We start from the raw sequence: 162,672 nt of genomic DNA on the forward strand, positions 1-162,672 counted from the left end.
CCTATAACTGGCGAGATGAGTTCCTGAGTGCCCGCGGTCAGGATACTGGTGAGCATCCGCAGTATGTTGAGGCGTACAGTCAGATCGACCTGAACATCAGTTATGAGATTCCGCAAATCGAAGGTATGCAGGTATTCCTCGAAGGAATCAACGTAACCGACGAGTATGTACGTGTGCACGGCCGCGACAAGTACCAGTTGATGGGACTGTATCAAGGTGGTGAACGCTGGCAGCTCGGCGCACGCTACGCCTTCTAAGCGCCTTCACAGGATGGTTTGCTAAAGCAAAGGAAAGCCGCTGTTCCCAGAGGAGCAGCGGCTTTTTTGGCTAAAGAGTCTTACATCAGATAAAAACAATAACGGTGAGAGAAGCACGATGACGAATGCAGTATTGCTGAACAATGTGGATCACCGCGAATTGCGGGTGGTGACCGAGCGCTCCGCAGCGTTTGGCGATGATCAATGGTTCGCACTGACGTTTCCCCTGGAGTTTCGCGCACTGCAGGGGCAGTACCCGATCTTTTTCCAGAAAGATGCGCGCAGTGGTAATTTTTTTCCTCTGGCGCTATTGGGGCTACAGCCCGGGGAGAACCTGTTCCTGAATGAGTGCGGATGGGATGCGTCATACATTCCACTGGCCATTCGTCGCGAGCCCTTCATGATTGGCCGCCAGCACCACGTTGAGGATGGCGTGCAGAAAAGCCGGCGCGTAATTCATATCGACCTGGATAACCCCCGGGTCAATCGCGTCCGTGGAGAAGCGTTGTTTCTTGAATACGGTGGTAATACCCCCTACCTGGATCGCGTTGCAGACATGCTGGAGGCGGTACATCAGGGGATAGAGCAGGGCGAAAAGTTCGTACGCACCCTGCAGGTACATGGATTACTGGAACCATTTACGCTGGAGGTGACCTTGAATAATGGTGAGACCAATCAGCTTAAGGGCTTCTATACCATCAATGAAGAGCGCTTGAAGGCGCTGGATGCGGAAGACCTGCAGGAACTGCATGGTGCCGGGTTCCTCGAGGCCATCTACATGGTCATGGCTTCCCAGTCCCAGATGCGACGTCTGATTGACGAAAAGAACCGACGTCTCACGGCGCACTGAGGGGGTGAACCTTGGAAGCTCCATGTATTGAGGATGCGGGTGTTACTGCGGCGAGTGAAGTCCGGGGTGTGCACTCGGGCAATATTCTGGAATATCTCGCCGGAGTGACGCGCCCACTTGTTTTGCGCGGTTACTGCGCTCACTTTCCTTCGGTTGTCGCGGCGAAGGAATCGGATCGCGCTGTTGCCGAGTATTTACTGGGTCACTATAGCGGCCATCCGATCAATGGCTGCTACGGAAAATCGGAGACCGGCGGCCGGGTGTTCTACAACGAGGACATGAGTGGCTTCAATTTCCAGGTCCGGCAAACGGATCTGGGTATCTTACTCGACGAAATTCTTGCCGATTCGGGCCAGCCCAATACACCCATGCGCTATATGCCCTCCAGTGAAGTGGGGCACTGGTTTCCGACGTTCGCCGAGGTCAACGATGCCGGTGTGCGGTCGGTTTCACCGGTAGGGTCCCTGTGGCTGGGCAATAAGGTACGGGTGGCCGCACACTACGATTTTCCGAATAACCTCGCGTGCAATATCGCCGGGAAACGTCGCTTCACCCTGTTACCTCCGGAACAAATCAGTAATTTATACCCCGGCCCGCTGGAATTCGCGCCCGGTGGCCAGGAAGTGAGCCTGGTGGATTTTTACCAGCCTGACTTCGAACGGTTCCCGCGATTTCGTACCGCACTCGACCATGCGCTGGTGGCAGAATTGGACGCGGGCGATGCATTGTATATTCCGGGTATGTGGTGGCATCACGTGGAAAGCCTGGGCAACCTCAATGTACTCTATACCCACTGGTGGCGGGATTCCGAAGCCCATATGGGAAGGCCCACCAATGCACTGTTACATGCCGTGCTCGGGTTGCGCAATTTACCCGCGCATCAGCGCAAGGCGTGGAAGGCATTGTTTGACTACTATATTTTTGACGCGGAAGACGGTGCTTCCGAGCATATTCCGGCGGGGCGCCGCGGTGTTCTGGAGCAGCCCCTCTCGCTGGAAGCTGCGATGCAACTGCGGGCAAAACTTCAAAATGACCTGAAGCGCTAAAAAAATAAAGAAAACAATAAAGAAAACGTGAGAGATGTAATGAAAAGCAAGCAACGGGTTCGCAATGTGGTCATCGCTGGTGGCGGTACGGCAGGCTGGATGACTGCGGCCGCCCTGGCGAAACTTTTGGGAAAAAACCTCAATATAACCCTGGTGGAATCGGAAGAGATTGGCACCGTAGGGGTAGGTGAGGCCACCATTCCTTCCCTGCACCTGTTTCACCAGCTGCTCGGTATCGATGAGCGCGAGGTAATGGCCTTCACCAACGCTACCTTCAAGCTGGGGATATCGTTTGAGAACTGGAAGGATGTCGGGCAGGACTATATTCATTCATTTGGTGATGCCGGACAGGATTGCTGGGCGTGTAATTTCAGCCACTTCTGGGTGAAGGGATTACAGCAGGGAATCCAGCATGAAATCGGCGATTACTGTGTCGAGCACTACGCTGCCCGCCAGGGCCGATTTGCTACAGGTGGACAAAGGAAGCGCACACATGCCTATCATTTTGATGCAAGCCTGTACGCAAAGTATCTGAGAACGCTTGCGGAAAAATTTGGGGCCAGACGGATTGAGGGAAAGATTCGCAACGTGCAGCTGGATCACGCAACTGGCGATATACAGGCACTGAATCTGGAGAACGGCGAGCGACTCGAAGGTGATCTGTTTATCGATTGCACGGGTTTCCGCGGCCTGCTGATCGACAAGGCGCTGCACACCGGTTACCACGACTGGGGTCACTGGCTTCCCTGTGATCGCGCGGTCGCCGTGCAAACCACCAAAAGTCACAGCCCGGTGCCTTATACACGATCCATCGCCCGTGAGTCCGGTTGGCAGTGGCGAATTCCACTGCAGACGCGTACCGGGAATGGACTGGTCTTCTGCAGCCATTATCAATCGGACGATGAGGCTCGGCGGCAATTACTGGACAATGTCGAGGGTGATGCGCTGACCGAGCCCAGGGTTATTCCGTTCCGCACTGGAACCCGCCGGAAGCACTGGAATAAAAACTGTGTGGCGATCGGGTTGTCCAGCGGGTTTATCGAGCCGCTGGAGTCTACGAGTATTCACCTGATTCAGCGCAGCATCATTCGTCTGATGACCATGTTTCCGGCGGATGGAATCAAGCAGGTGGATGTTGAAGAATTCAATAAGTTGGTGCTGGACGAAACGGAGAATGTGAGGGATTTTATTATCCTCCACTACAAGCTTACCGACCGCGAAGACAGCGAATTCTGGCGGTACTGCCGGGGAATGGATATTCCGGATTCACTCGCGCACCGTATGGCCATGTTCAGGGAAAGTGGCCGTGTATATAAATACGGAGAAGAGTTGTTTGGAGAGACATCCTGGCTGCAGGTTATGCTCGGGCAGGGAATTATGCCGCAAAGTTATCACCCGATTGCGGATATGATGAGCGCAGCTGAACTGGATAAATTCCTTGCGGGTATCCGCAGCCAGGTTCGCGGCACCGTTGAGGGTTGGCCGCAGCATATGGAATTCATTGGTCATTACTGTAAGTCCATGGCGCCTGAGAAAATGTGATGGATTCGGCGCAAGTCTGCGCCGAAATGGTTTCTCAGGTGGGTCATATTTTCAAAATCCATAAAGTGGGACGACGGGAACTTAGTAAAGAAACTAGCTTCAACCTCGCGATGTACTGAGATGAGAGCTACAGCGCTCGCACTCCAATAATCAAGAATAACGATGAAGCGAGGTTTGACCATGCGTCTACTCCCCACATGGCGGAGCACCCTGTCGGTGCCCGCACGTTCCCTGATCACAAGCAGCGCGATTGCCCTGTCACTCGTGTTACCGCTTCCCGCCGCGGCACAGCATACCAATCTGGCGACAGGCTCCAGTATTTCTGCCAGTACCGCGGACCTCCCCGCAAGCAACGCGATCGATGGCAACAACGGCACTCGCTGGGCGTCGGCCGCGCAGACAGACCCATCCTGGATTGCCGTTGATCTCGGGCAGGCCTACGACCTGGACCAGGTAGAAATTTTCTGGGAAGCGGCCAATCCGGATACTTACGAGATCTGGGGGTCCAATAATGGTGTTGACTGGAGCACACTGAGTGTTCAGACCGGTGGTGTCTTCGGGCACCGCACGGACACGGTCAATGTCGATGGAATCTACCGGCATGTGCGCATTCAGGGTATCAGCCGCAGTGCCGGAAACCAGTGGGGGTATTCCATCTGGGAGCTTGCGGTGTTCGGGCAGGCCGCAAATTGCGATAACGGATGTGTGGTGGAGCTGGATGGCAACACGGCACAGGCGCGGCTCACCGGCGGCGATATTGTGGATGTGCACTATTCGATTAATGGCGGCGCGCAGATGAATGTGCGAATGTCCCACTCGGGCGGCTTGTGGACACACAATATTGCCAATCTGAACGCCGGCGATGTAATTACCGTGTCCTACACGAAAATTACCAACGGCGTGGGTGAGAATATTCCGGCCAGTCAGTATGTGTTTAGTGGCCAGGGCGGTTCCTCTTCGTCGTCTTCCTCTTCCTCTTCCTCTTCATCGTCCTCGTCGTCATCCTCTGGTGGTGGATCTGGTGGCAGTGGTTCAAGTAGCTCCTCAAGCAGTTCCTCCGGCGGCTCGTCCAGCGGTTCATCATCGGGTGCAGATCTGGGCAATATTGTCCCGCTTTACAACAGCGGCACCGCACTGGAGCCCGCCATTACGTTTGAAACCGCCAATGCGCTGGTTACCCGTTTCTCCGACCGCGCCCGGGATCGCCATGCCAAAGAAGACCAGTTCCAGGCGTATGACCATTACCTGAGTTTTTACTGGGAGGATCGCACCGCGGCGATCGAAATCATCGATGAAGTCGCCAAGGGCGGTAGTTCAGTGCGGATGAATGTGCGCACCGAGTTCAAGCTGAGTGATACGGAGGCGGAAAACCGCTGGTTCTATCGCGGTGTGGGTACCGTGGCGGAATATTGCGATAACGGCACTATGGTGGTTGTCGATCAGTACAACTATTACAAGGAGCGCACATATAACTGCCGGGAAAACCGCAACATCCAGGTGGGGGATCTGCTGGAGTTTGAAATCAGTCAATTTCTCGATCCCAGTGTGCCAAATGGCCGCGCCAATTATTACGGAACCACCTTTCTGTATATTGTCGGTGAAGGCCTGGTGCCCTGGGACGTTGGTGGTGCTACGCCATTTGGTGGGATAAAAGACTCGTTCAAGATTCCGCAAAGTGCGTGGCTCGGTGGCGATACCACCATACATGCGCTGACTTCCGGAGAGACCGACAATCACTATATGCAGATGGCGACCAACCTCGGCTATGAAAATGCGCAACCGTTTATGCGCGGACGCCGGGTGCTGCATAGCTCTGCCATTGATGGCGTGCACGATGAAAAACCACTGGAAAACCCGCCGTTTACCCCAATGGTCAATCTCGCAGGCCCCCATTACATCAACGATAGTTGTGCCAGCTGTCATGAACGCAATGGCCGTGCGGTGCCGGCCGCAATCGGTGAACCCCTGGATAAATGGACATTCAAAGTTGCCTCTGCCAGTGGTGACCCGGATCCATATCTCGGCTCTGCAATTCAGCCCAAGGCCCGCAATGGCGCCGCCAGTGAGGGCCAGGTCTCGATCGCCAGCTGGAGTGAGCAGAATGGACTGCGCTCGCCGAATTATGCGTTTATCGGCGTAGTACCAGAGCGTTTCTCGGCACGGATCGCACCGGGCATTGTCGGTATGGGATTGCTGGAAGCCATCGACGAATCCAGTGTAATCGCCAACGCCGATCCTGCGGACGCGAACGGTGACGGTATTTCCGGACGGGTCAACCGCGTAGTCGACCCTGAAACCGGCGAAACACGATTGGGCCGTTTTGGTTGGAAGGCCGGAATTGCCAGTATTCGCCACCAGCTGGCCCGTGCGCTCAACACGGATATGGGCGTGATGACATCGGTGTTCCCGCAACCGGACTGTGGCAGCAGTCAGAACGATTGCGGTGCGGCTGGTGCGGAGCTTGCCGACAATCATCTGCAGGATCTGACCAAATACGTCGCTTTGCTCGGCGTGCGTCCCCAGCGGAATTATGACAACCCGTCAGTGGTCAACGGCAAACAACTGTTCGCCAGTATCGGCTGTGCCGGTTGCCATACTCCTACGCAGCAAACCAGTGCACAGCATCCGTTTGCGGAACTGCGCAATCAGACCATCCACCCCTATACTGACCTGCTCGTGCACGACATGGGGCCGGGACTTGCGGATAACCTTGGCGAAGGTGAAGCCTCTGGTGCTGAATGGCGAACTCCCGCGCTTTGGGGGTTGGGTCTGTCCGCCTGTGTTACCGGTGGAGTGGAAAACCCGGTCGGTGGTCAGGGTAATGAAATCTGCACACCGCAGCATGGCTATCTGCATGACGGGCGGGCGCGCAGTATTGAAGAGGCGATTCTCTGGCACGGTGGGGAAGGTCAGGCGGCCAACAATGCGTACCAGAGCCTGAGTGGTGCACAACAACAGGATTTGTTGAGCTTCCTGAATTCACTCTGATGTTTTAAAAAATAATTGGCAAGCACTGATAGAAAGGCGCGGAAACTTTTCCGCGCCTTATTTATTGGCGGTGCAGGAAGTCACAGGGCTCAGGTTGTGTACCAACGGAATGTGGGGCGACGGATATTCATTGCCTGCGCTAAAAAGGTGCCGTTCCCTGTGGGGACCTGAGTGAAAAAATAAACAGTGATAAGAATAAACACAGTAAAAGGAGACAGCGATGTCGAGATTCCTGTTCCGCAGTACCACACTGGCAGTTGCCGTGGCCGCAGTCGGATGTGGCGGTGGCAGTTCCAATAACGAAGATCCGGGTGAGACTATTGTTGATCCGCCGGTGGTCGATACCCGCCCCGAACAATGCCTGGAGGACCCGGAAAACTCCGGTTACTGCCTGGTGTGGTCCGATGAGTTTTCCGGTAGTGCGATCGATGCTGAAAAATGGGTTCACGAAAAAAATTGCACCGGTGGTGGCAATAACGAAGCCCAGTGTTATACGGATTCCCCGGACAACTCCTGGGTAGCGGACGACATGCTGCATATTCGGGCCATTCGCGAAGATGCCACAGGACCTTCCTTGGTGGACGATGATCCGAATTACGACGCCAACGATACCTCCGGCAGTGGCACTTTTACCTCCGCCCGGTTGCGTACCAAGAACATCGGCGACTGGAAATACGGTCGTTTTGAAATGCGCGCGAAATTACCGTTCGGGCAGGGGAGCTGGCCCGCGTTCTGGATGCTGCCCACGGACTGGGCCTATGGTGGTTGGCCCCTGTCTGGCGAAATCGACATTCTGGAGGCGGTCAACCTGAAAGTCGGCGGTGAAGATCGAGTGTACGGCACGCTGCACTACGGCGGTACCTGGCCCGGCAACAAGCACACCGGTGAGGCCTACCAGATTCCCGGTGACCTCAACCCTGCCGATGGCTTTCACTCCTACGCCGTGGAGTGGCAAGAGGGGGAGATACGCTGGTATGTGGACGGAGACCACTATGCGACCCAGACCAGCGACGGCTGGTACACCACCGCGGATCTGGAAAATCCGCTGGCGCCTTTCGACCAGTCCTTTCACCTGATACTGAACCTGGCTGTGGGGGGCGACTGGCCCGCGAACGTGAATGACACCGGTATCGATGAAGAAGCTTTTCCACAGGACTTTGTCATCGACTATGTGCGGGTATATCAGTGCACGGAAAATTTTGATACCGGTAAAGGCTGTGCCAGCAGCGACGGTGATTTTGTCCACAACCCGGGGCTGGAGCCACCGCAGGCACCGGACAGTAGCGACGACGAGCTGGTGATTTTTGACGGTGAGGCCAAGGCCCCATACGCCTGGTATACCTGGACCGCCCATGGGGATATTGGCTACACCATCGAGAACATTGGTGGTGAGTATGGTGAGGTGGCGCAGATCACCTATAACACCAATCAGGGAATCGGCTTTTTTCAATCCGACAGCGCTTACGACCTGAGCGATTACACCTATGTGGAGTTTGACCTGCGGGTTCTCAACGAGCCGGCGGATGCCGGTGCTGCGGGTTTAACATTCCGCGCGGATTGCGGTCATCCGTGCTCCTCTGGTGATTACCCGCTGGATATGCCCGCGCCGGACCAGTGGACACATTTTCAGATCCCGGTGATGGCACTGGTCGAAGGTGGTCTCAACGCCGGTAGCGTCAATACGCCGTTTGTCATATCGCCCACCTGGGACAATCAGATGGGGGCAATATTGCAGATCGATAATATTCTCTGGACCCGCTAGCGGTTCATGCCCCCACATACCGTCCCATTTTCCCGAACCGCACAGAGTGGAAAGGTGGTCAGCTCCATTTTGCGATGGTTTGGGGAAGTGGGACGATCCCTTTCCCTGGATTCCGTACAAAGAAGCCTGGAATAACCGGGTGCTCCTGCCTGTGAGTATGGCTGCCCGGTGCTTACGTCAAAGATGGCACAACAAAAACAAGTGGGAACCTGGGAATAGGAGTAGCACGGTGATGAAAAAGCGAATTTTGCTGGGGGTCATCTCCGCACTGGTGGCCGGGGCAGTGCTCTCGGGCTGCGGTGAGAAGAAATTGACCGAGGCAGGTGCGGCAAAAACCGGGGGGAAATATGGGGGTGCACAGGCCGCCGTCTGGCCGTCACTCACTTCGGGTATTGCCAAAGACCCGGCTATCGAAGCGCGAATCGACGACCTTCTGAGCCGGATGTCGGTGGAGGAGAAAGTCGGGCAGATGATCCAGGCGGAGATCAAAAATGTAACCCCGGAAGAGGTCCGAGCTTACCACCTGGGCTCCATTCTCAATGGCGGCGGCGCCTTCCCGAATAACGACAAACACGCGAGAGTGGCCGATTGGGTGGCACTGGCGGATGCCTTTTATGCGGCCTCCATGGATACCAGTGACGGCGGTGTCGCCATCCCGATTATCTGGGGCACCGATGCAGTACACGGCCACAACAATGTCATTGGTGCGACGCTGTTTCCTCACAACATCGGTCTGGGCGCCACGCAAAACCCCGAGTTGATGCGCCAGGTTGGAGCGGTTACCGCAGCGGAAGTCTCGGCTACCGGAATAGACTGGGTCTTTGCGCCCACACTGGCGGTCACCCGGGATGACCGCTGGGGGCGTAGCTACGAGTCCTATTCAGAAGACCCGCAGATCGTGCGCAGCTACAGTGGGCGGCTGGTGGAGGGCCTGCAGGGCAGGCCCGGTAGCGATGAGCTGTTTGCGCCCAAGCGGGTAGTGAGCACAGCCAAACACTTTATCGCCGACGGTGGTACTGAAAATGGCATCGACCGTGGCGATGCCATCATGTCCGAAGCGGAGCTTATCGAAATCCACGCCCAGGGCTACTTTTCTGCCATCGAATCCGGTGTGCAGACGGTGATGGCATCCTTCAGCAGCTGGAATGGGGAAAAGCTACACGGGCATAAATACCTGCTCACCGGTGTGCTGAAAGAACGCCTGGGTTTCGATGGCTTTGTGGTGGGGGACTGGGCCGGGCACCAGTTTGTAAATGGGTGTTCCAATGTAAGTTGTCCACAGGCGGTGAATGCCGGTCTGGACATGTTTATGGCGCCGGACCCCAGCTGGAAAACGCTGTATGCCAACACCGTGGCACAGGCCAAGAGTGGGGAAATCACAGCTCAACGCCTGAACGATGCGGTACGGCGGATTCTGCGGGTAAAACTGCGAGCGGGCCTGTTTGATGCCGGTGCTCCATCCACCCGGGCCTACGCCGCGGATGAATCCCTGATCGGCGCGCCGGCGCACCGGGCCATTGCCCGCCAGACAGTGCGCGAGTCTCTGGTACTGCTGAAGAACAACGACGGGCTGCTGCCCCTGCAGAGAAACCAGCGGATTCTGGTTGCCGGTGACGGAGCCGATAATATCGGTAAACAGGCTGGTGGCTGGAGTATCACCTGGCAGGGGACCGGCAACGAGAACAGCGATTTTCCCGGCGCCACCTCTATTTTTGGAGGCATTGCCGAGGCGGTAGCGAGTGCCGGTGGTGTCGCGGAGCTCGCCGTTGATGGCCACTATACGGAAAAGCCGGACGTCGCCATCGTGGTTTTCGGTGAAGACCCCTATGCGGAGATGCAGGGCGACGTGTCGAATCTGGATTACCCCGGGGACGCGGATCTGGCGTTGATACAGCGGTTGAAGGCACAGGGTATTCCGGTCGTGTCGCTGTTTATTACTGGTCGTCCACTGTGGGTAAACCCCGAGATCAATGCGTCCGATGGGTTTGTTGTGATCTGGCAGCCGGGCACGGAAGGTGCCGGTGTTGCCGATGTCATTCTTCGGGATGGCAAGGGCGAAGTGAATCACGATTTTAAAGGCCAGCTGACCTTCTCCTGGCCCGATAGCGCGCTGCCTACGGTGCGCAACCGCGGGGAAAACGAAGCACTGGCGCAATTTAAATACGGTTATGGCCTCGACTACGGCCAATCCGTGCAGCTTGCCGCGCTATCGGAGAAGAGCGGGCTGGAGCTTTCCCATGGCAATGAGGCTCTGGCGGTATTCAATGGCCGCGCACTGGACCCCTGGAGCCTGCAGGTAACCGATGCCGGCAATAATCAGACGGTGATCGCCAGCAGTGTGTCGAAATTACAGGGAATTAGCGTGCAGTCCGTCGATCGCAACGTGCAGGAAGACAGTCGCCGTCTGCAGTGGACCGGTGAGGGCAATGCGGTAGCCGGGTTCTTTGCCAATAGCCGTACCGATCTCACGGGCTATCTGGAGAATCAGGGTGCGCTGGTGTTTGATGTGAAAGTCGACGGCGCACCCAGCAGTGCGGTCAATCTCGGCGTATTCTGTGGTCAGGACTGCGGTGCGGAACAGTCGATTACCGATGTCCTGAACAGTGCGGCACCGGGTGAATGGCGCACCATCAGCGTTGATCTTCAATGCCTCGCCAACGGCGGAGCGAAAATGGATATGGTGCTTTCGCCATTTTATGTGCGCACCGCAGGCGCGCTGGATATGACCGTGCACAATGTACGTATCGCATCCCAGACCAGTGCGGATATCCACTGCGGGTAATCGCACCCTGCCACTTACCCCGGTCGCCACTTTTCCAACCCCGGCGACCGGACTGGGGAGGCACGCCCGGTACTCAGCTAGTGGTCCATGCGGAAAGTTGTGTAACTGTTCGCTTCGCCAAAGTGCCCAGCTCTGCGTTGAGAAAGCTTGAAATAGAACCACTATTCCTGCGCTTTCTCGCCTTGATCTGAAGACTTTGGCTGTGCTCCTTAGTTACCGAACTTTCCGCATGGACCACTAGCAGACGGTCGGGAGGGGGTGCGGGCGGCAAGCGCCTGCTTCCGAAACTCGGTGGGAGACATACCTACCAATCGGCTGAAAAAGCGGTGGAATGCCGACTTGCTGTTAAAGCCAGACTCCAGCAGTACGTCCAGCACCGTCATATCGGCTTTTTCCGGATCGGACAGCAATGCCTTGGCGGCTTCCACCCGGTAGCTGTTCACGTATTCGAAAAAATTGGTGCCGAAGTGCTTGTTGATCACCGCTGAGACCTCTTTGGCGGGCAGATCGATTCGCTCGGAAAACTGTTCCAGGTTCAGATTTTTCTTGAGGAAAATCTTATCGCTCTCCATGGCGTTTCGAACCTTCTCGATGGCGGGCTCTGAGGGTTCCTCTTCTGCCGTTACTGCAGGCGTCTCTTCCTTGGGCTGGGTGACCAGCAGCTGGTGCGCGTAGGTCAGGCTGTAGGCAAAGAATGCGTTGATGAGGATAAACGACAGGTAGTTGTCGGCGATGCCCATATAGTCCGCAACTATTTCGCTGGAGAACTTCGCCACCACGTGCACCACCATGGTCCAGGCCCAGGCGATGCAGACTCCCCATACCAGTGCCGATAGCCAATTCAGTTCCACTTCGGAGTAGTGCGAGTACTCGTCTTTCAGTGCATGGCGATAGCGGCGCAGCTGGAGTAGCGCGGCCACCGCGTAGACGAAGGGTACCAGTGAGGCCAGGTCCCAGATCAGCTCGATAAACGTGGCGGGCAGGGCCTGATCCAGATTGTGCGCATTGCGCAGGTCACTGCTGGTTATCCCGAAAATCGCAATACACAGTAGTGCGAGCAGGGCTGGTGCCAGGTGGATCGTCATTCTCGGGGTGAAGTTCAGCTTCGGGCGGGTCAGCGAGCAGACATAGAGATAGATCGCCGGGCCTTTCAGAAGCAGAGTTGCAAACAGCAGATAGGGTAGCGCGCTCTGCTCAAACCAGGGGGCAACCGTAAACTGGTCGTTCCACAGCAGCAGGGTGCAGCCGGATGCGATCGCAATCACCAGCAGGAACGCCGTCAGCAGTCGGCCATCGTGACGGGCGCGTGTGGGCAGAATGGACTGGAACACCGCCAGCAGCAGGCACTCTGCTGCCGTCATCAATAGGACCACGTCGTGGATATTGAAGATGTATTGTTTCATTGAGACATCGCCGGAGAGTTCTTGTAGTTGTTGTTATGTTTTTATGGGTTTTATAGGGGGGGAGTATATGAGAATTCCCCCCGGGGGAGGAGCGTGCGCGGCCCCTATCCCGCCGCGGGGCCATCCCGGTTTGTCTATTCTGGCAAAGTGACACTGCCCAGTTTGGGGATTTTTTCAAAGTGGGGCGACGGATTCGGCGGCCGCCGAGCACACTCAATCTATCGGGTTCCCGGTTGCCGTCCTTTGTTGCCGTCCTCTATCGGTGTGACGCCACAGGCCGTCGGTGTCGCAGGCGGAACGCCAGCCTCGGGCTCGAATCATCTCTCTTTTCCCGTTGAAGGGACGTTTCTCGTCGACCTTCCGACATTGGTAGGGCCGGCAGGATTTACCTGCCGGGCTTTTTCCCCCAGATCTGCCCGAACGCCATGCCCAGGGGCTGCATGATCCCGCTGGCGCCTCATCCCCTCATATTTGTCTCTACTACGCTATCGAGGGCTGGAGTTTTTGCCGGCAAATCATTACCTTATAGCGCCATTTTTGGGGCGGTAAGTCCTGCCCAATCAAGGAATCTATTAAAGGAAAGCCTCATGACCAGAATCGTTGCGGACATCGGCGGCACCAATGCCCGCTTCGCCATCGCCCACCCGCATCAGGGCGGTTACCGGCTGGAAGCCATTCATGTGGTGAACTGTGCCAAATTTGACGACTTCTATAGCGCGATGGGGGAGTGGCTCGAAGGGCTGGACCAGGCGCGCCCCAGCGAAGCATGCGTCGCTGTGGCGGGGCCGGTGGAAAAGACCCCCGAAGGCGGTCGCGTAACCATGACCAATCTGGGCTGGGACATTCGCGCGGAGGAGCTGTGCAAGCGCTTCTCCCTTGATCGCGCTCTGGTGGTGAATGATTTCGCCGCGCTGGCGCTGTCCCTGCCGCGCCTGCAGGAAGAAGACAAGTGGGCCCTGCGAGATGTGCCGGCACAGGCGGGCGGACCTATGGTGGTCGTCGGCCCTGGTACCGGCCTCGGAGTGGCGGCGCTGGTGAGCGAGGCGGGTAAGTACCGCGTGGTTCCTGGGGAAGGTGGCCATGCCAACCTGTCTGCGGGCAGCGAGCGCGAGCTGGAGTTGTTGCGCATCCTGGCCCGGGATCAGATGCCGGTGTACAACGAGTATGTGCTCAGTGGTGGCGGCCTGGTGAATCTTTACCGCGCGGTCGCCGCCCTGCACGGCCGCCAGGCCGAAGAGTTAACCCCGCCGGACGTGAGCGGCCGCGGTCTGGATGGTTCCGACCCCCTGTGTCGGGAAACCCTGGTCGACTTCCTCAATTTCCTTGGCAGCGCCGCAGGAGACGCGGCCCTCTACTATGTGGCCCGCGGTGGCGTCTTCCTTGGCGGTGGCGTGCTGCCAAGGATCGAGTCCCTGCTGCCGGAAAGTGAATTTGAGCAGCGCTTCACTACCAAAGGCCGCCTCGGAGACTGGTTACAGGGGGTGCGTGTTGAGGTATTGAAGGCCGGTTACCCCGCGCTGGTCGGCGCTGCGGCCTGGCTGGAGCGCTGACCGCCGGGTTTTCTCTTATTCCCGCATCAATTAGGGCTGAACAAACTTTGCTCAGCCCGTATAATCTTTCACCTGATGGTGACCTGGGCCGGCCCTCCTATCCCTCTACTCCTCCGCCGGCCCCAACTTCTCCCCCCTCCTCCCCCCTTGGGGGTGGAGGATAAGGACTTCGGGTAAGCCTAGGATGGCATTACTCACCATAACGATAAGTCCAAGGGAGAAGATGATGAGTCTGACTAACAAACGATTCCGGCCGGCATTGCTGTCTGCAGCCATTGCCGCGTCCGTGACCTCCGTAGGCGTATTCGCCCAGGAAGATGCCAGCACCAGCCTGGAAGAAATCACCGTTACCGGTTTCCGCAAAAGTCTGCAGGATTCCATCGGCACCAAGCGCGATGCCAAAGGCGTTGTCGAGGCAATCTCTGCCGAAGACATTGGCAAGCTGCCGGATTCCTCTATTGCCGAATCTCTTTCCCGCCTGCCGGGCCTGGCGGCCCAGCGTCTGGACGGCCGTGCCAGCAAGGTATCCATTCGTGGATTTGGTGAAAACGAGAGCGCCACCACCTTCAATGGCCGCGAGCAGGTATCCATCGGCGATAACCGCGGTGTGGAGTTTGACCTGTACCCGTCGGAAATCATGGCTGGCGTAACCGTGTACAAGACCCCGCAAGCAAGCCTGGAAGCGGAAGGTATTGCCGGTGTTATCGATATGCAGACCGTCAAGCCTCTGGAGCGCGGCGAGCGTACCATCCAGTTTAATGCCCAGATGGAGCAGACCAGCTTCGGTAAGCTGAACCCGGACGGTGAAGACCAGGGCCAGCGCGCGACCTTCTCCTATATCGACCAGTTCGCTGATGACACCGTTGGTGTGGCGTTTGCCTATAACACCATGAGCTCTCCGAGCCAGGAAGAGCGCTGGAACGCCTGGGGCTACCCGGAGTTTGAAGTTGATGGTGAGAACTACTCCATCCTCGGCGGGGCCAAGCCTTTTGTGCGTTCCTCCGTACTCGATCGCGACAGCGCCATGCTGGTGGTTGAGCTGCAGCCAAATGAAAAACTGCACACTACTTTCGATGCGCTCTACGTAGACTTCGAAGATGAGCGCATTCTGCGCGGTATTGAAATCCCGTTTGCCTGGGGTCAGGGCAGTCTCTCTGCCGACTTCGCCGATGCAGACCCGGCTTCCGGTTTCCTGACCAGCGCCAATACTGACGGTCAGCGTGTTGTGGTGCGCAACGACCTGGAATCCCGCAAGGCTGAAATGAACTCCTTTGGTGTAAACACCAAGTACGAGTTTACCGATACACTCCAGCTGGAACTCGATGCGAGCCACTCTAAGGTTGAGCGTGAGATCTGGAGCTTTGAAAGCTACTCCGGTACCGGCCGTGGTGACAGCGAAGGTGTTGCTGATAATCTGGGCTACACCTTCCGTCCGGGTAACACCGGTGCGCAGTTCACTCACGAACTGGATTACAGCGACTTTGACCTGATTCAGCTCGGCGGTCCGCTGACCTGGGGCTGGAGCGCGGCGCTGAACGACAAGTACAACCTGGCGGGTACTGATTACGAAAACGCTGCTCAGGACGGCTTCCTGAACGCACCGGAAATTGACGATGAATTGACGCAGCTGAAGCTGGCTGCCACCCAGCTGGTTGAACTGGGCCCGGTAAACGAGATTTCCTACGGTGTGTCCTACCGCGACCGCGAGAAGGTGAAGCGTTCCGAGGGTTACTACATGACCCTGGCAAACTTCGATGGCACCACTGAAAACAGCACTCTGATTGTGCCGGAAGAGTACCGTCTGGGCAGTGCGTCTCTCGACTTCATCGGAATGGGTGACATGATCGCCTATGACGCAGCGGCGATGCTGCGCGATGGTTACTACGACCTGACCGACGAATCCCTTACCGGCATCCAGCATCTGACCAAGTCGTACAGCGTTGCCGAAACCGTAACCTCTGCATTTGCTCAGGCGAACTTCGAAAGTGAAGTGGCAGGCCTGGCGCTGACTGGTAATCTGGGTGCGCGCTACGTTTATACCGAGCAGCAGTCTGAAGGTTTTGGTGGCCAGGTGATCGATGGTCTGGTGGTAGCGGAAGCCACAGATCTGAGCCACGACTACGGACACTTCCTGCCCAGTCTGAACCTGGCTCTGGAGCTGACCGATTCCCAAACTCTGCGCTTCGGTGCCGCGAAAACCCTTTCCCGCGCACGCATGGACCAGATGAACGCGTCTGTCGAAGTAGGCTACAACCAGACTCCCGATGCCAATGGCAACAACTGGAGCATCAGCGGTGGTAACCCGCTGCTGGAGCCGAAGGAAGCGGTGGGTGTCGACCTGTCCTACGAGAACTACTTCAGTGAAGAGGGTTACTTCTCTGTCGCCGTGTTCTGGAAAGACCTGAAGCAGTGGCACTTCGACGGTAACTATGAAGTGGATTTCTCTGGTGTAGCTGATCCGGCCACTGGCGAGATTCCTGAGAACTCTACCGCGACTGCCTACGGCATGGTTAATGGCGGTGGCGGTACTCTGCAGGGCTACGAGCTGGCAGCGACTCTGCCGTTCAATATGTTCCACGAGAGCCTGGACGGTTTTGGTCTGCTGGCGAGCCACACCGGCCTGTCGTCCGATGTGGAAGATCCCAACGGTAACGAATACGAACTGCCCGGCCTGTCTGAAAGTATTCAGACCATGACCGCTTACTACGACAACCGCGGCTTGTCTGCGCGTGTCAGCATGCGTAAGCGTGATGACTTTAAAGGCGAAGTGTACGGTGTTGGCTTCGACAGCGTGCAGGTAGATGTGGTGGGCGAAACCATTGTCGACGCACAGATCGGCTATGACTTCTCCGAGTCCAACATCAGCGGCCTCGACGGTCTGTCTGTATTCCTGCAGGGGCAGAACCTGACCGACGAGCCGTTCACCACGCTGAGCGGTGACAACGCCCTCCAGGTACGTGACTACCAGAGCTATGGTAAGACCTACCTACTGGGCTTCAGCTACGAGCTGTAAGCGTCACTGAGTTGTCTGGAAAGCCCCTGTAATTTCGATTGCAGGGGCTTTTTTATTTCTAGCAGGGAAGGCGGTCACTCAATAAAGCAAAGCTTTAGGAATAAACCGTGAATCAGAAAATAATAAAAAGACTCGTTATTCTCGGCGGCGGTACCGCCGGTTGGATGACAGCAGCGTTACTGGCGCGCAGTATGCGCAATACGCTGGATATTGTACTGGTGGAGTCGGACCAGATCGGCACTGTTGGGGTTGGAGAGGCGACCATCCCACCGATTCAAAATTTCAATCGCGCTCTGGGCCTGGAGGAGCGGGAGTTTCTTCGGGCAACCAAAGGTACAATCAAGCTTGGAATTCAGTTCGAAAACTGGTCCCGAAAAGGCGCGAGCTATATGCACGCCTTTGGGAGTATCGGGAAGGATTTTCCTTTTTGCGACTTCTATAATTACTGGCTCCGTACGCGCTCCCAAGGGGATACCTCTTCGCTGTGGGATTACTCCCTGAACTATCAGACGGCGCTACAGAATCGGTTTGCCCCGCTGGCGAAAATTCCTAACACTAACCTTCCCGGAGTTTCCTACGCGTATCACTTCGATGCGGGGCTCTATGCGAAATTCCTGCGTCGCTATTGCGAGACGAATGGGGTAGAGCGCGTTGAGGGAAAGGTCGGCGATGTTCTGAGAAATAGTGAAAGTGGCTTTATTGAGGCTTTGCAGCTGGAAAATGGTGCTCGGGTTCACGGCGATCTATTTGTTGACTGCTCAGGGTTCACGGCTCTGCTGATCGAAAAGGTTATGGGGGCCGAGTATGAGTCATGGAGCCAATGGTTGCCCTGTAATCGCGCCATAGCGGTACCGAGCCAATCGGCGCAACCCATCGTGCCCTATACGCGTTCCATTGCCCATGCCTGCGGCTGGCAGTGGCAGATACCGCTGCAGCACCGTACCGGAAATGGGCTGGTCTTTTCCGGTGATCACTGGAGCGATGAGCAAGCGCGGGAGGTGTTGCTGTCAAACTTGCCGGGGGAACCACTGGCGGAGCCGCGGATCATCCCGTTCAAAACCGGACACCGCCGGGAGCAGTGGTGCAAAAATGTGGTGAGCCTGGGGCTCGCCAGCGGTTTTCTCGAACCACTAGAGAGTACATCAATACACTTGGTGCAGTCGGCGGCGACACGACTGATCAAATGCTTTCCCCATCGCGGTATTCGCGATGAAGATATCGCCGAATTCAATCGCCAGTCGCGGGTAGAAATGGAGCGCATCCGCGATTTTATCATTTTGCACTACAAGGCCAACCAGCGTCGTGACAGTGATTTCTGGCGTTATTGTGAAGAAATGTCGGTACCCGATAGCCTGCAGGAAAAAATGGAACTGTTCCGGTCTACCGGAAAAATTTTCCGGGACCACGAGGACTTGTTCACCGAAGTTGCCTGGCAGCAGGTGATGATAGGGCAGGGAATACTACCGGAAGACTTTCACCCTTTGGCGGGTGCTCTAACAGAGGGGCAGTTGGCCGATTTGATGAAAAGTTTGAAGACCTTAATACAGGGCACGATTAAACAGTTCCCTTCTCACGAGCAATTTCTTTCCGGTTTGAACTGATCTTTCCAGTGCCCGCCACCTGCTTCCAGCGAGGTGGCGTGTGCCCGTTGTGGCGCAGGGGGAGGGTTTATTAGAGTTCACATTGCGCATCAAACAGCCAGGTTACCGCGCGCGGAAACTCACCACGCCAGAACGCTTCATTGTGTTCCCCGCGCGGATCCAGCTCCGCATACCACTGAGTAACAGGAACGTTATTCTCTAGCAGCGCCTGCATTTTGTGGTGCCCGGCACTCATTTCCTCGCCCTCCAGCTCACCGGTTAGCAGGTAAGTGCGAGTCTCTTTCAGGCGCGGGTTTTTCTCGGTAGCGGCAAACATTTCCGGCGCTATCCAGTAGGAAGGGGAGAAGATGCCGGCCATGCCGAAGATATCCGGATAGCGATTGATGGCATGGTTGGAAATCAGTCCGCCCATGGAACTGCCCATAACGGCGGTTTGTTCTCGGTCTGGCTGTGTGCGGTATGTGCGATCTATTTGCGGCTTCAGTTCCTTTACCAGGAAATCCACGTAGGCGTTGCCTTCGCCGGGGCCGAAGCGCTCGTTGTCGTAGGGATTGAGTTCGGTCATGCGGTGCTCGCCGCCGTTGTCGATACCCACCACAATCAGATCCAGGCCGCATTGGTCGGACAGCCGGTTCAGGGTCTCGTCCACACCCCACTCCCCCGAGTAGGCGGTGGCATCGTCGAACAGATTCTGCCCGTCGTGCATATACAGTACCGGATACCGCTTGCCGGAGTCTTCGTAGCCTTCTGGAAGGTAAACGCGGTAGTTGCGTTCCCGCTGCAGCGTGCTCATCTCGATGGCTGGCATGACGTGAACATTGGGTTGTGCTGTGGACGCAGGTTTTGTAGCGGTTGGAGCGGAAGATGCGCTGGCAAGCGAGGATAGAATTGCGAATACCAAAGGTGTGGCCAAACTGAGTTTCTTGTGCATTGTTATGTCTCTCGAGATCTGGTGCGAGTGACAGTATCCAATGTTCGGAGAAAGGGTGCGTCAGCCTGGATTGGGGAGGAGGGGGAAATACAAGGCCCCGCGAGCGCGGGGCCCAGAAGGAAAGGCAATCAGTGCGCGGTGGTCGTAAACGCGTTACACACCATCACATCCGTTTCCACAGAGCCAATCACCCGCTCGGCGGTATTGCCGCGCAGCAGTGAGCCGGTCTCGCCGTACTGGTTCAGGGTGCCCATCACCACCAGATCGGCGTCGATCTCTTTGGCGATTTCCGCGACCACTTCATTGGTATATCCCTGCTTCACATGGATACGGTCGGTGGGTACGCCGGTTTTGTCGGCCAGCTTGGCCAGGGCGCCGCGGTCCGGGTAGAGCATGGAGTCCAGGTAGGCATTCACCAGGTGCAGCTCGGCACCGTACACCTCGGCAATGTAGCTGGAGCGCTCGGTGATCTGGCGGTTGAGCTGGCGCTGCTGGGTGGTCTGGGCCTGGTAATTGACGGTGGCCAGTACCACTTTGCGGCGATCCTTGGCGCCCGGGCGGATCAGTACCACCGGGCACTTGGCCTGCTTCAGTACCTGCCATTTGGATTCGGCGAAGGTGAAGCGGCGACTGCTGGTGCGGGCGTGTACCGGCAGATAGATCATTTCCGCGTTGTAGCGCTTGGATTCTTGAATGATCGCGCCTTGCCAGTCACTGGACCAGCAGACGTTGATCTCGAACTCCACGCCCGCCTCTTCGATGGGCTTGCGAATCTGGTCGCGGAACCAGAATTCGTCGCGGAACAGGTGGTCGTTCACCGCACGGGTGTCGACGGCTTCGCCATCCACGGCTACGAAGACCGCCAGTTTGGGCTGCGGATTGCGTTCGCGGGCGGTGGCCAGGGCGCGCTCCAGGGCGACATGGCGGTCATCGTTGGGGTCTACGACTACGAATACGACAGGTTTTTCCTGCATGTTCACTCCTTCAAATTAGAAATCTGTTTCCCTAAGTTCTCTCTCTGCGCAATCGGTATTCTTCTCCAACGCAGACGCTCCGCCCCATTGTTATTGGCGCCCTGATATTGGGGGATCAGGGCATCTGGGCGGCCCCGCGGACGGGTAGTCAAGACTATCACCGGCCGCTGCTTTTTTCATCTACGCCCCACCCCGGGAGGATGAAACCGGGGGTGAGGCGGGTACAGTAGGCTGCAGTGATGACCGTTCGATAACGACGGAGAGAAGATAATGAGAAAAATGAACGCACTGGCCGCGCTGATTTCCGCTGCGGCCCTGACAGTTACCGCCTGCTCGGACGGCGGGGCCAACCCGGCGGCCGATACCGCTGTTGAATCAAAGGTTTCTTCGGCGTCGCAGTCTGCACCCGCCCTGACCGAGGTGAAGCAGACAGCCGCGGACCCATTCTGGAATAACGCCACTATCTATTTCATGCTTCCGGACCGTTTTCACAACGGCAACCCGGAAAATGATCTGTCCTATGGCCGTGAAAATGACGCGGCCCACCTGCGTGGTTTCCATGGTGGCGACCTGCGCGGTGTGATCCAGAAGCTGGAAGAGGGTTACTTCACCAATCTGGGTGTGGATGCCATCTGGATGTCGCCGATCATCGAGAATGTGCACGGCTTCGATGAGGGCGACAAACGCACTTATGCCTTCCACGGTTACTGGCCCAAAGACTGGACCAACGTGGATGAAAACTTCGGTACCGAGGAAGAACTGGCAGAACTGATCCGGGTTGCTCGCAGTAAGGGTGTACGCATTCTGCTGGATGTCATCATCAATCACACCGGCCCGGTGACCAGTAAAGACCCCCTGTGGCCGTCGGACTGGGTGCGCACCAATCCCCAGTGTGACTGGAGCAGCTTTGCCCAGAACGTACAGTGCGCACTCACGGATAACCTGCCGGATATTCTGACCGAGAGCGAAACGCCGGTAGCGCTGCCGCCGCAGCTTACTGAGAAGTGGCAGCGCGAAGGTCGCCTAGACCAGGAAGTGGCGGAGCTGGACGCCTTTTTCGAGCGCACCGGTTACCCGCGGGCACCGAAATACTACATCGTAAAATGGCTGACCGACTGGGTACGTGAATACGGTGTGGATGGCTTCCGTGTTGATACCGTAAAACACGTCGAGCCGGAAATCTGGGCTCTGTTGAAGAAAGAGGCCAGCCTCGCTCTGGAAGAGTGGAAGGCGAACAACCCACAGGAAAAGCTGGATGACCGCAGCTTCTTTATGGTGGGCGAGGTTTACCACTACGGAGTTAAAGACTTCGCCAGCAGTGACGGCCGCCTGTATGACTTTGGCGACCGCAAGGTGGATTTCTTCAGCTACGGCTTCGACAGTCTGATCAACATGGGCTTTGCCGCCCACGCCGCCGACGATATGGAAACGATCTTCAGTGAGTACTCCAGCATCCTGCATGGCGGCGAACTGCAGGGCGTATCAGTACTGAACTACCTTGGCTCTCACGACGATCACCACTCGTTCGACCGCGAGCGCAAGCAGGTGAAAAGCGCAGCGTTGAAACTGATGCTGGCTCCCGGTGCGGCGCAAATCTATTACGGCGACGAAATTGCCCGCCCGATGATTGACGAACAGGCCTACGGCGATGCCTCCATGCGTGTACCCATGGACTGGAGCAGTATTGAGCGGGCGCAAACCAGCGAGATCCTGGATCACTGGCAGAAGCTTGGCCAGTTCCGTCAGTCTCATCTGGCGGTGGGGGCCGGTGTGCACCAGCAGCTGAGCGAAGCGCCGTATATTTTCTCCCGCACCCTGGACGATGACCGTGTCATGGTCGCACTGGATATGCCGGTGGGTAAAAAATCTGTGGATACCGGTGCGGTATTTGTGGACGGTACCCTGGTCAAAGATTACTACTCCGGCGTGGAAGCTACCGTCGAAAATGGCACTATTACGCTGGATACCGAATTTGACACGCTTCTACTGGGCCCTGTGGCGTCTACAGAGGTCAGCGCACGCTAATGCGTATTTGTCGATGCAGCGTCAGTGAGTCACCTTGATGTTCCCGCAATAGCGGGGATTCTGGCACCCCCTGGGTCAGGTAGGACCCGAACTTCTCTTTCTCGTCGAAAGGCTTGCCGGTATCAGGAAACTGATACCGGCTTTTTTTTGGCTGGTGTTTGGGTGACCCGCGATGGCGCATTTCGGTACTACGCCCCCGGGGAGGGGGGAGGTAATCACCGTGTAATGGCGTAACTTGAGGCTGTGCCAAAGTGTTTTTGCACACGAATAGCGCTGAGAGGTTGTCGGCGATTAAATAATAAAGGCCACGTATTTAAATAATATGATGGTTTTCCGGATAAAAATAATTCCCGGAGTTAGCGATGATTTCTGCCCCTGTGAACACCGGAGTGCCACACTCCGTTGCTGCTGTATTCCTGCGCCTTGCTGCTGCGCTGATTCTGCTCCTCCCTTTGAGCGCCTCGGCGCAAACCTGGTCTGAAGCCTGGTTCCGCGGTACCCCCAATGACTGGGGTACCACAGCGATGACTTATGATGCCACCGAAGGTGTCTGGGTTACCGAGCAAACCTTCGACGACGCCAATCCGCGCTTCAAAATCAGTCACTACCAGAACTGGGATGAAGCGTATCCGGGGGCTGACTACCAGGTGGAGAATGGCCACTATCGCATCACTTTCGATGACGACAGCAAGGCCATTACCGTAAGCGAAATCACCGAGCCCCCACCCGCCGGCACGGCAACCAGCATCTGTTTTGACAACCCGCAGAACTATGCGGCGCCCCATATCTATTTCTGGAATCCGGCACCCGGCGGCAGCGTCAACGACCTGCCCGGTTGGCCCGGGGTCGGTATGAGTGAGGTCGATGGTAATTACTGTTACGACTTCACCGCGCAGCTGAACAACGGCGCCATGCCGGATTCACTGAATGTCATTTTCAATGACAATGGCGGTGCGCAGACTGCGGATCTGCAATACAGCGGCGATCCCTGCTATGTCGATGCCCAGTGGCAGCCCGCGGCGAGCTGCGGTTTAGATGAAGAGCCCACCGATGACCTGCCCCCGAGTACCCGTCCGCTACTGGCGCAGCCGCTGAACTTCCCGATCAGCGGCAATGTCTCCGGAGGCAACTACCGCTTCGAGGTGGCCTACCCGAACCTGCAGGGGCAGTTTATGTCTCCGGTGATGGTGATTCCGGACGGCATCAATGACCTGCTGTATGTGGTGGACAAAACCGGCACCATTTTCGCATTCCCCAATCGCGAAGATGTGGCGCCCGGTGAAATTCGCGAGCTGTTGAATATCAACGGCGAGGTACGGAACTACCACGAACAGGGACTGCTGAGCATGGCCTTTGACCCGGGCTTTGCCAGCAATGGTCATATCTACATCTATTACATTCACGGTACCGATGATAATGAGCGCGCACCGGATGGCAGTTACGGTGACGCGATTCTCGAACGCTGGACCCTAGACAACCCCAACGATCCGTCTCAGGCGCTGGCTTCTTCACGCACGGAAATTCTGCGGGTTCCCCAGCGCGGGCCGGACCACAAGGGTGGCATGATGCAGTTCCACCCGGAAGACAATTATCTGTACCTGAGTATCGGTGACGGCGCCTACGGTCACAGCGCCACCATGAGCTATCCGGAAGATCCGCGGACCAATAACGGCGCCCAGGAAACCGATAACCTGCTGGGTACGTTTATTCGCATCAAGCCTCTAGAACAGGCGGTTAACGGCAAGTACTACGAAATCCCCGCGGACAATCCTTTTGTGGGCGTGCCGGGTTTCCGCGAAGAAATCTGGTCTTACGGCCACCGCAATCCCTGGCGCTGGAGTTTCGATACCGAAGCGCCCTACACCCTGTGGGAGACGGAAGTCGGCCAGGCGGGATTTGAAGAAGTAAACCTGATCGAAAAAGGCAAAAACTACGGCTGGCCGGTGTGTGAAGGCACCAACAACCGCGGTGATCTCGGTGGTGATCCCGGTAAAAACTGCAGTACCGATTTCGAGCCACCGCGGGATGGTTATGCCCACCCCACCGGTTATTCGATTATCGGCGGTGTGGTGTATCGCGGAGACGCTCTGCCGGGTCTCAGCGGAAACTTTGTGTTTGGCGATTACGTCACCAAGCGCATCTGGTCCATCGTGGATGGCGAAGCCAAAGAACTGATCAGCGATGCCTTCCCGGAGAATATCGCCTCCTTCGGTACCGACCTGAGTGGCGATACGCTGCTGGTTTCCACCTACGGTGTGGAGTACGGCGGTCAGTCCACTATTTACAAAATCGTGGACGACGATGCGGAAGCGGCGGTCATCCCGGCGAAGCTCTCCGAGACCGGCCTGTTCGCAGATCTTGAAGCCCTGGAGCCGGTAAGCGGCGTTATCGAATATGCCCTGAATACCGAAGGGTGGTTCGACGGTGCGGCACTGCGGCATTTTATTGCGGTGCCGAACGACCAGCAGATCGACTTTGCTGCGACAAGTCAGTGGGATCTGCCTGTGGGTACCGTGCTGGTAAAACACCAGAGCGTCGCCACCGTGGACAATCCGCAACAACCTTTTACCACCTCCGTCCTGTTCCGCCAGGACACCGGTAAGTGGCAGGCGGCTAACTATTACTGGAACAGCGCCGGCACCGACGCTGACCTTGTAACCGAAACCCTCACAGTGATGGACGGCGGCATTGAAAACCGCCAGCGGGCCGTGCAGTCAGCCGCTGACTGCGGATCCTGCCACATCGGAAGTGGCAGTCGCGAGCCCCTGGCGGTGCACACCCGTCAATTCAATCGGGAATTCCAGTACGGCGAGACCGAAACCTCGGTGGCCAATCAGCTGGATGTGTTCAACACCATCGCGCTGTTGTCGGCAGACATCGGCAGCGCCGATAGCCACAACGCCTTCGTGAATGCAGCGGATACCAGTGCCGATCTCGATGAGCGCGCGCGCACATATCTTGAAACCAACTGTTCCCACTGTCATGCCAGTGGCTTTATGGATCTGCGCTACGACACCCCGCTCGCGGACATGCGTATCGTGAACGTGGAAACCACCGGCGGTGCCGCCCGCTTGCGCCCGTTCGACCACGCCAACAGCCTGGTGTACATCTACCAGACCACCGATAACAACCGCATGCCCAAAGGCACCCGCTATACGAACCCGGTGGCAGAAGCGCTGTTTCGCGAATGGATCGATGGTACCGGCCTGCAGCAGGTGGGGATTCAACTGGATACGGACAGCGATCGCCTGAATGGTGGCGATGCGCTGGCCGTGGAGGTTTACTCCCTCTACGACAACGGATTTACCGCGCCGGTACCCAATGCGCCGAGCGTAAGTACCAGTAATAGCAATGTGCTCGCTGTGGAATCGGTGGGTGACGATGACTTTGTACTGCGCGCCGGCAATACCGGGTCTGCCATTGTCACGGTGCAGCAGGGCGGTTTCAGCAGCCAGCTGACCATCGCGGTAACCTCTATTGATACCGCCATTACCGGACTGGAAATTGCGCCCCAGGGGCAGTCTCTGGAAAGCAGCCGCCAGCTGGTTGCGGTGGGACTTCGGGCAGATGGCACACGGGAAAATATTTTCGGACAGGTCAGTTGGTCGATCGAAAGTGGCCCCGCCACGGTGGATCCAAGTGGCCTGGTGACGCGCACGGGAACCGGTGAAGTCGTTGTGCGGGCGACCCTGGGTGAATTCACGAAGCTGCTGACACTGGCAGAAGGCTTTGATGGTATTCGCGTGCGCTACGACAACCCGAACAACTGGGAGCAGGTGATGGTACACCTGTGGACCACCGTCGATGGGCAGGACCAACCGTTGACCGATTGGCCGGGACTGTTGATGTCCGGGCCTGATGCCGAAGGCTGGTGGACCCACACCGTTGAGCAGGAAGATCTGCACAATGGCCAGGTTAACCTGGTCTTCAACAACGGTAACGGTGAGCAGACCGGAGACCAGCGTGATATCGACGAGACCTCGAGCTTTGTCGGCGGCGCCTGGGAACCCTGGACGCCCGAAGGGCCTGTTGGCGGCGACACATCGCGGGTTTCCGTGATCGGCGGCACCACGGCGGACGGCGGGCGCGATTACGCCATCGGCACCGTGATCAGCGTCAACGCCGACGATGCGCCACTGGGAACTGTATTTGGCGGTTGGAGCGGCGATGCGGCGCCCTATATCGTCAGCGACCCGTCGCTGCCGCAGGTGCAGCTGCTGATTCCACAGCACGACCTTTCCCTGGTGGCACTCTTCCCCAGCGCAACCAACGAGTACGAGGCGGGGCAGAATTTTTACGCGGCCCAGTGTGCAAGCTGTCACGGTGACCAGGGCCAGGGCGCGGTTGCCCAGGTGCTGGCCGGCAGTGGCGCCAACTGGCAGTTGGGCGAGCTGACGCAATATATCGAAGACTTTATGCCCATGGACGCCGCCGCCAGTTGTACCGGCGACGAGGCCGGTGCCTGTGCCTATGAAGTGGCGAGACTGATTGTGGACGAAGCCTGGGACAGTGGCAGCTGCAGTGGCAGCGACTGCGATGGCAGCAATCTGGATCAGCGCAACCTGCGCCTGCTCACTCGCGAGGAATACCTCAACAGCGTGCGGGATATTTTCGCAATCGATTTCGACAGTTCGCTGATGAGCCCGGTACCCGCCGACGGTCGCTACCGCAATTTCGACACCGCTTCCTACCTCTCCGCGGACAACGACCGCACCCTGGGGTATGAAATGGTGGCCGAGCAGGTTGCGGACCTCGCCATCGCGCAGGCCGGTTTCATGAACCTGGTGAGCGGTTGTGGCGATGTGCAGTGTGTGGTGGATACCCTCGGCTTCCGCCTGTTCCGCCGACCGCTGCAGAGCGAAGAAATCTCTCGCTACGCAGGGCTTTACCAAAGCGACGATGATGGCCGCCTGGCACTGCAGGCGATGCTGATGTCACCGCACTTTATGTATCGTTCCGAGCTCGGTGTGCTGGACAGCGAGAGTGGCCTCTACCGGCTCGATAATTACGAAGTGGCAACCCTGCTGTCCTACACCTTCTGGGCCACTACACCGGATGACACGCTGCTGCTGGCCGCCACCGAAGCGGGCTTCGATATTGCCGCGCAGGTGGATCGCCTGCTGGCGGACCCCCGTGCAGAACGCGGTCTGCGCCGCTTTATCAGCGGCTGGCTGATCAACAATCAGTATCCCTTCCCGGCAATCACCGATACCAATCTGGTGGCGGCGTTCAAGGAAGAAACCGTCGGCTTTGTACTGGAGAACATCCGCTCGAATTCTGCCTTCGGCGAATTGCTCTCTGCCAACTACACCTGGGCCAACGGCGATCTCGCCGCGCATTACGGCCTGGATGCGAGCGGCGGCGACTGGGCCATACGCACCTTCCCCGCGGGCGATCCCCGCAGCGGCAGCGGTCTGCTCGGCCACGGCAGCTTCCTCGCCTCCCGTACCAGCACCGTTAACCCGGCGCCGATCAAGCGCGGCGTATACGTGCGCGAAGTGCTGATGTGCCAGGAGTTCCCGCCTCCGGCTGCCGCGGATTTCAATGTGGTATTTGAAGATACCGACAGCAACCGCGAAGCCACTGCCCGTCACACGTCCGATCCTGCCTGCGCCGCCTGTCACCAGTTTATTGACGGTGTCGGCTTCGGTTTCGAGCGCTTTGGCAGCGATGCCCTGTATCGCACCATCGAAACCATCGGTACCGGTGAGCAGCGCGAGATTGACGACAGCGGCAGTATCAAGAGTCTGTACACCCCCGCGACGGTGATGGATCCGACCAGCCCCAGCTACGACTTCTATTCAGTGCCGGAACTGGCGGGCCTGATTGCCGGCAGTGACCAGGGCGAGGCGTGTTTTGCCCGTCAGTTCTACCGCTATGTGGTTGGGCGTGAAGAGGGTGCCAGTGACGATGTGATCATTCACACTACCAGTGAAGACCTGCGCAATGGCGGTGGCATGCGCGATATGTTGCGGACCCTGGTTCTGTCCGACGCTTTCACCCAGCGCCGCTAGGAGATAACAATAATGAAGCTCTTCAAACAATTTGGTTTTACCTCGGTCAATGAATCCAGCCGCCAGTCGCGCAGAAAATTCCTGCGCAATCTGGCGCAGGCGGGCATGCTGTTACCGCTGGCGGGCAGTATGCTCGGCCAACGTGTACTTGCGCAGGGTGGCAGTGCGCAGCGGGTGCTGTTTCTGTACTACCCCAATGGTGTCGTCCCATACAACTGGGTGCCGCAGCAGGGGCCGGGCAGCATCAGTGGCAGCCAGGAGCTGAGTTTCGGGTTGGGGCCTTTGTCGTCCTGGCACAATCGGTTGATCGTGTTGCAGAACCTCACACTGGATATTGGTGAAGGTGCCGGTGCCCACTACAACGATATGCGCGGAATTCTTACCGGCAATAATCAGATCGGCTATGGCAGTGCCAGTGTCGACCATTTGATTGCCGAGCAGTTGGGTAGCGAAGGCGTGCTGAGCCTCGGCGTGCGCACTGGCAATCGCTCCGACATCATGATTTCCAAACCGCGCAATGTTGAGTCCGGCGCACGCCCAATTCCGAATAACGATCCGGCGGATGCCGCGCAAAAACTTTCGGTAGGGATTTCCGATGGCGGCGGTGGCGGTAACGATCCCGACAAGCAGGCCTATTACGACGCTATCCTGGAGGACTTCGACAGCCTCGCTGATGTCACTCTGGAGAATGCACAGCGGGATAAACTCACCCTGCATGAAAATGCGCTGAAGCGGTTGCGGGACCTGGCCGGCAACCAGGTGGGCGAATGCAGTTTTAATACCAACGTAATGAGCGATCCCTATTACGCATCCTCCAGCCCCCTGTCCCCTACCGAGTGGCAGATGTTCCCGCACCTGGCCCGCGCCCAGGTGGACAATATCGTCGGCGCTTTTTCCTGTGGCCTGAACCGCGTCGCCACCCTCCAGCTCTCCAAGGGCGACGAGAACGGCAACCTGGTCAATTATTCCTACGATGAGTGCTGGCAGATGGCCCAGGACGCCATCAGTCAGGGTGTTCAGCACAGCAACGGCAGCGGCCCTGTCGGCTCCATGACCCGCTGGTATAACGAATTTGCCAGCCACAGTGCCTCCCACCGTCCCGGCGATGTGCCCCACACCGCCCAGGTTCGCTGGTACCACTCACTCCTCGCCTACACCCTGCAGCAACTGGAAAACAAAGGCCTGTTGGATGACACCCTGGTGGTGATGTTCAGCGAAGTCGGCGACGGCTCCAAACACGGCGGCGCAGCCGGTGCAGTCACCCTGGCCGGAGGCGCCGGCGGCGCCCTGCAGATGGGCCGGATCATCAATTGCGGCGATGGCGTCAACAACGGTCAGCGAATCTACGGAACCCACCAATTGTTCGGGGATGTAGCGCGCTATTTGGGGGTGAATTCCTTACCGGAAAGTCACTGGTCTGGCGGGGTTGTTTAGAGGCTTGGGCTTATCGGTAGAATAAAACAAAGCCCCGACGTCGGGGCTTTGTTGTTGAGGAAGGGCTTATTGCTCTGAAGGCATACTCTGCAGCGCGCTTTTCAGCTCCCGCAGTTTTTCTTTCACTCTTGCGGCATTGTCGGGGCCGATGCGGATCATCAGTTTGTGCAGGCCGGGCATTTTTTCCAGTTTCTCGTCTTCAAACTTGTAGTAAACCGTGGGGCGGACCAGTTTGATCGGACCTTCGATTTCGGGAGCGGCGAGGGCCTGGTCGATGGCGGCGAGAAGGGCGGCGTGGAAGTTTTTGTTCTTCAGGCCCAGCTCACCGTAGGCCTGTTTCAGGCGCGGGTACCAGAACTGGTAGAGATCGACAGCGGTGTCGGTGTCCACCATGGCAAACAGGCGCACCGGCTGGTCGTAGCGCTGGTAGTTCTCCTGGGACAGCACATACACCTTCTGCCCGTCGTCTTTGATTTCCAGTTCCTTGACCGCGAGCTTGCCGTCCACGTTATTGAACGGGCGGTTCTTGTGCATCAGGTCGCCCTTGGTGGCAGTGTTCACCGCCGCGACCCATTTGCGCACCACTTCATCGGGCACTATCCATTTGGCCAGGGCGCCGTCGGAAGAGAGGCTTATGATGTCCTTGCGGGCTTCATCATCGCTGTCGTTCAGGGCGGGCAGCTGGCGTGGAGGGTCTTCCGGCTCGGCGGGTTCCGGCGTTGGGGGAATGACCGGCTCGTCTTCCGGTTCATCAAGGTCGACCTTGGGCTGGGTTTCGGGGGCGACCTCGGGCACCGGCTCGGGAACGTCCTGCGTGATGTCGTCGCGCACCGCAAACCAGTAGATACCAAAGGCAACCGCCGCTGTCACCAGCAGGGCGATCAGCCACTCTTTGATCGTGCCACCCATCTCGACATTCTCCCGTTGATTCCCGTGTGCCCGATTGTAAAACCAAGGCTGGCGCTTCAAAACTCAGTGTAAACCACTGACTGTGAAGTCTAGGACAGTATCAGGTCGGGAAGGTTTCGCCTATAGATAGTGGATAAGAGGAGGGGGGAGGCAGGGGCGCGAGCGCACCCCTGTGAGAGGAGGCGGAAAACTCAGCGAGTGACTTTAAAGATCTGGCCAGACAACCGCGGGGCATTCACGGACACGCTTGCGGAAAGGTCATCGGCGACAACCATCTCTACGGTGCCTTCGGTCAGCTGGTTGGTAAGGGTGTACTTACCGGCTTCCAATTGCCATGCGGTCGCCAGCTCCTTCGGCAGCTTTACGGTGGTAGCGCTGTCGTCGCTACTGAAGTTGGCGATCACCAGCAGACGATCCTCCCCCGCCCAGCGGGCGAAGGCGTAGTGCTTGTCGCTGTAGTTGTCACCCTGTTCCCGGTTATAGCGGTGCAGGTCGAGGTATTCTCCGGTGAGCGCCGGACTCTGGCGGGAGAAGGTCAGCAGCTTACCGTAGAAATCCCGCAGGGATTGTTCGGATTCGCTGAGTTTTTCGCTGTTGAACGCGCCTTGGTTATTCCAGCGGCGAATGCTGGGCACAGACCAGTAGTCGAAGATAGTGGTGCGGCTGGCCTTGCCAAAGCCCGCATCGCCAGCACCGGGTTCACCCAGTTCCTGGCCGAAGTAGAGCAAAGTCGGCGCGCCGCTGATGGTAGAGGAAACCACCATGGCGGGGATGCCCGCCCTGGGGTTGCCGGCAAATTCCGGGCTGGCGATACGCTGCTCGTCGTGGTTTTCCATAAAGCGCAGCATATGGTCCTCGATACCGCTGAGGCTTTCCTGGATGTCTACCAGCGGATCGGTGCCGGCCTTGCCTTCCATCACCGCGCGGATGGCATCGTAGGTGCCGACCTTGTCGTACAGGTAGTCCATTTTGCCGAGGTGGATATAGTCGCGGTACAGGTCCGGCTGGTAGATCTCCGCCAGCAGCAGGGCGTCATCCTTCTGCATTTTGATGGAGGAGTTCAGGTAGCTCCAGAACTCCACCGGCACCATGCCGGACATATCGTAACGGAAGCCATCCACACCAAAGGCGAGCCAGTAGTCGGTAATTTCACGGAATTTTTTCCAGCTGCTGGGCACGTCCTTGTCTGCCCAGAAGGCTGCGTGTGCGCGGTAATCTTTCTGTGCGAAATCTGCAGGCAGTTCGGCGAAGTCGTGGCTGCCATCTGGGCGCACGCCGAAATTGATTTTTACCGTCTCGTACCAGTCGCCCTGTGCCGGCTGCGGCGCGCGGCTGCCGTTGCCGGTCCACTTGGCCGGAACCTCGGCAAATTCACCGTCGATCAGTTCGTGGGCTTCGCCGTTCAAAGGCTGGTAACCATCGTCTGCCAGCGGTACCCGGAAGGGCTCGCCGGGTACGTAGTAGAAGTTATTGTCGCGGGCGTAGGCCACGCTGGTGTCGTCATCCACACCGAAATCGCGTACACCCTCGGGCTTGTCCAGGGACTGGTAGTTGCGCGCAACGTGATTGGGGACGATATCGATCAGAACCTTAAGACCGGCATCGTGTGAACGTTCGATCAGCGCCTTGAATTCTTCCAGTCGCTTGGCCGGATCGTCGGCAAGGTCCGGATTTACGCTGTAATAGTCTTTTACCGCATAGGGTGAACCGGCGCGGCCCTTGATGACATCCGGGTCGTCGTTGGCAATGCCGAAAGCGGTGTAGTCGCGCACAACCGCGTGGTGCAGGGAGCCGGTGTACCAGATGTAATCGGCACCGAGCGCGCGGATTTCTTTCAATGCCTTGGGTGTGAAATCACTGAACTTGCCTACGCCGTTTTCTTCGATGGTGCCCCAGGGCTTGTTGGTGGCATTGGTGTTGCCAAACAGGCGCGGCAGAACCTGGTAGATCACCGGCTTGCCGTTGCTTGCGCTGGCAGAAACATCTTCCTGCGGTGCGTTTACCGCAGTGCTATCGGTTTCCTGATTACAGGCGGTAAGGGTGCCGGTAGCAATGGCGCTTGCCAGAAGTAGCTGGATAAATTTATTCATAATCTTTCTGTTCAGGTATGGATTACAGGTTTACCGAAAGGGCCTGATTTTTCTCGGACCAGTTGAATTTCACGTGTAGGGTTTTCGCGCGCTTGTCGTACCAGGCGGTGTTCTCGACCAGTGCACTTTCCTTGCCGACCAGTGCGATCGCCTGTCCACCCTGCTGCACGGATGCAGGTTGCGCTACGTTGTGCAGTACCAGCTCGACGTTGCGTGCCTGGGGTGCACCGGTATAACCATTGCCTTCGCGATCAAACTGGAACTGAATTCCCGCGTCGGTGCGCTCGCTCGCAAACCGCAGTTTCTCGTACTCTCCTTTACTGAACGCATCGGCGGTAACGCCGTCGTCCTCGTAGACACTGCCGGAGGAGCGGGTTACGGAATCGTGGGCGTAGTAGTCCAGGCGCAGCTCCGCGCTGGAGTATTCACGGGTGTTCTGCATGTCTTTTACGGTGGGGATAAACGCACCGGCGCGTACCAGCACCGGGATGGTTTCCAGGTCTACAGCGATGCGCGCGAGGTCCCCCGCGTACTGGTTGTCATTCCAGTAATCGAACCAGACTCCGCCGGGCAGTTGCACCTCTACCTCATCACTGGCTTCCATAACCGGCGCAACCAGGAAATCGTCGCCCCACAGGTAGGCACTTTTGTTGTCCATCAGTGCGAGGTCGCTTTCATTTTCAAAAAACAGCGGTCGCATCAGTGGCATGCCGGACTGGCTATTTTCAAACGCCAGGGTGTAGTTGTAGGGCAGCAGGCGGTAGCGGAGCTTGATGAACTCGCGGGTGATGTCGCGGGTTTTGCGGTCGTGGAATACCGGCTCCGGGGCAATATGGCCCTGAGCATGAGGGCGGTAGACTGGCTGGAAGGCGCCGTACTGCAACCAGCGGATATAGGGCTCGCGCTCAAAGCTGTCGCCGTCGGCGAAACCACCAAGATCCGAGTGGGTGTAGCCAAAGCCGAGCAGGCCCATTTGCAGGGACAGTTCTACCTGTGGTTGCAGACCGCCCCAGCCGCGGGATACGTCACCGGTCCAGGGAATCATACCGAAGCGCTGGGAGCCGGGGAAACCGGCGCGCATCATGATAAATGGGCGCTCATCCGGGCTGTCTGCCTTTTCGTTTTCAAACAGCATTTGCGCCCAGCGGTGGCCGTAGGCGTTATGGATTTCGTCGGCCATGCCAATGGCGTGTACCGTGTCGGACGGGTGCACTTCCGGTTCGCCCAGGTCGCCCCACCAGCCGGAGACGCCCTGACTTTTCAGGTCTTTGTAAATGTTCCAGAACCAGTCGCGGCCGTCTTCGGAAAAGACATCAATCAGGCCGGTGTTGCCGAAGTAAAAATCAAACTGCTTGGGATTGCCGGCGAAGTTTTTCGCCAGCGCATTGCTGGCCACGGCCTGATCCCAGCGCTTGGATGTGGAAAGTACAAACGGTTCGGTCACCAGAATGGTTTCGATTCCCTGGTCTTTCATTTCCGCCATCATTTCCACGGGTGCGGGGAAGGCATTGGTGTCCCAATCCAGGTTACCCATATGGCCCTTGATATCCGGGCCGAACCAGTAGAGGTCGAGTACCAATGCATCGAGGGGGAAGTCCTCTTCGCGGAAGGCTTTGACGGTCTCGCGCACCTGGTCATCGGTGCGGTAACCAAAGCGGGAGGCGAAGTTGCCCAGCGCCCACCGCGGTGGCATCGGCTGGCGGCCGGTGACGTCGACATAGTTTTCGATCAGCTGCGGGTATGTTTCCCCCGCAACCACGATGTAGGCGCTGCGACCGGCCACTGCCTCGAACTGCATGACGTTTTCTTCGCTGGCACCCAGGTCCATGGCGCCGGTGGCGCTGTTGTCGAACAGCAGCACATATTTGTTGCTGCTCATCACCGCCGGCAGGCTGAAATACATCTGGTTGGATTCGGTGGAGTAACCGTAGTGGGCCTTGTTGTACAGCGGCATGCGGTGACCGCGGCGATCCATGCCCAGCACCCGCTGGCCACCGCCGATCAGCTTTTCATCTTCCGCAAGATTGAAGCGGAAGCCACGCAGTGTTGGGTGTGCGAAAAAGCCGTGCTCCTCGCTCAGCAGCGGTTTGCCGTCGCGCAGGTATTCGATGTGGAAGGGTGACTTGTGAATCACCGCGGTCAGACCGCCGAGGGAATAGCGCAGTGCCTCCTGGGACACACTCAGCTGCGCCTGCACATCGCGCAGTAATTGATCCGCACGGGCAAACGAGGGGAGTTGCTTCATACCCTCGCGCTGGTAGTGGACTTCCAGTGCGCCGGAATTGAGCGGCGTCAGGGTGACCTGGCTGTCGCTGGTTTCGATGATCAGCTTGTTATCGAGAAGCTGGTGGCTTTGATATTGACGCTCAGAGCTCGCAAGCGCCGGTTGCATGGCGGTCGCTAACAAAGTGGGCAGCAGGGTAGCCAGCCCGAGTTTTTTCAGCAGCCTTGTGGGCTTGTTGGTAATTACTTCTTTCATCGTCTTCGCTTTTTGTATCTGTAATTCTAATTGGGTATTTACGTTGTTTGCGCCGCACCTCCGTCATGCCGGACTTGATCCGGCATCCAGCTGCGCTGGATCTGGATACCGGATCAAGTCCGGTATGACGAAGGGAGGTGGTTTCGCTAGCGGACCTCAAGAACCGAGACATCCCCTGCAGGGATCACCAGCTCGCTTATCGGGGTTTCTTTACCGTCCATTACATTCACCGCCGCAGAATTCCTCTCAAGCATTTCCGCCAAATGCGCCAGCGGCAGCTCCCGCGCTTTATCGCTCTTGTTGATGGCCACCATGACTGTGTCGTTATCGTCATAGCGGAAGTACACATAGAGACCATCGATGGGGGCAAAGTGCTTGAGCTTGCCGCTGTGGATAACGTCTTTGTCTTTGCGCCAGTTGAACAGCGTGCGCACGAATTGCTGCGCGTCTTTCTGTTCCACACTCAGGTTATTGCCGGTAAACGCATTGACCTTGTCGCCGGCCCAGCCGCCGGGAAAATCACTGCGCACGATACCGTCGTCCCGCTGCTTGGGGCTTTTCGCCAGAATCTCGTCGCCGTAGTAGAACTGCGGAATACCGCGCATGGTGGCGATGTAGGCAATCGCCATACGGAACTTGCCCAGGTCTTCATCCAGTTGACTGTAAATCCGGCTCATATCGTGGTTGCCGGCGAGGATCACCAGATTGTTCGGGTCGGGGTAGAGCACGTCATTGGCCAGTGACTCGTACAGGGAAATCAGGCCGGTGCTCCAGGTCTCCGGCTTTTCCAGCCCCTCGCGCAGGCCGTAGAGCAGCGGGAAGTCCATCATGCTGGGCACGTGGGATACGTAGCCGTTGCGGTTGTTATTGCCCGCCTGCCAGTAGGCCACCAGTGCCGCCTGACGGGTCCACTCCTCGCCGACGATATTGAAGTTGGGGTATTCCCGCATCAGGCGCTCGGACCAGCGGGTAAGAAAATCCGCATCGGAGTAGGCATAGGTGTCCACGCGAATACCGGAAAGATCCGCGTACTCCACCCACCAGATCGCGTTCTGGATCAGGTAGTTGGCCATGCGCGGATTGCGCTGGTTGGGATCGGGCATGGAGTCCACAAACCAGCCGTCGGTAAACAGCTGGTGGTCCTTGTGACTGGCGTAGGGGTCCATGTGCACGGTGCGCGCGTGATTGGTGTATTCGAACTCGCCTTTCTCGACCCCCTCGCCATTCAGCCAGTCATCCCCCGGAAGATCGTTCAGCCACCAGTGCCCGTCGCCAATATGGTTCGGCACCATATCCTGGATCACCCCGATCCCTTTCTGTTTTGCCGCGGCGACAAACGCGCGGAAGCTTTCATTGCTGCCGTAGCGCGGGTCGATGCGGTACAGATCCGTGGCGGAGTAGCCGTGGTAGGAATAGGCCGGCTGATTGTTTTCCACCAGCGGATTGGGCCAGATCTGGGTGAAACCCATATCGGCGATGTAGTCGAGGTGCGCCTGCATACCGGCGATATCACCGCCGTGGCGGCCGCCGGGGGCAGTGCGGTCCGGCCCCTCCAGCATATCCGCGGCGCGGTCATTGGCGGTGTCGCCATTGGCGAAGCGGTCCGGGGTAATCAGGTAGATGGTGTCACTGCTGTCGAACCCCTGACGCTCCGCGGAGCCGGCGCGGCGCTGCTTGAGGGTGTACTCCACTGTGACCTGGGTGTCGCCGCTGCGCAGTGCGATGGGCAGGGTGCCGGGCCTGGCGTCGTCGCTGATGGCCAGATTGATAAACAGGTAATTGGGATTCTGCTCCCGCTCGGTACCGCTCAGGGTAACGCCGGGGTAGTCGATGGTGACTGCTGCGTCTGCAATATCGTCCCCATGCAGCATCAGCTGCAGATTGGGCTCCGCCATCTGCGTCCACCAGAAGGGCGGCTCCACACGCTCGACGGCGGGCTGGTCGGCGGCGCTACAGCCCATGGTCAGCGCCATCAACGCCGAGAACAGTGGGGCTGCCAGTCGTGCTCTGGGGCGGCGGGGTGTATCCATCATCATCGCGGTCACCTGTTTTTGAATCGGGCGGTCCATCCGGGCGGACTATTCGCACTTTTTTTCACCATTGTGCCCGCACTTCACCCCCCTGTTATCCCCCTCCCGGCGGGGGGAGTCGCCGGCGCTCCTCTCGCGTGGGCCTGGCGCGCATTTTTACCACGCCCCACTCGGGGAGGAGGTATCGCCGCGCCAGTTCGGCAGTATGTACAGGAGCCCGTACCAGCGCGAATCTGCAGTAGAAAGTTCGTTGGGCACACGTTTAAGAAAAATAATCAACCGAGATGATGAACATGAACAAGAGCTACCTGGCCCTGGCGGCGCTGCTGCTGGGTGCGAGTTCTATGGCGCAGGCGGAATGGTTCCTGCGCGGTACCCACAACAACTGGCAAGCGGAGCAGATGACTGATGTCGGCAGCAACACCATGGTCGCCGAAGACGTGGTGTTCAGCGCGGCGGGCCAGTTCAAGATCGACCGCTGGGGTGACTGGAGTGAGAACTACGGTGCCAATCAGCAGCAGAACGGCCCGGATATCACCGTGGCCGCCGGTACCTGGGATATCGAGTTTTACACCGACACCAAGGACTACAGCATTCAGCCCGCCGGCGCGCCCGATGCGGATAACGATGGCGTGCCCGACAGCCAGGATCAGTGCGCGAATACCCCAGCCGGAGCGCAGGTTGATGCCAATGGCTGTGAGGTTGTGGTCACCCAGCAGCTGCATATCCGCGGCACCCACAACGGCTGGGTTGCCGGAGACCTGCTGAGCGATATCGGTGGTGGCCTCTACAGTGCCTGTCGCAACTTCGCCGGCGGCGATGGTGGCGGTGGCCCGCGCTTTAAAATCGACCCGAACGGCGGCTGGGGTGGCGACGAGTTTCCCGCAGCGGACGTTACCGCCAGCGGCTGGACGGAAGTGGTGGTGAATGGCAACAGCCTGACCGTCGCCAGCGTGACCACCGATATGGCCGCCAACTGCGGCAGCGGTGGAACCGACTCGGACGGCGACGGCGTGCTCGACAGTGCCGATCAGTGCCCCAACACCCCGGCAGGAGCCCAGGTGGATGCCAACGGCTGTGAAGTAGTCATCGACACCGATGGCGACGGCGTGCCGGACGCCACCGACCAGTGCCCCAATACCCCTGCAGGTGCGAGCGTAGATGCAAACGGCTGTGAGATCTCGGCGGATCTCGCCCTGCACCTGCGCGGCACTCACAACGGCTGGGTAGCGGGCGACCTGTTGACCCGCGTTGCCGGTACCGACAACTACGAGGCCTGTCGGAACTTTACCGCCGGCGACGGCAACGGCGGCCCGCGCTTCAAGATCGACCCCGATGGCGGCTGGGGCGGTGATCAATTCCCCGCGGAAGATGTATCGGCCAGTGGCTGGACCAGAGTCGTCGTCGATGGAGACAGCAACGCGCTGGCGAGCGTGACCACCAACCTCGGCGAAAACTGCGGCGCTGCACCGCAAGACAGCGATGGCGACGGTGTACCCGATGGCGCGGACCTTTGCCCGAACACCCCCGCCGGCACCACCGTGGACGCCGATGGCTGTGAAGTAGTGCAACCAGAACTGAGCGACTTCCGCAACCGCAGCATGTACTTCGTGTTTGTGGACCGCTTTGCCAATGGCGACACCAGCAACGACAACGGCAACAACGCAGCCGCTACCTCCAGCACGAAATCCGCGGGCGGCCTGTCCGAGTGGAAAAAATACTGGGGCGGCGATATTCAGGGTCTGATCGACAAGCTCGACTATCTGGAAGCGCTCGGCGTTACCGCCATCTGGGTCACTCCGCTGAACGACAACATCGACAACTCTGGCAGTGACGGCGCCTACCACGGCTACTGGGGTCGCGACTTCTATGAAGTGGATGAGCACCTGGGGGACTGGGCTCTCGTAGACCAGCTGGATGCGGAAATGGAAGCCCGCGGCATGAAGCTGGTGCTGGATATCGCCCTCAACCACTCCAACCAGGACGACCAGTATGAGTTCGGCGCGCTCTACAAAGAGGGCACCTTCATCACCGACGTGAACCAGGATAACGGCACCTGGTATCACCACAACGGCGCCATCTCCGATTGTGGCGACAGCGATCCTTCCACCACTTGCGGCAGCGAGTGGGACGATCCCTGGTCCTTCACCAACAAGACCCTGTTCAACCTCACCGACTTTAACCACGGGATTAACAGCAACAGCGCGGCGGATCAGTACCTGATTGATGCGGCGATCAAATGGATGAGTCACGGTGTGGATGCTTTCCGTATTGACGCCATCAAGCATATCGAGCCGAACTTTATCAACCGGTTCAGCCAGGCCGTGCGCGCGGTGGATCCGGATGTGTATATCTTCGGTGAGTGGTATGGCGCCGGTGCCGGTGAAAGCCTGTCGATGACCTTCCTCAATGAAAACCGCGGCTCCGAGCTGTTGGACTTCCAGCTGCGCAACAACATCGAAGCGGCCATTGCCGGCGATATCACCATGACCCAGCTGAACACCCATATCGAGTCCCGCGCGGGTGCGATGGGCAACCGCGAAAGCTGGCAGCCCATCTTCCTCGACAACCACGACGCGACCCGCACCAGTGTGTTCCTGCAAACCACAGGGCCTGTGGACAACGGCCGTACCGGCAAAGGTTTCAGCAAGGCGCTTGCCGATGCGCGCCAGAACCTGGGCATGGCGCTGGTGATGACCCTGCCGGGTATCCCCACCATCTACTACGGCAGCGAGCAGAACAGCACCTGGTTCACCGCCAATGGTGACGGTCAGGTGGGGCACGACCCGTACAACCGCGAGGGTATGCCTTCCTTCAGCGAAACCACCCAGGCCTTCCAGTTGATCGGTGCACTGGCCAACCTGCGCTCGGTAAGCCCGGCATTGGCGTCCGGCAGCTACAACGAGCGCTGGGTCAATCAGGACGTGCTGGTGTTTGAGCGGGTTCAGGGTAATGACGCGGTAATGGTGGCCGTCAACCGCGGCGGCAGCACTTCCATCAACGTGAGTAGTTTGGCGCTAGCGGATGGACAGTACAGCAGTCTGGTGGGCAGTGATTCGGTGAGTGTGAGCGGTGGCTCCGCGATTCTGAATCTGGATGCCAACGAAGTCATCGTGTTGCACTAAACCGCATTGTCCCGTGCCTGCTCACAGGGCACTGGGCTAGCGGTCTTTTCCTGAAGCCCCGGGCAGCCGCTCGGGGCTTTCTATTTTGGTGATGGTGCCCCGGTCGATATGCACCAGAGAAATGCGTTGTGTCTGCAGCTTTGCCACCTCTGCGGGGTCCACGGAAAACCTGCGCGCCTGGGATTCCGGGGGGAGCGGTGAGGGTGGGTTTCTGGCATCGACAACCGACTTCAGGTATTCGCGGCGGCTGATCGCAAGAACGGAAAGTGATAGAGAAAACAATACGATCAGTTTGAAGAATGGCAGCAGTTCCTGGAAAAAAAGTTTCGCGTGAACCGGCGGGAGAGCGTCGCGCAGGCCAAGCGCCACTTCGGTAGCGTGCCAGGCGATAGTCAGCACTGGTTGCAGCAACCAGATCATCAGTGCCCACGCCAGAAAGGTGAGAGCACCATCGCGCAAACGGCACCACCTGGGAACCTTTGCCCGGTCAATAATCGGCGGCCAGACTGGATTCATCGGAATCCCCTGTCGGGGCTCGTCCAGGTACCGGTTTGATGTCGCAAGTAGAGAATGCTGCGAGGTAAACCGACGATTGCGGTCAGCGCCTGTACAACCCAGAAAATCAGTGGGTACCAGATAATCCAGTAAAGGCTGCGGAATATATCCGGTTCAACTCTCCGGTCGAGCAATGCGGCGATCAGCGCCTGCAAGAGGTAGGTCAGTGCAAGGGTCATCCCCCACTTGTCAGGCAGGACCCCCAAGCTGTTAAAACCCAGTCCAAACGAAATTCCCAGCTGATGCAGTAGCCCGACACCCATAAACAGAAGTATGGTGTAAGACCAGAGTATCGAGAGCACATAGTTGATCCAGATAGGCCACATACGCAGCCCTTTGCGCGAGAAAAGCTGAGGGAAATATCGGAGGATGACTGTGGTTCCCCCTTCGCTCCAGCGCACCCGCTGTCGCCACAGACCGCGAAATGTTTCCGGGGTCAGTATCCACGCGAGTGCCTTGGGTACAAATTCGACATTCCAGCCCGCCATCTGAACGCGCCAGGTCATATCCACATCGTCCGTCAGGGCGTGTGTATTCCACCAGCCGGCTTCCTGCAGGGCGCGTTTGCGAAACGCGCAGACCGCGCCCGACACCGTAAAGAAACTGCCGTAAATATTCTGTGCCCGGCGGATAAGGCCCACCATGCCGGAGAACTCCCCCACCTGCAGTAGCCCCACAATACTGCTGCGGTTGCGAATGCGCGGATTGCCCGCGATACCGCCGATCCTAGGACTGACCTGAAACTGCCGCACGATCCAGTGCAGGGCATTGCGATCCAGTAATGCATCGCCGTCGATACACACCAGGATTTGATATCGCGCAGCCAGAGCACCGGTATTTAGCGCGCAGGACTTGCCCTGATTGCTGCTGAGGTGTATTACCGACAGGCGCGGATTGGTTTCGCACAGGGTGTCGAGGGTGGCAGCGGTTTCGTCTCTTGAGCCATCGTTTATCGCGATCACTTCGAAATTCGGATAGGTGATGCGGCTCAGGTTCTCAATGGTCTCCCTGACCTGGAGACCCTCGTTATAACAGGGCACCAGAATGGAAACCCCCGGGTAGGTGGTCAGCTCGGGAGGAGAATCAAATTGCGGTTGATGCCGTTCGCGCACGATGAAAAACAGCACCGCACCGGTTATCCAGTAGTAGGCCATGACAAACGGGTAACCGAAACAGAAAATGGCCAGGGCCTGTTCTACATAGGTCCAGTTCACGGTGTTTTCTCCCCGGATTGTTTGGCAGAGGCGGGGGGATCCGTAACGGTACCCTGCGCAGGGAATGTCCGCGCGGAGTTGGTGGGGGCCAGCGAAGTTACCGGGGGGCGATCGTTGATAAGGTCCTGTGGGTCCCAGCCAAAGGTTGTGCCGCCGAAACTCTGATACTGCAGAATCGCATCGCGGATTTCCGCCGCATTCGCCCTGTCGCCAGTGTAGCCCCACAACCCCGTACGGTGTGCAATGCGCTGATAGGGCGAAAGCCCATAGGGGGGAGCCGGGTCGCGCTCGTCTTCGCTCAACGGAATGGGGTTACTGGTTTGGCCGGGTACCAGTGTGATATCCGCAAGCGCCGCGCCGCGCATCAGCGGATAGTATTGCGGAGCGCGCCAGAACAGCTGCAGCCCGGGGCGCTCCTGCTCAATTATGGCGAAACAGCGCATCGCCAGTCGGTCGGCCAGCGGCCAGTGGCTGAAGTCTGTGCGCTGACGCCTGGCACGCATTTGCCAGGGAGTATTCTGTGGATCGGCGGGTTGCTGGGCGAGGCTGGCAACATCTTCCAGCAGCAGTCCGTCAAAAGGTACATAGCGTCCCAGATCGCGGCACAGTTGTTCCACCGCCCGGGTAGAACCGAGGGTGCGCAGCGCCTGCCGATGGGGAAAGCGGATAATCACCCGCGTACCTGCGCGAGCACGCATCTGTGCTGCCAGCCGCGATAGCAGATCCTGTTGCATAGGCAAGGTGCGGGTAGGAAACCAACTTGCGGTAATGTCGCCGTTGTTGTCTTCCACCAGGGTATCAACCAGAACACTGGTGGTACCCAGGGTCTGCAGATTCTCCAGTGCTGCACCCAGTCGCAGATTTGTCACCTCCGCACTGTCGCTGGCAAAGGCTGCAGGATCGACAGGCACGATACGCCGGGTATTAGTCCATGGGTCGATAAATTGCATCGCCGAAACCCACTCCCCGAGGGGCGGATTTTCCGTAGGCAGATAACGGGCGACCTGCATGGGAATGGATGACGACGGCAAGGTAAGTTGAGCAGGCTCCGGGTTCAGCGTCAGTGAAAAGTCAAAACCTGCCGATCGGGCGATCTCCAGAGTTGTCTGGTTATAGCGTCCGTAGGGCCATACCAGTGCTCGGGGCGCACGGCCCAATTGTTTTTGTATTCCGTCGCGGGCGCGCTGTAGGTCTGTGCGGATACGGGCCCGATATTCCGTCTCGTTTTCGTACCCGCGTGTCGGGTCATACCGGCGGGTGACCGCGGCGGGCAAGCCGTTCCCCTGCGGATTGCCAATCTCTTCCCGGTGCAGGTTAAACGTGTGCGAGGCAAACTCGATCAAGCCCGATGCCTGCATTTGCCGCGCCTCATCCCAGGTGATAAACGCGCTGCGCGGCAACTGCTGGCGCCCGTAAGTCACCGTCCCCCCCGCAGGCGTATCCATCCACTGCCCCACAACGGCCGCTACCACCGGGTAGCGATAAGTCAGGGCAAGTGGGTAGACGCGGGAAAAAGTACTGCGGCGGCCGTCGTCTACAGTCAGCAAAATGGCACTGTCCGGCAGTGGCGCTTCCCCGCGCTGCGCGCGGGCAATATCGTCGAGGCTGATGGGCGTCCAGTCGTTACCGGCAAGCCATTCGAAAAAAGCCACCAGCCGATCACTGGTGATCCCCGAGTCGTCCAACTGATCTTCCGTATCGGCAATATCGTGCAGCGCCACACTGTAGAACACGCCGGGCTCCGCGGGATCAGCGTGAACGGAACTGCAGAGCGGCATAAATGAAAAAACGATTCCGAGCAGCAAACCTGGCCAATAGTGCATGATCAGAACCTCTGGCTGTAATCGAGAAACAGCCCCCAGGAATATTCATTTTCGCCGTCATAACGCCGCATCGACCGCTCGATACCATAATGCAGCCAGGTGCGTGATGAGGGTTGCCAGTACTGGCTATAGCGCAGGGTGCCAATAGGGCCGGATGAGTAATTTTCCTGCCAGTAGCTACCCAGCTCGACAAAAAACTGTTGCACCAGATCCGCGTCGTACCAGCGCCACAGACGGTGTTGAATCGCAGTGGATAGTGACACTGAATAGTCTTCTTCCGGGTTGAAGTAGGGTGCCCCCAGCAGACTGTTGTTCGACGTATAAAAGGTAGGGCGTAAATAGATATCCAGGGAGTGGCCGTCATGCACCTTGGACATGCCGCTCACAAACCACTGCTGGCGGTTATTGCCATCGGTAAAATCCGCAATGGCAGCGTTTACCGAAATACTGCCCGCCTCGCTAAAGGTATAGGTGGTCCCCAAGCTCGCGGAGTCCGCGCGAATACCCGCCTCCTGAGCGCGCAGTGGTGTCATTTCTGAATAGCGTTGTAGATCTGCCGAGAAACCCCAGTGGTCCGTAGGCTGCCACTCGGCAAGGAGGCTGGCGCCGCCACCATCCAGTTCGCCACTGTGGTTCCAGCCCGCCAGGGTAACGGTCAGGTCTGGCCAGCGCCCTTCAATACCTGCACCAATGGCATTACTTGTGAGTGAGCGCCCTTCGGGGGTCGAACTGGTGCGGATATCGGCGGCAAACAGGCGGTAGCGCTCAGCCAGCGGTGGGGTGTATATCTGGAGAGTACCATCAAGCCCGCCGCCCTCTGCATCGGGACCGCCGCCTTGGGTTTTTGACGGCCGTAATTCCAGGTGCAGTTCGGCCTTATGATAATTGGCCAGGTCCCGCTGCAACCGCCGCACCTGGCCATTGCCCGGTGCGATCTCGGCGAGCGCGGTGATCTCCTGTTCCGCGACACGCCAATGGCGTCTACGCAGCAGCGAGTCTGCGGTCGATATACGGATGTCGGTCGCCTCTGGAGACAGGCTGCGTGCGATCAGAAGCTCCTGATGCGCACGCCTTGGCCATTCCCGTGCCGCTGCCATTTCGCCCCGTTCTGCGCGCAGCCAGGCATTGGCCGGCGCGGCTTCTACAAGAGGCTGCAATCGCTGCCAGCTGGCTTTCGGCATGGCAACCAGACGACGCGCTTGTGCGGCGAGAGTCTGATTGCTCAGCCATTCGTCGTTTGGTGAGGGGCGGCTATCAATGCCCACCTTTCGCCAGGCGCTGCCCTCCGCCGCGAGCGCGTCCGCCGTTGCCAGTGCGGCATCCAATTGTTCCGCCTCAAGCTGAGCGTAAAAGAGTCCCACACGGGCATCGCGGTTGTATCCACCTTCGGCAATCACGGTCTGGTACAGGGGAATGGCGCGCAGCGGCAGCCGCACAGCCAGCAACGCATCGGCCTTTGCCTGCAGGACATAGAGCGGAAGTTCGTCGCCGTGCTGTTCGAGACGGGCGATTTCGTCTAGTGCCTGCTGCCACCAGCCCCGATCCCGCAGAGCGATAACCAGGTCCCGTCGCAGCCGGGTCACCAGCCCCTGGTCGACGGGTTGGCTGTTTTCGGCGCGCTGTAACTGCGAGCGCAACTCGACGATTGCGCGATCAGTCCCATCGAACTGATGCGCTGGTCCCCGAGTATTGATCTGCTCACCCCAGCGCACCAGCAGCGCCGCCTGGCGCGCATCGATACCGGGGTCGCTGGAGCCCCGAGCGCGCTCTGCAGCAAATGGCGCATTCAGCTCCATTACGATATCGGCCTGTGCGCGGCGAATATGCGGATTATCAGGCGCAATTAACCGCGCCTCACCAATCAGGCGAAGCGCGGTGTAATGATCGCCCTCTCGAAAAGCAGCACGACCCTCTTCGAGCAACGCCTCCGCCTTAGCTGGCAGTGGCGCTTCATTGTTCGCAAATGCACTAAGCGGCGCCATTGCCGCCAAATAGAGTGCGCCCAGAAAAGCTCGCATTCCTTCGCTCCGGACCAGGAGCCCCTCCGGCTCCAAATCCTGTTCTTCATTTTTTAGATCACAGCTTTAAAACTTAGCAGCTTCGGTGCGAGGTATTGAAAAGAATGAGAGCGTGGAATCGCGATGAGCGCTGGGAAAGTGGTATCGTGGCAGGATGGATTTGAGAGGAGCCAGATAGGTGAAGCGCATATGCTGGGCAGTTGCGGCAGTGGCCATGAGCGTGTTGCTGTCGGCTTGTGATGTTTTTAAGGATGAAGAGTCAAAAATGACAGGTGCAAAGCCAGCCCCCTTGGACTTTCTTCCGGCCTTATCCGGTGACTACTTCCGGTTCGACTCGGAACAGGTTGGTCGCCCATATCATATCTACATTCGCCTGCCAGAAGATTATGCAGCTTCTTCGCAGAAGCAGTATCCGATAATTTACCTTCTAGATGGTGATTCTCTATTCCCAATTCTGGCTGCCAACCACATGTTTCTGCACTACGACGACGATATTCCTGAAGCCATCGTAGTAGGGATTGCTTATGGCGGCTTCGACCCTGAAACCAATTGGCGAGATTTCGACTTCTCCACCTACGCTGCTGACTGGAAGCGCAGTGGTGGAGCGGAGGCTTTTCATAAATTTCTGGAACACGAGTTGTTGCCAGAGGTTGAGAGTCGCTACCGTGCGGACTCGGAAAGACGCGTACTATTCGGCCAAAGTCGTGGTGGGTTTATGGCGCTGTACTCTGCTTTCAATCATCCGGATCTGTTTTGGGGGCGCATTGCCAGTAACCCCAGTTTTCTGCCAGATGGAGAGCAGTTCTTTGTGGATCCGGTAGCAGCCACGCGGAATGACTTGCAGGTAATTGTGGCAAGTTCATCAAATGATCGGTATCGAACGAATCGCGCGCGTACCATAGAGTGGCATGAGTATTGGTCGGTGCGCGAGGACCCCCCTTGGAGTACCCATTTCGTGAACATCGAAGGAGGCACCCATGCGGCGAACAGTACTGACAGCTACCGGGCGGGATTGCGGCAGGTATTTAAAGCAGAAATTGAGGTGGCTCATATGGACTCTGCGAGCTCATCTGCCGCTCGCTAAAAGCGGCAGTTGGTAGAGGGCAGTTCTTTATTCCTATCGATGTTGGTCAATCAAAATAGGATTTCCATCCGGATCTTCAATTACAATACTGCCGGGGCCTGAATCACCTTTCGCGTCATCGCGGACGATCTGGACTCCGCGTTTGATCAGTTCCTCGCGCAGCTCGCGTACATCGGTAAACTCACCGGTATTCTGCGCTGACTGATCCCAGCCGGGATTGAAGGTGAGCATATTCTTGTCAAACATACCCTGGAATAACCCAATAATATGTTCGCCGTTTTTCAGGATCGTCCAACCCTGCCCGCAGTCGCCGCCCAGTGACTCGAAACCGAGGCTCTCGTAAAATTTTTTTGAAGCCTCAATATCTTTCACGGTCAAGCTGATCGAAAATGCACCCAGATTCATATCGCTCTCCTTATTTTGTAATTGGAAAAATGGCTACTCGATAATGCGACGGTCAGGTTCCAGAATCCAGCACCTTTCATTGTGCTCGAATCCAATGCTTTGGTAGTAAGTGTTTGCGGCGGGTGCCGCAATGAGAATCAGCTTACATTTTGGGCCGAGTTTCTGCTGGGTAAGTTTTTGTAGCGCTTTGCCGATCCCGCATTTTTGGTGGCTGCTCGCTACCGCAAGGTCGGAAAGATAACAGGCGTAGTGGAAATCGGTCACGCTGCGAGCGATCCCTACTAGTTCGTTGCCTGCCCAAGCGCTCACCGTCAGATTACTGTTTTTAAGCATTCCTTCCAGGCACGCAAGATCATCCGCCGGCCGGCGTTCCGCGAGGGTCGACTGCTCAAGTAGTTGCAGAAACTGGGTGACTGAAATCTCGGTGTTGATTCTGTATTCGATATCCCTATTCATATAGTCTACCGGGCCCTTGATATGTGGGTTATAGATCGATATCGAAATCCGGCCCGCCTTTGCCGGATACTGCACGTCCCAAGCCGCGCAAAAGCGATGCGATTAAACGAAATGGCAGTTCGACGATGACTTCGGCGACCTGTAACCAGACGGACTCTTGCTCTTTATCGTGCTTTGGCCAGATATAGTAGGCGGCGAGATAGCCCAGAATAGATCCCGCCAGCACAAACACGCTGAATCCACGCGCGAACAGGTCGAAAATGAGGTAAATGCTGGCACAGAAAAAGAAAACGGCCAGAAGTTGCCGAAATACATACATTGTTATTCTTCCTTGGTACGTTCAAGCCATCATAACGCCACCGGCGTCACGAACCAACGTGTGCTAGAGTGCGCGCCGCTACCTCCCTCCCACAGCGAGCTCAACTATGAAACCCTGGATTCAACTCGGTACTGCAGAAATTCCCAATGATGGCGGTACGCTGACCTTACGCCAGCGCGACCAGGAGTTCTCCATCTCCCTGTCCGGCCCTCGTGGTGAGCTGATGAACAGTCGCAGGTTCCACAGTGAGCAGCAGCTATCTGTGTTGGGCTGCGCGCACCTGAAGAATCGCAAGAATACCCGGGTGCTGGTTGGTGGCATGGGGATGGGCTACACCTTGGCATCTGCACTGGAAGCCGTGCATGCGTCGGCACAAGTGATCGTCGCCGACCTTATCCCCGAGGTAGTAGAGTGGAACCGTGGGCCGCTTGGGGATTGTGCCGGACGCCCCCTGGACGATCGCCGGGTCAAGGAACATATCGGCGATGTGGGTGAGCTGCTCGTAGGGCTGCGTGAAGAGTATGATGCGGTACTGCTGGATGTGGACAACGGCCCGGAAGGCCTGACCCATAGCGACAATAACTGGTTGTACTCTGTCGAGGGCACCAGCAGTATTTATAGAAGCCTCAAACCGGGCGGTGTACTGGCGGTGTGGTCCGCATCGCCAGACCGGGTATATACCAGCCGGCTGAAAAAAGCAGGCTTTCAGGTGGAAGTGAAAACAGTGCGCGAGCGACCGGGGAAGGGCGCTCGCCATGCGATATTTCTCGCCCAAAGACCGGGTACAGAAAACAAGACTCGAGGCCGCTAATCTGCACTCGGTAGTTTATGAGAGTGACCCGACCCGGTCTACTCGACGCGGCGCCAAACCTCATATTCAACGCGCTCGCCATCTTTCCAGCGCTCGTTATACCAGTATTCATCTTCAACTCTGGTGGTAAACACAAATTTTGCACCAGATTGCTCGCCAAAAGAATTGAAGTGGAGTGTTTCCGTATATTTCCCATCGGCGACCTCATAAGTCCCGGTACCCGATGCCCAGAACTCGCCGCCTTTCATCGACGTAAAGCTAAAATGACGATCGCTGATGATCTTCAGCGCCTTAAAATCGAGATCCTGGTAATCGAGTAGAGTCCCCTTGTTGTCTACATAATTACCGGAAACCAACTCCCAGGCACCGGTAAGGTTATCGGCGCTTGCGAAGGTACTAATCAGGGAAAGTGCGACAGCTAAAACGTTTTTTTTCATATTAATCCTTATTGAAAGTATTTTAATGTGCCAAGGCTGTTATCTGCTGATTATCGAAATGGATTTTACCGGCATCCCATCATTTTTCTGATGGGGTCGTATTTGGCTGTAGTAGCCAATGATGCAACTCGTGATTCCCTGTTTAGCAGCAAGGAAGGATTTGTAGCCGGTTTCCGGCACCCACTCTGTTTTGAGGCTTCGGAAGAAGCGCTCCGTCGGAGCGTTGTCCCAGCAGTTTCCGTGGCGGCTTAGGCTCTGCGTCATTCTGTATCGCCACAGTTGCTGCCGGAACGCGAGGCTTGTTTACTGGCATCCCTGGTCGGAGTGGAACATGATGCCCTCCGGTTGTCCGCGCGATTCGTATAAATGCCACCGGACCTTGAGCCGCCCGCTAGTGGTTGATTTCCGACCAGAACCAGCCTAGTATGGAATGCGCACTATTATGCGCATAACTTGGAGCGCCACTATGACCACTCTTTTTGACGCAAATGCCCCCAAGAAGGCAACAAACCTCAGCATAAATAGTGACCTGCTGGTCAAGTCCAGGTCGATGCACATTAATTTATCCGCGACTTTGGAGCAAGCGCTAAGCCAGGAGCTCGCAAAGCGAGAGGCTCAAAAATGGAAAGATGAGCATAAAGCTGGAATTAAGGCCTACAACGAATTTGTTGAAGAACATGGTTGCTTCAGCGATGAGTTTAGGAATTTCTGATGCCGCAGTTCGACGTATATAAAAATCCCAGCAAGACAACTCAGAAGACTTTTCCCTTTATTCTGGATATTCAGCACGAGTACATTTCTGATATAGGAACAAGGATCGTGCTCCCTCTCGGCCGGTTGCAGTATTTTAAAAATGAAAATCTCGGGAAGCTTACCCCCGTGATTGAATACGAAGGTGACGAGCTAATCTTACTCACGCCACAGATTGCCTCCATGCCAACGAATAGACTAAGAAACCCAGTCGGTACACTCGAGCATTTTCGAACAGAAATATTAGCCGCTCTGGATTTTGCTATTACCGGCATTTAACGCCCAGCGCAGGCGCAGCCAGCGCGGAGCGCATTTTGTGTTAATGTTTGAGCGCCAGCGAGTAACACAAAAGGTGCGTAGCGTTGGCTGTCGCTCTGCCGCTGTTTGTTACATGCTTCTAGCACGGGACCACCGAGAATGCTGAACCGACAGCGTTGGCGATACCATTGATAATCTCAGTTGTGACCCTACCTTTGTTCAATACTACATCCATCAAAAGTGCAAAAATAACAGCTATATAAATTATGTAACCAAAACCCATATAGTCGTTGTACAAGATTGTATAGAACCAATCCTGGCCAAGAATGTAGATTAAAGAAGATACTGTGGTTGCCAGCACAAGCAATATTCCAGGCAAGAATAAATGCTTCATCGAACTTGGCTTTGCGAATGATACAGCCAGCAAAATTAAAAACATTATAAAATTTGAACCAAGGAATATTCTAAGATCAAGTTTCAGGTTACCTATAATCTCAAGATACTTCCCTTTAACTACAGAAGCCAAAGTATTCTCGGCAACTTTGATACTTTTAATTCGATCTACATAGCTGGAAGCTATTGACTTGGCTACCATCCTCTTCTTTTCGCAACCATAACCACACATGGAAGCGATTACGCTTGCAATTTTTTCGGGAAGTTCATCCTCTAAACTAGATTGAAGCTGCTCTCTTTCCAGCCCCAGCTTTTCAGCAGCTTTCAGTGCCGCCTCTGTCACTGATGATTCATTAAGTTTCTTCTGATTTTCACGAATTTCTTTTTCAATTTGGTACTTAACAAAACCTTTTGCTGAACTTTCAATTTTCTCCGGCGACAAAAACGTCCCAGAAAATAGGAAACTGAATAGAAGTACCCCAACGATCCCAATTGTTCTCAATGTAGAGCTCATATTTTTCTATGCATGTAACGCCCAGCGCAGGCGCAGCCAGCGCGGAGCGCCTTTTGTGTTAATGTTTGAGCGAAGCGAGTAACACAAAAGGCGCGTAGTGTTGGCTGTCGCTCTGCCGCTGTTTGTTAGGGCTCGGAGGCGAAGTTCCAAGCCATTTTCTTTAGCTCTGCTCCAGAGCTACAACCACCTTCCCCGAATTCTCTGAAGCCGATTTTTGTGTACAAGCTCAATGCTGCTTTGTTATTTGAAGCTACATTCAATATGACGGTAGTAAAACCTTGAGATCTCGCGTGACCGAGCAATTCCTTAACTAGGGTTGCGCCAATACCACTCTTTCTTTTCTCAGGTTTTACCCACATAGAAACCAGCTCGTACTCACCTGCAACATGAACACCGCCAACCAATCCGACATGCTCTTCCTCACTACGAGCAAGGAAAAACTTTAGCCCTCTTTCTCCCGAAGCGATTGACTTCCATTTTTCTTCCGAAATTTCTTTTGCTTCTTGATATGTGATACCAAATGCATCAGGTGAATCATGAAGCGAGTCTAGCCGAATACTCTTTAGAGATTCCCATTCATTTTCAGTTACGGGCACGATTCTCATGACTTTGGAGCCCTAACGTCCAGCGCAGGCGCAGCCAGCGTGGAGCGCTTTTTGTGTTAATTTCCGAGCGACAGCGAGTAACACAAAAAGTGCGTAGCGTTGGCTGTCGCTTTGCCGCTGCTTGTTAACTTTGCTCTAGTTCAGGGTACTTTTTAAGTATTGGCTTTTTAACGATGTAACTTACCACGACAAACAATAGTGCATGCAATGGAATAACAATTGCCATTCCGAGAAAAATGTAGTGAATTGGGGTGTCGCTTACTATCAATGCGGGAACACCCAATAAAAGGCTAGCTATCACATCTCCCAACAAAGCGGCAAATACTAACTTCCATCTTTCGCCACCTTCGACGATTCTTGAATTGGCGACAGAATACGAGTAGAAGCACCAAAAAGAGATACCCATTAATACCGGTGTATTCAGACTGCTAGCTTTCTCGACACCCAACAGACCCATAGTGACTCCTACTGCTGCCATGACTAACGTATAGGTGATAGTGAAACGTGAAAAAAAACTAAAAATGCTCATTATTATTCCTCAAAAGTTAACGCCGCGAGCAGCGGCAGATTACTTTGTGCGCTTTATTGCGCAAAATGGGAGCGAAGCGACCGCGCAATAAAGTGGACAAAGTAAGCTGTCCGGTGGAGGCCCGCAGGGCCGGAACGAATTGCCTCGCCTTGTTAACTCTTTACCTTGCCGCATGCTTTAACTCTGTTGTGTCGGAGTAAGCGGATTTAAAATTTCTTGCCAGCTCTGGTGATATACCAATCAGAATAGTGGCACTACTATCCCAGCAGCCAATTTCAAAAAGCGCCTCGTTTAGCTGCGGACCTGGATTCGAGCCATTCCAATAATCGGGGTTATCATAGATATAGGGGGCCTCTTTTACTTCAAACCTAGTTCCAACTGGAAAGGCAGAGAATACAGCCCAGATAAATTGGATGTCATTACTCTGAATCAAAGACTCAATTGCACTGCCGCTATGCCACCCTTCATCAATCGGATGCCCATTTGTTTCTAAATCACTGACGTACCAGTCGTAGTCAGCACATCGAATCCTTAGTGCGGAAAATACCTCCAGCATATTAGTGAAGTATTTTACTTGCTCGGTTTTCTCAAGAATCAGATTCATGTGCTTGTAGAGTTAACGCCTTGCACACTGGACCACGTGGAGCGGACCAAATTTATGGTAAAGTGAGCGCAGCGAGCCATAAATTTGAGCCGCGTAATGTGGGTCCACGTGCTGCAACTTGTTAGCAGTTGCCAAGCTGAGCCTCACCCGATTCAAAAACACCCACAATACAACCAAGATAAGGATCATTGGCATTTTCATTAAGTGCCCACTGCCAATCAACCACCTTGGTATTGGTTGGGAATAATAACTTAATCCCGCTTTCAAAAGTAAGCTCCAAACTCGAATCAGGCAATAGAGCCACACCAGTTATACTCTTACGGAGCGTAGATGAAAGCACTATGCTCTTAGCTACATCCTCTTTATCTACAGCTTCAGATGATGGATGATACACAGCAGGTAATTGTTTATTTATTTCTTCTTCATCTGGAGAAACCACATTGTGAGCTATGAGCCAAAAACCATCGAAATACAAATCAAAGGCATCTCCTACTCTGAATATAGAGTAGAAATTCCCAAGTAATTTTTCTTTCAAAACTTCAATTACACTCATAATTCTCTAGTGACTGCTAACGCCCAGCGCAGGCGCAGCCAGCGCGGAGCGCCTTTTGTGTTAATGTTTGAGCGACAGCGAGTAACACAAAAGGTGCGTAGCGTTGGCTGTCGCTCTGCCGCTGATTGTTATGTGTGGGCAGCGCTCCGGAGCTTAGCCACTCCCACAAGAATTCCACCAAATCCGATTACTATTGGCACTGCCAAAATAAAGGCCTGCTTTACGCTACTACCCACATACTCCATATCTGATATTGGGCTGATTGCAACCGCTACAGAATTCAGTGCCAAACAGACAATTGCCAAATTTAGCTGCCCGAACGCTCCTATAACTCCAGCAAGCATGATGAGCGCAAATGAAACCAATACCATAGGGGTGAATGGAGCAGAACTAGCGATAATACAGAAAATGGAGACAGGAATTATCAAAATCCATGAAAATATCTTTATCATTTTCACAATTTATGGCTCCACTGAGACGCTTTGCAAGTGCTGACACATAACGCCCAGCGCAGGCGCAGCCGGCGCGGAGCGCATTTTGTGTTAATGTTTGAGCGCCAGCGAGTAACACAAAAGGTGCGTAGCGTTGGCTGTCGCTCTGCCGCTGTTTGTTAAGCGTGGCCGCCACTGAGAACGATATTAAAGCCCTCACTCTCAGACGGCTCCTCAAAGTACTTTGAAACTTGATAAAACATTTCTTTGGTATCAGTGCGCTGCCTTTCCGGATTTTCCGCTCTTCTCTGAGCTATACGAGCCAAGCAAACGTCATCTGGCTGATCCAGATAAACTAGCTCATGCTTTGTACCGACTTCGGAATAGATATTTTTTAACCATTCTCGCTGACCGGTAGTATTTGCAGGAAAATCTAGCACTACTGTACCCCCGGAAGCTAGAATTCGCTGTGCAATATCTTTGACAATCGGCTTTATACGTTGTGCGTAATTTACGTAATCTCGCAGACTCGTAATCTCACCCGGATAAAGCGACTCAAGCCAATCATCTTCAGAAATTAAAACAGCATTCCTTTCTTCTGCAATTTGGGAAGCTTTTGTCGATTTACCTGCGCCCATTTTTCCACAAAAAAATACAAGCATTACCTTTCTCTACCAAGACTTACTACGCTTAACAGTTTTATTCAAAAGCCCCAGATATAGACATAATGTCTATATCTGGACATATATTGCCATATCTACCCATTATGCCTATATCTACCCATTTCGGTATATGTCTATATCTAGGCATATTTGGTTTCATACTACGATTTACCGCCTGGCTCGCACGACGGATATGGCGCCAGATGCCATTGGCGGGGGTGGCAAAGCGGCGTCTCATTCCTTGCGCGGGTCTACAGCTGTAAACGCAGATTGCTTTCGATTTCCTCGATCAGTGTTGTCGGCACTTCCTGCTCGGTGGCCAGGCGGCGCCAGTGGGAGACCTGCTCGGTTACTTTATCCACAACGCTGTCGATTTTCCGCTTGCTAAACAGTGGGCTGATGCTTTCCAGGCTGTAGATGTCTTTTCGGGTAAATCCGTCCCGTTTGCCGTTCAGGGTCATCCAGTGGCTGTTTACCCAGCGGCTGCCTGGTTTGTAGCTGTATGCGAGGTCGTAGGCGGGGGCCAGTTGCCAGGTTTTTCCCTTGAGCTGGAAGGCAAAGTTCTTTGCGTGGTCGTCGTGGTTGCGTGCGACGATATTGAAGACCAGGCGGTGCAGCAGCTGTTCTGCGTCTCTGGCGGTGAGTTTGAGCTGGCGGGCGATGCCGAAGAGTTCGGCGTAGGAGTAGGAGCCCGGTACCTTGTAATCTACATGGGCGATGCCGTTCAGGGTCTGGATATGGATTTTGTCATTGCCGTGGCGGTCAAAGCGCTCCGTTACAAAGTGTCTGCGGTTGCCCTCGTGCAGTAAATGGCAGGGCATCATGTCGATCCCGCAGCGGGTGGCCATCTGGTGATAGACGTATTCCATGGCGCCGAACCCCATGGGGTCACCGAAGGTTTCCTGATTCTTGTTGTGTTCGCTGACGCCATCAAACTTCATCAGATAGTGGGTGAACCCGGTGGGCACGTCTGTCTGGCCGGAGCGCACCTGGGTGAAGTCCTGGTTGAAGGCGAGTACGGCTTTGGGGCGGGCGCCGCCGGCGCTCATGCCAACGGAGAGCAGGGCGACCATGGCTTCCCGGTTCTCACCGTTCTTCTCCAGTTGAACCTGAAAACCGGCGCGGCTATCGAGCACTTCCTGGGCGATCGCGACCAGTTCGTCGATGGCGATATCCTGGGAGGCGTTGAGTTTTTTGATGCGTGTGGCCGGGCTGTATTCCAGGGCGCCCATACCGCGCGTGCCGGTGTATTGCAGCCGTTGCAGTGGGGTGATGTCCTGGGGTTGTTTGCCCTGGGCGGCCATCCAGGCGTTGAGTACGGCATTGCCGAAATCGTCCGGGAGAGAATCGGCTATCAGGCCGGGGAGGCCGCGGAAGGTTTCAAAGCGCAATTCCGGGAAGCGGTAGATGCGCCGCGCCAGGGGCATTTTAAGTGGTGAGAGTTCGATGCCGGTGTCGATAAACGCGGGGTCGTATTCGAAGGCGCCGAGGCCGCTGTCGGTATCGAAGCTGACGGCGCCGGCGGTCTCGCCCTGATATTCGACGTTGATGACTTCCATTACCATTCCGCTTCCTCCCGGGTGTCTTCTTCACCCCCTTCCTCTTTACCGCGTTGACCGGACGCCCGTTGGCGCTGTTTGCCCTGGAGCTTGGCCAGCTGGATGGGGGAGGGCGGCTGCGGAGGCAGGAAATTGTCCAGTTGCTGGGTGAGTTCCAGGGCCTGGAGAATGGCGACCAGAACCTCCAGCTGGGCTTTGCCTTTTTCCGCGTTGAGCACCGCTTTGCGACTGACGCCGGCGCGCTCGCCGACTTCCTGCTGGGTCAGGTCCAGGTTCAGGCGCGCCTGCTTGAGTCGCTGGCCCAGCGCCCCGGCGATGGCGGCGGGCGATCTGCTGGTGTAGTCCATTGGGTAGCCCTCAGGCTCGAAATCGTAGCGATTGTGGTTAAGGTACGCTTTATGGAACCTTAATGGGTTTGTTCAGCATTATGTGCCCATTTTAGGACCTTGTTAACATCTATTTAATGTGCAGGAATAGGGATTTTACCGGCACTTTAAGCATTAAAGTCCAAAAAAGGGATCTTTATGGTGATTGTGATGAATAGGTTGTGTGCCCGCGGGCCGATATTCTCCGCCCCCGCCGGGGAGGATGGCCCCAATTGCCCCTGCTGAGACAATCCCCGCATAACCATAAGTCAGTCAGCGGTGATCCCAATGTCTCAAAATCCATCCACGGCGGCGGTTGCCGGCGCCAAGCCTCAGTTGAGCTTCTGGCAGATCTGGAACATGTGTTTCGGGTTTCTCGGTATCCAGTTCGGTTTTGCCCTGCAGAACGCCAACGTCAGCCGAATTTTTCAGACCCTCGGGGCCGAAATCGACGATATTCCGGTGTTATGGGTGGCCGCACCGCTGACCGGTTTGCTGGTACAACCGCTGATCGGCTATTTCAGTGACCGCACCTGGACCGGCTTTGGCCGCCGCCGCCCGTTCCTGCTGGCCGGGGCCATTCTCTCTTCCATCGCCATCCTGTTTATGCCGCATTCGCCCACTTTGTGGATCGCTGCCGGCATGCTGTGGGTGATGGACGCCTCCATCAATGTGTCCATGGAGCCGTTCCGCGCACTGGTGGGCGATATGCTGCCACAGAAGCAGCGCTCCTTTGGTTACGCCTTGCAGAGCTTCTTTATTGGTGTGAGCTCGGTGGTGGCCTCGGCCATGCCGTGGATGCTGGCCAACTGGTTTGATGTTTCCAATACCGCGCCGGAGGGCGTGGTGCCGGATTCCGTGCGGATTTCCTTCTATGTCGGTGGTATCGGTTTCCTGCTGGCGGTGCTGTGGAGCGTATTCCGCACCCGTGAATACAGCCCGGAGCAGCAGGCTGCGTTTGAGGCGGCGGAATCGCCCGAGCTGCAGGAACAGACTCAGGAAGCCGAGCAGGATCACAGCGCCGGCTACCGCAAAATCGGTGGTGCCATGCTACTGGTGGGAGCCGCCTTTGCCGCGTTCGTCTGGCAACAGGGGCTGGATCAGCAGCTGTACATTCTCGCCGGACTGATTGCCGGCCTTGGTGTGATGCAGCTGCTGGCGCTGGTACTGCGCGCCAAGTCCGGTGGTGACAAGGGTATGCTGGAAGAGATCGTATCCAACCTCTACTCCATGCCCGATGCCATGAAGCGCCTGGCCTGGGTGCAGTTTTTCTCCTGGTTTGCGCTGTTTGCCATGTGGATCTACACCACCGCTGCGGTCACCAGTTTTCACTTCGGCACCAGCGAAGTGACCTCTCAGGCCTACAATGATGGCGCCGACTGGGTGGGTATTCTGTTCGCCACCTATAACGGTTTTGCCGCCCTCGCCGCACTGCTGATTCCGGTGATGGCCCGCACCCTTGGCATGCGTCTGTCCCACAGCCTGAACCTGGCCCTGGGTGGTCTTGGCCTGCTGTCTTTCCTGTTTATCCGCGACCCGCAGTGGCTGCTGCTGCCAATGCTGGGTGTGGGCTTTGCCTGGGCATCGATCCTGTCACTGCCCTACGCCATGCTCTCCACTCATGTGTCCACACGCAAGATGGGCGTGATGATGGGGATCTTCAACGGCTTTATCGTGATCCCACAACTGCTTGCCGCCAGCGTGCTGGGCTTTGTGCTGCGCACCTTCTTCGACAACGAAGCGATTTACGCGCTGGTTCTGGGCGGTGCCAGCTGGCTGCTGGCGGCGGTGTGTGCTCTGCGGGTCAGCGAGCCGAAAGCGGCCGAAACCGACGGTGGCCTGGCCCAGGCCGAGGGCTGAGTAACTGCTGAGTCCTCAACGTCTTCTTTGATATCGCTGATCGATGTCATCTTCCGTTTGCCCCGCTGGTCGGGGCTTTTTTGTGTCTGTCGTAAATTCAGGGTTGCGGCGGAATATCTGTCGGAAATACGGTAGGATCTGCAGCCTTTGCTGCGAGAAAGATACATTTTTCCGATAATAATTTTAAAAAAGGTGGGTCTGGTGATGATTTCCTGGTTGGTGCGATGCCACATTCTCAAGCCTGTGGTGGGCCTGATACTCTCTCTATTCCTTGTGTCCCCCGGGGTCGCGAAAACGAATGAACTGACCGCCAAAGACTATGGTGCCCTGCCAAAAGTCAGCATGCTGACGGTCTCCCCCAGCGGCGAACGCATTGCCTTCCGCATGACCGGGGAAAACGACTCTGATATCGCCATCGTGATGTCGCTTGCGGAAGGCAAGCGGTTGAACGCCGTGAACCTCTCTGAAATAACCCCGGAATCCATCTATTTCGCCAACGAGAACGAGCTCATTCTGGTGGCGTCGAATGTGCGCAAGCTGTGGGGGTTTCGCGGCAAGCTGGATTTGAGTACCGCTTACGCCTTTAACGTGGCAAATGGCGAGGTGCGTCAGCTGTTGACCCCGGGAGACGTGATCTATGCGGGGCAGACCGGGCTCGGCAGTATTGTGGGGCTCTCGCCCGATAACAAGTACGCCTATATGCCGGCGTATGTGCCCGACAGCAAGAATGATCAGAGCCCGCGCAAGTCACTGCTGCGGGTCGATCTGGATAGCCCGCGCTCTCCCCGGGTACATTTCAAGGGGCGCTCGTCCTCCTGGGATTTCTTCGTGGACAACAAGGGCGAGGTGATCGCACACGAGTTGTTCGATAACAAACGCAACCTGCACCGTATGCTCGCGCGCCACGGTGATGAATGGAAAGAGATTTACCGCGAGGAGACTTCGGTTCCGTCGATCAGTTTTATGGGACTGACCCCCGACCGCGAGTCACTGATCGCCATTGCGAATAATGGTGAAACCAATCGCAACGACTTTTACACCTTGTCACTGATCACTGGCGAATTCGCGAACCTGGGTTTCGGTCGGGATGATGCGGATGTGGAATACACCTACACCAGCCTGGATCGCCGAGTGTGGGGAGTGCGCTACTCCGGTTTTACCCCGAGTTACCGGTTCTTTGATCCGGCGCTGGATCAGCGGATGCAGGACATTCAGGCACAGTTTGCGGGACACTCGGTGTGGCTGCGTGACTGGAGCGCAGATTGGGAGCATCTGGTGGTGTACGTGGAGGGCTCGCAAGTGGCCGGGGATTACTACCTGTTCCCGAAAGAGGGCAGCCCGGTACTGCTGGCTTCCGCAAGGCCTCAGATCAGCAGTGAGCAGATTCATCCCATCGCGACCATGAATTTCAAAGCCCGCGATGGCATGGTGATTCCCACATTGCTTACCTTGCCGCGCACCAAAATGGACAACCTGAAAAACCTGCCCGCGGTGATTCTCCCCCACGGCGGCCCTGCCGCTTACGATCACGTCAGCTTTGACTGGTTGGCCCAGGCGCTGGCCAATCGGGGATATCTGGTTGTACAGCCGCAGTTCCGTGGTTCCACCGGTTTTGGTCTCGACCATCATCTGGCGGGTAACGGGGAGTGGGGCGCAAAAATGCAGGATGACGTCACCGACTCGCTGGATACGCTGGTGCGCAAGGGCATTGTTGACCCTCAGCGCGTATGTATTGCCGGGATGAGTTACGGCGGATATGCAGCGCTGGCGGGCGGCGCATTTACCCCTGAAAAGTACCGCTGTGTGGTATCGGTAAATGGCGTAAGTGATCTGGAGCGGATGCTACGGGATGAGCGGCGTGACAACGGTAGACATCACTGGGTCGTCAGTTACTGGGAAGAAAGCATGGCCCGTGGTGAAGTCGACAAAGACCGCTTGCGTGCCGTGTCTCCGGTGCGGTTTGCGGAAAACTTTCAGGCACCGGTCTTGCTGATTCACGGAGAGGACGATGTCGTGGTGCCGATACGGCAGTCTGAATACATGCACAAGCAGCTCAAACGCAAGAAAAAAGCCGTGGAGTTTCTCGAATTGAAAGACGAAACCCACCACCTCGTCACGGGCACCGCCCGCATGCAGACAGCAGACGCCATCGTCGCGTTTATCGATAAGCATCTGCAGCCTTGATTTGAGATTTATTGATGACTGGGTGAGGATAGCCGGTTTTCGCAACCGCTTTTGCTCACCTAATTATGTCCTTTCTCAATACTCTGGAATCCGCCCTCAATACCTTCGTTGCCTACGCTTGGGGCACGCCGCTACTGGTGCTGCTGGTGGGCGGCGGCCTGTTCCTGCTGATCAGCTCCCGGGCTCGCCCCTACCGTCATCTTGGCCACAGCATTGCCCTGCTGCGGGGGAAGTACGACAACCCCAATGATCCCGGCCAGGTACCTCATCGTCAGGCGCTGTCCACTGCACTCTCGGGCACACTGGGGCTCGGGAATATCGCCGGGGTGGCCATTGCCATCAGCACCGGCGGACCCGGGGCAATTTTCTGGATGTGGGTGACTGCGCTGGTGGGCGTCGCCACCAAGTTCTACACCGCGACGCTGTCGGTGATGTATCGCGGCCGCGACAGCAATGGGGAAATTCAGGGCGGCCCAATGTATGTGATCCGCGAAGGGCTGGGGAAGCGTTGGCAACCGCTGGCCTACCTGTTTGCCATTGCCGGCCTCGGCGGTCTGCTGCCTTCCTTTCAGTCCAATCAGACGGTGCAGTTGCTGCGGGTATCATTCGCCGAACCGCTGGGCTGGGTAAGTGCGGACAATGCATTTCTGTTTGATCTGGGGCTCGGTGTGCTGCTCGCCGCTGCGGCACTGGTGGTGATTGTTGGGCGCATCCAGCGCATCGGTCGGTTTGCGGTACGTATCGTGCCCGCTATGGTGATTTTCTATCTGTTGCTGACCCTCGGAGTCATTGGCTATTTCTGGCAGGAAATTCCCGGGGCTTTCGCGCTGATTTTTACCGATGCCTTTTCCGGTGAAGCCGTGGCCGGTGGCGTTCTTGGTACGGTGATCGCGACGGGAATCAGTCGCGGCGCCTTCTCCAATGAGGCGGGTATCGGTACCGAGTCCCTGGCCCACGGCGCGGCCAAGACCACCGAGCCGGTGCGCGAGGGTGTCGTGGCCATGGTCGGGCCGATCGTGGACACCCTGATTATCTGTACCTGTACCGCGCTGGTGATTCTGCTGACCGGTGTGTGGCAGCAGGGCGAGGGCATCGAGGGGGTATCGCTGACGGCAAATGCGTTTAGCAGTGTGTTTGGCGGCTGGGGTCCTGTACTGCTGTTGATCATGGTGGTGCCGCTGGCCTTTAGCACCATCGTTACCTTCTGGTACTACGGCATGAAGTGTTTCGTGTTCCTGTTTGGCGCGCGCTTTCAGGTGGTATACACGGTTATCTATCTGTTGCTGATCGTGCTTGGCGCGGTGCTGTCGCTGAATATCGTAAACAGTCTGATTATCGGTATGTACGCGGTAATGGCGATCCCCACCATGGTTTCCACCCTGTTGCTGTCCGGTCGGGTGAACCGGGCGGCGCACGATTATTTTGTGAAGACTCCGGGCGTCTGATTGCCCCGGTGCACGGGCACCCCTGTGCCATACTTTTTTCGGGAGACTCTGAAAGCCTGTGGTAACACCGGCCTGTTCAGAGGCTCCCATGGCTCGCGAGTGTGGGCGCAGGTATCCAGGAAGGATACATCCGGGAAGTAGAGGTGCCATAGCACCGGGTAGTAGGGATGCTCGACCATGGAAGTACGCGGTTTTCGCGGGCGCCACGCCTGCCTCTTTGTTGCAGTCATTGGGCTGTTTTTTTCGTTCGCATCCTTTGGGGCGCAGCCTGACAGGAGCCGAGACAGCTTTCGATATGGCTGGCTCCCCGCGCCTCCCGCTGCTGAAATTATTGAGGGTTCGGTCAAGAGCCAGCATTTTCCTCTGGCGGGCTACCGCGTTTCTCTCTACGCCAACTTCACCATTGCCGGTGGCTTCCAGCGCAAACTGGCAACGGCGGTGAGCAAACCCGATGGCGGCTTCCGCCTGCACTACCGGCTGCCCCCGGGACTTATCGCGACAATGCCGCCGGTACTGTTACTGGTTGCGGAAAAAGGTCTGGTGACCCTCGCGACAGTCGTGTCCGGTAATGAGGTGCCGCCACAGCTGGTGATCAACGAGCGCACTACCGTTGCTACGGCGACTGCCTTCGCGCAGTTTATTCGCGACCGTCATTTGCGCGGAAATCATGTGGGGATGCAGAACGCCGTGAAAATGGTGACAAATATGGCGGACCCGGCTTCCGGACGGGCATCCGATGTTTTGCGGCAGACCCCCAATGGCAGTGAAACCAGTACCTTTGCCACGTTTAACGCTCTGAGTAATGTGGTTGCCGCCTGCGTGGCCTCCAGCGAACACTGTGAACAATTATTTGCAGCCACTTCAGTGGCGGGCGCGCCCCCGGCGGAGAATGTTCTGCAGGCGCTGGCCAACCTGACCCGAAACCCGTCTTATCCCCTTTACCCGCAGGACAATGCGGACCCGATATACCTGCTGTCCCTGGCGGCGCCTTTATACCAGCCGGCGCTGGAGCAGCGTCCCACAAGCTGGCTGCTGTTTATCAAATTTACCGGTGGCAAGTACTCCGCACAGGATCGCTTCAACCTGATGAACGGGCCGGGAAATATCGCTTTTGATGCAGAAGGCAGTGCCTGGATTCTGAATAACTACATTCCCAAGGCCACCAATCAAAACGCCTGCGCAAGCCAGCGTCTGCTGCGTTTTTACCCCTGGGGCGAAACTTACGAGGGATCTCCCTATTACGGCGGTGGTCTGAGCGGTGCGGGCTTTGGCATAACCCTGGATCCGCGCGGCAACATATGGGTTGGGAATTTTGGCTTTGAATCGCCGGCCTGTGCCGACGGTACGGTACCCCCAGATCCAGAAAATAAAATTCCGGCCACCCACAACAGCGTTTCTCTGTTCCACAAAAGTGGTCGGCCCATTTCCCGCAGCAATGGCTTTACCCGGGGCAATATCTGGTGGCCTCAGGGGACAGTCTCGGACCGTGAGGGGAATATCTGGGTGGCCAATTGTGGCAATGACACGGTGACCATGATTCGTAGTGGCAACCCGCTACTGGCAAAAAATTTCCTGTTGCCCGGCGCCAATCCCGATCTGCAGCCCACCGAGTCGCCGTCCCTGAAGCCTTTTGCGATTGCCATCGATAAGCGCGGACGGGCCTGGATTACCGGCAACAAGGCCGAGCGCCTGTACCGTATTGATCAGCGCGGCAATGTGGAGGAAGTGAATACCGGTGGTGCCGAGCTGTCATGGCCCATGGGAATCTCCAGTGACAGCAAAGGGAATATGTGGATATCCAATTCCGATGCAGTGAATGTGCCCTGTGTGGACCCGCTCGATCCCCAGGGGGGCGGTAACCCATCCATTGTATTTATGCCCGCGGATGGTGGGGCACCGGTACAGGTGTTTGGCAGGGGTGGGTTGAGTATTCCCTGGGGTAACGCGGTGGATGGCAGTGATAGCCTGTGGGTGTTCAATTTCGGTCACACCCCATTTGAGGATGTACAGGCAGATACGGTTTGGCCGGACACCGGCGTGTCGCGTTTTTGTGGGGCTGGCGAGTGCCCGCCCGGAATGTCAGTCGGTGACCCAATCTCCCCGGATACCGGCTACACCAGTGATGCCCTGGAGCGCATTACCGGGGGCGGTATCGACCCATCCGGAAATCTCTGGTTACTGAACAACTGGAAGAAGATCGGTCCCTTCGTATACGACACCAATCCCGGCAGTAATAGTTTCGTCATTGTTCCCGGTGCGGCGACGCCGGTAAAAACGCCCCTTATTGGTGTGCCGCGCCACTTTCCTTAGCCGTAGTCGGGAATAATTTGTATTCAATGAAAAGGTGGTCCTGTAGAAATCTGTGCGATTTTTCGCTGAATCAACCGCAATTTAAACAGTTCGGCAATTGACCTATTGCACTCTTTTTGGCCAGTGGCGAGTGCTTTTTATACGCGGTATGAAAAAGGTTTCACTGCCATCTGCATTTGGCGCCTAATTTTGTGTGAGGGGTTTCACAAACTTGGAGCGCGGTTTGATTTTTGTCTCAACGGCTATGGGAACCAGTGAAGAAAAGCGCTACAAACGTTGTTTACCTAAAAACATAAACATTTCTCTACGGTTACAACTTAGGTGGCAATATGGCGAATCCGCTCGATCCAAAACCAGATGCGAATCTGGATTCCAACTCTTTTCTTTCCGGCATGAACGAAAATGGTGCGAGCGAACGTCCGTTCGCGGATAAGCTCGAATCCACGATGGCGAAGGATCGCTCGGTTATCGGCAAAAATATCAAGTTCCGCGGCGAACTGATCGGCACCGAAGACCTGCATATTGAAGGTACCATCGAAGGTACCGTGATTATGGAAGGCCACGACCTGTCCATCGGTCGCGAAGGTGAAATCAACGCGAATATCCACGCGCAGAACATTGTCATCAACGGCACCCTCACCGGCGATGCGCTGGCAGACGAGCTGATCGAGATCCGCAATACCGCTGTAGTGAAGGGCAACCTGACTGCCCCGCGTATTCAGCTGGACGACGGCGGTAAGTTCCGCGGCTCCATGGATATGGTCGACACCGACGACGAGATGAAAGCCCGTCACTCCGAGTTCAAAGACAAACTGGTTCACCCGAATCTGCCGCCGAAAGACGAAGCGCCGAGCAAGCCCGCCGCGAAAAAATCTTTCGCACCGGCTAAAGACGCTGCCAAGGATTCGGCCAAGGACGCGGAGCTGGCTGGCAGCTGATCCTCCGCTGCAACGCCGCATCCCCCCGTGCGGCGTTGCCTTCTTTCTCCCGGCTCACGCCCCGAATTCCTGCGATAGACAATGCAACACCGCTCTTTTGGCCTCGCTGCGTTAACGACCGAGATGGTCAAAAGCGGGGACCGAATACTCGACCTCGGGCCTCTCTCGTCCGGTACCACTCAGGCTTTTCTCGGCCTTAACTGCCAGTGTCATATCGAAGACCTGGTGGAATACCTCGCAGACAACCAACACGCCAGTGACCCACTGCAGGCGCTGGAAGATCACCTGATCCCCAAGCCGGAAAAACTCAAGTTTGATGTGATCCTGTGCTGGGACCTGCTGAATTTTCTCGAGCTGGATGTTATCCGCCACCTGATCCGTCTGCTGGAGCCGCATCTGAAGCCGGGTACGATTCTGCACACCATGCGTTATACCGGGCGCAACCAACCGCATAAACCCCGGCGCTTCCGCCTGCTGGATAATTTCTGCTTTGAATATGTGGACGATCCCAGCTACCCGGAGGTCGCGTCCAAGGGTCACTCTACCGTCACGCTATTGAAATGTATGGACCGTTTCAGCCTGTTCAATTCCCTGATGAAGCGGGAGGGTATGGACCAGAATGTCACCGAGCATTTTCTCGAGTACGACAGCACCACGTCGCGCAATCAGGTACGCAGCGGTGGCGCCTCCGATGTAAGCGCCTATTTTCGCCAGGTGCGCGACGATGAGCGGCTGGAGTTTGCCGGTGTGCGCAAGGCATTGAGTGCGTTGCCCGCGGCGGCCACGGTGCTGGATTGCGGGCGTAAAAACGGGCGCAATATCGATGCGCTGAAAAAGAAGGTCGGTTCGCTGTATGTGGAAGATCTGCACGCGTCCCTCACCTGGCGCAAGAAGATGCACGGCGAGACCAGCGGCTTCAGTGAATCCATGTTCAGTTTTGATCCCGGCACCCGGCTGGATGGGGTATTCCTGTGGGATCTGCTGAATTTCTGCAGCCCGGAACAGATTGCGGCGCTCGGTGAATTACTGGCGGGGCGCATGACCTCCGGTGGCCAGCTGCATTTTCTGGTGTACAAATCCAGCCAGCAGCCGCAGCGCCCGGCGATGTTTGAGCTGTTGGAAGATGAAAAGGTCGCGGTTACCGGAATCTCCGAAAGTCGCAGCGAACGCAGCCTCGGCAATACCGCCGATCTGATGCGCCTGCTGCCCGGCTATCGCCTGTTCAGTCACCACTTGGGACGGCTGCCATCGGGGGATTCGGTGCAGGAGTTTGTGTTGCAGCTCAAAGCCTAGTCGCCACCGCATGCTGGAAACAGAAAGAACATTAAAAAATTAAACCGAGAAGATTTCACACGAGATTGCTTCCATGTCTGAATTTTTGCGCTCTGTCTTTGTTGCCCTGAGCCCGGATGCGGTGACCGAGGGTTTCCTTTCCCTGATGCTGGTGCTGTTTGCGCTGGCGCTGGTGTGCCGGTTTCTGCGCCGCGCCGCTGAGTTTGTCGAACAGGCGCCGGGCCTGCTTACCTCCCTCGGTATCCTCGGCACTTTTACCGGGGTCATCATCGGCCTGTTCGAATTCAGTCTGGGAGATATTGATCAGAGTATTGCCAACCTGCTGGATGGTTTGAAAACTGCCTTTATTACCAGCGTGTGCGGCATCGGCCTGTCCATCGTCCTGCGCGCACTGACCCGTTTTATTCCCATGCCCGGCGACCATGCGCCGGAAACCGAACTGTCGGATATTCACATGGCGTTGCAGCAGCTGCAGGGCGCCCTGGTGGAAGGGCAGGAGCGTCAGCTCAAGCAGAGCGAAACCCAGCTGGCGAATTTTTCCGAGCAGATGTCCAGCGCGCTGGTCGCGCAAATGGAGCAGGTGGTAACCCGTTTCAACGAGCGTGTGGAAAGTCAGTTTGGTGAGAACATGACCCGCTTTGGGGAAAACTTTGCCCAGTTTGACCGCATGGTGGAAACCCTCACTCGCGAATACAAAGCGCACGAGGAGCGGGTGGAATACTGGTCCGAGCATTGCGATACCGCGGTGATGGGGCTGGTGCAGGTGGCGCGGGATCTGCAACAGATCCATCAGCAACTGGCGGAAGTGCCGCAATTCTTTGAAGGTATGCAGGGGGTTAACGATCAGGCCCGCGCGCAGATGCAGGCATTGAATGAACAGCTGGAGCGCTACCGCGGTGTGAGTGTGCAAATGCAGGAAGTACTGCCGCACCTGGGCGAGCGCATCGATCAGTTTGTGCAGGGTATCGATGTGGTGCAGCAGGTGATGACCAGCGACATGAAGCAATCACTGGTAAGTATTGCCAAGCAGAGCGAGCTGCTGGGCGCGCAGATCGCGGCGGTGTCCGGCGCCTTCGAAAAAATGTCCAGCCTGGATGCGGATTTTATCCAGGGGTTGGTGCAGGAGTCAGTGACTACCCACCGCAATGGTATGCAGGAACTGGCGCTGCAGCAGGCGCGTACCCACAAGGAAATGGTGGATGCCCTCAGTCACGTGATCCGCAAAAGCATGGGCGATGCAGAAAACTCTATCGGCAAGCAGTACCAGCTGGTGGAGCGCAAGATGGAAGAGGAAGTGGAAGGTGTTATCGCGGCCATGGGCCAGGCGCTGGCGACCATCAGCGGCCAGTTCACCCGGGACTACCGTCAACTGGTTGCGCAGATGCAGCGTCTCACCGCCACCGCCCAGTCTTCCCGGTCCTCCGAGCGCGCCCGTGAGGAAATCGCCTGATGAACTCGAGGTCCGGGTTTTCCCGTTCCGGCAAATTGGGCGTGGGCAAAGCCCGCTCCGCGCGCACTGACAGCGACGCCTCCTGGATCAGTGTTTCTGACCTGATGGCGGGCCTGATGATGGTCTTCCTGTGCATTGCCGTAGCAATGATGCGCTCGGTGATGATCGAGCGGGAAAAGATCCGCACCATCGCCATGTCTTACAAAGAAAACCAGCTGGCCATCTACGAGTCCCTGCAGAGCGAATTCGCCCCGGATCTGGCGCGCTGGGGTGCCACCATTGACCGCGATACCCTCACAGTCGCGTTCAATAACTCCGATGCCATGTTCGATACCGGGGAGGCAGCACTCAGCGATAGCTATCAGGTGGTATTCGAGGAGTTCTTTCCCCGCTATATGAACGTGCTGGCTCCATACAAGGCTTCGGTGGAAGCGGTACGGATTGAGGGCCATACCAGCACCGGCTGGGGCCAGACCAGCGACCGCAATGCCAGCTACTTCAACAACCTGCGCCTGTCGCAGGATCGCGCGCGCTCGGTACTGCGCTATGTATATACCCTGAACGAAGTAACCACTCACCACGCCTGGATGATGCAGAATGTGGCGGCGGTCGGATATTCTTCCTCGCGACCGATTTACAATGCCGATGGCAGTGAGAATATCGAACAATCCAAGCGAGTGGCCTTCCGCGTGATTACCAATTCCGAAACCAAGATTCACAGTATCCTCGAGGAGTCTTTCTGATGGGCCGCTGGAGCCGCCACCTGGAAGCGCTTACCCAGGCCATCTCCGGAATGGGGACGCCGTCCGCTCCCCAGCAGGACGGTGATATCGAGCTTGAGGAGCGGCCCGAGGTGCTGGAGCCATCTGCAGACCCGTCCGAGGACCTGGGTCAGCAGGGTGTCGATGAAAGTACTTTGGAGCGCGCCCTGATCAAGGGTATGGAAGTGGCGCTCGGAGATCTTGAGCAGACCGAACACGGTTGGGTGTACCGGGGCCACCCGGTAATGGTGTTCGCGGTGGATGTGACTGCCGTGGAAGACCGCGAGGTGCGCCGCGAGTTTTTTCAACGGGTCCATCTGGCCAGCTGTTGCGGTGCGCTGGAGGATGCGCAGCAGACTGTCTGGATCGGTACCGCGCGTGAGGCGCTGGCGGCCCCAGGCCTGGAGGAAGCCCCTCACGCCTGTGAATACTGTCTGGCCAAGGTGAATCATCGCGGCTATCGCGGCCTGGGTCCGCGGGACCGCAGTCGCGTAGCCGCGAACTTCAGTTTTCACTGGCACGTCAGCCAGTATGCGCAGGAATTCTTTCCCGGAAGGAGCGCACATTTCTGGGCCCCGGGCAAAATACCGCAGCCATTGCACCGTGCGGAAAATGAAGTATCTGACAGCGGAACCTGCGGGCTGTGTGAGTGGCAGGTGCCTGCCGGGCAGGGTTGGTTTATACCCATCGAGCGGGGCGCATCCTTGGGGCTGTCCATGGACAGTTGTGTTCTCTGTGCCCAGCAGCAGGCCATGGGGGTACTGACGTTACCGGATGCGAGTGCGCTGGAAGCGAGTCACTCCCGCCACAGCGCGAAACGGCAAACACTACCTGCCGAGGCAGCGGGGGATAGTGCTGAAGACAGCGAACGGGATTGGTCGAGTGTGCGCCGCCAGTTACCCCTGTCCTGGCATCCGCTGTGTGAACAGCTTGAGCGGAAGTTGTCTGCCCCCGTATTGTTCCACCGCTTTACCGGTTACGAAGGTATCGCCGTGCTGGCGTGGCCAGAGCATCGCCGGGGCATTGTTGCCAGTGAGGACGATCGCGCACTGCTGCCGGAGGGTTGGGATTTCTGGACACTGCGCAGTGTGCTGGGCAGTCTCGGTTAGGCAGCTATCGGCAATTAAAAAGGGCAGCGTTCGCTGCCCTTTTTTTGACTGGCTATTTACCATTTGTTCGCCGGTGAAGTGTTACTGGCGAATGGTTACCTTGGTGCCCATGGGGGAATTTTCGTAGAAAATTTTCGCCATATGCCAGGGCAGACGGATACAGCCGTGGGATTCGGGACGGCCGGTTACCTTACCCGCGTGCATGCCCACCGCACCGTTGACCCGCATAAAGAAGTCCATGGAGGCTCCGCGGAATACGGTGCCCGCAGGCCGTTTGTCACGGCGTACATCCACACTCGCTTTGCGCACGTAGCCGGCGCGGTCCACGTAATGTCCGAACAGGTTTGAACGGTGATCAATATCTTTTTCCGATACCCGGAAGCTGCCCGTCGGAGTGCGGTAGCCGGCGATACCCGTCGCTACCGGTGAGATACCGGCGAGCTGGCTGCCCTTGTAGAAGTACGCCCGTTGTTCACTGATATCGATAATGATGTGCGGTGCACCACCAACGACATCCCGGCGCCACCAGGCACTGCCATCGGTCATGGATCTGTGTTGCTGGTAGGGGTAGGGGTAGTCACCGGCTTGTGCCACCGGCGCAAAAACCGCAGACACGGCCAGTACCAAACTGGTGCCGATGGCGATTTTTTTGAATACCCGCTGGAAGGAATTGAACGTGACGGAAGTGAAAGAGCCTTGCATGCGTACCTCATCTGCTCTCGCGAGCAATTTGCAGGTCGGCGTCTTCGTGTTCGCTCGTGTGATTCGGGTAATCCGTGGGTGCCCTTTTTCGGCACGAACGAAGCCCTGCACCAGCGTGCACTAACTTGACCTGTGAATTTCCCCAAAGCGGTGAGCCGGTGTGTCCCGGATTGGCCGCGGGATGAGCCTGCCCGTCAGCACTGCTGGAGCGCAGTCCTCTGGGCAAGTGAGAGGCATGGTAGGGTCTGGGTTTGGCGCCTTTTACATTTAAATGGAATGACCGCGGGCGGCGATAGATGATTTCCGACGTGTGGGCGTGAGGCAAAAAAAAGCCGGCTGATGAGCCGGCTTCAAACCAATCCAGAAAATCTGGAAAGCGTGCTTTGACGAGAGAGCAACTAATTGACGATCTTATTGAGAGGTAACCTTTTGAGTGCCGGCACTGCCAGCGGTTCGATACAGGTGCGCAAGGGCGCGCCAATTTCTCAATAAAGTCCGAATTTTGTGATGTTTTATACCTGTTCGTTGGTGGTGACTGCCGCGGGTTACTTGCGGAAAAAGACCCGCGCGCCAGCCACCGGTAATTTAACCGTATCGCCATCTACGGTGCCTGCAAACCAGCTGGGGGTCATGTCTTCGCTGCCGGCAAACTCCGCCGGCAGGGTAAATTCGGCGGCCTCATGGCCCAGGTTCAGCACCACGAAGTAGCCTTCACTTTCACCGTCACCGCGCTCAAAGACCAGCAGGTCATCGCCGCTGTCCAGAATTTTCTGGCTGGCGGTGGCCAGTGACGGCGACAGTGCGGCGTGCCATTTCAGCAGATCGCGGAAGCGGTTCAGCATGGCGTACTGGTCGTCTTCCTGAACCGAAGCGGCCAGGTGGTAGTGTTCCTCCGCAACCGGCAGCCACGGCTTCACCTTGGAGAAGCCCGCGTTGATCTCACCGCCGTTGAACCAGGGCATGGGGGTACGGCAGCCATCGCGGCCCTTGAATTCCGGCCACAGGTTGATGCCGTAGGGGTCCTGCAAATCTTCGAAAGCCACTTCCGCTTCCGGCAGGCCCAGCTCTTCACCCTGGTACATGCACACACTGCCGCGCAGCATCAGTTGCATCAGGAAGAACAGCGGCGCGCGGGCGCGGGCGGCTTCCGGGTCGAAGCCCTTGTTCCAGCGAGTGAAAGAGCGCGGCACATCGTGGTTGGAGATGGACCAGCAGGGCCAGCCTTCCTCGATCACCTGGCGGTTTTTCTCCAGGGTGTCACGCAGGAACTGCGCGCTGCAGTCTTCCGACAGCAGGTCGAAGGAGTAGGCCATGTGCAGGCGGTTTTCCGTGGTGTACTCGGCCATGATCTTGTGGGTGTTGTCGTCGCCCACTTCGCCCACGGTGGTGGTGCCCGGGTACTGGTCCATCAGTTCCCGCACCCGTTGCAGAAACACCAGGTTCTCCGGCTGGGATTTGTCGTGAATGTGCCACTGGTACTCGTAACTGTTCACCGGCGGCAGACCGTTCTTGTCCAGCTTCACCGGACGCGCTGGATTGCTTTCCAGGGAGCGGTTGTGGAACGCGTGATTGATGGCGTCCAGGCGGAAACCGTCGACCCCGCGGTCGAGCCAGAATTTCAGGTCTGCCAGCAATTGCTCCTGAACTTCCGGGTTGTGCAGGTTCAGGTCCGGCTGCTCTTTCAGGAAGTTGGTCAGGTAGTACTGGCGGCGGCGGGTGCACCAGCGCCAGGCGCTGCCGCCGAAGTTGGACATCCAGTTGTTCGGCGCGCTGCCGTCTTCGTTGGCATCCGCCCACACGTACCAGTCCGCCTTGGCATTGTCGCGGCTCGCGCGGCTCTCCTCGAACCAGGGGTGCTGGTCGGAGGTGTGGCTCAGGATCTGGTCGATAATGACTTTCAGGCCCAGGGCGTGAGATTTCTCGATAACCTGGTCGAAGTCGTCAAGATTGCCGAAGATCGGGTCCACATCGCGATAATCGGATACGTCGTAGCCGAAATCCGCCATCGGCGATTTGAAGAAAGGGGAGATCCAGATGGCGTCCACGCCGAGTGATTTCACATAGTCCAGCTTCTGGCAGATACCCTGAAGGTCGCCGATGCCGTCGCCGTTCGCGTCGCAGAAGCTGCGGGGGTAGATCTGGTAGATAACGCTGTTGCGCCACCATTCCCCGTTTGGATTTCCGTTGTGAATACCGCTCATACCGTGAGTCCGTTTTGAAAGCTTTTTATGGATAGCTATTAGCTTAGGGTCAGTATGGCGGCGCTGGTGCCCGCTTACCTCCTCCCTGAAAGGGGGGGAGGGGTCCGGTTACTGTGGCCTCCCGGTGGTTTGGCGGTATGAACTGCTAGATGCGCTGCGCTTATCTACCCTACAGGTGGGCGGAGGAGGGGCTGGCATTGCGTAGGGTGGATAAGCGCAGCGCATCCACCCTGTTGCGGAGTGCGCTCTTCGCTATTGCTGCATCAATGCAGGCAACACTTCTTGTATTTCTTCCCGCTTCCGCAAGGGCAAGGCTCATTGCGCCCTATCTTGGGCTCGGCAAGGAGGGGCTCCGATTGAGCAACGGGGGGCGGCATTTGATCCTGACGCTGATCCAGCCAGTAAGCGTGGAGAATGCGGGCGGAGGGCTCGACTTCGGCTTGGGCGTCGGCTTTTTGTTCTTCTGTGAACGTATCAAGTAGCGCAATTCCTTGTTCTGTGGCGTGCAGGGAGATGAATGCCTGGGCGCTTTCGATACCCTCGGGCAGCGTGCTCCATAGATCGGCGCGCAATGCAACCGCGCGCATATATCCGAAGCACCACAGGCCAACAACTTCCTGGCCTTCCTCATCTTCGATGAACAGGGCCTCGTAGGCTTCCGGTTCCTCGAGAAGAACGTCTGCGCTGTTGTTCATAATCCTGAAAACGATGTCAACAAAGCGCGAAAACTCCTTTTCACTCTCCCACTCGGGCACTTGGTCTTCGCCACCCCAGATTTCCGGAATTCATTCGCTGGGTAAAATGATCTCCGGGCCCGACACAATGGCGGTAAGAAACCCCTCTAGCTCGGAGGCGTTGAAAATGCTGTGCTCCGACTCGTACTTCTCCAGCGTGGCGTCTAGAAATTCGAGGTCGTCTTGCTCGTCGTTTAGGGAGTGGTCCATATAAAGCTTATGCTTTCGCTTGCTTGAGGTGAGGGCGGTAGGGGGAGAATACAGGGCAGGGCCCGGGCATTCTACCGGGCGAGGCGGTAGGTGCACTGCGCTTATCTACCCTACGGGTGGGCGGAGGCAGGTGCGGTATTGCGTAGGGTGGATAAGCGCAGCGCATCTACCATTGATTGCAAAAGTGGTACGGGTGTGCACCCAATAGTCCTTGAAGGGGGTTATAGCGCTCTTTAAGATTCTGGGCACTTTCACAGGGAATTGAAATACGGCAAGGAATCGCATGAGTCTCCCACGTACCTCTCTCCAGCTTTCTCCAAAGAACACCACGCTGATCGCCGGACAACGCGCTGGCAAACCCATCAGTTGCGCCCCCGAGCTGAAACCGGTCTACGACCGCCTGCAGGCGGCTGCAGACCGCAATCACCACTGGGCGCGTATCGCCGTCAAGGAACTGAATGCACTGACCACCGGTATGTTGGGTAAAAACAACGTGTATGTACGGCCCGGTGAGCGCCAGCGTGGCACCGGTAGTGAGAAATATTATGTGTTCTTGCCGGGACTGAAGGCAACTGTGGTGCGATGGATGAATGATCAGTTTTGTATTTTGGAGCTGGACCTAGATGACAAATATTTCGAAATTAAGGGACTGGCCAAAGAGCGAAGCAAGCTGGGACTATATCGCGTCAGAAAAGAACGGGACCGGTGGGAGACTAAATATGTCCAAGATGGCAAAGTGCATAAGCAAAAAGGGCGCTTGGTAACCGTAGCGGACTCAGGATATGAATCCGCTATAGATGCAGCCTCCTACAGCATCCCAGGGGCATTAGAGTTTTTCGGCAAGAACACGGTAGGTATTCGGGAAGGTGGTGCCGACTTACATTTTACACCTGGTTCTAAGCCTATAGGCGGTCTCAGAAGCTACAACGCATTGATGATTGATCATTCCCGCGCGTCAGCTTTGCATCTGGCGGCAAGTATGGAGAGTGCGCGCGAAGTCAAAAATGTTGCTTGGGTGGCAGACTTTGGTGGATCAGCAGTGTTAACCCAAGCGATGCAAATACTTGTCAGCAAGGGGGTGACGCTGGAAGGCCACACGGTATATCTTCATAAGCCGCGCACTTCTCCTGGCAATGCGCTCAAGTTGGCTCATAAATTAAACTTGAGCCTAAATGAGAGTTTTGCCAATACCGGTCTGAACCCACGGGGTATATTAAGTCAGTTCTCAGTTGCGGGGGATCGACTGAATAACGATGATGATCCATACAATCGCGGGTACCACGCCTTCGCATGGTTTAAGGGTGTCGTGGGCGTTTCCACTCCCGTTGGTGTAACCGCTGCAATTATGACTAGCCCAACAGCCGCAATGCTAGGTGGTATTGCTACTGCAATTGGTGGGGCTGGAGCGATATATGCGATAGGTCAAAGTGTGGCTCAGGATTTGCGTCGGCGCTACAAATTATGAGGGGATTCCATGCGTAATTTGATTAAGTACCCACCATTGGAGTGGCGTAAAAAACATACCTATTGTTCCCCGCAAGGTCCGAGCTTTAACTCGGCTTCTAGGATCGAGATACAACTTGGCGGGAGTGCTCTGCAAATAAAAGCTCCAAACCATAGTCCACGGCGGTCAACAGTAAAGCAGGTACGAGTGATTCCAGGTCGAGATGTGTTGGCTGATCCGCGGCTTGGTCGATTTGCTGAAGGTGTTATGGCAAATCGAGATTGGGGGAGAATTTCTTTGCTAGCAAGAAATTGGGCTTTCTACGGACCGTGGATGAGCGGGTGTAAGGGCGAGCTTAGGATGAGTGTTGCTTTGATTGGCCGTGCCGAGAACTGTACTTTCTCCAATATTTCCTTTTTAAATCCGAAAGCTTTTGAAGTTGTGCTAGTTCGATATTTAAACGAGCTATACGGTCACGAAAACTGGGAAAATGAGGATTCGCATATTGCGCGGTACTACGGTCCTGTAGATTGGCAGTGTCATCATCATTTTCCTGTGCCCAGTGCCAGTTTCAAAATTTACAATCAGGGAGAAGACTCCAGCGATCTCGCTTTACCTGATCACTTGTTCGTGTTTCCGGTGACCAATCAGCACTTCGTTGAAGTCTGCTTTGTGCAGGAATACTACGGCCGTGACGAGAACGGTAATTTAGCTTTCGATACTAGTCCGATGCAGGAGCTTCAGGATAATGTGTTCAACAGCATAGCCTTGGAACTCGGGCCTGAAACTCAAGCCAAGGTCGACAAGATTAAAGCCGAAGTCGGAAACATGCAGCTCTGCAAAGTATTCGCCCCTCTGAAATGGCCCACCAATATCTATCCACCGGAGCCAGCAGGCGCACCGGAAATGCGAAAATCCTTGAAAGCCGGTTGTTAAAACCGGCTTTTTTATTGCCCATTTGGACCTCGCTTCAGGGCTTGTCCTGCACCGAGCGCAACAGTTGCTCGGCCAGGGCGATGGCCTGCTGGCGGTCTTTCACATCCAGCTTCTGATACAGGCTGCGGATATGCGTCTTGATAGTGCTGGGGGCGACCTTGAAGTGCCGCGCGATGCGCTCGTTGGAGAGGCCTGAGTGAATGGCATTCAGCACCTGCCACTCCCGGGGGGTGAGGGGGGAGTGGCGGAGGAAATCGGGCACCGCGTCGCTGGCGAGGATTTCCCGCACGATGGTCTCGTCCAGCTCGATGCGGATACCGCCGCCCAGTTCCGGCTGTTGCTGGGCGAGTTTGATCAGCTGCTGGGCCTTTTCCTGCAGGTTCTCGCTGAGTGCCTGTTCGCCGGCTTCCTCGAGCGCCGCTTTCAAAATCACGATCATCGGCTTGCCGATTTGCAGGAAGCTTGCGGTCAGGTCGCTGTCCAGCATGATGGTAAGTGCGGCGCGGATATGTGCCAGGGCCTGTTCGCGGCGCTCGCGCAGCCACGCCAGATGCGCCGCAAGGACGCGGTTGCGCAACTGGTCGGTGATCAGGCCGCACTCCTCTGCCACCTGTTGCAGGCGGCCCAGCAGCCGGTTGGCGTCGGACCAGCGGTGCAGGGCTATGAGTGCGCGCACGTGGTTGCGGCCGTGGCACTGTTCAAAGTGATTGCTGGGGCGATCTGCCACCGGCTCTGCCTGCTCCTGCCAGATAGCAATTGCCTCGGTATTTTCCAGGGCCTGCCACACCCGCATGCGCGCTGCGCCCGCGTTGGCTACCCAGTCGCGGTGATACTGTTCACCGGCGAGCAGGTGTTCGACCCGCTCCATCCACTCCAGACACTCGTCCTTGTCGCCGCGCGCCAGTGCCACCTTCAGTAGCAACGTGTATTCCGGCAGCAGCCAGCGCTCGCCCACCTTGCGGTTGATCTGCATTCCGCGGCGGGCAGAGTCGGCTGCGCCGTCCAGGTCGCCGGCTTCCCATTGCAACTGGCCCTTGAGGCGGTAGATAAACTCGGAGATCGGCAGGCCCACCAAGTGGTGCTCTTCCACCAGGCGTTGCGCGCGGGCCTGCAGCGCGGCGGCTTTTTTCAACAGGCCGTTGGCAAAGGCGATTTCGGTCTGCTGGCACAGGGCCCAGGCGGCATTGGGGATATCCTGGCGGGCGATGGTGGCCTTTTCCACGGCTTCCATATGGTGCATGGCCTGATCCAGTTCACCCAGGCAGAAGCTGGTTTCGCCGATCACCAGCTGCGCGGATATTCGCTCGTTCAGCTGATCTGCGGGGAGAAGTTCGAGGGCTTCCTGGGCGTATTCCTTGGCCTTGAGGATCTGCCCGCGGGACACGGAAACCTGCGCGCGCATCGCGGCGAAAGCACCTTCATACGCCTGCCACTGTTTGGGGTCCTCGCGCTGCAGCCAGCTCTCGGCCGCCGCCAGCAGTTTGTTGCAGCGCTCGTAGTCGAAACTGTCGCGGGCAAGCCGCGCCGCCAGCAGGGTAAAGCCCGCATGGCGTTTGATCTGATCTTCACCCAGCCAGGTGAGGCTGTCGTTGAGTACCCGGAACTGCCCCTCGCGCAGGAACTGCTCGCCCTGCTCGTCGATCAGCCGGTGTACCCGCTCGCGATCCTCGGCCTTGAGCGCGTGACGCAGGGCTTCCAGAGGCTGGTTGAGCTCCTGCCAGGTGTCGCTGGCGGTCTGGTGGAGCTGGGTGAGTTCGTCGCCGTCGGACAGTTGCCGTTGCAGGAAGCGCGCGAACACCGGGTGGAAGCGGAACCACTGGCGACTGGAATCTTGTGCCTGCAGGAATAGCCCGCGACTGGCAGCGGTTTCCAGTTGCTGCTGGCCGCCGCTCTGGCCACTCAGGCGCTCCGCCAGCAGGCCGTTGACCCGGGTGAGAATGGAGGTGCGCGCCAGTAACTGGCGCAGTTCCGGTTCCAGTCGTTCCAGCACTTCCTCGGCGAGGTAATCGAGAATATGTCCGTGACCCTGCTCCAGTTCGCCCAGGTAGCGGTCTACCTCCTCCTGGTTGCGCACCGACAGGGCAAACATCTGAATCGCCGGCGGCCAGCCCTCGGACAGCTGGTGCAGTTGCGCAACGCGGTCACTGCCAAGGGCGAATGGCAGGCGGCGGGCGAGCAGCTGGGTGGTCTCGTCGGTGGTCAGTGCCAGGTCTTCCGGGCCCAGCTCCAGCAGTCGCCCCTGCAGGCGCAGGGCGCCGAGCCCCAGTGGTGGCTGGCTGCGGCTGGTAATGACCACGCCGATACCGGCGGGGGCGTGGCGCAGCAGGAAGCGGGTGGCGTCGTGCACCGCCGGGTTGTCTATCTGGTGGTAGTCATCGAGAACAATACGCAGCTCACTGGGGAGCTGGCGCAGCTCCGACAGCATCTGGCTGATCACCAGGGAGGGGTCGAGGTTGTGTTGTGCGGCGAGAATTTTGCTGGTCTCCGGCACGCCGTTGCCGGTGGCGCGGTGCACGCTTTCCACCAGGTAGCGGCAGAACTGGCCGGGTTCGTTGTCGCCACCGTCGAGGGAGTACCAGGCCACCGGGTTGTCCTGCTCCGCGGCCCAGGAGGTGACCAGGGTCGTTTTACCGTATCCGGCGGGGGCGGTAACCAGTAACAGCTGGTCACTCTGGCTCTGTTCCAGAAGGGACTGTAACCGGGGCCTCTGCAGGGTGTGTTCCGGGCAGTCGGGGAGGCTGTACTTGGAGGCTAGGAGCATGGCAATAACCGATCAGCAGGGCTTGAGCCGGGATTCCTATCGACCAGAAGCACTTAAGAACCCCGGAGACGCAATTGTACAGTTTTAGTGTGCCAGTCTCGTAGCTGTTTAGCCTCCTCCTCTCAAGGGGGGGAGGAGAACCCCAAACACGATTCGCCACTCTACTGGCCCCGGGGTTAGGGGGCTCTGAACTCTTGGAGGGCGTGTTTTTACGGTTGCCATGACAAACTGCGCATTATCTGGACTTGCGCCTTTTTTGCCCTTGAAGCTTGATGTTATCCACACTGTGGCATTTTGTCGCAGGGTGCCGGGGGCGCTCGGTTGTCCCTGCCCGTCCCTTCTCTGGTAGCAAATCAATACAACGCTGACTCAAGAGGATACGGAAAATGAAAATTCGCAGTTCGAAACCACAGAGGTGGCTAAAGTGGGCTGGTGCGTTGAGTGCCTCACTATTTGCCAGCGCGGCATTCAGCCACGGGCTGATGGTTGAGCCCCCGTCGCGAAACGCCCACTGTGGCTTGAATGAAAAACCGGATCAGGCCACCACACCGGCCTGCGTGGAGGCCGCACAGTTGGACTCCAACGGTATGTACCAGTTTATGAGCGTGCTGACCCATACCATTGGTCGTTCCGGTGGCGACTCCACCAATGTGTGTGGCTATGACAGCGAAACCTGGAACGGTGGGCCCTCACCGTGGGATCACCAGCTGGATTGGCCCACCAGTTCAATGAGTGCCGGCCCCCAGACCTTCTCCTGGAATATCAGCTGGGGTCCGCACTGGGACGATACCGAAGAGTTCAAGTACTGGATTACCCGTGAAGATTTTGTCTATCAGGTCGGCAGCACGCTCACCTGGGATGCATTCGAAGACGAGCCTTTCTGTGTACTGAATTACGACGATACAGATCCCGATGGCAACCCGGCAGTGGTGGCCGAAAAAGCCAGCAACCTGTTCCACACTACCTGTGAGGTGCCTGAGCGGGAAGGGCGCCATATCATTTACGGTGAGTGGGGGCGGAATTACTTCACCTACGAGCGTTTCCACGGTTGTGTCGATGTCGCGTTTGACGGCAGTGGCTCCGGCGGTGGTTCTTCTTCCAGCAGTGGTGGCTCGTCATCTTCCAGCAGCTCATCTTCCGGTGGCACGTCCTCCGGTGGAAGCTCCTCCTCTTCTTCCTCAGGCGGTAGCAGCTCCAGCTCTGGCGGCAGCTCAAGCTCAAGTTCCGGCGGTAGCTCCAGTTCCAGCTCGAGCTCTGGAGGCAACGCGGGCAGCGGCGTTCAGTGTGAATATGTGGTTTCGAATGACTGGGGTAGTGGCTTTACCGCAGAAGTACGCCTGACCAATATCGGCGACCAACCGGTAACCGGCTGGGAAGTGGAGTGGGAGTACGCGGATGATACGGTGCTCACCAATACCTGGAATGCCATCGTCAATGGCATGGGGCCGTTTACCGCCAGTAACCTGAGCTGGAACGAAACCATCGGTGCCGGCCAGACCGTCACTTTCGGCGTGCAGGGTGAAAAATCCGAAGGCGTTGCCGAGGTGCCCGAGATTACCGGTGCCATCTGTAACTGATCCCAATCAGCGCACGGTGTAAACAGGAAAGCCAGCGGGTAACCGCTGGCTTTTTTTGTGGGCGCTGGCTGCGCCAGTTGCAGTTGCGTGCGCCTGGCAGCGGCCGGATGTCAATTTTAAGCGCGGGTAGGGGGGACTATTAATTCTCGTGAATCGTCCTCTTGGGTAGATAGGGCTGCATTCCCCGCACAATTGCGTGGGGAGAAGACGCTCGGGGTGCCCCTATCCTGCCCTTACCCCGCAGCGCGGACGACTGTCGAAAATCAAACAATAACCAAAGATCGTCGCCAGCCTCTTTCTTCAAACGGATCGAGAGAGCCCATGGCGGCACATTGCGAAGAGGGAAACCCAAATGTTCGAACGCAAGAAATTGTCCGGTGCAGTAGTGGCGGCGATTGCCTCCATGGCCTGTGCGCCTCAGCTGTTTGCCCAGGAAAACACCACCCTGGAAGAGGTCACCGTTACCGGCATTCGCGCCTCCATGGAGCGTGCCATGGATATCAAGCGCGATTCCGCCGGCGTTGTTGATGCCATTTCCGCCGAAGACATCGGCAAATTCCCCGATACCAACCTGGCAGAGTCCCTGCAGCGGATTACCGGTGTGTCCATCAACCGCGTCAATGGTGAGGGTTCGGAGATTACCGTGCGCGGCTTTGGCCCCAGTTTTAACCTGGTGACTCTGAATGGTCGCCAGATGCCCACCTCCAATGTGTCCATGGTGGGTGGTGATCAATCAGTAGAAGAAAACAGTAATGCCGGTACCGGGCGTTCTTTCGACTTTTCGAACCTGGCGTCCGAAGGTGTTGCAGGGCTGGAAGTGTACAAAACCGGCCGCGCGTCTTCCCCTACCGGTGGGATTGGTGCCACTGTGAACATCAATACTGTTCGCCCATTGGAAAATCCCGGTATTCAGGCATCTCTGGGGGTGAAGGGGATGCACGACACCGGGGTGAACTTTGAGGGTGAGGACATTACCCCGGAAACTTCCGGACTGTTCAGTTGGACCAATGAAGAAGAAACTTTCGGGGTGGCACTGTTTGGCTCTTATCAGGAGCGCAATGGTGGCACCCGCAGTTCCACAGTAAACGATTGGGACATCCGCACCGGTGCTACCATCAACGATGGCTCCAGTGAATTTGTCGGCAACGACACGATTATCAATAATGCCCCGGACGACGATCAGCTGGTGGCTATTCCCAAGGACAGCCGCTACCACGTCTCCACAAACGAACGTCAGCGCACCAATGCCCAGCTCACCATGCAGTTCCGCCCGCGGGAAGATCTCACCCTGACTGCGGACGCCATGTACGCAAACAACGAGCAGACCGAGCAGCGCGTGGACCAGGGCAACTGGTTTAATGCCATTCGCAGTGAGATGACCTTTGACGGCAACTCCACCGTGTCGACCCCCATTTATCAATATCAGGACGTGCCGGGCGATGTAAAAGACCTGGGACTCGAGCAGCAATTGCGTTCAACCGAAAACACTCTCGAGTCCTTTGGCTTCAACGCCGATTGGGATGCCACGGATACACTGAGTTTCAGTTTTGACGCTCACACCTCACAGTCCAAGTCGAACCCTAATGGGCCCATGGGCACAAGCTCTATTCGCTTTGGCATTGGCGCCTTTGTAGTAGATGGCCACACCCTGGATGTAAGTAGCGGCTTCCCGGTTTCCGACATTGTTTTCAATGACGATCACTACAACGGTAATGGCCAGCTGGATGCCAATGAACTGGCATCTTCCGTTGTGCGAACCACCACCGCCAGCCAGGAGCACCAGATTGATCAGTTCGCAATTGACGGCAGCTGGGAGCTGGAGAACGGCCGCATCGATTTTGGCCTGAGCAGTATTGCGTCGGATATGACTCAGCAAAATATGCGCACAACTCAAACATTGGGTGGCTGGGGTAACCGCACTCCAGACGTCCCCGCCGATCTGGTGGAAGCCTTCTGCATGACCTGTATGTTTGAAGACTTTAATACCGGCAGTGATGGCCTCACCGTGTACCGCGGAAATGCCGGCGAACTTTACTCTGCAATGGTTGAGCCGTGGACGGCTGACAATATTGACACTCAGTTGTTCAATACGGTTGAGGAAGATATTCAGTCCGCATACTTCCAGCTTACTCTGGATGGCGAGCTGGGCAGTTTCCCAACACAGTTGGTCGTCGGTACCCGCTTTGAACAGACCGATACCACATCCACCTCGCTAGTGTATGTGCCCTCTGGGATGCATTGGAAGGCGGACAATGACTTCGAACGCAAACTTTCGGATGAAGTACTTCCTGTAAGCCTGGACGGCAAGTACAACAATCTGTTGCCAAGTCTCGATTTCTCCATCGATCTGCGCGAAGACCTCAAAGGACGTGTGTCTTACAGCAAGACCATCGCTCGCCCCGACTATGCGGCATTGTTCTCATCTGTGTCAGCGGAAAAGCCCTCCGGGCCCACTGCTTTAGGGGTGGTACCAGTCGGTTCCCGCGGCAACCCGGAACTGCAGCCTTTGGAGTCGGATAATTTTGATCTGTCGGTTGAATGGTACTACGGAGACAGCAGTTATGTTTCTGCAGGGTTCTATGAGAAACGTGTGGCTAACTTTATCGGTGATGGTAAGTTCCGTGAGTCGCTGTTTGACCTGCGTGACCCAAGCTCCGGCGCGCCGGGTACTCGCTCCGGTGACGCCCTGGACGCCCTGGAAGACCTGGGAGTAGACGCCAGCGAGGCGCACCTCTTCACCATGACTGCACTGATCGATAATTTCAGTATTGCCGATGCGAAGTCCATGTTTGAAGCGGAGCTGGTGGATGGCAACCTACCGCAGGGTTATGTGGATCAAATTCTGACCGACTACGATGTGGTCGCGAATGCTGACGACCCGTTCTTCGAATTTGATGTGACCTCCAAGGTCAACAACCGCGAAGCGAAGATCCATGGCTTTGAGCTGGCGGCGCAACACTTTTTCGGGGAAAGCGGATTTGGCCTGCAGGCCAACCTGACCACTGTACGTGGGGACGTTGGCTTCAATAATGGCGCCGACCCGACCGCGACGCAGTTCGCGCTACTCGGTCTCAGTGACAGTGCCAACCTGGCGTTTATCTACGAGAACTTCGGTGTGTCGGCGCGACTGGCCTACAACTGGCGCGATGAGTTCCTGTCGCAGGTTAACCGCGGTGCCTCCAACAACCCGGTCTACGTGGACGAATTCGGTCAGCTGGATATGAATATCAGCTACGAGGTCACCGATAACCTGACTGTACTGTTTGAGGGCCTGAACCTGACGGAGGAAAGTCTGACTCACTTCGGTCGCGACAAGAGTAATGTCTGGTTTGCTCAGGAACTTGATGCGCGCTATCTGATCGGTGCGCAGTACAAATTCTGATGGTATCCATGTCGGACCTGTTCGACATTGGTATCAGCAGAAATGACGAGTGTTTAACCGGGGGACCGCTGCATTTGCAGTGGTCCCTTTCTGCGTTGTAAAAAAGACAAAATAAAAACAATAAGGTGAGAGAGATGACCCAATCTGTACTACTGGATAACGTCAAGCATCACGATCTCAGGGTGCGCACCGATTACGCAGCGGAATTGGGGGATGGCGTCAATCAGGTTCTGGTTTTTCCTTCGGAGTACCAGCACCTACAGCGTGAATACCCAATCCTGTTTTTTCGCGATAACGACAGTGGCGAGTACCAGTCGGTGGCGCTGTTGGGGCTGGACCGCGACGAAAATCTGTACCTGGATAACACGGGCTGGCAGGCGGATTATGTACCGGCGGTACGCGCGCGGGGGCCCTTTCTGATCGGTCTGCAAAGCGGCGGCGAACCGATGATTCACGTGGATATGAGCAGCCCACGGATTAGCCGGCAGCAGGGAGAGCCGGTGTTTTTGCCCCATGGCGGGAACACGCCTTACCTGGAACGGATCAGTGGGATTCTGCAGCTGATTCATCGAGGTGCGTCGGAAAACCGGCACATGTTTGAGGCGTTCGCCGCCTGTGATTTGATCGCGCCGGTGAAGCTCGAGCTCAAACTCAGTGAGAGCGAGCAGTACACCATCGAGCACTTCAGCACAATCAACGAGGAGCGCCTCGCCGCATTGAACCCATCCGAACTGGCGTCGTTACACCGCGCCGGTTTTCTGAAGTACGCATTTCTTGTGGTCGCTTCGCTCAATAATATCTCCCGCCTGATAGAGAAGAAAAAGCGGGTATTGGCGCGCGCAGCATAGCGCGCCGGTACTAACGCAATCTGATTCGGGTTTGGGCCGGGGAGCTAAATAGCGATGTTTGAAAAACGCGTAAACGATATTGAGGGGGCGTCCCTCGATGTACTGCCGCTGGATGCACTGGTTGAGGGGGATGCGCCGGTTGTGATCCGCGGTTTTGCCCGGCACTGGCCGCTGGTCGCAGCGGGGCTGGAGTCACCCCAGGCAGCCATGGATTATCTGCTGCAGTTTTACAATGGTTCACCACTGGTCGCCTACATCGGCCCGCCGGAAATTGAAGGGCAATTCGGCTACAACGATTCGCTGACAGGTCTCAACTTTTCCGCACAGCGGGTTGTGCTGAACGATTTTCTGCAGCAGGTCGAAAAGACGCTTTCCCAGGAGGGAGCGCCCTCTCTGTATATCGGTTCCACAACGATCGATGCCTGTCTGCCGGGTTTTCGGAAAACCAACGACTTGCTTCCGCAGTGTGAAGCGCTCACACACTTCTCCCCGCTTGCGAGCATCTGGGTCGGCAATCGCACCGTAGCGCGTGCGCATTTCGATACCTCGTTGAATATCGCCTGCTCACTGGTGGGAGAACGGCGGTTTATTCTGTTTCCGCCGGAGCAGGTTGCCAATCTTTACCCCGGGCCACTGGAACCGACCCCGGGTGGACAGGTGGTGAGTATGGTGGATTTCCAGAGCCCCGACTTTGCCCGTCATCCGAATTTTCGTGCAGCAATGGAAAGCGCGCTGGTCGCGGATCTGTCACCGGGAGATGTGCTGTTTTATCCCGCTTTGTGGTGGCATCAGGTGGAGGCAAGGGCCAACTTCAACGTGATGGTGAACTACTGGTGGAACCAGACTCCTGCGTTTATGGATACGCCCATGAACACCCTGCTGCATGGCATGCTCAGCCTGCGGGACAGACCCGAAGCAGAAAAGCAGGCGTGGAGAGCACTGTTCGATTACTACCTGTTTGGTGATGCCGAAGTCCCGCGCGCCCATCTGCCGCAAGCGGCGCAAGGGCCGCTGGCGGCATTGGACAATATGACCGCGCGGCGTCTGCGCGCAAAACTGCTGCAGAAACTCAATCGCTGAACAGCGAAATGGGGAAAACCTATGCAAAACAACCGCATTAAAAAAGTCGTCATCGCCGGAGGTGGCACCGCCGGCTGGCTGGCCGCCGCGGCGCTCTCCAGACAGCTGGGTGCACTGGTGGATATCGAACTGGTGGAGTCCGATGCGATCGGCACCGTCGGCGTAGGGGAGTCGACGATTCCGACCATCTGCTCGTTCCACACGCTGCTGGGAATCGATGAAGCAGAGTTTATGCGCGAAACCCAGGCCACCTTCAAACTGGGCATCGAGTTTGAAAACTGGGGGCGCGAGAGCGATCGTTACGTGCACGGATTCGGGCAGCTGGGTAAAGCCAACTGGATGGGTGAATTCCACCAATTCTGGTTGCACGCGCAAAGCCTTGGGTTTGGTGGTGATATTGGAGAATACTGTCTGGAAACCCAGGCGCTCAACGCGCGGAAATTCGCGACCTCAAACAAGCCGGTTCTCAATTACGCCTACCATCTCGACGCTACCCGCTACGCCCGGTATCTGCGCGGACGCTGTGAAGCGCGCGACGGAGAGCGAGGGGTAAAGCGCACGGAAGGCAAGATTCGGCAAGTGACCACCAACAGTGAAAGCGGTTATATAGAGTCTCTTGTGCTGGAGAGTGGTGCTGTGGTGCAGGGGGATCTGTTTATTGATTGCACCGGGTTTCGCGCCTTGCTACTGGGGGATACTCTGCAATGTGGTTTCGAGGACTGGAACCACTGGCTGCCCACCGACAGCGCTTTTGCGGTGCAGTCGGAACTGGTGGGCGAGGCGCGGCCCAATACCCGGGCCATCGCGCGCAGTGCCGGCTGGCGCTGGCAGATTCCCCTGCAGTCGCGCATGGGCAACGGTATGGTGTTCTGCAGTGATTATCAGTCGGACGATGCGGCACGCGCGCAGTTCCTGGCGGAGATCGAGGGCGCCCCTCTATTTGACCCGCGTCTGATTCGCTATCGCGCCGGGCGCCGCCGCAACGCCTGGGAAAAGAACTGTATCGCCCTCGGCCTGTCCAGTGGTTTTGTGGAACCACTGGAGAGTACCAGTATCCACCTGATCATGATCGGTATTACCCGTTTGATGCAGCTGTTCCCCTTCGATGGGGTCACCCCCGGCCTGCGCAATCGCTTCAACGCGCTGTCCCGGGACGAACTGGAAAAGGTGCGGGACTTTGTCGTGTTGCACTACAAGGCCACCGAGCGGGAAGACAGCGAATTCTGGCGCTACTGCAGGCACATGTCGGTACCCGACTCCCTGGCGGAGCGTATTGCGCTCTTTTGTGAGAGCGCGCAGGTGCATCGCACTGCGGATGAGCTGTTCCGCCCCGACAGCTGGGTGCAGGTGATGCTCGGTCAGCACCTGCGACCGCAGGCCTACCACCCCATGGGCCGCCTGATGACCGAGGCGCAATTGCGCCAGGCGCTGCAGAGCCTGCGAGGGAATATCCGCACCGCGGTAGATCGACTGCCCGGCCACCAGCAGTTCATCAACCAGTATTGCCGCGCCGCCGCGCCCGAGACGGTGTAGGTAGCCACAGCCGCGCCGCAAAAGAAAAAGCCGGCGCGAGGCCGGCTTCAAGCAGAGATACGATGAGAGAGTTTGATCACCACGCGTTCAATCAATAGTGATCTAGGGGAACTGGTTACTTTGACGGGGCTGTGGCGCTCGAGTTCCTCGCGGCGCGAAAAAAACTGAATTTTTTTGTGCTTTTTTCCGACTTTGACCTGCTGGTGGCGCAAAAAGCATCTTTTGTGGCGCAATTCTTCCCATCGTCACCATCCAGTGTTACTTTTCCTGTGATTTCTTAATCGTTGTGGTACCTGTGTCACAGTTCGTTACAGGACGAACGCCACAGAATCCACAGAAAGCCGATGCGCGGGCAAACCCCGGCGAGGTATTCGCATCCAAGATAAGCCTAAAAATAACACTCAGTAGAACATCGAGTTCAACACGTCGGGGAGCGAACAATGGCCGATCTGGTAATCCTCGCGGCGCCGGGCATGGGTGCCGTGCACGAAGACTTTGCGGAGCCCCTGTTCCAGGCCCTCAAATCCGCCCTGGGGGACGACTGGTCCCGCATCCATACCGAATCCATTCTCTGTCAGGGGCACCTGCAGCCCAACCTCGAGCGCGTATTCGACGCCATGCAAAAGCGCGACATGGACTACCTGCGGGCGCGTAAATTCATGCTCTACGGCCTCTCCGAAGCCGCCGCCCAGCTCAGTGACATCCACCAGCGCGGTGGTAACTACGACAAAACCCAGCAGGCCATCTACCAGACCTTCGAACGCGCCGCCAAAGCCACCAGTGACAACGCCCCGGTCATCCTGCTCAGCCACTCCATCGGCTGCAGCATCCTCTCCAACTACCTGTGGGACGCCCAGCGCCCCACCATCAGCCACGGCATCTGGCGCGATGGCGGCCCCAAAGGCGTCCACAAAGCCTCCGCCAAAGACCTTTTCCTGCGCGGCAAAACCCTCACCCACTGGTACACCCTCGGCGCCAGCAACCCCCTCTGGACCGCCGCCATGGCCCGCGACCAGATTCAGGCTGTCACCTCAGATACCCGCGGTTACAACTTCCGCTGGAAGAACTTCTACCACCCCGACGACCTCTTCGGCTGGCCCCTCAAGCCCCTGAGCCCCTCCTATAACCAGGCCGTGTACCGGGACTACGAGACCCGCCCCCTGGCCGACTGGACCGCCGCCAGCTGGGGCCCGCAGCTGGTCTCCCACGATGGCTACTGGCAGAGTGAGCTGGTGCAGAAGAGTCTGATTGAGGATGTGAGAGAGGTTTTGAAGAAATCCTCTGCGCGCAGGCCGAGTCCTATGCAACGGGCGACGGCGGCGGCAATCTGATCGAAGTCATGCAGTAGATGCGAAGGCCCCGATACCGGGCAACGGCTTGTGAGACCTTCTGCGAGAGGGACCTCGCAGAAGAGCCCCCATGGATGGGTTATCGGGGGGGCGCCTAGCTCGTGTCTCACAAGCCGTTGCCCGGTAGCGGGGGCGCCCCTGACCTGGATTTGTAGGGATTATCGCCACCTAACGAGCTACGAAGTACCCGGGACCACCTTAGCCGGATAAGTCCACCAGCGTTATACTCGGCACCGAAGACAAACTAGGTACTCCCATGGCTCTGCAATTTCACTCGGTTCCCGTCACGCCCTTCCAGCAAAACTGCACCCTGCTGTGGTGCGACCAGAGCAAGCGCGCGGCCGTCGTAGACCCGGGTGGCGATGTCGACAACATCCTCGCCGCCGTGAAAGAACGCGGCCTGAAACTGGAGAAGGTCCTCCTCACCCACGGCCACCTCGACCACGTCGGCGGCACCAAACCCCTGTCCCGGGACCTCCAGATCCCCGTCGAAGGCCCCCAGCAGGCAGACCAGTTCTGGATCGAACAGATCGCCACCCAGGCCCAGATGTTCGGCTTCCCCCCGGTGGAAACCTTCACCCCCGACCGCTGGCTCAACGATGGCGACACAGTCACCATCGCCGACGAAGTGCTCGAAGTGGTGCACTGCCCCGGCCACACCCCCGGCCACGTCATCTTCTTTCACCGGGACAGCAACCTGGCCCTGGTGGGCGACGTCCTGTTTGCCGGCTCCATCGGCCGCACCGACTTCCCCATGAGCAATCATCAGGACCTTATCGACTCCATCACCAAAAAACTCTGGCCCCTCGGCGACGCAGTAAAATTCATTCCCGGCCACGGCCCCATGTCCACCTTCGGTCAGGAACGCCAGACCAACCCGTTTGTCGCCGACAAGCGTTTCGGTTGATTCAGTATGCATTCACCCTCGGGAGTGCTAAATGAAGCTCTGAATACTTATGGTGGCAGCGCTGCCACCGAGTGCAAACTCGTGAGACACGAGCTAGGCGCCCCCCCGATAACCCATCCATGGGGGCTCTTCTAAAACGTCCCTGTTTTAGAAGGTCTCACGAGTTTGCACCCGGCGTCAGCGCTTTCGCATCGGCTCTAATGCTTTCGGTCACAGGTCGGTTATGAAATTCTGGAAATTACTCACCCTTGTCTCAATCCCCTCAGCCCTGTTACTCACCAGTGGCTGTGCAGTAATTTCCGAAAACGAATGCCAGGCCGGCCTCTGGTACGAGCGGGGTATCGAAGATGGCGCACGCGGCCGCAGCCAGGCCACGGTCTACCAGATCGCGCAGAAGTGTCACGAATACGGTGTGCGTACCGATACCGCCGCCTGGATGCGCGGTCATGAAGAGGGGGTTGAACAGTATTGCACCCCGGAAAATGGTTTTGTGGTCGGGCGCCGCGGACGCGACTATGAAGGCGTCTGCACCGGCCCCACCGCCGACCTGTTCCTCGCCAATTACGAGCGTGGCCTGGCGGTCTACCAGGCCGAGCAGCAGTACGCCGCGCTGGCCAACCGCTATGAAGATGCGGAGCGCGAGGTGTATCGGATAGAGCGCGCCATGGACGATGCGGAAAGCAAGGAAGAGCTGCGTGCATTGCGCAGCCAGCGGCGCGGCCTGCTGCGGGAAATGCGCTACCTGGAAGCTGAGATGATGCGCTTTGGCGGTTTTGGTGCTTTTAACCCTCTGCTGTTTTATTGATATTCGTCGGCAACGTTTGTCACGATGAATAGTAAAAGGTGATTTCATGGCGATCTGGCACAGCAACCCTACGGTCGACGAAGTAAACCAGAGCATGGGCGAGTGCATGCCCACGTACCTGGGGATGAAGATTACCGAGATCGGGGACGATTATATTGTCGGCACCATGCCTGTGGATGATCGCACCCGCCAGCCATTCGGTATCCTGCACGGCGGCGCCAGTGTGGCGCTGGCGGAGACTCTGGGCTCCATGGCCGCAAATATGGTGGTGGATACCAGTAAATTTTACTGTGTGGGCCAGGAGATCAATGCCAACCACTTGCGCCCGGTACCGGATGGCACTGTGACGGCAAAAGCGAGCGCGGTTCACATTGGCCGCAGCAGCCAGGTGTGGGAAATCCGTATCCACGACCCGCGCGGAAAACTCAACTGTATTTCCCGCATCACTATGGCGGTGGTGCCGGTACCTTCAACTTAAATCTGATGTGACTCTGTATTTGCCGTGACCGGGGATTTGTTTACCTTTGAGGAAATTTCCTACCGCCTTGCCCGCTCGCCGCGCCGCAAGCGGCTGGGGCTGGTGGTCACGGAAAAGGGCGCGGAAGTGCGGATTCCCCAGCGCTGTGCCGAGCGACACGGCCATCAGTTTCTGCGTGAAAATATCCACTGGGTGCGCGAGCAGTTGCGCGGCGTCGAGCAGCGCAAGGCGCAGGTCCCGGAGCATCATTTTGCGTTTGGTGCACGTTTCCCGTGGCTCGGCAAAACCCTCGAGCTGGACCGCGCCGCCTGCGCGGCGGATGCGGGCATTCGCGACGGTTATATCCAGCTTTACAGCCGTGTGCGTGAACCGGATGAGGCACAGATTCAGGCTGCGCTACAGAAACTCTACCAGCGCGAAGCCCTGCAACTTCTCACAGAAAAATCTCACTATTTCGCTAGTCTTCTGGGGCTTAAATTCTCCTCGGTAAAAGTCCGTCGCACCCGCAGTAAATGGGGACACTGCACCATTCGGGGAGAGCTGCAATATAACTGGCTGGTATGTCTGGCCCCTGAGCCTGTTGTGGATTACCTGGTGATTCACGAGGTCTGCCATCTTCAACACCACAATCACAGTCGGGAATTCTGGGCGCTGGTCGCGAGTCTTTGTCCGGACTACAAACGGTTGCGGCGGTGGCTCAAGGAGAACGGCCACACTTTACAGCTGTAGTGGTGGGCCCGAGGTTTCGTGGTATCGGTGCTTCGGTTCTGGTTTAGTGGCGCCGGAGCACTGGGGAATAGTTTTTGGAACCGCTGTGAATACGTCCATGTACGCTGCGTCGCAAACGTCCCTGTTTGCGACGCTTCCAAAAACTATTCCCCAGCACTCCGGCTTATCCCGGGCTTTTTTACTTCGTAGTTTGTTGCGAAGTAATACGGTTCGAACTGAAGGAAAAGTGCCGGGTGCGGGTTTTCAGGAGCGTCGCAAACAGGATGTTTGCGCCGCAGCGCCCAGGGATGGGTTCACAGCGGTCCTGAAAACCCGCACCCGGTGCTTTGCCGCCACGGCAGGAATAACTGGGTACCACAAAGCTTGAACCAATACATCCCAGCGCAAGTTTCTACTTATCCCGTCCAATCTGGCGTAAACTCCCCACATCATTTTTAAGGCAAGCCGGTATGGAATTGGAACCTCTCGGAGACGACTTTGAGGAAAACTGCGCCCGCTTTCTGCCCGAGGCAGTAGAGCAGGGGTGTGTGTGGGCACTGGAAGGGGAAGAAGGCTTTGCCCTGTGTGAATCGGAGCGTCGTGCCGATACCGACGTTATGCCCTTCTGGTCCCAGCGGGAGTTTGCCGAAGCGCATGCCGTCGACGACTGGGCCGGCTACCAGGTCGTCCCCGTCGACCTCGAAGAGTTTATGGACGACTGGCTCGAAGGCATGCACGAAGACGTACTACTGGTCGGCATTAACTGGAACGACGAAATGGAAGGGGAAGAAATCGAACCCCTCGACCTGCTTGAACAACTCGAGCAGGAGCTCGACTGAGGGCAATCTGCGCTACGCAGACGTGAACTAGAGTCGTTCAAAAAACAAACAAGAATAAGTTGGCGACAAGTGCAGTGAACTGCATCCAAGCGCCGGAAATAAATCTCCAACAGGAGGTCTGAGATGAGTCAGTTTTCAGGGGTACAGAGCGTCATTTACGGCGTCAGTAATCTGGAAGAAGCCAAAGCGTGGTATACCACCCTGCTGGAAGTGGAACCCTATTTTGAAGCCGAATGCTATGTCGGCTTCAACGTCGGCGGCTTCGAGTTGGGGCTGGATCCCAGCGCGCGCAACGTGATCAGCCGTGCCGATGGCGTCGTCGCCTACTGGGGTGTTGCGGATATTGCCGCCCAGGTAGACCGGATGAACGGCCTCGGTGCGCGCCAGCACGGCGAGATTGTCGATGTGGGGGAGGGCATATTGATGGCCAGTTTCCTCGATCCGTTCGGCAATGTATTTGGACTCATCCAGAATCCGCACTTTAAACTGATGCCTACACCGACGCAGGAACCGTCCGACTGAGACCGAGCGCAGTATTGGAGCAGTAAACGTGAGCAAGCCCCCCGCCAACCGATTCCGCCCCTCTGACCAGGGCTTCGCCGCTGAAAGCCTGGCCCAGATCGGCCGTGGCTATGTGGTACCGGACCGGGTGGCGCTGATCACCGGCTGCTCCAGTGGCATTGGCCGTGAACTGGCGCTTGCCCTGCACGCCCGCGGCACTATCGTCATCGCGACCGCACGCCGTGCGGAAAGCCTGCAGGAACTGGCAGACCTCGGCATTGCCACCGAGTCCCTGGATGTGAATAACCAGGCCGATATCAATCGCGTGGTGCACGCCATCAAAACCGCGTATGGCCGACTCGATATTCTGGTGAACAACGCCGGTTACGGCCAGATGGGTCCGTTGCTGGAGCTGGATACCCGCACCCTCGAAGCCCAGTTCCGCACCAACGTCTTCGCGCCCATGGCCCTGGCCCGGGCCTGTGCGCCACTGCTCAAATCCCGTCGCCATGGCGTCATCTGCAATATCGGCTCCGTCTCCGGCGTTCTGCCCACCCCGTTTTCCGGGGCTTACTGCGCTTCCAAGTCCGCACTTCACACCCTGTCCGATGTGCTGCGCCTTGAGCTGAAGCCGTTTGGCATCCGTGTCGTCACCGTGCAGCCGGGGGCCATCGCCTCCGAGTTTGGACGTCATGCGGAAACCTCCCTGCGTGGGCTGTTGGCTCCGGACTCTTGGTACAAGCGCAGCGAAGATCACGTGCGCGCCCGCGCCGTGGAGTCCCAGCAAAATGCCACCCTCGCCCGCGACCTGGCCAAGTCCCTTGCCGCCGAGCTGTTGCGTAAGCGTCCCGCCAGCCTACTCAGAATCGGCAACAAAAGCCGGCTGCTGCCGTGGATCGCCCGCTGGCTGCCGCGCTGGCTGCGGGACCGGATGTTGTCCAAGCGGTTTGGGCTCAAGCGGTTGCAGCTCTCCAATCAATAAATTCGCGTTGCACATCGTCGCATTCAGTCAGAATCGAATGCCCTGACGCCGCCACCTCACCGCAAATCCACTATGTTTGTGCATAGCCCAATGATTTTCCTCGGGCCGAATTACCGCTGGAATTTTTTCCCCCTATGGCTCTCGACCAGATAACAATTCTCGCCATTCTGGCGGTTACTATCGTCCTGTTTATCTGGGGCCCCTGGCGCCATGATATGGTGGCTCTGGCGTCCCTGCTGGCCTGTGTGTTCACCGGGCTGATCGAGCCGGAAGAAGCGTTTACCGGGTTCGGTCACCCTGCCGTGGTCACTGTGGCCTGCGTACTAATTCTGAGCCGCGGACTGCAAAATACCGGGGCGATGGATGCGCTGGCCCAGAAAGTTGTCCCTAAAAGAGGGGGAATCACCCTCGCCATCGCCGCACTCTCTGCCCTGGGAGCGGCCATGTCCGGATTTATGAACAATGTCGGCGCCATGGCGCTGCTAATGCCCGTCGCCACCGATCTTGCCGACCGCTACGAACTGCCCCCTGGCAAGGTGCTGATGCCCCTTTCTTTCGGCACCATTCTGGGAGGGATGACTACCCTGATTGGCACGCCCCCCAACCTGATTGTCTCGAGTTTTCGCGCCAGCAGTGGCGCCGGCAGTTACGGCATGTTCGACTTCACCCCGGTGGGGGTGGTGGTGGCGCTGGTGGGCGTTGTATTCGTATCGCTGATTGGCTGGCGACTGGTGCCCGCACGCAATCAGGCGGGAGCGGGCACCTTTGATACGGGTACTTACCTCACGGAAGCCCTGGTGGGGGAGAAGAGTCCCTCCATTGGCAAGTCGCTGGCGGAGCTGGTCAAAATGATTGGCGACGAGGACGCCCAGGTTATCGGGTTGGTGTACAACAATGCCCGAGTATCCACCGCAATGCCGGGGCTACGGGTGCGCGCCGGGGATATTCTGGTGATCGAAGCGGAGCCGGAATCGCTGTCATCGGTTTTGTCGAGTCTCGGGTTGACGCTGGCGGCGGATCCACAAAATGTGGACGATACCGCGGTGGATAGCGCGGCGCCGGTACCGGAAGCGGAGGAGCCTGTGGAAGACCGGGGTGATCGCCCTCCGCTGGCCGAACAAAATATGGCGTCTGGGGCTCGTGAAATAGTCGAGATTGATGACGTAGAGATCCCGCCGGAGCTTGCCGCGGATTCCGGCGCTGGTAATGGGTCGGACACGAGTGGCAAGGAGAAGGGCGCCAAAAAAGAGGGGGATGAAAAACGGGGCCGGGAAAAGGCTGATCTTACCCTGCGCGAACTGGTGGTGCTGCCGGACTCTTATCTGATCGGTCGCACTGCGGAAAACCTGCGGCTGGCGGGCCGGTACGAGATCAATTTGCTGGCGCTGTCTCGCCAGGGGCGCCGTTCGGTAAAGCGTCTGAGCTCAACGGCGCTTAAAGGGGGGGATGCCCTGCTGATGATGGGCACCGAGGAGAACCTATCCAACTTTGCCAAAGAGCAACGCTGTGTGCCGCTTGCACAGCGGGATATTACGATTCCCAATAAAGAGAAGGCCTATGTGGCGCTGATCGGGATGGGGTTGGCGGTGGCGGGAGCGGCGTTTGGCTTGCTGCCCGCAGCAATTTCGTTTGCTACCTGTGTGCTGGCGTTTATGGCGTTGAAAGTGGTGCCGCTGCGCAATATGTATGAAGCGGTGGATGGCTCGGTGATTGTGTTGCTGGGGGCATTGATCTCGGTGGCCGCGGTGATGGATTCCACGGGGGCGGCGGATGTGGTGGCGAAGTTGATGCTGGACAATCTGGCGCAGGGGAATCCTGTATACGCACTGGTGCTGATTCTGGTGGTGACGATGACGCTGTCGGACTTTATGAACAATGCGGCGACGGCGGCGGTGATGTGCGCGATCGCGTTGAGTGCGGCGGCGCAGCTGGATGTGAATCCGGACAGTTTCCTGATGGCGGTGGCGATTGGCGCGTCCTGTGCGTTTCTGACCCCGGTTGGCCACCAGAACAATACCTTGATTCTGGGCCCGGGCGGTTTCAAGTTCGGCGACTACTGGCCCATGGGCTTGCCCATGGAAATTCTGGTGGTCGCCGTCTCGGTACCTATGTTGTTGTGGGTCTGGCCCTTGTGAACTTCGGCTTACCTATTGTGGCGTTACCGCTACCGGTAACTTCCCTCTAACCTTTATCACGCCACATCATCATCCGGTGACTGTACCAGAGCCGCCAGATACTCCCCGCAAAACCGCAGCGCATCCGTCACCGTAACAATCCCCGCCAGCTCGCCTTCCTTCATAACCAGTACCGAGCCAATACCGGTTTCCGCCATGGCCAGCAGGATCTTGTCGAGTGGGTCGTGGATGTCGGTGATATAGGGGCGGCGGGCGCAGAGGTCGCGGACGTAGAGTTGCTGTTCTTCCAGGCGGTGGCCGGGTGAGCGGGCGCGCTCGATGTCGCTGCGTGAAATGACAGTTTCCAGGTCGCCGTCCTTGGTGACGGGGAGATGGTGGACGCTGTGTTCTTGCATCAGGGCCTCGGCGGCTTCGATGGGGGCGTCGATGTCGATATGGTAGGGGAATGGCGTCATCAGCGCGGCTAAGGTGGGCATATGGTGAATGTCGCGGATTTTGTTCATAGGCCTTTTTTCACTCCCTTTCTGGATACCGCTCGCCGATATCGGCGCCCTCTGCACAAGGATAGATCAGTGGTTTGGCGGCGTTTGGATATGAAGTTTCGTTTGCCGGCCTTTCGAATAAGCGTTGGCTATTTATAGACAACACAGTATTATGCGCAGCCTTGGCGTATGGGCATTTTTGCCCGGCAAGAGATCAATCTCCAGATATGTACTTGAAATACCAAATTCTGGTATTACATTGTTGATGTCTGCGCATACGATTTATAAATACTATTTGCCTGATTTCTTTTTCGAATAGTCCGCTTGATGACTCCGAGTGCCCGTAGTCCGGGTGTTCGGCCGGGTTCGGTAGAAATGGCCATATGTGGTTTTTACGTGGCCGGCAGATGTTATGGATATATCGCAGCTACCCGCTGAATACGCCTGATTGCCACGGCAGATATACAGCAGTTGCCGTATTTGGGTGAAGAAATGTAAATACATTTGCAAACCCGCTGAAGATAAGTACCAAGCCAGGAGATATACCAGCTCCCGGTTAATTTCTTATTTGGCTTATATTACTCGGCTTGCGGCCGTGTATTTAGGCAAATTGACACTCTATCAAACCACTAAACCGCAATATATATCGAGGCTCACGTATATATGTTCCAAGATTACGATCAAATCGAACAACAAATTGCCGAACACCAGGCCAAAATTGAAGAGCTGCAGGAGCAGATGGCGAAGGCCGAGCGCAAGAAGCAGGGCGTTATTGCCTTTGACAAGGCGCTGGTCAACCTGGCTGCTGAGTACGAAATGGAAGAAGATGAATTCTTCCCCGCCCGCGGCGAGATGATTGTGGATTGGCTGGTGGGCCAATTGAACAATGACGATGCGCCGGACTTCGTGCGCTCCCTGAAGGCCCGTGTCGCCCGCCACCTCAAGCGTGAAGGCGAGACTCCGCGCCGTGCAACCCGCAAGGCGGCCAGCAGCAAGCCAGCAGAACCGAAGCTGGAAACCGGGCATTACCGCAACCCCTACACCAATGCCACCATTGAGAAGAAAAAGCGCAATCCCAAGCAGCTGAATCAGTGGGTCGAGGAACACGGCCTGGAAAAGGTGCAGTCCTGGAAGATCTGATTTCCCTGCAGCCAGGCGATTGATAAAACCCCCGGTGGTCCCAGCTGCCGGGGGTTTTTTGTTTCTCCGTCAGACTGGTTTCTCCAGGGATTGGCGGAGCCATCTTTCCGGCGGGTGCGAAACCTTCAATTATCGGGCAATTGGGCGTCAATTGGCGGATTCCCGCGCATACCTGCCTTCACCGCCCGTGGATATCAACAATACTTTTTTGAGGTGCACGTATTGTTTGCCCGACTAGTTGTTGAATGAGGAGTACCCTGTGCCCAAAAGGCTCGCGTTACCGGGTGTCGATTCCCTGCGCTTCCCGCTACTCACCGGGGTCTATCTGGTCCTGTGTCTGAGCCTGGCGGGCTGCGACTTCAGCAGTGATTCCGGCAGTATCGCGCCCAACGCAAGCTCCTCAAGCAGTAGTTCCGGCGGTACCCGCAGCGCCAGCAGTTCAGGCGGCACCGGTGCAGAGATGACCGGTGTATTTCTGGGTGGGCATATTCAGGGGCTCTACTATCAAACCCCCAGCTTCTCCGGGCTCACCGATGCTGACGGCAACTACCGCTATCTCGATGGCGAAGAGATCCGCTTTTCGCTGGGTGGTATTGAACTTGGCACTGCGCTGGGTGCGCCGGAACTGAATCCGTTCCACCTGGCGGGCGGCGAGCCGTTGACCGACGAGGCCGACCTGCGCGCAACCCTCGGAGATCACCAGCGGGTAGCTGCGCTGGATGTCGCCACCAACATGATGCGCCTGTTTATGCTCCTCGACCGGGATCTCGACCCAAGCAACGGCATCGACCTGAGTGACTGGGACACGGACTTGCAGGACTACCGCCTGGATCTCGCCTATGACCTGTACGCATTTCCCTATCGCCGCGGTCTGGATTCGCTCCCGGCAATAAAGAGCAACTTCGATATTTACTACCAGTTGCCGCTGGACGCACCGCTGCTCTATCTCTATGACCTTCTCGGCATTTTGGTGCCCACACTTGTTCCGGTGGAAGAGAATCGGGATGTGCAGGATAACGGCACGATTGAGCAGCGGCTGCGCTGGCTGTACACAGACATGGGGTTGCCGCGCGAAATCCGCTATACGTTGCTGCCGGACGAAACTGATCGCTGGCAGGAGCGCCTGGACTACCTCTACGACGATCTCGGGCGGACGGTTTTTGTGCGCCGGGAAACCGATACCAACGAGGATGGCAGCGTTAATTTTTTCTATACATCGGAGCGTTTTTATAACGACGAAAACTTCCTGGTCGAGGTGCTGGAGCAGGACGGTCGCCTGGTCGAAGAGGAGAGCCGACGGTACACCTTCGAATATGACAGTGGCAGCAATCTTGTTCTGTTCCTGTTCGAGCAGGATGCGAATTTTAATGGTGTGATCGATGCCATTTATGCGGTGGAAAGCCTGTACAACGATGACGGCCTGCTGCGCTGGCGCGAGGCGGAAACGGACCTGAACGCCAACGGTGTGGTGGAGCGGCGCCTGCGTTACGAATACCTGTATAACAACGATGGTTACCCGCTGGAAGTGGTGGAAACCGAAGACGACGGGGTATCGCTGCGCGCCGATGGGATTGTTGACCGGCGTCGGGAAATTACCTATCGCTATGGCAGTGGCGACCAGCTACTGCGTGAGGTTGTCCGACTGGACGATAATGGCGATGGCCAGGTGGACCGTATTAACACCTATGAATTTGCCTACCGATCCGATGGTCGCCCTTACCGCGAAGAGTGGATCTTTGATGTGGACGCGGATGGCAATCCAAATAGTCGTCGAACTTTCGAGTACCGCTATAACGCCGACGACCTGCTATTCCGTGTGGAAATGATTCTGGATAATGACGATGACGGCGTTGCGGAAGCCCGCGAGGTCACCGATCACCTGTACAACGATCGCGGTCAGCTGCGCGAAACCACCATCGAGACATTTAACGGTGGCGATGAACGCCAGGGGTTACTGACCACGGTACGCCTGTATGGCCGGCGGGGCGAGCTGGTGGACTGGTACCGGGAAGGTGAGGGCGTTACAGGAACGACCAATACACCAATTCGCCTCGGCTGGCGCTATCGGGAAATCGACGACGGACTGCGCTACCTGGTTCACCACTTCCGCTACCGGCAGCCCGCGTTTGTCGAGCAGGGGACCACCGATATCAATTTCCCCTGTGTGGATTACCGCTTCGCCGAAGGGGGGCCCCGCTGTGCGATCAGCTGGCCACTGCAGTGGAAACTGGAGTGGGAGGTTTTCTGGAAAGCGCCGGGTATCAATCAGGGTGCGCCGGTGGTAATCCGGCCCTGAGAAGCGGCCTGGACCGGCTTAGAACCGCAGCTGTAAATCCGCATACACACTGCGCGGCTCGCCAATAAAGTAGCGGTCGCCTCCACCGAGGCTGCTGTAATCCGCGCGCTCGGCATAATCCACATTCATCAGATTCTCGATGCGCAGCCCGACAGAGGTATGCGCACCGAGAGTCTGCCGTGCGCGCAGGTGCAGCAGCTGGTGTCCCCCGTAGCGGTGCGCGTTTTCGATATCGGTGTAATAGCCACCGGTGTACTGCCAGTGCAAACCTAGCTGTGAGGACTGCGCAGGTTGCCAGGAAAGGTTCACACTGTGCAGCACGCGTGGGGCGGTGTCGATATCGTTGCCATCGGTTTCAATCACTCCGGCCCCCGGCTCGCTGACGTCATTGGTGTACCGATGACGGGCGAAGGTTCCTGCAGCGCCTACTTGCCAGTTATCCGCCAGCCGCCACAGCCACTCGTACTCGAGCCCGAAATGCCGGCTCTCCCCATCGCTCAAATTCAGCCGGCCAGACGACTGGAATACCACATCGGACTTTTCCATATAGAAGGCGGTCAGGGTATAGCGGAAACTGTCAGTGGTCTGCTTCAGAGCGATTTCCAGGCTGTCGATGGATTCTGAATCCAGATCTGCGAAAACCTGTCCATTTTGCAGTCGGTACAGCTCGGTGGCCTGGGGCGCGCGGAAACCGTGGGCAATACGCAGTGTGCCGCTGGTTGTGTTACTGAAATGGTGAATCAGGCTGGCAGTCAGCGAGGCGTTGGTGAAGTCATCCTGGCGGTCGTCCGGGCGGGAGTAGCGACAGCCGACAGCTCCGGTAAACCCGTTGATACAAAGGGCACCGCTTTCGGTCGTGTTGCCACTGATCATCCTATTGTCGTAGTCGTACCGCAGGTATTCGCCGCGGGCGCCGAGTATTCCCCTGGTTGCCTCGCCCAGAGGCTGTTCGGCCTGGGTGAATGCGGCAGCGACCAGAGCCGATACCGTGTAGTCGTAGTGCTTGCCCGCCGGGAACGACGAAAAGCCCCCCTCCTGATGCTGACGCAGCCAGCCCCCGGTATATTCAAGGTCCACACCACTGGTCCAATGCAATCCATTTTTATCACCGTGGTGCAGTGCGGTCTGCACGCCAAAACCATGTTGCCCATTTTCTTCCAGCGGCGTGCCGGGCAAAAAATGCATCAGGAATTCCATCTCCGTGTAGCGGGCATAGGGTGTGATCTGCAGTTCACTGCCATTTTTCAGAGTGCCTGCCAGTTGTACCTGCACCTGGGCGGACTGACTGTCGCGGAAGGCTTCAGGGTTCGGGTTTTCCCTCCTGCGGGACGCGTCTTCGTAGGCGTTTTTGCCGGAGACGTAGCCGGCAGTCTCCTGATTCAGATTATTCAGGTTAACCAGTGTACGCACCGACCAATCCTGCCAGCGGCTATCGTGGCGCAACTGCATCTTTTGCTGATCAAACCCGGAGTCGTCTTTGTAGCCACCATCTCGTGCGCCACTGAAGCCTATGCGCACTCCGCCTTCTGAATCGCCGCTACTGTGATCCAGCTTGACGCGCTGGTAGTTGTTCGCACCCGCCTCAATGACCGCGCTGGATTCCCGTCCATCCACCGGTGCCCCACTCAGCACGTTGATCACTCCATGCTGCGCATCGGAACCGTACAGTACCGTGCCGGGCCCGCGTAACACTTCTACGCGTTCGGCCTGTTCGAAATTGGTATCGAACAGCTGGTTGACGTTGCAGAAGCCGGTGCCGCGCACAGAAATTCCATCCTGGGCAATGGCAAAGGCACCACAACTTCCGGCCCCGGTAAGGACCGGAGAGCGCAACGCGATTAGGCTCTCCTGCCCATTGCCGCGGTTGATAAAGGCACCGGGCACCGCGGTCAGTACCTGACTCGGATGAACGGCGCTGATCGAGCGCAGGGTGTCCTGTTCTACCACCGCCAGGGATTCGGCTTGCTCGCTTTGTGGTCGCCATGTCCGCGAGGCGGTTACCGTCAGCTGCTCCAGTTGCTGTTGTGGTGATTGCGCTGTGTGGCCTGAGTCTTTGGTTCTCTCCTCTGCCCAGGTACCGCCAGCAGCTGCGAACAGGCCGGCGGTAATCAGTGATTTCTGGAACGCGTTCACGGCAGTTAGTTTCCTGTTTGTTTCATACGCGTTACTGGTAATACGTAAATCTTTGGCGCTAAAAAGGCAATTGTACGGGATGGCTTCCCATCAATGCATTTTCAGGCGCGGTTTCACAAACCGGTTTGCCTGCCCGATCACGTACAACAGCATCGCCTTGGGCCAGCCGTGCAGCGCGGCCAGGTGCATGCGATAGAGGGAGCGGTACGCGAGGCCGGCGAGCCGTCCCTCGATGGTGAGGCTGCCCTTGACCAGGCCGCCCATCAGATTACCCACCGCATCGAACTTGGACAGGGACACCAGCGAACCCCGGTCCTTGTAGGTGAACGGTAACAGTTCTGCTTCGGCACCTTCCGCTTGCGAGCTGTTTACCAGGCGAATCAAGTTGTCACTGGCGGTTTTTGCCATCTGCTGGGCAGACTGCGCGCGCGGGGGCACCTTTAATCCATTGCTATCCTCACAGCCGGCGCAGTCCCCGATAGCGAAAATCGACGGGTCGTCTTTACTGCGCAGCGTGGCCTCGACTTCAATCTGGTTCTGACGATTGAATGACAGCCCGTCCAGAGTCTGCAGAAAATCCGGCGCCTTGACGCCTGCCGCCCACACGCGGATCGCCGCAGAAATTTCCTCGCCGTCCCTGGTGACAAAGCCGGTTTTTGTGGCCTCTGCCACCTGGGTGCCGGTAAGCACTCGCACTCCGATTTTCGTCAGCTCTTTTTGCGAACTGTTGCCCAAGCGCGGGGGTAGTGCCGGCAGCAGGTGTGGGCCGGCCTCGATCAGGGTGACCTTTAGGTCGCCATTTTTGATGCGCCCGTAGTGGCCCATCTCGTGCACGGCGTCGACCAGTTCCGCCGCCAGCTCCACTCCCGTCGCGCCGCCACCGACAATGGCGATATGCACAGATTCCGCGACCTGACTTTCCAATTGGAGAAACTGATCCAGCAGTCGAGTGTGAAACTTCTGTGCCTGCTCGGCGCTGTCCAGGAACTGGCAGTACTGGCGTACGCCGGGTGTGTTGAAATCATTGCTCTGGCTGCCGAGCGCAAATACCAGGTAGTCGTATTCCAGTTTGCGTGCCGGGATCAGGGGCGTGCCGTCTTCACTGCAGACCTCTGCCAGTTCGACGGTTTTATTTTCCCGGTCCAGCCCCTGCAGGCTGCCCAGCTCAAACTGAAATCCGTTGGCGCGGGCGTGTACCTGGTAATTGAGGGCGTCGAGGCTGGAGTCCAGGGCACCGGTGGCTACCTGGTGCAACAGGGGTTTCCATATATGCGTGCGGTTTTTATCGACCAGGGTGACCTGGGCTGCGGGGGATTTATTCTGACGGTGGAAGCGACCGAATGAGAAGTGGCGCCCGAGGCTGGTAGCCAACTGCAGGCCACCGGCGCCGCCGCCAATGATGACAATTTTTTTCATAACAGAGTTTCCTGTAGAGCTTAAAAGTAATCCGGCTCATCGCAGTACTCTGTGGGACCCAATTTGTTCTTGTCCGGGGCCAGCCCGGGATTTTATGCAGCCAGTATTGCCGGCGCACAGGCGTTTGGCAATCGATTAATGGTTACACAAGAAATGGTCACCGGTGAAACACCGGCGACCACTGGTATGGCATGCTGCCGTCAATTGTTCAGGTGGCCACGGCGGTGCTGTACCTGGCCATCTGTTTCCAGTCGCCGCTTTTGGCGAGGAACACGGGTTGCGCTACCGTTTGTGGGTGTGTCTGTGGGTGCGACGGCTCGCCACCGGGAAGTGTATCCACTACGCCGATGATCGCGGCCTGACGGAACCCGGCGGCGTGCAGCGCCGCAAGGCATTGCTCGGCATGGGTCGCCGGGACGGCGCCGAGCAGGCCGCCACAGACTTGCGGGTCGACGAGCATCGGTAAATGCGGCAGTGATTGCCAGGCCGCCGGGTTCTGCAGTGCGGCAAAGCTGCGCGCATTGTGCTGCAGTAGCGACGACGATGGCTCGCTGAGCATCTCCTGTTCTGCACAGAAGGCGGCACCGGGTAAAAGCGGCAACGCATCGGCAAACAGGCTGGCTCCCATGGCTACATGATCTTGCGACGTTAACTGGGGCAGCATTTCCAGCAGTTGCCCCAGCAGCCCGTGGCGATCTATACCGCGCACGACACTGGTGGCATTGCGTACCAGTATTTCAGCAGCGGTAGCATTGCTCTGCAACATGCTGTCCAGTGCCTGCTGCAGCCAGCGCGCCCGCGCTTTGCCCCGCGCTTCTGCCGCGAACAGGGTGCCACTACCCAGTGGTTTCGTCACGATAAGGCAGTCGCCGGCACGTGCGCCGACTTTCTGTTGCAGGTCGCCGGCATCGACCGCGCCGTTAACGGTTAGTGCCATTTGTGATGACTGTCCCTCGGTCAACTGCCCGCCACTGAGAGTACAGTGGTACTGGTTTAACTCCCGTGCGGTGCCGTCCAGGATTTGCTGCAGGTCGCGGTTGGCAAATGCCACTGAGCTGCCCGGGACCCGGGAGGGCAGGGTCACCAGCGCCTGAGCAGACACCGGTTGTGCCCGCGCCGCGAACATCTGCGTCAGCGTGTGCTGTGCGAGAATTCTTCCAAACAGCCAGGGATCCTGCACCAGTGCCTGCATCTGCTCAGAACTTTGCACCAGCATTTTATCCCGGGGCAGGTTGAGCAGGCTGGTCGAGGCGCGCAGTGCTGTTTCGGGTTCGCCGTTGTCGAAGCGAGTCGGTTCCGGCTGTGACAGTTGCGAGAGAGCCTGGTTGAACAGATCGCTACCCAGCACCGCACTCCCGGCGAAAGACTCTGCGCCGGTTTCGGCTGCAAACGCCGAGTTGTCGGCGGTCGGCCCCGGCACCGGCAAATTACTGATTCTGCGAAGGATCCGCCGGTCCTGCCGATCTTTCCAGTGCCAGAAGATTTCACCCGCTGCCGCGATACCTCCCTGGGAAGCAATGGCCTGCTGTGCACCGCAGGAAAGGTGGCGAAGTTGCAGGCGCGTGCGCTGGTAGGGCTTCAGCGATTGAGCCAAAAATGTTGCGCGTAAATTGCGGTATAGCGCGGCCCCCTGATTGCGGGCTTCCGCGGCAGACTTTGCGGTTGCGGCGCTGATACAGGCGACATCGCCAACCGCAAAAATGTGGGGATGACTGCGGGAGCGCAGGTAATCGTCGACCTCAACAAAGCCCCCTTCATTTACTGCAAGGCCAGACTGTGCCAGCCACGGTGGCGCCGAGGGCTCGGTGCAAAGCAGTGCTTTGTCGATCGCAATGAATTGGCCCTCGTCGCTATGGATTCCCTGCGGCGTGATTTCCGAAACGCGCCAGCGAGGGTGGTACTTTACCTTGAGCCTGCTCATTTCTCTCGCCGCGAGGCTGCGCGCGAGCAACGGGTACTCCGCCGGAGTCTTGCTGCTTGCTTGAACCAGATGGACTTCCACCCGGCCGCTGTACACCGGCTCTTCCAGTGCCCAGGCCATGGCCGTCGCCAGTTCAAAGCCACCGGCGCCTCCGCCGATCACGCCCAGCTTCAATGGGCGGTGCTCCTGGTATACCAGTTGCTTGAGCTGTTCCCAGTAACGGAAAAACTGCCCAATGGGTTTGACTGGAATGGCGAGCTCGGAACCGGGGATCTGGTGGCAGGTGGAGGCGCCTACCGCGAGGGAAAGGACGTCGAAGGCAAGATCCGGGCGCCCGAGCAGCGACACCCGATTGCTATGCGGATCAATGTGGTGTGCGCAAGCCTGAACAAAGCGCGCGCCGGCGGCACGGCACAGGCGCGGCAGGTCAATATGAATATCACTCTGGCTGTAGTGGCCGGCGATCATACCCGGCACCATGGGCGAATAGGCGCTCTGTACCTGAGGTGAAACCAGCGTCAGCCGCACACCGGGCACGGGCTTTGTGGCCCATCGCCGCAGCAACTCCAGATGGCCGTGACCGCCGCCGATCAATACCACGTCCTGGCTTTGGGTTTGCTTGTGCATGCTTTCCTTCCATGTGTCCACCGGAATCCGCTCTTCGGTGGCCGGTCCTTGTGCTAATTTGATTGAAATATAATCAGTGTAACGGTGAATAGTGGATTAGCACGTTTTGCGCAGAGTGATCGGAAGTATTTGCTGCCGGAATTTCTGCGTCAGTGTAGCCGTTGTTTTTTCAATTGCCTTTGGCCTGAATAAAAACCCGTTTGGTGCTAAGGCGCGACATCCGCGCGGTCTCCTCTGGTCTTTACTGTAGAGAGTCCGCAGTTCCGCCCGAAAATCGCGAGGATTGCGCGCAATACACTGTTCGCCGAGCCTCGATGTCTAGTTCACCACAAGATTCACCGCCGATATCTCCCGCGAGGGACGCGCAGCGCAAGGGCATCTATCGCCTTTTGTGGTTGCTGGTGATATTCCTGCTGTTGATCGCCGCGCTGAATCTTTTCCTGTCGATTTACCTGCCCGGCAAGGTACAGCGCTGGTTGCACCAGCATGGCCTTGAGGCCGAGGTACAACACATCGACGTATCTTTGCCGCGATTGCACGCGCACCTGCGCGGTGTGGAAGTACGCAATAAATTCGAACGCGGCTTTCGCGTGCGTGAAGCCACCCTGGGGCTGAGCTGGTGGTACCTGCTACGAGGAAAAGTTCACGTCAAACTGGTGGAACTGGACGGGGCCTATATGGACCTGGAATCCTCTCCGGGAAAACGTGGTCGGGTGTGGGAAATTGGCGGTTGGCATCTGGCGGAAGGCGAAAAGAGACCGAAAAACTGGCGCGTGGATCTGACCGCAGCCACTCTCCGCGACAGTGTGGTGTGCTACCAGCACAAACCCCAGTGGGACAGCCCAAGCTGCGTGCGAATCGGCAAACTGGTACTGGATGATTTCTTTGTCAGCGGAGTTCGTGAAGCCACGGAGGCATTGAAATTCGATATTGGCGCGGAAGACCTGCAGGTGGAAAACCTGCTTGCCTGGGATGAATTTCCGGGCAAGGTTTCCCGTTACGGTCTCCGTAGCCAGACGCAGGAAGCGGGTGAGGGCGATTTGCAGAAATCGCCAGAGGAAGATCCCACCCTGGCACTGGTCGCTTTGCACACACATCGCATTCGCTTTGCGCGGCCGGGCAACGCACTGCGTACAGAGGCGGTGCTCGCACGCAAATTTGCCGGCTGTCCTCCGGACCGCTGGGCGGAAGCTGTGCCTGCGCTGAATCGGATCACTGGCCACTGCGGTATTGCCCGCCGTCTCGAGTTGCGGGGTTCGGCACTTTTTGCTTTTGGCGCAAAATCGGAAATCGCCTGGCACCGACTGAGCGGTGAGGAAGTACGGCTGCGCTACCGCAACCGGCGTTACCCCAACTGGCACGCGCAGACCATCGCGCTCGACAGTTTTGATTTCCTGCGTGAAGAAAAGGCGCTGAGCTGGCAGAGCGGTGGCGCCAGAAATTTCTCCTGGTGCCCTGGCCCCTGGCGCGGTGGCTCACATCATTACTGTATGCGCGCCGGAACTCTGCGACTGCCCAGACCAACGGAATTTCACTGGCAGAATGGTTTGACGGTTGACCTCACCGAGGCCAGCCTGAGCCAGGGAAGACTGGTGGACATGGATACGGCATTGCCGGATTCTCGCGCACTGTCAGTGAATCACTTGGGTCTGGGTGCGTTGCAGTATCGTAACAGTGCGCGTCAACTCGAATTGCAGCAGGTACAGCTGGATGTAGCGAACGGCTGTATCCCGGGGGAAATTCTCGGTGCGGCCACTCAGTGTGTGCGGCTGTCACAGTTGCAACTGGCGGAGGAATTCTCTCTGCAGTTCCCGCGCAAGGTGGCGAGCAATGGACGACCGGCGCAGACCTGGGCACTGCAGAGTGGCGCTGTCGCACTGGACAGCTTTCGGATATCGCCGGCGGCCGCCGCGGCTTCTCCCTCCCTGCAAGCCAGTGATCCGGTAGAGCTTTCCGGGCTGAACTGGGCCCGGCTGAATCTGTCGCCGGCGGACGGTGAGTATCTGGCCGAGGACTTTGCCCTGCAGTCCCTCTCCGGGTGTATGACCGAGGGCCTGTTGCCTCGGCGCCTGTCTCCCCTGTGCGGTCGGTTACGCGCTCTGGAAGGCGACGGCAACTTTGTGCTGCAGACCGGGGGAGGTTCCTCCGCCGCCGCGTCTCCCTACCTCATTCTCGGCGAGCTCGCGCTGGAGAGTCTGTTGCTCTCGGATCACCTCTCCCCGGATCCGGACCGTCAAACCGGTTTGGCACTCACCCGGTTGCGCCTTGGCCCGGGCCTGTTTCGCCGCAGCAAGGAGCTATTGAACCCCGGGGAATACTTTGCCGCGGGGCAGGGGCACTGGTGGGTGATGGAAGAAGATGGTGCTGCTGTTGAGGGGAGCCTCAACGAAGAGGCGGGTTCAGAAAAGGGGCAGCTCACCAGATCCCCGCCGGACACTGCGGAAACCGGGGGCGCTGGTCACCTCGCACCGGGGGTAAGCAGTGCCATTGGTAAGCGTATTCACCTGAGCAGTACCGAGCTCGAACTGGACGCTGCACTGCTCGAGCGGCTGGAGGGCTGCATGCCAGCGGCCTGGCAACTGTTGTTGGCGCGCGGATCGGGTGAGCGGCGCGCCGCCTGTTTTGACATTCGCAACCTGCAACAGCAGCAGCCATTACAGCTGCAGCTGGATACCCAGCGCGCCGTGAGCGCGGAAAACGTACCCGCGCGCAGTGCATTCCGCCTCGGGCTGAGCGCCGCCGGACTGAGCCTCGATGGTGCTGAGATTGATACCGCCGCCGGTGACTCCCTGCTATCAGTTACCCAGTTGCGGCTACCCAAAGCCGCGATGAATTTTCAGTCGGCGCCGACACTGGCACACCTGGATTTGCCCGGTGCGGCGCTGGACGGCGCGGCCTTCTGTCTGGGTGACGACCGCTGTGCACAGATTGAAAGCCTGCGCACCGGCGATACCTTCCAGCTCGACTACCGGCGTGAACACTTTCGCGCGGACCTGAACCAATTGGCACTGGCGCGCCTGTCATTGACCGGAGGAGAAGGGGACTTTACCGCGGAAGTGCGCGACCTGGCCGGACTCTCCATGCAGGTTGATCTACCGCGGAGTGCCCCGGCAAGTGCCGACTGGCAGCTGGATACACTGCAGGCCAGCCGACTGGATATGTGCTGGCCGCAGCGGGGAGATACCGATTCCATGCTGCCCCGCTGCTTGCGCGGCCGCGACTTGCGCTCGGATGGCGAGGGCGTGGCGATTCAGAAGCTGGCGTTATACCGCTTGCTGCCTAGCGAAAATACCCCTGTTGATTCCGCTGCGCCGGCGCAGTTAGAGCTGGGGCAATTGCGCATTGCCGGTATCGGTATGGAGCAGCCAGTCGGTGACCATCCGGTGGTGATAAACCTGCGGGATATCCGGCTTGATTCGGCGCGAGGATGCGGACCAGAGGACTGGTTAACCGCCGCCCGCTTGCGCGGTGAGAGCAGTGGCCGCTGGGGTGGCTGCCTGGCACTGGGAGCACTGCGTCTCGCCGGCGACAACCGGATTGCACTGGGACGAGGTGAAAAAACGGCAACCACCGATATTCTCGACCTTGGGCCGCTGTGGCTAGAGAACCTGGAACTGCGCTCCGCCGCCGATCAATCATCGAAGTTTCATCTTGCAGAGTTGCGTTGGCAACATCTGCGCTGGCCCGGTGGTAAGCGGGTACACGTGCGGGACCTGATCGCACAGGACTTCACCGGTTGCATGCCGGACAAACAGGGCCGGGTGAACCGCGGGTTGGGAATTCCGTGTGTCGCCGTCGGCAAGATCCAGATCTCTGGCAATCAACGGCTCGAACTGGAGGCCGGAGCAGAGGGTGAGAGCGAACAAGATTTTCGGTCCACCGGACGTATTGGTGTTGAAGATTTTGTTTTCCTTGAGGGAAACCGTGCGCGCATGGGGTTTGCCAGTCTCGATGTTCGCGATCTGGTCTTTTCGCCGGGCGTCCTGTCTCTGAGGGACGGCAAGATGAGAGGCATTCGCGGTTGTCTGAAGCCGGTACGCTGGGATGAAAATCCTCTGACTCCCTGTTTTCATGTGGGAAAAGTCACCGTGACCAGCGAGCATCGGGTGATCCTGAGTCAGTTCGGCAGCGGTATACCCCAGCGCTACTTTCGCAATATCCAGGTCGATGGATTGCGCATTTTTCACGGCAGCGGGAATGGGGAGCCAGCGGGTGAATCGACCCCCTATTTGCAGGTGGAATCCCTGCGGGCCGACGAACTGGGATTCGGCAGCCGGCAGATTGTGGGCAAAAAACTGTTGCTCAGTAATATCCAGGGTTGTGTCCCGCGAGGGTATGTCCCCGGTGTGCGCTATTGCTTGGACCTGCAGAACCTGGAGGCTACCGGTCTGCTCAATTTCGGAGATCGCAGTCTGCAGCTGAATATGGCGCAGTTATATCGACTGGCTCTCAACGACACTGACGGAGATCAGCTACTGGAAACCGAGTTCGCCGAGGCGCGTGGATTAACATTTACCCGTGAACTTGTGCGGCTACTGCATGCCGAAGTGGCCAATAGCAAACTGTTTCGGCGGGATCCGCGCGCCCAGGAATTCGCTAATCACCCGTGGAATACCGAAATCAAACTGTTCAGGGTGTCCCAGTTCGATTATCTGCCCAAGGAAAAATCACTCAATGTCGACACCATCGATTTACTGAAACCGCGCAGTGTTCTCGCCCGTGGACAGGAGGATGATTTCGGTGCCTGGGAGCGCTTCCGCGATGAAACACCCGCCCCCCAGCGTTATCACTATCAGCGCGGCGACCTGGCGCGGGAGGCCAACCGGTTCCGCTATCGGGTGCGCCAGTTGACGGTGGATCAAGGTCACTTCCTGTGGTTCGACGATACACAAGTATACGAGGCTAAATTGCCGGTGCGACGCATCAATCTGCTGCTGCAGGGTATGAGTAATTACCCGGAAGATCCGCCGGCGGTACTGGTGTTCAACGCCCGCCCGGGCGGCTTTAGTGAAATGCACCTGGCAGGTCATGTGAATCTTCTGGAGAGTAATCACTGGGATGCCAGCCTGTTGGGCTATGTGGAAGGCGCCAACCTGATTCCTGCGACCCCCTACATTGCGCGGCTGCTCGGCTACAAAATTTTACAGGGGCAGCTGGATGCGGAAGTGAATATTGCCGTTGACGACAATCAGGTGGATGCACTTGCAAAAATGGAGTTGCAGAAGATCAAGGTGCGCAGGGTTCGGGATACCGATCATCTGGCGGTGAAAAAAAGTTTTATTCCTCTGAGCCTGGCGTTGGCGCTGCTGAAAGACGGCGATGGTGATGTGCGTTTCGACATGCCGGTAACCGGGCAACTTTACGACCCCAAATTCAATTTCAGTTTTATCTTCAGCGATCTGTTGCAGCGAGCCATTCTCGAGTCGCTGTTTGCCTATTTCACCCCGATAGGCTTTTACAGCCTGGCCAAGCTGGCGTGGGCTCGCTTCCGCGCGGAACGCTTTGATGATCTTGAGTTTGCGCCCGGGTACGACACCCTCAGTGAGCAAGCCAAAGTGTCGCTGAACGGTATGATCGAAGATATGCGCGATAACCCCAAAGCCCGTCCTGGAATCTGTGGTGTTTCGACAGCACAGGACTTGACGGTGCTATTTCCCCATGAAGCCCGGGCCGTGGGTGGCGACAGAACTCAGTGGAAAGCGTTTTTCCGCGACCCGCCAAGAGGCATGCGTGAGGAGTTACTGCGTCTGGCCAATCGCCGCGCACGACATGTACAGAAGTTCCTGATCGAGGCGGGGCTGGATCAAAAAGACTTTATCCAGTGTGCCCCCGACTATATCGGTACCGATAAAGGTGCCCCGCGTGTGGAGTTTTCAAACTGACCGTCAAATGAAAAATCGAAGGAGCAGGTAATGAGTGCGAAAAAGAACCTCGCCCATCAGTTGATCGAGCAGCACCTGGTGAGTGGCAAAATGCAGCCCGGTGAAGAAGTGCAGTTGAAAATTGACCAGACCCTGTGTCAGGACGCCACGGGCACCATGGTCATGCTGGAGTTTGAAGCGCTGGGGTTGCCGCGGGTAAAAACCGAGGTCTCCGCCCAGTATGTGGATCACAACCTGATCCAGGCGGATTTCAAGAATGCGGACGATCACCTGTTCCTGCGCAGCGCCAGTCGCAAGTGGGGCATCTGGTTTTCCCGCCCCGGAAACGGCATCAGCCACGCGGTGCATATGGCGTGCTTCGGAGTCCCGGGAAAAACCCTGCTGGGCTCCGACAGCCATACCTGTGCCGGGGGTGCCATGGGCATGCTCGCCATGGGAGCGGGTGGCCTGCAGGTGGCTTTGGCCATGGCCGGGATTCCCTTTTCCCTGGTTATGCCGGAAGTCATCGGCGTGGAGGTCACCGGCAAGTTGCCCCCCTGGGTAAGTGCCAAAGACGTGATACTGGAAATGTTGCGCCGCTACGATGTGAAAGGTGGTGTGAACAAAATTTTTGAATATTACGGCCCGGGGCTGGACAACCTCACCGCCATGGATCGCCATGTAATTGCCAATATGGGACAGGAAATGGGGGCTACCGCCAGTGTTTTTCCGGCGGATGAACAGGTACGCGTGTTTCTGAAGCAGCAGGGACGCGAGCAGGACTTCGTACCCATGCGGGCGGAAGAGGGTGCAGAGTATGATCACCACGATACCCTCGATCTGTCCCGGCTGGAGCCGATGATTGCCTGTCCCTCCAGTCCCGGCAAAGTAGTGACGGTGCGCGAGGTCGCGGGGAAACCGATTTATCAGAGTTACATTGGTTCCTCTGCCAACCCGGGGCTGAGAGATTTCGTGGTGCCGGCACGAATGGTCGAGGGACAGCAGGTTCCCGAAGAAATATCCCTGGACATAAACCCTACCAGTCGTCAGGTACTGGAAGAACTGAGTCGCAGTGGCGACCTCAACCGGCTGTTGCTTGCAGGCGCGCGCCTGCACCAGACCGGTTGCAACGGTTGTATCGGCATGGGACAGGCACCGGCCACCGGACGGATCAGTCTGCGCACGGTACCGCGCAATTTCCCCGGGCGCTCCGGCACCAAAGAAGACCAGGTGTACCTGTGTAGCCCGGAAACCGCCACCGCCAGCGCTCTGTCCGGCAAGATCACAGATCCCCGCGACATGGAGATGGAATACCCGACGTTTTCCGAGCCGGAAACACTCGGCGATATGCGCCCACTTATGCTGGCGCCGGAGGACCGTTCAAACGAAATTCCGGTTGAACTGGAAAAAGGTCCCAATATTCAACTATTGCCGGACTTTGACCCGCTGCCGGAAAAACTGACGGGCCCGATACTACTCAAGGCTGGTGACAACGTCTCCACGGATGAAATCCTGCCAGCGGGCACCGATATCCTGCCGCTGCGTTCAAATATTCCGGCCATCAGTCACTACACCTTTTCCCGCATTGACGAGACCTTTTACGATCGTGCGAAAAAGCTCGACGGCGACTGCTTTGTAATCGGTGGTGAGAATTATGGCCAGGGGTCCAGCCGCGAACACGCGGCGATCGCACCGCGTTTTCTCGGCGTGCGCGCAGTGATCGCCGTGTCCATGGCCCGTATCCACCGTCGCAACCTGATCAATTTTGGTGTGGTACCACTGTTGTTCGCCAAACCCAGTGACCTCGCGAAACTGAAACAGGGCAGCCCATTGACCTTCAGCGATCTGGCCGGACAGTTACAGTCGGGGGATGTGGTGAACATTGAACTGGAAGACGGGAAGCAGCTCGCGGTCACCCACAATATGAGTGAAGACGAGGTGGCAACCGTGCTGGCGGGAGGGTTGATCAATCAGGTGCGGGACAGCCACTGATGTTCCTCTTGCCCGCTGGCTGCGCTTCCAGCCTCCCGGACCTCACCGTTTGGGTTTAATAGTCGGTTCTGGTATTTGCGGGCTAGTGCGAACTTCTGGTTCGTAATTAACTCTGATCTTTAAATGAGGCCACCCTTTGCGGTGGCCTTTTTTTAGGGCTGATTTTACTGACAACGTTAGCCCTATAGAGCTAAGGCGGCCGATTAATCAGAAGCTGTAATTGTGTGTAATGGGTTTTCGGGGCTGAAAGCGTGACGTATTTATCATTTTGTGGCTAGATAGCGGTTTATATCCAGATATGGGCACGTCACGGGCTTTGGTGCATATTTGGATACTTTGTGGGCCGATATAGACTTTTCAGCATTCCCATATATGCACACTCCCACGAACAAACTGTTAACTTAATCGAGATCTAAATAAGCATAATGACAATTTCAACTATTTTTGAAAAAAATGAGTTTGAAGGGAAGAATCAAGCTCAAGCGCAGCAGTATGCTGCAACCGTTAAGCAGAGATTCGACCAACGGCGAAATAGAATCCATCAATTTCGCGTCCAGTATCCCATGAATGAGCATTGGGATGAGTTAAATAGAAAAATAACAGAATTTGATAATCTGAAGTACAACCCTTGGAATCAAAAATGGGCAAATGTAAACCGAACAAATAACATCCAACAATTTGTAAGCTTTTTTACTGAAGGTAATAAAATATTCGATGGTATCGATGAATTTATCTCAGGATTGCCTGTTCCAGATCAGCATAGTCAAGAAATTGAATCATTAAAAGAGGAGGTTATTAATAAAATTGAAGGAGACTTCATTAGCTTGAAAAATGAAGTGTCTCTTCAGATCGATGAGGGTATCAATAAGCTTGTCGGTCTAAATGCAGAACTGGGCTTAGAGAAAAATTTCAAAACTAACATAGAATCGGATTTAAGAAAGGCTAATAATCATCGTTATGCATTTCTATTTGGTTTCATTGTATCCGTTGTTTTCATACCAGTATTTCTCGCAGTTACATTTATAAGCGAAAAGCTACAAAATTTAGAGTACATAGAGTTATTACTGCTTCGATTCGGTGTAACGCTTTCATTGGCAGTGCTTTCATATTTCTTCTTCAGTCAGTACAAGTTGTATCAATTGATAAGCCTGCGTTATTCACACCTTTTCGGGTTTTTGGGTGGCGGTGCTACTTTTATTAACCAATTGATAGATGGCGATAGCGATTCTAAAGATTTGGTAAATAAAAGAATGGCTGAATTATTTATGGAGCTGGAAATGCTAAATGGTCAAGTTCAAGATAATCAGCACCCAATTGAAATGACAATCGACAAAGCAATAGAGGTAGTGGAAAAGTTTTCCGAGGTTTCTAGCAAGCTAAAAAGTTAACAAGGCCATGAACTTCGCGCCTGACAGACTACGCTGCGCTCCGGCTGCCGGTTATGGCGACGTTACACGGCACCTGCCTAGATAGGCACTCAGAGCAACATGAATAATTAAACATAGAATGGTTCGGTATACTGCAAATGCCTTGGACTAAAGAACATATTCAGTGGCTTCGCGATACTGGTGAAGTGATCGCTATTTCAACAGGTGAGAACGTCCCTGTATATGAGTTCGCTTACGATGTAGCCAATGAAGAGGCCATGTCTCACTGGGCACGGCATTTCAGGAATCACTATTGCAGTGATGATGCAATAGAGGTACTCAAACCTGAAGGGATGACAAAAACAGATTATTTGTTAAATCTTAAGTTTCCGCATAAAACTAAAAGCCCTGGGCCAAGTATCCGTGCAGGAGATTTTGCTGAAATATTGGTCGCTGATTACTTGGCGTTTCTTCATGATTACTATGTTCCAAGAACTCGCTACGACAGGAAGATAATTGGCAATGAGTCTTCCAAGGGCTCAGATGTCTTGGGCTTTAAGAAAAATAATAAAAAACCAACCAACCAAGATGAACTAGTGATTTATGAGGTAAAAGCGCGCCTTTCTGAGAATAACGCCAGGAATACTTTGCAAACAGCAATTGACGACAGTTCAAAGGATGAGATTAGACTTGCGGAATCTTTAAACGGCGCAAAGCAACGATTATACGATCAGAAAGATTTTTCCGGAATGAGTATTGTCTCAAGATTCCAGCAAAATGTTGACCACCCATATAAAACAAAATTTGGAGCGGCAGCGGTTCTTACTGACAGTTCATGTTGCGTGGAAACTTTGGCTGAAGCTTCTACTCAGGAACATTCATTGCGAACGAAGTTAGAAATGATTGTGATAAGAGGCACTGTATTGATGTCTTTAGTACATGGCTTATACGAAAGGGCTGCTAATGAAGCTTGAAGCGCTCTCTAAGAAAATGCTGGCAATTACGAAATCGAAAGCAAAAATGTATGAGTTTGCTATTGATGAAAAATCCCATATAGCGCTGCCTGTAGATCCGCGTAAGCTGTTGGTTACAACTATTGGTATATTGGGCGACCTGTCTGCTATTGAAGCTCGTGAAGAACAACAGGTTGAAGAGACTGATAAACATGAAGAGTTGAAGTCTGAACTTATATCCGTTGGGCAATATTTTGATGCTTTGATTCAGTCTCATCTGGCTGATGAGATGACTATTTATCTAAAGATTATAGGTTCAGCGGCCTACTATTTAGCAAGCATGCCCGGCAGCTCCATCGTTCTAGCCAAAAGTTTATCCTATAACACAGAACCGCTCACTGACACTAAACTTGAGGGGATTTTGATATGGATATTGAAGTCCAACTTCGAAGAAGATTGGTGTCGCGTTGAAAAAACCTATTTAACTCAGGCAATAGATGCCGTCGGCTTCGCCACTCGAAGTTTTTTTGGTTTAAGCATTGATACCCAGGTCCTTAGGCAGGCAATACAGGTCTTAAGGAATGAAGTATACGAAAATGGTTCTGATAGAGAGCTTTTGTTTGCCGATATTATTTCTTCTATCCTGCTAAGAAAAATCGAAAACTCGTCAATAAACTGTTTGCCGAAATATACACAAATCCCATTAGAACAATGGGTCAATGTAATTGCTAAGCCGAAATTTGTACAAGAGTTTTGGCCGGCTCAGAGTTTGTTGGGTGAGCAAGGTGTTTTGTCTGGCTTATCTGCCGTTGTGCAAATGCCCACGAGTGCGGGAAAGACAAAATCGACAGAATTAATAATTCGAAGTTCCTTTTTATCGGGGCGTTCTGATGCTGCCGTAATTGTTGCGCCATTTCGAGCCCTATGCAGGGAGATTACGGCTACATTTCAGCAGGCGTTCGAGGATGAAGAAGTCAATATCAATGAATTGCAAGATGTTCTGGATATTTCCGATAGTGACGACGATCTCATAAGATTTTTAACAGGAGAAGCCTCTCAGAATGGAGTAGCGACCAAGTCAATTGTCGTTACCACGCCGGAAAAACTTGTTTATCTTCTGAGGCATGAACCTGCTTTAGCTGACTCAATTGGCTTGCTTATTTTTGATGAAGGGCATCAGTTTGACACTGGAAGGAGAGGCGTCACATATGAGTTATTAATGGCTCACCTCAAGTACCGCGTAAGTGATGATGTTCAGAAGGTTTTGATCTCCGCAGTAATGGCTAACGCAAACTCTATTGGTGAATGGCTTAATGGAGAAGCCGGTATTGAGATTCAAGGAGCAGGATGTTTACCAACAGTACGAAGTACAGCCTTCGCAAGCTGGCAAACCGCAATGGGCCAACTTCGATACATCGATCAAGATCGTGACGCAGATAGAGATTATTTCGTTCCTAGAGTGATTGAGCAAGTAAACCTTGGAACGAGAGGTCGAGAGAGGGTCGATCGTCTTTTTCCTGAAAAAAACGATAATTCCAGCGTCGCAGCTTATTTAGGTGTTAAATTATGCCGTCAAGGTCCTACTGCTATCTTCTGCGGTGTAAAGAGCACTGTCACGTCAATATGCGATCTTTTAGTTGATTACTACGATAGAGGTCTTGCTTTACCACCACCGAGCACTACTAGCGATCAAAGCGAATTGGAAAAAATTGCGTACCTTTCTAGTTTGCATTTTGGAGATGAGTTTATATTTACTCGTTCGATTTCCTTTGGAATATTGCCGCATAGCTCCAACATTCCGAATGGTATCCGTGTTTCTGTAGAGCGAGCAATGGAATCCGATAAGGCAGTGTTGGTAGTATGCACATCAACCCTTGCTCAGGGTGTGAATCTTCCAATTAGATATTTAGTTGTTTCAAGTACATTTCAAGCGGGACAAGAAATCACCACGCGAGACTTCCATAATCTCATCGGGCGAGCAGGCAGAGCTGGATACCATACTGAAGGGAGTGTCATTTTTGCGGATACAGATGTTTTTGATAAGCGCAATGATTTTCGTGAAAGGTGGCGATGGCAGAGAGCGATGCATTTGCTCGATTTTACTAATGCTGAGAACTGCGCTAGTAGCCTACTGGACTTGATCTCGTCTTTTGATTTCGCAGAACTTAATGTTGATGTTGTCCAGTTCATCGCAAATCCCGGCGGCTATAGACGAAGCTGTATAGATGCAGGAAATAAAAACGCTATTAATATCAGTTCGCTACTGGATCAGATGGATTATAAAGAAGCTTTAATTGAAGAAGTAGAAAGCTATTTTTTGTCCTATTTGAAAGACAATCCAGGTGCGCCTCAAACGTTCTTTGATGAGTTGGCCCAAGGAACATTGGCTTACTTTTTGTCAGACGAAGATCAGAAACGACAGCTACGGGCGGCATTTTCACATATCGCAGGTAGAGTTCTTTCCGTGCCCGAAAAGAAAAGACCATTCTTCGGAAAATCTTTGCTGGGGTTGAAAAATCTATTCTTAATCGAAGATTGGCTTGATGAGAATTGGGGTGAAATAGCACAAGCTCAAAGCTCAGATGAACTTCTTTTAATTTTCTGGCCTTTGCTAACTCAGATCAATAACAACAAGATTTTTCTAAAAATAAAGCCTGAAGACGTAATATTAGAATTTGCAAAATTATGGATTTCAGGAACTAGCTACGCTGATCTGCATGGTTACTTGGTTCAATCAGGCGCTTATTATCAAGCAGGGTCGCAGCAAAGAGCTATTAAAATGGACCACGTAGTAGACTTGGCTGATGGTGCACTCTCTTTTGAATCTATGTTGTATGTCGGGGCAATAGCTGATGTGGCTGAGGGTAAAGGATTGGGCGACGATGTATTGGAGCTTCTTAGGAGATTGCAAACACGCTTAAAACTTGGACTGTCAAATAGCCTTGAAATGTGGCTCTATTCTCAGGGCTATGTTGATAGAGAGGTTTGCAAGAGCCTTGGTTCTGTTCTTAATGGTCAAGGAGTAGATTCTGATGTGTTCGATTCCGATATATTAGGGGCCTACCATCAGGTTGTAAGTGAGTGTATTGGCGAGTTTCCATCGTACTTTAGTGGTTAAGCTGCCGTGTAACAAATCGCTGCGCTCCCAATTTTCCGCAAAGCGCGGCGCTAAGTATCAGTGTTACCCACAAAGCATAGGCACCATGACGACAATCGAATGTTTTCGGCCCGTAGGCCAGAAAGAGCTGGATCTGATAAAAGAGTCCGGCTACACAGCTTGGCCACCAAGACTGCCGGATCAGCCAATCTTCTACCCGGTAACCAATGAAGAATACGCGATAGCGCTCACCCAATGGAACGTTACCGATTTTGGCAAGGGTTATGTAATCAGGTTTTATGTCAATAAAGAATTTATGGACCGATACCCGATCAAGTGTGTCGGCGCAGCCGACCATACCGAATGGTGGATTCCGGCCGAAGATTTGGATGAGCTCAATAAGAATATCGTGGGGAAGATCGAAGTGATCCGCGAGTACGGCCCATAGAGATAGTGATCTTGCCCTTGCCCCGCCTTAACGGACCCCCGCTGTGGCAGCGACTCATCGCTGCTCACTAAGAAAGTTCCAGAACATCAGCCTCAGAAAAGCCGCGCTCAAGACGAGCAGCTGTAGTGTGATACTCCACCCACATTGAAAAACTCTTTGGGTCTCGGGCTGTAGTACTTCTCTTCGATCTCTTTTGATTGTTCATCATAAGGGTGGCTCAGGACTTCCTGCAGCTCCTTGATCAGGCTGTAATCCCCCTGTGTGGCCTGTTCATAGGCTGGGACGATCAGCCATTCACGCCACGCATACTTCGGATTGACGCGTTTCATTTTGTCGGCTGCCGTCGATAAGTCATGACCGGTCAACACGAGATCGCGCCAGCTACTTAACCAGGACTGCCATTTTTCGTCGATGTCAGAGGATGTTTTGACATAGAAGCTTTTCTTCAACGCGACAATATCCTCAGGTATATGGGAAAGCTCACGAAAGAACATGGTGTAATCCACCTCTGAGCGACGCATAAGCGTCACCAGTTCCTTAAACAGAGCCAGGTTGAACTCGGTGAGGCCGAGCTTGGCTGCCCACATGTGATGCAACTGGTCTTGCATTACTTCCTGAAAATCACGGCGTATTTGATCCAGCCGTTCTAGCGCTTCATTGTCGTCCGCGAGCAGTGGGCGGATGGCCTTCCAGAACATATGAAAGTTCGCCTCTGCGGCGGTCGGCTGGTTGAAGAATGAAAAATGCTGCCCGCCGCCGGTCCAGGGTTGGAACTCGGGGTCGAAAACTTCGCAAAAACCGAATGGGCCGTAATCCAGCGTAAAGCCGCCAGCGGCGCAGTTGTCGCTGTTGAAATTTCCCTGGCAGTAACCAACGCGCAGCCAGTTGGCGACCAACGCGGTAAGGCGTTGGCGAAATAATCGTGCTAGCTCAATCAATTGATCTGAAAAGTTGAGGCTGGGGTCGATTTCGCCTTGGTATTCTCTGGCAATCAAATGCATAACGATCATGCGCAGTTCTTTAAGCGCATTGTCATACGCATGGCTGCGGGCGCGGCGGGCAAATAATTCAATTTGTCCGACACGCAGGAACGAAGGCGCTACCCGTGTGGATATCGCGACCGGGTTCTCGGTGATGATGTCTGGATCAAATGCGTTGGAATGATCGGAATACCAGGGGCGGGAAACCGTATCGGTCTTTGATACATACAGGGTTAATGAGCGCGAGGTGGGCACACCCAGCGCGTGCATATACTCCTGTGCGAGAAATTCACGTACGCTTGAGCGCAATACCGCGCGCCCATCGGCTCCGCGGCAATAGGGCGTGGGGCCGCCTCCTTTTAATTGCATTTCCCAGCGCTGCCCGTTAAATACCCCTTCGAACACGGAGATGGCCCGTCCATCACCATACCCATTGCCGGTGCCAAATGGGCATTGTCGGACATATTCCGTGCCGTAAATGGATAGCGCATAACCGGTTGCCCAGCCGAAGTTGCGCATTGGGGCACGGGCTGCGGAGATGTCTCCAGAGAATAACTGGGTAAATTTGTGGTCCTGTGCAAGTTCGTCGCTGAGCCCTAGTTCTTGAAAGAGACTGCGGCTATGGGCGACATATTCTGGCTGTCCAATCGGTGTTGGCGTTACCGGCACGAAGTGCCCGGAGAATACCTGGCGCGCACGGTGATCATCGCCATCCGTTGTGGCGTCTGGGTCGGCATTCAGGCTATCCATCAACGAATAATCTACCTGCCGGACAAATTCACTGTAGGTGGTCACCCTTGTTTTGTCCGCTGATGTGGATGGCTGAGTCATTGTTGTCAAAACCTATGGTTATACAGGCATATGGCTATGCGGGTATTTCAGTTAAATCGGCTTATGGGAAGACTTGCTTCAAGCGAGCCTGCTTCATTGTTTTCACATTATATTGAAGTATTTCGCCATCGGCGGCACCCCCTGTCTCGGGAAATCGCGCCTGTATTTTAGGTGGCGATAGGAAGGTTCCGCCTAAAACGCATCCGGGTCGCGAATGATCTGCTGGGCACGGGCACGCAGGGCCCGCTTGTCCTCTTCGGGCATTTTATCGAGCTGATGCAGCATCATGGACATGCGTGGGTTGTTCTGAAAGGCCTCGCGCTTTTCCATTAAAAAATGCCAGTAGAGGCTGTTGAACGGGCAGGCGTCGTCACTGGTGCGCTCCTGAACCTTATAGCGGCAAGCGTCGCAGTAGTTGCTCATTTTGTGAATGTAGCTGCCGCTGCTGATATAGGGCTTGGTGGCCACAAGTCCACCGTCGGCAAACTGGCTCATACCCCGGGTGTTGGGCATTTCCACCCATTCGATGGCGTCGATGTAAATTCCCAGGTACCACCGGTCGACCTGGTCCGGGTGTACCTGGGCCAGTAGGGCAAAATTGCCGGTGATCATCAGCCGCTGTATATGGTGGGCATAGGCATGCTCGAGACTGTTTTTTATCGCGTGATGCAGGCAGTTCATGTCTGTTTCACCGGTCCAGTAGAAACCTGGCAGGTCCCGCTGGTTGCGCAGGCGATTATTGCGACGGTAGCCGGGCATCTCTTTCCAGTAGACGCCGCGCATATATTCCCGCCAGCCCAGAATCTGGCGAACAAAGCCTTCTATCTGACTGACATCGATGGCTTCCTGCTTCTCCTGCCAGGTCTCGACTGACTTTTCGATCACTTCCATCGGATGCAGCAGCTTGCAGTTCATGGCAAAGCTGAGTCGGCTGTGGAACAGGTACACTTCGTCCGGATCCATGGCATCCTGGTAGTCGCCGAAGTGCGGTAGCAGCACTTCACAGAAATGCCGGAGCATGGCCAGCGCATCGGTGCGGGTGGTCGGCCAGTTGAACTGCTCGGGGGAGATCGCCCCAAACGTGTTCACTCCAGCGCGCTCTATCCGCTTGAGGGTTTCCACAACCTGTTTGCGAAAGCCACGTTGCGGCGGGATCTTCGGCTCCCCCTTCCACTTGTTGCGATTGTTTTGATCGTAATTCCATTGGCCTCCCACCGGGCTGCCGTCTTTATTGAGCAGTATCCGGTGCTGCTTTCGCATATGCCGGTAAAAGCTCTCCATCAACAGCGACTTCTTACCGTCAAAAAATGTACTGAGTGACTGCCGGTCGGTGAGGAAGTGCTCGCTGTCGAAAGGTTCGCTCGGAATGCTGAGGTCATCTGCTAGCAACTTCAGCTGTTGATCCAGCCGGTATTCGTCTGGCAGTTGATACTGGAATCGTTCGAACTGGTGTTCAGAAACAAGCCGGGCGATATTGCTGCCCAGTTTCTGGGTGTTTTCCGGGGTATCCAGGGTGTAGTAGATGACGTTTTTGCCCCGGTCTTCCAGCCACTGTGCGAATTCGGCCATGGCCTCGAAAAAGGCCACCACTTTCTGAATATGGTGTTTGACGTAATCCGTTTCCTGGCGCATTTCCGCAATGAAATACCAGGTGTCTTCATCGTCGTCACTGAACCACGAGTGTTTGTGGTTGAGCTGGTCGCCCAGTATCAGTCGCAGAGTTTTCATACCGACCCCATCGTTGGCATCTAGTAAGAGAATAGTCTCTAGAGGCCTTCAGTACGCGGTTGCAGGCATTCGGGTGAACTGCGCCGGGGACACTCGATAGATGTGGGCTCTCGAAAGCTGCGGGCGTGCCGTTGTTTTTCCCCGGTCGACAGGCGGGTAACGGGCCTGTTCATGCATTATGCCGGCAGGTTCAGCGCCTCCGGAACGACCGAATCTTCGGGAAAGTGCGCCCCAACGGTCTCTTCCCGCCAGACGCTTTCCGCCGGCACTAGCATCACCCAGGCAGTTTTTCACTGGCGGTGTCGCCAAGGGTGACATCTCCCCGGTTGTGCTCCAGGTAGACAATGGCGACCTGTTTCAATACAAGGCGGTGTGCTTCGCGCAAGAATGTGGTCTCACTCAGCCAAAGTAGCCGATGCCTTTGGCCATCAGTGCGGCGCACAGGGCCATGGCGACGATGGCGGTCAACTCGGTGTGCACAATAATGCGCATCCAGCGGCGCTGACGGTCACTGACCACCGGCACTGTGCCCTGCTTGAGGGATTTCCCCCAGCGCAGAAACTGGATGGTGGGGTAAATGGAAAGCAGTGCTGCGATCACAAACAGAGTCAGTTTTGCGTGGAAGGCACCGTTCTGAAAATAGTAACTGGCACCCTTTTCGAAATAGAAAACCCGTAAAAAACCCACCACCAGAAGCAGTGCCGCGGATCCGCCGAGGATGCGGTCGACAATACGGATCTTGCGCGCATTCTGCAGGGTGAATGCCTGATTCAGCAGCACCAGTTGCATGGTGAGCACGGCGGTCATCGAGAGGAACAGCAGGTGGTGGAGAAAGGCAAAGAGTGCGGGCATCGCTAACGTCCTGTCGTGATACAGACTGAGAAAGGCAACATTATCACAGGCTCGAGAAAGGTTCGTTGCCTGTATCCCACTGGCCCCATGCGGTGGGTGATATTGAGGATTGTCTGAAATACGTACAGCGGCGCAGGGTCGAATCGTGAGGGCAACCTTTGAACCGGCTGCGGCAGTCCGCCATAATCCCCCTCCTGTATCTCTCTTATCTGTCCAAATACCGATCAAAATAACGAGACTCTCGCAGTATGACCGAGCCCTCCGTGTTTGAAGCCTCCGAACGCCAGCACCTGGCGGACTACACCGAGAAGGCGTACCTGGACTACTCCATGTACGTGATCCTCGACCGCGCCCTGCCCAATATTGGCGACGGCCTGAAGCCGGTGCAGCGCCGTATTGTCTACGCCATGAGCGAGCTGGGGCTGAAGGCCAGCGCCAAGTACAAGAAGTCCGCGCGTACCGTGGGCGACGTGATTGGTAAGTACCACCCGCACGGCGACAGCGCCGTGTACGAGGCCATGGTGTTGATGGCGCAGCCATTCAGCTACCGCTACCCGCTGGTGGATGGCCAGGGCAACTGGGGCTCGCCGGACGATCCCAAGTCCTTCGCCGCCATGCGTTACACCGAATCCCGTATGGGCAAGTACTCCGAGGTACTGCTGTCCGAGCTGGGCCAGGGCACCGTGGACTGGCAGCCGAACTTCGACGGCACCATGGACGAACCGGCGGTGCTGCCCGCGCGGGTCCCCAATATCCTGCTGAACGGTACCACGGGTATCGCCGTGGGTATGGCCACGGATATCCCCCCGCATAACCTGCGCGAAGTGGTGGACGCCACCGTGCATATGCTGGAGAACCCCAAGGCCACCGTCAGCGAGCTGTGCGAATTTATCCAGGGCCCGGATATGCCCACCGAGGCCGAGATCATCTCGCCGCGGGCCGATCTGCACAAAATGTACGAGACCGGCAAGGGCTCGGTAAAAATGCGCGCGGTGTGGACCAAGGAAGATGGCGATATCGTGATTACCGCGCTGCCGTATCAGGCCAGTGGCTCTAAAGTACTGGAGCAGATTGCCGCGCAGATGCAGGCGAAGAAACTGCCCATGGTCAACGACCTGCGCGACGAGTCGGACCACGAGAATCCCACCCGCCTGGTAATCGTACCCAAGTCCAACCGTGTGGACCTGGAGCAGGTGATGAACCACCTGTTTGCCACCACCGACCTGGAGAAGAGTTACCGGGTCAACCTGAATATGATCGGCGTCGACGGCCGCCCGCAGGTGAAATCCCTCGACAAGATCCTCACTGAGTGGCTGAGCTTCCGCACCGTTACCACAAGGCGCCGCCTGCAATTCCGCCTCGACAAGGTGGAGAAGCGCCTGCACCTGTTGGACGGCTTGCTGATCGCCTTCCTGAATATCGATGAAGTGATCGAGATTATCCGCACCCACGAAGAGCCAAAGCAGGAGCTGATGCGCCGCTTCGAGCTGTCGGACGTGCAGGCGGAATATGTCCTCGACACCAAGTTGCGCCAGTTGGCCCGCCTGGAAGAAATGAAGATCCGCGGCGAGCAGGCGGAACTGGAAAAAGAGCGCGATACCCTGACCAAGACCCTGGGCAGCGAGCGTCGCCTCAAAACCCTGATCAAGAAAGAACTGCTGGCCGCCGCCGACGAATTCGGGGACGAGCGCCGCTCACCCATCGTGCAGCGTGAAGAAGCCAAAGCGTTCAGCGAAACCGAACTGTTGAGCAGCGACCCGATCACCGTCGTGCTCTCCGCCAAGGGCTGGATCCGCCAGGCCAAGGGCCACGATATCGATCCGGAATCGCTCAGTTACAAAGCCGGCGACGGCTTCAAGTACGCCGCCCGCGGCAAGAGCAACCAGCCGGCGCTGTTACTGGACAGCACCGGCCGCAGCTACGCCATAGCCGCCCATTCCCTGCCTTCCGCGCGGGGCCAGGGCGAGCCATTGTCCGGCCGTATCAATCCACCTTCCGGTGCCACCTTTGAAGGTCTGTTGATGGGGGGGGATGACCAGAAGGTATTGCTGGCCAGTGATGCGGGCTACGGCTTTATCGCCAAATACGCCGACCTGCAGTCTCGCAACAAGGCCGGTAAAGCGATGCTGAGCCTGCCGAAAGGTGCACAGGTACTGCCGCCCCGGGAAATCGAAAACCCGGAAACTGCAGTACTTGCGGCGGTGACCAGTGAGGGACGTATGCTGGTGTTCCCGGTGTCCGAACTGCCGGAGCTTTCCAAGGGCAAGGGCAACAAAATCATCAATATCCCTGCAGCCCGCGCTGCGAGCCGCGAGGAAATTGTGGTGGGTATTGCAGTGCTGGAAGGTAAAGATCAGCTGATCATCCATGCAGGCAAGCGCCACACGAAGATCAAGCTCTCAGAGCTGGAACACTACGAAGGAGAGCGTGGACGGCGTGGCAACAAGCTGCCCCGTGGCTTCCAGAAGGTGGATAAGGTAGAGGTTGAAAGCAAGTAGAGCCGCTTTCAACCAGAGCTAAAATAAGAGGGCGTTATGCCCTCTTATTGGCTTATTTCGCCGGGTACCAGGTCTGGGTGCGGTAGAAGAAGCCCAGATAGCCGCGAACCTTCAGGTTGCCGCCTTCCTCCCACATCTTGCAGTCATAGACTTTGCCCTTGACCGGGTCGAGAATCTGACCGCCTTCGTACACATTGCCTTTTTTCACCATATCGGTGATCACATTCATGCCGACAATTTTCTTGCCCTTGTTGGAGCCAGGGCAGGCTTCACAGACGGTGTCATCCGGCTTCATCAGCAGGTCCACCACCTTGCCGTAATATTTGCCACCCTGTTCGTAGATTTCCACCACCGACTTTTTCTGGCCGGTTTCATCGTCAATGGTGGTCCAGCGACCGACCACATCGGCAAAGGCCAGCTGGGTGGAGAGAAGCAGGGCGCTCACAGCAGTAATCAGTGTTTTCATGGGGAGATCCATCGCTATTGGTCAGGGTGTGACCATAACATTTTTTATGGTCACAACAGCATTGGGACTTCAATATTAGTGTAGATGTTCCCGCTTTCCTTGGGCGGTGAGTATCTGCTACCCGTGGAGTGGCAGTTAGTGGCAAAACTGCGTAAACACAGGGCTCACGAAGAGCAGCTGATTGGCAGGTGCTTTTCTGCCTCCGGTGGTGCGGCTGCCCACTGCGCGTGTTGCCGGTGCTCGTCGAATGGCGACTGCAGCAAGTCAAACAGGGTCGCCAGGGGCTGGTAGTCCCCGGCCTCCGCCGCCTCGATTACCTGTTGCGCCAGATAGTTGCGCAATACGAACTTGGGGTTGGTCAGCAACATGTCCCGACTGCGGGCTTCCGCGGTGCGTGTCTCCTTTTGCAGCCGTCGGTCATAGTGCGAGAGCCAGCTGGCGAGCGCTCCCTGTTCCGCTGCAGGTACCAACAGCTCCAGCGAGGCGGCGGGTCGCTCGCCGTTGTAGTGGGAGAGGGTGCGGAAAAACAGTGGGTAATCGACGCGCCCCGCTTCCAGTACCTGCAGCAGGTCGGCACACAGTTGCTGGTCGCCATCATCCGCAATGGCGAGCCCAAGCTTTTGTCGCATACGCGCCGCGTAACATTCGATTAGCAGCGGTTGGTACTGCCCCAGGCAATCTTTCAGTGTTTCCGTATCCAGCAGGCTGGAAAATGCGTGGGCCAGTGCATTGAGATTCCACAACACGACACCAGGTTGTGCGTCGAAGGCGTAGCGGCCGGTATGATCCGAGTGATTGCAGATAAACCCCGGCTCGTAGTCATCCAGGAAGCCGTAAGGACCGAAGTCGAAGGTGTCGCCAATGATCGACATGTTGTCGGTATTCAGTACACCGTGCGCAAACCCTACCGATTGCCAGCCGGCGACCAGCTCTGCACTGCGCTGAACGGTAAGCCGTAGCAGTGCTTCCGCCGGTTTCTATATCGATTCGCCGGCGGACTCAGGCAGAAATTGCGCTGTTACAAACTCTACCAGCTTTTGCTGCGCTTCCAGCATCGCGAACGGCACACTGCCCGGGAATAGCTTTGCTCCGCTGGTCAATTGCGCCCAGTCCGGGTGTTGCCGATCATCGGCGTTCAGCCCGAGAATTTCCATCACTGCCGGATTGACGTGAATTGTGTGTGGATTCTGTAGCGGGGCAGGCTGCGTGGGGGTGCCAAACACGGCGCCAAGGTCGGCGTAGCGATGCTGCAGGTGCAGTTTGTTCAGGGATGTTTTTGTACTCACGGGGACGATAATGCCAGCTTGATGCTTTTGTCTTCCCAGCAGTCCACTTCCATATAGAGAAGGTCTTCGATCGCCGGGAACTGGTACAGCCAATTAGCGGGCGCCTGTAAGTGGTAGCCCGGGCCTTCCGCGGATAGCTGCAGGCCATCGATTGCGCGATCCACATGGTCTCTATGCACAATGCAGGCGAGGCGCAGGCACAGCAGCAGGTCGTTGTTGGGATGGAAACCGTAGTGTTCCTGTACCGCCTTGATATCGCCGCGCTGGTTGCGCACCAGGTAGGCGAGGTTTTCCTGTTCGCTCTTACTGAAACCTGCCATGTCCGCGTGTTCAATCATGTAGGCGCCCAGCTTGCGGAAACTGCTATGGGACAGGGATAGCCCGAGCTCGTGTAGATCCGCTGCCCAGTGCAACAATCGCCGTTGGCTCAGCATGGAGTGGGGATTGAGCTGGCCGAAAAACTGCAGCGCCGTATTGGCGACGCGTTTAGCCTGCCCCCGGTCAATTTCCCCTCGCTCCATGAGATTGGCGACGGTATCTGCGCGGCGGTCGCCGCCTGATGCGCGTCCGGCGAGATCGTGAACGATCCCTTCGCGAATGGCATAGGGGGAAATGTGCATCTCCTGGATATCCAGCTCGCGGAAAATACCGTGCAAAATAGCGAGGCCCGCCGCGAACACCGGTCGCCGCTCCGGGTCGAGATGCGGAAGTTCAATGGCATCAACGGTTTTGAACCTGGCCACTTTCTCTGCCAGGGCATCGATATCTTCGCGCAGGATTGGCAGCAGCTCGCCATCGTTGAGTACCCGGGCCACCGACTTGACGGTGCCGGAAGCGCCCATTACCAGTGCGTCATCCGCCATATGCTGCAACTCCTGCAGCTCGGCCTGAGCCGCGCGACGGGCGCGGACAAAGTTATTGTGCTTGCCATTGTCGATCTTGCCGCTGTCGAAAAAGCGTCGGTTAAATGCCACGCAACCCATGCTGATACTCTGCAGCTGGCGGGGCGCTTCCATTCCTCGTACCAGCTCCGTGGAGCCACCGCCGATATCAATGACGCAGCGCAGGCGGGTCGGGCCCTCGGCGGCCGCCATGACACCGGAATAAATCAGGCGTGCCTCTTCAATACCGGAAATGATTTCGATGGGTGCGCCGAGAATTGCCTCCGCGGATTCGAGGAAACCATCGGCGCGGGTGCTGGCGGCGCGCAGGGTGTTGGTACCGACGACGCGCACACTGTCCAGTGGCAGGTCCTGTATGACTGGCGCAAAACGCCGCAGCGCTTCCAGTGCCCGTTCGGCTACCATGGGGTCGAGATTGCGGGCTGCATCCAGGCCCTCCGCCAGGCGCACCATGGCGCGATCAGTGTGCAGGCGCACCATGCGCTGATCGCGGAACTCTGCCAGCAGCAGGTGGAAGCTGTTGGAGCCGAGATCCAGTGCCGCGTAGCGTTCGTGGAGCTCTTCCTGCGGGTTGGCTGTCGAGGACTCTGTTGTCATGTTTTTCGCTGTCAAATCGCTGTAACAAAAATGTAGCAAACTGTGTCGCAATGAACTATGGCTTCAATGGAAGTTCACACACTTGAAACCGAATAATTTGGCGCAGCCAACGGGGCTGATACCCTCGGAAGACACCGGCGCCGCAACGCCTTCCACCGTAACTGCAGTAGAGAGTATGGCAAACGACATCCCCATCTATCCCAAAGAGCTCAGCTGGCTGTCTTTCAATGCCCGCGTATTGCAGGAAGTGGAAGACGAAAGTGTACCGATGATTGAGCGGGTGCGTTTTCTGGGTATCTTCTCCAACAACCTGGACGAATTCTACCGGGTTCGCGTAGCGGATGTGCGCCGCCTGGCCACTTTTACCAAAGGCAGCAAGAAGAAAGATGATTTTTCTGAACTGCTGGGCAATATCAATGAGAAGGTATTGCGTCTGCAGGCACGCTTCGGGAATGCCTACACCAAGGTGCTGGAGGATCTTGGCAAGAACAACATCCACCTGATCAATGAGCGCCAGCTCACTGACGGCCAGCGGGAATATGTCGAAGAGTATTTCCACCGGGAAGTTCTGCCGGAGCTCGAACCCTTTTTCATAGACGATCGCGACACCATGCCGCTACTGAACGAAGCGAGCATTTACTTCGGTATTTATCTGGAACTTGAGGACGGCAGTCTGCGTTTTGCCGCATTGGAGATCCCCACGGATATCCTGCCGCGCTTTATCGCCATTCCCCACCGGGAGCAGAAGCACGAGAAGGTCTATATTGTGCTCGACAATGTGATCCGCGCCTGTCTGGTGGAAGTGTTCCGCTATGTGTTGCCCATTGAAAAAGCGGCGGCGTTTACTTTCAAAATCAGCCGCGACGCAGAGCTGGAGCTGGGGGAGCACGTTACCCAGAATATCGTCGACCGGGTGGCGAAGTCCCTGAAGAAGCGCAAGCAGGCGGAACCGGTGCGTTTGGTGTACGACTCCACCATGCCGGAAGCGCTGCTGCAGCTGATCAAGAAAAAACTGAAGATGGGGCGCTACGACAGCTACACCCCGGGTGGCCGCTATCACAACTCGAAAGACTTCATGAGCTTCCCGGCGGATATCAAGCAGCACACCTACCGCGCCATCAAACCCCTGCCAACACTGCCGGATAGCGCGAATATTTTTGACTGGCTCGACGCCAAAGAACGGCTTTGCTATTACCCGTATCACGACTTTCGCGTGATAACCAAACTGCTGGCCTCGGCTGCCATTGACCCCAAGGTACGGGAAATCCGTATCAACCTGTATCGGGTGGCGAAAAACTCCCGGGTGGTGGCTGCATTGGTAAACGCGGTGCGCAACCAGAAGCAGGTGACGGCTGTGGTGGAGTTGCAGGCGCGTTTTGACGAGCAGGCGAACATCCACTGGTCCAACGAGCTGAGCGATGCCGGCGTGGACGTTATTTACGGTGTGCCAGGCCTGAAGGTGCACTGCAAGTTGATTTCCATCGTGCGTGAAGAAAACGGCCGCGACCGCTATTACAGCCACTTTGGTACCGGAAACTTCAACGAGAGTACCGCGCGTTTTTACTGTGACTTCAGTCTGCTCTCCAGCGATACCAAGCTGGGGCAGGATGCCTACCGGGTGTTCGATTTTATCAAGCAGCCGCACCTGCAGCCCGAATATCACCACATCTGGAGCTCGCCCCACAGCAACCGGCCCAATATCCTGGCAGCCATTGAGCGGGAGATTGACGCGGCCGCCGCAGGGCAAGCGGCGGAAATATTCATTAAGTGCAACAATCTGGTGGATCGCGAGATAATTGAATATCTATACCGCGCCAATGTGGCGGGCGTGCGAGTGCGGATTATAGTGCGCAGCATGTGTGCGCTGCAGTGTCAGGAAAAGGGGCTCTCGGACAATATCAAGGTGATCAGCCTGGTGGATAAGTTCCTGGAACACGCGCGGGTGTATGCTTTCCACAACGGCGGTGATCAGCGGGTGTACCTGTCCTCTGCAGACTTGATGACACGCAATCTGGACCATCGCGTTGAGGTCACCTTTCCGCTGCTGGCCGAGGAGCACCGCGAGACGGTGATGCATATTCTGGAGTTGCAGTGGCAGGATAATCAGAAAGCGCGAATACTGGATGCGGAACAGACCAACAGTCGTATCGCCAATCGCGCGAGTAAACGCAATGTGCGTTCGCAGGATGCCATTTACCGGTATCTGAAAAAACGCGAAATTTAGTTTTTGCTGAACCCCACCAACTTTCCGTTTTCGAATGAAAAGCGGTAGCGCTCACCCACTTTCAGGTGTGCTTTGCAGCGGGATTCTATGGTAATTCGTGGAAACTGGGGGGTGACAACCCAGGTGGAGAAGTCACCCTCGGGGCCACGGCCAATCAGCCAGTAGTGGTCGCCGTGGGCACAGTTGCCCTTCGCCATACAGTTGTCGTATCCCCATACGAAGGCGCGCACGTCGTATTTTGCGGGTGCATTTCCGGCGGGTCGGAAGGGATCTCTGGGATCGCCGGTGATCTCGTAGAGGTCGCCAAAGGTCACTACGTCATAGCCTTTGGCGCGAGTGTCGCAGCTGGCGGCGTGAACATTCACCCCCGCAGCAGTCTCCGGGGCTTTTGATGCGGTGGCCTTGGGTTTCGGCGCCATTTCACTGGGGAGATATCCACAGCCAGTCATTGCCATGCTCCACAGCGCCAAGCCTGTGCACAGTGTGCTACCACCGAAAAACCGCACTTTCTACCTCCTCGGTATCAATCCGCTCATTTAACTATAGCCGTAGTTGCCCGCCGTCCAGCCGCGCAAATGTGGATTTCAAGTCATGTACTTACTGGCGTGGCGTTTTGCTGCGCTTGAAGCGTACCTTGCGGCGATACGGGAAGGTGCTCTCCACGCGCCCGGCACGGATACGCTCCTGCAGTTTCTGCCAGTAGCGATAATCGTACAGATCACTGTGCTGGTCTGCGAAGGCCTTGCGCGCCACCGGGTTGCCGGAAAAAAACAGACGGAACTCTTCCGGGAATACATCGGCTTCGGCCACGGTGTACCAGGGCCTGTCCGCCAGTTCCTGTTCGCTGGTTTGGGGTTCGGGAATCTTGCGAAAATTGCACTCGGTGAGAGGGCAGAGCTCGTCGTAATCGTAAAACACCACGCGGCCATGTCGGGTCACACCGAAGTTTTTCAGCAGCATATCGCCGGGGAAGATATTCGCCGCCGCCAATTGTTTGATCGCATTCCCGTATTCTTCCATGGCCTCAATGGTCTGCTGTTCATCAGCCTGGTCGAGATACAGGTTGAGGGGCTCCATGCGCCGCTCTACATACAGGTGCTTGATGATCACCCACTTGTCGTCCACATGCAGCTTGGAGGGCGCCAGTGCCTGCAGCTCGCTCAGCAGCTCTTCACTGAAGCGGTTGCGGTAGAAAATAAAGTTGGTGTACTCCTGGGTATCCGCCATGCGTCCTACCCGATCGGCGCGGGATACAAACTTGTACTTCTCCTTGACGATTTCCTCGGTGACCGTCTTGGGATTGTCGAACTTGTCCTTGATGACCTTGAATACCACTGGGTATGAGGGCAGGGTAAACACGCTCATCACCATCCCCTTGATCCCCGGGGCGATCACGAACTTGTCGTTGCTCACCTTCATATGCGCGAGGATATGGCGGTAGAACTCGGTCTTGCCGTGCTTGTGGAAGCCGATGGAGTTGTACAGCTCGGACTTTTCCTTGAGCGGCATGATGGTGGACAGGAAGCGCACAAACCGCGAGGGAATGGGTGCATCCACCATAAAGTAGGAGCGGGTAAAACTGAAAATGATACTGGTCGAATCGTTGTCGTGGATCAGGGTATCCACAAACACATGGCCGCGACCGTTGTTGAGGCAGGGCAGGATCAGCGGGATGACCTCGCCGGCAAACATCAGGCGGCCCACCAGGTACGCCGCCTTGTTGCGGTAAAACACCGACTCCAGCATATCCACCCGCAGCCGCTGCTCGTCTTCCTCATCCTCCAGCTTGCCGGCGAGCGGACCCGCGCGCAGGGCCTCGCAGATGTTGTTCACATCCCGCGCCATGTCTTCCCAGGGAATTGAGAAACTGTAGTCGGCGAGGATATCCTCAATCATCGCCGTCAGGCCATCGCGCCCGCTGTAGCTGATATAGATGGAGTAGTCCCGCAGCGGCTTCTCGTCCGGTGCGCGGGACGGCTTTACGAAGATGTGGCTGTCGTGAATATGTGCGTGCTGGAACTGGCTGCAGAACACCGAATTGAAAAACGTCTCGGCAATCTCGTAGTTGTTGTGATTGGCAATCAACTGGCTGTAGGTGGACTTGGCCTGCCCCCAGAGCTCCAGCTGGGTGGTGTCCTTGCTGGTCACCGAGTGCACCAGTTTCAGCACCTGATTGACCTTGATCTTGTAGAGATCGATGCGCTCCTTGTTGGTCTCATGCACCGCAGGCCATGCGGCAGTCTCAAAGCGCGCCTTTGCCCCTAGTGTCATGTTCTGAAAATCCGCAAAATACGCATCGAACCCATTGAGGATGGTTTTGGCGATTCTGCGCGCTGTCGGGGAATGGTTTGTCATGCACTAGACTCTTATGGAATCATGTCCTCTATTTCTTCGATACTAGCACGGGCGAACGGGCAACCACTTGAACGATTGGATCAGCAGCTTTGTCTTTTTCTTTGCCGTCATTGACCCGGTGGGCACACTGCCGGTGTTTATTGCGGTCACGTCCCGCCATACCGAGTGGCAGCGGCGCAAAATTGCGCTGCTCGCGGTCGCGGTAGCAACCGGCATCCTGACGTTTTTCCTGTTGCTGGGGCAATACCTGCTGGAGGCCATTGGTGTGCCGCTGTCTGCGTTCCAGGTGGCGGGCGGCATCGTACTGTTCCTGTTTGCCCTGACCATGATCTTCGGCGAGGGCAAGCCGGAAAGTGAAGTGGAGATCATTCGCGATGGTCGTGAAACCGCTATTTTCCCCCTTGCCGTGCCCTCCATTGCCTCACCCGGTGCCATGCTGGCTGCGGTAGTGCTGACGGATAACCACCGTTTTGATCCCATCCACCAGGTAAAGTCCGCCACCGCCATGTTCGCGGTGCTGGGTATTGTGCTGGTATTGCTGCTGGCGGCGAACTGGATCTATCGCTGGATTGGCGATTCCGGAGCCAGTATTGTCAGCCGCGTAATGGGGTTGATTCTCGCCTCTGTCGCCACAACCAATGTACTGGTTGGGCTGCAACAGTTCTTTATGACCTGATCTTCCCTGGCAGCTAAACTGCCGCACAATTCTAAAACGCCGAACAATGGACGGTGCGCTTTGTGGTGCCCGTAAAAAAGAGTTCTCAGGAGGGGATTTGCACCACGATATCGCACTGATCACAACCATTTCTGTCGCCCTGGGCCTGGCGCTGATTCTGGGATTTGTCGCCGTGCGCCTGCGTATGCCGGCCCTGCTGGGCTACATGATCGCCGGTGTCCTGATTGGCCCGGCAACCCCGGGATTCGTGGCGGATGTGACGCTGTCGCAGCAGCTGGCGGAAATTGGCGTCATTCTGCTGATGTTCGGTGTGGGCCTGCACTTTTCTCTCAAGGACCTGATGGCGGTGCGTCGCATTGCCATCTTCGGCGCCATCGCCCAGATACTGGTGGCGACCGCCCTCGGTGCCGCGGTTGCACATTGGTGGGGGTGGAGCATTGGTGCCAGTGTGGTGTTCGGCCTGGCGTTATCGGTGGCGAGCACCGTAGTGCTGTTGCGGGGGCTGGAGTCGAGAGGCCTGCTGGACAGCCAGAACGGACGCATCGCGGTGGGGTGGTTGATCGTAGAAGACCTGGTCATGGTGTTTGCCCTGGTTCTGCTGCCGGCACTGGCGGGTTGGCTCGGGGGTGCGGTGGGCGCTCAGGACGCCGGCGCGCACGCCGGGACTGGTGGCGAGGCAACACTGCTGGTTACCGTTGCCCTGACCCTGGGCAAGGTGGCGATATTCATTGCGCTGATGCTGCTCGGCGGCAAGCGATTTTTTCCCTGGCTGTTGTGGCAGGTGGCGCGCACCGGCTCCCGCGAGCTGTTTACCCTTGGGGTGATCGCCATTGCCATGGGAATCGCCTATTTCTCCTCGATTATCTTCGGCGTGTCTTTCGCGCTGGGTGCGTTCTTCGCCGGCATGGTGTTGCGGGAGTCCGCTCTCAGCCATCGCGCGGCGGAAGAGTCGCTGCCCCTGCGCGATGCCTTTGCGGTGCTGTTCTTTGTATCGGTGGGAATGCTGTTCGACCCGGCCATGCTGGTCGAGGAGCCCCTGCGGGTCCTGACTGTGGTGGCGATCATTGTTTTCGGTAAGACCCTCGCGGCCTTTGTGCTGGTACTGCTGTTCCGCTACCCGCTGAATACGGCGTTTACGGTATCGGCGAGTCTGGCCCAGATCGGTGAGTTTTCTTTTATTCTCGCGGTGCTCGGGGCCTCTCTCGGGCTGCTGCCGGTTCAAGGGCAGAACCTGATCGTTGCCGGTGCGCTGATTTCAATTGCGCTCAATCCATTGCTGTTTAATCTGATTGAACCTGCCCAGCGCTGGGTGCGCAGCCGCTCCAGGCTCGCGCGGTTTATGGAGCGTACCGACGACCCGCTGGCGGAGCTGCCGATGACTACCGACCTGCGCTCCCTGACCGGGCATGCGCTGATTGTGGGATATGGAGGACTTGGCAGTCATATCGGTGCGCAATTGCGCAACACCGGGATGTCCGTGGTGGTGGCAGATATTCAACGGGAGCGGGTGGAACAGCTGCGCGCGCAGGGAATTCCTGCGGTCTGCGGCGATGGTGCTGACGAGGAAGTGCTGATTCAGGCGCATGTGGCCCGTGCGCGCATGCTCATCATTACGGTGGCGGATACGGTGCGCACCCAGAAGATGATGGCGACGGCGAAGCTGCTGCGACCGGAGATCAGTATCCTGGTGTGCGCGGAAAACGAAGAGGTGGAGCCGCTGCTGCGCAAGGAAGGGGCCACCGCGGTATTCGTCGGCGAGCGGGAGCTCGCGAACAATATGGGGGATTTCGCGGTCCAACGTCTGGCGGCGGAGGCCTGAGTACTTCCGTGGCGGCCGCTGAACGCCTCCCGAAAGCGTGTAAGAATCGGCCCGCAATGACGACCAACTCTCAATAGCGGCTTTAATTTCAGGAGAATACCGTGCTGATCAAATCGCCCCCTCGCCATCAGCTGTCTGAACAGCGGACCACTCCTGAATCCGCCTATGTTTCCCGGCGCCGTGTGATCTCGGGCCTCGGCGCCGGAATCGGCAGCCTGCTGCTCGCCGGTAACGCCCGCGCCCTGGATCTGTTCGGCGGCGAGCCGGAAAAGGCCGCCCCGCGCAAACCGCTCGCCTTCACGCCGCAGAAACCCGTCCCGGACCTGGTCCTCACCCCGCAGGCGAAGGTCATCAGCCACAACAATTTCTACGAGTTCGGGACCGGCAAAACCGATCCCGCGGAAAACAGCCAGGGGCTGAAAACCGAACCCTGGACGCTTACCGTGGAAGGGGAAGTGGAAAAGCCAGGCACCGTAGATGTGTGGAAGCTGATGGGGGAGATTGGCCTGGAAGAGCGCATTTACCGCATGCGCTGTGTGGAGGCCTGGTCCATGAATATTCCCTGGGTGGGCTTCGAGCTTGGCAAGTTCCTCAAGCGCTTTGCGCCGACAAGCCGCGCCAGGTATGTCGCCTTCGAAACACTGTACGATCCGCAACAGATGCCTGGGCAGCGCAACCGCTACATCGGTGGTGGCGTGGACTATCCCTACGTGGAGGGCCTGCGGATTGATGAGGCCACGCACCCGCTCACCATTCTTTCGGTGGGGCTTTATGGAAAAACCCTGCCGCCCCAGAACGGCGCCCCCATTCGTCTTGTGGTTCCGTGGAAATACGGCTTCAAGGGTATCAAGTCCATCGTCAAAATCAGACTGCTTGAACAGATGCCACCCACCAGCTGGAACAAGCTGGCGCCACAGGAATATGGCTTCTATGCCAATGTGAACCCGAAGGTAGATCACCCGCGCTGGTCCCAGGCCAGCGAGCGATTTATTGGCCCCGGCGGTTTATTCTCGGTGAAGCGACAGCCGACCCTGCCATTTAATGGCTACGCAGAAGAGGTCGCATCCCTGTACAGCACTATGGATCTGAGGAAGTTTTACTAGTGACGGGGCAGTGGAAAAAGCCCGTTGCCACCGGCCTGCAGGTCGCTGTGCATATCGGCGCTTTGCTACCGCTGCTGTGGCTGTTTGTCGCCATCAATCAGGGGCGTCTCGGCGGCGATCCGGTCAAGGAGCTGATTCACTACCTGGGTATGGGCACCATTCGCCTGCTGCTGCTCACCCTGCTGGTCTCGCCACTGGCAAAAACGCTGCACTTCGGCCAGCTTAATCGGTTGCGCCGGCCCCTGGGACTCTGGTGTTTTGCCTGGGCCAGCCTGCACTTTACCGCGTGGCTGGCACTGGATCTCGGCCTCGACTGGTCACTGATCGGTGCGGAGCTGATCAAGCGCAGCTATATTTTGCTGGGCTTTTTTGCCTGGCTGATTCTGCTGGCACTGGCGGTGACTTCCGTTCCCGCGCTGCTCAAAAAAATGGGGCGCAACTGGAAGAAGCTGCACGGCCTGCTCTACCTTGTGGTGCTGCTGGCCTGCTGGCATTTCTGGTGGGCGGTAAAAAGTGGCTGGATCGAGCCGGCCATCTACGCGGCGGTGGCACTGGCGCTCATGGCCTGGCGACGCCAGGCCGTGGTGCGGTGGGTGAAAAGCTTCCGCTAATCACACGTCAGCTGAATTCGCCAGAGATATATTCCTTGGTCAGGGTCTGCTGCGGATTCTCAAATACCTGCTCGGTATTGCCCATTTCTACCAGGTAGCCGGTGCGCCCGCCCTGGGAGATATCCACAGAGAAAAATGCCGTGTTGTCCGCCACGCGCATGGCCTGCTGCATATTGTGGGTAACAATGGCGACGGTGTAGCGGTTTTTCAGTTCGAGCATCAGCTCTTCGATCTGGCGGGTAGCGATGGGGTCGAGGGCGGAGCAGGGTTCGTCCATCAGCAGCACTTCGGGTTCCGAGGCAATGGCGCGGGCAATGCACAGGCGCTGTTGCTGTCCACCGGACAGCGATAGACCGCTGGCCTTCAGTTTGTCCTTCACCTCGTCCCACAGGGCCGCGCGCTTCAGTGCCTTCTCGACCTTCTTGTCCATGTCCCCTTTGAACTTATTCAGCTTGAGACCGAAGGCCACATTCTCGTAAATGCTCATGGAGAAAGGGTTGGGTTGCTGAAACACCATGCCGATATAGCGGCGTACCACCACCGGGTCTACATCCTTGGCATAGATATCCTGGCCGTGATAGTGCACCTGACCTTCAAAGCGAAATGTCTGGATCAGATCATTCATTCGGTTCAGACAGCGCAATACGGTACTTTTACCGCAGCCGGACGGCCCGATAAATCCGGTTATCTTTTTTTGCTCGATGGGAATCTTGCTGTCCCGCACGGCGAGAAAATCACCGTAGTGGATTTTGTCGATCTGACAATCGATAACGGTTTCTGACGGCGCCGTGTCGGCGGCTTGACTGCGAGGTAGGCTCATTTCCGTGCTCAGTTTTTCTTGCGGCTGATTGCGCGGGCAAACAAATTGAAGATCAATACGATGATCACCAGAACCAGTGACGCGGTCCACGCCAGCTCGATCTGGTTGTCAAAGGGCATTCCCGAAAAGTTGTAGATCAGCACCGACAGCGAGGCAGTGGGCTCGTTCATATGGGAAAGGTAATAGTTGCTGAACAGCGCGGTGAATAACAGCGGCGCGGACTCGCCGGCTGCACCGGCCACCGCCAGCATGACCCCGGTCATGATACCGGGCAGTGCCGTGGGCAGGGTGATTTTCCACATCACCTGGGTGGGCGTGCAGCCCATACCATAGGCGGCGTCGGTCATGCGTTTGGGTACCTGGCCGAGCGCTTCTTCCGCAGCGATGATAATGGTGGGCAGCATCAGTACCGCGAGCGCTACACCACCGGCCAGCGCCGAGTAACCGAATTTGATGACCAGCACCGCGTACACGAACACCCCGGACAAGATCGAGGGGAAGCCGGTAAGTACCTTGGCGGTAAAGTGGGCCCCATGAGCGAGCTTGCTTTCTCTTCCCAGTATTTTGATCGAGATGGCGGTGAGAATTCCCATGGGTACCGCGATGGTACTGGCGATAGCCACCATGACCAGAGTGCCGATAATCGCGGGGCCGATACCTCCGCCCATTTCAAATCCCGCAGGCGGCAGCTCGGTAAGTACCGGAACAAACTCACTGAACAGTCGCGCACCGCCGTGTTTCAGCAGCATGTAGATAATGGACAGCAGCGGAATGGCGGCGATCAGGGCCAGCAGCCACACCATACCGCTGAACACGCTGTTGCCGAGGGAGCGGCTCTCGAAGGGTTCGCGCTTGAGGTTGAGGCCTTTCCAGCCTTCCTTGCGCAGCTGCTTCGGCGTTTTCAGGTCCTTCACTTGCTGCCCTCGAATTTACGCATGGTGAGCTGCTGGATATACAGGCCTCCGAGGTTTACCAGGAAAGTGATCAGCAGCAGCACCAGTGCGGCGTACATCAGTGCCTGCACTTCCACACCGCCCGCTTCGGGGAAGCTGGAAGCCATCAAGGATGCCAGGGTGTTGGCAGGAGAAAACCACGACAGGCTGATCTGGTTGCTGTTACCAATCAGCATGGCCAGGGCCATGGTTTCGCCGAGGGCGCGGCCAAAACCAAGTACCAGGGCTGCAAGTAACCCGGAAGACGCGGTTGGCAGCAGCACCTTGAAGATCGCTTCCGCACGGGTAGTGCCCATACCGTAAGTGGCTTCTTTGACTTTTGCCGGGATCTGGCGGAAGGCATCCACAGAGATGGCGGCGACGGTGGGCAGAATCATTACTGCCAGGACCAGCGCCGCCGGCGCCATGCCGGGGCCACTCAGTTCCGTGCCGAAAAACGGGAACCAGTCAAAGTGTTCATGCAGCCAGTGCGCCACCGGGCGCAGCAGGGGAATCAGCACATAAATACCCCACAGGCCGTACACCACCGATGGGATTGCCGCGAGTAATTCCACGGTGAGGCGAAAGACACTGGCAATCTTGGCGTGAATGAAATCCTGGGTAAGAAAAATGGCAATAGTCACGCCGAGGATACCGCCCCAGATCAATGCCAGGATCGAGCTGTACAGGGTGCCCCAGATTTCGGGTAAAACGGCAAACTGCTGTTTATTCACATCCCAGGTGGTACCGGTAAGAAATCCGAAGCCATATTTTTCCATGGCGGGGATAGCCTGTTTGCCGATCATCCACAGGATAAACAGGATCAGCAGAATGATGGACCAGGCGCAGGCAATGGAGAAAAAGCGAAAACCCACATCCCCATAAATTTCACTGTTTCCCGGGGGGCGCGTAATACCTTTGCCGATTTTTTCTTTGAATAATGCTCTGGACATGCCCGGCTTCTGAATTTCTAAATTGCTGGTCAATAAACAGAATGCCCCGACTGGATTTTCCGGGTCGGGGCATTATCTGAATCTAATGGTGGCCGATATCTGTGTTGCCACCTTTACTGGATATGTTTTGCAGCCTCGCGCACCTTCGCGCGCACATTCTGTGGCAGGGGGATGTAGCCCAGGCTATCCGCCTGATTCTGCGCCTCATCGCTCAGCATATATTCCACCAGCTTCTGCATCGCCGCGGCTTTCTGGTCGTCTTGGTCGGCGTACACCAGCAGCCAAGTAAAGCTGGCGATCGGGTAGGCGTTTGCACCGGCCGGGTCAGTGACCCACACGATCAGATTTGGAATCTCGGTGCCTGGAAGATTGCCTTGCGGAAATTCGGCACTGGCGAGTGCGGCAATACCCGCTTCCGGTCCTGGCGATACGAATTCACCGGCTTTGTTCTCGAGCTGCGCTACGGGCAGGCCGGTCAGCTTGGCAAAACCGTACTCCACATAGCCGATAGCGCCTGGAGTCTGTTTGATTTGCGCGGCAATACCGTCGTTTTTAGGAGCCTTGACGAAATTGGCACTATTCGGCCAATTGGGTGCCTTGGCCTGGCCTACAGCGGACTTGAAGTCGGCGTTGACAGCGCTCAGATGACCGGTAAATACGTAAGAGGTACCGGAGGAGTCCGAGCGGGTGACTACCGTGATTTTTGTGTCAGGGAGTTCGATGCCCGGGTTGGCGGCAGTGATCTTCGGGTCGTTCCAGCGGTCGATCTTGCCCAGGAATATTTCCGGATATACATCCCGGGGCAGTTTGAGCGCTTTCACACCTTCGAGGTTGTATGCCAGTACTACTTCACCTGCGGTCATCGGCAGTAGCACTGCACCTTTTTGTACCTTGGCGATTTCATCTTCTTTCATAGCGGCATCGGATGCGGCGAAATCCACTACGCCGTTGATGAAGTCCTGAATACCTGCACCGCTTCCCTTGGCCTGGTAGTCCACACGGATTCCGCTCTCGTTGCGAGAGAAGTCCTTGAACCACTTGGAGTAAATGGGAAAGGGAAAGCTGGCGCCGGAACCATTCAGCTGCACGCTGCCACTATCACCTGGTGTGTTCCCACCTGTGGCGTCGGAGCTGCTTTTTCCGTCGGATGAACCGCCGGAACAGGCAGTAATCATCGTCGCGGTAAGTAGAATCCCGGTGCCGGCGCAAAGCGCGCGATTGAATCGTTTCAGAATTGACAGCGTGAACATCATGCTAGGCCTTTTGATGAATGTGGAAAGCATCCGTGAGCAAAGCCACGTCAGGTAGTTAAGTGCGGCAAGCAGCCGTTAGGTACGCACTTCCGTAGATACTAGTTAAGCCAGTGCGCAAGGTGCACAAAGATTGTTGCAATTATGTGAACTTGTACAGGTATGCCAATTTAACCGTCAATTGTTACCCTGGTGTGACCGAATTGTTGCGATCAGTTGATTTTCCCGGGCAATCGCATTGCATCTGCCGGGTTCCTCGCGAGCCTTTGCTATACAAAGATCTAGTGATCCTTTTCTTCGTGGTGAAGTGCTGCACAAAAGGAATTTAATAAGCATGGTACTCGGATGAACCGGCGCAGAAATATAGCTCCCAATCGATCGCTACAGCTGATACTGCTGTTGGCGCTTATCGCCGTGCTCGTGGCGGTGGGTATCTCTCTGTTCAAGGATATCTCGCAAAGCCGGCACGACGATAATATCGACGGCCGTGCGCGCATACTTGGCGCTGGCGCCAGTTTCCCGGCACCACTGTATCTGCGCTGGTTCAGGGACCTGTACAAGAAAGAACAGCAATTCCAGGTGGACTACCAGAGTATTGGTAGTGGCGCCGGAATCACCAACTTTATGCAGGGGCGAATCGATTTTGCCGGTTCCGATTACCCACTGGATGACGAACGCATACAGCGGGTGGAGGGCGGCGTCCTACAGTTGCCGATGGCCGCCGGCGCTATTGTGTTTATCTACAACCTTGAGGGCGTGGAGCAGCTGAAGCTGTCTCGCGAGGTGTTGGCGAAAATTCTGCTCGGGGATATCCGTCAGTGGAACGATCCACTGGTGCAAAAAAGCAACCCGGGTGAAGACCTGCCAGACCGGAAAATAACGTTTGTGGCGCGCGCCGAGGCCAGTGGTACGACGCTGCATATGAGCCGGCATATCGAAGCGTATAGTCAGCACTTTGCCGAAAAAATCGGCGCTTCAAAAGACCCTCAGTGGCCATCCGAGCTGAAGGACAGTGGCAGTCTGATACGCGCTCGGGGCAACGCCGGTATCGCCAGAATGGTCGGCTCGGTGCCCGGTGCGATTGGCTACGTGCAATACGCCTACGCAGACAATGCGAAACTTGCCATGGCATCGCTGGAAAATCGTGCGGGCAATATGGTTGCACCAGGACCGGCGAGCTTCCAGTCTGCACTGAGCAGTTTTGAGGGACATCTGACCCGGCAAAACATTGCCGACCCCGGCGGCGAAAACGGGTATCCGATAATCAGCTTTTCCTGGCTGATCATGCGTAAATCCTATCGCAATCCGGATGTGTTTCCGGCGATGAATGCGATGGTGCACTACGGCCTGGGTGAGGGTCAGGAAGTTGTGGAAGAAATGGGTTATATCCCCTTTCCGGAAAGTGGCCGTAGGAAACTTCTCGAATATTTCGATTCCCGCGGCGCCAGCGGGCCGCTACCACAGCCGCAATAATGTACCGCAGCGGTAACGGCCCGTGAGCTGACTGCGCATGCGCGGTCAGCTGCCGACACTGCCCCCGTCGTTGCGGCGGATCGCAAGCACCGACGGACGCGGCGGCAGTTTGGGATCGTTGTCCGGCCAGCGGTGCAGGGGGTTGTCGAAGGTGGAGTTATCCGCATCCGCCGGGTGTTGCACCGCGACGAACAGGGTTTTACCGTCCGGAGTGAATTCAGGGCCGCAGATTTCGCCACCTACCGGGCAGCCGAAAAAGTGCTTGGGTGCTGCGCGAAGCTCACCCTCGGTCGCCATGGCCCAGAGGCCATCGTGAAAACCGAAATCTTCGCAGCCATCCGTTGCGATCCACATATTCCCCAGTTGATCGAAGGCCACATTGTCCGGGTTGGCGAACCAACCGTGGGCGGAAATATTGCCTGCTTGCTGTTGGCCGTAAGCACCGCGTTCGGCCGGGTCTTCCGCATTGGGGTTACCGCCGAGTAGAAAGGTATTCCACTGAAAGGTGTCACTGGCGTGGTCGCGCAGCCCGCTGCGCCCGGGCGGCACGATTTCCAGTACGTGGCCGGCAGTATTGCGCGCACGGGGGTTGGCCGGGTTTTCATCCCCGGGTTTGCGCCTTTTGTTTTTTGTGAGCATCACATAGGTGCAGTCATTCACCGGGTTGGTTTCGACATCTTCCGGGCGGTCCATGGGGGTGGCCCCCATCAACCTGGCCGCGCGGCGGCAGTCGATCAGTACGTCCGCCTGGTTGCGGAAGCCATTCTCCGGTGTGAGTGGGCCCTGTCCAAAAACCAGTGGCAGCCAGGTGCCGGCGCCACCTTCCCTGAATTGGCCGGCGTACAGTGTGCCCTCGGTCATCAGTTTACGGTTGTGGGTGTTTTCGCCGGGTCGATAAACATCGCTTGAGACAAACCGGTACACAAACTGGTGTTCGTCGTCGTCGCCGCCGTACGCCACGATAGGTTCCCCGGGTTTGCTGACCACGGTAAAACCTTCGTGCTCAAAACGGCCGAGGCTGGTCAACTTGCGGGGCTTGGAATCCGGGTCGTAGGGGTCGAATTCCACCATCCAGCCGAAGCGATTGGGCTCATTGGGCTCGACGGTGATGTCAAATCGGCGGTCGTAGTCTCCCCAGTTGCGGTTGCCTTCCTCGATGCCAAAGGCGTGGTGATTACGCGCTTCCACCTCGTCCGCCACGTTGTCCGGGTCGCCCTGAAAGGCGCCGCCAAAACCTTCCTCGGCGATCAGTACCGTGCCCCAGGGCGTTTTGCCGCCTGCGCAGTTGCCCACGGTGCCAAATACCTGGGTACCACTTGGGTCTTCACTGGTTTGCAGGCGCTTGTCGCCGGCGGCGGCGCCGACGATGTCCATCGCGGTGCTCAGGGTAATACGCCGGTTATACGGGCTGCCCAGTACCGGCTGCCAGCCGTCCTCGGTCAACTCGATCTCTACCACGCTGTGGCCGCAGGCCTGCTGTTCCACTGCGACATGCGCGTCACTGGTGCCGCGCACCGAACTGGCCTCGGTGTATCCCGCAAACATCAGATGCGGCTGTGTGTACTCGTGATTGACACACAGCAGCCCCCGCGCGCTGTTGTTACTCCGGCTGTGCGCGTCGCGATCGCCGGGGGCGGCTTCGGGATCCAGTGGCATAAACGCAATGAAGTCGTTGTTGTAGCCGAAGCGGCGGGACTGCTCCCTGGCGTCGAGCTTGTGCGGAGAAAAGGATTCGGCGAAGGCATCCAGTGGATCGCCCCAGCGCAGTAACAGGTCGGCGCTGTAGTCCTCCGGAAGGTGGTGTTTAAAGTCGAGCTTGTGGGGAATTTCTGAAAATCCCAGATTCTGTGTGGATGCCTTCTTCTGCTCACCGCAACCAGGCAGCAGGGCGGCACCCGTTGTTGCTGCGGTGGCAGCGCCGATGGCTTTGAACAGGGTGCGGCGGGTCAGGCTGGCGGGCTGCTCGTTGCTGGCGACGTCATCTGTGGGGCTTGTCATAAATTATTCACCATTTGGTTCACTTCCCTTTCAGGTGGCAGCAATAGGCCGGAAACGTTCGCTGCGCCTGTGTTGTCGGGAATTGGTTCGCGAATTCGAGAGCAAGATTACAGGCGCAATATGACAAATTTAAAAAAACGGTAACGCAAATTTCACATGCCAAGTCTAGCCTGCGCGCACAAATCAACAGGCCGGGCATGGTTTTTCACGTCATAGCGCCGGTCGTGCAACTGCTTCTTGTATTACAGCCAATTCCATAATGGGGACGGGGAACTATGACTAAGCCTGTATTTAATTTGAAGATGGTGGCGCCTCTTGCCGCAGCTATCATCAGTGTCAATGCTACCGCCCAGAGTGCGGCCAATGAATCTGTCGCAATGAGCGCGAGCTCCGGAGTTGAGGAGATCGTTGTCACCGGTACTAACGTGTACCGCGATCGCACCGACGACATTAACCCGACACTGTCTTTCGACCTGGACTTCTTTCAGCGCTTCGAGCCCCTGACCGTTGGTGAAATGCTCAAGCGCACCCCGGGTGTTGCCTTCACTTCTGATGTTCTTGAGTACGACGCGGTACAGCTGCGTGGTATGAACGCCGAGTACACTGAAGTTCTGATCAATGGCCGTCCGATCCCGGGCCAGGGCGCAGACCGCACCTTCTTTGTTGATCGCATCCCCTCCGAGCTGGTTGAGCGTATCGAAATCATCCGCTCTCCGTCTGCGGACATGACTTCTCAGGGCGTCGCTGGCTCTCTGAACGTGATCCTGAAAGATGGCGCCAAACTGGAAGGTATTACTACCCGCCTGGGTAGCACTTACTACGCCGACTCTGAAGATTTCCGCACCATTGGCTCCGCCGCCATCGCGCATGCCGGTGAGAGTTATGACTTCTGGCTGGGTGCGAACATTCAGGAGCGCTTTAACCCCAAGCGCAAGACCGAAGCCTACTTCGATGAGGAAGTTCTGGAAGGTTATGCCTTCGAAGAGGACACCCGCGATGGTAACGATAACTCTCTGAACGGTTCTCTCGGCTTCCAGCTGGACGACACCTCCGAGGTGCGTTTCAACGCCTACTACGTATTTACCGACCGCACCGAAAACGAGCTGGTTACCGAATACGAAGGTGATGTGATCAGCCGCACCGAGGGTGATCTGGTGGCAATCGCTACTCAGGAAGAGCAGATTGATCAGACCAGCTGGGGTATCGACGGTGTGTACGTCACCGCACTGGGTTCCGGTGAGCTGGAGCTTTCTGCGGCTCTTTCCCAATTCAAGGAAGACACCGTCAACTTCGAAACTGAAGAAGAGTTTGACGACGGAGTTTCCGAAGGTGTGGAAGAGGGCGATGAAGTCCTGTTTATCGAAGACAAGAACTACTCCCTGGAAGGCAGCTATAAAATCGCCCTGGGTGCGACCGAGCTGAAAACCGGTCTCTCCTATGGCGCCAGCGAGCGCACCGGTCTGCAAGCGGGCTTCTTCGATGTGGATGCCGATATCGAGGAAACGCGCGTTGCGCCATACGCCAAGCTGACCTTTGATATGGCGGAGAACCTGAGCCTGGAAGGTGGTCTGCGCTATGACATTTACGAGCGCGAAGTTTCCAACGAAGATGGCAGCGCGAAAAGCGATAGCAATGAACTGCTGCCATCCATGAGCTTGCGCTGGGACATGGATGACGACAACCGTGTGACCGCCTCTGTTGCGCGCACCCTGCGTCGCCCTGAGTTCGACCTGGTATCCCCGTTTGAAGAAGACGAGACGCCGGACGATGAAGACGTAACCGTGGGTAACCCGGATCTGGCTTCCGAGCTGGCCTGGGGCTTCGACCTCGGCTTTGAACACCGCCTGCCCGGTCGCGGCATTCTGGGGGTAAACTTCTTCTACCGCGATATCGACGACGTCATCGAACTGACCGACACCGGTGTTGAAACCGAAGCCGGCGGTGCACTGTTTACCCCGATGAATGTGGGTAACGGTACTTCCCGCGGCGTCGAATTTGATATCTCCATGCCGCTGGCCTTCGTCGGACTGGAAAACACCGGTTTCTACGCCAACTACGCCTACCTCGATTCCGAGATCAAAGATCCGTTCACTGGCGAAATGCGCACCTTCCGCAACCAGCCGGATTCCGTGTACAACATCAGCCTGACCCAGGACCTGCCGGGCTTTGGTGGCGCCGGTATCTCTTACCAGAAGCGCAGCGAATCCCTCGAGACCGAATTCGAGGAATACGTCATCACCGAATACGACGGCAACCTGGAAATGTTCGTCGAATGGAATGTTTCCGAGCAATCGGTACTGCGTTTCAGCGGCACCAACCTGCTGGATCAGGAGAAGGTTGAGTACATTCGCGACTACGGTGAGCCGGTCAACGAAATTCAGTATGAAGACAGCACGCCGACTTACAGTCTGACCTGGCGTTCTGCTTTCTAAGGTTGGATTTATTTCACAAAAGCCCGGTACCGGTGGAAGTCGGTACCGGGCTTTTTGCTATTTTTTATATATCGAACAGATGCGTCATCTGTTTGCCACTTTATTGTAATGCTGTGGGTGTAAATTGCTGCCCACAATATTCACCCTGCCAGGGAAACCCGGATAGTCGAAAAATCATGTCATCAAATACCTTCAAAATTGCCGGTTTACTGGCCTTTACCGGTCTGCTCGGTGCCTGCCAACCTCAAGATGATGTTACCGCAGAGGCGCCTCAGCCCATCCAGTCTCAATCAGCCCTTGTTCTTACGGACGTGGTGTCCAGTCAACTCGCGCCGGTAAGTCTGGCGGGAGAGGATTACTTGCTGCTGGCCAGTGAAAAGCGCGGACTGGTTCTGGTGAGTGCGCGCGGTGAGGAGAAGCTCGCGCTGGATGGCGGTACCGTGGAGCGCTTCGCTCTGCAGAAGCTGGCTGATGATCGCTGGCTGGTTGCGATGTATAACGAAGACAGTGCCGAATTGCAGCTGCGTCTTCTGGATATGGAGGATGGGAGCCCGCGAATTCGCTATCTGGCAGCAATGGCGACCAGCGCTCCGCAGGTGGCCATGTGTTTCTCTCGCCAGGCAGGGCGCACGCACCTGTTTGCCATTGATGAAAACGGCCTGGGGCATGAATACGTGGTGCACCCGCGCGAGCAGGCGTGGGAATTTACCGGCGTGCGCCCTGTTTATTTCGGTGAACAGGTTTCTTCCTGTGCAGTGGACGATCGCAATGGCAAATTGCTGGTGGCGCAACCGCCACTGGGCATCTGGAGCCTGAATGCCGATGCAGAAATGGATGAGGGCCGCGAAGTATTCGCCGCCTCCGCCGACCTGCCTGAAGGTGAATTCGGTGGTATGTGGCTGGATGATGCCAGTGGCAACCTCTGGCTAACCGCTGGCGAGCGGGTGCTGGCATTCAATATCAACACTCCGCGCCAGGCGCCGCGTTTTGTCGAGACTCTGGCAGAGATCGAGCCGGTTTCCGCCGCGATACAGCAGGGCGCTTTACTGGCGCTGGCGGAGGAGAGTGATCAGGTGCATCGCTTTGCCGTCACGCTGCCGGAGCCGGCTGCAGAGATGCAGGCATTCCGCGGGCCAGTGGAAATCCCACGGGTGCGTGCCAGCGGCCAGACCGCGCCGGTGGCCTCTGGTGGCGACGCTGCAGATGACCCCGCCATTTGGGTCAATCCAGTGAACCCGTCTGCCAGTCTGATTCTGGGCACCGACAAAAAGAGCGGTCTCACTGTGTACGACCTGAACGGCAAGCTGCTGGAGCACTTTGCTGTCGGGCGGGTCAACAACGTCGACCTGCGCCCCATGCAGCACGGCAAGTTTGTCGCCATCGCCGCGGCCAGCAACCGTACCGACCCCGGTGTCAGTCTGTTCGGTATCACCGCCGAGGGTGTGGTGGAACACCTGGGCCTGCGCAACCTGAAAATGGACGACCCTTACGGTCTGTGCGTATATCGCAAGGGCGCGGACCTGATGGCATGGGTTTCCGATAAAGAGGGCCCCTTGCAGCTTCTGCAAATAGTGCCCGGCACCGGCGATGTGGACTGGAGTCTCAAAAAGATTGCCGCGTTACCGGTGGCCAGTCAGGTGGAAGGTTGTGTCGTGGATGACGAGCAGCAGATGCTGTTCTTCGGTGAGGAAGACGGCGGCATCTGGCGCCTGGATATCGCGGCCTTTACTGCCGGCGAAGCTAAACCGCAGCTGATTGCACCGGTAGACGGTGAGCGTCTGGCGGCAGATGTGGAAGGTATGGGCTTCTACCACGCCGGCGACAAGAGCTATCTGGTGGTGTCCAGCCAGGGTAATAACAGCTACGCACTGTTCTCGCGTGACGGCAGCCAGTTTGTGGGCCACTTCAAGGTGGATATCAATCTGGATAAAAATCTCGATGGCAGCTCTGAAACCGATGGTCTGGAAGTCTCCAGTGCGGCTCTAGGCAGCCAGTACCCGCAGGGGCTGCTGGTGGTGCAGGATGGCCGCAACCGTATGCCCAGTCAGAGCCAGAACTTCAAGCTTGTTTCCTGGGCGGATATCGCTGAAACGCTGAAACTGCAGTAAGCCTGTGCGGGGGGAGGAACAAGCCTCCTCCCATATGTGCGAGAATCCGCCGGACTCTTCTGATCCGGCGGATTTTTTATGCAGCGCACATCTTCCTCTCTCGCACCCGATCTTTCTTTTTCCCGCATCGCTTTTGGCCTATGGCGCCTGACCGACTGGGGCTATTCCCCGGCCGAGCGTGTGTCGCTGTTTGAGCAGATGCTGGACCTGGGTGTGACAACCTTTGATCTTGCGGATATCTACGGGGACTATCGCTGCGAGCAGTTTTTTGGCGAGGCACTGAAGCTGCAACCACAATTGCGCGAGCGCATGGAGATTGTCAGCAAGTGCAGTATTCGCCTTGCGGGCGAGGCATCCGGTGCGCGGATCAATCACTACGATACCAGTGCGGGGCATATCCGCTCGGCGGTAGAAACCAGCCTGCGGGATATGGGCGTCGAGCAGATGGATCTGTTACTGCTACACCGCCCCGATCCGTTGATGGATGCGGACGCGCTGGCCGGCGTTCTCGAGACCCTGGTGCAGGAAGGCAAGGTAAAACACCTCGGGGTTTCCAATTTCCTTCCGCACCAGTTCGACCTGTTGCAGTCCCGTGTGGCGTTGCCACTGGTCGCCAACCAGATCGAAGTTTCCCTGCTGCACTCTCAGCCCATGTTTGACGGCCAGTTGGACCACTGCCAGCAACACAAGGTAATCCCCATGGCCTGGTCACCGTTTGCGGGCGGACGCTTGTTCAGTGGCGACGACACAGATGCGACGCGAGTACAGCAGGAGTTGGCTCGCTTGAATAAATCACTCGGGTTAGATGCGGAAAACGGCCCCATGCAATTGGCGCTGGCGTGGTTGCTGAAACATCCCTCACACATGGTTCCGGTGCTGGGGAGTGGTAATCCCAAGCGTCTGGTTGCAGCGCTGGCCGCGTTGGAAATGGAACTGGATCGAGAAGCGTGGTTTGAGTTGTTGCGTGCTGGGCGTGGCAGAGATGTGGATTAGTTTGAGTTTGGTGGTATTTCTTCTTGCGGCCCTCCGGTGGCGCCGGAGCACTGGGGTGTTGTATTTGGAACCGAGCTGGGCGCCCCCCTGTGAATACATCCCTGTACGCTGCGTCGCAAACGTCCCTGTTTGCGACGCTTCCAAATACAACACCCCAGCACTCCAGCTTCAATTTGAACGAGTGTGCTTCGTAAGCAAATGTTGAATCGGGGTAGTTTAGCCAGATGTGAAGGTGCCGACGGTGGGGGAAGTTCGCGAGACCTTCAAAAACAGGATGTTTTTGCAGAGCCCCCAGGGATGGGTTCACGGCGTGTCTCGCGAACTTTCACCACTGGCGGCGCCGCCAGTGGAAGTGCTACGAAGTACCGTAGCAAAAACCACAGAGGTTTAAATTACCCTGCGTAAGCGTTATCCGGCACCAGATCGTAATTCACATCCCCGAGGTCAAACTGCTCAAGAGGAGCAAGGTGCATGGGGACGCGGTAGCAGCGAAGCAGTTCGTCACCGCGGCGATCCATCACTTCCAGCTGTTCACCGGAAATGCTGTGCAGCAGACGATCGAACTCGGTAACGGCTGAGGCAATTGCCATCTTGTATTCCAGCTCGTCGCCCAGCTTGATATAGCGTGCATCGCCATCCACCAGCTCGATGCGCAGCCAGCCCGGTCCGCGCTCGGCGCCGGCGACGCCCAGAACCAGCGGGCCCTGTTGATCCTGGCAAATAGGGGCGAGCTCGTAAGTGGAAGGCTCCGCATCCGCCTCCTGGCCAACCCACACCCATCCAGGCAAGCCGATACGAGTGAGGTGCCATTCCGAGAGCCACACCGTCTGGTCGTCATCCACGCGGAACTCGCTGTACTCCCGCTGGCCGCTGCCCGGCGCCAGGCTCACATTGGCCTCAGGGTTTTGCTTGCGGAAATTGTGCAGTTGCTGGGTCATCTCATAATTGACTTCCCACTGCTTTTGCAGGCGCCACTGCATGGGGTATTCACCCCATTCCACCAGATATTCCTCGCGCTCGCGCAGAGTTTCCGCTACGCGCCAGAAGGCTCCGTCGATCAGAATGCAGGTATCGCCGGGCTTGCTACCGGGGGCAATAATGCTGTGCTCGGGGGAGGCCTCTGAGGCGTTGACCACGTGTTCGCTGCGGCCCTCAATCACCTCGTACCAGGGGAAACCGTGGCGCAGGGGTGGCGGGAAAGCCAGGGGCGGACGGCCGGCGAGAAGGCGACGGAAAAGGACGGATTTCTCGATTTCCAGGTCAGACAGGGTATAGCCTTCTTTCTGGGTGATCTGGCCCCAGGCAAAGGCTGCCCGTACCAGTTGTTTTTCTCTGTCTGAAAAGCTCATCTCGGCGGGTTCGTTGCTTATTCTGTAGTCAAACGACGGCAAACCATACCACTCGGCGCCGACGGACGCTACGGCAATCTCCTGTATCCCCGGAGGTTTGCCGGAGTGCGGTGAATGGAGAGCACAGCGGTGGCGGGAAAACTTCGGTAGACTGCGGAAGCGACAAATAATGCGCGGGTATCCGATGTTGAAGCAAAAAAGAATGATAAACGGCAGCAAGCGACTGTTTTTGGCGACAGCCCTGGGGTTATCGGGTGTGTGTGCCATGGCTGAGCCGACGCCGGTGACACAGCCTCTTGAATCGAAGCCTTGCTACGGCAGTGGCTGGTCCGATGCGCTGCGCTGTTACCGGGTGCCGGTCACTGGCCCGCAAGCCGGGCAGGGAGCAGAGCTTGCGGTACTGGTGGCGCCGGCATTGAACGGCGGCCAGCAGGAGCCGCTTTATATGCTGGCGGGGGGGCCGGGGCAGGCGGCATCGGATCTGGTGCAATTGCTCAATCCGCTGCGCAAAATCAATCGTGAGCGCGATGTGGTGTTTGTGGACCGCCGCGGTGCCGGATTGTCAGATATGTTCGACTGTGGCGTAAGCACCGCGCCGCCCTCTGACCTGGAGCGGTTTGCCGCGCTGATTGCCCAGTGCTATGCGCGCGCCGCCGACCGGCCAATGACCCTCAATAGCCGCCAGACAGTGGAAGACCTCGAGCAGGTACGCAAGGCGTTGGGGCACGACAAGATCAGTCTATGGGGCGGCTCCTGGGGCACGCGGACGGCACTGCTGTACCAGCAGTGGTACCCGGATTCCCTGCGCAGCCTGGTACTCGACGGCGTGGCCCCCATTGAAAGTAAAGTATTCCTGACCGCTCAGGAGGCGGAATCCGCGCTGCAGCAGTTGCAGCGCGACTGCGCGGAAGACCCCGTATGTCGAGAGTTTGGCGACTGGCGCGCGGCGCTGGATCAGATGCTCGCAAGCTGGGACCGGGCGCGTGCGGTAAGTTTCCCGGATCCGTTTACCGGTTTCCCTGCGGAAGAGCCGGTGGAGGGGTGGATGTTGGCCAATGCGGTGCGCACGGCTCTATATGATCCCGGTGCCGCGGCGCAATTGCCGTTTGCTGTGGATCAGGCCGCCAAGGGGAACCTGATGCCGCTGGCCGGTATTGTGGGCCTGTTTTCCGCAATGGAAGGCAGCATGGCCATGGGACTGACCTTCTCCGTCGCCTGTGCGGAGGAGATACAGCGTATCAGCGCGGACGAAATGGCCGCGGACAGCGCGGGCACATTTCTGGGGAATGCATTCCTGCAACCGTTTGTGCGCGGCTGCGAGAATTGGCCTGTGCCCCCACGCGGCTATGCGCCGAGTGAATCCCGCGCGCATCCTGTATTGCTGATCTCTGGAAGTGCGGATCCGATCACCCCACCGCATTACGCAGAGGAATCACTGGGTTATCTGCAAAACAGCCAGCACCTGATCGTGCAGGGCGGGGGGCACATCAATAGCGCCCGCGGCTGTATTCCCGATCTGATCCTGGAATTCCTGGACGGTGAAAGTGCCGAGCTGGATCAAAGCTGTGTGGCGGATATCAAGCGTCCACCCTTTATGGCGGCGGCCTTTGGGCCTGAATTTGCGCCGGAGCAGGTGCCGGGCGCATCGATGGAAGGTGCGGCTATGACCGCCAGCGAACAAGATGGAGGCCAGCCGTGATTCGAGTACAGGGAATCAGCAAGTCGTTTGCTGGCCAGCCGGTTTTGCGCGAGCTCAGCTTCGAGGTCCCGGATGGGCGTATTACCGCATTGCTCGGTGCCAATGGTGCCGGTAAAACCAGTTGCCTGCGGATTGTCTGTGGATTACTGGGTGCCGAAAGTGGTCAGGTGCTGGTGGGAGGCCTGGATCCGGCCGTGGACCCGCAGGGCGTGCGCAGGCAGCTCGGTGTGGTCGGTGATCGGGAGGGGCTGTACGAGCGCCTGACCGTTGACGAATACCTCAACATTTTTGCGCGTATGCAGGGACTGTCCGGCAGCGAGCTGAAACGGGCGCTGGAATCCATTTGTGAAGAACTGGAGCTCCATGCACTGTGGCGGCGTCGCATGGGGGGCTTTTCTCAGGGGGAGCGCATGAAGGTTTCTCTGGCCCGCGCCCTGGTGCACCGCCCTCAGCATCTGATCCTCGATGAGCCAACCCGCGGCCTGGATGTGCTGGCGGTGAGGCTGTTGCGCCGCACGCTATTGCGCCTGCGCGAATCGGGTACTTCAATCCTGTTCTCAAGCCATGTCATGCCGGAAGTGGCAGAGCTCTCCGATCGCGTGCTGGTAATGTCCCGGGGGCAAATTGTTGGGCGCGGTACCCCCGGAGAGTTGTTGCAGCACACAGGTTGCGACAATCTCGAAGACAGTTTTGTGGCGCTCGCCTACGGTGAGCGCTCAGCGCAGGTAAAAGAGGCGCTGGTATGAGTGGAGCAGGTAAATTCGTGTTGCGATATGAACCGTTGAAATTGATGTGGCCGCTACTGCGCAAAGAATTTCTCGAGGCCTGGCGCGACCGCCGCGCATTGATCATGGCCGTGAGCTTCGCTTTGATGTTCCCGGCAATGATGGCTGGTGGCTCGATGTTTATGATCAAGAAGAAATCCGAGGAGGTGACGCGGGTCGCGATACTTGGCGGAGAGTATGCGCCATTGCTGGCAGAGCGGCTGCGCGGTCCAGGGGTTGAGATTGATAACCTGGGCGGCGGTGAGCCCCGCGCGTTGCTTGCGGCGGACTATCATCTGGTATTGGAATTTGGCGAAGACTTCGCTCAGCGCTACCGGGATTTTCGTGCGCCGCCCCTGTATCTGTATGTCGATACCTCCAGCACCGATGCCGGCCGCACCCAGCGCCAGCTACAGGAGCGGTTGGGGGGCTTGCAGCAGATGGTGGTGACCCAGCGGCTGGCTGCGCGTGGTGTTGCGCCGCAATTACTGTCCCCGTGGAAGCTGGAAACCCGCGATGTGAGTACCCCCTCTGCACGCGGTGCGCTGCTGCTGGCCATGGTACCGGGGCTGCTGATTCTCACCCTGTTTGTGGCGAGCCTGGCAACATCGGTGGATACGTCCGCGGGAGAGCGAGAGCGGCTCAGTATGGAGACGCTACTGCTGCAGCCGCTGCCGGCGTGGCAGATTATTACCGCCAAAATGCTCGCAGTGGCGAGCCTTGGTTGGCTGGGGGCGCTGTTGGCCATCGGTGCGCTTGTGGCCCTGATGCCGGTGATGCCGCTCGCCGAGCTGGGTATTCAGCAGGCCACCACCGTATCCGGTGTCATTAGTATGGGGCTTTTACTGCTGCCGCTGGCGCTGTTGGTTGCGGTGCTGCAGATCTTGCTGGCGCTGCGTTCGCAGTCGTTCAAGGATGCCCAGACCCAGCTGAGTATCCTGCAGATTGCGCCGCTAGTTTTGTTGATGGGGTTGGATATGGCCCAGGTCAGCCTCGTTGATTCCTGGCAATTGCTGCCGCTGATCGGGCATCAGCAGTGGTTAAAAGGTTTGCTTGTGGGTGAAGAGGTTTCACTGGCCTGGATGCTTGCCGGGTCTGTGGTCACTCTACTCTTTGTTGCTGCTGCCGTGGTGACGGGCGCCCGCGCCCTGCGCCGGGAATCCCTCCTCTCTGCCGGTTAAATGAGGTAAAGGTGTCAATAACGGAATCCGAACGCGAAGGACTGCTGAGCATTGATCGGGGGGCGATTGTCGCAAACTACCAGCGCTTGTGCTCAATGCTCTCTGAGCCCGGCCAGTGCGCGGCAGTGGTCAAGGCTGATGCCTACGGCCTGGGCATGGCGCAGGTGGTGGTACCCCTGTATCGCGCCGGCTGTCGGGAATTTTTTGTCGCCACTCTCGCCGAGGGGCTTGAACTGCGCGAGGTGTTTCGCGGTGAGTTTGGCAGCGAGGCTGAAAGTGATCGCGTGGAAATCTACCTGCTCACCGGTGTGCGCCAGGGCTGTGAGTTGGCGTGTGCGGCCGCCGGTCTGACCCCGGTACTGGTGACGCTCGACCAGGTGCAGCAGTGGTGTGCGGCAACGGCCAAGAGAGGGTCGGCCGCACCCTGTGCGCTCAAGGTGGACACGGGTATGACCCGGCTCGGCATGAGTGCCGAAGAGTTCGATCAGTTACTGGCAGACTTGCCCCTTCTGGCGCGCAGCAATATCCAGCTACTGATCAGCCACCTGGCGTGTGCCGAAGAGGTCGGGCACCCGCAAAACCGCTGGCAGCTGGATGCGTTTACCGAATTTCTCAAGCGACTGCGGGTGCACCGCCCCGAGACGCGCGCGAGCCTCGCCAATTCCTCCGGCATTTATCTTGGGCCGGAATATCATTTTGACCTGGTGCGTCCGGGATCAGCCCTTTACGGCATCAATCCAGTGCCGGGGTCAGAAAACCCTATGAACGCAGTGGTAAACCTTCGCTTGCCGGTACTGCAGCAGCGGAAAATAACTGATCACCGCGCGGTGGGGTATGGGGCTACGCAATCGGTTTCAGCCGGTAGCTGGCTGGCAGTGGTGAGGGGGGGCTATGCGGACGGTATACTGCGCACCCAAAGTGGCCGGGGGCGTGGCTGTGCTGTGATCGGGGAGCGCCGTGTGCCGGTGCCTATGGTGGGGCGGGTATCCATGGATACATCGGTGTTTGATATCAGCGCACTGAGCGAAACGGAGCGTCAGCAGCTTGAGATTATTGAGGTGCTGAATGACATCCTCACCGTCGATCACATGGGTGCCGCCGCGGGAACCATTGGCTATGAAATTCTTACCGCTCTCGGCCCGCGTTACCGTCGTCGCTATTTGTAGAGAGGATGTGACAAGTGGGCATTGAAATGAGTAGTCACCAGAATAAGTTTGGCGCGCGGGAGAGCTCGCTTTGAGCGTGCAGACAAGCGCTACCCTTGGAGCCTTGCGTCCGTTGCTGTCGCAGTTGGCGGACGGCAATGTCCATTCTGGTGAGGCCCTCGGGGAGGTGCTGGGGGTGAGTCGTGCGGCGGTTTGGAAGCAGCTGCAAAAGCTCGAGGCATTTGGGTTGCAGGTGGAATCGGTAAAAGGGCGGGGCTACCGCCTGCCCGGTGGCCTGGATCTGCTGGATGGCGCGCGTATTCGCGCGGCGATGGATTCCGATGCTGCACGGCAGCTCGCCGAGCTTCAGGTGTTCGACCTGGTGGACTCCACCAATGCGCAGGTGCTTTCTGCTCTGGATGCCGGGCGCGGACATGGGCTGGTCACTCTGGCCGAGCAGCAAACCGCTGGCCGCGGACGTCGCGGCCGCCAGTGGCAGAGCCCGTTTGCCGCCGGTATCAGTCTCTCTATCGGTTGGCAGTTTAATGGTGGTGTGCAGTTACTCGAAGGTTTGAGCCTTGCTGTGGGCGTAGCCCTCGAGCGCGCGCTCGCGCGATTTGACGTGCCGGATATCCGCCTCAAGTGGCCCAATGATGTGTGGTGTCGCGGACGTAAACTGGCCGGTGTTTTGCTGGAACTGAACGGCGACCTTACCGATCGGTGCGGCGTGGTAGTGGGCATCGGCCTGAATATGCACCTGCCGGAATCTGTGTCGGAAGCCATCGGCCAACCTTGGATCGATCTCGAGGCGGTACACCCGGGTATTTCCCGCAACGAGCTGGTTGCGGCGATGCTGGATGAATTGCTGCCAATGCTCGCGGAGTATCCGGAAACGGGCTTCACTCCCTGGCGTCAGTCCTGGATGTCTCTCGACCAGTTTGCCGGCGCCGAGGTATGTGTGCAGTCGGCGCAACAGCGCTGGTGTGGCATTGCCTGCGGGGTCGACAGCAGTGGCGCCCTGCTGCTGGAAATAGACGGGCAGCAAAAGGTATTTCACGGAGGGGAGGTCTCTCTCCGCCCCGCCACTGGCTCAGCGGGCGAATATCGTGAGTGACATTTTTCTCGAGCTGGATCAGGGGAATACCCGCGGTAAGTGGCGATTAGTGCGCAGCACCCAGGCCGGAAGTGTGGATATCATTGCCCGCGGTGCTTTTGCGCCCGGGCCCTGGTGGCAAGACGGGCGTTTGCCTCCGAGCTGGTCGCAATATCGGCTGGCAGGGGTCCGCTGTGCGAATGTTGCCGGTGCAAAGGTCTCCCTCGCGATTGATGCGAGACTCCAGCGGGAATTGGGTATCTCCGTGGCATTTGCCCGGGTAACAGCCGAAAGTGCCGGGGTGTCTTGTGCGTACGAGGATGTATCCCGCCTGGGAGTGGATCGGTGGTTGGCGGTGCTTGCGGCACACGGGCGGGCAAAAACGCCGGCACTGATCGTGGATTGCGGTAGTGCGGTCACTCTGGATCTGCTGGCGGAAAGTGGGCAGCATCTGGGCGGGTATATCGTTCCAGGCCTCGGGCTAATGCGCCGAGCCCTGTACAGCGACACAGATGCGGTGAAAGTTGCTGAGTCGTTTGCCGGAGGGATGTCTCTGGCGCCGGGCTGCAATACAGAGGATGCGGTCAATCGGGGGTTGCCGCTGATGGTGTTGGGGGCGGTTGAAGGAGCGCGTGAGGCTTTGCTGGGACGATTGTCGGGCGGTAAAGGCATGCAGCCCCGGGAGTCGGCCTCGGCGATGCGGCTGTTGTTCACTGGTGGTGACGGTGCCCTGATCGCCGCACTCTGCCCGCATCCGGCGGAGGTGGTGGAGGATCTTGTCATGGAGGGGTTGGCGTACGCCGCCCTTGCTGGGCCCAGTGTGTGATGCGTGGCTGCAGCGCACAATCTTCGATGACGCACTTACTTTGATGAATGGTGCCGTGCGCGCACAACTTATTAACTGATGAATCAATAAACTTGTATGCGCTGGATATTTTTCTTGTTGTTGACTGTAAACCTCGGGTTGCTCGGGTGGTTTTTGAGCGCAGACCGCACACCTGCGGCCAAGGCAGTTGCGGTGGCGACGGACACCGGGGTGAATACTATCTCGCTGCTGAATGAGGTGGACCCCGATCAGCTGGTGCGAGAGCGGCCGGCGCCTGCGGTTAAGCCTGGGCAGGCGGAAGCTGGGGAGTCTGTTGTTGAGGCTGCACCCTTGTGTACTTTGGTGGGTCCATTTGAGGAGGCCTATCAGGGCGAGGATGTGGTGCGGCGTTTGCAGGCACTCCAGGTCGACGCGGCGCTAAGAGATGTCGAGATGCAGGGGCAAATGCGCTACTGGGTCTATCTGGCACCGTTGAACTCCACCAGGGAGGCTTTCCGCAAGTTGCGTGAGCTCCAGGCGGCGGGTGTCGATAGTTATGTGATTCCAAAGGGATCGCTGGAAAATGGTATCTCCTTCGGTATTTTTTCCGAATTGGAGCGAGCCGAAGCTCTGGCCAGGGAGTTGCAGGGGCGTGGATTTGCCGCGGAGTTCCGCGAAGAGCCGCAGACCTATCTCGAGCGCTGGGTTGTCTTGTCGGGAGCGTCTGGTGTGAAAGGTACTGAGGAGGGCGCGGTTCTGGGGGAAGAGTTTTGGCAGCAGTTGCAGCTCGACTACCCGGATATTGGGCGCCGGCAAAACCTGTGCAGCGAGATTCAGCAGGGCAGCAAAGAGTTGTAGCCGAAGAGGAAAAGCAATTTGCCTGCCGGGGTTAAGAAAAGCGACAACAGGCTGTTGCTTGTCGAGATCACTTCCCCTAGAATCCCGCCTCCACTTCAGGGGGTGTCAACAGTCGCTGAAGTGTGCGGAGCTTTCGGGCTTCAAATTTAGAGATGCTGGCGTAGCTCAGTTGGTAGAGCAGCTGACTTGTAATCAGCCGGTCGGGGGTTCGACTCCTCTCGCCAGCTCCATCTCTTTTCCGTTTCGCGGGCTGCTGAAGAAGATCAGTTAAGTGTGTGAAATTTAAGGAAAAACTTGTTGACATCGAAGAGGTCGCTGTAGAAAATACGCACCGCTTTCGAGCAGGGGTTCCCGAGTGGCCAAAGGGATCAGACTGTAAATCTGACGCGCAAGCTTCGGTGGTTCGAATCCACCCCCCTGCACCATTATTTCGAACAGTTTGCCCTATGGGTGGCAGGCAGTTCAGCGTAGCCCCTGAGGGGTGGGTGAGAACCGCCGCGGTTTGACCCCGACTGCGCAGCAGGCGGTGAGCGTCGCATAGCGACGACCCGAAGGGTGAGGCCGAAGGCCGAATAATCCACCCCCCTGCACCATTATTCAGATGCCTGTGTGCTGGCATCGAAGGTAGAAGAGGATTTTTGGTCTTCTATCTGGAGGTTATCGCACGCGATAGCGCGGGCATAGTTCAATGGTAGAACCTCAGCCTTCCAAGCTGATGATGCGGGTTCGATTCCCGCTGCCCGCTCCATTTCATTGTGCGGAGCCTGGTTGGCAAGCTTGAATGAGCTTGGTTCTAAAGTCGTCCAGCTTGTTGGGTTGGGCGCATGCAGGCAGCCCCGCCTGCGCCGGCAGGATTGCTGGCTTCTGGAGTAAGCTCATGTAGCTCAGGGGTAGAGCACACCCTTGGTAAGGGTGAGGTCGGCGGTTCAAATCCGCCCATGAGCTCCATTATTCGTAGCCGCGGTGACCTGTGTCTCCGCGGCTATTTGTATCCGGGTTTTTTGTCGTTAGGCGCCCCGGGTGCGCAGGCTCCCGAACGGACTCTTGTCTGTGGCTATATGGGAGCCGTTCTTGGTAATAGTCGCTAGTTCGGCTCACGCTTATATTGGGAGGCCCGCAATGGGAAAAGAAAAGTTTGAACGTTCCAAGCCCCACGTAAACGTGGGCACCATCGGTCACGTTGACCACGGTAAAACCACCCTGACCGCTGCGCTGACTCGCGTATGTGCCGAAGTATGGGGCGGCGCTGCCGTTGCCTTCGACGGTATCGACAACGCTCCGGAAGAGCGTGAGCGTGGTATCACCATCGCGACCTCTCACGTTGAATACGAGTCCCCGACCCGCCACTACGCGCACGTAGACTGCCCGGGACACGCCGACTACGTTAAGAACATGATCACCGGTGCTGCTCAGATGGACGGCGCTATCCTGGTATGTGGCGCGACTGACGGCCCGATGCCGCAGACCCGTGAGCACATCCTGCTGTCTCGTCAGGTAGGTGTACCTTACATCGTTGTATTCCTGAACAAAGCAGACCTGCTGGCAG

The 162,672-nt window shown here is 56.9% G+C and carries 115 protein-coding genes, 4 tRNA genes, 1 other RNA gene and 2 pseudogenes (1 of these 122 cut by a window edge); 74 read left to right on the forward strand and 48 right to left on the reverse strand.

Annotated features, from left to right (window positions below; genetic code table 11):
- The 7 genes from ACXAG1_RS12305 to ACXAG1_RS12335 all read left to right on the forward strand — a co-directional run.
- Nucleotides 1–257, forward strand: partial view of a TonB-dependent receptor gene (locus tag ACXAG1_RS12305; protein ID WP_475119848.1) — the 3' portion only. The gene continues 2,731 nt to the left of window position 1, outside the view; the window shows 257 of its 2,988 coding nt (coding positions 2,732–2,988); the start codon falls outside the window, past its left edge; it ends in the stop codon at nt 255–257.
- Between the two features lie 118 nt (nt 258–375).
- Nucleotides 376–1,107, forward strand: a complete 732-nt coding sequence (locus ACXAG1_RS12310) for a SapC family protein (protein WP_475119849.1) — start codon at nt 376–378, stop codon at nt 1,105–1,107.
- A gap of 11 nt (nt 1,108–1,118) precedes the next feature.
- Complete coding sequence (locus tag ACXAG1_RS12315) at nt 1,119–2,153, forward strand: cupin-like domain-containing protein (RefSeq protein ID WP_475119850.1); 1,035 nt, start codon at nt 1,119–1,121, stop codon at nt 2,151–2,153.
- 39 nt (nt 2,154–2,192) lie between these two features.
- Nucleotides 2,193–3,695: a tryptophan halogenase family protein gene (locus ACXAG1_RS12320; protein WP_475119851.1), complete on the forward strand. Its 1,503-nt coding sequence runs from the start codon at nt 2,193–2,195 to the stop codon at nt 3,693–3,695.
- A 216-nt stretch (nt 3,696–3,911) separates the two neighbouring features.
- Nucleotides 3,912–6,683 (forward strand): di-heme oxidoredictase family protein, encoded by a 2,772-nt coding sequence (locus ACXAG1_RS12325; protein ID WP_475119852.1) that lies wholly within the window; start codon nt 3,912–3,914, stop codon nt 6,681–6,683.
- A 220-nt stretch (nt 6,684–6,903) separates the two neighbouring features.
- The gene (locus tag ACXAG1_RS12330) at nt 6,904–8,445 is read left to right on the forward strand and encodes a family 16 glycosylhydrolase (protein ID WP_475119853.1); all 1,542 of its coding nucleotides are present in this window, start codon (nt 6,904–6,906) and stop codon (nt 8,443–8,445) included.
- Nucleotides 8,446–8,677: 232 nt separating this feature from the next.
- Complete coding sequence (locus ACXAG1_RS12335; protein WP_475119854.1) at nt 8,678–11,227, forward strand: glycoside hydrolase family 3 protein; 2,550 nt, start codon at nt 8,678–8,680, stop codon at nt 11,225–11,227.
- Between the two features lie 209 nt (nt 11,228–11,436).
- Here ACXAG1_RS12335 and ACXAG1_RS12340 read toward each other — a convergent pair whose 3' ends face one another.
- Nucleotides 11,437–12,630: a helix-turn-helix domain-containing protein gene (locus ACXAG1_RS12340; RefSeq protein WP_475090820.1), complete on the reverse strand. Its 1,194-nt coding sequence runs from the start codon at nt 12,628–12,630 to the stop codon at nt 11,437–11,439.
- Nucleotides 12,631–13,217: 587 nt separating this feature from the next.
- Between ACXAG1_RS12340 and glk the strand changes: the two genes are divergently transcribed.
- From glk to ACXAG1_RS12355, 3 genes are all read left to right on the forward strand, one after another.
- Entirely contained in the window at nt 13,218–14,180 is a 963-nt protein-coding gene (gene glk, locus ACXAG1_RS12345) for a glucokinase (protein WP_475090819.1), read from the forward strand.
- 226 nt (nt 14,181–14,406) lie between these two features.
- Nucleotides 14,407–17,193, forward strand: a complete 2,787-nt coding sequence (locus tag ACXAG1_RS12350) for a TonB-dependent receptor (protein ID WP_475119855.1) — start codon at nt 14,407–14,409, stop codon at nt 17,191–17,193.
- A 107-nt stretch (nt 17,194–17,300) separates the two neighbouring features.
- The gene (locus ACXAG1_RS12355; RefSeq protein ID WP_475119856.1) at nt 17,301–18,794 is read left to right on the forward strand and encodes a tryptophan halogenase family protein; all 1,494 of its coding nucleotides are present in this window, start codon (nt 17,301–17,303) and stop codon (nt 18,792–18,794) included.
- 70 nt (nt 18,795–18,864) lie between these two features.
- On the opposite strand, the gene ACXAG1_RS12360 is transcribed toward ACXAG1_RS12355, so the two are convergent.
- The gene (locus ACXAG1_RS12360) at nt 18,865–19,602 is read right to left on the reverse strand and encodes an alpha/beta hydrolase (protein WP_475119857.1); all 738 of its coding nucleotides are present in this window, start codon (nt 19,600–19,602) and stop codon (nt 18,865–18,867) included.
- Between the two features lie 251 nt (nt 19,603–19,853).
- Nucleotides 19,854–20,699, reverse strand: coding sequence for a universal stress protein (locus tag ACXAG1_RS12365; protein WP_475119858.1), 846 nt, complete (start codon nt 20,697–20,699; stop codon nt 19,854–19,856).
- A gap of 270 nt (nt 20,700–20,969) precedes the next feature.
- On the opposite strand from ACXAG1_RS12365, the gene ACXAG1_RS12370 reads away from it, so the two are divergent.
- The 3 genes from ACXAG1_RS12370 to ACXAG1_RS12380 all read left to right on the forward strand — a co-directional run bounded on the left by ACXAG1_RS12370 (nt 20,970) and on the right by ACXAG1_RS12380 (nt 30,172).
- Nucleotides 20,970–22,724 carry an alpha-amylase family glycosyl hydrolase gene (locus tag ACXAG1_RS12370; protein WP_475119859.1) on the forward strand — a complete coding sequence of 585 codons (1,755 nt, stop codon included), beginning with the start codon at nt 20,970–20,972 and terminating at the stop codon, nt 22,722–22,724.
- A 362-nt stretch (nt 22,725–23,086) separates the two neighbouring features.
- The gene (locus ACXAG1_RS12375; protein WP_475119860.1) at nt 23,087–28,738 is read left to right on the forward strand and encodes a PQQ-dependent sugar dehydrogenase; all 5,652 of its coding nucleotides are present in this window, start codon (nt 23,087–23,089) and stop codon (nt 28,736–28,738) included.
- 12 nt (nt 28,739–28,750) lie between these two features.
- Entirely contained in the window at nt 28,751–30,172 is a 1,422-nt protein-coding gene (locus tag ACXAG1_RS12380; RefSeq protein WP_475119861.1) for a DUF1552 domain-containing protein, read from the forward strand.
- 66 nt (nt 30,173–30,238) lie between these two features.
- Here the strand turns inward: ACXAG1_RS12380 and ACXAG1_RS12385 are convergent, their stop codons facing one another.
- The 4 genes from ACXAG1_RS12385 to ACXAG1_RS12400 all read right to left on the reverse strand — a co-directional run bounded on the left by ACXAG1_RS12385 (nt 30,239) and on the right by ACXAG1_RS12400 (nt 37,719).
- Nucleotides 30,239–31,081, reverse strand: coding sequence for a DUF3014 domain-containing protein (locus ACXAG1_RS12385; protein WP_475090808.1), 843 nt, complete (start codon nt 31,079–31,081; stop codon nt 30,239–30,241).
- Nucleotides 31,082–31,272: 191 nt separating this feature from the next.
- Nucleotides 31,273–33,171: an alpha-amylase family glycosyl hydrolase gene (locus ACXAG1_RS12390; RefSeq protein ID WP_475119862.1), complete on the reverse strand. Its 1,899-nt coding sequence runs from the start codon at nt 33,169–33,171 to the stop codon at nt 31,273–31,275.
- A 22-nt stretch (nt 33,172–33,193) separates the two neighbouring features.
- Nucleotides 33,194–35,650, reverse strand: coding sequence for a glycoside hydrolase family 31 protein (locus tag ACXAG1_RS12395; RefSeq protein WP_475119863.1), 2,457 nt, complete (start codon nt 35,648–35,650; stop codon nt 33,194–33,196).
- 146 nt (nt 35,651–35,796) lie between these two features.
- Complete coding sequence (locus tag ACXAG1_RS12400) at nt 35,797–37,719, reverse strand: glycoside hydrolase family 13 protein (RefSeq protein ID WP_475119864.1); 1,923 nt, start codon at nt 37,717–37,719, stop codon at nt 35,797–35,799.
- 248 nt (nt 37,720–37,967) lie between these two features.
- On the opposite strand from ACXAG1_RS12400, the gene ACXAG1_RS12405 reads away from it, so the two are divergent.
- Nucleotides 37,968–40,805: an alpha-amylase family glycosyl hydrolase gene (locus ACXAG1_RS12405; protein ID WP_475119865.1), complete on the forward strand. Its 2,838-nt coding sequence runs from the start codon at nt 37,968–37,970 to the stop codon at nt 40,803–40,805.
- Between the two features lie 36 nt (nt 40,806–40,841).
- Here ACXAG1_RS12405 and pgaD read toward each other — a convergent pair whose 3' ends face one another.
- The 4 genes from pgaD to pgaA are packed head-to-tail and all read right to left on the reverse strand — an operon-like array spanning nt 40,842 to nt 46,415.
- Nucleotides 40,842–41,321 carry a poly-beta-1,6-N-acetyl-D-glucosamine biosynthesis protein PgaD gene (pgaD, locus tag ACXAG1_RS12410; protein WP_475090799.1) on the reverse strand — a complete coding sequence of 160 codons (480 nt, stop codon included), beginning with the start codon at nt 41,319–41,321 and terminating at the stop codon, nt 40,842–40,844.
- A complete protein-coding gene (gene pgaC, locus ACXAG1_RS12415; RefSeq protein WP_475119866.1) occupies nt 41,318–42,574 on the reverse strand; it encodes a poly-beta-1,6-N-acetyl-D-glucosamine synthase in 1,257 nt (418 codons plus the stop codon). The genes pgaD and pgaC overlap by 4 nt, the downstream gene beginning before the upstream one ends.
- Nucleotides 42,571–44,397 (reverse strand): poly-beta-1,6-N-acetyl-D-glucosamine N-deacetylase PgaB, encoded by a 1,827-nt coding sequence (pgaB, locus tag ACXAG1_RS12420; RefSeq protein WP_475119867.1) that lies wholly within the window; start codon nt 44,395–44,397, stop codon nt 42,571–42,573. Before pgaB ends, pgaC begins: the two co-directional genes overlap by 4 nt.
- A 2-nt stretch (nt 44,398–44,399) precedes the next feature.
- Nucleotides 44,400–46,415: a poly-beta-1,6 N-acetyl-D-glucosamine export porin PgaA gene (gene pgaA, locus ACXAG1_RS12425; protein ID WP_475119868.1), complete on the reverse strand. Its 2,016-nt coding sequence runs from the start codon at nt 46,413–46,415 to the stop codon at nt 44,400–44,402.
- 214 nt (nt 46,416–46,629) lie between these two features.
- On the opposite strand from pgaA, the gene ACXAG1_RS12430 reads away from it, so the two are divergent.
- On the forward strand, nt 46,630–47,499 hold the full coding sequence (locus ACXAG1_RS12430) for an alpha/beta hydrolase (protein ID WP_475090794.1): 870 nt from the start codon (nt 46,630–46,632) through the stop codon (nt 47,497–47,499).
- Between the two features lie 33 nt (nt 47,500–47,532).
- On the opposite strand, the gene ACXAG1_RS12435 is transcribed toward ACXAG1_RS12430, so the two are convergent.
- The 3 genes from ACXAG1_RS12435 to ACXAG1_RS12445 are packed head-to-tail and all read right to left on the reverse strand — an operon-like array spanning nt 47,533 to nt 48,679.
- The gene (locus ACXAG1_RS12435) at nt 47,533–47,904 is read right to left on the reverse strand and encodes a VOC family protein (protein ID WP_475090793.1); all 372 of its coding nucleotides are present in this window, start codon (nt 47,902–47,904) and stop codon (nt 47,533–47,535) included.
- Between the two features lie 33 nt (nt 47,905–47,937).
- Complete coding sequence (locus ACXAG1_RS12440) at nt 47,938–48,360, reverse strand: GNAT family N-acetyltransferase (protein ID WP_475090792.1); 423 nt, start codon at nt 48,358–48,360, stop codon at nt 47,938–47,940.
- A gap of 28 nt (nt 48,361–48,388) precedes the next feature.
- Nucleotides 48,389–48,679: a hypothetical protein gene (locus ACXAG1_RS12445; RefSeq protein WP_475090791.1), complete on the reverse strand. Its 291-nt coding sequence runs from the start codon at nt 48,677–48,679 to the stop codon at nt 48,389–48,391.
- A 106-nt stretch (nt 48,680–48,785) separates the two neighbouring features.
- On the opposite strand from ACXAG1_RS12445, the gene ACXAG1_RS12450 reads away from it, so the two are divergent.
- Nucleotides 48,786–49,490, forward strand: a complete 705-nt coding sequence (locus tag ACXAG1_RS12450) for a spermine/spermidine synthase domain-containing protein (RefSeq protein ID WP_475090789.1) — start codon at nt 48,786–48,788, stop codon at nt 49,488–49,490.
- Between the two features lie 38 nt (nt 49,491–49,528).
- Here ACXAG1_RS12450 and ACXAG1_RS12455 read toward each other — a convergent pair whose 3' ends face one another.
- On the reverse strand, nt 49,529–49,927 hold the full coding sequence (locus ACXAG1_RS12455) for a hypothetical protein (protein WP_475090788.1): 399 nt from the start codon (nt 49,925–49,927) through the stop codon (nt 49,529–49,531).
- 39 nt (nt 49,928–49,966) lie between these two features.
- A pseudogene (locus ACXAG1_RS12460) lies at nt 49,967–50,290 on the reverse strand (integrase core domain-containing protein); the annotation flags it as partial.
- A gap of 103 nt (nt 50,291–50,393) precedes the next feature.
- Between ACXAG1_RS12460 and ACXAG1_RS12465 the strand changes: the two are divergent.
- Complete coding sequence (locus ACXAG1_RS12465) at nt 50,394–50,639, forward strand: type II toxin-antitoxin system CcdA family antitoxin (protein ID WP_475090786.1); 246 nt, start codon at nt 50,394–50,396, stop codon at nt 50,637–50,639.
- Nucleotides 50,639–50,956, forward strand: a complete 318-nt coding sequence (locus ACXAG1_RS12470) for a CcdB family protein (protein ID WP_475090785.1) — start codon at nt 50,639–50,641, stop codon at nt 50,954–50,956. Before ACXAG1_RS12465 ends, ACXAG1_RS12470 begins: the two co-directional genes overlap by 1 nt.
- Before the next feature lie 118 nt (nt 50,957–51,074).
- On the opposite strand, the gene ACXAG1_RS12475 is transcribed toward ACXAG1_RS12470, so the two are convergent.
- The 9 genes from ACXAG1_RS12475 to ACXAG1_RS12515 all read right to left on the reverse strand — a co-directional run bounded on the left by ACXAG1_RS12475 (nt 51,075) and on the right by ACXAG1_RS12515 (nt 57,132).
- Entirely contained in the window at nt 51,075–51,842 is a 768-nt protein-coding gene (locus ACXAG1_RS12475; protein ID WP_475119869.1) for a hypothetical protein, read from the reverse strand.
- A 125-nt stretch (nt 51,843–51,967) separates the two neighbouring features.
- Nucleotides 51,968–52,438: a GNAT family N-acetyltransferase gene (locus ACXAG1_RS12480; RefSeq protein WP_475119870.1), complete on the reverse strand. Its 471-nt coding sequence runs from the start codon at nt 52,436–52,438 to the stop codon at nt 51,968–51,970.
- Between the two features lie 133 nt (nt 52,439–52,571).
- Nucleotides 52,572–52,976: an ABZJ_00895 family protein gene (locus tag ACXAG1_RS12485; protein WP_475092363.1), complete on the reverse strand. Its 405-nt coding sequence runs from the start codon at nt 52,974–52,976 to the stop codon at nt 52,572–52,574.
- A gap of 160 nt (nt 52,977–53,136) precedes the next feature.
- On the reverse strand, nt 53,137–53,580 hold the full coding sequence (locus ACXAG1_RS12490) for a hypothetical protein (protein WP_475119871.1): 444 nt from the start codon (nt 53,578–53,580) through the stop codon (nt 53,137–53,139).
- Between the two features lie 121 nt (nt 53,581–53,701).
- Complete coding sequence (locus ACXAG1_RS12495) at nt 53,702–54,133, reverse strand: hypothetical protein (protein ID WP_475119872.1); 432 nt, start codon at nt 54,131–54,133, stop codon at nt 53,702–53,704.
- A gap of 128 nt (nt 54,134–54,261) precedes the next feature.
- The gene (locus ACXAG1_RS12500; RefSeq protein WP_475092254.1) at nt 54,262–54,591 is read right to left on the reverse strand and encodes a hypothetical protein; all 330 of its coding nucleotides are present in this window, start codon (nt 54,589–54,591) and stop codon (nt 54,262–54,264) included.
- Nucleotides 54,592–54,743: 152 nt separating this feature from the next.
- Complete coding sequence (locus ACXAG1_RS12505) at nt 54,744–55,226, reverse strand: P-loop nucleotide/nucleoside kinase family protein (RefSeq protein ID WP_475119873.1); 483 nt, start codon at nt 55,224–55,226, stop codon at nt 54,744–54,746.
- 251 nt (nt 55,227–55,477) lie between these two features.
- Entirely contained in the window at nt 55,478–56,785 is a 1,308-nt protein-coding gene (locus ACXAG1_RS12510; protein WP_475090780.1) for a type II toxin-antitoxin system HipA family toxin, read from the reverse strand.
- Nucleotides 56,785–57,132 (reverse strand): helix-turn-helix transcriptional regulator, encoded by a 348-nt coding sequence (locus ACXAG1_RS12515; RefSeq protein WP_043320704.1) that lies wholly within the window; start codon nt 57,130–57,132, stop codon nt 56,785–56,787. The genes ACXAG1_RS12510 and ACXAG1_RS12515 overlap by 1 nt, the downstream gene beginning before the upstream one ends.
- A 306-nt stretch (nt 57,133–57,438) precedes the next feature.
- Here ACXAG1_RS12515 and ACXAG1_RS12520 point away from each other — a divergent pair, with 306 nt between their 5' ends.
- The 9 genes from ACXAG1_RS12520 to ACXAG1_RS12560 all read left to right on the forward strand — a co-directional run bounded on the left by ACXAG1_RS12520 (nt 57,439) and on the right by ACXAG1_RS12560 (nt 70,500).
- Nucleotides 57,439–59,010, forward strand: a complete 1,572-nt coding sequence (locus tag ACXAG1_RS12520) for an MFS transporter (protein WP_475119874.1) — start codon at nt 57,439–57,441, stop codon at nt 59,008–59,010.
- A gap of 204 nt (nt 59,011–59,214) precedes the next feature.
- A complete protein-coding gene (locus ACXAG1_RS12525; protein ID WP_475119875.1) occupies nt 59,215–61,194 on the forward strand; it encodes an alpha/beta hydrolase family protein in 1,980 nt (659 codons plus the stop codon).
- A 65-nt stretch (nt 61,195–61,259) separates the two neighbouring features.
- Entirely contained in the window at nt 61,260–62,639 is a 1,380-nt protein-coding gene (locus tag ACXAG1_RS12530; RefSeq protein ID WP_475119876.1) for an alanine/glycine:cation symporter family protein, read from the forward strand.
- A gap of 177 nt (nt 62,640–62,816) precedes the next feature.
- Nucleotides 62,817–64,949 carry a Vgb family protein gene (locus ACXAG1_RS12535; RefSeq protein WP_475119877.1) on the forward strand — a complete coding sequence of 711 codons (2,133 nt, stop codon included), beginning with the start codon at nt 62,817–62,819 and terminating at the stop codon, nt 64,947–64,949.
- Between the two features lie 329 nt (nt 64,950–65,278).
- Nucleotides 65,279–65,887, forward strand: a complete 609-nt coding sequence (locus tag ACXAG1_RS12540; protein WP_475090772.1) for a bactofilin family protein — start codon at nt 65,279–65,281, stop codon at nt 65,885–65,887.
- 81 nt (nt 65,888–65,968) lie between these two features.
- Nucleotides 65,969–67,180 carry a hypothetical protein gene (locus ACXAG1_RS12545; protein WP_475090771.1) on the forward strand — a complete coding sequence of 404 codons (1,212 nt, stop codon included), beginning with the start codon at nt 65,969–65,971 and terminating at the stop codon, nt 67,178–67,180.
- Between the two features lie 73 nt (nt 67,181–67,253).
- Nucleotides 67,254–68,630, forward strand: coding sequence for a hypothetical protein (locus ACXAG1_RS12550; protein ID WP_475090769.1), 1,377 nt, complete (start codon nt 67,254–67,256; stop codon nt 68,628–68,630).
- Entirely contained in the window at nt 68,630–69,373 is a 744-nt protein-coding gene (locus ACXAG1_RS12555; RefSeq protein ID WP_475090767.1) for an OmpA/MotB family protein, read from the forward strand. Before ACXAG1_RS12550 ends, ACXAG1_RS12555 begins: the two co-directional genes overlap by 1 nt.
- Complete coding sequence (locus ACXAG1_RS12560) at nt 69,373–70,500, forward strand: hypothetical protein (RefSeq protein WP_475119878.1); 1,128 nt, start codon at nt 69,373–69,375, stop codon at nt 70,498–70,500. The genes ACXAG1_RS12555 and ACXAG1_RS12560 overlap by 1 nt, the downstream gene beginning before the upstream one ends.
- Nucleotides 70,501–70,581: 81 nt before the next feature.
- On the opposite strand, the gene ACXAG1_RS12565 is transcribed toward ACXAG1_RS12560, so the two are convergent.
- From ACXAG1_RS12565 to ACXAG1_RS12575, 3 genes and pseudogenes are all read right to left on the reverse strand, one after another.
- The gene (locus ACXAG1_RS12565) at nt 70,582–71,202 is read right to left on the reverse strand and encodes a L,D-transpeptidase family protein (protein WP_475090763.1); all 621 of its coding nucleotides are present in this window, start codon (nt 71,200–71,202) and stop codon (nt 70,582–70,584) included.
- Nucleotides 71,203–71,747: 545 nt separating this feature from the next.
- The gene (locus tag ACXAG1_RS12570) at nt 71,748–73,403 is read right to left on the reverse strand and encodes an alpha-amylase family glycosyl hydrolase (RefSeq protein ID WP_475090762.1); all 1,656 of its coding nucleotides are present in this window, start codon (nt 73,401–73,403) and stop codon (nt 71,748–71,750) included.
- A gap of 263 nt (nt 73,404–73,666) precedes the next feature.
- Nucleotides 73,667–74,347 (reverse strand): annotated as a pseudogene (locus ACXAG1_RS12575) (UPF0149 family protein).
- A gap of 283 nt (nt 74,348–74,630) precedes the next feature.
- Here ACXAG1_RS12575 and ACXAG1_RS12580 point away from each other — a divergent pair.
- Both ACXAG1_RS12580 and ACXAG1_RS12585 read left to right on the forward strand, forming a co-directional pair.
- Nucleotides 74,631–75,812: a hypothetical protein gene (locus ACXAG1_RS12580; protein WP_475119879.1), complete on the forward strand. Its 1,182-nt coding sequence runs from the start codon at nt 74,631–74,633 to the stop codon at nt 75,810–75,812.
- Nucleotides 75,813–75,821: 9 nt separating this feature from the next.
- Nucleotides 75,822–76,727 (forward strand): hypothetical protein, encoded by a 906-nt coding sequence (locus tag ACXAG1_RS12585; RefSeq protein ID WP_475090759.1) that lies wholly within the window; start codon nt 75,822–75,824, stop codon nt 76,725–76,727.
- A gap of 34 nt (nt 76,728–76,761) precedes the next feature.
- Here the strand turns inward: ACXAG1_RS12585 and malT are convergent, their stop codons facing one another.
- Nucleotides 76,762–79,488 (reverse strand): HTH-type transcriptional regulator MalT, encoded by a 2,727-nt coding sequence (gene malT, locus ACXAG1_RS12590; RefSeq protein WP_475090758.1) that lies wholly within the window; start codon nt 79,486–79,488, stop codon nt 76,762–76,764.
- Nucleotides 79,489–79,874: 386 nt separating this feature from the next.
- On the opposite strand from malT, the gene ACXAG1_RS12595 reads away from it, so the two are divergent.
- The 14 genes from ACXAG1_RS12595 (at nt 79,875) to ACXAG1_RS12660 (ending at nt 96,612) form a co-directional block, all read left to right on the forward strand.
- A complete protein-coding gene (locus ACXAG1_RS12595; protein WP_475090757.1) occupies nt 79,875–81,065 on the forward strand; it encodes a lytic polysaccharide monooxygenase in 1,191 nt (396 codons plus the stop codon).
- 352 nt (nt 81,066–81,417) lie between these two features.
- The gene (locus ACXAG1_RS12600; protein WP_475090755.1) at nt 81,418–84,447 is read left to right on the forward strand and encodes a TonB-dependent receptor; all 3,030 of its coding nucleotides are present in this window, start codon (nt 81,418–81,420) and stop codon (nt 84,445–84,447) included.
- 134 nt (nt 84,448–84,581) lie between these two features.
- Entirely contained in the window at nt 84,582–85,295 is a 714-nt protein-coding gene (locus ACXAG1_RS12605) for a SapC family protein (RefSeq protein WP_475119880.1), read from the forward strand.
- Nucleotides 85,296–85,349: 54 nt separating this feature from the next.
- Nucleotides 85,350–86,375, forward strand: a complete 1,026-nt coding sequence (locus tag ACXAG1_RS12610) for a cupin-like domain-containing protein (protein ID WP_475119881.1) — start codon at nt 85,350–85,352, stop codon at nt 86,373–86,375.
- Between the two features lie 21 nt (nt 86,376–86,396).
- Nucleotides 86,397–87,908 carry a tryptophan halogenase family protein gene (locus ACXAG1_RS12615; RefSeq protein WP_475119882.1) on the forward strand — a complete coding sequence of 504 codons (1,512 nt, stop codon included), beginning with the start codon at nt 86,397–86,399 and terminating at the stop codon, nt 87,906–87,908.
- 440 nt (nt 87,909–88,348) lie between these two features.
- The gene (locus ACXAG1_RS12620) at nt 88,349–89,239 is read left to right on the forward strand and encodes a hypothetical protein (protein WP_475090751.1); all 891 of its coding nucleotides are present in this window, start codon (nt 88,349–88,351) and stop codon (nt 89,237–89,239) included.
- A gap of 274 nt (nt 89,240–89,513) precedes the next feature.
- Entirely contained in the window at nt 89,514–90,164 is a 651-nt protein-coding gene (locus ACXAG1_RS12625; protein WP_475119883.1) for an MBL fold metallo-hydrolase, read from the forward strand.
- 223 nt (nt 90,165–90,387) lie between these two features.
- Entirely contained in the window at nt 90,388–90,969 is a 582-nt protein-coding gene (locus tag ACXAG1_RS12630) for a DUF2799 domain-containing protein (RefSeq protein ID WP_475090749.1), read from the forward strand.
- A 46-nt stretch (nt 90,970–91,015) separates the two neighbouring features.
- Nucleotides 91,016–91,447 (forward strand): hotdog fold thioesterase, encoded by a 432-nt coding sequence (locus tag ACXAG1_RS12635; RefSeq protein ID WP_475119884.1) that lies wholly within the window; start codon nt 91,016–91,018, stop codon nt 91,445–91,447.
- 24 nt (nt 91,448–91,471) lie between these two features.
- On the forward strand, nt 91,472–92,176 hold the full coding sequence (locus ACXAG1_RS12640; protein WP_475119885.1) for a M48 family metallopeptidase: 705 nt from the start codon (nt 91,472–91,474) through the stop codon (nt 92,174–92,176).
- Nucleotides 92,177–92,625: 449 nt separating this feature from the next.
- Nucleotides 92,626–92,994: a DUF2750 domain-containing protein gene (locus ACXAG1_RS12645; RefSeq protein ID WP_475090745.1), complete on the forward strand. Its 369-nt coding sequence runs from the start codon at nt 92,626–92,628 to the stop codon at nt 92,992–92,994.
- Between the two features lie 123 nt (nt 92,995–93,117).
- Entirely contained in the window at nt 93,118–93,516 is a 399-nt protein-coding gene (locus tag ACXAG1_RS12650) for a VOC family protein (RefSeq protein WP_475090743.1), read from the forward strand.
- 28 nt (nt 93,517–93,544) lie between these two features.
- Entirely contained in the window at nt 93,545–94,477 is a 933-nt protein-coding gene (locus ACXAG1_RS12655; protein WP_475090742.1) for an SDR family oxidoreductase, read from the forward strand.
- A 134-nt stretch (nt 94,478–94,611) separates the two neighbouring features.
- The gene (locus ACXAG1_RS12660) at nt 94,612–96,612 is read left to right on the forward strand and encodes an SLC13 family permease (RefSeq protein WP_475119886.1); all 2,001 of its coding nucleotides are present in this window, start codon (nt 94,612–94,614) and stop codon (nt 96,610–96,612) included.
- 56 nt (nt 96,613–96,668) lie between these two features.
- On the opposite strand, the gene ACXAG1_RS12665 is transcribed toward ACXAG1_RS12660, so the two are convergent.
- A complete protein-coding gene (locus ACXAG1_RS12665; protein ID WP_475090739.1) occupies nt 96,669–97,115 on the reverse strand; it encodes a CBS domain-containing protein in 447 nt (148 codons plus the stop codon).
- Nucleotides 97,116–97,757: 642 nt separating this feature from the next.
- Between ACXAG1_RS12665 and ACXAG1_RS12670 the strand changes: the two genes are divergently transcribed.
- Together ACXAG1_RS12670 and ACXAG1_RS12675 are read left to right on the forward strand one after the other, a co-directional pair.
- Entirely contained in the window at nt 97,758–98,234 is a 477-nt protein-coding gene (locus ACXAG1_RS12670; RefSeq protein ID WP_475090738.1) for a hypothetical protein, read from the forward strand.
- Nucleotides 98,235–98,493: 259 nt separating this feature from the next.
- On the forward strand, nt 98,494–100,530 hold the full coding sequence (locus ACXAG1_RS12675; protein ID WP_475119887.1) for a hypothetical protein: 2,037 nt from the start codon (nt 98,494–98,496) through the stop codon (nt 100,528–100,530).
- Between the two features lie 18 nt (nt 100,531–100,548).
- On the opposite strand, the gene ACXAG1_RS12680 is transcribed toward ACXAG1_RS12675, so the two are convergent.
- From ACXAG1_RS12680 to selD, 3 genes are all read right to left on the reverse strand, one after another.
- The gene (locus tag ACXAG1_RS12680) at nt 100,549–102,663 is read right to left on the reverse strand and encodes a TonB-dependent receptor (protein WP_475119888.1); all 2,115 of its coding nucleotides are present in this window, start codon (nt 102,661–102,663) and stop codon (nt 100,549–100,551) included.
- 90 nt (nt 102,664–102,753) lie between these two features.
- The gene (locus tag ACXAG1_RS12685; protein ID WP_475119889.1) at nt 102,754–104,079 is read right to left on the reverse strand and encodes an NAD(P)/FAD-dependent oxidoreductase; all 1,326 of its coding nucleotides are present in this window, start codon (nt 104,077–104,079) and stop codon (nt 102,754–102,756) included.
- Between the two features lie 208 nt (nt 104,080–104,287).
- Entirely contained in the window at nt 104,288–106,627 is a 2,340-nt protein-coding gene (gene selD, locus ACXAG1_RS12690; RefSeq protein WP_475119890.1) for a selenide, water dikinase SelD, read from the reverse strand.
- Nucleotides 106,628–106,941: 314 nt separating this feature from the next.
- Here selD and ACXAG1_RS12695 point away from each other — a divergent pair, with 314 nt between their 5' ends.
- The 6 genes from ACXAG1_RS12695 (at nt 106,942) to ACXAG1_RS12720 (ending at nt 120,345) form a co-directional block, all read left to right on the forward strand.
- The gene (locus ACXAG1_RS12695) at nt 106,942–112,509 is read left to right on the forward strand and encodes a DUF748 domain-containing protein (RefSeq protein ID WP_475119891.1); all 5,568 of its coding nucleotides are present in this window, start codon (nt 106,942–106,944) and stop codon (nt 112,507–112,509) included.
- Nucleotides 112,510–112,539: 30 nt separating this feature from the next.
- Entirely contained in the window at nt 112,540–114,480 is a 1,941-nt protein-coding gene (locus tag ACXAG1_RS12700) for an aconitate hydratase (protein WP_475119892.1), read from the forward strand.
- Nucleotides 114,481–114,905: 425 nt separating this feature from the next.
- The gene (locus ACXAG1_RS12705; protein ID WP_475119893.1) at nt 114,906–115,868 is read left to right on the forward strand and encodes a hypothetical protein; all 963 of its coding nucleotides are present in this window, start codon (nt 114,906–114,908) and stop codon (nt 115,866–115,868) included.
- Nucleotides 115,869–116,005: 137 nt separating this feature from the next.
- On the forward strand, nt 116,006–116,821 hold the full coding sequence (locus ACXAG1_RS12710; protein ID WP_475119894.1) for a Hachiman antiphage defense system protein HamA: 816 nt from the start codon (nt 116,006–116,008) through the stop codon (nt 116,819–116,821).
- Nucleotides 116,811–119,918 (forward strand): DEAD/DEAH box helicase, encoded by a 3,108-nt coding sequence (locus tag ACXAG1_RS12715; RefSeq protein ID WP_475119895.1) that lies wholly within the window; start codon nt 116,811–116,813, stop codon nt 119,916–119,918. The genes ACXAG1_RS12710 and ACXAG1_RS12715 overlap by 11 nt, the downstream gene beginning before the upstream one ends.
- A gap of 85 nt (nt 119,919–120,003) precedes the next feature.
- Nucleotides 120,004–120,345 (forward strand): hypothetical protein, encoded by a 342-nt coding sequence (locus ACXAG1_RS12720; protein WP_475119896.1) that lies wholly within the window; start codon nt 120,004–120,006, stop codon nt 120,343–120,345.
- Nucleotides 120,346–120,452: 107 nt separating this feature from the next.
- On the opposite strand, the gene ACXAG1_RS12725 is transcribed toward ACXAG1_RS12720, so the two are convergent.
- The 3 genes from ACXAG1_RS12725 to ACXAG1_RS12735 form a co-directional block, all read right to left on the reverse strand.
- Complete coding sequence (locus ACXAG1_RS12725) at nt 120,453–122,120, reverse strand: protein adenylyltransferase SelO (protein WP_475119897.1); 1,668 nt, start codon at nt 122,118–122,120, stop codon at nt 120,453–120,455.
- Nucleotides 122,121–122,348: 228 nt separating this feature from the next.
- Nucleotides 122,349–123,884 (reverse strand): cryptochrome/photolyase family protein, encoded by a 1,536-nt coding sequence (locus tag ACXAG1_RS12730; protein ID WP_475119898.1) that lies wholly within the window; start codon nt 123,882–123,884, stop codon nt 122,349–122,351.
- Between the two features lie 399 nt (nt 123,885–124,283).
- Nucleotides 124,284–124,736 (reverse strand): DUF2214 family protein, encoded by a 453-nt coding sequence (locus ACXAG1_RS12735; RefSeq protein ID WP_475119899.1) that lies wholly within the window; start codon nt 124,734–124,736, stop codon nt 124,284–124,286.
- Nucleotides 124,737–124,984: 248 nt separating this feature from the next.
- On the opposite strand from ACXAG1_RS12735, the gene parC reads away from it, so the two are divergent.
- Nucleotides 124,985–127,234 carry a DNA topoisomerase IV subunit A gene (parC, locus tag ACXAG1_RS12740; RefSeq protein ID WP_475119900.1) on the forward strand — a complete coding sequence of 750 codons (2,250 nt, stop codon included), beginning with the start codon at nt 124,985–124,987 and terminating at the stop codon, nt 127,232–127,234.
- 52 nt (nt 127,235–127,286) lie between these two features.
- Here the strand turns inward: parC and ACXAG1_RS12745 are convergent, their stop codons facing one another.
- From ACXAG1_RS12745 to ACXAG1_RS12760, 4 genes are all read right to left on the reverse strand, one after another.
- A complete protein-coding gene (locus ACXAG1_RS12745; protein ID WP_475090717.1) occupies nt 127,287–127,700 on the reverse strand; it encodes a DUF2147 domain-containing protein in 414 nt (137 codons plus the stop codon).
- Between the two features lie 164 nt (nt 127,701–127,864).
- Nucleotides 127,865–128,662 carry a protein adenylyltransferase SelO family protein gene (locus ACXAG1_RS12750; RefSeq protein WP_475119909.1) on the reverse strand — a complete coding sequence of 266 codons (798 nt, stop codon included), beginning with the start codon at nt 128,660–128,662 and terminating at the stop codon, nt 127,865–127,867.
- A 15-nt stretch (nt 128,663–128,677) separates the two neighbouring features.
- Nucleotides 128,678–128,986 (reverse strand): hypothetical protein, encoded by a 309-nt coding sequence (locus tag ACXAG1_RS12755; protein WP_475119901.1) that lies wholly within the window; start codon nt 128,984–128,986, stop codon nt 128,678–128,680.
- Nucleotides 128,983–130,485 carry a Ppx/GppA phosphatase family protein gene (locus ACXAG1_RS12760; protein WP_475119902.1) on the reverse strand — a complete coding sequence of 501 codons (1,503 nt, stop codon included), beginning with the start codon at nt 130,483–130,485 and terminating at the stop codon, nt 128,983–128,985. The genes ACXAG1_RS12755 and ACXAG1_RS12760 overlap by 4 nt, the downstream gene beginning before the upstream one ends.
- An 82-nt stretch (nt 130,486–130,567) precedes the next feature.
- On the opposite strand from ACXAG1_RS12760, the gene ppk1 reads away from it, so the two are divergent.
- The gene (ppk1, locus tag ACXAG1_RS12765) at nt 130,568–132,709 is read left to right on the forward strand and encodes a polyphosphate kinase 1 (RefSeq protein WP_475119903.1); all 2,142 of its coding nucleotides are present in this window, start codon (nt 130,568–130,570) and stop codon (nt 132,707–132,709) included.
- On the opposite strand, the gene ACXAG1_RS12770 is transcribed toward ppk1, so the two are convergent.
- On the reverse strand, nt 132,706–133,158 hold the full coding sequence (locus ACXAG1_RS12770; RefSeq protein WP_475090712.1) for a hypothetical protein: 453 nt from the start codon (nt 133,156–133,158) through the stop codon (nt 132,706–132,708). The genes ppk1 and ACXAG1_RS12770 overlap by 4 nt on opposite strands.
- A 148-nt stretch (nt 133,159–133,306) precedes the next feature.
- Nucleotides 133,307–135,064: a bifunctional isocitrate dehydrogenase kinase/phosphatase gene (gene aceK, locus ACXAG1_RS12775; RefSeq protein WP_475090711.1), complete on the reverse strand. Its 1,758-nt coding sequence runs from the start codon at nt 135,062–135,064 to the stop codon at nt 133,307–133,309.
- 67 nt (nt 135,065–135,131) lie between these two features.
- On the opposite strand from aceK, the gene ACXAG1_RS12780 reads away from it, so the two are divergent.
- The 4 genes from ACXAG1_RS12780 to ACXAG1_RS12795 all read left to right on the forward strand — a co-directional run bounded on the left by ACXAG1_RS12780 (nt 135,132) and on the right by ACXAG1_RS12795 (nt 139,273).
- The gene (locus ACXAG1_RS12780; protein ID WP_475090710.1) at nt 135,132–135,740 is read left to right on the forward strand and encodes a MarC family protein; all 609 of its coding nucleotides are present in this window, start codon (nt 135,132–135,134) and stop codon (nt 135,738–135,740) included.
- Between the two features lie 97 nt (nt 135,741–135,837).
- The gene (locus ACXAG1_RS12785; protein WP_475119904.1) at nt 135,838–137,559 is read left to right on the forward strand and encodes a cation:proton antiporter domain-containing protein; all 1,722 of its coding nucleotides are present in this window, start codon (nt 135,838–135,840) and stop codon (nt 137,557–137,559) included.
- Nucleotides 137,560–137,660: 101 nt separating this feature from the next.
- Nucleotides 137,661–138,662, forward strand: coding sequence for a protein-methionine-sulfoxide reductase catalytic subunit MsrP (msrP, locus tag ACXAG1_RS12790; RefSeq protein ID WP_475119905.1), 1,002 nt, complete (start codon nt 137,661–137,663; stop codon nt 138,660–138,662).
- Nucleotides 138,662–139,273, forward strand: coding sequence for a protein-methionine-sulfoxide reductase heme-binding subunit MsrQ (locus tag ACXAG1_RS12795; protein WP_475090706.1), 612 nt, complete (start codon nt 138,662–138,664; stop codon nt 139,271–139,273). Before msrP ends, ACXAG1_RS12795 begins: the two co-directional genes overlap by 1 nt.
- A gap of 7 nt (nt 139,274–139,280) precedes the next feature.
- Here the strand turns inward: ACXAG1_RS12795 and pstB are convergent, their stop codons facing one another.
- The 4 genes from pstB to pstS (ACXAG1_RS12815) form a co-directional block, all read right to left on the reverse strand.
- Complete coding sequence (pstB, locus tag ACXAG1_RS12800; protein WP_231759479.1) at nt 139,281–140,093, reverse strand: phosphate ABC transporter ATP-binding protein PstB; 813 nt, start codon at nt 140,091–140,093, stop codon at nt 139,281–139,283.
- Between the two features lie 8 nt (nt 140,094–140,101).
- A complete protein-coding gene (gene pstA, locus ACXAG1_RS12805) occupies nt 140,102–141,007 on the reverse strand; it encodes a phosphate ABC transporter permease PstA (protein ID WP_475090703.1) in 906 nt (301 codons plus the stop codon).
- Nucleotides 141,004–141,978 carry a phosphate ABC transporter permease subunit PstC gene (gene pstC / locus ACXAG1_RS12810; RefSeq protein ID WP_475090701.1) on the reverse strand — a complete coding sequence of 325 codons (975 nt, stop codon included), beginning with the start codon at nt 141,976–141,978 and terminating at the stop codon, nt 141,004–141,006. The genes pstA and pstC overlap by 4 nt, the downstream gene beginning before the upstream one ends.
- Before the next feature lie 113 nt (nt 141,979–142,091).
- A complete protein-coding gene (gene pstS, locus ACXAG1_RS12815) occupies nt 142,092–143,231 on the reverse strand; it encodes a phosphate ABC transporter substrate-binding protein PstS (protein ID WP_475090699.1) in 1,140 nt (379 codons plus the stop codon).
- Between the two features lie 342 nt (nt 143,232–143,573).
- On the opposite strand from pstS (ACXAG1_RS12815), the gene pstS (ACXAG1_RS12820) reads away from it, so the two are divergent.
- Nucleotides 143,574–144,701, forward strand: a complete 1,128-nt coding sequence (gene pstS / locus ACXAG1_RS12820; protein WP_475090697.1) for a phosphate ABC transporter substrate-binding protein PstS — start codon at nt 143,574–143,576, stop codon at nt 144,699–144,701.
- 45 nt (nt 144,702–144,746) lie between these two features.
- Here the strand turns inward: pstS (ACXAG1_RS12820) and ACXAG1_RS12825 are convergent, their stop codons facing one another.
- Nucleotides 144,747–146,699, reverse strand: coding sequence for a PhoX family protein (locus ACXAG1_RS12825; RefSeq protein ID WP_475090695.1), 1,953 nt, complete (start codon nt 146,697–146,699; stop codon nt 144,747–144,749).
- 275 nt (nt 146,700–146,974) lie between these two features.
- Between ACXAG1_RS12825 and ACXAG1_RS12830 the strand changes: the two genes are divergently transcribed.
- The 3 genes from ACXAG1_RS12830 (at nt 146,975) to ACXAG1_RS12840 (ending at nt 152,232) form a co-directional block, all read left to right on the forward strand.
- Nucleotides 146,975–149,131 carry a TonB-dependent receptor plug domain-containing protein gene (locus tag ACXAG1_RS12830; RefSeq protein ID WP_475090693.1) on the forward strand — a complete coding sequence of 719 codons (2,157 nt, stop codon included), beginning with the start codon at nt 146,975–146,977 and terminating at the stop codon, nt 149,129–149,131.
- A gap of 176 nt (nt 149,132–149,307) precedes the next feature.
- A complete protein-coding gene (locus ACXAG1_RS12835) occupies nt 149,308–151,239 on the forward strand; it encodes a phytase (protein ID WP_475090691.1) in 1,932 nt (643 codons plus the stop codon).
- 78 nt (nt 151,240–151,317) lie between these two features.
- Nucleotides 151,318–152,232: an aldo/keto reductase gene (locus ACXAG1_RS12840; RefSeq protein WP_475119906.1), complete on the forward strand. Its 915-nt coding sequence runs from the start codon at nt 151,318–151,320 to the stop codon at nt 152,230–152,232.
- Between the two features lie 392 nt (nt 152,233–152,624).
- On the opposite strand, the gene ACXAG1_RS12845 is transcribed toward ACXAG1_RS12840, so the two are convergent.
- A complete protein-coding gene (locus ACXAG1_RS12845) occupies nt 152,625–153,581 on the reverse strand; it encodes a hypothetical protein (RefSeq protein ID WP_475090687.1) in 957 nt (318 codons plus the stop codon).
- 265 nt (nt 153,582–153,846) lie between these two features.
- Between ACXAG1_RS12845 and ACXAG1_RS12850 the strand changes: the two genes are divergently transcribed.
- The 13 genes from ACXAG1_RS12850 to ACXAG1_RS12910 all read left to right on the forward strand — a co-directional run.
- A complete protein-coding gene (locus tag ACXAG1_RS12850; RefSeq protein ID WP_475090685.1) occupies nt 153,847–155,280 on the forward strand; it encodes an alpha/beta fold hydrolase in 1,434 nt (477 codons plus the stop codon).
- Nucleotides 155,277–156,026, forward strand: a complete 750-nt coding sequence (locus ACXAG1_RS12855) for an ABC transporter ATP-binding protein (RefSeq protein ID WP_475090683.1) — start codon at nt 155,277–155,279, stop codon at nt 156,024–156,026. Before ACXAG1_RS12850 ends, ACXAG1_RS12855 begins: the two co-directional genes overlap by 4 nt.
- On the forward strand, nt 156,023–157,225 hold the full coding sequence (locus tag ACXAG1_RS12860; protein WP_475119907.1) for an ABC transporter permease: 1,203 nt from the start codon (nt 156,023–156,025) through the stop codon (nt 157,223–157,225). Before ACXAG1_RS12855 ends, ACXAG1_RS12860 begins: the two co-directional genes overlap by 4 nt.
- Nucleotides 157,226–157,236: 11 nt before the next feature.
- Nucleotides 157,237–158,391, forward strand: a complete 1,155-nt coding sequence (alr, locus tag ACXAG1_RS12865) for an alanine racemase (protein WP_475090679.1) — start codon at nt 157,237–157,239, stop codon at nt 158,389–158,391.
- Nucleotides 158,392–158,467: 76 nt separating this feature from the next.
- Complete coding sequence (gene birA / locus ACXAG1_RS12870; protein ID WP_475093894.1) at nt 158,468–159,484, forward strand: bifunctional biotin--[acetyl-CoA-carboxylase] ligase/biotin operon repressor BirA; 1,017 nt, start codon at nt 158,468–158,470, stop codon at nt 159,482–159,484.
- Complete coding sequence (locus ACXAG1_RS12875) at nt 159,477–160,289, forward strand: type III pantothenate kinase (RefSeq protein ID WP_475090677.1); 813 nt, start codon at nt 159,477–159,479, stop codon at nt 160,287–160,289. The genes birA and ACXAG1_RS12875 overlap by 8 nt, the downstream gene beginning before the upstream one ends.
- 114 nt (nt 160,290–160,403) lie before the next feature.
- The gene (locus tag ACXAG1_RS12880) at nt 160,404–161,126 is read left to right on the forward strand and encodes an SPOR domain-containing protein (protein WP_475090676.1); all 723 of its coding nucleotides are present in this window, start codon (nt 160,404–160,406) and stop codon (nt 161,124–161,126) included.
- A 154-nt stretch (nt 161,127–161,280) separates the two neighbouring features.
- Nucleotides 161,281–161,356, forward strand: a tRNA-Thr gene (locus ACXAG1_RS12885).
- Between the two features lie 111 nt (nt 161,357–161,467).
- Nucleotides 161,468–161,551, forward strand: a tRNA-Tyr gene (locus tag ACXAG1_RS12890).
- Nucleotides 161,552–161,590: 39 nt separating this feature from the next.
- Nucleotides 161,591–161,719, forward strand: a non-coding RNA gene (locus tag ACXAG1_RS12895) — RtT sRNA.
- A gap of 81 nt (nt 161,720–161,800) precedes the next feature.
- A tRNA-Gly gene (locus ACXAG1_RS12900) sits at nt 161,801–161,874 on the forward strand.
- 125 nt (nt 161,875–161,999) lie between these two features.
- Nucleotides 162,000–162,074: transfer RNA gene (locus ACXAG1_RS12905), tRNA-Thr, on the forward strand.
- Nucleotides 162,075–162,245: 171 nt separating this feature from the next.
- On the forward strand, nt 162,246–162,672 hold a 427-nt coding region (locus tag ACXAG1_RS12910), incomplete at its 3' end, for a GTP-binding protein (protein WP_475119908.1).

This window comes from Microbulbifer sp. ABE4_465, assembly GCF_056160765.1.

Excerpts from the sequence above, each read along its gene's own strand:
- ACXAG1_RS12650 (WP_475090743.1), top strand. The coding sequence starts at position 93,118 with ATGAGTCAGTTTTCAGGGGTACAGAGCGTCATTTACGGCGTCAGTAAT.
- ACXAG1_RS12550 (WP_475090769.1), top strand. The coding sequence starts at position 67,254 with ATGTCTGAATTTTTGCGCTCTGTCTTTGTTGCCCTGAGCCCGGATGCG.
- ACXAG1_RS12540 (WP_475090772.1), top strand. The coding sequence starts at position 65,279 with ATGGCGAATCCGCTCGATCCAAAACCAGATGCGAATCTGGATTCCAAC.
- ACXAG1_RS12665 (WP_475090739.1), bottom strand. The coding sequence starts at position 97,115 with ATGAACAAAATCCGCGACATTCACCATATGCCCACCTTAGCCGCGCTG.
- pgaA (WP_475119868.1), bottom strand. The coding sequence starts at position 46,415 with ATGCGAGCTTTTCTGGGCGCACTCTATTTGGCGGCAATGGCGCCGCTT.
- ACXAG1_RS12405 (WP_475119865.1), top strand. The coding sequence starts at position 37,968 with ATGAACATGAACAAGAGCTACCTGGCCCTGGCGGCGCTGCTGCTGGGT.
- ACXAG1_RS12335 (WP_475119854.1), top strand. The coding sequence starts at position 8,678 with ATGAAAAAGCGAATTTTGCTGGGGGTCATCTCCGCACTGGTGGCCGGG.
- ACXAG1_RS12565 (WP_475090763.1), bottom strand. The coding sequence starts at position 71,202 with ATGCAAGGCTCTTTCACTTCCGTCACGTTCAATTCCTTCCAGCGGGTA.
- ACXAG1_RS12560 (WP_475119878.1), top strand. The coding sequence starts at position 69,373 with ATGGGCCGCTGGAGCCGCCACCTGGAAGCGCTTACCCAGGCCATCTCC.
- ACXAG1_RS12365 (WP_475119858.1), bottom strand. The coding sequence starts at position 20,699 with ATGCAGGAAAAACCTGTCGTATTCGTAGTCGTAGACCCCAACGATGAC.
- ACXAG1_RS12455 (WP_475090788.1), bottom strand. The coding sequence starts at position 49,927 with ATGAAAAAAAACGTTTTAGCTGTCGCACTTTCCCTGATTAGTACCTTC.
- ACXAG1_RS12535 (WP_475119877.1), top strand. The coding sequence starts at position 62,817 with ATGGAAGTACGCGGTTTTCGCGGGCGCCACGCCTGCCTCTTTGTTGCA.
- ACXAG1_RS12530 (WP_475119876.1), top strand. The coding sequence starts at position 61,260 with ATGTCCTTTCTCAATACTCTGGAATCCGCCCTCAATACCTTCGTTGCC.
- parC (WP_475119900.1), top strand. The coding sequence starts at position 124,985 with ATGACCGAGCCCTCCGTGTTTGAAGCCTCCGAACGCCAGCACCTGGCG.
- ACXAG1_RS12760 (WP_475119902.1), bottom strand. The coding sequence starts at position 130,485 with ATGACAACAGAGTCCTCGACAGCCAACCCGCAGGAAGAGCTCCACGAA.
- ACXAG1_RS12330 (WP_475119853.1), top strand. The coding sequence starts at position 6,904 with ATGTCGAGATTCCTGTTCCGCAGTACCACACTGGCAGTTGCCGTGGCC.
- ACXAG1_RS12830 (WP_475090693.1), top strand. The coding sequence starts at position 146,975 with ATGACTAAGCCTGTATTTAATTTGAAGATGGTGGCGCCTCTTGCCGCA.
- ACXAG1_RS12465 (WP_475090786.1), top strand. The coding sequence starts at position 50,394 with ATGACCACTCTTTTTGACGCAAATGCCCCCAAGAAGGCAACAAACCTC.
- ACXAG1_RS12845 (WP_475090687.1), bottom strand. The coding sequence starts at position 153,581 with ATGAGCTTTTCAGACAGAGAAAAACAACTGGTACGGGCAGCCTTTGCC.
- ACXAG1_RS12850 (WP_475090685.1), top strand. The coding sequence starts at position 153,847 with ATGGCTGAGCCGACGCCGGTGACACAGCCTCTTGAATCGAAGCCTTGC.
- ACXAG1_RS12340 (WP_475090820.1), bottom strand. The coding sequence starts at position 12,630 with ATGAAACAATACATCTTCAATATCCACGACGTGGTCCTATTGATGACG.
- ACXAG1_RS12555 (WP_475090767.1), top strand. The coding sequence starts at position 68,630 with ATGAACTCGAGGTCCGGGTTTTCCCGTTCCGGCAAATTGGGCGTGGGC.
- ACXAG1_RS12770 (WP_475090712.1), bottom strand. The coding sequence starts at position 133,158 with ATGACTGGCTGTGGATATCTCCCCAGTGAAATGGCGCCGAAACCCAAG.
- ACXAG1_RS12630 (WP_475090749.1), top strand. The coding sequence starts at position 90,388 with ATGAAATTCTGGAAATTACTCACCCTTGTCTCAATCCCCTCAGCCCTG.
- ACXAG1_RS12595 (WP_475090757.1), top strand. The coding sequence starts at position 79,875 with ATGAAAATTCGCAGTTCGAAACCACAGAGGTGGCTAAAGTGGGCTGGT.
- ACXAG1_RS12625 (WP_475119883.1), top strand. The coding sequence starts at position 89,514 with ATGGCTCTGCAATTTCACTCGGTTCCCGTCACGCCCTTCCAGCAAAAC.
- pstB (WP_231759479.1), bottom strand. The coding sequence starts at position 140,093 with ATGAGCCTACCTCGCAGTCAAGCCGCCGACACGGCGCCGTCAGAAACC.
- ACXAG1_RS12580 (WP_475119879.1), top strand. The coding sequence starts at position 74,631 with ATGAGTCTCCCACGTACCTCTCTCCAGCTTTCTCCAAAGAACACCACG.
- ACXAG1_RS12605 (WP_475119880.1), top strand. The coding sequence starts at position 84,582 with ATGACCCAATCTGTACTACTGGATAACGTCAAGCATCACGATCTCAGG.
- ACXAG1_RS12375 (WP_475119860.1), top strand. The coding sequence starts at position 23,087 with ATGATTTCTGCCCCTGTGAACACCGGAGTGCCACACTCCGTTGCTGCT.
- ACXAG1_RS12445 (WP_475090791.1), bottom strand. The coding sequence starts at position 48,679 with ATGTATGTATTTCGGCAACTTCTGGCCGTTTTCTTTTTCTGTGCCAGC.
- ACXAG1_RS12705 (WP_475119893.1), top strand. The coding sequence starts at position 114,906 with ATGACAATTTCAACTATTTTTGAAAAAAATGAGTTTGAAGGGAAGAAT.
- ACXAG1_RS12310 (WP_475119849.1), top strand. The coding sequence starts at position 376 with ATGACGAATGCAGTATTGCTGAACAATGTGGATCACCGCGAATTGCGG.
- ACXAG1_RS12430 (WP_475090794.1), top strand. The coding sequence starts at position 46,630 with ATGAGCGTGTTGCTGTCGGCTTGTGATGTTTTTAAGGATGAAGAGTCA.
- ACXAG1_RS12610 (WP_475119881.1), top strand. The coding sequence starts at position 85,350 with ATGTTTGAAAAACGCGTAAACGATATTGAGGGGGCGTCCCTCGATGTA.
- ACXAG1_RS12485 (WP_475092363.1), bottom strand. The coding sequence starts at position 52,976 with ATGAGCATTTTTAGTTTTTTTTCACGTTTCACTATCACCTATACGTTA.
- ACXAG1_RS12525 (WP_475119875.1), top strand. The coding sequence starts at position 59,215 with ATGATTTCCTGGTTGGTGCGATGCCACATTCTCAAGCCTGTGGTGGGC.
- ACXAG1_RS12695 (WP_475119891.1), top strand. The coding sequence starts at position 106,942 with ATGTCTAGTTCACCACAAGATTCACCGCCGATATCTCCCGCGAGGGAC.
- ACXAG1_RS12370 (WP_475119859.1), top strand. The coding sequence starts at position 20,970 with ATGAGAAAAATGAACGCACTGGCCGCGCTGATTTCCGCTGCGGCCCTG.
- ACXAG1_RS12570 (WP_475090762.1), bottom strand. The coding sequence starts at position 73,403 with ATGAGCGGTATTCACAACGGAAATCCAAACGGGGAATGGTGGCGCAAC.
- pstS (WP_475090699.1), bottom strand. The coding sequence starts at position 143,231 with ATGATGTTCACGCTGTCAATTCTGAAACGATTCAATCGCGCGCTTTGC.
- ACXAG1_RS12615 (WP_475119882.1), top strand. The coding sequence starts at position 86,397 with ATGCAAAACAACCGCATTAAAAAAGTCGTCATCGCCGGAGGTGGCACC.
- ACXAG1_RS12545 (WP_475090771.1), top strand. The coding sequence starts at position 65,969 with ATGCAACACCGCTCTTTTGGCCTCGCTGCGTTAACGACCGAGATGGTC.
- ACXAG1_RS12385 (WP_475090808.1), bottom strand. The coding sequence starts at position 31,081 with ATGGGTGGCACGATCAAAGAGTGGCTGATCGCCCTGCTGGTGACAGCG.
- ACXAG1_RS12475 (WP_475119869.1), bottom strand. The coding sequence starts at position 51,842 with ATGAGCTCTACATTGAGAACAATTGGGATCGTTGGGGTACTTCTATTC.
- ACXAG1_RS12470 (WP_475090785.1), top strand. The coding sequence starts at position 50,639 with ATGCCGCAGTTCGACGTATATAAAAATCCCAGCAAGACAACTCAGAAG.
- malT (WP_475090758.1), bottom strand. The coding sequence starts at position 79,488 with ATGCTCCTAGCCTCCAAGTACAGCCTCCCCGACTGCCCGGAACACACC.
- ACXAG1_RS12495 (WP_475119872.1), bottom strand. The coding sequence starts at position 54,133 with ATGAGTGTAATTGAAGTTTTGAAAGAAAAATTACTTGGGAATTTCTAC.
- ACXAG1_RS12710 (WP_475119894.1), top strand. The coding sequence starts at position 116,006 with ATGCCTTGGACTAAAGAACATATTCAGTGGCTTCGCGATACTGGTGAA.
- pgaD (WP_475090799.1), bottom strand. The coding sequence starts at position 41,321 with ATGAATCCAGTCTGGCCGCCGATTATTGACCGGGCAAAGGTTCCCAGG.
- ACXAG1_RS12720 (WP_475119896.1), top strand. The coding sequence starts at position 120,004 with ATGACGACAATCGAATGTTTTCGGCCCGTAGGCCAGAAAGAGCTGGAT.
- ACXAG1_RS12840 (WP_475119906.1), top strand. The coding sequence starts at position 151,318 with ATGCAGCGCACATCTTCCTCTCTCGCACCCGATCTTTCTTTTTCCCGC.
- glk (WP_475090819.1), top strand. The coding sequence starts at position 13,218 with ATGACCAGAATCGTTGCGGACATCGGCGGCACCAATGCCCGCTTCGCC.
- ACXAG1_RS12700 (WP_475119892.1), top strand. The coding sequence starts at position 112,540 with ATGAGTGCGAAAAAGAACCTCGCCCATCAGTTGATCGAGCAGCACCTG.
- ACXAG1_RS12645 (WP_475090745.1), top strand. The coding sequence starts at position 92,626 with ATGGAATTGGAACCTCTCGGAGACGACTTTGAGGAAAACTGCGCCCGC.
- ACXAG1_RS12660 (WP_475119886.1), top strand. The coding sequence starts at position 94,612 with ATGGCTCTCGACCAGATAACAATTCTCGCCATTCTGGCGGTTACTATC.
- ACXAG1_RS12515 (WP_043320704.1), bottom strand. The coding sequence starts at position 57,132 with ATGGACTACACCAGCAGATCGCCCGCCGCCATCGCCGGGGCGCTGGGC.
- ACXAG1_RS12835 (WP_475090691.1), top strand. The coding sequence starts at position 149,308 with ATGTCATCAAATACCTTCAAAATTGCCGGTTTACTGGCCTTTACCGGT.
- ACXAG1_RS12510 (WP_475090780.1), bottom strand. The coding sequence starts at position 56,785 with ATGGAAGTCATCAACGTCGAATATCAGGGCGAGACCGCCGGCGCCGTC.
- ACXAG1_RS12440 (WP_475090792.1), bottom strand. The coding sequence starts at position 48,360 with ATGAATAGGGATATCGAATACAGAATCAACACCGAGATTTCAGTCACC.
- ACXAG1_RS12585 (WP_475090759.1), top strand. The coding sequence starts at position 75,822 with ATGCGTAATTTGATTAAGTACCCACCATTGGAGTGGCGTAAAAAACAT.
- ACXAG1_RS12600 (WP_475090755.1), top strand. The coding sequence starts at position 81,418 with ATGTTCGAACGCAAGAAATTGTCCGGTGCAGTAGTGGCGGCGATTGCC.
- ACXAG1_RS12490 (WP_475119871.1), bottom strand. The coding sequence starts at position 53,580 with ATGAATCTGATTCTTGAGAAAACCGAGCAAGTAAAATACTTCACTAAT.
- ACXAG1_RS12745 (WP_475090717.1), bottom strand. The coding sequence starts at position 127,700 with ATGAAAACACTGATTACTGCTGTGAGCGCCCTGCTTCTCTCCACCCAG.
- ACXAG1_RS12715 (WP_475119895.1), top strand. The coding sequence starts at position 116,811 with ATGAAGCTTGAAGCGCTCTCTAAGAAAATGCTGGCAATTACGAAATCG.
- ACXAG1_RS12620 (WP_475090751.1), top strand. The coding sequence starts at position 88,349 with ATGGCCGATCTGGTAATCCTCGCGGCGCCGGGCATGGGTGCCGTGCAC.
- ACXAG1_RS12860 (WP_475119907.1), top strand. The coding sequence starts at position 156,023 with ATGAGTGGAGCAGGTAAATTCGTGTTGCGATATGAACCGTTGAAATTG.
- pstS (WP_475090697.1), top strand. The coding sequence starts at position 143,574 with ATGAACCGGCGCAGAAATATAGCTCCCAATCGATCGCTACAGCTGATA.
- ACXAG1_RS12670 (WP_475090738.1), top strand. The coding sequence starts at position 97,758 with ATGTTCCAAGATTACGATCAAATCGAACAACAAATTGCCGAACACCAG.
- ACXAG1_RS12505 (WP_475119873.1), bottom strand. The coding sequence starts at position 55,226 with ATGCTTGTATTTTTTTGTGGAAAAATGGGCGCAGGTAAATCGACAAAA.
- ACXAG1_RS12450 (WP_475090789.1), top strand. The coding sequence starts at position 48,786 with ATGAAACCCTGGATTCAACTCGGTACTGCAGAAATTCCCAATGATGGC.
- ACXAG1_RS12735 (WP_475119899.1), bottom strand. The coding sequence starts at position 124,736 with ATGCCCGCACTCTTTGCCTTTCTCCACCACCTGCTGTTCCTCTCGATG.
- pgaB (WP_475119867.1), bottom strand. The coding sequence starts at position 44,397 with ATGCACTATTGGCCAGGTTTGCTGCTCGGAATCGTTTTTTCATTTATG.
- ACXAG1_RS12320 (WP_475119851.1), top strand. The coding sequence starts at position 2,193 with ATGAAAAGCAAGCAACGGGTTCGCAATGTGGTCATCGCTGGTGGCGGT.
- pstC (WP_475090701.1), bottom strand. The coding sequence starts at position 141,978 with ATGTCCAGAGCATTATTCAAAGAAAAAATCGGCAAAGGTATTACGCGC.
- ACXAG1_RS12350 (WP_475119855.1), top strand. The coding sequence starts at position 14,407 with ATGAGTCTGACTAACAAACGATTCCGGCCGGCATTGCTGTCTGCAGCC.
- ACXAG1_RS12520 (WP_475119874.1), top strand. The coding sequence starts at position 57,439 with ATGTCTCAAAATCCATCCACGGCGGCGGTTGCCGGCGCCAAGCCTCAG.
- ACXAG1_RS12400 (WP_475119864.1), bottom strand. The coding sequence starts at position 37,719 with ATGGACCGCCCGATTCAAAAACAGGTGACCGCGATGATGATGGATACA.
- ACXAG1_RS12360 (WP_475119857.1), bottom strand. The coding sequence starts at position 19,602 with ATGCCAGCCATCGAGATGAGCACGCTGCAGCGGGAACGCAACTACCGC.
- selD (WP_475119890.1), bottom strand. The coding sequence starts at position 106,627 with ATGCACAAGCAAACCCAAAGCCAGGACGTGGTATTGATCGGCGGCGGT.
- ACXAG1_RS12635 (WP_475119884.1), top strand. The coding sequence starts at position 91,016 with ATGGCGATCTGGCACAGCAACCCTACGGTCGACGAAGTAAACCAGAGC.
- ACXAG1_RS12435 (WP_475090793.1), bottom strand. The coding sequence starts at position 47,904 with ATGAATCTGGGTGCATTTTCGATCAGCTTGACCGTGAAAGATATTGAG.
- ACXAG1_RS12730 (WP_475119898.1), bottom strand. The coding sequence starts at position 123,884 with ATGAAAACTCTGCGACTGATACTGGGCGACCAGCTCAACCACAAACAC.
- ACXAG1_RS12825 (WP_475090695.1), bottom strand. The coding sequence starts at position 146,699 with ATGACAAGCCCCACAGATGACGTCGCCAGCAACGAGCAGCCCGCCAGC.
- aceK (WP_475090711.1), bottom strand. The coding sequence starts at position 135,064 with ATGACAAACCATTCCCCGACAGCGCGCAGAATCGCCAAAACCATCCTC.
- ACXAG1_RS12685 (WP_475119889.1), bottom strand. The coding sequence starts at position 104,079 with ATGAAAAAAATTGTCATCATTGGCGGCGGCGCCGGTGGCCTGCAGTTG.
- ACXAG1_RS12395 (WP_475119863.1), bottom strand. The coding sequence starts at position 35,650 with ATGAAAGAAGTAATTACCAACAAGCCCACAAGGCTGCTGAAAAAACTC.
- ACXAG1_RS12390 (WP_475119862.1), bottom strand. The coding sequence starts at position 33,171 with ATGAATAAATTTATCCAGCTACTTCTGGCAAGCGCCATTGCTACCGGC.
- ACXAG1_RS12380 (WP_475119861.1), top strand. The coding sequence starts at position 28,751 with ATGAAGCTCTTCAAACAATTTGGTTTTACCTCGGTCAATGAATCCAGC.